The following is a 171,276-nucleotide window of genomic DNA, read 5'->3' as shown; positions in this document are numbered from 1 at the left end:
ATGACGCCGCCCGACGCCTCAATCAGGCTCGGGATCAGTTGTTCCTTTCCATCAGCAAAGCCCAGCGTCCCGCCGCCTGACAGCCCCTCACTCAGACCCACCCTTCAGGCTCATCTCTGGATTGGAAAGGACTGGGGCCTCGGCTTGAAAGGGACGGTTCGCCGCTTCAATATGCGCGCCCCATGAACTGGCTCAAGTCTCTCGTTGCGGGTAAGCGGTCGCCCCGCGCCGCGGTCCGGCGCATCCCCCGATCGGAACATCCGATCTCTCGATCGCAGTTCACCCAGGGCACGCTGCGCACGCTGTACGGCCTCAAGGATGCCGGCTACGAGGCCTATGTGGTCGGCGGCGGCGTGCGCGACCTGCTGGCCGGCGAGGCGCCCAAGGACTTCGACATCGCGACCAACGCGCATCCGGATCAGATCCGCGCGGTGTTCCGTTCCTGCCGCCTGGTCGGGCGCCGTTTCATGATCGCCCACGTGCGCTGGGGGCAGGAGGTGGTCGAGGTCACGACCTTCCGTGGCGCGATCACCGACGAGCATGAGCGCGACGACACCGGCCGCATCCTCGCCGACAACGAGTACGGGACGCTGGAGACCGATGCGTTCCGGCGCGATTTCACCATCAATGCGCTGTACTACGACATCAGTGACTACTCGATCGTCGATCACGTCGGCGGTCTCGAGGACATGCAGCGACGTATCGTCCGCCTGATCGGCGATCCCGAGACGCGCTACCGCGAGGATCCGGTGCGCATGCTGCGCGCGATCCGCATCGCCAACAAGCTGCGCTTCACGATCGACAAGAAGACCGCGGCACCGATTCCTTCGCTCGCCGGACTGTTGCGTGAGATCCCGCCGGCGCGGCTGTTCGACGAGGTCATCAAGCTGCTGCAGTCGCGCGAGGCGGTGGCCAACCTCGAAGGGCTGCATACGCACGGCCTGCTCAAGCACTTGCTGCCGATGACCGACGCGGCGCTGGCCGACGAGCGCGATGCGGCCTTCATCCGCCAGGCGCTGACCAACACGGCCGAGCGCATCGCCGGCGAGCAGAGCACCAGCCCCGCGTTCCTGTACGCGGCGCTGCTGTGGCCGGGCGTGGCCAGGGAATATCGCCGCCTGACCGAACGCGAAGGCCAGCACGCCAATGTCGCCATCGTGCAGGCGTCCGAAAAGGTACTCGCGCAGGCGCTGCACCACGTGATGATTCCGAAGCGCTTCTCGCTGCCGATGCGCGAGATCTGGACGCTCCAGCCGCGCTTCGACGCGCGCCAGGGCGGGCGCGCCAAGCGTCTGCTGGCGCACCCGCGCTTTCGCGCGGCCTACGATTTCCTGCTGCTGCGCGCCTCGGTCGGCGAGGTGCCGCAGGGGCTCGCCGACTGGTGGACGCGGGCGCAGACCGCCGATCAGCTCCCGCCCGTGCCGTCCGCGGACGACGAGGAAGTCTCGACCGATGCGCCGCGCAAGAAGCGCCGGCGCCGACGCGGTGGCCGCGGCCGGCGGGCCGGCGCGCCGGCCGGCGCACCGCCGGATGGGGAATGAAGCGCGCCTGGATCGGACTGGGCGCCAATCTCGGTGACCCGCCGGCGCAGCTGCGCACCGCCCTGGACCTGATTGCCGGGCTCGGCGAACTGCAGGCGGTGTCGCCGTTCTACCGCAGCGCGCCGATGGGGCCCGCGGATCAGCCGGACTACTGCAATGCCGTGTGCCGTCTGGCGACCGCGCTGGCGCCGGCGCAGCTGATGCAGCAGCTGCTGGCCATCGAGCGGCGCATGGGCCGCGTCCGCAGTCGCAAATGGGGGGCGCGCACGATCGATCTCGACCTGCTGCACGTCGAGGGCGAGTCCTGCGACACGGCCGAGCTGGTGCTGCCGCATCCAGGTATCGCCGCGCGCAATTTCGTGCTGGTGCCACTGGCGGAGCTCGACCCGGAGCTGGTGATCCCCGGACTGGGGCGCGTCGTCGAGCTGAGCGACCGGCTCGGGCGCGCAGACCTGGCGCCCTGGTAAGGGCCGTTACGAGGCGGTCAGCAGGATCACCTCGATTTCCTCGACGATCTCTTCCTGGCGCTCGCGGTTCTCGCGTCTTCTCAATATCGACAGACGTTCATCGAGCCGGTGCCGCGCCTGGTCCATCTGCTCCAGCCGCCGCCGGTTCTCTTCGAGCAGTGATTCGGACAGCGCCGCGTGCAGCAGCGTGTGCAGGTAATGCTCGATCAGTGCCTCCGCGCAGCGCCCAGGGTCGAGGTACAGCCGCGGGGCAAATGCCAGTCGTGGCGGCGGCAGCTCGACCGGCGGCAACAGCTGGCGGTGCACGATGCCGGCGGCGCCGTGATGCAGCACCCGCAGGCGCAGCGCCTGCTGCGGACGGCTGTCCGCAGCGTTTTCGATCGCCGCGAGCAGCTGCGCGAGCGTTGCCGGGATTTCATCGGCGACGCTGGGCGCACGCACGCGGCCGAGCACCGGCGTCGGGAACCCCCAGCCCTCCACGAGTTTGTCGCCGACGAGGATGACTCCGTCGGGCGGCCTTTCGCCGAAGCGGGTGGCGGCGGCCTGCGCGATGTGCGCGTTGAAGTCGCCGCAGAGGCCGCGCTCGGCACCGATCACGCAACAGATGTCGAAGGACGGTGTGCGCGGCGCCGGTAGTGCCGCGCCATGGAAGTGCACGACCTCGGCCAGCGCGGTTTCGATCTGACGGACCGACTCGCGCTGTGCGCCAATGTGCTCGCCGACACGGCGCAGTTCCACGAGCGCGAGCCCCTTCATGGCGCCGAGGATCTCGCTGATCTCGCCAAGGCTGGCGATGCGTGCCTGCAGTTCACGGCGCCGGCTCATCGCCCCGTCCCAGCCAGCTGCGTACCGACTGGCTCCACTGCGCGCGCTCGGCCTCCAGCGGCGGATGGCCGCCGGCCGGTCCGCTGCGCAGCCGTGCGAGCGCGTCGCGCAGCGCGGTGTCGCCGAGTCCGTCGAGCAGGCCGTCGTTGTAGGCGACCAGCCAGGCCAGCTGTTCGGAGATCGACAGTGGATCGAGCTGCCCTTGGCGCAGGATCTCGCGGAGCAGGCGGCCGCGCGCGATGCGCCCCTCCATGCCCGGGTCCAGGTGTGCGCCGAAGCGCGTGAACACCTCCAGTTCCAGGAACTGCAGGTAGTCGAGCTTCATGCGTCCGCTCTCGCGGCGGATCGCGGCATCCTGCGCCTTGCCACCGATGCGCGAAACCGAGCGCGCGATGTCGATGGCCGGTCGCGTGCCGCGGGCGAACAGCGCCGCGTCGAACAGGATCTGGCCATCGGTGATCGAAATCAGGTTGGTCGGGATGTATGCGGCGATCTCGCCCTGCTTGGTCTCGACGATCGGCAGCGCGGTGATGCTGCCGCCGCCGCGCGCGGCAGCGAGGCAGGTCGAGCGCTCCAGCAGACGTGCGTGCAGGTAAAAGATGTCGCCCGGATATGCCTCGCGCCCCGGCGGGCGCCGCAGCAGCAGCGACAGCTCGCGGTAGGTTCGGGCGTGTGTCGAAAGGTCGTCGTAGACGACCAGCGTGTCACGGCCGTCGAACGCCCAGGCTTCCGCGACCGCACAGCCGGCGAAGGGCGCGAGGTACTGCAGGCCGGGCGCGGCGCTGGCCTCGGCGACGACCACGGTCGTATGTGCCAGAGCGCCGGAGCGCCGCAGCACGTCGAGGGTATGGACCACGGACGAGCGTTTCTGTCCGATCAGCACGTAGATGCAGCGCAAGTCCTGGCCGGACTGATTGACCACGATGTCCAGTGCCAGGGCCGACTTGCCGGTACCGTTGTCCCCGATCAGCAGCTGGCGCTGGCCCTTGCCGATCGGCAGCAGCGTATCGACGATCTTGACACCGCTGTAGAGCGGCCGGGTGACGAAGTCCCGATCGACGATCGGCGGCGACGCCGTGTCGAGCGCGCGGCGCGTCGGTGCGGACGGCGCGGGTTTGCCGTCGAGCGGCTCGCCGAGGGGATCGACGACGCGGCCGAGCAGCGTGTCGCCGACGCCGATGTCGAGCCGGCGCCCGGGCAGTGCGGCGGCGATCCCGGCGCGCAGCCGCGGCGTCTGCCGCAGCAGCACGGTGCCGATCAGGCCGGCGGCGATCTGGAACACGACGGCCTGGCTGCCGTCCTCGAACTCGACGAGCTCGTCGATGCGTGCGGAGGGCAGGCCATCGACCCAGGCGACGCCGTCACCGACCGAGGTGACACGGCCGCGCTCGACGACGCGCAGTCCGAACCGGTAGCCGGCCAGTGCCGCGGCGCGCGCGGCGATCGGTGAAACGGGTTCAGGCTGCATCCGGGGACGAACTGCGGAAGTACGCCAGCTCGTCGGCGAGCGAAGCCTGCAGCAGCCACGGGCCGAGCGCGATGCGCAGGCCGCCGATGAGCTGCGGATCGACGCGGCGCGTCGCGTGCGCGCGCGTGCCCAGATGCGCACCGAGCGCATCGCGCAGCTGTGCGTAGCTCGCGTCCGGCAAGGGGTGTGCGCTGCAGATGTCGAGCTCGGCTCCGGACTTGGCGGCTTCGATCAGGCGCACTTTCTGTTCCACGTCCAGCGTGTCGAGATCCTCGACCAGCGCCGCGGCGATGCGCGCGTCGAGTTCCGGCCCGGACAGGCGTTCGAGCACGCGCGCAGCCAGGCGCAGGCCCTGATCGGCAGCGCGCGCCTCGAGCGCGCGATGCTGCTCCTGCTCGCGCCGCTCCTGCACCGCGCGCTGCTTCTCGCGCTCCGTGTCGAGCGCGGCGCGCAGCGAAGCGAGCTGCCGGTCGCGTTCCGCGGCGAGCTCGGCGTCGAGCTGCGCACGGCGCGCTTCGCGTTCGCGGTCCCAGTCCTTCATGCGCGCCTCGTACTGCATCTTGAGTTCGGCCGCCGCCTCGGCCTGCTGGCGCGCTTCGGCGAGCGTGGCGGCGACCGCGGCCTGGCGGCGGTCGATGGCGGCACGGACCGGTGCAAACAGAAAGCGGCGCAACAGCCAGAGCAGGATCAGGAAGTTGACGATCTCGAGGACGAAGGTGGTCGTGTCGATCTGCATGGCGGCCGCGCTACTTGACGAGATACGCGATCAGCGGATTGCGGAACAGCACGATCAGCACGACGACCAGCACGTAGATCGCCAGCGACTCGATCATGGCCAGACCGATGAACAAGGTGCGGGTGATCGGCTTTTCCGCCTCCGGCTGGCGCGCCAGTGCGTCGATCGCCTGGCTGATGGCGCGACCCATGGCCAATGCCGGCAGCATCACGCCGAGTGCGATCGCCAGCAGGGCGACGACGGTGGACAGCAGCGTGAACCAGGTCATGTCGTTCATGGGAGTCTCACGGAATGGCAGAGGCGGCGGTACGCCGCGACTGGATCGCGCCCGCGATGTAGACCAGCGCGAGCATGCCGAAGATGTAGGCCTGCACGAGGGCTTCGACGATATGCAGCAGCAGCAGCGGCACGGGGACCAGCAGGCCGCCGACCAGCAGCACCAGCAACGCGGCGATTTCCAGACTCATGATGTTGCCGAACAAGCGCATCGCCAGCGAGACCGTGCGTGTCAGCTCGCCGATGATGTGGAACGGCAGCAGGATCAGGGACGGCTGCGCGTAGTGCCGCAGGTGCGCCCACAGGCCGGCGCTGCGGATGCCGAAGGCATGGACCGACAGGAATACCAGCAGCGCGAGTGCGGTGGTCAGCGACAGGTCGTCGGTCGGCGACGACAGGCCGGGGACGATGCCCGTCAGGTTGGCTGCGACGAGGAAGATCCACAGGGTCCCGATCCAGTCGGCCAGACCCGCGGGGGATTCAGGCAGCATCGAGCGCACGGCGTCGTCGATGGCGCAGACGATGCCTTCGAGCGCGGACTGCCACGGCCCCGGCGTGTCGGTCATGCGCCGCGTGCCGAGGAAACCGGTCAAGCCCAGCGCCACGAGCAGGGCCCAGGTGGTGACCACGGTCCGCGAGATCGGCAGCGGACCGAGATGGAAGATCACCGGCGTGTCCATCAGGGGTGCTCGCGGATGTACAGATAGACGTTGACGGCGCCGATGCACAGGCCGAGCAGCATCAGGCTCACGGTCCAGCGCGACGAATAGGCCTCGGCGAGTCCGTCGATCCACACCCCGAGATAGGTGAGGCCGACGAGCGGCAGCACGAACAGCAGGCCGAGCGTGCCGAGGAACACGGTCTGGCCCAGCACACTGCGCCGCTCGTCGTCGGCGCGCCGCCGCCGGCGGATCTGCCGTTCGATCTGGCGCTGCAGGCGCTGCTGGCTCGGTTCCGCCTTCATGGTCGGCTCAGGCGCGACAGCCGTCGTGCCATCTCGCGCTCGAGGCGTGTCAGATGGCTGCGCAGCGTGCCCAGACGCTCGTCCTCGGCGCGCTGCTCGTCGTCGAGCGCCTCGCGGATGCGGCCGGGGTCCGAGCCCAGCAGATAACGCCGTGTCGTGATGTTCAGGACCGCGCCGTGAAAGCGCAGCACCGCGCCCGGCAGGGCGAGGTACTGCCAGTCCGCCGTGCCGGTCCTGAAGCGTGCCAGCCCGTAGCCGAGCGCAGTGATGAAGTGGGCATGGTGCGGCAGCAGACCGAACTGGCCGCTGGCATCCTCGCCGATGAAGTGGGTCAGACCGTCGATGCGCTCGCAGCGCGTTGCGCTGCACAGCTGCAGGGCAAAGCCGGTCATGCAAGCGCTCCGGTCATGCTGCCGCGCAGGTAGCAGCGTTCCTCGGGAAGATCGTCGTAGGCGCCGCGCAGGAACGCCTCGCAGTCGTCCAGGGTCTGCTGCAGCGGCACCGATGCGCCGGCCAGGCCCGTTTGCGCAGCGACGACGTGAAACGGCTGCGTCAGGTAGCGCTGCAGGCGCCGGGCGCGCTGCACGATGCGGCGGTCGGCCGCCGACAGGGCCTCGATGCCGAGCATCGCGATGATGTCTTCCAGCTCGTGGTGACGCGCCAGATGCTCGCGCACCGCGCCGGCGATCGCGAAGTGACGATCACCGAGCTGGTTGCGGTCCATCAGCTTGCTGGTCGAGCGCAGCGGATCGACGGCCGGGTAGATGCCCTTGGCCGCCTGTTCGCGCGACAGCACGACGACCGTGTCCAAGTGCGCGAAGATCGCGGTCACCGCCGGATCGGTCATGTCGTCGGCCGGCACGTACACGGCCTGCACCGAGGTGATGCTGCCGCTGGTCGTCGAGGCGATGCGTTCCTGCAGTTCGGCGACTTCCGAGGCCAGCGTCGGCTGGTAGCCGACCGTCGCCGGCATGCGCCCGAGCAGGCCGGAGATCTCGCTGCCGGCCTGGACGAAGCGGAACACATTGTCGATCAGCAGCAATACTTCCTTGCCCAGTGCGTCGCGCAGGTACTCGGCGTAGGTCAGCGCGGTCAGGCCGACGCGGAAGCGCACGCCCGGCGACTCGTCCATCTGTCCGAACACCATCAGCGACTTCGGCAGTACTCCCGCCTTGCGCAGCTCGTGCCACAGCTCGTGGCCCTCGCGGATGCGCTCGCCGATGCCGGCGAACACCGAGACGCCGCTGTGCAGGCGCACGATCGCGTTCATGAACTCGGTGAGCAGGACGGTCTTGCCGACGCCGGCGCCGCCGAACAGCCCGGTCTTGCCGCCGCGCACGAAAGGGCACAGCAGGTCGATCACCTTGATGCCGGTCAGCAGCAGGCCGTCGGTGCCGGCGCTGTCCGCCAGCGGCGCCGGCGGGGCGAGTACCGGCGCCCAGCGTTCCGCGGCGAACGCGCCCTCGCCGTCGAGCGGTGCGCCGAAGGCATCGAGCACACGGCCCAGGCAGCCGGGTCCCACCGGTACCCGGAGCGTGCCGCCATTGGCGTAAACCGGTTGTCCGCGGCGCAAGCCGGCGGTGCGGTGCAGCGCGATCGCGCGCAGATGGTTTTCGTCGAGGTCGCGGAACACCTCGAACAGATATCGTTCGCCGCCGTCGCCGAGCGCATACAGCGCATCGTGCAGCGGCGGCATCGTCGCGCAGGCAACATCCACCACCGGCCCATCGACGCGGTCGATGACCCCCACCGGGCTGCCGATCGGGCGGTCCATCGTGTCCATGGTCGGCGGCGCGCCGGTTCTCCTTGCACCCGGGGGAGGCCACATTCTCGCGTCGGAACGCGCGGCCGCCCATTGATCTGCGTCAAGCAGCCGCCGTCCGCGCGGCGCCCTTTGTTATAGTCGCGCCCTCTGCGCCGGGGCCCACCGATGGATGCCGCCAAACCCGTGAACATCGCCGAACTGCGTCGCATGCGCGCCGCGGGTGAGAAGATCGCCTGCCTGACCTGCTACGACGCCAGCTTCGCGCTGATCGAGGACCGCGCCGGCGTCGATGTCGTGCTGATCGGTGATTCGCTGGGCATGGTCATCCACGGCGGCAGGACGACGACGCCGGTGACGGTCGATCAGATCGTCTATCACTCGAAATGCGTGGCGCCGCACCTGCAGCGGGCGTTCCTGATCGCCGACCTGCCATTCCTGTCCTATGCGACGCTGGAGCGCGCGCTCGACGCCTCGCAGCGCGTGATGCAGGAAGGCGGGGCGAAGATGGTCAAGCTCGAAGGTGGGCGTGAGCAGGCCAGCATCGTCGAGTACCTGTCGGTGCGCGGCGTGCCGGTGTGCGCGCATCTGGGGCTGCAGCCGCAGTTCATCCACAAGATGGGCGCGTTCAAGGTGCAGGGACGCGACGATGCGGCCGCCGAGGCGATGGTGCACGACGCGCACGTGCTCGCCGAGGCCGGCGCCGACCTGCTGCTGCTCGAATGTATCCCGGCGGGGCTGGGCCGGCGCATCGCGCAGGCTTCGCCGGTGCCGGTGATCGGCATCGGCGCCGGTCACGACGTCGATGGCCAGATCCTGGTGCTGCACGACATCCTGCACATCTCGCCGACGGTCACCCTCGGCCGCACGCCGCGGTTCGTGAAGAACTACATGAACGGTGCGCCGGACATCGAGTCGGCGATCCGTGCCTATGTGCAGGAAGTGAAGTCGGGTGCGTACCCGGCGCCCGAGCACTGCTTTTGAAGAGCATGTCTGTACCTGACAAGCCGCTTCCAAAACAAGATGCTGACCATACATACCGTCGCTGAGTTGCGATTGCAGCTCGGCGCCTGGCGCAGGGCCGGCGAGCGCATCGCCTTCGCGCCGACGATGGGCAATCTGCACCGCGGCCACCTGAGGCTGATGGAACAGGGCCGGCAGCACGCCGAGCGTGTCGTCGCCAGCATCTTCGTCAATCCGCTGCAGTTCGGGCCGAACGAGGACTTCGACCGCTATCCGCGCACGCTCGCCGCCGACCAGGCCGCGCTCGAAGGCGCCGGCGTCGATCTGCTGTTCGCCCCTTCGGTCGCCGAAATGTATCCGCAGGGCCGCGACGGTCTGACCCTGGTCCGCGTGCCGGGCGTGACCGAGATCCTCGAAGGCGCGTTCCGGCCCGGGCATTTCGACGGCGTCGCCACGGTCGTCAACATCCTGTTCAACCTGGTGCAGCCCGATCTCGCGCTGTTCGGCGAGAAGGATTACCAGCAGCTGGCGGTGATCCGGCGCATGGTCGCCGACCTGCGCATGCCGCTGCAGGTCGTCGGCGTGCCGACCGAGCGTGATGCCGACGGCCTCGCGCTGTCCTCGCGCAACCAGTACCTGAGCGCGGCGGAACGGGCACGGGCGGGTGAGATCCACCGCAGCCTGACGACCGTTGCCGATGCGCTGACGGGCGGTCGCCGCGACTTCGAAGCGATGTCGCAAGAGCAGCGCAATCGATTGAATACAATCGGTTTTGATGTGCAGTACCTGGACGTGCGCCGACCCGACCTGGGGGTTCCGCAGGCTTCCGACACGGCTTTTGTCGTCCTCGTTGCCGCCAAGCTGGGGAACACCCGGTTGATCGACAACGTCCAAGTGGCATGTCGGCCAATGTGACAGGAATTTGATGCACTGCGGAATTGCGGCTAGACTGCCGCGCCGCCGTGACGCAAGTCACAGCTCCGGGCGTATGTCTTAGTGGGCCGCCCGCCATATCCAAGACCCATGGATCACCGCGCGCATGTCTTTGTGGGCCGCCGGTGGACCAGATCCTAGAGAGGCATACGCCATGCAATTGCACATGCTCAAATGCAAGCTGCACCGCGCGTGCGTGACGCACGCGGAGCTCGACTACGACGGTTCCTGCGCGATCGATTCCAAGCTGCTCGAACTGGCCGGCATCCTCGAATTCGAGCAGATCGACATCTACAACATCACCAACGGCGAGCGCTTCACGACTTACGCGATCAAGGCCGAACCGGGCTCGGGCATCATCTCGGTCAACGGCGCTGCCGCACACAAGGCCCGTGTCGGCGACCGCGTGATCATCTGCGCCTACGGCGTGGTGGAATCGGCGGCGGCGCGCAACCACAAGCCGCGCCTGGTCTATCTCGACGAACACAACCGCGTCGTGCGCACCGCCAATACGATCCCCGTGCAAGCGGCGTTGGTGTCGTCCTGACAAGATCGCGGCCGTCCATGGTCGCGGGATCCAAGGGGGCAGCCGGGCTGCCCCCTTCGCATTTGAGGTCGGTATGACGACGAGCGTCCGTGCCTGGTTCCCGACGCTGATCTACGCCGAACGCCTGCAGGCGCGCGGCCTGCGGGCGTTCAACCTCGAGCTGCTCGACGAGTGCCGGCGCATCCGCGACTACGATGCCGCCGGGCGGCGCTGGTCGGCGGCCAACTACCCGCTCGGCTACACCAGCTACGGTTCGCTGGACCGCCTGCATCGCTTTTCGTCCACCTTCGATCTGCTGCGGCAACGGATCGACCCGCACGTCGCGGCGTATGCGCGGGCGCTGGACTGGGACCTGCAGGGTGGGCGCCTGGAGATGACCGATTGCTGGATCAACGTGATGCCGCGCGGCTGCGCGCACAGCTTCCACGTGCATCCGCAGGCGGTGGTCAGCGGGACGTACTACGTCGCCACGCCCCAGGGCTGCGCCGGTCTCAAGTTCGAGGACCCGCGCCTGACAAAGATGATGGCGGCACCCGGCAGGCGGGCGCGGGCGCGGCCCGAGCAGCGGCCGCACATCAGTTACCCGGCGCGGGCCGGACAGGTGATCCTGTTCGAGAGCTGGCTGCGCCACGAGGTGCCGGCGAGCCCGGTCGATGCCGAGCGCGTCAGCATCAGCTTCAACTACCACTGGCGCTGATGCAGCCGGGCACCGGACCTGTCAGTCGCGGTCCCGGTACGAGCGCTTGGGACCGAAGCCGTAGGTGACGGTGAAGCCGATCGCATCGACGCCGCTGAGCATGCGCGCATAGACCAGTTCGACGCCGCCCAGGTCCTTGCCATAGCGCCAGCCCAGCCCGCCGGAATACACCGCGCCGCTGCGTTCCTTGTTGGTGATCTCGTCGATCGAGGTCACCTGGTAGCCGTAGCCGGCGCGGCCGGTGGCATAGAAGCGGCCGGGCGACTTCAGCACCAGATAGGCGCCGAGCAGCTGCATCTGGAAGTCGCTGCCGCTGCTGGTGACCTGCTGGCCGCCGCTGGCCGGCGTGCAGCCGGGCGGAAACGGCGGATTGTTGATCTGGCAGTTGCCGTCGCTGCCGCCGATGACCGAACTGCCACCCTTGTTCTCGCCGGGGATGATGGTCACCGAGCCGTTGACCTCGGCCGCGATCCAGTTGAGGTTTGGTACGCGGATGCCGAGCGTGAAGTCGAGATTGACCGCTTCCTTGAGGTTGTCGTAGTGGGTCTTGACGCGCGACAGGCCGATGCCGCTGTAGGTCACCGACTCGTCGTCGCGCGGTTCGTCGTGACGCCGGGGCTCGGCGTCGGTCTTGACCGGGATGGTCTGGGTCGCGGGGGGCTCGGCTTCCGGTTCCTCGGCGCGTGCGGCAGCGCCGATGCCGAGGAACAGGCAGAGGCCGGACAGTGCAAGTCGTCGATACATGGTCTCTCTCGAAAGCAGGGGAACCCGATGCGTTGCCGGGTCCGTGCAGGCTTAGTCGCCGGGAAACGCGATAAGTTCAGCCCGGGGGCCACTTCATCGGCCGCCCGGCCAGGATATGTAAGTGCAGGTGAAAAACGGACTGGCCGGCCGCCGCGCCGTTGTTGACCACCAGGCGGTAGGCCTCGCCGAAGCCTTCCGCCGCCGCGATCTTCGAGGCCACCAGCATCAGGTGTCCGAGCAGGGCCTGGTCCGCGGCGTCGGCGTCGGACAGCTTGACGATCGGCTTGCGCGGCACGAGCAGGATATGCACCGGTGCGGCCGGATTGATGTCGCGGAAGGCGACGCACTGCGTATCCTCGTAGACGATGGTCGCTGGAAGTTCGCGGTCGATGATCTTCTCGAACAGGGTTTTTGCCATGTCGCTCGGGATTCAACGGGGATCGGGGCCGAATTGCTAGCATACGCTCCTTCCCGCGACCTTCCAGCATGAGCGCCACCACCGACGCGATCCGCAAACCCTGGCCGACCTATCGCCGCCTGCTCAGCTATTCGCTGCCGCACTGGCGCGTGATGCTGCTGGCCTCGCTCGCCACTGCCGCGTTCGCCGGAGTCGATGCCAGCTTCGCGGCGCTGGTCAAGCCGCTGCTCGACAAGGCCTTCGTCGAGCAGAACCCGACCCATATCCGCTGGATGCCGCTGATCATCATCGGCCTGTTCCTGGTGCGCGGCATCAGCTGGTTCGCGTCCAGCTACGGCATGGCCTGGGTCGCGCGCCGCGTCGTCAAGGATGTGCGCGGCGAGTTGTTCGACAAGCTGCTGCGCCTGCCGGTGCGCTACTACGACCAGGTCAATTCCAGCCAGCTGATTGCGCGCCTGACCTACCACGTGGAGCAGCTGGCGGACGCGGCGAGCACGGTGCTGACCAACGTCCTCAAGGACAGCCTGTCGATCGCCTTCTACATCGGCCTGATGACCTGGCTGAACTGGAAACTGACGATCTTCGTCTTCGTCGTCGCGCCGTTCATCGCGCTGATCGTGCGCTACGTGAGCCGCCGCTTCCGCATGATCAGCGCGCGCATCCAGCAGAGCGTCGGCGACGTGACCGAGGCGGCCGACGAGGCGATCTCGGGTCAGCGCGTCGTCAAGATCTACAACGGCCAGAACTACGAGTCGCGGCATTTCGCCAGGGTCAACGAGAGCAACCGCTGGCTGTCGATGAAGATCGTCGCGACGCGTTCGGGCAGCGCGGCGGTGATCCAGTTCATCGCGGCGTGGGCGGTGGCGGCCATCGTCTATGTCGCCACACAGCCGAGCATGCTCGCGGAGATGACGGCCGGCACCTTCGCCGCGTTCATGCTGGCGATGCTGTCGCTGATGCAGCCGATGAAGAACATGGGCAGCGTCAACGAGCGCCTGCAACGCGGGGTGTCCGCGGCCGCCGAGATCTTCGCGATGCTCGACGAGACCGTCGAGCCGGAGGAGGGCAGCCGCATCCTCGAGCGGGCGCGTGGCGCCATCGCCTTCGAAGCGGTGCGATTCCGTTACCGCCCGGAATTGCCGGACGCGCTCAAGGGCATCGATCTGCGGATCGAGCCGGGACAGACCGTGGCCTTCGTCGGCAAGTCCGGCAGTGGCAAGTCCACGCTGCTGTCGCTGCTGCCACGCTTCTACGACGTGACCGAGGGCTGCATCCGGCTCGACGGCCATGACCTGCGCGAGTACCGCCTGCGCGACCTGCGTGCGCAGATCGCGCTGGTGGATCAGCAGGTGCGTCTGTTCAGCGCGACGGTCGCCGAGAACATCGCCTACGGCATGGAGCCGATGCCCGACGAGGCGCAGATCATCGATGCTGCCCGGCGCGCCCACGCCTGGGAGTTCATCGAGAAGCTGCCGCGGGGGCTGCAGACGCCGGTCGGCGAGAACGGTGCGACGCTGTCCGGCGGCCAACGCCAGCGCATCGCCATCGCGCGCGCCCTGCTCAAGGATGCGCCGGTGCTGATCCTCGACGAGGCCACCTCGGCGCTGGACACCGAATCGGAGCGGCTGATCCAGGAGGCCCTTGCAACGCTGGTCGAGGGCCGCACCACCCTGATCATTGCGCACCGCCTCTCGACGATCCAGCACGCGGACCTGATCGTCGTCATGCAGGACGGACGTATCGTCGAGACCGGCCGGCACGATGCACTGCTGGCGCGCGACGGACTTTACGCAGCCCTGCACCGCATGCAGTTCGACGAGCAGGGGGGCGAATGATGCAGGCCTGGTTGCAGGCGCGCTGGTATGCATCCGCCGCGCCGCCTGCCGGCTTGCTGCCGTTGTCGTGGCTGTACGGCGTCCTGTCCGCGCGCAGGCGCCAGCGACTGACACGGGACGCGGCGCGTCTGCCGGTGCCGGTGATCGTCGTCGGCAACATCACCGTGGGCGGTACCGGCAAGACACCCTTCGTGATCTGGCTGGTCGAGCGCCTGCGCGAGTGGGGGTTCACCCCCGGCGTCGTCAGCCGCGGTTACGGGGGGCGCGCACCGGGCTATCCGTTCCGGGTCGTCGCCGACGGCGATCCCGCGCACAGCGGCGACGAACCACTGCTGATCGCGCGCCGCTGCGGCTGCCCGGTGATGGTCGATCCGGACCGCCGCGCCGCAGCGGCTGCGCTGGTCGCGGGTGGCGCGGTCGATGTGATCGTCGCCGACGATGGCCTGCAGCACTATCGGCTGGCGCGCGATCTCGAAATCTGCGTGATCGACGGGCCGCGTGGCCTGGGCAACGGTGCGCTGCTGCCGGCCGGGCCGCTGCGCGAGCCGCCGGCACGGCTGCATGAAGTCGATCTGATCGTCGTCAACGGCGAGGGCTGGAACGACGCCGCGCTGCGGCCGCTGCGCATGCGGCTCGGTGGCGACCGCGTCTGGTCGCTGGCCGGCGGCACCGAGCGTACGCTGGGGTCGTTCGCCGGCCAGGCCGTGCACGCGGTCGCCGGCATCGGCCATCCCCCGCGGTTCTTCGCTGCGCTGCGCGCCGCCGGCCTGCTCGTGATCGAGCATGCCTTTGCCGATCATCACCGCTATCGTGCAACGGACCTGGCGTTCGCCGACGAGCTGCCGGTGCTGATGACCGAGAAGGATGCGGTCAAGTGCCTGCGCTTCGCGCGCTCCGGCTGGTGGGCACTGGCGGTGGATGCGCATCTCGCCTCCCTCGACGCCGCGCGTGTGCAAGAATCTGCGGCCCGTCTGAGGACCCACCGATGATCGACAAACGCCTGCTGGACATTCTCGTCTGTCCGGTCACGAAGGCGCCCCTGGAATGGCATCCGGAGCGCAACGAACTGTGGTGCCGCGCTTCGCGGCTGGCCTATCCGGTGCGGGATGGCATTCCGGTGATGCTGGAAGAGGAGGCACGCAGCCTCAGCGACGAGGAGCTGCGCAAGTGAACGGCGCAGCGGCCTTCAAGGTCGTGATCCCGGCGCGGCTGGGTTCGACGCGCTTGCCGCGCAAGGTGCTGCGCGAGATCGCCGGCAAGCCGGTGGTGCGCCACGTCTGGGAGGCGGCACGGCGCACGCAAGCCGACGAAGTGGTGATCGCCACGGACAGCGACGAGGTGTTCGATGCCTGCCGCGGCTTCGGCGCCGACGTCCAGCTGACCTCCGCACAGCACCAGTCCGGGACCGATCGCGCCAACGAGATCGCGCGCAGCCGCGGATGGGATGCGCGGACGATCGTCGTCAACCTGCAGGGCGACGAGCCGCTGATGCCGCCGCAGCTGGTGCGTCAGGCGGCATCGCTGCTCGCGGACGACGCCGAGGCCCATATCGCCTCGCTGTGTCACCCACTGCACAGCGCAGAGGAGTGGCTGAATCCGAACGTCGTCAAGCTGGTGCTCGACCGCCGCGGCTATGCCCTTTACTTCTCGCGCGCGCCGATTCCGTGGCGGCGCGATGGTTCGACCCGTGAAGCGCCGCAGATGCCCGAGGGACTCGCCTACAGGCACATCGGTCTCTACGCGTATCGCGTCGCCGCGCTCGCCGAATTCAGCCAGCTGCCGCCGGCGCCGCTGGAGGCCTGCGAGGCGCTCGAACAGCTGCGCGCCCTGACGCACGGATTTCGTATCCGCATGGGCGTCGTCGATAACCCGCCGCCGCGCGGCATCGACACGGAGGACGATTTCAAGGTCGTCGCGGCCCTGCTGACGCGCTGACCAGTGGATCGGTGAAACGAAAACGGCGCACCTCAGGTGCGCCGTTTTCGTTGCCGCACGCGCGGCGCCTTCAGTTCCTGTCCTTGTCGGTGCCGGACTGGCTCGCTTGCTCGAACAGCCTCATGTAGTCGGAGGCCGGGGCGGTGGCGCGAAACTTCGGCGGCTCGTTGGTGCCGGACGTTGCTTCCGCGGTCGCGCCGGCCGGCTCGGCTGCAGGCGCTGCTGCGGCTTCCTCGGCGACAGGCTCGGTGGTCTCGGCCGCCGGCGCGAGGTCGAGGGTCTGCGCCGGCGCGGGGACCGGCGCCGGGGCGTCGAAAGCCATCGGCTCGGTGGCCACCGGCGGCATCTCCGCCGGCGCGGTCGCCGTGTCCTCGATCGCCGGCAGGCCGGTGCCCGGTGCGGCGTCGGCGGCTGGTTCCAGCGGCAGGTCCGGCTGTTGCTGAAGCTCGACGACATCCGCTGCCGCGTCGGCTGCTTCGTCGATGCTGCTGGCGGCAGCGCCGGCCACGCCGGCCGCTGCAGCCTCGCGCTCGCGCCGCTCGCGGCCGCGGCCGCGGCCACCGCGACGACGGCGCCCGCGTCCTTCGCGGCTCTCGCCGCGCTCGGCGCTGCCGCCGTCTTCCGCACCCGGGACGGCGACCATCGGTTCCTGAGCCGCCTCGGCCCCGGCAGCCGCCGGCGGCGCTGCGGGCGGGGCTTCAGGGCGCGGCGCAGGGGACGGTTGCGACCGCTGCTGGGGCGGCTGGCCGCCGCGTTGCTGCTCGTCGCGTCGTGCCGGATTCTGCTGCTGCTGCGGACGCTGTGACGGGCCGCCGCGGTCGTCGCGTCTGGCGGGCTGCTGCTGCGAACGCTGCTGCGGCTTCTGCTGCTGTTGCGGCGCCTGGCGCTCACCGCGCTTGTCGCCGTCGCGGCGGCGCTCCTGGCCGCGATTCGCGTCGCGGCGCTGGTCGCCGCGGTCGCGGCGGTCGTCGCGGCGCTCCGTGCGGTTTTCGCGGCGCGGCTGCGCCGGGCTGGCCGCCGCCTGGGCCGGCGCGGCAGGCCGGGCGCCGAAACCTAGCCAGCGTGCCAGCTTCGCCCAGAAACTTTCGCCGCCGGCCGCGGCGACCGGCACCATCGCCGGCGCAGCGGATTCGCGGATCACGATCGGTGCCGGCGTGGACGGCAGAATCTGCTTGACCGCCGCCTCGGCCGGTGCCCGCACGATGGCCGGCGGCCGCGCCAGTTCCTCGTGCGCCGCGGCGTCGAAATTCTGGGCCAGCTGGTAGCTGATCGCGCTGTTGTTGTCCTGCTGCAGGTGATCCGCGCGCACGCGCCGGATCTCGTAGTTCGGCGTATGCATCGTCGGGTTCGGCACCAGTGCGATGTGCACGCGGCAGCGCGCCTCGATCTCGCGCACCGCCAGGCGCTTCTCGTTGAGCAGGAAGGTGCCGACGTCCACCGGCACCTGCGCGATGATGCGGCCGGTGCGCTCCTTCATCGCCTCTTCCTCGATCAGGCGCAGGATCGACAGCGACAGGCTCTCCACCGAGCGGATCTGGCCGCGTCCCGAGCAGCGCGGGCAGGGGATCTGGGTGTGCTCGGCCAGCGTCGGACGCAGGCGCTGGCGCGACAGCTCCAGCAGGCCGAAGCGCGAGATGCGGCCGAGCTGGATGCGTGCGCGGTCCATCTCGACCGCCTGCTCCAGACGCTTCTCGACCTCGCGCTGGTTCTTGGTCGAGTTCATGTCGATGAAATCGATCACGATCAGGCCGCCGAGGTCGCGCAGGCGCAGCTGGCGGGCGATTTCGTCGGCCGCTTCGAGGTTGGTGTTGAACGCGGTGTCCTCGATGCTGCCGCCGCCGGTGGCCTTGGCCGAGTTGATGTCGATCGCGGTCAGCGCCTCGGTGTGGTCGATCACGATCGAGCCGCCGGACGGCAGGCGGATGGTGCGCTCGTGTGCCAGCTCGATCTGCGACTCGATCTGGAAGCGCGAGAACAGCGGCATCTCGTCACGGTACAGTTTGAGCCGCGGCAGCTGCTGCGGCATCACGTGGGCGAGGTGCACGCGCGCCTGCTCGTAGATCTCCTCGTTGTCGATCATCACCTCGCCGATGTCCGGGCGCAGGTAGTCGCGCAGCGCACGCAGGATGATGTTGTTTTCCTGGTAGATCAGGAACGGCGCCTTGCGCTCCTCGGCGGCCTTCTCGATCGCGGTCCAGATGTCCTTGAGATAGTCCGCGTCCCACTGCAGCTCCTCGACCAGCCGGCCGACGCCGTTGGAGCGGATGATCACGCCCATGCCGTCCGGGATCTGCAGCTTTTCCAGCGCTTCCTTGGCTTCCTCGCGCTCGTCGCCCTCGGCGCGGCGCGATACCCCGCCGGCCCGCGGGTTGTTGGGCATCAGGACCAGGTAACGGCCGGCCAGCGAGATGAAGGTGGTCAGCGCCGCACCCTTGTTGCCGCGCTCCTCCTTCTCGACCTGGACGATGACTTCCTGACCTTCCTGCAGCTGATCGCGCAGGTTGCCGGACTTGCCGTCCTTGAAGTAGGACCGGGCGATCTCCTTGGCCGGCAGGAAGCCGTGGCGCTCGCCGCCGTAATCGACGAAGCAGGCTTCCAGCGAGGGTTCGACGCGGGTGATGCGGCCTTTGTAAACGTTGCCTTTCTTCTGTTCGCGGGCGGCGGTTTCGATGTCGAGGTCAATCAGCCGCTGGCCATCGACGATGGCCACGCGCAGCTCCTCGCGCTGCGTGGCGTTGATCAGAATGCGTTTCATTGAATGTTTCCTGGTCGGCGCCCAGGCGCGCGGTGGGGCGGATCGGCAGGACGGCCATCATCACGGTGTGGGTCATCTGCGGTGCCCGAGAGGCGCGCGAGCGCGGGTTGTTGTCGAATGTCGGTGCGACGGTCGGCGATCGAGCCGGCCGCCAGAACTCAGTCGGGGGCGGGCTGTCGGCAGCCGAACGGGCTGCTAGAATGCCGGCCGCGCCTTCCCCTCATCTCACTTCCGTATCCGTCGATTCGGGAACGGCCAGATATTTCAATCGATTGGCGCGCCTGAACCCACGGAGTGTCATATTTTGACACAGAAACGCCCTCAAGTCCGCAAAGTCGCGGTGGGCCCCGGCGATGCCGGCCAGCGCATCGACAATTTCCTGCTGAAACAACTCTCTGGCGTGCCCAAGTCGCACGTCTATCGCCTCCTGCGCTCGGGGCAGGTGCGGGTGGACGGCGGCCGGGTCAAGCCGGAACGCAAGCTCGCACAGGGCGAGGAAGTGCGTATCCCGCCAGTGCGCGAAGCCGACAAGGGCGAGGCGGTGCGCCCGCCGGACGCGGTCCTGAACCGGCTGCGCGACGCGATCATCCACGAGGACGAGCATTACCTCGCCATCAGCAAGCCGGCGGGGTTGTCGGCGCATGCCGGCAGCGGCGTGCCCTACGGCGTGATCGAAGCGGCGCGCGCCTGGGGGCGGCACCCATTCCTGGAGCTGTGTCACCGCCTGGACCGCGACACCAGCGGCGTGCTGCTGCTGGCGAAGTCTCGGCCGGCGCTGCTGCGCGCGCAGCGCGCGTTGAAGCACGGCGAAGCCGAGAAGCGCTACTTCGCGCTGCTGGTCGGCCGCTGGCGCGGCGAGGACCGCGACGTCGATGCCGCGCTGGTGCGCAGCGCGATCGCCGGCGGCGAACGGCGCGTGCGCATCGACGAGGAGGACGGCAAGCCGTCGAAGTCGCGCTTCTCGCCTAAGAGCCGCTATGCAGTCGCGACGCTGTGCGAGGTGCAGATCTTCTCCGGCCGCACGCACCAGATTCGTGTGCACGCCGCCGCGCTGGGACATCCGGTGGCCGGCGACGACAAGTACGGCGAGCGCGAGGACAACCGCCGCTTCAGGGAGCTCGGCCTCAAGCGCATGTTCCTGCATTCGCACTTCCTGGCGCTGCCGGCGCAGAACGAGTTCCCGAAGCTGATCCTCAACGCGCCGCTGCCGGACGAGCTGCGCGATCTGCTCGACCGTCTGCCGCGGGGCCGCTAGAAGATGCATCGGGTCAGGCTGCTGATCTTCGACTGGGACGGGACGCTCGCGGATTCCGCCGCGCAGATCGTGTCGGCGATGCAGACGGCGATCCGTGGGCTGAAGCTGCCCGAGCGCAGCGACGAGGCGATCCGCGAGCTGATCGGCCTGGGGCTCAACGAGGGTCTGCAGCGCCTGTACCCGGAACTGCAGCTGCAAGGCTTGCGCGCGCTGCTCGACGGCTACCGCGCGCGCTGGCTGTCGGAAGGCGCCGGCGAGGCGCCGCTGTTCGCGGGGGCGCTCGGTGCGGTGCATGATCTGCACGCCCGGGGATACCGGATCGCGATCGCCACCGGCAAGTCGCGGCGCGGCCTCGACCGTTCGCTGGCGCACCATCACGAGCTGGCGCGCGTCGTCGTCAATTCGCGCTGCGCCGACGAAACCGCGTCGAAGCCCGATCCGCTGATGCTGCGCGAGCTGCTGCTCGAAGAACGTCTGCAGCCCGAGCAGGCGCTGATGATCGGCGACACCGAGTACGACATGGCGATGGCGCAGGCGATCGGCATGCCGGGCCTGGGCGTGGCCTGCGGGGTGCACGAGTCGGGACGGCTGCGACGCGCCGGCGCGGCGGCGGTGCTCGATGCCGTGCGCGCGCTGCCGGGCTATCTCGAAGGCCGGCTTCAGGGCAGCGCGTAACCCGCCTCGCGCAGCAGTCTGCAGACGGCGATCAGTGGCAGGCCGATCAGCCCGGTCGGATCGCTGCTCTCGATCGCCTCGAACAGGCTGATGCCGTACCCCTCGCACTTGAAGCTGCCGGCGCAGTCGAGCGCCGGCTCGGCATCGACGTAGCGCTCGATCTCCGCGTGCTGCAGCGCGCGGAAGCGGACCGTGGTCGTGTCCAGCGCCGCGAAGTGACCGCCCGGCGTCAGCAGGCAGACCGCCGTCAGGAACTGCACGGTCCGGCCGGACGCCGCGTTCAACTGTTCGATCGCCCCTGCGCGACTGCCCGGCTTGCCCTGCAGTCGTCCGTCGAGCACCGCGACCTGGTCGGAGCCGAGAATCCAGGCTTGCGGATGTGCGGTGCGCAGGGCCTGCGCCTTGGCGCGCGCGAGCCTTTGCGCCAGAGACGGCGGTGTTTCCCCCGCGCGCGGTGATTCATCGACCTCAGGGGCGATCGCCGTGAACGGGATCCGCAGGCGCGCCAGCAGCTCGGCGCGGTAGCGCGAGCCCGAGGCCAGCAGCAGGACCGGCGGCGCGCCGGCAGCGGCAAGATTAGGCATTGAATTTCTTTGACATTCGCGAGGCTGCTCACTATGATGCGCGCCCCCTCAGGCCCAAGGGTAGTCCAGGGGCAGGCGATGAGCATTCCGCGCGAAGTGCAGGCCTCGGTCGCGGTCGCCCAGGAGCAGCGTTTCCAGGGCGAGCTGACGATCCGCAGCTGCGAGCGACTGCGCGAGGCGGTGATCGCCGATGCGGCAGCTGCACTGCAGGTGGACATCCGCGCCGATGCGCGCAGCGGCTGGCCGCGCGTGCATGGACGGGTCAGCGGCCGGGTGGACCTGGAGTGCCGGCGCTGCGGACAGCGCTTCGCTCATCCGCTGGACCTGGCGCTGGACCTGCGCCTGGTGCGCGACGAGGCCGAGGAACGCGCGGTGCTGGCGGACGCCGAGCCTTACTGCGCGGTGGACGATCGGCTGCCGGTGCGGGAACTGATCGAAGAGGAAGTGTTGCTGGCGTTGCCGATGCTGCCGCGTTGCGAGTCGTGCGAGAATGACATCGCGAATGCGCCGTCGGCGCCGCAAGAATCATCGGAAGAGAAGCCTGAGAATCCGTTCGCGGTACTCAAGCGGACCTTGAAGACCCATCAGTGAGTAGTGGGGCTTGAGAAGCCCGACGGAGTGGAGCAATGGCAGTTCAGGATTCCAAGAAATCGCGCGCGTACCGCGGTCATCGCCACGCGCACTGGAAGCGCAAGGCCCAGGCCCCGGCGCTGTCCACCGATCCGACCTCGGGCGAGACGCATCGCCGTCACCACGTGACCGCGGACGGCTACTATCGCGGCAAGAAGGTCATCGAGAAGGCCACGGCTGTCGAAGAAGTCGGCGAGTAGGACTCGCGGCCCGCGGGCGCTCACATGGCGGCACCCGCCCGATGACACCGGTCGTTCTGGCCATTGATGCAATGAGCGGCGACCACGGCCTCGCAGCGGCCGTGGACGGCGCTCTTTTGGCGTTGGCGGCGCATCCCGAGCTGCACGTCGTGCTGGTCGGCGACGAGGCGCAGATCACCAGCCGGCTGTCGCAGCGCCACCACAGCGCGGATGCGCGTGTACGCGTGCAGCATGCCTCGGAGATCGTGGCGATGGACGAGTCGCCGTCGAAGGCGCTGCGCAACAAGAAGGATTCGTCCATGCGCGTGGCGATCAACCTGGTCAAGGATGGCCGCGCGCAGGCCGCGGTGTCCGCCGGCAACACCGGCGCACTGATGGCGACGGCCAAGTTCGTGCTCAAGACCCTGCCGGGCATCGACCGGCCGGCGATCATTTCCGCGATCCCCTCGGTCAATGGTCACGTGCACATGCTCGATCTGGGCGCGAACGCGGAATGCTCGGCCGAGCAGCTGCTGCAGTTCGCGGTGATGGGTTCGGCCCTGGTGACGGCGACGCTGGGCATCGAGAAGCCCAGGGTCGCACTGCTCAACATCGGCGAGGAGGAGATCAAGGGCAACGAGGTGATCAAGCGGGCCGCGCAGCTGCTCGCCGCATCACCACTCCACTACGTCGGTTTCGTCGAGGGCGATGGCATCTTCCTCAAGGACGTCGATGTCGTCGTCTGCGACGGTTTCGCCGGCAACATCGCGCTCAAGACCGGCGAGGGTGTGGCCAAGCTGATCTATCACTTCATCAAGGAAGAGTTCACGCGCTCGATCTTCACCAGGTTCGCGGCGCTGATGGCGATGCCCGCGCTCAAGGCGCTCGGTGGGCGCATGGACCCACGCAACTACAACGGTGCGAGTTTCGTCGGCCTCAACGGCATCGTCGTGAAGTCGCACGGCAGCGCCGACGCGCAGGCCTTCGCGGCCGCGATCCGGGTCGGCCTGCGCGAAGTCGAGAATGCGGTGCCGAGCCGCATCGTGCGCCTGCTCGATGCGGCGCGGCCGCCGTCCGGTGCGATGCCTGGCGACCTTGCGTCAGTGACGTCACCCTGACATCAGCGACTGACCGATCAGGCTCGCACCCATCAGCAGCGTCAGCACTTCGTAAGCGCGCTTGATGAAGCGGTTGCCGCGCAGCAGACCCAGGTGGGCGCCGGTGTAGCCACCCGCCAGTCCGCCGACCACCAGCGCCGGGATCCAATGCCAGGCCACGGGCCCGTTCCAGCCGGCGGTGATCGCGCCCGCCCCGTTCCAGAACAGGCCGACCATGAGCATCGTGATCGCGACCGCCTGGCGGTAGTCGCAGCCGAACCAGCTGAGCATCAGCAGTGTCGTGAACACGCCCGGGCCGGATGCGACCAGGCCGGTGAGCCAGCCGACGCCGATGGTCAGCACGCAGCCGATCAGCAGGCCGATGCCTTCACGGTTGCGTGGCGTACGGTCCAGCCCCAACTGCGGCCGGAAGATCGAATACAGCCCCAGTCCGATGTTGACGAAGCCGAACACGAGCTTGCCCGGCCGGTCCGGAATCGACAGCGCGAGCCGTGTGCCGAAGACGACGCCGGGCAGACCCAGTGCCGTCATCAGCATCAGGAAGCGCCAATCGAGGCCGCCTTCGCGCAAGTGCCGCAGCGTCGAGCCCACGCCGAGCGCGACGACCGCGACCTTGTGCGTGGCCACGGCGCCGGCGAACGACAGGCCCAGCAGGATCAGCGCCGGGAACTGCAGCAGGCCGGCGCCGCCACCGGCGAGCGCGGAAAAGAAGCTCGCGGCGAAGCCGAGCAGGGCGAGCGCCAGCTGTTCGATCATCGAACCGACGTCATGCCCGCGCAGGCGGGCATCCAGCAGCCTTGCCGCAGCACTGGATCCCCGTTATCGCGGGGATGACCGCCAACGCGCGGCGCGCCTTGGCGGTCACTTGACGAGCTGGTTCAGGTCGAAGATCGGCAGCAGGATCGCGAGCACGATCAGCAGCACGACGCCGCCCATCACCAGAATCAGCAACGGCTCGAAGACGCCCATCATCGCCGCCACCAGGGTCTCGACCTCGCGTTCCTGATTCTCCGCGGCGCGGTCGAGCATCTCGTCGAGCTTGCCGGACGATTCGCCGCTGGCGATCAGATGCACCGTGATCGGCGGGAACAGCTTGCTCGAGGCCAGCGAGCGCGACAGCGGCGCGCCCTCACGCACGCGCACCGCCGCTGCCTCGATCGCGTCGCGCATCGGCAGGTTGCCGACGACCTGCGTGCCGATGCGCAGCGCCTCGAGGATCGGCACGCCGCTGCCGAACAGGATGCCGAGCGTGCGCGTGAAGCGGCCGGTGTTGGCGCCCCGGACCAGGCGCCCGACGAGCGGCAGACGCAGGAGGTTGCGGTGTACACCGCGGCGGAAGCCGTCCTGACGCATCAGGCGCTCGAAGGCCAGTGCGGCGAGCGCGAGCACGATCAGCAGATACACGCCATAGTTGCGCAGGAAATCGGAGACCGCGATCAGTCCGGTGGTCAGCGCCGGCAGTTTCGCATCGATGCTGGTGAAGACCTCGACGACCTGCGGCACGACATAGGTGAGCAGCAGCACGACGACGGAGATCGCCACGAAGGTCAGAATAGCCGGATAGAAGGCCGCGAGCAGGATCTTCTGCTGCATGACCTGGCGTCGTTCGACGTAGTCGGCGAGCCGTTCGAGGATGTAGTCAAGCTGGCCGGACTGCTCGCCGGCCTCGACCGTCGCACGGAACAGCGTCGGGAACGCGTTCGGGAACTGTTCCAGCGACTGCGCCAGCGAGTTGCCTTCGACGACGCCGGCGCGCACGCCCAGCGCGATGCGCTTGACGCGCTTGCTCTCGCTCTGCTCCGACACGGCGGTGAGCGATTCGTCCAGGGGCAGGCCGGAGCGCACCAGGGTCGCCAGCTGGCGCGTGAACAGCGACAGCTCGGTGCTCGACAGGCTGCCGCCGCGGCGGAACAGCGAAGTCCTGGTGGCCCTCGACTCGGTGACCTCGGTGATTTCGAGCGGCGTCAACCCGCGCTCGCGCAGCATCTGCCGGGCGTGACGCGGCGTGTCGCCCTCGATCAGCCCCTTGGTCTGGCGACCCTTCGCGTCGAGTGCGCTGTATTCGTAGGCGGCCATGTCAGACGTGAGGCGTGAGGTGTGAGACGTGAGACGTCAGGAAAGCAGTGCGGCGACCTTGCGTCTCACGTCTCACTATTCTTCGATCGTCACGCGCAACACTTCGCGCAGCGTCGTCAGGCCGGCCAGCACCTTGTTGCGCCCGGACTGGAGGATGCCCGGTCCGCAGGTGCGCGCGTAAGCTTCGAGGGCCTGTTCGGACGCGTTGTCGTGAATCATCGCTTCGAGCTTGCGGTCGATCTCGATGATCTCGTGGATGCCGGTGCGGCCGATGTAGCCGATGTGACGGCAGTGCGGACAACCGACCGGCCGGTACAGCGTGATCGGGCGCGCCGGGTCCACCCCGAGCTGTTCCTTCTCGACCGTGCTGGCTTCGTAAGCCTGCTTGCACTGGCCGCACAGTTGGCGCACCAGGCGCTGTGCCATCAGTCCGACCAGGGAAGACGACAGCTGGTAGGGTTCCACGCCCATGTCGCGCAGTCGCGTGACGGCGCCGACGGCGGTGTTCGTGTGCAGCGTGGACAGCACCAGATGTCCGGTCTGCGAGGCCTGCACGGCGATCTGCGCGGTTTCGAGATCGCGGATCTCGCCGACCATGACCACGTCCGGATCCTGACGCAGGATCGCGCGCAGGCCGCGAGCGAAGGTCATTTCGACCTTGGTGTTGACCTGCGTCTGGCCGACGCCGTCGATGTAGTACTCGATCGGATCCTCGACCGTCATGATGTTGCGCGAGCGGTCGTTGAGCACCGACAGCGCCGAATACAGCGTCGTCGTCTTGCCCGAGCCGGTGGGGCCGGTGACCAGGAGGATGCCGTAGGGACGGTGGATGATGCGCTTGAGCGCGGCGACCTGCTCCTCGTCGAGTCCGATCTGCTCGAGGTCGAGCTTCTCGGCCTGCTTGTCGAGGATGCGCATCACCACGCGTTCGTTGTTCTGGCCGGTGGGAATCGTCGAGACGCGCACATCGACCTTGCGGCCGCCGAACTGGCGCGAGATGCGCCCGTCCTGCGGCAGGCGCTTCTCGGCGATGTCGAGTTTGGCCATGACCTTGATGCGCGAGACCAGGCGCGGCGCGAGGCTCTTCGGCGGCGACATCACTTCGCGCAGCACGCCATCGACGCGGAAACGTACCTGCAGGCGGGATTCGAAGCTTTCGATGTGGATGTCCGAGGCATTCTCCTTGATCGCCTCGACCAGCAGCCCGTTGATGAACTTGATGACCGGCGCGTCGTCGTCGGACTCCAGCAGATCGACGTTCTCCTGCAGCGCGAGCGCCAGGGCGTCGAGGTCGGCCTCGTCCTCGTTCAGGCCTTCCATCAGGTTCGCGGTGGCGGTGGTCTGCCCTTCGTAGGTGCGCGACAGGAGCGAATCGAACTCCTGCGGCGTCACGTTCTGCAGCCGGATCGGCTTGCCGACGAAGCGGCGCGTCTCCTGCACGCCGTCGATCGCCGCGTCCGGGCGCACGACCGCCAGCGCGTGGTCGCCCCGGTCCTCGGTGACGATCACGCCATTGCGTTTGGCGAAGGTGAACGGCGGGCGCCGTAGCTGTGCTTCCATGACCTCGGACCGCTTCAACCAGGCGACGACGGCGGCGCGTCTTCAGGTTGCGGGGCCGGCGTGGCTTCAGGCAGGAGCTCGGGTGTCGTGCCGGCGTCGGATTCGGGCGCCGCGGGCGCAGGTGTCGGTGGCATCTCGCTCCACTGCTCGATCGGGCGCAGCACCGGACGCTGACTGCCGATCATCGGACCGGCGCCGGTGGCGGCATCGACCTGCGCCTGACGCACCGATTCGTACTTCTTGCGCGTGTAGTAGTCGCCCTCGCTGCGCTTGCGCAGCACCGACGGCCGGATGAACAGCATCAGGTTGCGCTTGACCTTGTCCACCGAGCGGAACTTGAACAGTGCGCCGAGCAGTGGAATGTCGCTGATCAGCGGAATGCCGCGCTGCTGATCGTTGATCTGGTCGTCGATCAGGCCGGCGATGACCAGGATCTGGCCGTTCTCGACGCCGACGACATTGGTCAGGGTGCGCTTGTTGGTGATCTGGTTGAGGGTGCCGGCGCCGGCGGCGCTGAGGCTGGAGACCTCGAGATCGACCTTGAGCTTGATCGAGTCGCTGTCGCCGCTGATCTGCGGCGTCACCGACAGCGTCAGGCCAACATCCTTGCGCTGGATCGTCTGGAACGGATTGATCGAGCTGTTGCTGGTGCCGGTGTTGGTGAACTGGCCGGTCAGGAACGGAACTTCCTGGCCGACCGAGAACTTGGCTTCCTCGTTGTCCAGCGTGACCAGGGTCGGGGTCGACAGCACATTGGAATCGCCGTCGCCCTTGAGCGCCTTGAGCAGCACGCCGAAGCTGGTGCCGTCGCGGCCGCCGTCGAGGCCGCCGCCGATCGTCACACCCTGGCCGATCAGGCTGGCCGCACCGGCCGTGGTCCCGGACGTGGCGGCGGTGGCCAGCGCCGACAGCGTGCTCGGGTCGAGGATGCCGGCCGCGGCGATGCGCTCGTTGTTGAACACCGCCCAGTCCACACCGATCTTGTTCGACTTGTTGGCGCTGACTTCGGCGATGATCGCTTCGACCAGCACCTGCGCGCGCTGGATGTCGAGCTGCGCGATGACGTCGCGGATCTGCCGCATCGCCTTGGGCGGTGCGGTGATGATGATGGCGTTGGTGTCCTTGTCGGCGAGCACGCGGACCTCGCCGCTGCCGCCACCGGCGGCGGCAGCGGTCGCCGGCGTCGAGCCACCCGCCGACTTGGCGTCGGCCTGCTTCACCTGCTGCGCGTAACCCTCGAGGATCGGCGCCAGGTTCTCGGCGCTGGCGTAGCGCAGATAGACCACCTGCGTCGCACCGTCGTCCTTGAGCGGGATGTCCAGCTTCTGGATGATGTCGATGAATTTCTGGCGCTCGGCCTTGTCGCCGCCGATCAGGATGCTGTTGCTGCGCTCGTCGGCGATGATGGTCGCCGGCTTGTTGGTCGGATCGGCCTGCTTGTCCTGCTGCGTCATCGACGACAGGATGCGCACGATCTCGCTGGCGGACGCATGCTGGAGGCGGATGAACTCGATGTCACGGTCGCCGGCCTGGTCCATCTGCGTGATCAGCTTGCCGATGCGTTCGACGTTGGCGGCGCGGTCGGCGATGATCAGCGTGTTGTTCGGCTGGTAGGCGGCAAGGTGGCCCCATTGCGGAACGATCGTGCGCAGGATCGGCACCAGCTGCGAGGCATTGATGTTCTTCAGCTGGAACACGTGCGTGACGATCTCGTCCATCGGCCGGCCGTTGCCGGCGCCGTAACGTGACCCGCCTTCGAAGCGTGCGTTGGCCTCCGGGACGATCTTGATCGTGTCCCCGGCGGGAATCGCCGCGAAGCCGTTGACCGCGAGGACCGCGAGGAAGGTCTCGTAGAGGCCGTCGTTGCTCATCGGCGACGCGCTGATGACGGTCACCTTGCCCTTGACGCGGCCATCGACGATGAAGTTCTTGCCGGTGACCTCGCTGACCGTCGCGATCAGCGTGTTGATGTCGGCGTCCTTGAGGTTGAGCGTGATGTCGGCGCGGGCCGGCGCTGCAAACAGCAGCGACACGGCGACCGCGAGGGCCGCAGCGTGCGGACGGAAGCGTGGATGGCGCAAGATCATGTCAGTTGAGGCTCAGGTTCAGCGTCTGCGACTGCCCGCCGCGCTCGATGGTGAGTGTGACCGCCGTGGCCTGGCTGAGGTCCCCGAGAAGCTGCAGTGCTTTCTGGTTGTCGTCCAATTGTATGCCATTGACGGCCGTGACCAGATCGCCGGGGCGCAGGCCCAGCTGCTGAAACGTCTCGCGTTCGCGGCCGGGATAGATGCGGTAGCCCTTGAGCTGGCCGTTGACGTTGGCCGGCTGCACGCGCAGGTAGTTTGCGGCCTTGGTCGGGTCCGCCAGGATTTCCTCGCGGATCTGCGCCAGCGCCTGTGCGGTTTCGGCGCTGCCGGCCGTGGGCGGCGGCTGATAGGTCAGCGATTCCTTGCTCGGCGCCTCCTTGTTGAGGCGCAGGGTTTCGTACTTGCCACCGCGGTTGAGGATGACGCGGTCCGGCAGGATGTCCTGGAGCCGGGTGCCGGCCGTGATCGGGTCGCCGATCGCGTAAGGCTTTTCCTCGCCGCTGCTGCTGCCGATCAGCGCTCGTGACTTCTTGCGGTTGTCGCCGGCGAGGATGCCGAGCAGGGTCAGGGACAGCCGCGTCTCCGGTGCCTCCTCGACGCGTCCGTCCTGCGCGCCCGCCCGGTACTCCCCGAACAGGCGCGCGGCGATCAGGCCGTCGATGCTGCGCGTCCCGGCCGTGGCTGCGCGCGGTCGGACCGGCTCGACCGGGGGCGCCTGCCAGCGCGCCGCCTCCGGTAGCGGCGCCAGGACCCACGCCAGGCCGGCGAGCTGCCAGGCGACCGCGACCACCAGCAGCAGGCTGGCCGCTGCGGGCAGGCCGCGACCGTGCCGCTCGTAGATCCGGGCGACACGCTGGAGGTTCAGGGCATTGGACATCGATACATCATAACCTGCGGCACGGTGTGGACTGTATGAACGCCTGACGGTGGGCGGGTGGCGCCGCGTACGACACCGGTCGTTGCCGCGGGTTCCGTCATTGAGTAACGTGGCCGCGAGAACTGGGGAAAGCATGACCGCACGCAGCCTGATCCGGCTCGCCATCAGCGCCGCCGTGTTCGCACTGTTCCTCGTGCACAGCGCGCGCTGGCTGCCGTGGCGGCTGCTCGACGTCATCGAGGACTTCACCTACGACGCGCGCGTGCTGCTCACGCTTCCCGGCACCGGCGATCCGCGCGTGGTCATCGTCGATCTCGACGAGCGCAGTCTGGCCGCCGAGGGTTGGCCCTGGCCACGCACCAAGTTCGCCACGCTGGTCGATCAGCTGTTCGACCGCTACCGGATCCGCACGCTCGGCTTCGACATCGTCTTCGCCGAACCCGACGACCAGGCGCTGCGCCTGTGGGCGCGGCTGTCCGGCGAGGAGTTCGCCGCGGTGCCGGAAGTGACGGCCCGCGCCGACGAGATCCGCCGCGAGCTGGACCACGACGCCCGCTTCGCGCAGGCGCTGCAGGGGCGGGCGGTCGTGATGGGCTATTTCTTCCGGCCGACCGTGCCCGCCGACGAGGATCGCGCCAAGGGCGCCATCTGTGCGCCGCTGATCGACGCGCAGGCCGCGCGGCTCTACGACGTCGATTTCGTCGAGGCACAGGGCTACGGCGGCAACGTCGCGCAGCTGCAGCAGGCTGCCGCCGGCTGCGGCTTTTTCGACAATCCGATCGCGGCGCTCGACGATGGCGTGTTCCGGCGCGTGCCCCTGGTGCAGCGCTATGACGGCGCCATCTATCCGTCGCTGGCGCTGGCGATCGTTGCCATGGCGCTGGGCAATCCGCCGATCGAACTGGAGTTCGAGCCGCCGGAGATCCGCACCTCGCTGCACCTGGAACGGGTGCGCATCGGCCCGCTGTCCGCGCCGGTGGACGAATACGTCGCCGCCTACGTGCCCTATCGCGGCGACAACCGCACGTTCACCTACGTTTCCGCGGTCGATGTGCTGCGCGGCGAGGTCGAACGCCCGGAGCGCCTGCGTGATGCGATCGTGTTGATGGGGGCGACCGCGGCCGGCCTGCTCGATCTGCGCAGCACGCCGGTCAACAAGGTGTTCTCCGGCGTCGAGGTTCACGCCAACCTGGTGTCCGGCATGCTCGACGGACGCATCCGCCAGAAGGCGCCGTACTACAGTGGCATCGAGACGGTGATGCACCTGCTGATCGCCATCGCGCTGGCGTGGGCGTTCGCGCGCCTGTCCGCCGCGGCCAGCGCGGCGCTCGGCTTCGGCCTGATCGCCGGCATCGTCGGGCTGGCGTTCGCGCTGTGGAGCGGCGCCGACTTCATCATGCCGCTGGGCGTGCCGGTGACGTTCACGCTGAGCCTGTTCATGGCGCACCTGCTGTACGGCTACTTCGTCGAGTCGCGCGGCAAGCGCGAGATCTCGAAGTTGTTCGGCCAGTACGTGCCGCCGGAGGTCGTCGCCGAGCTGGCCGAGCATCCGGAGGCCGTATCGATGGCCGGCGAGAGCCGCGAGATGACGGTGCTCTTCTCCGACGTGCGCGGTTTCACCAGCATTTCGGAGTCGCTGGATGCGCGCGCGGTCGCGGAGCTGATGAACCGCTTCCTGACCCAGCAGACCGGCGTGATCCAGCGCCATCGCGGCACGATCGACAAGTACATGGGCGACGCGATCATGGCGTTCTGGGGCGCGCCGCTGCCGGACGGCGAGCACGCACTGCATGCGCTGCAGGCGGGGCTCGACATGATCCGCTCGGTGCGCGAACTGGACGCGGAGTTCGACGCGCGTGGCTGGCCCCGGCTGCAGATCGGGGTCGGCATCAACAGCGGACGCATGAGTGTCGGCAACATGGGTTCCGAATTCCGCATGGCCTACACGGTGATGGGCGATGCGGTGAACCTCGGTTCGCGGCTCGAAGGCCTGACCAAGGAATACGGCGCGCCGATCGTCTGCTCGGAGGCGACACGCAGCGCGGCGCCGGCGGATTGGTCGTTCCGCGAGCTCGATCTGGTGCGCGTCAAGGGCAAGCAGGAGCCGGTGGCGATCTACGAGCCGATGGGGCCGAAGGACGGACTCGACCCGGCGCTGCGCCAGGACCTGGCGCGGCATCGCGGAGCACTCAAGCTGTATCGCGCGCAGCGCTGGGACGAGGCGGAGCTCGAGTTCTTCAACCTGTCGCAGTCGGGTCGGCCGCACCGGATCTACGAGCTGTTCATCGAACGCATCATGTACCTGCGTGAGCACCCGCCCGGCGCCGACTGGGACGGCGCCTTCACCTTCACCCACAAGTGACCGCGATGCAGCGCATCGCGGTCATCCCCGCGCAGGCGGGGCTCCAGGAGTCCGTATGACGAATGCCTTCGACTGGCGCGATCCACTGTGTCTCGACGATCAGCTGGCCGCCGACGAGCGCGGCGTGCGTGCCACCGCCGCCGCTTACGCGCGCGACCGACTGCAGCCACGAATCAAGACGGCCTTCCGCGAGGAGCGCTTCGACCGCGAGGTCGTCCACGAAATGGGCGAGCTGGGGTTGCTGGGTATCGGCCTGGAAGGCTACGGTTGTCCCGGGGGCAGCCAGGTCATGTACGGTCTGGTGGCGCGGGAGATCGAGCGCGTCGATTCGGCCTATCGCTCGGCGCTGTCGGTGCAGTCGAGCCTGGTGATGTTCCCGATCCGCAGCTACGCGAGCGAGGCGCTGCGACGGCGCTGGCTGCCCCTGCTCGCCGGCGGCCGCGCGCTGGGCGCCTTCGGCCTGACCGAGCCGGACCACGGCTCCGATCCCGCGGGCATGGCCACGCGCGCGCGCCGCGACGGCGACGGCTGGGTGCTCAACGGCGTCAAGTCGTGGATCAGCCACGCGCCGGTGGCCGACGTCTTCGTCGTCTGGGCACTGGACGCGCAGGACAAGACCGTGCGCGGTTTCGTCATCGAGCGTGGCATGAACGGACTGACGACACCGGCGATCGCCGGCAAGCTGTCGCTGCGCGCCTCGCCGACCGGCCAGATCGTCATGCAGGATCTGCGCGTGCCGGACAGCCATCGGCTCGAGGTTTCCGGGTTCCGTGGGCCGTTCAGCTGCCTGAACAAGGCGCGCCACGGCATCTGCTGGGGCGCGCTGGGTGCGGCCGAGAGCTGCTGGTTCGCGGCCCGCGACTATGTGCTGGAGCGCCGCCAGTTCGGGCGACCCCTGGCGGCCAACCAGCTGATCCAGAAGAAGTTGGCCGACATGCAGACCGACATCGCACTGGGCCTGCAGGGGGCCTTGCGCCTGGGGCGCCTGTTCGATGCCGGTCGCGCGGCGCCGGAAATGGTGTCGCTGCTCAAGCGCCACAACTGCCGGCAGGCGCTGGCGATCGCCCGCAGTGCCCGCGACATGCTCGGCGCCAATGGCATCAGCGAGGATTACCCGGTCATGCGGCACCTGCTGAATCTGGAAACCGTCAACACCTACGAGGGGACCGAGGACATCCACGCGCTGATCCTCGGTCGCGCACAGACCGGCTTGTCGGCGTTTTAGGTCCGCTGGACGCGCCGGACTTGCTTTCGGCACCGGTGCCGCCACTATGGAGCAAGCGGCGTAAAATTCGGTCCATGAGCAACGAGGTCAAACGATCGGGTGGTGATGCGGGCCAGGGCGTCGCGCTGGAGGAGGCAAAGCCCAGGCTCAAGCAGCCGCCGCTGTACAAGGTGGTGATGATCAACGACGACTACACGCCGATGGACTTCGTGGTCCAGGTTTTGCAACAGTTCTTCCACCATTCGCGGGAGAAGGCGGTGCAGATCATGCTGCAGGTGCATACCCAGGGTCGCGGTGTCGCCGGTGTGTTCCCGGCGGAGATCGCCGAGACCAAGACCGCGCAGGTCAATGCCTATGCGCGTCAGCACCAGCATCCGCTGTTGACCGTGATGGAGAAGGCCTGAGGGATGCCCCCGGGCAGACGGAGTAGAAACGATGCTGTCAGAAGACTTGCAGAAAGCTCTCGACGCCGCCTTCGTGTCGGCGCGCATGGAAGGTCACGAGCTGCTGACCGTCGAGCACCTGCTGCTGGCACTGCTGTCCGACACGCAGGTGTCGGAGGCGCTGACCGCGGCGGGCGCCGACCTGGACAAACTCGAACAGGGGCTCAAGGAGTACATCCGCGGCCACGTGCAGGCGGTCAAGGACGCCGACAAGCACGAAGTGCAGCCGACGCTGTCGTTCCAGCGCGTGCTGCAGCGCGCGATCTATCACGTGCAGGCCGCCGGCAAGAAGCACGTCAGCACGCTCAACGTGCTGGTCGCGATCTTTTCGGAGAAGGACACGCACGCAGTGTTCCTGCTCGGCGAGCAGGGCGTCAGCCGCCTGGACATCGTCAACTTCATCTCGCATGGCATCGCCAAGAACGGTTCGAACGCGCCGGACAAGCCGGCCGAAGCGGCCGAGGAGCGGGAAGAGCAGGGTGACAAGACGCAGTCGGCGCAGAGCGCGCTGGAGCAGTACGCGACCAATCTCAACGAGCGGGCTGCGCAGGGCGCGATCGACCCGTTGATCGGGCGCGATCTGGAAATCGAGCGGGTCATGCAGACGCTGTGCCGCCGGCGCAAGAACAATCCGCTGCTGGTCGGCGAAGCCGGCGTCGGCAAGACGGCGATCGCCGAAGGTCTCGCCTGGCTGGTCGTGGAAGGCCGCGTGCCGGATCTGCTCAAGAACGCGGTGGTTTACAGTCTCGACCTCGGCTCGTTGATCGCCGGCACCAAGTACCGCGGCGACTTCGAGAAGCGCTTCAAGGCGGTGATTCAGGAACTGCAGAAGCGTCCCGGCTCGATCGTGTTCATCGACGAGATCCACATGATCATCGGCGCAGGCGCCGCCAGCGGCGGCGTGATGGACGCGTCGAACCTGCTCAAGCCGCTGCTGGCCTCCGGCCAGATCCGCTGCATCGGCTCGACCACCTATCAGGAATACCGCGGCATCTTCGAGAAGGACCGCGCGCTGGCACGGCGCTTCCAGAAGATCGACGTCGGCGAGCCCAGCGTCGAGGACACGGTGAAGATCCTCGAAGGCCTGCGCCAGCGTTTCGAGGAGCACCACCAGGTGCAGTTCACGCGCGGCGCGCTGCGTTCGGCGGTGGAACTGTCGTCGCGCCACATCACCGACCGCCATCTGCCGGACAAGGCGATCGACGTCATCGACGAGGCGGCGGCGCGCCTGCGCCTGCTGCCGGAGTCCAAGCGCCGCAAGACCGTGCAGGTGCGCGACATCGAGGAAACCGTCGCGCGCATCGCCCGCATCCCGCCCAAGAGCGTGTCGGCCAATGACCGCGACCGTCTGGCGACGCTGGAGCGCGATCTCAAGCTGGTGATCTTCGGCCAGGACAAGGCGATCGAGCAGCTCACCGCCTGCATCAAGCTGGCACGCTCCGGTCTGGGCAATCCGGAGAAGCCGATCGGCAACTTCCTGCTCGCCGGCCCGACCGGCGTCGGCAAGACCGAGGTCACGCGCCAGCTGGCGCAACTGCTCGGCATCGAGCTGATCCGCTTCGACATGTCCGAGTACATGGAGCGGCACACGGTGTCGCGCCTGATCGGCGCGCCGCCGGGCTACGTCGGCTTCGACCAGGGCGGCCTGCTGACCGAGGCGGTGATCAAGCACCCGCACGCGGTGGTTCTGCTCGACGAGATCGAGAAGGCGCACCCGGACGTGTTCAACCTGCTGCTGCAGGTCATGGACCACGGCTCGCTGACCGACAACAACGGCCGCAAGGCGGACTTCCGCAACATCATCCTGGTGATGACGACCAACGCCGGCGCCGAGGAATCCTCGCGGCGCACGATGGGCTTCGCCGAGCAGAGCCACCAGACCGACGCACTGGAAGTGATCCGGCGCATGTTCACGCCGGAGTTCCGCAACCGCCTCGACGCGATCGTGCAGTTCGCGCCGCTCGGGCAGGCGGAAGTCCTGCGCGTCGTCGACAAGTTCCTGCTGCAGCTGGAAGAGCAGCTCGGCGCCAAGGGCGTGCAGCTGGAGATCGACGAAGCGGCGCGCCTGTGGATCGCCGAGCGTGGCTACGACCCGAAGATGGGCGCGCGGCCCATGGCGCGCGTCATCCAGGAAAACCTCAAGCGGCCGCTGGCGGAGGAGCTGCTGTTCGGCAAGCTCGCCAACGGCGGGCGCGTGCACGTCGAACTGGGCGACGACAAGACGCTCCGGTTCGAACTCGAAGGGCGCGAGAAGGCGGCGCAGCTGGAGCCTGTTTGAGGTCAAGGCCCGCAGAAACGAAAAAGCCCGCGCAAGCGGGCTTTGTTTTCGGATGAAGGGCGCCCTTGCGACGCTGGATCCCCAGCTTCGCTGGGGCCCCCCTCCACGCTACTCGGGCTTTACTTGTCCCGGAACGTGATGCGTCCCTTGGTCAGGTCGTAGGGCGTCAGCTGCACGGTGACCTTGTCACCGGTGAGGATGCGGATGTAGTGCTTGCGCATGCGTCCGGAGATGTGGGCGATGACGACGTGCCCGTTTTCCAGCTTCACGCGGAACGTCGTGTTGGGCAACGTTTCCGTCACCACGCCGTTCATCTCGATGTGATCTTCCTTTGCCATGTGCCCCGTCAAGCTCTGCGAGGGGCGCATTATTGGGGCGAGGATCAAATGTTTCAACCGCCGACCGCCGGCGTCGGGCTGGCGAGCCAGCCGCGGGCGGTGAGGGTTTCCAGCGGCTGGAAGCGCTGCTTGTAGGCCATCTTGCCGCTTTCCGGCACCCAGTAGCCGAGATAGACGTAGGGCAGGCCGCGCTCCTGGGCGTGGCGGATCTGTTGCAGCACGGCCAGCGTGCCGAGGCCGCGCGCGGCTTCCTGCGGATCGAAGAACGTATAGACGGCCGACAGCGCCAGCGGCAGATGATCGACGACGGCGACGCTCAGCAGCCGGCCGTGCGCGCGGAAGCACCAGAAGTTGACCGGGGCCCAAGGGCATTCGAGAAAGGCGTGAAAAGCCTGCCGGTCGTAGGGATCCATGCCGCCATCGGCGTGTCGGCCGAGCAGGTAGCTGCGGTACAGCGCGTAGTGCTCGTCGCCGAGCCGGGTTTCGAGGCTCAGCTGCAGGTCGGTGTTGGCGTCGAGGCAGCGGCGCTGTGAGCGGCTCGGCCGGAAGCGGGCGACCGGCACGCGCACCGGAATGCAGCGTGTACAGTCGCGGCAATGCGGACGATAGACATGGCCGCCGCTGCGGCGGAAGCCCATCTCCAGGAGACGCTGGTAGCGCGGCGCGTTGAGGGTCCACTCCGGATCGACGAATGCGCTGCGGGCGGCGCGGCCGCTCAGGTAGCCGCAGGCGTGCTCGGCGCTCAGATACAGGCGGATCGGCGAGCTGTCGTTCATCGCGTCGGGCGCGGCAGGTGTTCGGCCGCGCCGGGGTGATCGATCTCGAAGCGCCAGGCCGACGGGCGCCGCGCGTCTTCACGCGACAGGGCCAGCCGGCGCAGGAACTCGGCGCGCGGCATCTCGGTGGCGCCGAGACTCTGCAGGTGCGCTGAGTTGATCTGGCAGTCGATCATTTCGTAGGCCCAGGCATCAAGCTGCCGGCACAGCCAGTACAAGGCGATCTTCGAGGCGTCATCGGTGCGCGAGAACATCGACTCGCCGAAGAACACGCCGCCCAGAGCGACGCCGTACAGGCCGCCGACCAGTTCGCCGGCGCGCCAGACCTCGACGCTGTGCGCGTAACCGAGTTCGTGCAGGCCCCGATAGGCGCGCCGCATGTCCTCGCCCAGCCAGGTGCCGCGGCTGCCGCGGCGCGGACCGGCACAGGCGTCGAGCACCTCGCTGAAACGCAGGTCGAGCGTCACCGCGTGGTCGGCCTTGCGGATCGACCGGCGCAGCGAGCGCGAGACGTGCAGGGCCGAAGGCAGCAGGACCGCGCGCGGGTCGGGACACCACCAGAGGATGGGTTCGTCCGGGTTGTACCAGGGGAAGACGCCTTGTGCGTAGGCACGCAACAAGCGCGTCAGCGACAGGTCGCCGCCGATCGCCAGCAGGCCATTGGGCTCGCGCATGGCCAGGTGCGCGGGCGGAAACGGCTGGTGCGGGTTGCGCGGGTCCAGCCAGTGCAGGCGGACGGGGCTATCCATCTCCGGCAAGCGGCGCGGTCATGCCGGAAGCATACGCCAGCTCGAATCCGCCGGCGGACGTGATCAGTGGAAGGTGGGCGCCACCGCCGGCACATCCCGCAGGGCCCACTGGACCACCGCGTCGTGTTCGAAGCGGGAGATCGGTTCGCCCTCGGTCGGCGGGCCCGCCTCGGCGAGGCGGCCGTCCGCGTCGAAGCGGATATGCGCACCGGCCGTCTGCACGCGCACCTCGTTGCCGTCGGCCTTGGCTTCCAGCGTCAGCTGCAGGTAATGCAGGTCATGCCCGGCGAACTCGGGAATGCGATCCACGCCGATGGCGATCTGAGCGGCCTGCTCGGCGCTGAACTCGCGGATGCCTCCTTCCGGCGTGATGACGAAGTGTCGCGTCTGCGTGCCCATGGCGGTACTCGTGCTTCGGGTCCTTCAATAGCTTGGACTGCGATTCCTTATGAAGGTTTACGGCGGATTTTCAAGAGGCTTGAACCCACGGGTTCCGTTGGTCCGTCCGCTATACTCCGTTCATCCACCCATTGAACCGGCGACATGATTTCTGAATGGCACGCGATGCGGGCGGCTGGCCCGGTGCTTGAGCGATCAAAGCGGGTTGCCGCTTCATTCGCACAGGACCGGCTCTGCCCCGCTGATCCGGCCCCGCGAGCCTTTTCGCACCCGCCGCGCGGCGGGCAGCGCCGGTTCACGGGTTCAGACTGCCTGCGGCCGCATCGATAGGCCGTCGCTGCATGCTCAGAAGCAAATCCCACGCCATGGACGCGGCTGCGGGTCCGAGCTGGCTGGAGCGTCTGCCGCGGGAAGCGGCCATGCTGGTCTGCCTGGGGCTGTCGCTGTTCCTGCTGGTCACGCTGGTCAGCTTCGATCCCAACGACCCCGGCTGGTCGTCGTCCGGCACCGGCGAGCCGGTGCGCAATCTGGCCGGTACCGTCGGTGCCTGGATGGCCGACGTGCTGCTCTACCTGTGCGGTTACGTGGCATTCCTGCTGCCTTGGGCCGTGTTGCTGATCGGCGTGCGCATCTTCCGCAATCCTGACGCGAGCGACGCGGGCATGCCGCGTGGTGTGCGCATCGCCGCCTGGCTGCTGTTCCTGGCCAGTCTCGCCACCCTGGCCGACCTGTACGTCGGCAAGCCCGATTCGTGGACGCGCTATCACAGCGGCGGTATCGCGGGCGCCTTGCTGGCCGAGCAGCTGGTGAAGGTGCTCAGCGCGTTCGGCGCCAGCCTGCTGCTGCTGACGCTCGCGGTCGCCGCCGCGCCGCTGGCGCTGATGTTCTCGTGGCTGCGCGTGATGGACCGGCTCGGCGGCTGGGTCATCGCTGCCATCCAGCGGCGGCGCGTGGTAGTCACTGAAGCGTCCGGCGACGCAAGCTCGGCCGGGTTGGCCGAACCCGCGCTCGCCGGTCAAGAGGTCGAGCCGGACGAGGCGCCAGGCGAGGCGCGGACGCCGGGCCGCGAGCGCAAGCGCCGCAAGGCGCCGACCCTGCACGGGACTGCCGAAGAGCAGCTGGAACTGCTGCCGGAGCCGGCGCCGAAGAAGCCGCGCAGTCAAAAAGGCAAGGACGCTGCGACGCCGGTACCGGCCTTCGACGGCGATCCGCTGCCGCCGGTCACGATGCTCGATCCGCCGCGGCCGTCGGGCCGCCAGTACACCAAGGAAGAGCTCGAACACCTGTCGCGCGAGGTCGAGCGTCACCTGGCATCGTTCGGCGTCAAGGCCGAGGTCGTCGCGGCCACACCGGGTCCGGTGATCACGCGCTTCGAGCTGCAGCCGGCGCCGGGCGTGAAGGGTTCGCAGATCACCAACCTGTCGCGCGACCTGGCACGCTCGCTGTCGGTGGCCAGTGTGCGCGTGATCGAGGTCATCGAGGGCAAGTCGGTCATCGGCCTGGAGATCCCGAACCAGAAGCGCGAGATGGTCATGCTGCGCGAGATCCTGGACTCGACCGCCTACCGCAACTCGTCGTCGCCGCTGACGATGGCGCTGGGCAAGGACATCGCCGGCCATCCGGTCGCCTTCGATCTCGCCAAGATGCCGCACCTGCTGGTCGCCGGCACCACCGGCTCGGGCAAGTCGGTCGCGATCAACGTGATGATCCTGTCGATGCTGTTCAAGGCGACCAGCGATCAGGTGCGCTTCATCTTCATCGATCCGAAGATGCTGGAGTTGTCGGTCTACGAGGGCATTCCGCATCTGCTGACGCCGGTCGTGACCGACATGAAGGATGCCGCCAACGCGCTGCGCTGGTGCGTCGCCGAGATGGAGCGCCGCTACCGCCTGATGTCGGCGCTGGGCGTGCGTAATCTCGCCGGCCTCAATCGCAAGATCGAGGACGCCGAGCGGGCCGGCGAGGCGATCCGCGACCCGCTCAAGACGGTGCCGCCGGACCTGTTCGACGCCGAGGCGATGCCGTTGCCCGAAGTCCTGCAGCCGTTGCCGAACATCGTCGTGGTCATCGACGAGCTGGCCGACATGATGATGGTCGTCGGCAAGAAGGTCGAAGAGCTGATCGCGCGCATCGCGCAGAAGGCGCGCGCCGCCGGCATCCACCTGATCGTCGCGACGCAGCGGCCCAGCGTCGATGTCATCACCGGCCTGATCAAGGCCAACATCCCGTCGCGCCTCGCGTTCCAGGTGCCGTCGCGCGTCGATTCGCGCACGATCCTCGACGAACTGGGCGCCGAGACCCTGCTCGGTCACGGCGACGGCCTGTTCCGGCCGATCGGCGCGAGCCGCCTCGACCGCGTGCACGGCGCCTTCGTCGATGACCACGAAGTGCACAAGGTCGTCGCCTATCTCAAGCAGGTCGGTCCGCCGAACTACATCGAGGACATCTGTGCCGACGAGGCGCCGGCCAATGCGGGCGGCGAAGGCGGCGACGACGCCGAAGCCGATCCGCTCTACGACCAGGCGGTCGCACTGGTGCTGGAGACGCGCAAGGCGTCGGTGTCCTGGGTGCAGCGCCGGCTCAAGATCGGCTACAACCGCGCCGCGCGCATGGTCGAGCAGATGGAAGCCGCCGGCATCGTCGGTCCCAGCGGTCCGGGCGGCAACCGCGAGATCCTCGCGCCCGGCGGCCGCGAGTGACGGTTCAGACGCCGCTCAGGGCCGTGCCGCAGACTCACGGCATCAACCTCGACTCCACTGGACCTCGATGATCCGCATCGTTCTGTTTGTGTTCCTCGCCGTCCTGGGTCTGCGCGCCGAAGCCGCCGAGCCGACCGTGCGCCTGCAGCGCTTCCTGCAGGACGTGACCGCGCTGTCGGCGCATTTCGAGCAGACCCAGACCGCCGACGACGGCAAGGTTCTGGCCACGCGCGCCGGCCGTTTCCAGCTCGCGCGTCCGGGCCGCTTCCGCTGGCACTACCAGACGCCCTACGAGCAGCTGATGGTCTGCGACGGCCAGCGCATCTGGAACTACGAGCCGGATCTCGCACAGGTGACCGTGCGCGACGCGCGCGACATCCTGCGCGACACGCCGGTCGCGCTGCTCGCCGAGGGCAAGCGCCTGGAGGAGCGCTTCAGCGTGACCGAGGGCGGCATGGAAGGCGAGGTGCAGCGCCTGATCCTCGAGCCCAGGACCGCGGACGCCGACTTCCGCCGCGTCGAGCTGTGGCTGCAGCCCAATGGGGTGCCGGTGCGCATGCGCCTGCACGATCCGCTTGGCGGTGTCAGCGACATCCGCTTCAACGACGTGCAGCGCAATGCGCGCATCGACGCGGCGCAGTTCAGTTTCGCGCCGCCGGCCGGCGTCGAGGTCGTGCAGATGGACGGCGCTCCGCAGTGAACGGTGTTGCGCCGGCCGACGCGAACGCGCGGGCGGCTCGCCCCCTCGCCGAGCGCATGCGCCCGCGCACGCTCGACGAAGTGGCCGGACAGGCACACCTGCTGGGTCCCGGCGCGCCGCTGCGCACGCTGCTCGAAGCGGGCAATGTCCCCTCGATGGTGTTCTGGGGCCCGCCCGGGGTCGGCAAGACGACGCTGGCGCGCCTGATCGCCGGGTACACGAACGCGCAGTTCCTGACGCTGTCGGCGGTGCTGGCCGGCGTCAAGGACATCCGCGACGCGGTGGCGCAGGCGCAGGTCGCGCGCGACGGGCTCGCGCGCCAGCGCACCATTCTGTTCATCGACGAGATCCACCGTTTCAACAAGGGTCAGCAGGATGCGCTGCTGCCCTTCGTCGAGGATGGCACGCTGACGCTGATCGGCGCGACCACCGAGAACCCGTCGTTCGAGCTCAACGCCGCGCTGCTGTCGCGGCTGCGCGTGTTCGTGCTGCGCTCACTGGAACCGGCCGACATCCGCGCCCTGCTGGCGCGCGCGCTGACCGATCCCGAGCGCGGCCTCGGCGCCGCGGCCGACGCGATTCCGTCGTCATGGCTGGATCGCCTGGCGGAAGTCGCCGACGGCGATGCGCGGCGCGGCCTGGTGCTGCTCGAAACCGCGGTGGAACTGGCCCGCGCGCAGCAGCACACCGACGATGCGACCTTGGAACGTCTGGTCGGCAAGGGCCTGCGCCGCTTCGACAAGCAGGGCGAGAACTTCTACGACCAGATCTCGGCGCTGCACAAGTCGGTGCGCGGCAGCGATCCGGACGCGGCGCTGTACTGGTTCGCGCGCATGCTCGACGGCGGCTGTGATCCGCACTACGTCGCGCGCCGCGTGCTGCGCATGGCGATCGAGGACATCGGCCTGGCCGATCCGCGCGCGCAGGAGCTGTGCCTGGCGGCCTGGGACAGCTACCAGCGGCTCGGCACTCCCGAAGGCGAGCTGGCGCTGGCGCAGGCCATCGTCTATCTGGCCTGCGCGCCGAAGAGCAACGCCGTGTACACGGCCTACAAGGCCGCGCGGCAGCTGGTCGAGGACAGCGGCACGCTGGAGGTGCCGATGCACCTGCGCAACGCGCCGACGCGGCTGATGCAGGACCTCGGTTACGGCAGCGGCTATCGCTACGATCATGACGAAGGCGGCGCGCATGCGGCTGGTCAGCAGTTCCTGCCCGACCGCCTGGCCGGCACCGAGCTGTACCATCCGACCGGCCGCGGCATCGAGCAGCGCATCTCCGAGCGGCTGAATGTGCTGCGCCAGCAGCGCAGCCCGAAAAAGCCGCGCTAGCTGGCCCTACAATGTGTGCCTCCTTGGCCGAGACCTTGCCACTCCATGCTTGACGTCAAACTCCTGCGCAGCGATCCGCAGCGCGTCGCCGACCAGCTCGCGCGTCGCGGCTTCGTCCTCGATCTCGCCGCCTTCAACGAACTGGAAGCGCGGCGCAAATCCGTGCAGACGCAGACCGAGCAGCTGCAGGCCGAGCGCAACAGCCGCTCGAAGGCGATCGGCATCGCCAAGGGCAGGGGCGAGGACGTCGCGCCGCTGCTCGCCGACGTCGAGCGCCTCGCCGGCGAACTCGAATCCTGCAAGCAGCAGCTCGACGGTGTGCAGAACGCGCTCAACGCGCTGCTGCAGGGCCTGCCGAACATCCCGCAGGCCTCGGTGCCGGACGGCAAGGACGAGCACGACAACGTCGAACTGCGGCGCTGGGGCACGCCGCGCAGTGCCGAAGGCGCGCGCGATCACGCCGACCTGGGCGAGGCACTGGGCCTGATGGACTTTGCTGCCGCGGCCAAGCTGACCGGCGCGCGCTTCACCGTGCTGCGCGGCGGCCTGGCGCGCATGCAGCGCGCGCTGATCCAGTTCATGCTCGACGTGCACACGCAGGAGCACGGCTACGAAGAGCTGTACGTGCCCTACATCGTCAACGCCACCAGCCTGTTCGGCACCGGCCAGTTGCCCAAGTTCGGCGACGACCTGTTCGCGCTGCGCGGCGAGCTCGACTGGCGCCTGATCCCCACGGCGGAAGTGCCGGTCACCAACCTGCTGCGCGACGAGATCCTCGACCCGGCGAACCTGCCGCGACGCTGGGTCGCGCACACGCCCTGCTTCCGCGCCGAGGCCGGCGCCGCCGGCCGCGACACGCGCGGCATGATCCGCCAGCACCAGTTCGAGAAGGTCGAACTGGTACAGGCGACCCTGCCGGAAAAGTCCAACGATGCGCACGAGGAGCTGACCGGCCACGCCGAGGCGATCCTGAAGAAACTCGACCTGCCGTATCGCGTGATGGCGCTGTGCACCGGCGACATGGGCTTTGCGTCGGCGAAGACCTACGACCTCGAAGTCTGGCTGCCGAGCCAGAACCGCTACCGCGAGATCTCGTCCTGCTCCAACTTCGAGGATTTCCAGGCACGGCGCATGCTCGCGCGCTACCGCCATCCGCAGACGAAGAAGCCCGAACTGCTGCACACACTCAACGGCTCGGGCCTGGCCGTCGGCCGCACGCTGGTCGCGATCGTCGAGAACTACCAACAGGCCGACGGCTCGATCGCCGTGCCGGACGCACTGGTCGGCTACATGGGTGGCGTGCGCCGCATCGGCGGCTGAGCCTCAGGTTTCCGGTTCGTCGGTTTCGCGGCGCAGCCGGTCGAGCCGGCGCCGCGCTTCGTCGGCCTCGGCCGCGTCGCGCCGCTTCTGTTCCTTGGTGCGACCGAAGCGGACGCGGTTCGCGGCCGCCTGTTCCTCGGCGGCCTGACGTTCCTTCTGCTTGCGGAAGCGGTTGAGGTTGACGACCTTGGCCATGTGATGACCGTAACCGAAACTCAGAGCTTTGTCGCGCGCAGGCGCAGCGCGTTGGCGATGACGGACACCGACGAGAAGCTCATCGCCGCGCTGGCGAGGATCGGCGACAGCAGCAGGCCGAAGACCGGATACAGCACGCCGGCCGCGACCGGCACACCCAGCGCGTTATAGACGAAGGCGAAGAACAGGTTCTGGCGGATGTTGCGCATCGTGCCCCGCGACAGGCGCACGGCCTTGACGATGCCGCGCAGGTCGCCCTTGACCAGCGTGACGCCGGCGGACTCCATCGCCACGTCGGTGCCGGTGCCCATCGCGATGCCGACCTGGGCCTGCGCCAGCGCCGGCGCGTCGTTGACGCCGTCGCCGGCCATCGCGACGAAGCGGCCCTGCGCCTGCAGCTTCTTGACGATCGCCGCCTTGTCCTGCGGCAGCACGTCGGCGACGACGTCATCGAGGCCGAGCGTGGCGCCGACGGCCTTGGCCGTGCGCGTGTCGTCGCCGGTGAGCATGATCACGCGGATGCCTTCGGCCTTGAGCGCCTGCACGGCTTCGGGCGTGGTCTTTTTGATCGCATCGGCGATCACCAGCAGTCCGGCGAGCCGGCCGTCGATGATCGCGTAGACCGCCGTCGCGCCGCCTGCGCGCGCCTCGTCCGCGCGCACGGCGAGCGCGCCGCCATCCAGCTTCTGTTCTTCGAGCAGGCGCAGATTGCCGACCATCACGCGCCGGCCATCGACCGAGCCCCAGACGCCGCGGCCCGGATCGGAGCCGAAGTCGGTCACTGCGGCCGGAACCACGCCGCGCGCCCGTGCGCCCTCGACGATGGCGCGCGCGAGCGGATGCTCACTGCTGGCCTCGACCGCTGCGACCAGCCGCAGCACAGTTGTCTCGTCGAAACCGCCGGCAGCGACGACGCGCTGCAGCGATGGCCTGCCGTCGGTCAACGTGCCGGTCTTGTCGACGACGATCGTATCGACCTTTTCCAGCGTTTCCAGAGCGGCGGCGTCGCGGATCAGCACGCCTTCCTGCGCGCCGCGGCCGACACCGACCATGATCGACATCGGCGTCGCCAGGCCCAGTGCGCAGGGGCAGGCGATGATCAGCACCGACACGGCGACGACCAGCGCGTGCGCCAGTGCAGGTTGTGGGCCGAACATGGCCCAGACCAGCGCGGCGATCGCGGCGGTCGCGACCACGGCTGGCACGAACCACGCGGAGACGACGTCGGCGAGGCGCTGGATCGGTGCACGCGAGCGCTGCGCCTCGGCGACCATGTGCACGATCTGCGACAGCAGCGTCTCGGCGCCGACGCGCTCGGCGACCATCACGAGGCTTCCGGTACCGTTGACGGTGCCGGCGCTGAGGGGCGCATCGGCCTGCTTGCGCACCGGATCGGGCTCGCCGGTCAGCATCGACTCGTCCACGTGGCTGTTGCCCTCGATGACCCGGCCGTCCACCGGAATCTTCTCGCCGGGGCGCACGCGCAAACGATCGCCGGCCTGCACCCGGTCGATGTCGATATCGGATTCGTGGCCATGATCGTCGATACGATGGGCGACGCGCGGTGTGAGCTGGAGCAGCGCCTTGATCGCGCTCGAGGTCTGCGAACGTGCACGCAGTTCCAGCACCTGACCGAGCAGCACCAGCGTGATGATCACCGCCGCGGCTTCAAAGTACAGCGGCGCGCGGCCATGCTCCAGGAAGGCCGGCGGCAGCCACTGCGGCAGCAGCAGGCCGGCGGCGCTGAACAGCCAGGCCGCGCCGGTGCCGATCGCGATCAGCGTGAACATGTTGAGATGGCGCGTGACGATCGACTGCCAGCCGCGCTCGAAGAATGGCCAGCCGGCCCAGAGCACGACCGGTGTCGCCAGCAGTCCCTGCAGCCAGCCGTTCCAGCCGGCGTGTGCGGGCAGGAGGCCGATCATCGGCCCCATCGCCAGCAGCAGTGTCAGCGCCGACAGCGGTACGCTGATCCAGAAGCGGCGCGTCATGTCGCGCAGCTCGGAGTCATCGGTCTCGGCAGTGGGATTCCAGGGTTCCAGTGCCATGCCGCAGATCGGGCAGGTGCCGGGATGATCCTGGCGCACTTCCGGGTGCATCGGACAGGTCCAGATCGTGCCGGCTGCCGATGGTGCGACGGGTTTGGCCGCGGCCGACGGTGACGTCGCCGCATGGCCGCAGCAGGATGGCGCGGGTGCGTGCACCTCCGGCTGCTTTTGAGGATGGGTTCCGCAGGCGTGTTCGGCCGGGGATTTCCCGCCGTGCGTGCCGTGATGCGCGCCGCACTGGTGTTCGCTGTGCCCTGTCATGACCGATCCTCCCCGTTGAGCGCCGACAGGATCGGGCAGACGCCGGCATCGCCATGGCCGGGACAGGCGTCGGTGAGCTGGCGCAGGCCGTCGCGCACGCGCTCCAATTCGCGGAGCTTGTTTTCGATTTCGGCGAGCCGGCGCTGCGCGAGGCGCTTCACCGCCTTGACGTCATTGCGGCGGTCGGAGAGTTCGAGCAGGCCGGCGATCTCGTCGAGCGTGAAGCCGAGCGCCTTGGCGCGGCGGATGAAGCGCAGGCGCTGGACCGCCTGGAGCGGATATTCGCGGTAGCCGGACGGCCGCCGCGGCGGTTCCGGCAACAGGCCGGCGCGTTCGTAGTAGCGCACCGTATCGATGCCGACGCCGGCGTGTTCGGCGAGCTGGCTGACTTTGAGACTGGGCATACACATGCTCCGCAATCGGGCTTGCGAAGCATGCTAAACCCTGGACCAAGGTCCAGAGTCAAGCGTCGGCAACAAAGCGGATTCAGGCGGCTTTGCGCCAGGATTCGGCGCGGGCCAGCAGATCGCGGAAGAACAGCGCCGAAGGTTCGCGCGATTCGGCCTCGGCGCGCAGTTCGTCCCAGCTCAGGCCGACGGATCCGCCATCCGGCGCGAACAGCCAGACGCCGCGCTGATCGACATCGACCAGCGTCAGCTCGTCGGCGGGCGAGTGGTGTTCCGGCGCAGTCGTGATGACGTCGATGTCCATGACCTGACTCTGCTGAGCGATGCGGTGGCGTATCCAGTTCCGATGCGTGCCAGCGTGCCCACCGGGCCGCGGGCCGACATTGATCTGCGTCAGAAGATCGGACGCCGCCGACCTTTACACAGGGGGCGCGCGCCCAGCGGCAGCGCCGCGCGGACCGACGGTGTCAGCCGGCGAGTTCGCGGTGCCGCGGACAGCTCACGAGGTGGTCGTTGACCACGCCCATCGCCTGCAGGTACGAGTAGACGATCGTCGAGCCGACGAACTTGAAGCCGCGCCGGAGCAGGTCCTTGCTGATCCGGTCCGACAGCTCGGTCTTCGCCGGCACGTCCTTCATCGAGCGGAAGCGGTTGACGACCGGTTCGCCATCGACGAAGCCCCACAGGTAGTCCGCAAAACTGCCGAACTCCGCCTGCACCTGCAGGAATGCGCGCGCATTGGTCCGCGCCGACCAGACCTTCAGCCGGTTGCGGACGATGCCCGGGTCGAGCATCAGCTTCTCCAGCTTCGCGTCGGAGTAACGCGCGACGCTGGCCGGATCGAAGTCCGCGAACGCGCGCCGGTAGCCGTCACGCTTCTCCAGGATCGTGCGCCAGGACAGCCCCGCCTGCGCCCCTTCCAGCACCAGGAACTCGAACAGCACGCGGTCGTCGCGTTGCGGTACGCCCCATTCGTAATCGTGGTAGGCGCGGTATTCGGGCGTGGCGGTGGACCAGGGGCAGCGCTCCATGTCAGGCAAAGCGCACCCGCTGTCCGCGCGGCTGCGGATTCACCGCACCGTTCTCGTAAACGATCTCGCCGTTGACCCAGGTGGCGACGACGCGGGCGGGCAGCGTGCGGCCCTCCAGCGGCGACCAGCCGCACTTGTACAGCACGTTGGACTTGTGCACGCGGGTCTCGCCGTGCGGGTCCACGAGCACCAGATCGGCCCAGTAGCCCTCGCGCACGTAGCCGCGGTCGCGGATGCCGAAACGCTCGGCCGTCGCATGGCAGGCCTTGTGGACGACGGTGCGCATGTTCATCTCGCCCTTCTTGACCAGGTCGATCAGCATCAGCAGCGAGTGCTGCACCAGCGGCAGGCCGGATGGTGCCTTGAAGTAGCTCTGCGCCTTTTCCTCGGCGGTGTGCGGCGCGTGGTCGGTGGCGATGATGTCGATGCGGTCCTGCATCACCGCCTGCACCAGGGCCTTGCGGTCCTCCGGCGTCTTGATCGCCGGGTTGCACTTGATCAGATTGCCGAGCGCGGCGTAGTCACGTGCGTCCATCGCCAAGTGATGCACGCAGGCTTCGACGGTGATCTGCTTGTTCGCCATCGGCCCGGCAGTGAAGAACTCCAGTTCGCGCGCGGTGGTCAGGTGTAGCACGTGCAGCTGCGTGCCGTGCTTCTTCGCCAGCCCCACCGCCAGCTCGGTGGACTTGTAGCAGGCCTCGACCGAGCGGATGTTCGGATGCTCCCAGGCCGGGACGTCCTCGCCGTACTTCGCGCGCGCGGCGTCCTCGTTGAGCTTGATCGTCGGCGTGTCCTCGCAGTGCGTGACCACGATCAGCGGGCAGCGCGCGAAGATGCCCTCCAGCACCTTGGGATCATCGACCAGCATGTTGCCGGTCGAGGCGCCCATGAACACCTTGAGCGCGCAGGCCTCATCCCGTTGCAGGGCCTCGATCTCGGCCAGGTTGTCGTTGGCGGCGCCGAAGTAGAACGCGTAGTTGGCGAAGCTGCGCCCCTGCGCAGCGGCATATTTCTCGGCGAGCAGCGCCCGCGTGGAGATCGTCGGCTTGTTGTTGGGCATGTCGAAGTAGGTCGTCACGCCGCCGGCGACCGCCGCACGCGATTCCGAATGGAGATCACCCTTGTGCGTCAGGCCCGGCTCGCGGAAGTGCACCTGGTCGTCGATCAGCCCGGGCAGCAGCCACTGACCCTTCGCGTCATAGATCACGGTGCCGGCCGGCGCGGTGATCTGCCTGGCGATCTTCTCGATGCGTCCGTTCCTGATCAGCACGTCGGCCGCGATCTCGTGCTCCTCGTTGATGATGTGGGCATTGGTGATCAGCATGGCCGGCTCCTTCGGGTGATGACGTGCATGGTAATCGGTTTGATCGCCGCGCCGGGCGTATGATCGGCGGCACAGGCGCATCCCGAGGAGAGCGGCGAGCCATGAGCGAACGGACCCATTACGGTGCCTGCAACCTGTGCGAGGCGATCTGCGGCCTGGAGTTCAAGGTCCGCGAGGGACACATCGTCTCGATCAAGGGCGACGCCGCCGATCCGCTGTCGCGCGGGCACATCTGTCCCAAGGCGGTCGCGCTGCAGGACCTCCATGAAGACCCCGACCGCCTGCGCCGGCCACAGAAGCGGGTCGGCGAGTCCTGGGTCGAGGTCGGCTGGGACGAGGCCTTCGACGACATCGCCGACCGCCTCGCCACGATCCACGCCACGCATGGCGCCAACAGCATCGCCGCCTACCTGGGCAATCCGAGCGTGCACAACTGGGGCAACCTGACCCACAGCAGCGCGTTCCTCGGCCCGCTGAAGACGCGCAGCCGCTATTCCGCGACCTCGGTCGATCAGCTGCCGCACCAGCTCGTCGCCTACTGGCTGTACGGGCACCAGCTCGCGATCTCGGTGCCGGACATCGACCGCAGCCGCTACATCCTGATGCTCGGCGCCAACCCGATGGCGTCGAACGGCAGCCTGTGGACGGTGCCGGACTTCCGCAACCGGCTCAAGGCGATGCAGGCGCGCGGCGGCAAGCTGGTGCTGATCGACCCGCGCCGCACCGAGACCGCGGAAGTCGCCGACGAGCACCACTTCATCCGGCCCGGCGCCGACGCCGCGCTGCTTTTGGCCCTGCTGAACACGATCTTTGCCGAGGACCTCGCGCAGCCGGGCCGCTTGGCCGAGTTCAGCGACGGCCTCGATCGGGTCGCCGAGGCGGTACGGCCATTCACGCCGGAGCGCGCCGCGGCGGTGACCGGCATCGACGCCGGAACGATCCGCCGCATCGCGCGCGAGTTCGCCGCGACCGGCGCCGCGGCGGCCTATGGTCGCATGGGGGTATCGACGCAGGCGCACGGCACACTGTGCCAGTGGGCGCTGGCGATGCTCAACATCGCCACCGGCAATCTCGACCGCGAGGGCGGCATGATGTTCCCGCGTCCGGCGATGGACCTGGTGAAGGGGCCGGGCTCCAAGCCGGGCCACTACGCGGTGTGGAAGTCGCGCGTGCGCGGCCTGCCGGAATTCGGCGGCGAGCTGCCGGTCGCCGCGCTGGCCGAGGAGATCCTCACGCCGGGTGACGGACAGGTGCGGGCGCTGATCACCATCGCCGGCAACCCGGTGCTGTCCACGCCCAACGGCCGCCAGCTCGAAACGGCGCTGGGCGCGCTCGACTTCATGGTGTCCGTGGACTATTACCGCAACGAGACCACGCGCTTCGCGCACTACATCCTGCCGCCGACCGGTGGTCTGGAGCACGACCACTACGACATCATCTTCCACCACTTCGCGGTGCGGAACACCGCCAAGTACAGTCCGGCGATCTTCCCCAAACCGCAGGGCGCGCTGCACGACTGGGAGATCTTCACGCAGCTCGGCCGCCGTCTGCGCGCGCGCCTGCAGCCGGATGCGCGCAAGCCGCTGCTGCAGCGCCTGACCTCGCGCATCAAGGACGGGATCATGATGCGCATGCCACCGCACCGGATGCTGGATCTTGCCATCCGCAACGGCGCCTACGGCAAGAACTCCGCGCACAAGCTCACCCTCGCCAAACTCAGGGCCGCGCCGCACGGCATCGACCTCGGACCGCTGCAGCCCGAGCTGCCCAGGCGCCTGTTCACCCGGGACAAGCGCATCCATTGTCTCAACGACGCGCTGACTGCCGAGATCGCGCGCTACGACCGCGTGCTGGCCGAACAGCAGGCGCGCGCGCCGCAGGCCGGCGAGCTGTGGCTGATCGGCCGCCGCCACGTGCGCAGCAACAATTCGTGGATGCACAACGCCCAGCGCCTGGTCAAGGGCAAGCCGCGCCACCAGCTGTTCATGCACCCGCAGGATCTCGCCGCACGCGGCCTGACCGACGGCCAGACGGTCCGCGTCAGCTCGCGTGTCGGCAGCGTCGATATCGAGGTCCAGGCCACCGACGCCATCATGCGCGGCGTCGTCTCCCTGCCGCACGGCTGGGGTCACGCGCGTCCCGGCGTGCAGCAGCGCATCGCCCGCGAGCACGCGGGGCAGAGCGTCAACGACCTGACCGATGACCGTTACCTGGATCGGCTCTCCGGCAATGCCGCACTCAACGGCGTGGCGGTGACCGTGGAATCCGCGGGACGGGCGGCGGCGCGGGCTGCCTAAGCATAGCCGATCGCCGATCGACCAGCCTTCATGCCGGACCGCGGGACCGGTAGGCGGCGCGCAGCTGGGCGACGGTGCCGGCGCCTTCGGTGAACACGAACAGCCACAGCACCGGCGGTCCGCCCAGGCCGACGATGAACCACACCAGCACGAGGGCGACGTAGAGCCGTGCCCAGCCGTCGATCACCGCGAACAAGCCGACCGGATGCAGCAGGCGCGCGACGACCCAGACGCTGACCAGCGCGCCGGTGAGGCAGACGAACAGCAGATGGATCGGCTCGAAGGTCGGGGCGACCGGGTTGCCGCCGAGCAGGCCGTTGAGCCAGTACAGCGTCGCGATGAACTGGGGCGCCAGCGGCGGCAGCGCCAGCATCCAGGTCACGGCGGAATCGAGCCAGGCCCAGAAGCGGACCGTGCGGGCGGGAATGTGGTCGTAGCGCATGAGGCGTGCGTAGGGCGTGCCGGCGAATACGTCCGCGGCAGCATGCCCGGATTCACGAACCTGGGCCAGCACGGCGACGACCGCCGGCAAGGGCGCCGCGATGCGCTTCGGATTAGAGTGTGCGGCGGACCGGTCCGGCGGTCCGCGATCCCTGGCGACAGATCATGAAGACAGCGTGGTTCACGAGCATGGCGTTGGCGCTCATCATCGGCCTCGGGCCTGCGGCCGCGCAGGATGGATCGGGCGAGCCGCTGTCGGCGGCGGAACTGGCGCGCTGCGCGCAACAGGTGCAGCAGTTGCGCGCCGAGTCCGCGCGCATCCTGGCCGACAGCGCGCGGCTCGATGCGCAGCGCGGTCGCATCGACGAGCGCCGGCGCCGGATCGAGGCCGATGCGGCGACGCCGGATCGTGGTGACCTGGCGCAGCGTCTGGCCCTGAGCGACCGCCGCCAGCAGCTGAGCGCCGAGGCAACCGCCTTCAACGCGCGCATCGAGCAGCTCCGCGGCGAGATCGCGTCGATCAACGCGGTCAAGCTCGATTACGAGCGCGGCTGCGCGCAGCGGCCTTACCGCCGCCGCGATCTCGAACGGCTGCCGCAGGCGGCGCAGGAGGCGATGCGCGCTGGTCTCGACGACGTGCGCGTGCCGTACATCGAGGCAGTGACGCCGGTAGCGGCCGAAGTCTCGCAGGCGGAGACCGCGCAGTAGCTTCAGCGCGCTCCTTCAGGGGGTGAAGGCGCGGCTTCGTCGAGCAGCGGCAGCAGGTCGTCGGCGAGCGCGCGCAGGAACTGCACCGGCAGCGCGCTGGTGAAGCTGTAGCGCGCCGCGTCGGCGCCCGGGACGTAGGCGGTGAGGCTGCCGAACCAGCGGTCGTCGATCATGAACACGAAGGTCGCCGAGCGGCTGACGACGCGCGAGGTGACGACGCGGCCACCGCGGCTGTGGATTTCATAGCGGTGGTCGCCAGTGCCGGTCTTGCCGCCCACCGGCAGGGGGCGGCCGTCGCGCTTGAAGCCGCCCTTGAGCCGGCGCGCGGTCCCTTCTTCGACGACGTCGATCAGCGCGGCACGCAGCGCTCGCGCGACGGCCACCGGCAGCACGCGTTCGGCCGGCGCGGGCACGCGTTCCAGCTCGGTGTCGTAGGGCGTGCCGGTGGCGAAACGCAGCCGTTCGATGCGCACCGACGGCAGGCGCAGGCCGTCGTTGACGATGATGCCGATCAGCTCGGCGAGCGCCGCGGGCCGGTCGCCGGAGGCCCCGATGGCGCTGGCATAGGACGGTGTCAGCGACTCGAACGGGTAGCCGAGCCGGCGCCAGCGCTGCAGGATGTCCTCGAAGGCCTCGGTTTCCATCATCGTGCGGATGCGCACGTCCTGCGCGGCGCGGCGGCCGGTGCGGAACAGCCAGCCGTACACGTCCTGACGCTCGGCGTGGCTGGCAGCGGTGACTTCGGCGAGGCCGGCGTGGGGGTGCGCGCGCAGATGGGCGACCAGCCACAGTTCCAGGGGATGCACGCCGGCCAGATAGCCGCGGTCGGCGAGGGGATGGCGTTCCGGCGCGTAGCGCCGATACAGCTCGCGCAGGGCGGCGTCGCCGAGTGTCTGCTCGGCCAGATGCTCGCGCATCAGCGCGGCGAAGCCCGCGAAGTCCAGTTCGGGTCGCACGCTCAGGATCGCCATGGCCGTGCGGCTGGGCGTGCGCGACACGCCCTGCAGCAACAGTTCCAATGCCTCGTCCGCACTCTTGCCGCGGTACTTGCGGAAGAAGCGCGCGAGGAACTGGCGGCCTTCGCGGTCGGCGAAGCGGGCGAGGTAATCCTGGCGCAGCGGATCACCGGCGTCTTCGAGCAGCTGCGCGGCGGCGCCTTCGGGCTGGTACATCGCGTAGGCGACGATGTCGCGCATCAGGCGGATGAACACCAGGTTGACCGAGCGGCGGAAGGCTTCGCGCACCGTGAGCACGCGGCCGTCGTCGGCCGGATCGAAGTTGGAGAAGCTGTGCTGGCCGCCGCCGGTGAAGAACTGCGTCGCCGGGCTGGCCGAATAGCGGCGCTCCATCGCCGCATCGAGCATGGCGTCCAGGCTGCGGTCCTGCGCCGCGGCCAGATAGTCCAGCGCCCAGGCGCCGAGCGCGTCGCGGTCGTGGCGCGGTGCCTGGCGCAGCGCGTCCGCCGTCTGTCCGGCGTGGCGCGCATGCAGCTCGGCGACGATCTCCAGGTAGGTGGCGAGGGTGCGCAGCTTGGCCGTCGAGCCGAGGTCGAGCCGCGCACCCTGGTTGAGGTCGAAGGGCTGATCGACGTTGTCGGTCTGCACGAGCAGGCGGTTGCGATCGGTGCCGCGCTCGAACAGCGTGAAGCTGACGACGAGCCGCGCCGGATCGTCGCCGTCGCGCAGCAGGCGTTCGCCATACAGGCCCTTGGTGCGGGCGCGTTCCGGCGTGCGCAGCTGGCGCAGCGCGTCGGTGATGCGCGCCTGCAGCGCGGCGTCGAAGGTTCCGGTGGCGGTCAGGTCGAGCCGGTCGAGGTCGTAGAGGCTGGTGCTGCGCAGCTGGGCGGCGAGCTGCGTGCGCAGTGCGTTGGGCGCCTTGAGCGCGACGAACGCGGGCGCCGCTTCGCTCGGTGGTGGGGCGAAGCGCAGCTTCTGCGCCAGCGCGGCGTCGCGCAGCGCCGGCGGCACGATGCCCTCGGCCGCGAGCAGGCGCAGATGGGCGTCGGTCAGGGCGTCGAGCTCGGCGGCGCCTTGCAGCAGGTAATAGGACGGGCGGCGCTGCGCGACGAGCAGCGACAGCGCCTGCTTGTAGGCGAGCGCGCGCTGTGCGAGGTCGCCGGCGTCGTCGGCGAGCAGGCGGTTGATTTCGGCGAAATCGCGGCCGTACCAGGCCCACAGGCCGTCACCGATGCCGTTGACCTCGCCGAACGCGGCGCGCGCGGCCAGCGGCACGGTGTTGAGATAGTCGAGGACGATGCGCCGGCGCGCGGCGCGTGTGTCCGCACCGTCGAGATAGGCGCGCACCGAGGCCGAGGCCATCTGCCGCAGCTTCTCGGCCGGCGAGTCGGTGCGGCCGCCGGGGGAGTGGCGGTACTTCTCGATCTGGGTCGCCAGCGTGCTGCCGCCCGGTGTCGCGCGTTCCGGGTCGAAGCGGCTGAGCAGTTGGTCGAGCACGGCACGGCTCAGGCGCCCCCAGTCGATCGCCGGGTTGCGGGTCGGCCGGTCATCGTCGAGCAGCCCGCGGTTCTCGATGTGCAGCAGGCTGGCGACGAGCCGCGGCGGGATCGCGCCGAAATCCGCGTACTGGCGCAGCGGATACCAGGCCGCGTACAGCGGCGTGCCGCGGCGATCGAGCAAGCTCAGGCCGGCGGCGCTCTTCTCGTGGTAGGGCAGGAACAGGCCGCGATCGGCCAGGCGCAGCATCGTCGACGACTGCCGGGCCTGCGCGACGATGCGGTAGTCACGGGCTTCCAGCTGCGCCAGCAGGCGCGGCAGCGCGCTGTAGCCCAGGCGCAGGTCGTAGGGTCCGTCGTCGGGGAAACGGATCGCCGGGCTCGGCCCCGGCTCGACGTGGTAGCCGAGGTCCGCGGCGAGTCCGGCGAGGTAGCGCGCCTGCAGCCGCGAGCTGCGCAGTTCGTCGCGGATGGCGAGTGCCACGAGCGCCACCGCCAGCAGCCCCGCCGCGACGAGAACAAGGCGCAGCCGGCGACGCCCGGAGCTTGCCGGGTGCCGTCGTGGCGCTGGAGCGATGGGCGCGCCGGGGGGAAGCGTGCCGGGTTCGTTCACGGGCCGTCCTGGCCGTCGGAGGTTTATGTCGATAGGAGATTCTGCATCGGGTGCGCCGGGAACCGCGACCGGTGCATCAGGTCGCGTCCGACGAGGCCTGCGGGAAGATCGCGCGGATGCGCAGCACCTCGTCCTGCTGATCGAGGAAGGCGGCCACGCAGGCGGGATCGAACTGGTGGCCGGATTGGTCGCGCAGATAGGCGAAGGACCGTTCCAGCGTCCAGGCGGGCTTGTAGCAGCGCGCGCTGGTCAGGGCGTCGAAGACGTCGGCGACGGTGACGATGCGCGCCTCGACCGGAATCGCCGCGCCGGCGAGCCCGTCGGGATAGCCGCGCCCGTCCCAGCGTTCGTGATGGTTGCGCGCGATGGCCAGCAGGCCGCCGACGTAGGGCATGTCGGCCAGCTGCAGGTCGTCGAGCAGCTTCCTCAGAATGATCTCGCCCTTGAGCGGGTGCTGGCGCATGACCGCGAGTTCGCGCTCGGCCAGCGAGCCTGGCTTGAGCAGGACCGCGTCTGGCGTGGTGATCTTGCCGATGTCGTGCATCGGCGCGAACAGTTGCACGTGTTCGACCCAGTCGTCGTCGCGCCCGAGCGTGCCGGCCAGCGCGCGCGCGATCAGTCCGGAGTAATGCGCCATGCGGCTCAGGTGGCTGCCGGTCTCGTCGTTGCGCAGGTAGGAGATCTCGCGCAGCAGCTGCATGCCGCCGGTCAGCGTCGCGATGGACTTGAGCTTGCGGTCGATCATCAGCGCGATGATCTGCACGAACAGGTCGAGCTGCGCCGTCACCCGCGCGTCGAACGCGTGGGGCGTGTCGGCATTGAAAAAGACGAAGCCGACGAAGCGCGCGCCGTCGTACAGCGGCACCGTGTAGCTGGAACGGAAGCCGGCCGCGGCGATGGCGCGCGAGTGCGCCTGCTCGCCGAGTTCGACGGCCTGCAGGTCCGCGATGACGCGCTTCTCGCGGCTGCGGCGGAGGCTGTCGAGCCAGTGGGCCGAGGTCAGTGTCGTGCGGTAGTGCGAGATCGGCGTCGTGTCCGCCGGGCTGTACAGGAACGTGCGCAGCTCGTCGGTCTGCGCGTCGTGCAGCACCACCGAGATGCGCCGGACATGCGGGAAATGGCGCTGCACCTCCTCGTGCAGCACTCCCAGCTGGCGGTTGAGCGCTTCCATGCGACGGCTCCGGTGCGCAAGTACGGTAGCCGAGCGTAACAGCCCGCTGCCGGGCGCCAGAGCGTGCCGACGCCGGATTCAGACGGGCGCAGTCTCGTAGCCGGACCAGCGGCGCTGTTCGTAGTCGAACAGCTTGCAGCGACGGAAGGTGTCGAACAGTCCGTTCCAGGTGAAGCGGTACTCGTGGATGTAGCGGGCGTAGTGCGCCTTGAGGTCGGCGTAGGCCTGCGGCAGCCGGTAATACGGGATGTGCGGATTCACGTGGTGGGGGACGTGGATCATGATGTTGTGCGTGAGCGTTTCCATCAGCCACGAGAAGCGCACGACCGTGCTGCAGTACAGCTGCGCGATCGCCGGACTCCACTGCTCGCGCTGCACGAAGAACGGGATGTCCGGATGCGTGTGGTGCAGGTAGATGAACAGTGCGATGAAGTAGTTGAAGACGATGAATGGCAGGATCACCGCGCACAGCACGCCAGCGATGCCGCCGCCGTAGGTCCAGGCCAGTGCCGAAGCGGCCAGCGCGAACACCAGCGTCAGCAGCTTGTTGTTGCGCATGCGCGTTCGTTCGTCCGCCGTCTGGCCGGGGTTGAAGCGCACCATGCGCGTCCACCAGACGTGGATCAGGTAATGCAGCGCGCAGCCCCAGGGCGTGCGCTCAATGCGGTACAGCCTGCGCCGGGCCGGAGACGCCGCGGCGTACTCTTCCGGCGTCCACGGCCGCCAGATCCAGTCGAGCGTCGACAGCGAGGTGAAGCCGTGGTGCACGCGGTTGTGGCCGAAGGCCCACAGCCGGTACATGTTCAGCGACGGCAGCATCGCCAATGTGCCGAACAGTTCGGCGATGCGGCGGTTCTCGAACAGCGCACCGTGCGCGGCGTCGTGCGCCCAGACGAACAGGAAGGCGACGCAGCAGCCGGCGCCCAGTCCGCCGAGCAGCTTCAGCCACAGCGTGTCGGCGGACAGCGCGACCGTGATGCAGACGGCGTACAAGGCGAAGTCCAGCGCCAGCGGACCGAAGGTGCGTGGCATCGAGCGCTGCTCGCAGGCCGGGTCGATGTGTGCGCGGACTTCGCGCAGGCTGGTCTTGCGCAGTTCGGCGAGCTGCAGGGATTCCGTCGTTTCTTCGATCGTGGCGGACATGGGAATACGGGTGCGGGTGGGCGGCAGCGAGCCGCGGCGGCGGTGCGTCGGCGGCGAGGATTGCGGGCCTGCCGCAGCGCCGGGTTGACCTGGATCAATGCGTCGCGGGTGGTGCCCGCCACGATCGAACCGTCCGGTGGACCTGGAGCGGCACGAGGCACCATGTGTGAACTGTTTGCGATGTCGAGCCGGCTGCCGGCGACGGTGCGCTATTCGTTCGCCGAGTTTGCGCGGCACGGCGGCGGCACGGCTCCGCACGCGGACGGCTGGGGTATCGGCTATTACGTCGATGGCGACGTGCGCGTGATCCGCGAAGCCGGGCCTGCGGTGGCGAGTTCCTGCGCGCGTCTGCTGCACGAGGTGCCGTTCTCCAGCGACCGGGTCATCGCGCACATCCGCCTGGCGACGCGCGGCGACAGGGCCTTGCGCAACACGCAGCCGTTCCAGCGCGAACTGGGCGGGCGCATGCACCTGTTCGCGCACAATGGCGCCCTGCGCATCGAGCCGCTGCAGCCGATGCTTCGCCGCGACGGGCCACTGCCGGTCGGCGAGACCGATTCGGAGCTGGCGTTCTGCCTGCTGCTGCAGCGTCTGCGCCCCTTGTGGCTGGCGAGCGAGGGGATGCCCCCGGCGGCGGACCGACTGGCCGTCGTCGTCGAGCTGGCCGCGCTGCTGCGTCCTCTCGGGCCGGCGAATTTTCTTTACTGCGACGGTGACCTGCTGTTCGTGCACGCACACCGGCGCACGCAGGCACCGGGGCGGATCGAACCACCGGGCCTGCACCTGCTCGAACGGCACTGTCCGCTCGAGATGGCCCGCGTCGAAGTGCCGGGGCTGGAGATCGGCGCCGCCGCCAGCGGCGCGCAGGACGTGGCGCTCGTCGCCAGTGTGCCGCTGACGGATGAAGCCGGCTGGCGGCCGCTGGCCGAAGGCGAGGTGTTGGCGATCCGCGGCGGACGCGTGCTCAACGTGCAGCCAGCAGCGCGTTGACGACTTCCGCCAGCGGTTCGCGCCAGTGCCGGCCGTTGCCGATCAGCGCCCAGGTCGCGGTCTTGTCGAGCACGCTGTACGCCGGCCGGCGCGCCGGCGTCGGGTAGTCCTGCGTGCGGATCGGCACGATCGGTGCCGGCGTCGCAGCGAGATGCGGCAGCGCCAGTTCGCGGACGGCGCAGGCGAGGTCGTACCAGCTCGCGGCGCCGGCATCGGAAAAGTGATAGATCCCCGCGGGGGCGTTCGCTTCCAGCAGCGCCCACAGCGCGCGCGCCAGCGAGGTCGCCGCGGTCGGCGTGCCGATCTGGTCGGCGACGACGCGCAGTTCCGGCTTCTCCTGCATCAGGCGCAGCATCGTCTTGACGAAGTTGCTGCCGTGCGCGGAATACAGCCACGCGGTGCGCACGACGAGGGCGGAAGCTGCGGCGTCGAGCACGCCCCGTTCGCCCTCCAGCTTGCTCTGACCATAGACGCCCAGCGGCGACGGTGCGTCGTCCGGCAGGTATGGCGAGGACTTGCAGCCATCGAACACGAAGTCGGTCGATATGTGAACGATGCGTGCGCCGATCCGGGTGGCCGCGAGTGCGAGGTTGCGCGCGCCGTCGCGGTTGACCCGGAACGCCGCATCGGCGTCCGACTCGGCGCGGTCGACCGCGGTGTACGCGGCGCAGTTGATCACCACCTGTGGGCGCAGGGATTCGAGGTGGCGCATGACCGCGGTGGCGTCGGTGATGTCGAGTTCCGGCAGATCGACGCCGTGAGTCTCGGTGCCGGCGGGCGGGCTGCGTGAGAGTTCGATCCCCAGCTGGCCCTTGCACCCGGTGACGAGGACGGATCTCATCTGACGACTCCCTCGTTTTCTGCGGAGGACGGCAAGCTCACGCAAACACCTCTGCCTCTCCGAGCAGCGGCGCAGTGCCATCCTTGCCCGACAGCAGCGGCTGCGCACCGGCGAGCGGCCATGCAATGCCGATCGCGGGGTCGTTCCAGCGGATGCCGCGGTCGTGTTCCGGCGAGTAGTAGGCGGTGACCTTGTAGATCACGTCCGCGTTGTCCGAGGTCACGCAGAAACCATGGGCGAAGCCGGGCGGGATCCACAGCTGGCGCTTGTTGTCGGCGGACAGGGTCACGCCGACCCACTGCCCGAAGGTCTGCGAGCCGCGGCGGATATCGACGGCGACGTCGTAGATCTCGCCGCTGACGACGCGCACCAGCTTGCCCTGAGCCATCGGCGGCAGCTGGTAGTGCAGGCCGCGCAGCACGCCGCGCGCCGAGCGCGAGTGGTTGTCCTGCACCATCGGATCGGTGCAGCCGGTCAGCTCCGCGAAACGGCGCGCATGGAAGGCCTCGAAGAAGAAGCCGCGATCGTCGCCGAAGACTTTGGGTTCGAGAATGACGACACCGGCGAGCGCGGTCGGGATCGCGTTCATCAGAAGATCTTCTCCTCGAGCATGCGCAGCAGGTAGGCGCCGTAGCCGCTCTTGAGCAGCGGTTCGGCCAGGCGGCGCAGCTGCGCGGCGTCGATGAAGCCGCTGCGGTAGGCGACTTCCTCCGGGCAGGCGATCTTCAGGCCCTGGCGCTTCTCCAGCGTCTGGATGAAGGTGCCGGCGTCGAGCAGCGAATCGTGCGTGCCGGTGTCGAGCCAGGCCATGCCGCGGCCCATCAGTTCGACCTGCAGCGCGTCGCGTTCGAGATACAGCCGGTTGAGGTCGGTGATTTCGAGTTCGCCGCGCGGTGACGGCCGGATCTGGCGCGCCAGTTTCACGACGTCCGCGTCGTAGAAGTACAGGCCGGTGACGGCGTAGCGCGACTTCGGTCGCGCCGGCTTTTCCTCGATGGAGACGACCTTGCCGTCGCCCCCGAACTCGACCACGCCGTAGCGTTCGGGGTCGGTGACGGGGTAGGCGAACACGGTGGCGCCGGCACGCCGTGCGGCCGCGCGCCTGAGCGCGGGCGCGAGGTCGTGGCCGTAGAACAGGTTGTCGCCGAGCACCAGCGCGCAGGCGTCGCCGTCGATGAAGCGTTCGCCGATCAGGAAGGCCTGCGCGAGGCCGTCCGGACTCGGCTGGACCGCGTAGGACAGCGAAAGGCCCCACTGGCGGCCGTCGCCGAGCAGCGCCTCGAAGCGCGGCGTGTCCTGCGGCGTCGAGATCACCAGGATCTCGCGGATGCCGGCGAGCATCAGCGTCGTCAGCGGGTAATAGATCATCGGCTTGTCGTAGACCGGCAGCAGCTGCTTGGACACCGCCTGCGTGACCGGGTACAGGCGCGTGCCGCTGCCGCCCGCCAGGATGATCCCCTTCATCTACTTTCTCCCGAGCCCCAGGCGCTGGCGCGCGTAGCCGCGTGCCTGCACGGTGCGGCACCAGTCCTGATTGGCCAGATACCACTGCACGGTCTTGCGGATGCCGGACTCGAACGTCTCGGCCGGCGTCCAGCCGAGTTCGCGCTCGATCTTGCCGGCGTCGATCGCGTAACGCAGATCGTGCCCCTTGCGGTCCTCGACGAAGGTGATCAGTCCGCGGTGCGGAGACCGGTCCGCGCGCGGCCGCAGTTCGTCGAGCAGCGCGCACAGCTGTTCAACCAGGTCGAGGTTGCGCTTCTCGTTGTGCCCGCCGATGTTGTACTGCTCGCCGACGCGGCCGCGCTCGAACACCACCTGCAAGGCGCGCGCATGGTCCTCGACGTAGAGCCAGTCACGCACGTTGGCGCCGGTGCCGTACACCGGCAGCGGCTTGCCCTCGAGCGCGTTGAGGATCATCAGCGGGATCAGCTTCTCGGGGAACTGGTACGGCCCGTAGTTGTTGGAGCAGTTGGTGATGACCACCGGCAGCCCGTAGGTGTGGTGCCAGGCACGCACCAGCTGGTCCGAGCCGGCCTTGCTCGCCGAGTACGGCGAGTTCGGCGCATAGGGCGTGGTCTCGGTGAACAGGCCGGTGTCACCGAGCGTGCCGTACACCTCGTCGGTCGAGACGTGGTGGAAGCGGAACGACTTGCGCGTCGGCACGTCCAGTTGCTGCCAGTGGGCCAGAGCGGCTTCCAGCAAGCGGAAGGTGCCGACGATATTGGTCTGGATGAACTCGGCCGGTCCGTCGATCGAGCGATCGACGTGCGACTCCGCCGCGAGGTGGATCACGCCGTCGGGCCGGTAGGTCTCGAACAAGCGCGCCATCGCCGCCGCGTCGCAGATGTCGGCCTTTTCGAAGCGGTAGCGCGGATTCTGCGGCGCGTCCTCCAGGGCTTCGAGGCTGGCCGCGTAAGTCAGCTTGTCGACGTTGACGATCTGCACCTCGCTGTTGCGCAGCAGGTGACGGATCAGCGCCGAGCCGATGAAGCCCGCGCCGCCGGTGATGAGCAGCGTGCGGGCCATGAATCAGACCTGCGCGGGACGCGGCCGGCGCGGCAGCAGTTCGGACACCGGGTCGATCAGGTGGATCGTGCTGGCGACGACGTTGCCGGTGGTCAGCGGATCGGGCTCGCCGTCCAGTTCGCGCACGACGCCGCCAGCTTCCTGCACCAGCACGATGCCGGCCGCCATGTCCCAGGGCTTGAGGTTGAATTCCCAGAAACCTTCGAGCCGTCCGGCGGCGACATAGGCAAGGTCCAGCGAAGCCGCGCCGGCGCGGCGCACGCCGGCCGTGTGCGCGGCGACATTGCGCAGCATCGGCAGGTAACGGTCGAGAAATTCCTCGCGCAGCGGCACTCCGGTGCCGATCAGCGCCTGCGACAGCTCCTTGCAGGCGCTGACGCGGAGCTTGCGGTTGTTGAGCAACGCGCCTTCGCCGCGGCTGGCGCAGTACAGATCCTGCGTCGCCGGGGCGTAGATCACGCCGTGTTCGAGGCGGTCCCTGACCTGGACGCCGATCGATACCGCGAAATGCGGGATGCGGTGCAGGAAGTTGGTCGTGCCGTCGAGGGGATCGACGATCCAGGTCACGTCCGACGCGCCGCGCGCGCCGTCATGGGAACCGGACTCTTCGGCCAGGATCGCGTGGTCGGGATAGGCCTTGCGGATCGCGCGGATGATCTCCGCCTCCGCGCCGCGATCGACCTGGCTGACGAAATCGTTGCGGCTCTTGCGCTCGACCTGGAGCTGATCGGCCCGGTCGTAGTGGCGCATGATGAAATTGCCGGCCGCGCGCGCGGCCATCACGGCGATGTTGACCAGCGGGTGCATGACGGGCCGGGAACTGAAAAAGGAGCGGGGAAAGCGAGAGCACTAGAATATCACGATGAGTCTGCCCGACCCGCTGTCCCGCATCCGCATCGTCCTGGTTTCGACCCAGCATCCCGGCAACATCGGCGCCAGCGCGCGCGCGATGCTGACGATGGGGCTGACCGAGCTGGTGCTGGTCAAGCCCGACCGCTTTCCGCATCCACAGGCCCGTGCGACCGCGACGCATGCGCTGGACGTGGTCGAACGGGCGCGCGTCGTGGCGAGCCTGGACGAGGCGGTTGCCGACTGCGGCTGGGTCGTGGGGCTGTCGGCGCGGGTGCGCACGCTGGGCGACGAGCCGCTGCGGCCCTGGCAGGCCGCGGAGCGCGCGCTGGCGGTGGCGCAGGAGGCGCCGGTCGCCTTCGTCTTCGGCTGCGAGCGCACCGGCCTGCTCAACGAGGAGATCGAACGCTGCCACGCGACCGCGCTGATTCCGGCCAACCCGCAGTTCAGCTCCCTGAACCTGTCGCAGGCCGTGCAGATCGTCGCCTATGAGCTGCGCCGCGCCGCGTTTCCGGGACAGGTCGAGGTCGCGAGCAAGAAAAAGCACCCCTGGTTCGCGCCGCCGGCCGCCGAGGACATGGAGCGCTTCTACGAGCACCTGGAACGCATTCTGCTCTCGACCGGCTTTCTCGACCCGGCCAATCCGCGCGTGCTGATGCGGCGCCTGCGCACCTATTTCAACCGTTCCGCGCCGGATCGCAACGAACTCAACATCCTGCGCGGCATCCTGACCTCGTTCGAGCGGCCGAAGAACCGGCGCATCCCGCTCGCGCCCGAGGACGAGGGACGCTAAACAGCACTGAATCGGTCTAGAATAACGCCATGTTCGATCGCATCCGTGAAGACGTCCGCTCGATCCGCGAGCGGGATCCCGCCGCACAGTCGTCGTGGGAGGTGCTGACCTGCTATCCGGGCCTGCATGCGATCTGGGGGCACCGCGTCTCGCATTTCCTGTGGACGCTCGGCCTGAAGTGGCTGGCGCGGTTCAACTCGCACCTGGCGCGCTGGCTCACCGGCATCGAGATTCATCCGGGGGCGAAGATCGGGCGGCGCGTGTTCATCGACCACGGCCTGGGCGTCGTGATCGGCGAAACCGCCGAGGTCGGCGACGACTGCACGATCTACCAGGGCGTGACGCTCGGCGGCACCTCGCTGACGCGCGGCGCCAAGCGTCATCCGACGCTGGGGCGCGGCGTCGTCGTCGGTGCCGGTGCCAAGGTGCTGGGGCCTTTCATGGTCGGCGACGGCGCCAACATCGGCAGCAATGCCGTGGTGGTGCGTGCGGTGCCGGCAGGCGCGACCGCGGTCGGCATCCCGGCGCGCGTCGTCGGCGCCGACGCTGAGCGCAAGACGGAGTTTCATGCCTACGGCATCACCGACGAAGGCATGTCCGACCCGGTGGCCAATGCGATCGCCAAGCTCCTCGAGCACGTCCGCGCGCAGGATGAACAGCTGGCGCGCATGTGCAAGATCGTGCACGAGCTGGACAGCCGCATGCCGGAACTGGCGCTGCGCAAGCTGGAGATGCCGGAATTCTGCTCGGACGGTCAGGAGCCGGCCGCGAAGGGCTGAGGCGGATGCCCGTCTACCTGGATCACAACGCCACCACGCGCCTCGATCCGCGCGTGCTCGACGCGATGCTGCCGTACCTGTCCGGGCCCTATGGCAATCCGTCGTCGCTGCACCGCTTCGGCCGCGCGGCGCGCGACGCGGTGGAGCGCGCGCGCGAACAGGTCGCGCGGCTGGTCAACTGCCAGCCGGGCGAGATCGTCTGGACTTCCGGCGGCACCGAGGCCAACAACCTCGCGATCAAGGGCGTCGCCGCCGGCCAGCAGCCGACGCGCGTGCTCTACGGCGCGACCGAGCATCCGGCGGTGATGGAAGCCGCCGAGGCGCTCAAGGACTCCGGCTGGACGGTCGAGAAAATCGCCGTGGACGGGCGTGGGCTGGTGGACTGGCCGCGTTTCGAGGCGCAGCTGCGCGCCGGACCCCTGCGTCTGGCGGCGCTGATGCGCGCCAACAACGAGACCGGCGTGATCCAGGACGTCGCGCGCGCGGCGCAGCGGGCGCACGCCGTCGGCGCCTGGCTGCACGTCGATGCGGTGCAGGCCGCCGGCAAGATCCCGGTCGATTTCGCGGCACTGGGCGCCGACCTGATGAGCCTGTCCAGCCACAAGCTCTACGGACCCAAGGGCATCGGCGCGCTGATCCGCCGGAGCGCGGTCGAGCTCTCGCCGCTGCATCACGGCGGCCCGCAGGAAAAGGGACTGCGCGGTGGTACGGAGAACGTCGCGGCGATCGTCGGCTTCGGTCACGCGGCGGAGCTGGCGCAACAGGAACTGTCGGCGCGCGCCGAGCACACGCTACATCTGCGCGAACGCCTGGAAGCCGGACTGGGGACGCTGCCGCGCGTGCGCATCTTCGGTGCCGGTGTCGAGCGCCTGCCCAACACCGTGCAGTTCGCAGTGGAAGGCTATGACGGCGAGGCGCTGCTGATGCAGCTCGACCGCAGGGGTTTCGCGGTGTCCAGCGGTTCGGCCTGCGCCAGCGGCAAGGGCGAGCCCAGCCACGTGCTGCTGGCGATGGGTTATCCGCCCGGCGTCGCGCGCGGCGCGATCCGCATCAGCCTGGGCCGCGACAACAGCGCCGCCGAGATCGACGCCTTCGTCGCGGCGTTGTCGGAACTCGCCCGATGATCTATCTCGACCATGCGGCGACCACGCCGCTCGACCCGGCGGTGCGCGCCGCGATGCTGCCCTGGCTCGACGACGTGTCCGGCTTCGGCAATCCGGCCTCCGATCACGCGCCCGGCCGGCGTGCGCGTGCGGCGGTCGAGGCGGCGCGCGCGCAGGTCGCGCAGCTGATCGGCGCGCAGGCGGAGGAAATCGTCTGGACCTCCGGCGCGACCGAGTCGAACAACCTGGCGATCAAGGGCGCGCTGGAATTCCGCGGCATGTCCGGTGCGCACATCGTCAGCAGCCGCATCGAGCACAAGTCGGTGCTCGATACCTGCCGCTATCTGGAAAGCCAGGGCGTGCGCGTCGCCTGGCTCGACCCGGGCCGCGACGGCGGCATCGCGGTCGAGCAGGTCCTCGCGGCGCTGCGGCCGGAGACGCTGCTGGTCTCGCTGATGTGGGTGAACAACGAAACCGGCGTGATCAACCCGGTGGTCGAGCTGGCGCCGCAGCTGCGCGCGCGCGGCATCCTGTTCCACGTCGATGCGGTGCAGGCCGCCGGCCGGCTGCCGATCGACCTGGCGGCCGTGCCGATCGACCTGCTGTCGCTGTCCGCGCACAAGTTCTACGGCCCCAAGGGTATCGGCGCGCTGTTCGTGCGCAAGCGCCCGCGCGCGCGGCTGGCGCCGCAGATGCACGGCGGCGGCCACGAGCAGGGCATGCGCGCGGGCACGCTGGCGACGCACCAGATCGCCGGCATGGGCATGGCGGCGGCGCTGGCGCGTGAGCGTCTGGACGAAGACGCCGCGCGTATCGCGGCCCTGCGCGACCGCCTGTGGCAAAAGCTCGGCGGATTGCCCGGCGTCCTGCGCAATGGCGATCCGGCGCGGACCGTACCGCAGATCCTCAATCTGAGCTTCGAAGGGGTCGAAGGCGAGAGCCTGCGCGCGCGGCTGCCCGGCCTGGCCGTGTCCAGCGGCTCGGCCTGTTCGGCAGCCACGCGCGAGCCTTCGTACGTGCTGCGCGCGCTGGGCCGCGACGACGAGCTGGCCGGCGCTTCGCTGCGCTTCTCGCTGGGGCGCGGCACGACCGGCGCCGACATCGACGCCGCTGCCGCGCAGCTGATCGGCGCGGTCGAGTCGCTCCGGTGTATCGCGCACGGCGGCTCGTCCGGGACCGAGAGCACGCACCGGGGAGGGCGCGCTTCCGTTCGGGATGCGGACGACGAGTCCGGTCCGTATCCGCAGGCGGTATGGCGGCGCTTCATCCGGCCCGCGCATGTGGGCACGATCGCTGGCGCCGTGCACGCCCGCGCACGCACACCGGCCGCGCGCGCGCAGCTGGATTTGTCGCTGCGGCTCGATCCGCTGCAGGCGCGCTTCAGCGCCTACGGGTGTCCCTACACCCTGGCGGTCGGCGAGTGGCTCGCCGAGACGCTGGAGCGAGAAGGTGCCGCCGTGCTGCGCCGGATCGACGCCGCGGCGATCCGCGCGGCGCTTGAAATTCCCGAGGCGCGGGCCCATTGTGCGCTGATGGGCGAGGACGTGGTCCGCAGCCTGTGGCAACAGATCGAATCGACAGCATGAGTATCCAGTTGACCGAGCGGGCGGCGCGCCGCATCCAGCAACAGCTGCAGCAGCGCGGCAGCGGCGTGGGGCTGCGCGTGGGCATCCGCCGATCGGGCTGCTCCGGCAATGCCTACACGCTCGACTATGCCGACGCGGTCGGCGCCAACGACGAGGTCTTCGAGCAGCACGGCGCGACGGTCATCGTCGATCGCGCCCACCTGGCGCTGCTCGACGGCATGACCCTGGATTTCCAGAAGCAGGGGCTCAACGAGGCGTTCAAGTTCCTGAACCCCAACGCCACCGCGTACTGCGGCTGCGGCGAGAGTTTCACCACGGCCGCGACGGACCCGGCGAGCGGCTGAAGCGGCCCGGCGTGATTGCCGCGATGCAGCAGCGGCCACTATAATCACCTGATTTCATTGAGTCTGCACGGAGTCTGCCGGAACGCTCGGCCGGCTTCATTTTTCTTTTGTATTTGAAGGAGTTCCGCAGTGTCGGTCGAACGTACCCTCTCCATCCTCAAGCCGGACGTCGTCGCCAAGAACCAGATCGGCGGCGTCATTTCGTACATCGAGAAGGCCGGCCTCAAGGTCGTCGCGGCGCGCATGCAGCACCTCACGCAGGCCGAGGCGGAGGGCTTCTACGCGGTGCACCGCGCGCGCCCGTTCTTCGGCGATCTGGTCAAGTTCATGACCAGCGGCCCGGTGATGGTGATGGTGCTCGAAGGCGAGAACGCCGTGGCCAAGTACCGCGACATCATGGGTGCGACCGATCCGAAGAAGGCCGCCCCGGGTACGATCCGCGCCGACTTCGCGTCGTCGATCGACGAGAATGCCTGCCATGGCTCGGACAGTCTCGACAACGCCAAGATCGAGATCGCGTACTTCTTCCGCGCGACCGAGCTCTGCGCGCGCACGCGCTGACAAGCCCCGGAATCGGGGATCGTTTGAAGCCATGACGACGCAGACCACGAGTCCTGTCAATCCGGTGGCGCAAGCCGCTGGTGAGGAAAAGGTGGTGCCTGCTGTTTCCGATTCCCGTGTGAACCTGTTCGGCCTCGACCGCGCGCAGCTGCGCGCGGCGTTCGCGGCGATGGGCGAGAAGCCGTACCGCGCCGACCAGGTGATGCAGTGGATCTACCGGCGCGGCAAGGACAGCTTCGACGAGATGTCGAACATCTCCAAGGCGCTGCGCGAGCGCCTCGCGCAGCATTTCGAGATCCGCACGCCGGAGCTGGTCACCGAGCAGGTCTCCGCCGACGGCACGCGCAAGTGGGTGCTGCGGCTCGATGGGGGTAACGCCATCGAGACCGTGTACATCCCCGAGGAGGGGCGGGCCACGCTGTGCATCAGCTCGCAGGTCGGCTGCGCGATGGACTGCTCGTTCTGTTCGACCGCGCAGCAGGGTCTGAACCGCAACATGACGACGGCGGAGATCATCGCCCAGGTGTGGTTCGCTGCGCGCACGCTGGGCGGCGACTTCCAGAACGAGCGGGTGATCTCCAACATCGTGTTCATGGGCATGGGCGAACCGCTGGCGAACTACAACGCGGTGCTGCCGGCGATCCGCATCCTGCTCGACGACTTCGGCTTCGGCCTGTCGAAGCGCCGCGTGACGGTTTCGACCTCGGGCCTGGTGCCTTTCATCGATCGCCTGCGCGAGGACGTCGATACCGCGCTGGCGGTGTCGCTGCACGCACCGACCGACGCGCTGCGCGACGAACTGGTGCCGATCAACCGCAAGTATCCGATCGCCGAGCTGCTCGACGCCTGCCGCCGCTACACCGCCGGCAAGGACCGCAAGACGCACATCGTCTATGAGTACGTGATGCTCGACGGCGTCAACGACAAGCCCGAACACGCGCGCGCGCTGGCCAGGCTGCTGGGCGACATGGCGGCCAAGGTCAATCTGATTCCGTTCAACCCGTTCCCGCAGACGCAGTACCGGCGTTCCAAGCCGGAAGCGATCCAGGCGTTTGCCAAGATCCTGCGCGATCGCAGGATCCTGACGACGGTGCGGCGCACGCGCGGCGACGACATCGACGCCGCATGCGGCCAGCTGGTCGGCCGCGTGCAGTCGCGGCAGAAGAACCGCCTGTCGGCGCGGATCGGCGACGTCCCGGTCATCTCCACATGATCAGATCGCTGTCGATCGCGCTGCTGCTGGCGCTCGCTCTGACAGGCTGCGCATCGGAGCAGAAGCGGGCCGAGAACCGCAATGCCGCGCGTGTCAACACGCAGCTCGGCATCAGTTACGCCGAACGTGGGCTGTACGACGTCGCGCTGGACAAGCTCAACCGGGCGATGAAGCTCGACGACTCGCTGGCGCCCGCGCACGTCGCCGCCGCATTCGTCTATCAGAAGACCGGCGATGCACGGAAGGCGGAGAAGCATTACCGGCGCGCGCTCGAACTCGACAACGACGATCCGGTCCTCAAGAACAACTTCGGCGTGTTCCTGTGCGGGCAGATGCGGGGTCTCGAAGCGGAGTCCTACTTCTTGGAGGCGGCCCGTAATCCGCGCTACGCGACGCCGGATGCGGCGTGGACCAACGCCGGTCTGTGTCTGAAAGCCTACGATCTCGACAAGGCCGAGAAGTATCTGCGCGAGGCCTTGGCGCTGCGGCCGGAATCGCGCGAGGCGCTCGCACAACTGGCGGTGATCAGCTACCACAGGGGCGAGTACCTGAGCACCCGGGCGTTCCTGCAGCGTTACAACCTCAGGACCTCGGCGACCGCCGAATTGCTGTACGTCGCCGCGCGCACCGAGGAGGCGCTCGGCGATGCGGCGGCTGCCCGTCAGTACGAGCAGCGCCTGAAGCTGGAATTCCCGGAGTCCGCCGAGGCCGCCGCCAGTCAGAGCAAGAAATGAGCATCGATACACCGCATCCTGCAGGCATCGAGTCCGCATCCCCGCCGGCGCCGGCCGTGGAGCAGCGGCCCAGTCCGGGCGCGCTGATCCGGGCGGCGCGCGAGCGCGCGCATCTGTCGCTGGAAGACATGGCTGCCCATACCAAGCTGACCCGGGCGACGCTCGATGCCCTCGAACGCGACGACTACCAGGCGCTGCTGGAGCCGGTCTATGTGCGCGGCTACTACCGCAAGTGCGCCAAGGTGCTGGAGATCGACGAGAAGTCGCTGATCGACGCCTATGAGGCGCGCGTCGAGCCGAGGCCCCCGGAAGCGCCGTCCAAGCTGCGCCTGGCGTCGGGAACGGAACTGGGCTCATCCAATCGGCTGCCGGTGGCGATGGCGGTGTTCGCCGCCGTCGTCGCCGTGGTGGTCTGCGGCTTCCTCTGGCTCGCGCGCGATACGCAGGAGAGCTATCCGGTGCTGCGCGACACCCCGGTCAGCGAGGTGCCGGGACCGACGGCCAGCCCGCTGCCGACGGATGTGCCGCCGGGCAGCGACGCGGTGGTCCAGCCGGCGGCCGATGCCGTGGCCGAAGCGCCGCCGTCGCGCCCGGTTGCGGCCGCCGCCGGAACATTGCGCCTGCGCCTGCGCGAGACCTCGTGGGTGCGGGTGGACGATGGCGCCGGCCGGGTGCTGATCGACCGCATCCTCGTCGGCGGCACCGAGCAGCAGTTCAGCGGCCCGCCGCCATTGAACGTCTCGCTGGGCAACGCGCCGGGCGTGGATGTCGAGTACGAGGGCCGCGTCGTCGATATCCGTCCGTTCGTGCGCGACAGCAACACCGCGCGGTTCAGCTTGCCGCTGCCCTGATGTCGGCGAGGTCCCAGCGATGGCCATGACCAGTCATCACCAGATCGTGCGCCGCGTGTCGCGGCAGTTGCGCGTCGGCCGCGTGGCGATCGGTGGCGGCGCGCCGGTCGCGGTGCAGACGATGACCAACACCGACACGGAGGACGTGGCCGCCACCGTCGCGCAGATCCGGGCCTGCGTGAAGGCCGGGGCCGACATCGTGCGCGTGTCGGTGCCGACGCTGAAGGCCGCCGAGGCGTTCCGCGAGATCAAGAAGCAGGTCGGCTACGTGCCGCTGGTCGCGGACATCCACTTCAATTACAAGTGTGGCATCGCCGCGGCCGAGGCCGGTGCCGACTGCCTGCGCATCAATCCGGGCAACATCGGCGGCGACCGCAAGGTCGCCGAGGTCGTCGCCTGCGCCAAGCACCACGGTATCCCGATCCGCATCGGCGTCAACGCCGGTTCGCTGGAAGCCGACCTGCAGGAAAAGTACGGCGAGCCCAATGCCGATGCGCTGGTCGAGTCGGCGCTGCGCCACATCGAGATCCTCAAGCGTCACGACTTCGAGGACTTCAAGGTCTCGCTCAAGGCCAGCGAGGTCTTCATGACCGTGTTCGCGTACCGCAAGCTCGCCGCACTGATCGACCAGCCGCTGCATCTGGGCATCACCGAGGCGGGCGGTGCGCGCGCCGGCGCGGTGAAGTCCGCGGTCGGCCTGGGCATGCTGCTCGCCGAGGGCATCGGCGACACGATCCGCATCTCGCTGGCCGCCGATCCGGTCGAGGAGGTGAAGGTCGGCTGGGATCTGCTCAAGTGCCTGCACCTGCGCCACCGCGGCATCAACCTGGTCGCCTGCCCGTCGTGCTCGCGGCAGAACTTCGACGTGATCAAGGCCGTGCAGGAACTCGAGTCGCGCTTCGACGACATCAGCGAGCCGCTCGACGTCGCGGTGATCGGCTGCGTCGTCAATGGTCCGGGCGAGGCGCGCGAGGCGGCCATCGGGGTCGCCGGCGGCTATCCGAATTCGATCTTCGTGGACGGCAAGATCCAGCACAAGGCGCACAACGACGAACTCGTCGAAGTGCTCGAAAAGCTGGTGCGCGAGAAGATTGCGCAAAGACGGGAATCGAGAACCGGGAATCGGGAATCGTCCGAAGAAGCCGGAGTCCACGAGCCCCGATGAACAGGTTCCAGTCCGTCCGCGGCTTCAACGACATCCTGCCGCCCGACACCGCACTGTGGCAGCACCTGCACGCGGTCGCCGCGCGCACCTTCGCGGCCTACGGCTACGGCGAGATCCGGCTGCCGCTGCTGGAACACACCGCGCTGTTCGCACGCTCGATTGGCGAAGTCACCGACATCGTCGAAAAGGAGATGTTCACCTTCCAGGATCGCGAGGGTGACAGCCTGACCCTGCGTCCGGAAGGCACCGCGAGCACCGTGCGTGCGGGCCTGGAGCACGGACTGCTGCACAACCAGCAGCAGCGCCTGTGGTATGCCGGGCCGATGTTCCGCCACGAGCGGCCGCAGGCCGGACGCTACCGCCAGTTCCACCAGCTCGGCGCCGAGGCCTACGGCATGGCCGGGCCGGACATCGACGTGGAGATCATCGCGCTGTCGGCGCGGCTGATGCGCAACCTGGGCATCGGCGGCCTCAAGCTGGAGCTCAACTCGCTTGGCAGCGCCGCGGCGCGCGCGGCCTACCGTGCCGCGCTGGTCGCCTTCCTGGAGCGCCACGCGGCCAGCCTCGACGCCGACTCGCAGCGGCGCCTGCACACCAACCCGCTGCGCGTGCTGGACTCGAAGTCGCCGCAGACGCAGGCGATCCTGCGCGACGCGCCGACCTTGCTCGATGCGCTCGATGCCGAGTCGCGTGCGCACTTCGAGGCCCTGCAACAGGGTCTGAGCGACCTGGGCATCGCCTACACGCTCAATCCGCGCCTGGTGCGCGGCCTCGATTACTACGGGCGCACGGTGTTCGAGTGGACCACCGATCGGCTCGGCGCGCAGGGCACGGTCTGCGCCGGCGGGCGCTACGACGGCCTGGTCGAGCAGCTCGGCGGCTCGCCGACGCCCGCGGTCGGCTGGGCCAGCGGCGTCGAGCGCCTGCTGTTGCTGATGAAGGCGCAGGGCATCGCCGCGCCGGACAGCGCGGTTCATGCCTATGTCTGCACGCTGGGCGAGGCCGCGCAGCGCGCGGCCGTGCGCCTGGCCGAGCAGCTGCGCGACCGTTTTCCGGCGCTGCGCCTGATCGTCAACGCCGGCGGCGGCAAGCTCGCGGCCCAGCTCAAGCGTGCCGACCGCAGCGGCGCCCGGCTGGCGCTGATCCTCGGCGACGACGAAGTGGCCGCGGGCGGCGTTCAAGTAAAATCGCTCCGCGCCGGTACCGCCGGCCCCACCGAATCCCCTTCAGGCCAACAGGAGACGCTGCCGTGGACGGAACTGCCGCGGCGGCTTGCGGGTCTGCTGGACGCATGAACTCATAGAAGGTCTCAAACGTGACGACACATTACGAAGACGAAGCCCAGGCCGAACGCCTCAAGAGCTGGTGGAAGGAGAACTGGATGGCCCTGATCGGCGGCCTCGCGATCGGGCTTGCCGCGATCTTCGGCTGGGAAGGTTGGGGCAAGTACCAGAGTCAGCGCGCCGAACGCGCCTCGCGCATGTACGAGGACCTGAAGCTGGCGCTGGAGGGCAGCCGCCGCGACGAGGCCGTCGCGATCGGTGATGCGCTGGTCAAGGATTTCGGACGCAGTCCCTACGCTTCGAATGCCGCCCTTTTCCTGGCCGCCGACGCCGTCAAGTCCGGCGCGCTGGACCAGGCGCAGGTCCGCCTGCAGTGGGTGCGCGAGCACGGCGCCGATCAGGGTCTGCGCGAGCTGGCGCGGCTGCGCGAAGCGCGCGTGCTGTGGCAGCAGGGACAGCCCGACGTCGCGCTGAAGCTGCTCGATGGCGCCAGGGGAACCGAGTTTGCCGGCCTGGTCGAAGAGCTGCGCGGTGACATTCGCCTGGCGCAGGGCGACCGCAGCGCGGCGCGCGCCGCCTACGAGAAGGCGCTGGCGGCCATCAGCAGCGACGACCCCGCCGCGCGCAGCGGTCTGCAGCGCAAGCTCGACGATCTCGCCGACGTGGTGCGGTCGTGACGCTGCGCCTCGCGCTGCTGGCCGCGGTGGCGCTGCTGGCAGCCTGTTCCGGCGATGGCAAGGTCCGTGAACCGGCCGAGCTGAAGGACATCGTCAACCCGCAGCTCAAACCCGTGCAGCGCTGGACGGCGAGCGCCGGCACCGGTAGCGGCGACCTCTATGGCCGGCTCGAGGCCGCCGTCGCCGATGATGCCGTGTTCGCCGCCGACGTCCGCGGCCGGGTCTTCGCCTTCGATCCGCGCAGCGGCCAGCGCATCTGGATGACCGAGACCGGGGCGCGCGTGATCTCGGGGCCGACCGTCGCCGGCAACGCAGTGTTCGTCGGCACCATGGGCGGCGAGATCATCGCGCTCAAGCGCGCCGACGGCAGCCCATACTGGCGCGCGCAGGTGTCCAGCGAGGCCCTGGCACCCCCGGTCAGCGACGGGACGCTGGTGCTCGCCCGTGCCGGCGACGGCCGCGTCTATGCGCTGTCGGCCGTCAGCGGTGCGCGCATCTGGGTGTTCGATCGCAGCGTGCCCAATCTGACCCTGCGCGGCCTCGGCACGCCGGTGCTCGCCGGCAGCGCCGCCTTCATCGGCATGGACAATGGCCGCGTCGCGGCGCTGCGCATGCTCGACGGCCAGCCGGTCTGGGAACAGCTGGTGGCCGCGCCCACCGGGCGCAACGAGCTGGAGCGGCTCAACGACGTGGACGCCGCCTTGCTGCTGGAGGACGGCGACCTGTTCGTGGCCAGCTACGGTGGCGAGCTGGTGCGCATCGACGGCGACACCGGGCAGGTGCTGTGGCGGCGCGAGGTCAAGAGTTACACCGGCTTCGCGCGGATCGGCGATCTGCTGGTCACCACCGACGAGGCGGGCGTGGTGTGGGCGCTGGACGTGAACAGCGGCGCCGCCGCGTGGAAGAACGAGGAGCTGAAGTACCGTCGCCTGTCGCCGCCGGCCGCGTTCAAGGGGCATCTCGTGGTCGGCGATTTCGAAGGCTATCTGCACTGGCTCGACCCCAGGGACGGACGGCTGGTCGCGCGCATGCGCGCTGGCCGCGACCCGATCCGCAGCGCGCCGGTCGCCGGCGAGCAGCGGCTGTACGTGCTCGACACGGCCGGCAAGCTGTCGGCGATTCGGGTCGACTGAGGTGGCACGCTTGCGTACAGTCGAAGGCGGGCCGCGGCCCGCCTTTTTCGTCCAGCCATGACCCAGCGCCTCCCGACGATCGTGCTCGTCGGCCGACCCAACGTCGGCAAATCGACCCTCTTCAACCGGCTCACTGGCACGCGCGACGCGCTGGTCGCCGATCTGCCGGGATTGACGCGCGACCGCCAGTACGGCACCGCCCGTTTCGAGCGGCACGGCTTCGTCGTCGTCGATACCGGCGGGCTGATGCCGGAATCGCGCGATCCGCTCGCCGAACTGGCCGAGGACCAGGCGCGCATGGCGCTGGACGAGGCCGATCACATCCTGCTGGTCGTCGATGCCCTGGCCGGCTGCACGCCGGCGGACGTGGCCATCGCGCGCGAGCTGCGCAAGCGCGGCAAGCCGATGACGCTGGTCGTCAACAAGGCCGAAGGCCAGCTGCCGGCGAACGCCGCGGCGGATTTCTTCGGCCTCGGTCTGGGCGAGCCGCGGACGATCTCCGCCGAGCATGGGCAGGGTGTCGCGGCGCTGCTGCGCACGGTGCTCAGGGATCTGCCGGCGGTGGACGCCGACGAGCAGCCCGACGATGGCACGGTGCGTGTGGCGATCATCGGCCGCCCCAACGTCGGCAAGTCCACGCTGGTCAACCGGCTGATCGGCGAGGAACGCCTGCTCGCGGCCGACGTCCCCGGCACGACGCGCGACGCCATCACCGTGCCGTTCGAGTACGACGGGCATCCTTACCGGCTGATCGATACCGCCGGCGTGCGCCGCCGTGCACGGGTCTGGGAAGGCGTCGAGAAGCTGTCCATCGTCAAGACGCTGCAGGCGATCGAGAATGCGCATGTCGTCATCGCCGTGGTCGATGCGCAGGGCGACATCGGCGAGCAGGACGCACGCCTGATGGGCCTGGTCGCGCAGCGCGGCCGCGCGCTGGTGCTGGCCGTCAACAAATGGGACCGGCTGGCACCCGACGAGCGCGAGCAGGTGCGCTATCAGGTCAGCCTCAAGCTGCCGTTCCTGGACTATGCGCCGGTGGTGTTCATCTCGGCGCGCCATGGCTCCGGCCTGGGCGAGCTGATGGAGCACGTGCACGCGGCCTACGAGTCCACGATGCGCGAGCTGCCGACCGGAGAGGTCAACCGCGTGCTCGAACAGGCGGTGGCCGCGCACCAGCCGCCGGCGGTGCTGGGGCGCCGCATCAAGCTGCGCTACGCCCACCAGGGCGGGCGCAATCCGCCGCGCATCGTCGTGCACGGCAACCAGACCGACAAGCTGCCGCTGGCCTACAAGCGCTATCTCGCCAATCGCTTTCGTGAAGCCTTCAAGCTCACCGGCGTGCCGCTGCTGCTCAGCTTCAAGACCGGCGACAACCCCTACAAGGACAAGAAGAACGAGCTGACCGCGCGCCAGATCAAGAAGAAGCGGCGGCTGATGGCCAAGGTCAAGGGACGCTGATCCGCCTCACGGTTGGAACGGCCAGACCAGCGGGATGACCGCCACCGCCACGGCCCACAGCAGGATCTGCAGCGGAATGCCGACCCTGAGGAAGTCGGTGAAGCGGTAGCCGCCGGGGCCGAACACCATCAGGTTGGTCTGGTAGCCCAGTGGGGTCGAGAAGCTCGCCGACGCCGCCATCATCACGGCGAACACGAACGGCAGCGGGCTGACGCCGAGCGATTGCGCCGCCGCCATGCAGATCGGATACATCAGCACCGCGGCGGCGTTGTTGGTGATCATCTCGGTCAGCAGCATCGTCATCAGGTAGGCCAGCGCCAGCACGAACCAGGGATTGTCGCCGGGGATCGCCAGCAGCAGCCGTGCGATCGAGGCCGCGGCGCCGGTGATCTCCAGCGCCTTGCCGAGCGCGAACGAGCACGCGATCACCAGCAGCACCTGGGTGTCGATGCTGCGGCGCGCGGCGCCCAGGCTGACGCAGCCCAGCGCCAGCGTGGCCGCCGCGCCGAGCAGCGCGGCGGTGACCATCGGCAGCCAGCCGACGGTGGCGGCGACGATCACCGCGGCGAGCACGCCCCAGGCGCGCAGCGCGCGGTCGAAGCGCGGCACTTCGGAGTCGGCGACGTCGCTGACCAGCAGGAAGTCCGGTGAATGGCGGTGGCGTTCCACCCAGACCGGACGCGCTTCCAGCAACAGCGTGTCGGCCGGCTTGAGCACGACGTCGCCCAGGCCGCCGCGCACGCGCTGGCCGTCGCGCGCGACGGCGACGACCGCGGCGCCGTAATAGGTGTGGAAGCGGCTGTCGCGCAGGGTCTGGTTGATCAGCGGGCAGCGTGTCGAGATCACCACCTCGACCAGCTTGCGCTCCGGCGCCTGCTTGCTGATCGCCGCGTCGCCGTTGAGCGGGGCGCGCAGGCCGCGGATGCGCTGCAGTTCGACGATGGCATCGACGTCGCCGGCGAACACCAGGCGATCGTCGGCGAGCAGGCGCTCGCTCGAACCGACCGCCGGAATGATGCGGCCCTCGCGCTCGATCTCGACGAGGAACAGCCGGCCGAGGTGGCGCAGCCCGGCTTCGGCGATGGTGTGCCCGACCAGCGGCCCGGCCGGTTCGACGATCATCTCGACGGTGTATTCGCGCGGATTCTCGAACGCGCTGGTGCCGGTCTTGCGCTCAGGCAGCAGGCGGCGGCCGATGGTCATCAGGTACAGCGTGCCGGCGAGCGCGCTCGGCACGCCGACCCAGGCGATCTCGAACATGCCCAGGCCGGCGTGACCATCGCCGCTCCACAGGCCGTTGACGACCAGATTGGTCGAAGTGCCGATCAGCGTGCAGGTGCCGCCGAGGATCGCCGCGTAGCTCAGCGGAATCAGCAGCTTCGACGCGGTGAGCTTGTTGCGCTTGGCCCAGGCCAGGATCGCCGGCAGGAAGGCGGCGACCACCGGCGTGTTGTTGATGAAGGCGGACAGGCCGATGGTCGGCGCGATCACGCGCAGCTGCGCGCTCGCGGTCGAGCGCGGCTGACCGAGCAGGCGCTGCACGATCAGGTCGATGGCGCCGGTGTCGCGCAGCCCGGCGGCGACGACGTACATCGCCGCGACCGTGATCATGCCTTCGTTGGCGAAGCCGGCCAGCGCCTGCTTGGGGTCGAGCACGCCCAGCGCCAGCAGGATCAGCATCGCCAGCAGCAACACCAGCTCCGCGGCGAGCTTGTCGGAGACCAGCAGCGCGAGGGTCAGACCCAGGACACCGAGCGTGATCCAGGCATTCAGTTCCATGAGTTTTCGAGCGTGGCAAACGGCGCGAAAGATACCAGCATCGGGCAGCGGGACGCCGTTGGCCTCGCGAATCGCTCTAAGCTCATGCCCGCGGCGGCCAGACTTCGGCCAGCCGCCGCGGCCCATGTCCGCGGTCGAGGGCCTGCACGAGTGCCAGGCAACCGAGCCCGGACAGGCCCAGGCCGAGCACGAACAGCAGCGCATAGCCGCCGGCATCGGCGACCAGGCCGGCGAGGATCGAGGCCGCGCCTTGAACGAGCACCAGCGCGCAGGCCAGCAGCGTGTAGTCCGTGCCCGCATGCGCAGGTTCGGAGGCGTCCATCATCAGCGTGAACAGCGCGACCGTGGCCATGCCGCCGAGGACGTGCTCGGCGATGCAGCCCGCGGCGATCAGGCCGTGCCCGCCGACGCCGGCGGCGGCGAGTGCGTAGGGCAGCAGGCTCGCGGTCTGGGCGAGGCCGCAGTACAGCAGCGCGCTGCGGCGGCCGGCGCGCCAGGCGTACAGCGCGCCGAGCCCGGCGCCGGCCAGTGCCGCGGCCGAGCCGAGCGTGCCCTTGACCCAGGCGATCAGCTCCTTGCTCATGCCGGCATCGTGCATGAACGGTCCGACCATCGCGGCGCCCATCGAGTCGCCGAGCTTGTACAGGCCGATCAGGCCGATGAAGGCGGCGAGGCCAGGCCGGCGCAGGCGTTGCGCCCAGCCGCGCGCCAGTTCATCGCGCAGCGATGCCGGCGGCGGTCGTGGCCGGCCGGCTTCGCGCAGGCCGAGTACCGGCACGATCGTGAGCGCGAGCATCGCGGCCATCACCAGCGCCATCGCGGTCCAGCCGTGGCGCGCGAACAGCCACAGCAGCAAGCCGCCGCCGAGCATCATGCCGACGCGGTAGGCGCCGACCTGGATGCCGTTGCCCAGTCCGCGCTCACGTGGCCCGAGCAGGTTCACGGCCAGGCCGTCGGTGGCGATGTCCTGCGTCGCGGTCAGCAGGTTGAACAGCAGGACCGCGGCGAACAGCCAGCCCAGGCCGCTGCCGATGTCGGCCAGTGCCAGCGCCGCAGCGGCCAGCGTCGAGGCGACCTGCAGCGGCAGCAGCCAGTCGCGGCGCGTGCCGTGGCCATCCACCAGGGGTGCCCACAGGAATTTCAGCGCCCACGGCAGGTACAGCAGGCTGGTCGCGCCGATCGCCTTGAGCGACAGCCCCTGCTCGCGCAGCAGCACCGGCAGCGCCTGCGTGAAGAAGCCGTAGGGCAGGCCCTGCGCGAGGTAGAGTGCTGCCAGCAGCAGCCAGCGATGGCCGCGGCTCATCGGCGCGCCTTCAGGTGCAGCGCCACTCGAAGCGGCCGATCGCCGGGCTCTCCAGCACGACGTGATCGCCCGGCTGCAGCGGACCGACGCCCTGGGGCGTGCCGGTGTAGATCACGTCGCCGGGCAGTAGTGCCCAGGTCTGCGACAGGATGTGGATCTGCCGTGCGACGGAGAACAGCATGTCCTTCGTGTGGCCATGCTGGCGCAGGCTGCCGTTGACGTGGCAGGTGAACGCGATCGCCTGCAGGTCCTGGTCGAGGTAGGGCTTGAAATCGCCGAGCGGCGCGGCGCCGTCGAAGGCCTTGGCCAGTTCCCAGGGCTTGCCCTTGTTCTTCAGCTCGGTCTGCAGCTCGCGCAGCGTCAGGTCCAGGCCCAGCGTCAGCCCGGCGACGCAGTCCAGCGCCTCGTCGATCGGAATGTCGCGGCCGCCGCCAGTGAGCTGCACGACCAGCTCGGCCTCGTGATGGATGCTGCCGCGGTTGCGCGGCAGCGGAATCAGCTCGCCCTCCGGCACGATGCAGCTGGCCGGCTTCATGAAGACGACGCAGTCCCCGTCGGGTGCATGCCCGAGATGGGCGAGTTCCTGGACGTGCTCCGCGTAGTTCTTGCCGATGCAGAAGATGCGCTTGACGGACATGCGGGAATCGGGAACGGAGAATCGGGAATCGCCGAAGCGTGGCGGCGTCTATGCCCTGTCGCGCTTCCCGACTCCCGATTCCCGGTGTTCTAGATCCGCTCTTCGATGCCGAACGCCGCGAAGCCCTTCTTCTTGAAGTTGTCGCGGAACATGTCGCGCAGCTTGATCGCCTGCGCGTCGTAGGCGGCCTTGTCGGCCCAGCCGTTGCGCGGGTTGAGCATTTCGCTGGGCACGCCCGGGCATTCCTTGGGCATCTTCAGGTTGAGGATCGGGTGCGTCTCGGTCGGCACCTTGTCGAGGTCGCCGTTGAGTGCCGCATTGAGCAGCGCGCGCGTCATGCGGATCGAGATGCGCTTGCCGACGCCGAACGGGCCGCCCTGCCAGCCGGTGTTGAGCAGGATGCAGCGCGCCTGGTGGTGTTCCATCTTCTCGGCGAGCAGCCTGGCATAGACGTTGGGCTTGTGCGCCATGAACGGACCGCCGAAGCAGGCCGAGAAGGTCGGGGTGGGTTCGGTGATGCCGACCTCGGTGCCGGCGACGCGCGACGTGAAGCCGGACACGAAGTGATACATCACGTCCTTGGGTTCGAGGATCGCGATCGGCGGCAGCACGCCGAAGGCATCCGCGGTCAGCAGCACGATGGTCTGCGGATGCGGGCCGCGGCCGTTGGGCATGATGTTCGGGTTCGCGGTCAGCGGATAGCTGAAGCGCGTGTTCTCGGCGATCGAGTCGTCGTTGAGATCGAGTTCCTGCGGATCGCAGTCCTCCATCCTCTTGCCGGGCAGCGGCGGCACGTTCTCGATGATCGTGCCCGGCTTGGACAGTGCCGCGGCGATGATCGGCTCGGCGTCCTTGTCGAGGTTGATCAGCTTGGCGTAGCAGCCGTCCTCGAGGTTGCACAGGCCGTTGTCGGACCAGATCGTCTCGTCGTCGCCGATCAGGCGGCGCGCGGGATCCGCGGACAGCGTGGTCTTGCCGGTGCCGGACAGGCCGAACAGGATCGCGCCATCGCCGTTGGGACCAACGTTCGCGGAGCAGTGCATCGACAGGCGGCCGTCGAGCGGCAGCAGGAAGTTGCCGACGGTGAAGATCGACTTTTTGACCACGCCGCAGTAGTCGGCGCGGCCGGCGACGAGGCAGATCTTGTTGCGCGTGTCGATGACGATCGCGGCTTCGGCGCGGCAGCCGTCACGCTCCGGCTCGCAGAAGAAGCTCGGCACGTTGAGCATCGTCCAGCGGCGCTCGGCGACGTCCTTCACGCCGATCAGGTCCTTGGGGAACATGTTGTGCGCGAACATCGCGTGCGTCGCGTACTCGCCGACGAAGCGGTACGGCACCGCGAAGTCGGGGTCCGAGCCCATGAACACGTCTTGTACGTACAGCGAGGCCTGCCTGGCGTTGAGGTATTCGACCACGCGCTTGAGCAGGCCCTGGTATTTTTCCGGATCGTAGGGGTTGAGGTCAGCCTTGAACCAGATCTGGTCGGCGACTTCCGGCCACTTCACCGCGTAGGTGTCCTTGGTGCGGCGGCCGGTGCAGTCGGGGTCGGTGTAGTAGACCAGCGGACCTTTCACGCCGAGCTTGGTCGCATACGCCTTGCGCTCGTTGGACGGACCGTCGCGCCGGACGCGGCCGCGGTCGTTGGCGATGGCTTCGTGAAACAGATCGTCCTTGGTCAGGTTGTATTTGTACGTGACTGTCTTGAGACCAAAGAGTTTTTCGAGATCGGCCTGAAAGGTCATGCAAGTGCCTCAAATGGCGGGATGTCCGGCAGGCGCCGGGCCCAAGGGAGCGCAAATGGTAAGGAGGGGGGGGCAGCGAGGCAAGTTGCGCAGCGCCCCGGGCGCGTGGCCGCAGGGCGAGTGCGGCCCGGTGGCGCCGCACCCGCCGGCGAGGCTCAGGGCAGCTTGAAGCCGGCGACCGATTCGCGCAGCTTCTCGGAGAGCACGGTCAGTTCCTGAACCGCGTTGGCCGTCTGGCTGGCCGAGCCGGAGGTCTGCACGGCGATGTCACGGATGACCTGCATGGTGCCGGCGATCTTGACCGCCTGCGCCGACTGGTTGCGGGCCGACGACGAAATATCCGTGATGAGCTTGGCGAGCTCCTGAGACGACGCCTCGACCTTGGTCAGCGCCTGGCCGGCTTCTTCGGCGCTTTTCGCGCCGACGACCACGTTCTGCGTCGAACGCTCCATCGAGATGATCGCCTCGTTGGTGTCGGCCTGAATCGTCTTGACCAGGGTTTCGACCTGGCGCGTGGCGTTGCCGGCGCGCTCGGCGAGACGCTGCACCTCGTCGGCGACTACCGCGAAGCCGCGGCCCGCCTCGCCGGCCATCGCCGCCTGGATCGACGCGTTGAGTGCCAGCGTGTTGGTCTGTTCGGCGATGTCGTTGATGAACTCGATGATGTTGCCGATTTCCTGCGACGACTCGCCCAGGCGCTTGATGCGCTTGGACGTGTCCTGGATCTGCTCGCGCAGCGAGGTCATGCCCTGGATCGTGCGGTTCACCGTCTCGGCGCCGTTGTGCGCGATCTGCACCGACTGCTGCGCCTGCTGGGCGAGCTGCTCGGCGCTGGCGGCCACCTGCTGCATCGACTGCGAGGTCGCGTTGATCGTCGTCGTCACCGCGGTGATTTCCTTGGCCTGACGTTCGGACGCCTCGTTCATGCGGATCGCCGTGTCGCGCGTGTTGGTCGCGGCGTTGGCAATTTCGACCGAAGTCGAGTTGATCGTGCCGACCAGGTTGCGCATGTTCTGCACGGTGTAGTTGATCGAGTCCGCGATCGCGCCGGTGAAGTCTTCGGTCACGGTCACGTCCACGGTCAGATCACCGTCGGCGAGATTGGTGATTTCGTCGAGCAGCGACAGAATCGCCTGCTGCTGCTTGGCGTCGCGTTCCTCCGCATTGCGCAGGCGCGTGCGCGTGTTGCGCACCGTGATGGCGATGAACACGACCAGCAGCACGATCGCCAGGCCGCCGGAAGCGGCGACGACGATCGGCAGGATCACCTGCTGCACGCGCGTGTCGAGCAGGCGTTGTTCGAGTGCCTTGGCCGTGGCGATCACGTCGGTCGCCTTGCCCTGCAGCTGGCCGGCGGCGATCTGCAGCTTGTCGAGCGTCTCGCCGTGGCGCCGGAGTGTCTCGATGCCGTCGTTGATCGGCGCGAAGCGCTCCTCGGCGTCGCGGGCCAGCGCGGCGACTTCAGGGATTGCGCGCAGCTGCTGATTGGTCTGCTCGAACTCGGCGACTTCCGCGGCCAGTCTTTGCACGGTCGCGGCGGCATCGCGCCCCTGGCTGAGCACGGCGGCCGCCGTGCCGGTGAGCCGTTCGAGACGGACCAGCTGGGCGATGGCCGGATTGCGTCCCGGGCGTCCGCCCAGCCCTTCGGCGATGCGTTCGTAGATCTTGAAGACGTCCTCGCCGGTATCGGCGTGCACGGTCTGCGTGATCGCGCGGATGCTGTCGGCGGACTCGCGCCACGCGGCCTCGCCCTCGACGATGGTCTGCACCATCGCCTTCATCTGTCCCCAGGCCTCGCCGACCTTGGCGACCTCGCCCTGCGCGGCGGCCGGTGCCGGGGGGATGCCGGTGTCGGGGTCGCCGGCTGCGAGCGTGTTGACGGTGGTATCGAGATCCTCGGCGCGGGACGACAGGGTGAGGAAGTCGGGTGCCACGCCGCGCGCGGCGGTTTCGCCGACGCTGACCACCTCGCCGATGTCGCCGGAAATCGTGCGCGCCAGCTCGATCCAGGTCTCGTCGCGCGTGCCGGTGCGCTGGATGGTGTAGAAGCCGGCCATCGCGACGACGATCAGCAGCACTGCGGCGATCAGCGTCGCCAGTTCGCGCCGGCTGCCGGTGACTCTCTTTGGTTCCGCCATGTCTCCCCCCGAGAATGCCTGCGGCCCGTGATCTGCGCGCCTACTTGCCGAGCACGGCGTTGATCTTGGCCAGCAGGTCCGCCTCCTTGACCGGTTTGACCAGATATTCCTTCGCGCCCTGACGCAGGGCCCAGACGCGGTCGGTCTCCTGATTCTTGCTGCTGACGACGATGACCGGTATGTGCGCGGTCGCCGGATCCTTGGACAGGGTGCGTGTCGCCTGGAAGCCGTTCACGCCGGGCATGACCACGTCCATGATGATCACGTCCGGCTTCTCGGTGCGCACCCGCGGGATCGCCGCTTCTCCGGACGATGCGTCGGTCACGGCATGCCCGGCCTTGGTCAGGAGATTGCGCAGGTTCTCGACGTCCGTCGGAGAGTCATCGACGATCATGATGCGTGCCATAGTTTCGCCCCCGTCCGTCAGCGCGGACGTGCTGTTCGGTTGAGTTGGAAATTCGGAACTTTATACCAAGCCCGGTCGATGCGCGGCAAAAAGCGCCGTGGATCCCCGGGCGGGCTTCAGGCCGGTGCCGTCGCGGCGAACGCTTCGACCCCGCGGCTGAAGCAGCGCAGGACCCTGCCGCGCATCGTGCGGCCGGCGAACGGCGTGTTGCGGCCGGCACTGAGCAGGGTCTCGGTGCGCAGCGTCCATTCGCAGCGCGGATCGATCAGGGCCAGATCCGCCGGCTCGCCGAGCGCGATGCGACCGGCGGCGATGCCGGCGATTGCCGCCGGCCCGGTGGTCAGCCGGGCCACTGCGTCGAGCGGCGCCAGCCGATCCTCGTGGACCAGCGCCAGCGTCAGCGGCAGCAGCGTCTCCAGGCCGGAAATGCCCGGCTCGGTCAGCGGGAAGGGGTTGATCTTCGCATCCGCCTCATGCGGCTGATGATCGGAACAGATGGCCTGCACGACGCCATCGCGCACGGCTGCGCGCAGCGCGTCACGGTCCTCGCGGGAGCGCAGTGGCGGGACGACATGGCAGCGCGCATCGAAGCCGTCCACGTCCACGTCGGTCAGGTGCAGCTGGTGCGCGGCGACGTCCGCGGATACCGGCAGCCGGCGCTGCTGCGCGGAGGCCACCAGCTCGGCGCCGCGCGCCGTGGACAGGCGGCAGAAATGCACCCGGGCGCCGGTATCCTCGACCAGGGAGATCCAGTAGCGCAGCGCCGCCACTTCCGCGGCGACCGGGACCGGTGCCAGGCCCAGACGCGTCGCCACGGGGCCCTCGTGCGCGCAGCCACCGGAGGCCAGCGCGGGGTCCTGCGCGAAGACGTGCACCGGCAGGTCGAGACCCTTGGCGTACTCGAGCGCGCGGCGCGCGATGCGCGAGTCGCGCACCGGGGCGAGGCCGTTACTCGCGCCGACCGCGCCGGCGGCCTTGAGGGCCGACAGCTCCGCCAGCGCCTCGCCGGCCAGGTCCCGGGTCAGCGCGCCCAGTCCGTGCACGCCGAGTCCCGCGCCGGACTGATCGGCGATGCGCTGCAGGCGCAGCATCATCGCCGGCGTGTCGATCACCGGCTGCGTGTCCGGCGGAATCAGCACGTGGGTGATGCCGGAGGCGAGCGCCGCGCGCGCTTCGCTGGCGAAGCTGGCCTTGTGCGTCTGCCCCGGTTCGCGGAAGCGCGCGCACAGATCGACCAGGCCCGGCGTCAGCCAGCAGCCGTCCGCCTCGATGCTGCACTGCGCCGGCTGGCGCGCCGCCTGCGCGCCGATGGCGGCGACGACGCCGTTCTGCAGCAGCACCGGCGTGACCGCATCGAGGCCGCTCGCCGGATCGAGCACGCGCGCGCCGCTGATCAGCAGCGCGCCTTCGCAGCCCGCCGGACGGTCGCGCCGCGCCTGTGCCGACCATTCGCGCATCCGGGTCGGACGGTTCATGCGGCGCTCCGTGCGCGACGCAGGCCGCGCCGCCCGTCTGCGGCCCGGCGTTGCGGCGGGCCGAGGATCATCGCCATCACCGCCATGCGCACCGCGATGCCGTGCTGGACCTGCTGCAGGATCAGCGACTGCGGGCCGTAGGCCATGTCGCCCTCGATCTCGACCCCGCGGTTGATCGGGCCGGGGTGCATGATGATCGCATCGCGCCGCAGCGCCTCGATGCGCTTGCGCGTCAGGCCGAAGTCGCGGTGGAACTCGCTCATCGACGGCAGGTAGGCGCCGAGCATGCGCTCCTTCTGCAGGCGCAGCAGGATGACCACATCGACGCCGTCGAGTCCTTCGTCGATGCGGTGGCAGACGCGTACCCCCATCTGCTCGATGCCGGCCGGGATCAGCGTCGGCGGCGCGACGACGCGGATGTCGGTGGTGCCCAGTGCGCGCAGGCCATGGATGTCCGAGCGCGCCACGCGCGAGTGCAGCACGTCGCCGACGATGGCGACGCGCAGCTTGCGGAAACAGTCGGGGCCGGGTCGGCCTGCGCCGGATTTGTAGCGGCGGATCGTGAACAGGTCGAGCAGCCCCTGCGTCGGGTGGGCATGACGTCCATCGCCGGCGTTGAGGATCGACACGCCCGGCGCGGCGTGCTGCGCGAAGAAATGCGCGGCGCCGGAGGCTTCGTGGCGCACGACGAACATGTCGGCCTGCATCGCTTCGAGCGTCTTGAGCGTGTCGAACAGGGTCTCGCCCTTGGAGGTGCTCGACGCCGCCATCTGCAGGTTGAGCACATCGGCGGACAGGCGCTTGGCGGCCAGTTCGAAGGTCGTGCGCGTGCGCGTGCTGGGCTCGAAGAACAGGTTGATGATCGTGCGGCCGCGCAGCAACGGCAGCTTCTTCTCCGGCCCGCGCAGGGTCTTGTCGAACTCTTCGGCGGTGTCGAGGATCTCGGTCAGCAGGCCGGCATCCAGTCCTTCGAGCGTCAGGAGATGGCGCAGGCGGCCGTGGCTGTCGAGTTGGAGTTCTGGGCTCATGCTGGCCGCGTATTCTGGGCTTTCGCCGTGCGCAATGAAAGCATCGGCCCGGGCGGCCTCCTGCGGTCGCCTGCGGCCGTCGGCTGCGCACAGCTGTTACAGTGCGCACCGCTTCGCGCCACCCGACGTCCATGACCGATCCCGCCGCCCTGCCGTCCCCGGAACGACTCGAACGCTGTGCGCAGCTCGCGCTCGATGCGGCGCGCGCCGGCGGTGCGACACAGGCGGAAGCCGGCGCTTCGGCGAGCCGGGGTCTGTCGGTGAGCGTGCGCAAGGCCGAGGTCGAGAGCCTGGAGTTTCAGCAGGATCGCAACGTCGGCGTCACGGTGTACCTCGGCCGCCGCAAGGGCAGTGCCAGCACCGGCGACCTGTCGGATGCCGGAATCCGCGAAGCGGTCGCAGCGGCGCTGGCGATCGCCCGCGCCACGGGAGAGGATCCCTGCAACGGCCTGGCCGATGCGGAGCTGATGGCGCGGGACTTCCCGGAACTCGACCTGGATCATCCCTGGGATCTGGGCGCCGACCAGGCCATCGATCTGGCCGCGGCCTGCGAGGCGGCCGCCTTCGCCGCCGATGCGCGCGTGACCGGCAGCGAGGGCGCGAGCGTCGCCAGCCACCGCGGTGTGAGCATCTACGCCAACAGCCACGGTTTCGTCGGTCACCGCAGCGGGACGCAGCACAGCCTCAGCTGCGCGGTGGTCGCCAGCGCCGGTGACGAGATGCAGCGCGACTACTGGTACAGCAGCGCGCGCAGTCCGGCCGATCTCATGGATGTCCGCGCGATCGGCCGCAAGGCGGGCCTGCGCGCGGCGGCGCGGCTGGGCGCGCGCAAGCTCGGCACCTGTACTGCGCCGGTGCTATTGCCGCCGGAGCTGGCGCGCGGCTTCTGGGGACACCTGATCGGTGCGATCTCCGGCGGCGCGCTATACCGCAAGGCCAGCTTCCTGCTCGACCAGCTCGACCGGCCGGTGTGCGCGTCCTGCGTCACCTTGCTCCAGCGCCCGCATCTGCGCCGTGGCGCCGGCAGCGCGGCCTATGATCACGAGGGCGTGGCGACGCGCGACCGCACGCTGGTCGAGGACGGCGTGCTGCGCGGCTGGCTGCTCGGCAGCTACTCGGCGCGCAAGCTCGGGCTGCAGACGACGGGCAACGCCGGCGGCGTCTTCAACCTGCTGGTGCAGCCGGGCGTCGATGATTTCGACGCGCTGCTGCGGCGCATGGGCCGCGGCCTGCTGGTCACGGAGCTGCTCGGCCACGGGGTGAACCTCGTCACCGGCGACTATTCGCGCGGCGCCGCCGGATTCTGGGTCGAGGACGGCGCGATCGCCCATCCGGTGCAGGAGCTGACGATCGCCGGCAACCTCGCGCAGATGCTCAAGGAGATCGTCGCCGTCGGCAGCGACGTCGATCCGCTGGCCAATGTGCGCACCGGCTCGGTCCTGCTCGAACGCATGACCATCGCCGGGCACTGACTAGCTCATCCACCAGATTCCCAGCAGCAGGCCGGCCAGCACGCAGGCGAAGCTCGCCGCGACCTCGCGCAGCAACCGCCGGCCGCCGATCACGGCGACGGCGGACAGCTTGAACGACAGGTTCGACGCGTAGGCGACGCCGATCGCGGTCACGGCGGTCGCCGCGCTGATCAGCGTCTGCCGCTGCAGCTGCAGCGTCGAGAGCGTGATCGCGTCCACGTCGGTCAGGCCGGACAGGGCGGCGACCCCGAGCAGTCCGGTGGCGCCGAGCAGGTCATGCACACCGGCGGCGGCCAGCAACACCAGCGCGAACATCAACGCGAAGCCCACGGCACTGCGCAGGTCGGCCGGGTTGCTCACGTCCAGCTGCGGCCGTTCGCCGGTCGGCGACAGCCGCCACAGCCGGTAGGCGGGGATCACCAGGCCGGCGAGCAGTGCGGTGGCGAGGACCGGGAGCAGCACGGTGATCAGCTGCGGCGCGGCCACCGCCGAGACCAGCGCCAGTCGCACGAGCACCGTGAGATTGGCGAGGACCACGATCAGCCCGGCGGTGCGCATCGGTACCGTGCCGTCACGCGCGCTGCGCGAGAACGTCAGCGTGGTCGCGGTGCTCGACACCACTCCGCCGAGCACGCCCATGGCGACGACGGCGTGGTCGTGGTCCAGCAGCTTGAGGGCGGCGTAACCGGCCAGGTTGAGGCCGGAGATCAGCACCACGAGCAGGCCGATGCGGAACGGGTTGATCACGTTCCAGGGACCGAAATCGCGGTCCGGCAACAGCGGCAGCAGCAGGAAGGCGACCGCCGCGAACTGCAGGATCGCGCGCATCTCGACGCTGGACAGACGATGCGAGAAGCCGTGCAGCTCCGGCTTGAAGTACAGCAGTGCGGTGGCGGTGATCGCGACGCCGACGACGATCTCGCTGACACCATAGCCGGCCAGCGTGCCGAGCAGGAAGCACAGCAGCAGCGCGGCGTTGGTCGTCGTCCCGGGATCCTGCACGCGGCGGGGGTCGCGCGCATAGGCCACGACCAGCAATGCGACCATCGCCAGCAGCGCCGCGCCGATGATCCACGCGCTGCCGCTGTGCTGCGCGGTCAGTGCCGCGGTCGTGCCGGCGAGCGCGGCCAGGGAGAAGGTGCGCACGCCCGGCGCGGCGGTTTTCGCACGCTCGCGTTCCAGCCCCATCAGCAGGCCGATGCCGAGACTGGTCACGAATGCGCGCAGGACACCGATTTCGTCCATGGAGGAGGCGGTTTGGGAAGCTGTGGGGTGATGACGACGCGCACGCAGCCGGGGTCGTCGGGATGCGGCTCGCGCCGGAAACCCAGGCGCTGGGCGAGGCCGAGCATCGCGGCGTTTTCGACCAGCACGTCGCCGTGCACGGTGTGCGCGCCGCGCGCCGCGGCGTAGTGGATCAGGTCCTGCATCAGCTGCAGGCCGAGGCGCTGGCCGGCGTACTCGCGGCGGATCAGCACGGCGAATTCGGCCTCGCGGCCGTCGGGGTCGAACACCAGCGTGGACAGGCCCAGCACTTCGTCGTCGTTGTCGTGCGGAACGGCGACGAAGCTGATCTCGCGGTCGTAGTCGATCTGCGTCATGCGCGCCGCCATCGCATGGGTGAACTGGCGGATGTAGCGGAAGAAGCGCAGACGGATATCCTCCGGCCCGGCCTGCGACAGCATGCGGATCAGCGCCGGCTCGTCGGTCGGATGGATCGCGCGGATGCGGTACGGCCGGCCGTCGCGCAGCTGCGCGACGTGTTCCAGCGCGGCCGGGTACGGCGCGAGCGCAAGCCGCTGGCGCTCGGGTGGCGCCTCGGCGTCGGCGACGATGCGCGCATGGCCGACTTCGGCGATGTCGTCCGCCGGGACCAGGCGCACCTCGGCTTCGCGCAGCAGGGGTTGTTCGGCGGCCAGCTGCGCGAGTCGCGCGACGGCCAGCGCATAGTCGCGGATGCGCAGGCCAGGCGGCGCCTGGCTGCGCGTGCCCAGTCCGGCCTCCCCGAGCGTGATCTCGGCGACGACGTCGTCCAGCGGCGGCAGCGCATGGGCGGTCGGCGCCGCCGCGGAGGCCGGGTCGAGGCGCGCTTCCAGGTACATGCCCAGTTGGGCGTGGCGGCGCAGGTGCACGCGCAGGCCGCGGCTCTCGCCGCCGATCCACGCCGCCGGCAGCAGGCCGTAGGCGCCGAGCAGGGCCTGCGCCTCGTCCGCCGGCAGCGTGCGCGGCGGGCTGCCGCGCCGCGCCGGCGCCAGCGCCGGCGGCGCGCCGCCGGCGTGCACCAGCGGATCGAGCGTCGGCGTCTGCATCAGCAGTTCCTGTGTGCGCCGGTGCTCGCGCCGGTAACGCAGCGCGCGCGCCGCGGCCTCGACCGAGGCGAACGCGGCGATACGCCCCTGTGCGCAGCAGCGCAGCGCCGGCGCCGCGCGCTGCTGGCCGAGAAACACGACCACCAGGCGCTCGCGCAGGCCGGCGGAGACCAGCTTGCGGGCGAGCGACTCGTCGTCGCGGCCCGGCGAGGGGCTGCGCACGAACATCACGGTATCGACGTCCGGCGTGGACAGCGCCGCGCGCAGCGCCGCGACGGTGGCGTCGTCGTCGGCCAGATCGACGTTGATGGCCTCGGCACAGCAGCCTTCGGCGACCGGCAGCTGCTGCTGGATGCGGCTGCGCGCCGCATCGCCGATCGCGGCCGGCGTCAGGCCCTCGCGCAGCAACGCGGCAAAGGCGAGCTGGCAGACGCCGGTGCCGGTGCCGATCACGGCGATGCGTCCGGTCGCCGCCTCGCCGACGCGGTCGAGCGCGGCCAGTGCCGAGAACAGCGCGGTGACGCGATCGACCTCGACGAGGCCGGCGCGGCGGAAGGCCGCCGACAGCACCGGGTCCTGTGCCTGCGGCGCACCCTCTGGTCGCGCCGTCTGCAACACGATCACCGGCTTGGCGCGTGCACAGGCGCGCGCTGCGGACATGAACTTGCGCGCGGCGCCGATGCGCGACAGCTGCAGCACAACCGCGTGCGTGCGTGGATCCAGCGCGGCGTAGTCGAGCAGGTCGCCGACATCGACGTCGGCCTCGCCGCCGGTGACCGCCATCCACGAGAAGCCGAGCGCATGGCCCGCGGCCCAGTCGAGCGCCGCGCTGGTGATCGAGCGCGACTGCGCGATCAGCGCGGTGGTGCCGGCGGCCGGCAGTGCCCATGCCGAAGCGCTGATACCCAGTGCGTGGGCGACTCCCGCGGTGCGCGGGCCGAGCACGCGCAGCGTCGCGCCATGGCCGGCGCGCAGGATCGGCGTCGGCACCGCCGACTCCGCGAACCAGATCAGCGCACGGCAGCCGCGCGCGCACAGGGCGCGCACGACCGCAGGCGTGACCGCCGCGGGGTCGAGGACGACCGCCAGCTCGGCGCCGCGGACGTCGCGTGCGTGGCGCAGCGCGGTCCAGCCGCTGCGCGTGCCGGCCAGCAGGCTGCGGCGTTGCGGAGCCAGTGCGTCGAGGCGCGCCAGCAGTTCGGCGCCGGGCGCATCGCGCGGCGGGCCGACGACCACCACGCCATCGGGCCGGAACAAGGCGTCGAGGTTGCGGATGCTCATGGTCGCAGGGACGGCGGCGACAGGCTGCAGGCTGCAGGCCGCGGACGTCTCTCTGCAGCCTGCAGCCGACGACCGGCAGCCGATTCCGCGATGCCGCTCATGCCGGCGTCAGTTCGCCGCCGAGGAAGGGCGTCAGGAAGGCCTCGACGCTGCGTGCCAGCGCCTGCAGGTCGTAGCCGCCTTCGAGGGTGGCGACGACACGGCCGCCGGCCGTCGCGTCGGCGACGTCGCGGATGAACTGGCCGAGCCAGCGGTAGTCCTCGGTGCGCAGGCGCAGATCGCCGAGCGGGTCGGCGGCGTGCGCGTCGAAGCCGGCCGACACCAGGATCAGCTCCGGGCGCGTGCGTTCCAGCGCCGGCAGCCAGGCTTCGGCGACCGCGGTCCGGTACGCCGGGCCGTCGGTGTAGGCACGCAAGGGCACGTCCACGAGGTTGATCGCCTCCGGCGCGCCGGTCCAGTGCGGATACAGCGGATGCTGGTAACTCGACAGCAGCAGCACGCGCGTGTCGTTGCGGAAGATGTCGGCCGTGCCGTTGCCGTAATGCAGGTCGAAGTCGAAGATCGCGACGTGGCGCAGGCCCTTGCTCAAGGCATGGGCCGCGGCGACGGCGACGTTGTTGAAGAAGCAGAAGCCCATCGCGCGTGCGCGCTCGGCGTGGTGGCCGGGCGGCCGCACCGCGCAGAACGCCAGGCCGGCTTCGCCGGTCATCACCAGATCCACGCCGAGCACACCGGCGCCGGCGGCGCGCAGCGCGGCATCGACCGTGTGGCGGGTGAACGCGGTGTCGCCGTCGATCTCGACGCGGCGTTCGCCGATGTCGCGGTGAGCCAGCATGTGCTCGATGTGGGCGTCCGTATGGACCCGCTGCAGCTGTTCGCGGCTCGCCTCGGGCGCCTCGTAAGGGTGCATGAAGCCGGACAGCCCGGCGGCGAGCAGGCGGTCCTCGATCGCGGCGAGCCGCTGCGGCGATTCGGGGTGACCGTCGGCGATCTGGTGACGGCGGCATGACGGATGGGTGATCCAGGCCACGGGCAAATGGGCGCGCATCGTCACTCCGTCGGACGCTTCGGCTCATTGTGCCCAAAGCGCGCGCCGGCCGGTTGACACGGATCAATGTCCGCCACGGCGGGCCTGTCCAGACTACGCCTGCCGCGGCGCAGCGCTGCGCCGCGGCGGTGCGATGAAGATGAAAAGGAGACGAACATGCAACCTGTAGTCTGGAACCCCTTCCGTGAGATGGACGACTTCTTCAACGCCTTGCGGCGCGGATTCGGGCGGGGCCTGCCAGCCGTCACCGGCAACGGCGGCGAACTCGCCAACTGGTCGCCCGCCGTGGACATCAGCGAGACCGACAAGGAGTACCTGGTCAAGGGTGAGCTGCCCGGCGTCAAGAAAGAGGACGTCAGCATCGAGGTGCACAACGGCGTGCTGACCCTGTCCGGCGAACGCAAGTACGAAAAGGAGGACAAGGGCGAGAAGTACCATCGCGTCGAGCGCGCCTACGGCAGTTTCTCGCGCAGTTTCACGCTGCCCGACAATGTGGACGAAAAGGCGATCGAGGCCGAATTCAAGGACGGCGTCGTCACGGTGCACCTGCCCAAGACGGCCAAGACCGAGCCGGAAAAGAAGAAGATCCCGGTGCGCTGATACCCTCACCGGGTACCGTAAGCGGGCCGGGTCCGGCCGTGGCCCGCTGACGGTTTCAGCGGGTACACTGCGGGCCGATGAACCCGCTCTCCAGTCAGGCGCCGACAGCCGCCGACGATCAGCTCGGTGCGCTGCTTGGCGCCGCCGCCGATGCCGTCGTCATCATCGACGAGCGCGGCATCGTCACGCGCTTCAATGCGGCCGCCGAGCGCACCTTCGGCTACCAGGCCGCGGAGGTGATCGGGCATAACGTCAGCCTGCTGATGCCGCAGCCGTTCCGGCGCGAGCACGACGGCTACCTCGAGCGCTACCACCGCACCGGCGAGCCGCGCATCATCGGCATCGGCCGCGAGGTCGTCGCGCAGCGCAAGGACGGCTCGACGTTCCCGATCGACCTGTCGGTCGGTGAGTTCCGCACCGGGCAGGGACACGGTTTCGTCGGCATCCTGCGCGACATCTCCGAGCGCAAACGGCAGGAGGAGATGCTGCGTCAGAGTACCGAGGAGCTGCGCCTGATCTTCGAGTACTCGCCGATGGCGATCCTGATCACGGACCTGCACGGCGGCATCTTCAGCGCCAACCGCGCCTGCTGTGAGTTGTTCGGCCGGTCGCAGCAGGAGCTGTGCGCGCTGCGGCACTCCGACCTGATGGCGTCCGAAGACCGCAAGGTTCCGCTCGAGGCCTTCGAGCGCCTGCGCCGTGACGGCGGCAGTTGCGAGTGCGAGGTGCGGTATCTGCGTGCCGATGGCAGCGTCATCCACGCGCTGCACTATTCGGCACTGGCCACCGACGAGGACGGCGAGCCGGTGATGTTCATCGGCGAGATCATCGATCGCAGCGAGCTGTTCGCCGCGATCCACGAGGCCGAACAGCTGCGTGCCCGGCTCGCGCACGTCGCGCGCATCGGCACGCTCGGCGAGATGGTCAGCGGCATCGCGCACGAGGTGAACCAGCCGCTGACCGCGATCGCCAACTACGCCAGCGCCTGCCGGCGCCTGATGCTCGGTGGCCAGGGCCAGCCGGGCGAGCTGCTCGGCGTGCTCGACAAGATCGCCGCGCAGGCGGAACGCGCCGGCCAGGTGATCCGCGGCCTGCGCGCGCTGGCCAAGCGCGGCGAGAGCCAGCGCCAGCTGCTGGACTGCAACCAGCTCGTTGCGGACGTGGTGCGCCTGGTCGAGTTCGAGCTGCGCGGTACCGACACGCAACTGTACGTCGAGCTGGACAGCGGTCTGCCGCCGGTGTTCGTCGATGGCGTGCAGGTCCAGCAGGTCGTGTTGAACCTGATCCGCAACGCGGTCGAGGCCATGACGGACGGACCGGGGCCGCGGCTGGTCTCGATCCGGACCTCCGTGTTGCGGCCGCAATGGGTGGCGATCCGTGTCGATGATCGCGGGCCGGGTTTGTCCGCGGAACAGCAACAACGCTTGTTCGAGCCGTTCTTCACGACCAAGAAGCAGGGCATGGGCCTGGGCTTGTCGATCTGCCAGTCGATCGCCAGCGATCACGGTGGCGAGCTGCGCTACTGTACCAACGAATGGGGCGGTGCGAGCTTCACGCTGGCGCTGCCCGCCTACACCGACGAAGAGGGGATCTGATGCGTACCGGCTGCACCGTGTTCGTCGTGGACGACGAGGAGCCCATCTGCGACAGCATCGCGCTGCTGCTGCGCAGTGTCGGGCTCAGCAGCCGGACCTTCACTGATCCGAGGCGCTTCCTCGAAGCGCTCGGTCCGGGTCAGGCGGGGTGTGTCGTGCTCGACGTGCGCATGCCCGGCATGAACGGGCTCGACGTGCAGCGCGCACTCAACGAGCGGCGCTGTTCGATGCCGCTGATCTTCATCACCGGCCACGGTGACGTGCCGATGGCGGTCGAGGCGATGCGCAACGGCGCGTTCGATTTCCTGCAGAAGCCGTTCAACGACGATGACCTGATCCGGCGCGTGCAGAAGGCCCTGGAGCAGGATGCGCGCGACCGCACGCGCCTGGCGCAGATCGACGAGACGCGGCGCCGCTGGGAGGCATTGACCGCGCGCGAACGCGAGATCGCCGAGCGCCTGGTCGATGGCGCCGCCAACAAGGTGATCGCGCTCGATCTGGACATCAGCGAGCGCACCGTCGAGCTGCACCGCGCGCGGGTCATGCAGAAGATGGAGGCACGGTCCTTCGCCCAGCTGGTGCAGATGGTGTTGAGCCTGCGCCAGGGCCCCGCCGCACCCTGAGCGACCGGTGCGCGGGGCCGGCCGCCCGCCGCCTCAATACGTAGTTTCCGCAGGCCCGCTGCGGAAGCCCCGGATTTGCCCGGCCGGGCGCGCGTCGCATCCTGTGCCCACCTCAACGGGAGATGACAAATGGGCGCGCACTCTGTTCCTTTCGACCGCTGCAAGCCGAACTGCTCGATGTGCCCGGCCGGGTCGCGGTGTTTCACCTCGGGCCTGCCGGACCAGGAGATTTCGCTGTGGAACGACCTGGTGCAGACGCACGTCCCGCTGTTTCCCGGCCATGGCGCGCTGTTCAATGCCGGCGACGAGGCCGAGAACCTGTACCTGGTGCGCGCCGGCTGCGTGAAGACCTACACGATCGACGAGGAAGGCAACGAGCGCATCCGCGGCTTCCACCTGCCGGGCGACCTGATCGGCCTGGACGCGCTGTCACGCCGCCATCACCCCTGCGCCGCGGGCGCCGTCGAGGCCTCGCAGGTCTGCGTGATTCCGCGCGCGCGGGTCGCCGCCGAACTGCAGCGTTCTCCGGCGCTGATGCAGCGCCTGCTGGAGCGCACCAGCCGCGAACTGTCGGCGGCGCTGTCGCTGTCGGGCGATTTCACGGCCGACCAGCGCGTCGCGGCCTTCGTGCTGAGCATGCAGGAGCGGCTGGCGCCGAGCGCGAGCGGGCAGAAGCTGCGACTGCCGATGACGCGCCGCGACATCGGCAACTACCTGCGGCTGGCGACCGAGACGGTGTGTCGCGTGATCACGCGTCTCGAACAGCAGGGCGTGCTCGAATCGCGCGACCGCGCGCTCGCCATCCGCGACCGCCGGCGGCTCGCCGGTCTCGCCGAGCCGGTCGGCCTGTCCGGCAGTGGCGCCGACTACTTCGCGCTCGCCGCCTGAAATGGACACGGATGTGCCGCGCGCGCCGCCGGGCGCGCGCGGCACCGTCGAGCTGCGGCTGCGCAACGTCGCACAGCTGTTCAACTCGCTCGACCCGGCTCCGTTCCACGAGCGCGATCTGGACCGCGCCGCCGAGGAGTTCATCGTCGGCTGGGTGCGCGAACTGCCGCATGACGTGGCCCTGAGCCTGGTGCTGCACCTGCGCGAATGGCCCGATGAGCCGGATCCCGAGCGCTGGATCGGCGCTGCGATCCGCAACTACTTCAACGAGCGTGCGCGCGTGGTGCGCGCGGACCGCGCCGAGGAGCTGCGCCGCGGCCGCTTCAACTTTCTCATGGGTACCGCCTTCCTGCTGGCGTGCCTGCTGTTCGCCGAGCTGTTCGGCGGCCAGGAACAGCGCGGCATCATCGGCAATTTCCTCTACGAGGGCCTGACCATCGTCGGCTGGGTCGCACTGTGGCGGCCGCTCGAAGTGTTCCTGTACGACTACTGGCACCTGCGCGGCACCGAACGCCTGTATCGCCGCATCGCCGCCGCACCCTTCGAACTGAAACGGACGACCGCGTAGCGGCAGGCGTGCCGCCGGTTCCTACAGGGCTTTCAGGTCGATGCGGCTGGCGAAATGCGGAACGCGCACGCTGGCGCCGTACTCGGTTTCCAGTGCCGCCGCGAGTGCCCGGATCGGTTCCGGTTCGCCGTGGTTGAGCGCCACCACGGGCCGTCCGGGAATGCGGCCATACCAGCTGCGCAGCTCCTTGGCGTCGGCATGGGCGGACAGGCCATCGAGCGTGTGGATCTTCGCGGCGACCTGGATCGGTTCGCCCCACAGCGTCACCGAGCGTGCGCCGTCCTGCAGGCGCCGCCCCAGCGTGCCGGGCGCCTGGTAGCCGACGATCAGCACGTGCGTGCTGCGCTTCCACAGCTGATGCTTGAGGTGATGACGGATGCGCCCGCCGTTGCACATGCCGGCGCCGGCGATGATCAGCGTGCCGCCATCGGCCTTGTTCAACTGCTGCGACTGCGCCGGCGTGCGCGTGAACTGCAGGTTCGGCAGCTGGAAGCCGTCGCGCCGGGCGAACGCGGTCGCGTCCGGGCCAAGCTCGGCGTAGTGCTCGGCGTAGATCGCCGTGGCCTCCACGCCCAGCGGCCCGTCCAGATGGATGCGCCAGCGGTCGAGCTGCCATTCCCGGTAATGCATGTGCAGCAGCAGCAGCAGTTCCTGCGTGCGGCCGACCGCGAAGGCCGGGATCAGTACGACACCGCGATCCGCCCACGCGGCGTCGAGCACGCTGCGCAGCTGCTCGACGGTGCGTGCCCACGGCGGATGCCGGCGGTCGCCGTACGTGCTCTCCAGAATCACCAGGTCGGTTTCGTTCGGCTGCGCGGGATCGCGCATCAGCGGTGACGCGGCGTGGCCGAGGTCGCCGCTGAACGTGACGCGGCGGCGCTGGCCGTCGCCGTCGAGATCCAGCTCGACGAAGGCAGCGCCGAGGATGTGCCCGGCGTCGCGGAAGCAGGCGCGCACACCGTCGGTGATGTCCACGGGCTGGTCATAGTCCACACCGCGGAAATGCCGCAGACAGCTCGCCGCCTCGTCGCGGGTGTAGAGCGGCTCGACCGGCTTTTCGCCGCGACGCGCCCGCTTGCGGCTCTCGATCTGCGCGTCCATCTCGTTGAGGTAGGCCGCATCGCGCAGCATGATGCGGCACAGGTCGCGGCTGGCGCGGTGCGTGTAGATGCGGCCCTTGAAGCCGGACTTGGTCAGCAGCGGCAGGCGCCCGGAATGGTCCAGATGGGCATGCGTCAGGATCACCGCGTCGATGCGCTGCGGATCGAAGGGGAAGGGCTCGAAGTTGAGCTCCTCGTCTTCGGGGCTGCCCTGGATCAAGCCGCAGTCGATCAGCACATGGCGCCGGCCCACGCTGAGCAGCGTGCAGGAGCCGGTCACGCGCCCGCAGGCGCCCCAGAATTGCAGTTGCAGCATTCAGCGCGTTCCCGGCAGGCCGGTCCCGGCCTGCAGCAGGGCCTGTTGGCGTCGCAGACCCTCGATGTCGATGTGGTCGCCCAGGCGCTCGACGAAGTCGGGGGGCTTGACGACGAGCACGTCGCAGCTGGCCAGGGTCAGCAGGCTCTCGGCGGTGCTGCCGAGGAAGAAGCGATCGATGGCGGAGCGGTGCACCGCGCCGACGCTCAGCAGGTCGAAGCCGCCGCGGCGCGCGAACTCCGCCAGGGTCTGCGCCGGATCGCCGGACAGCAGGTGCTGGCGCTCGTCGGCAATGCCGTGCGCAGCGGCGAAGGCGCGGAACTGTTCGCCATCGTTACGGCGCATGTCTTCGTAGGCCTCGGTCAGCAGGCCGCGCTCGCGTTCGGGCGCGTGGAAGGGAAACACATGCGCGAGATGGACCTCGGCGCCGCAGTACAGGCCCAGCTGCAGTGCCAGGTCGAACACGGCGTCGTTGAGCGCGGCCTTCTGCTTGGCGTCGCCGGAGGTGTCCACGGCAGCGAGGATGCGCGCCGGCAGCGGCGCGGAATCGGGCCGCATCAGCATCAGCGGCGCGGGGCAGAAGCGCAGCGCCTTCCAGTCGGGCGTGCCCAGCCAGCCGCCATCCTCGGCTTCGGCGTCCTTGATCACCAGGTCGGGCTGATGTTCCAGAACACGGTCGAGCAGGGCCTTGTGGCGTGCCGGTGCCCAGCGTGTCTCCGCGGCCGCCGCCAGGCCCTCCGCGGCCAGCGCATCGCACTGCTGCTGCAGCCATTGCACGCGCTCGGCGATGAACTGCGTCTTGGCCAGACGCATGACCTCGGGGTCGATGATGTCGGCGGTGGCGTCGATCAGCGGCTGGTGATCCAGCAGACACAGTTGCAGCCGGGCGGAGGCGCGGCGCGCCAGGGCCGCACCGCGCTGCAGGGCCGGCGTCGCACGCCGCTCCGGATCGACCACCACCAGAACCTGTCCGATCGTCTTCATCTCCGGGCCCGGCTGACCGGCCGGTCGGCGAGCTGCTGATCGGCGTGATGCATCAGGGCGTCGAAGCTGCGCCCGTCGGCGGGGAAGTGGGCGACGGCGACGCGCGGACGGGCAATCAGCGCCGCGCTCAGATGGCCGAAGGGCCGCGCCAGCGCCGCTTCCAGGCTCTTGACCAGCGCGGTCGTGTCGATCGCGCCGTCGTGCGCGATCTGCACGGCGTACTCGCCGGGGTCCATCGCCGCGGCCGGCACGTCGCCGCCGAGGGCCTCGCGCAGGCGCTGCCCGATCTCGGCGGCGACACTGTCGGCGACACGCCCGCCGAGCGCGCGCACGCCGTCGTGGAACTCGCGCAGCGAGACCAGCATCAGCGTCCACTCGCGGCCGTCGTCGGCGGTGGCCTGGGTCAGGCGTTCCTCGAAGGCGGCGCGCGTCATCAGCCCGGTGACGGCGTCGATGCCGTCGCGCAACTGGCTGCGCAGGCGCTGCGCATACTCGGCGCTGATGTCGTCGTGCACGGCGAGGAAATGCGACTGCTCGTCGTTCCACGAGAACGGCGTGATCGTCTGGCGCACGGTGTAGGCGACACCGCTGCGGTCGCGATCGACCGTCTCGCCTGCCCAGACGCGGCCGGAGCGGATCGTGCTCCACAGGTCGCGGTAGTAGCGCACGCCCTGGCGGCCGGAACTGAGGAAGCGCGGGTTCTGGCCCACCGCCTCGTCGCGCGTGTAGCCGTACATGCGCGAGAACGCGCGGTTGCACCAGACGATCGTGCCCTCGCGGTCGGTGATGAAGGCCGCGTTGCCGGCGTGCTCGAGCGCGCTGGACAGGAGTTTCTGCTCGCGCAGCAGCGCCAGGTCGTCGAGCAGCCGTTGCGTGCGTTCGCCCAGTTCGAGCAGCAGCGTCTTCAGGTCGTCGTCGAAGGCGTCCGCGCGGGGCGCGAAGAACTGCAGAAGGTGTTCGCCGAGCCGGCTGCGCACCCGGACCGCGCAGCCGCTGCGCAGGCGGTCGCGGTCGGCGCCCTCGCGCCAGCACACGAAGCGTTCGTCGTGCAGGTCGAGCGTCGCCGGCGATTCGTCGCCGAGCGCGAGTGCGGCGAGGCCGCGGCCGACCAGCGAGCCGTCCCAGCGTTCCGGTACGCGATGCAGGTCCCACCACAGCGCCGATTCGCGCGAGGTCGCCAGGATGCCGAGCGTGCCGTGCGCGCCGTAGTGTCCGACCATGACCAGCGGCAGTTCGAGCAGCCGTGCCAGACCCTCGGTCAGCTCGTTCCAGACTTCGCCGTGTTGCGGGTGACGGACGACCGTGCAGTAGAGGTCCAGGAACAATCGATCAACGGTGCCGGCGCGGGCGGGCATGTACTCCTCCGGTATGTGAGGCACCTTGCGCCGTTTGCCTGCGCGGCGCGTTGACCTGCATCAACCCGCGCGCGACCGGGCCGTGCTCGACGGCGGACTGCGTTCGTCCGCGCGCGCATTGTTGCTGTCCCACAGCGCCGCGCCGAGCAACACCAGGCGCATCTGCTTCTCGGTGAGCCGGTAGATGCGCTGCAACGCCTCGGTGTCGGCCGGTGGCGTGTCGAGGAGGACCTCGGTGCCGCCGATGACGATGTTGACCATCATGCCGGCGAGCATCTGCAGATCCTCCGCGCTGAACTTGGCCAGGGCGGGGAAGCGCGACAGATCGACGGCCAGATCGCCGATCCACAGGCGGATTTCCTTGCGGATGGCCATGCGGATCACCGAAGAGCCGGAGAAGCGCTCCTTGGCGATGAAGCGGAAGTGCGCGCGGTGCGCCGCGACGTGATCGAGGAACGTCGCGACCGACGCGCGGATCATGTGCGTGCTCGGCAGCGCGCCTTCGCGGGCCTGGCGCATCAGCACGTGCAGCGAGCGGAAGGAATCCTCGATCAGCGCATGGCCGAGGTCCTCCATGCCACTGAAGTGGCGGTAGAACGCCGCCGGCGTGATGCCGGCGCCCTTGGTCACCTCGCGCAGGCTCAGGCTGCTGAAGCTGCGTTCGCCCTCGAGCAGCTGCAGGGCAGCGTCGAGCAGCGCGCGGCGCGTGCGCAGCTTGCGCTCGTCGCGGCCACCTTCGCGGCCGGCGTTCTCGGCCTCGCCCTGGCGACGCGAATGGGGACGTCGTTTCATGACCTCAGCATATCAGTAAACTCGATAGTTAATCAAAAAATACTTGCAAAACAATGACAAGAAAATAAACAGTAAACGACTGTTGACCGTAATGGTCGGCGTGTGTACAGTAAACAAACGTTTACTGGAGCTCGCACATGGCTTTCGACCTGTCTTCCGCCCCGCGCCGCGTCCTCGCCCGCTTCGCCGCGGCGCTGAGCTATCCGCTCACGCCCGCCGACTATTTCGGCACCGTCCGTGCCGACGGCGATGCACTGCAGGGCAGCGTCGAGTCCGTGCGCCGCGCCGCGCCGGACGCGGTCACGCTTACGATCCGCCCGGGCCGCGGCTTTGCGCGCCATGTGGCCGGCCAGTTCGTGCGCATCGGCATCGACATCGACGGCGTGCGCCACTGGCGCTGCTATTCGATCAGCTCGGCGCCGGAGCGCGCGGACGGCTGCTTCACACTGACGGTCAAGGCGGTCCCCGGGGGGCGTGTCTCCACGTACATCGTCGATCGACTCGCCGTCGGCGCGCGCGTGCAGCTTTCAGAACCGGCCGGCGCGTTCACGCTGCCGGAGCGCCTGCCCGCTCGACTGCTGTTCGTCACCGCCGGCAGTGGCATCACGCCGGTGATGAGCATGCTGGCGAGCCTCGACGCGCGCGGGGTCATGCCGTATGCGACGGTGATCCACTGTGCGCCGGATGCGGACCAGATGATCCACGGCGACGAGCTGGCCCGGCTGGCCGAGCGTCATCCGCGCCTGCGCCTGCACCGCATCTACACCCGCCAGAGCGGTCGATTCACCCCCGAGCAGCTGGAAACGCTGTGCCCGGAGTGGCGGCTGTCCGAGACCTGGGCCTGCGGCCCCGACGCGCTGCTGCAGACGCTGGAAGCGCACTGGCAGCAGGCCGGCATCGCGGGCCAGCTGCATGTCGAACGCTTCCGTCCGCGCCAGCTCGCCGGCGTGCCGGCGGACGCGGCGGTTACGGTGCGCTTTGCGCGCAGCGGCTGTTCCGCGGCCGGCCGCGGCGATCAGCCGGTGCTCGAACTGGCCGAGCTGCAGGGACTCGCCCCGGCGAGCGGCTGCCGCATGGGCATCTGCCATGGCTGCATCGCCACGCTCAGGTCCGGCGCCGTGCGCGACCTGCGCGACGGCACCGTCCATGCCGAAGAGGGCGACCAGGTGCAGATCTGCGTCTGCGCGCCGGTCGGCGATGTCGAGATCGAACTGTGAATGAAACCGTGCAGGAGAACGCCATGACGACGACCCCCTATCTGACCGCCGAACAGGCCGAGGCTTTCGGCCGCGAGCTCGACGCGATCCGCGACGAGGTCAGGGCCAGCCTCGGCGAACAGGACGCCGCCTACATCCGTCGCCTGATCCGCATCCAGCGCGGACTGGACATCGGCGGCCGCGCGCTGCTGTTCGCCGGCGTGCTGCCGCCGGCCTGGATCGCCGGCACCGCGCTGCTGTCGGTGGCCAAGATCCTCGAAAACATGGAGATCGGCCACAACGTCATGCACGCGCAGTGGGACTGGATGAAGGACCCGAAGATCCATTCCTCGACCTGGGAGTGGGACACGGCCTGCCCGGCCGACCAGTGGAAGCACTCGCACAACTATATGCACCACACGTACACCAACGTCGTCGGCATGGATCGCGACGTCGGCTACGGCATCCTGCGCATGTCGCCGCAGCAGAAGTGGAGCGTCTGGAACCTCGGCCAGCCGGTCTACAACGCGCTGCTCGCCGGCCTGTTCCAGTACGGCGTCGCGCTGCACGACGTCGAGTTCGACCAGGTCATCGAGGGCAAGAAGACCTGGCGTGATGCCTGGAAGCGGCTCAAGGCCGTCGTGCGCAAGACGCGCAAGCAGACGCTCAAGGACTACGTGCTGTTCCCGGCGCTGGCGGGGCCGTTCTTCTTCTATGTGCTCGCCGGCAATGCCACCGCGAACTTCATCCGCAACCTGTGGGCCTACGCGATCATCTTCTGTGGCCACTTCCCGGCCGGCACGCACACCTTCAGCGCCGAGTCGGTCGAGAACGAGACGCGCGGGCGCTGGTACCTGCGCCAGCTGCTCGGCTCCTGCAACATCCGCGGCGGCAGACTCTTCCACATCCTGTCCGGCAACCTCAGTCACCAGATCGAGCACCACCTGTTCCCGGACCTGCCGAGCAACCGCTACGCCGAGATCGCGCCGCGGGTGCAGGCGCTGTGCGAGAAGTACGGCCTGCCGTACAACACCGGCTCCTTCGCGCGCCAGTTCGGCACGACGACCTGGCGCGTGCTGCGCCTGAGCCTGCCGGGTGGCCAGTCGCTGGAGCCGCAGCCGGTCGCGGCCTGAACGGCCGGGCTATGCTCCGCTCCTGGTCACCGAGGGGCGGGGCATGGCTGCAGCGCGGTTCGCGGTCGGCGTCATGGCCAGGGCGCCCGTGCCGGGGCAGGCCAAGACCCGCCTGATCCCCGCACTCGGCGCCGAAGGCGCCGCGCGGCTGCAGCGCCGGCTCACGCTGCACGCACTGCAGACTGCAACGGCCGCCGCGCCCGGCGCCGTCACCCTGTTCACCGCCGGTGATCCCGACCATCCGTTGTGGACGGCGTGCCGCAGGCAGCTGGGTGTCACCATCGTCGCGCAGCACGGCGATCACCTGGGCGAACGCATGCTGCACGCCCTGCAGACGCTGCTGCGCACACACGAGCGTGCCGCGCTCACCGGCACCGACTGCCCGCTGCTCGAAGCCCGGCACCTCGCCGGGCTGATGGCCGCACTCGGCCGTGCGCGCATGGCCTTCATCCCCGCCGAGGACGGCGGCTACGTCGCCGTCGCTGCACGCGAACCCGTCGCCGCCGCATTCGGCCCGTTGGCCTGGGGCACGCCCGCAGTCATGCAACAGACGCGCGCCGCGCTCGCGGGCGCCGGCTGGCGTGCCGGGTGCGACTGGTGCGAGCTGCCGGAACTGTGGGACATCGACCGGCCCGAGGACCTGACGCGGGCGCAGCGCATGGGACTGCCGGTCGGCTGCGTGGACTGATGAGGACCACCGGTGCGTGTTCCGGATGGTGCACGCGACTCGGCTGCCTCAGGTCCGCGCTTCAGCGGTCGCCGGCGGGTCCGCGTTCGCTGCCGTCGTCCGGGCGGGGCGCCGTGGGCTCCGTTCCTTCGCGCCACTGATCGCCGATCAGCGGATCGTCTTCGTCCGCAGCCGGCGGCGGGAGGGGCTGCAGCAGCCGGGGGCCGGTCAGCGGATCGGCGTCGCGCAATGCATAGGCAGCGACGAGGCCGGCCAGCGCGCCGGCGAGGTGCGACTCGAACGAGATGTCGGGCCGCTGCGGCAGCACGCCCCAGATCATGCCGCCGTAGAGGAAGCTGACGAACATTACCAGCGCGATCGAGGCGCGGTCGCGGCGCAGGATGCCGACCAGCAGCACGAAGAACACCATGCCATGCGTGACGCCGCTGATGCCGACGTGGAACGACGCGCGGCCGAACAGCCAGACACCCAGCCCGGAGACGAGCCAGATCGCCGGCAGCGCGATGCGCGTCGCGCGCGGCAGGCCGTAGAGCATCGCGGTGCCGAGCACGAACAGTGGCACGGAATTGGCGGCGAGATGGCCGATCGAGCTGTGGATCAGCGGCGCGGTGAGGATGCCGTGCAGTCGCCCGATGTCGCGCGGAAAGAGGCCAAACGCGCGGATGGCGTCGAAGGGCAACAGCGCGCCGTAGCCCAGCAGCAGCCACAGCACGGCGGTGAACAGGGCCATCACGGTGGCCGCGCGCCGGAGGCGCTGGAAGTCACTCATCTGCCCGATATCGGGGCGCCGGTACCGGTTCGCAAGGGGCACGCGGCCACTCGTCCCCGTGGACGAGGCTGCCGCTTTTGTCATATCGATATGATGCGCCGCCGCGGTGCTTTGCCTTTACCATGCGCGGCGATTTCCACAGCAACTGAGGACGGGCGGCAATGGCGGCCATCGGTACCGAACAGATCCTGAGCGTGCGGCACTGGAACGACACGCTGTTCAGCTTCCGTACGACGCGCGATCCGGCGCTGCGCTTCCGCAACGGCCAGTTCGTGATGATCGGCCTGGAAGTCAACGGCAAGCCGCTGATGCGCGCCTACAGCATCGCCAGCGCCAACCACGAGGATCACCTGGAGTTCTTCTCCATCAAGGTGCAGAACGGTCCGCTGACCTCGCTGCTGCAGAACGTGCGCCCGGGGCAGGAGATCCTGGTCAGCCGCAAGCCGACCGGCACGCTGCTGCTCGACGATCTCAGGCCCGGCAAGCACCTGTACCTGTTCAGCACCGGCACCGGTCTCGCGCCGTTCCTGAGCCTGGTCAAGGACCCGGAAATGTACGAGCGCTTCGACAAGATCGTGCTCGTGCACGGCGTGCGCCTGGTCAGTGAGCTGGCCTACGAGGAGTACTTCACGCAGACGCTGCCCAACGACGAGCTGTTCGGCGAGCTGGTGCGCGACAAGCTGATCTACTACCCGACGGTCACGCGCGAGCCGTATCGGAACAGGGGTCGCCTGACGGAGCTGGTCGAGTCCGGCAAGCTGTTCGCCGACATCGGCCTGCCGGGGCTCGATCCGGCGACCGACCGCGCGATGATCTGCGGCAGCCCGACGATGCTCTCCGACACCGCGCGCATGCTCGACGAGCGCGGCTTTTCGATCTCGCCGCACATCGGCACGCCGGGCGATTACGTGATCGAGCGAGCGTTCGTCGAGAAGTAGGCGAGGCACGACCGGAACAAGGATCGTTGCCTTGGAGTCCGATCGCACGCCCGGGTTTCGGGCCAGTCACTGAGGACCCTATCCAGCGCCCGTGAGCAGGTTCACGTGCCGTGGCCGAGCCAGGCCGCGCCCAGCGGCAGCGTCAGCCACAGCAGCCCCTTGATCAGGAAGAACCAGAATCCGAGCTTCGCTGCCCGCGCCCAGCAGCGGCGCAGTACCGAAAACGGCGCACGGCGCATTGAAGTTTTGATGTGTCCTGGCTTCTCGCAAGTCCGAGGGCGGCTCATGCGCACGAGTGAGTGCACTGCAGTAGCCGTATGCACTGCACGCGATGCACTGTATCGCCCGATCATGCAGTGGCCAGATCGCGCGCGTGCAGCGCCAGCGCGACCATCGCGCTGCGCACTTCGCCGGCGCTGCGGACCGGGTGCTCGAAGGCGATGCGCAGCAGACGTTTGTCGAGCATGAGATCGAAACCCTCGCTGTCGATCGCGGACAGACGCGGTTGCAGTCCACGGGGTTCGATGCCGTGCAGGCGGCAGTAGCCGATGAGCGCAGAAGCGTGGTCGCTGTTCATGTGCTCGATCATGCTGGCCTCGACGCCAGACGGGAACGGATTGACGACGCACAGCTCGTCAGCGTTCAGCCAGTGGATCTTGCCGAAGCCGCCGATGTAACGAAGCTTGACTGGTTCGATGCGGTAGAACGCGAAGTCGTGTGCGCGGTGGTAATCGATCGCATGTGGGAAACGGCGGTAGTAGCGCTCGGCCGTTTCGGCGAGGTTGTCGGTCACGGGGACGACGTTGCCGACCAGCGTCAGTCGGCCAGCGGCCTGGATGTCGTCGCCGCCTTCGATCAACGTCAGCGACACGCGCGGATCGGCCTTGACGTTCTTGGTGTGTTGGGCGAGATCGCTGATCAGGATCACCGGCCGGTTCCGCTGGTCGGTCGAAAACGCGACCACCGAGCCGAACGGATAGCCGGGCAGTTCGAGCGACACTGTCGATAGGATGCCCTGCAGGTTGCGGGCATACAGCGTGCGGGCGTCGCGGGCCAAGGTGTTCAAGGCGTGGGACGTGGCGCGGGCGGTGTCGGGAGTCATGCGAGTCATGGTGCGGTGATAGACGCGAATTCGAGCGACAAGTGGCCGGGTTCGCCGGTGTCGGAGTAGTAGCCGAGCACGCGCAGCTTCCAGTACAGGCCGTCGCGGCCGCGCACGAGGTAGACGACGTCGCGCGGTGAGATGTGGTGCATACCGTCCCCTTTGTCGCAGAATCCCGAGTAGTAGTACCAGCCGTGGTCGCCATCGGCCTCGAATGCACACTCGCTGCCGACTTCGCGCGGCGGATAGGTGACGAAAGCCAGCGCTTCGGTCGTGTCGCTGTGCCAGTGCGCATCCGCCGGTACCCGGTTGCGTGAGGCCCAGTCGTCGTGCAGGCCGTCGTGGATCGCGACGCTGCCGGCGCCGGACGCGCCGCCATTGAGCTTGATGTTGGTGCGCCGCAACGCCAGATCCCAGCCGGCGGGATCGCTGGCGGGGTCGCTCGGCGCCACCTGCTGGGTGTTGCTCAGGTCGAGATAGACCCAGGCACGCTCGTCGGACGCATCAACTGTGGTCTGCGTGCCGTCGGCGCTGGCGGCGAAGCGGGCGCGGCCCAGCGGGGCGGCGTCGCCGCCTCGTGCGCACTCGCCGCCCGGGATTTGCAGGAGGTCGTACTGCGGGTGGCCGCGGGTACCATCGGCGTCGGTATAGCCGGTCATGCGCAGCTTGTACCAGCGGCATTCGACCGTGCGCAGGATGTAACCGACATTGGTACGCGCGCTGACCACGGAGCCGGCGAGATAACCGCTGTAGCGATACCAGCCGTAGTCGCCGGCACCGGTCAGCGGATTCGGCTCCGCATCGGCGGCAGGGTACGTGGTCATCGCGTAGGCGGGTTTGGGCGATGGATCGATCGGGTTGGCGCTCGGCACGCCGCTGCCCTGGGCGTCGGTGACGTAATCGACCGCCGAAGCAGGGGGCGCCGACATGATCGCCGCGAACGGGTAGACGCTGCCTTCGGCGACTTTGTCAGCGTATACCGCGACCTCGATGCCGGACGGCGGCGTGCCGGAGACGCCGCCGTTGAGCTTAATGTCTGCGCCCTTGTGCGCGATGTCCCAGGCGTCGCTAGCCGCCGGATCTGCGGGGAACAGCTGCGTCTGCGTGTCGAGATCGATGTAGATCCAGTCGCTGCCGCTGGCGTCGATGCTGGCGTGAAACCAGCCTGCAGTGTCCCACGTGAAGCGGGCTTGCCTGCCGCCGGGACCGGGCAGGTCGATCTGTGTCTCGGGCACAGGCGTCGGTGTCGCGTGCGGCGAGATGTCGCCAGCGCAGGCCCCGAGCACTATGGATGCGGCGAGTAGCGTGAGATGCGAGTGGCTCATCGGAAGCTCCAGCGAATTTCGAGATAGGACGTGCGTGGCTGGATCGGCAGAAAGGCGGGGTCGCCGGCGTCGAAGAGGTTGTCGATGCCGGCGGAGAGCGTAAGGCGTGGGGCCGGCGTCCAATCGCCGCGCAGGTCGAACAGCGTGTAGGGCTCGGCGGTGCCGGCCGCAGTCGGCGCGCCGCCGGCATCGACGTCGACGCTGAACTCGCGCTTCCCGACCCAGACGCCGCGCAGGCCGAGCGCGTAGCTCTTCTGCTCGAAACGCAGCGCGGCGTTGGCGCGGCGTGCAGGGCGGCCGCTGAGCGGCTCGCCGCTGGCCTCATCCTCGCTGTGCAGCCAGCCGTAGCCGAGCTGTACGCGCAACGGTGCGAGCGGTCGGAACTGTGTCTGCAGGTCGGCGCCGTAGAGCTGCGCACTGGAGACGTTGCGATAGCTGTAGACGACCGGCGGACCCGACGCGACCTGCACGATCTCGATCAGGTCCTCGACCGCGCTGTGATAGCTGGACAGGGCCACGCTGGCACTGCGGTTGGCGAACCAGGTTACGCCCAGGTGATAAGCGACGCTGCGCTCGGGCTCGAGGTCCGGATTGCCGTCGACGCGGTAGCCGACCGCAGGATTGCTGAATCGCAGCAGCAGCTGCTTGAAGTCCGGCGCGCGATAGCCGTGGCCGTAGCCCGCGCGCAGGATCCAGTCACGGGCCGGCGCATAGCGCAGCGACAGTTTCGGCGACAGTTGGTCGCCGAATTGCGAGTCACGGTCGTAGCGCAGGCCGGGCACGAGCGCGAGGTCGCCGTCGAGCAGCGTCAGCTCGTCCTGCGTGAAGAGCGACTGGCGGGCGCGCCTGCCCTCGCTGCCGAGGCGATCGGCCTCGAGCGTCTCGAACTGCGACTCCAGCCCCAGGCTCAATCGATGCAGCCCAAGTCCGTGATCGAGCTGCACGCCGCCGCCCCAGAGCTGGTCGAGCGTTTCCTCGTCGATCGTGGCGTTTGCGTTGCCGCGCCGTTGCTGCAGGAACTGGTCGAGATAACGGTGGTAGTAGACGTCCAGGCGTAACTCGGTGGCGCCGCCGAGCGCGATGCGCGGCGCCAGGCCAGCGCGCAGCTCCTCGATACGCTTGTGCGTGTCGTACTGCATGCCGCCGCTGCCGTTGTCGTCAACGCGACACCTGTCGTCGAGCGCCCACGCAAAGTCCGCGTCCAGATTGACGTCTTCGGACGCGCTCCAGCGGGCATTGGCCGAGGCCAGGGCGCTGCGGCCGGCGGGGCCGTCCTGTGCTGCGGTCGATGCGTCGAGGTCGAAGGGCTCGATGCGGGTCCAGCCGGCGCTGGCACGACCGCCCAGCGCCGGTCCCAGAGCCCAGCCGCTGTTGGCGAAGGTTTCGACATTGCCGTCGGCGTCGCCGCGCAGTGTCAGCGCGCCGTTTTCTGGGGTGCCGGGCGTGTCGCGGCGGCGCGTGATGACGTTGATGACGCCGCCGAGCGCGTCGGCCCCGTACAGTGCCGAACTCGGGCCCTTGACGATCTCGATGCGCTCGACGTCGTCCAGGCGCAGGCGCGTCAGGTCGATTGCGCCGTTGATGCGTCCGATCATGCGACGGCCGTCAACCAAGATCAGTACATGTTCGGAGGACAGGCCCTGGATCTCGATTGTGCTGCCGCGGCCGGCCAGTCGCCCGGCGTGCAGGCCGCCCTCGCGCTCCAGAAGTTCGGCGAGATCGCGCGCGCCGCTGGCGTGGATGTCGGTTGCGGTGATCAGCTGCACGTCGACCGGGCTGTCGCCGAGCCGGTGCTCGGTGCGTGTGCCGGTGACGACGATGGCGTCCAATTCCTCCGCAGCGCCGTCCGGCCCGGCTGTGCCTGCGAGCGGCTCGCCGATGGTGCGTGTGGGGACCGTGATCGTTGCCAGCGTCTCCAATGCGAAGGCGAGGCTCCAGGGCAGTCCGGTGCCGAGCACAACGATCGACGCCAGGGCCGCGCGTGCGCCGCGCGTCCGGACGGGCGGCGCAACCAGCACACGCAGCGGATACAGGCCTGCGGCCCCGAGCCACGGCCACCACGGTTCGAGGCCGGCATCTCCGCGCGCCCCGGTCCAGGCGAGCAATGACGCAGTGGTGAAAGGCACGCCCAGGAGCTGCCATTCGAGCGCGTGACCGGCGTGCTGCTCGGCCAGCGCTGCGCGCAGCCAGCATCCGACGGCCATCAGCATCGACAGACTTGCGCACAGCTCCATACAGCGGCTCCCCGAGTGGACGATGACCGGTGACGCGATGGGCGCCATTATACGACAATGAGAATCATTATCAATCGCATCAGCATCAGAGGGAGACTGCCGGTTGCCGCTAGACTGCGCGGATCCCAAGGTCGAACAGAGGAATGTCGATACATGGCGGGTGTCGGCCGCGCGGATCGGGTGATACCGATCGGACTGGAACAGCTCAATCTGCTGCTCGGCGAGCTCGACGCGCGCTGGCGGCCTTGCGGCTTTGCCGATCGGGCATTGGAACGCCGCTACAACGACGAGGCGCGGCCACGGCGTGCACGCAGCCGCATCGCGATGTTCACGCTGGCGATCGCCGTCTTCGGGCTGGCGCCGATCTACGGGCCTCTGCTGCTGCATACCCCGGCCGAGATGCGCCAGCTGTTCCGCCTCGTGGAGCTCGGGCTGATCGTGCCGATGAGCGTGGTCGGCATCGTGCTGAACTGGCGTTACCCGGACAGCCGCCTGGTATCGGCCTATACCGGCGGCGTATCGCTGGGTTTCTTCGGCCTGCTGATCATGCTGCGCTACGCCGGCGTCACCGCCGGATTCGCGATTCCCTTCGAAACGGTCGCGATCGCGCTCATCGTCGTCACATTGATGTCCGGGCTGCGCAGCTGGATGACGCTGGGTGGCCTGCTGATCGCGGCCGCGGCGCTGCTCGCGGCCGAGGCGGCATACAACGGGATCGGCGAGCGTTTCTGGTGGTCGGTGGTCGCCACCGTCGTCACCTGCGTCTTCGCGGCGTTCACCGAGATCAGCCTCGATCAATCGACGCGCCGCGCCTGGATCACGCGCCAGGTCGCCGAGTTGTCCGGCATGCGCGACGGTCTGACCGGCCTGCCCAACCGCGCCTGGTTCGAGCGCGACGCGGCGCGCGTGCTCGCGCAGGCGCGGCGCGAGCAGGTGCCGGTGAGCGTGATCCTGCTCGACGTCGATCACTTCAAGCTGCTCAACGACAGCCTGGGTCATGCCGCCGGCGACGACTGCCTGCGTCGGATCGGCGCGCTGCTGATCGAGCGCTACGCGCAACGCCCGCTGGACCTGCGTGCGCGCATCGGCGGTGAGGAGTTCGTCGTGCTGCTCTACGACGCGGATCTCGATGGTGCCCGCCAGGCCACGGAGCAAATGGTCCGCGATGTCCGCAGCCTGGGCCTTCCGCACCCGGGTTCGCCGCTGCTCGACGTGGTCACCATCAGCGCGGGGTTGGCGCACGGTGTCCCCGCAGAGAACGAGGACATCTGGCGGCTGGTCGCCCGCGCCGACCGCGCGCTGTACGCGGCCAAGCGCGGCGGCCGCAACCGCTGGTGCGAGGCGAGCGAGGCAGCGTGACGCCGCTGAGCTGCGCCGCTATCGTGCACGCCTGCCGCGAGATACCGACGCGGCCATTTCACGGAGATCTTCGATGAGCCTGTTGTCTTCTTCGCGCGGCGACGATCATCCGCTGACGCCGGCGCAGTTTCCGAATCCCGATGTGGATATCGGCACCGACGCCGGTGCGCGCCAGTCGGCCGTGCTCGCCGGCGGCTGTTTCTGGTGCGTCGAGGCGGTGTTCCGCCAGATCGACGGCGTGCTCGACGTAGTCTGCGGCTACGCCGGCGATTCGGCCTCGACGGCGAACTACGAGACGGTGTGCAGTGGCGCGACCAATCATGCCGAAGTCGTGCGCGTCGATTTCGACGCCACCCGGCTCAGCTATGGCCAGCTGCTCAAGGTGTTCTTCTCGGTCGCGCACGATCCGACGCACGTCGATCGTCAGGGCAATGACCGCGGCCGGCAGTACCGCTCGGCGGTGTTCTATGCGGACGAGAGGCAGCGCGAGGTTGCCGAGCGCTACGTCCGCAAGCTCGACGCCGCCGGAGCCTTCAACGCACCGATCGCGACGAAACTCGAGCCGCTGCAGGCGTTCCACACCGCCGAGGCGTACCACCAGAACTACGCCGCGCGCAATCCGGGCCAGCCCTACATCCAGGCCGTCGCGCTGCCCAAGGTCGAGAAGACGCGCCACTACTACGCCGACAAGCTCCGCGACGAATGACGATCGCGCTGACCCGCTTTGCGCGCGGCCGGCTGTTCCCCAGGGACGGCCGCCGCAATGCCATCGTTGGCTGCAGTGCCGAAGAGTTCGAGCGCTATCTCAACAAACATCCGCCGCTGCAGGTGCTCGACGGCTACGCCCCGTTCTGTAAGCTGCACGTGCACCGTAACTGGACGCAGACGCGCTGCGCGGCGGTGGCGATCACCGATGAAAACCGGCATCTGTTGCGCTGTGCCTACGAGGCGCGCACGAAGGACGAGCTGCCGGTGCTGGTGCGCTGGTTCGAGGGCATCGAGCCGCCACGCGCCGAATACCTGCTGGTGATTCTCTACAGCCGCGAACAGATGCAGCGCGAGGGCGATGCGCTCGACGCGGACTGGGGCATCGTCGGCTGCCTGGCGACGATGGCGCCGGAGGAGACGCCGATGACGCCGGTCACGATGATGCGCAACGCGCTGGGTGTGGCCGAAGGCGGTTCGGGCGTGCCGCTCGACCGCGACGCCTACCGGCGCAGCGTCGCGTTCTGGGAGCGTCACGCCACCTGGCGTGACGTCGCCGGACGAGTCATATCAGGCGTTGCTAAATAAGAGACACCTAATATAATGGTCGGCAGCTTGATTCGAGTCTCGGCACAGGGTGCTCTGATGCGCATGGTGATGTTCCTGTGGGCCGCTGCCGTGGCGACGCCACTGGCCGCGGCTGACATCCCTGATCCACGGCTCGATTGGTCCCGCGCGCTCGCCGATCGCTTCCAATCCGAGTTGAAGACGCGACTGACCGAAGCGATGGCCGCGGGCGGGCCGGTGCGGGCGATCGAGGTGTGCAAGGCCGACGCACCCGCCATCGCCGCGCGCCTGTCCGCGGAGAGCGGCGCCGGGGTCGGACGCACCGCGCTGCGCCTGCGCAATCCGGCCAACGCACCGGACGCTGCGGAGCGCGCGGTGCTGGAGGAGTTCGCCGCGCAGCGGCAGCACGCCGCGGACGCGCCGGCGCAGGAGGACTTCGCGCGCGCCGCGGACGGCAGCGCGCGCTACATGCGGGTCATCGTGACGCAGCCGCCGTGTCTGGCCTGCCACGGTGCGACGCTCGCCGACGCGGTACGCTCCGCGCTCGCGCAGCAGTATCCGCAGGACCAGGCGACGGGTTTTGCCGTCGGCGACCTGCGCGGCGCGTTCGTGATCCGCTGGCCGGCTGCCACAGCGCAGGGAGATGCTCATGAGCAATGAAGCACCGACGATCGTCGAAGTCGAGGAAACCCTCACCGGGCGTTACATGCAGACCGGCCGCACCGGCCGTCATGCGGTGACGATGGACGAGCCGCTCGCGGTGGGCGGCAACGATGCCGGTCCCGGACCCTACGAATACCTGCTGCTCGGCCTGGGCGCCTGCACGAGCATGACGATCCGCATGTATGCGGAGCTCAAGAAGCTGCCGCTCACGCGCGTGCGCGTGCGCCTGCAGCACCGCAAGGTCCATGCGCAGGACTGCGCCGATTGCGCCACGCGTGACGGCAAGGTGGACGAGATCACGCGCGAGATCGTGCTCGAAGGCGATCTCAGCGCCGAGCAGCGCGAGCGCCTGCTGGAGATCGCCGGCCGCTGTCCGGTCGCGCGCACGCTCACCTCCGAGATCAAGATCCGTTCGCGCCTGGCCGACAGCTGGGAAGCCAAGCCGTGGGACGCGGACTGAAGCGCACCGGCGACTGGCGACATGACCTGCGCCGCCGGATCGGCGTGCTGCTCGCCATCAAGCTGGTCGCGCTGATTCTGATCAAGACCCTGTTCTTCTCCGGCGATACGCGCCTGCAGCCGACGCCGGATCACCTGCACGAGCGGCTGGCGCTGGATCGGGCCGCCGCCATCGAGACTGCACATGATTGACTCGACCCTGGTGGACCTATCGCGCCTGCAGTTCGCGCTGACGGCGCTCTACCACTTCCTGTTCGTGCCGCTGACGCTGGGCCTGTCGATGATCCTGGTGATCATGGAGGCGACCTACGTCATGACCGGGCGCGAGATCTGGAAGCGCATGACGAAGTTCTGGGGCCTGCTGTTCGGCATCAACTTCGCGATGGGCGTCGCCACCGGCATCACGATGGAATTCCAGTTCGGCACGAACTGGGCCTATTACTCGCACTACGTCGGCGACATCTTCGGCGCACCGCTGGCGATCGAAGGGCTGATGGCCTTCTTCCTCGAATCGACCTTCGTCGGCCTGTTCTTCTTCGGCTGGGACCGGCTGTCGAAGGTGGGCCATCTGGTCGTGACCTTCCTGACTGCGATCGGCTCGAACCTCTCGGCGCTGTGGATCCTGATCGCCAACGCCTGGATGCAGAACCCGGTCGGCGCCGAGTTCAACTACGAGACGATGCGCATGGAGCTGACCTCGTTCAGCGCGGTCATCTTCAATCCGGTCGCGCAGTCCAAGTTCGTGCACACGGTGGCGGCCGGCTACGTCACCGGCTCGATCTTCGTGCTGTCCATCTCCGCGTGGTACCTGCTGCGTGGCCGCAACGTGGCCTTTGCCAAGCGTTCGATGGCGGTGGCGGCGAGCTTCGGCCTGGCGTCGGCGCTGTCGGTCGTCGTGCTCGGCGACGAGTCGGGCTACACGCTGACCGAGCACCAGAAGATGAAGATCGCTGCGATCGAGGCGATGTGGGAGACCGAGCCGCCGCCGGCGCCGTTCACGCTGCTCGGCTGGCCGGACGTCGAGGCGCGCAAGACGCACGCGGAGCTGCGCATTCCCTGGGCGCTGGGCCTGATCGCGACGCGCTCGCTGACCCAGGAGGTGCCGGGCATCCTGCCGCTGGTCGAGCACGCGCGCGTGCGCATCCTGCGCGGCATCGAGGCGCACAAGGCGCTGCAGCGGCTGCGTGCCGATCCGACGGACGCCGAGGCCAGGGCGAGTTTCGAGGCGCACCGTGAGGATCTGGGTTACGGCCTGCTGCTGCTGCGCTACGTCGCCAATCCGGCGGATGCGACGGAGGCGGACATCGAGCGCGCCGCCTGGTCGAATGTGCCCAACGTGCCGGTGCTGTTCTGGAACTTCCGCATCATGGTCGCGCTGGGTTTCTTCTTCATCGCGCTGTTCGCGCTGTCGTTCTACTTCTCCGCCACGCAGCAGCTCGACCGTCACCGCTGGTATCTGCGCACCGCGTTCCTGGCGCTGCCGCTGCCGTGGATCGCCGCGGAACTGGGCTGGATCGTCGCCGAGCACGGCCGCCAGCCGTGGGCGATCGAGGGCGTGCTGCCGACCTTTCTCGGCGTCTCGACGACTTCGACGACCAACGTGATCCTGTCTCTGACCGGCTTCGTGATCTTCTACACGACGCTGCTGGTCGTCGATGTGTTCCTGATGCAGCGCATGATCCGGCGCGGCCCCGACGGCCTCGGCTACTGGCCGCCGGCAGACCCGGCGCCGGGCACGCACTGAAGGAGGCCGACATGCTCGACTACGAAACCCTGCGCATCGTCTGGTGGCTCCTGCTCGGCGCTCTGCTGATCGGCTTTGCCGTGATGGATGGATTCGACCTGGGCGTCGGGGCGCTGTTCCGCTTCCTCGGCCGCGACGATGCCGAGCGGCGCGCGCTGCTCGAATCGATCGAGCCGGTGTGGGACGGCAACCAGGTCTGGTTCATCCTCGGCGGCGGCGCGGTGTTCGCGGCCTGGCCGCTGCTCTACGCGGCCTCGTTCTCCGGCCTGTATCTGGCGATGTTCCTGGTGCTGCTGGCGCTGATCCTGCGGCCGGTCGGCTTCATGTTCCGCAACAAGCTCGAAGACCCGCGCTGGCGCGAGCTGTGGGACTGGGCGCTGTTCGCCGGCGGCGCGCTGCCGGCGCTGCTGTTCGGCGTGGCCTTCGGCAACCTGTTCCTCGGTCTGCCGTTTCATCTCGACGAGCTGGCGCGGCCGGTCTTCACTGGCGGCTTCTTCGGACTGCTACACCCGTTTGCTTTGCTCGCCGGCGTCGTCAGTCTGGCGATGCTGCTGATGCACGGCGCAAGCTATGCCGCGCTGAAGATGGAAGATCCGATGGCGGCGCGCGCGCGTCGGGCCGGCGCCTGGGCCGCGCTGGCGCTCCTGATCACGTTCAGCGCCGCCGGTGTCTGGCTCACCGTGCTCGACGGACTGCGCATCGTCGGCGCGCTCGATCCCGCCGGGCCGTCGAACCCGCTGCGCAAGAGTGTCGAAACGGTGGCCGGCGGCTGGCTGCTGAACTACCACGCCTATCCGTGGATGATCGCCGCGCCGGTGCTGGCTTACGTCGGCACGGTCCTGACCGCACTGCTGCTGCGCGCGGCGCGCGCCGGACTCGCATTCATCAGCAGCGCAGTGGCGGTGAGCGGCGTCATCCTGACCGCTGGCTTCAGCCTGTTTCCGTTCCTGATGCCCTCGTCCACCGTGCCGGTGGCGAGCCTGACCGTGTGGGACGCGTCGAGCAGCCGATTGACCTTGTTCATCATGCTGGTCGCGACGCTGATCTTCCTGCCGCTGGTGCTGCTCTACACCGCCTGGGTGTTCCGCGTGCTGCGCGGAACGATCTCGCTGGCGCACGTGCGCCGCCAGACCGGCGTCTATTGAGGACGAGACCATGTGGTATTTCGCCTGGATACTGGGCCTGGGGTTGGCGATGACCTTCGGCATCCTCAACGCGATCTGGTTCGAGATCCGCGAGATCGAACGCGAGCGGCCGGCCGGCCAGGGCCCCGGCGATGCCGTCGCGGACCTGTCGCCGGTGTATCGCGAGCACGATTGAGCGACGGCGCCGATCGGCGCAGCGGTTGACGCTACACTGCGGGCCGGACGGCCCCCGCATCCAGAGGGGCCCACGGGGTGAGCGATGGAGGAGTACGGGCCAGGGCGCATCAGCCGCCGCGCGCTGCTCAAGCAGGGCGGCGCGGTTGCGGTATTGGGACTGACCGGCTGTGGCCGCAGCGCGCCGGTCGATGGCGGCGCGAGACCGCGGCCCGGTGATGGTCCCGGGCAGACGCCGGAACTGTACCTGAGCGAGGCCGAGCTCAAGGCGCTCGACGCGCTGGTCGATCGTTTCGTTCCGGAGGACGCCGATGCCGGTGCGGTCGCGGCGGGCTGCGCGCACGGCATCAACCAGCTGCTCAGCGCGTTCGCCTACGATCCGCCGCGCATCTTCGCCGGCGGGCCGTTTTCCGATCGCGGCGGTGCGGCGCACAACGACTTCGCCGACTTCGTGCCGCTCGACCGTTACGAAGAACTGGCCTGGCGACTGAAGATCGAAGGTTCGCAGGGCCTGCCGGAGCGCGAGTTCAACGGGCCGCGCAAGGGCTGGCAGCAGATCTATCGTGAAGGGCTGGCGCAGCTGGACGCGCGCGCCGCCGCATCCGGCTTCGCCGATTTCGCATCGATGCCGGGACCGGCGCGCGACCTGCTGCTGCAGGACACGAGCGACGCGCGGATCGCGGAACTGCTCGATGTCGCGTTCCTGCACACGCTGGACACGATGTATGGCGCGCCTGAATACGGCGGCAACCGCGAGCTGCTCGGCTGGACCTTCACCGGCTACGACGGCGACGTGCAGCCGCGCGGCTACACCGACGAGCAGGTGACGACGCCGGACAATCCGGGTCTGCTCGACCTGCTGCCGCTGACCAAGCGCCGCGGTGCGCTGCCGGTGCCGAGTGTGGACGGGCACGCGCGCATCCACAGCAGCTTCCGCGAGCTGGTGGCGATGAGCTCCGGCGAGATCGCGCTGGGCGTGATGCTCAATGCCGAGGGCCGGCTCAGCCGCCTGCGTGCCGAGATCGCGAAGCTGCGGCCGGGAGCACGCTGATGGCACAGAGCGCAATCGTCATCGGTTCGGGGCCGGCCGGCAGCATCACCGCCTGGGCGCTCGCCGAGGCGGGCTGGGACGTGATCGTGCTGGAGCGCGGCCGCAATCTGCGTCCGGGTTTCGGCCAGGTGCCCAGTGGCGCGCTCGGCACGCTCTATGGCAGCGACGAGGTCAAGGGCGCGCGCGCCTTCGGGTTCCCCGATCCGGTGCTGGAGCCGATGACCGGGCGCACGCAGTCCGAGGCCGGGCAGGGCGTCGCGCGCAGCGCGCAGGGCAGTGTCGTCAACATGGGCGCGGCGGTCGGCGGCACCTCGCTGCATTACAACGCCAAGTTCCCGCGGTTCTGGAAGCAGGATTTCACGCAGCTCTCCGACCTCGGGCCGGTGGATGGCGCAAACGTCGCCGACTGGCCGATCCGCTACGAGGATCTGGCGCCGTATTACGACGAGGTCGAATACCGCATCGGCGTGCAGGGCGACGTCGCGCAGATGCCGGACTTCGTGCTGGCACAGGCGCCGCGCAGTCGGCCGTTCGTGATGCCGCCCAACCCGACCGGCTACGCCGCGCAGCTGCTCGCGCAGGGTGCGCGCAACGTCGGTTTCAATCCGTTCCCGTATCCGGCCGCGGTCAACTCGACCGATTTCGACGGTCGCCCGCGCTGCAATTCCTGTGGCCTGTGCTCGGGCTTCGGCTGTCCGATCAACGCGCGCGGCGACGCGCTGGTCAGTTTCCTCAACCCGGCGGTGCTGAGCGGCCGCGTGCGCGTGATTCCGCGCGCGCTGGCCTACCGCATCGAGACCACGAGCAATGGTGCGCGAGCGACGGCGGTGCATTACTACGACGATCGCGGCGTGTCGCGCAGCCTGTCCGCCGACAGGATCCTGATTGCCGGCAGCCCGATCCAGACCGCGCGCCTGCTGCTGCTGTCGGCCAACGGCGCGCATCCGAACGGCTTGGGCAACCGCTCCGACCAGGTCGGCCGCAACCTGATGTTCCACAACTTCATCCTCGGCGGCGCGCTGTTCGAACGCGACATCCAGTCGCTGCGCGCGCAGAGCACGACGCTGGAGATCGACGATCTGGTCGGCCCGTTCACCGGCCCGGCGATCGCGGCGCTGGGCGTGCCGTACCTCAAGGGCGCGCTGGTGCAGCTCGGTTCCGGCCTGCCGCTGCTGACCGAGGCCTACACCTACGCCGGCTACACCGGCTACGGCCTGCCGCACAAGGAACTGATGCGTCTTTCACCGATGCGCCGGCGCATCGCCGGCCTGCAGTTCGTCGGGGAGGACCTGCCGCAGGCGAACAACCGCGTCGATCTCGACCCGGACGTGCGCGACTGGCATGGCCTGCCGGCACCGCGCGTGACCTATGCGCCGCATCTGCACGAGAAGGCCGGCTCGGCGTACTTCGGGCCGCAGATCGAGGCACTGCTGCTGGCGACGCCGGGCGCCGTCGGCGCGGCGGTGATCCCCAACCCGCTGCTGTCCGATGCCGCGCCGCTGACCTTCCACCAGGGCGGCACCGCACGCATGGGCACCGATCCCGAGACTTCCGTCTGCGATGCCAACGGCCGTCTGCACGAAGTGGACAACGTGCATGTGATGGACGCATCGACCTTCGTGACCTTTCCCGGCTTCAACCCGACGCTGACCATCCTGGCGAATGCCCTGCGCATCAGCCGCAACCTGATCCACGGAGTGAGCTGATGCTCCGCACCGCGCTGACCGTCCTGCTGCTGTCCTTGCTCGCCGCCTGCGGCGCCAGCCGCGACGACGCGCCATCGCCGAGTCCCGGTCCGGGCAGCGGTGGCAACGAACCGTTCAAGGTGCTGGTCTATTCCCGCACGGCGGGTTTCCGCCACCCATCGATCGCGATCGGCATCCCGGTGATCGAACAGCTCGGCGCCGATCACGGCTTCACCGTCGATGCGACCGAGGATCCGACGGCCTTCACGCCGCAGAACCTCGCGCAGTACGCCGCGCTGGTGTTTCTCAACACGACGCTCGACGTGCTCGACACCGAGGCGCAGAAGACTGCGCTGCAGGATTACATCGCGGCCGGCGGCGGCTTCGTCGGCATCCATTCGGCGGCCGACACCTTCCACGGCTGGCCGTTCTACGGCGAGCTGGTCGGCGCACAGTTCCTGTCGCATCCGGTGCTCAACCAGCCGGGCACGCTCGCGGTCGAGGACACGAGCCATCCGAGCACGTCTTTTCTCGGTGCCGACAGCTGGTCGTTGCCGCTGGAGGAGTTCTACAGCTTCAAGACCAATCCGCGCGGCGCCGTGCGCGTGCTGCTGCGTATCGACGAATCCGGTTACCTGCAGCAGCCCAACACCAGCTGCGATCCGTCCGGCCCGACCTTCCCGATGGGCTACAGCGGCAGGATGGGCGATCACCCGATGGCCTGGTGCCACGACCGGTTCGCCGGCCGCGCCTGGTACACCGCGCTCGGCCACGAGCCGTATCTGTACCTGACGCCGGATTACCAGCAGCACATCCTCAGCGGCATCCTGATCGCGGCGCGGCGGCTCGAAGCCAGCTGCGCGGTCAATGCCAAGCCCGACGGCGTGCCCGAGTACACGCCGCCCGAGCTGGTCGGCTGCGAGACCCAGGTCCTGCCCTGAGCGTGCGCGCCCCGCGGCCGGCGCGGCAGCTGTTATCGTGGCGCCGCCATGAACGACGCATCGCCGGATTCCGAAACAGGCTCACCCGATCTGCTCGACACGCTGGCCGCACCCGCTCCGGCGCGGCGCCGGCTGGTGGCTTTGCGCGGGCTGCTGCCGTTCCTGCGGCCGTATCGCAGCCACATCGCGCTGGCTTTCGTGCTGCTGTGCCTGGCGTCAGCGGCGATGCTCGCGGTGCCGCTGGCGCTGCGTGATCTGATCGACCACGGCTTCTCGGAAGGGGCGCAGGTCCACACCCAGTTTCTCGCGTTGTTCGGCATCGCGCTGTTCTGGGGTGCGATGGTCGCCGGGCGGTTCTACTGGGTCAGCTGGATCGGCGAGCGCGTGACCGCCGACCTGCGCAGCGCGGTCTATCACCGCATGCTCGCGCAGTCCCCAGAGTATTTCGAAGCGACCAAGACCGGCGAGGTGCTGTCCCGCCTCACTGCGGACACGACGCTGGTGCAGACGGTGGTCGGCTCGTCGATCTCAATGGGCCTGCGCAGCGCGTTCCAGTTCATCGGCGGGCTGGCGATGCTCGCCGTCACCAGTCTCAAGCTGTTCGCGGTGACGCTGGTCCTGCTGCTGCTCGTGGTCGTGCCGCTGGTCGCCGCCGGCCGCAGCGTCAAGCGGCTCTCGCGCGAGTCGCAGGACCGCATCGCCGACACCTCGGCGGTCGCCGGCGAGATCCTCAATGCGATACCGACGGTGCAGGCCTTCAACAAGGAGGCCGACGAGGCGGCGCGCTACGACCGCGCGGTGGAGAGCAGCTTCGCGTCGGCGATCCGGCGCACGCGCGTGCGTGCGGCGCTGACCGCGGGCGCTATCGCCGGCGTGTTCGGTGCGATCGTGTTCGTGCTCTGGCTCGGCGCGCAGGCGGTGATCGCCGGCACGATGACGCCGGGCACGCTGGCGTCCTTCGTGCTCTACGCGATGTTCACCGCAGGCGGTGTCGGCGTGATCGCCGAGGTCTGGGGTGACGTGATGCGCGCGGCGGGTGCCACCGAACGGCTGATGGAGCTGCTCGCCGCGGTGCCGGCGATCCGCGCACCCGAGCATGCGCTGCCGCTGCCGCAGGCGCGCCAGGCGCGTGTGAGCTTCGACCAGGTGCGCTTCCACTATCCGTCGCGTCCGCAGACGCCGGCGCTCGATGGCGTCACGCTCGACATCCGCGAGGGCGAGACCGTCGCGCTGGTAGGGCCGAGCGGCGCCGGCAAGACCACGCTGTTCCAGCTGCTGCTGCGCTACTACGACGTCGGCGCCGGCAGCATCCGCTTCAACGGCGTCGATATCCGCAGCGTCGATCCGGCGGATCTGCGTGCGCACATCGGCATCGTGCCGCAGGACGCGGTGATCTTCTCGGCCGATGCGATGGAGAACATCCGTTACGGCAATGCCCGCGCCAGCGACGACGAGGTGATCGCCGCGGCGCGCACCGCGCTCGCCGACGAGTTCATCATGAAGCTGCCGCAGGGTTACCGCACCTTCCTGGGCGAGCGCGGCCTGCGCCTGTCCGGCGGGCAGCGCCAGCGCATCGCCATCGCCCGCGCGATCCTGCGCGATCCGCCGCTGCTGCTGCTCGACGAGGCCACCAGCGCGCTCGATGCGGAAAGCGAGGTGCTGGTGCAGCGCGGACTCGAAGCGGCGATGAAGAACCGCACGACGCTGGTGATCGCGCATCGCCTGGCGACGGTCCGGCGTGCGGACCGCATCGTCGTGCTCGAACAGGGGCGCATCGTCGAGAGCGGCACGCCGACGCAGTTGATCCAGCAGGGCGGGCTGTATGCGCGGCTGGCGAGCCTGCAGGTGCTGGCGTGAACGCCGGCCGGTCCGGCGGGCCGCAGATGTTCAGATCTTCAGGCCGGCGCGCGCGACGGCGAACACCGCTTCGGTGCGGTTGTGCACGCCCAGGCGTTTGAAGCACTCCGCCAGATGCGCCTTGACGGTCGCTTCGGAGAGATCCATCTCGCGCGCGATCACCTTGTTGGACTTGCCGAGCATCGCCAGGCGCAAGGTGGACAGCTGGCGCTCGGTCAGGCGGGCGACCGGGCCGGCCTGCGGGATCTCGGCCGACGCGGGCGGCGGCGCTTCGCTGGCCAGCGCATGCGGCGGCAGGTAGGTGCCGCCGGCCAGGATCAGGCGCAGCGCCGCCATCATCACCGCATGGCTGGACGCCTTGGGAATGAAGCCGGCGGCACCCTCGTCGATGACCTGGCGGATCAGGGTCGGGTCTTCCTCCGCGGAGAGCACGACGATCGCGGCTTCCTCCGCGTGTGCGCGGACCGCGCGCAGCGCGTCGAAGCGCTGCAGGCCGGGCAGGTGGAAGTCGAGCACGATCACGTCGAAGGACTGCTCGCCGATGCGTTCCAGCGCGGCGGCGCAGTTCGACGCCTGCGAAAAGTTCAGATCGTCGTCGAGGTCGGCCAGCAGCAGTTGCAGTCCTTCGCGGAACAGTTCGTGGTCATCGACCAGCAGGATGTTCAACACGGCCCCCTTAATCCGCCCGGCTTCCCCTGGCCAGAATGTAGACGATTTCGTGTGAACCTGCCCTCATCCGGATCGCGATCGCATCCGTAGAGTGGAGTCATGAACGTCGCGATGGCCTTTCTGCTCAGCGTGCTGGTGGTCGTCGGCGCCAAGACCGGCGCCTGGCTGTGGCAGCTGCGCAACCGCAATGCCGGGATGGTCGATGCGATCTGGGCTTACACCCTCGGCAGTCTCGCCGTGCTGTACGCGCTGTGCGGCACCGCGCCGCCCGGAGTCCGCATCCTGCTCGCGCTGATGGGCGGCGCCTGGGGCCTGCGTCTGGGCTTGCACCTGTGGCGGCGCAATCACGGCAGGCCCGAGGACTGGCGTTATGCGCAGCTGCGCGCCGAATGGGGCGCGCGCGCCGACGTCAAGATGTTCTGGTTCTTCCAGTTCCAGAACGTTTTCACCCTGCTGCTCTCGGCTTCGGCCTTCGCGCCGGTGGCCTACCGCGCCGACATGCCGTCGGCCGCCGCGCTGCTGCTGGCCATCGCGCTGTGGGTCACGTCGGTCGTCGGCGAGGGCGTCGCCGATCGCCAGATGGAGCGCTTCCGCGCCGATCCGGCCCAGCGCGGCCAGGTCTGCCGCGACGGCTGGTGGCGCTACTCGCGTCACCCGAACTACTTCTTTGAGTGCCTGCACTGGCTCGCCTACGTGCCGCTGGCGCTGGGCGCGCCCTGGGGCTGGCTGGCGCTGGGCGCACCCGCGGTCATGGCCTTCCTGCTGCTGAGGCTCTCCGGCGTGCCGCTGCTCGAAGCGGAGATGGTCCGGCGCAAGCCGGGCTACGCCGAATACGTGCGCACGACCAGTGCGCTGATTCCCTGGCCACCCAAGGATCCGAAACCTGCACCATGAATGTGATCGACCTCTGCGAGCGCGGCTTTGTGCCCGACGTGCTCGCGCGACTGGGCATGCGCCAGCTGGTCCGCAGACGGCTGGCCGACGAAGCCGCCGGCAACGGCGAGCGGCGCTCGCAGCGCTACAACCGCCTCCTCGACGAGCTGCGGGCGAGTCCGATCGCGATCGAGACCGGCGCCGCCAATGCGCAGCATTACGAGGTGCCGGCAGAGTTCTTCCACCTGCATCTCGGGCCCAGGCTCAAATACTCCTGCGCGCTGTACCCGGACGGCACCGAGACGCTGGCGCAGGCCGAGGAACGGATGTTCCGGCTCTATGCCGAGCGCGCGACGCTGGCCGACGGTCAGCGCGTGCTCGATCTGGGTTGCGGCTGGGGCTCGCTGTCGCTGTGGCTGGCCGAGCGCTATCCGGGTTCACGGATCGTCGGCCTGTCGAACTCGCACGGCCAGCGCGAGTTCATCCTCGCGCGCGCCGCCGAGCGCGGCCTGCGCAATCTGACCATCCTGACCGGCAATATCGTGGACTTCGACTTTCCCGCTCCCGGGGTCGAGGCGGGCTTCGACCGTGTGCTGTCGGTGGAGATGTTCGAGCACATGAAGAACTACGGCCTGCTGCTGGCCAAGGTCGCGCGCTGGATGAAGCCGGACGCGCGCCTGTTCGTGCACATCTTCGCGCACAAGCTGCTGGCCTACCATTTCCAGGACGAGGGCGAATCCGACTGGATGAGCCGCTACTTCTTCACCGGCGGCACGATGCCGAGCGAGAACCTGCTGCTCAATTTCCAGGACGACGTGAAACTGCTGCGCCAGTGGTGGGTGTCGGGTACGCACTACGAACGTACGGCGAATCACTGGCTCGCCGGCATGGACGCGAAGCGCGACGAGATTCTCGGCGTGTTCGCCAGGACCTACGGAGAGCACGATGCCTCGATCTGGTTCCAGCGCTGGCGCATGTTCTACATGGCGGTGGCCGAGCTGTTCGGCTACGCCGACGGCGACGAGTGGGGCGTCGCCCATTACCTGTTCGCCCGACGATGAGTACCGGAGGCCGATGATGCGCAGGTCCGCCGCACTTCTGCTTGGACTCCTGGCGCTGCCCGCGAGCGCCGCCACCGAACGGTTCTATGGCTACGCCTTCGACCTGAAGACCGACCGGCATCTCTACACCGAGGTGCACGAGCAGCGCATCGATGACGGCCGCTGGACCGGCGGCAGCATCCGCTACTACTGGCCGGACGGCCGGCTGCTGGGGGTCAAGTCGCTGGATTTCAGCGCCGATCCGTATATTCCGACGTACCGGCTCGATCTGCCCGAGCAGGGCTACACCGAGGCGATCACGGCGGTCGGCGACAAGATCCGGCTCGAACGGCGTGGCCAGGCCGGCGCCCGGCTCGAATCGGCGAGCGTGAAGCACGAAGGGGCGATGTGTGCCGATTCCGGCTTCCACGGCCTGATCGTGTCCAGCTTCGATGCGCTGCTGGCCGGCCAGCCGCTGAACTTCCGCCTGGTCGTCGCTGGCAGCCTCGATGCCTTCCGCTTCCGCGCGCGGCGCATCGGCGACACCCGGTTCGAGGACAGGCCGGCCGTGCGTTTCCTGGTCGAGCCGGATTCCTTCCTGCGCCTGCTGGTCGATCCGCTGGAGATGGTCTATGACCCGCAGCGGCGGCGCCTGCTGGAGTACCGCGGCGTGTCGAACATCCGCGATCCCGCGACCGGCCAGCTCTTCGTGACCCGGATTGCCTATTATTCGGAGCCGCCGAAAGTCGTCGCGGTGCTGCCACCGCTGGAGCCGACGTGTCCCGAAGCCACGCTGTCCTGCTGATCCTTCTGTCCGCGATCCCGGCGCTGGCCGCGGCCGCGGACATCGCGCCCGAGCCGCAGCTGCAGGCGGCGCTCGCCGACGCGCGCGAGCGCCGCGCCGCCGTGCTGATCGATTTCCACGCCCCTTGGTGCTACTCGTGCTACTACATGGCGCGCAACGTGCTCACCGGAAGCGAGTGGGACGCGGTGCGCAGGCGCGCCGTGGTGCTCGAACAGGACGCCGACTCGCCGGAGGGCGCCGCGCTCAAGGCGCGCTTGGGCGTGAAGGCCTTGCCGAGCTACGTGCTGCTGGACGCGGACGGCCGCGAACTCGGCCGCATCCTCGGCGAGCAGTCCCGCGCGGATTTCTATGCGGCGGTCAACGATCTGCTCGACCGCGGTGGCACGCTCGATGCGCTGGCCGCGCGCGTCAAGGACGGCGGCGCGGCATCGCTGGCGGCCGCCCGTGAGGTCCTGCAGTCGTATCACGCGCGCTATGACGGCGCCGGTGGCCTGGCCTGGTTCGCAGGTCTGCCGGCAGCCGCGCGCGCTGCGATCGAGGCGGATGCGCGCGGCCAGTCCTGGCTGGCGCGGCTGCGCTTTCTGGACGCGGCGCAGCAGCACGACGTGCTCGCCTGCATGAGTGAAGGCCCGCGCGTGCTCGACGGCGCGCTCGGCTGCCAGCGTCCCTACGAGGTCGATCGCTATCTAGCCTGCGCGGCCGACGCCGCCGACAAGCCGCTGCTGGTCGCGCAGCGCGCGCGGATGCTCGAACTGGTCGAGCGCGGTGCATTCGGCAAGGATCGTTGCGCCGACACGCGTTCGGTGGTGCTGACCACCGCCGACCTGCACCTGGCGCTGGGCGACGCGGACGCCGAGCGCACGCTGCTGGAGCGCGCGGTGGCGGACGTCCGTGCGCGCATCGGCGAGGACCTGGGCAAGGACCGCAACCTCGCCGACAACCTGCGCGTGTATCTGGAACGGCTGGCGCGGCGCAGCGGTGACTACGCGCGCCTGGACGCGCTGATGGTGCAGCTGATCGCGGCATACCCGGAGGATTACGTCTATGCCTTCCGCCACGGTCGCAGCCTGCTCTCGCGCGGCAAGGCGGCCGAGGCGCTGCCGTATCTCGAACTGGCCGCGGCCAAGGCTTACGGCATCAACCGCCTGCAGGTGGCCGAGCAGCGCGTGCGCGCGCTGCGCGCGCTCGGCCGTGACGCCGACGCCCGCCGCGTCGTCGCCGAGACGCTGAAGGCCAACGGGCCGTGGTTCCCGGAGGAAGCGGCCCGGCTCAAGGCCCTGCTGCAGGGCTGAGACGGGCTCGCCGGTTCGCAAAACCGGCCGCGACCGGCTATAAAGCCGCGCGATTTGCCGTCCGTACCCGTTCATGACCGCCGCATCCGACACCACCGCCCGCCTGCTGATCGCCTGCCCGGACCGACCCGGCATCGTCTCGGCGGTGACGACGTTCCTCTATCACCACGGTGTCAACGTCACCGAGCTGGACCAGCATTCGACCGATCCGGAAGGCGGGCGCTTCTTCATGCGCCTGGAATTCCAGACGCCGCATCTGGACGTCTCGCGCAGCGCGCTGGCACAGGCTTTCGACGAAGTCGTTGCGCGACGGTTCGGCATGCAGTGGCACATCAGTTATGCCGCCGATCGCCTGCGCATGGCGATCCTCGTGTCGAAGCACGATCACGCGCTGATGGAGCTGCTGTGGCGCTGGCAGCGCGGCGAGCTGGGCGTCGAGATCCCGATGGTGATCTCCAATCACCCCGACCTGCGCGACGCGGTCGAGCGCTTCGGCGTGCGCTACGAGCACGTGCCGGTCGATGGCGCGACGCATGCACGGGCCGAGGCGCGCATGCTGGACCTGCTCGGCGGCCAGGCCGACCTGATCGTGCTGGCGCGCTACATGCGCATCCTGTCGCCGGAATTCGTCGCCGGGTTCCCGAACCGCATCATCAACATCCACCACAGCTTCCTGCCGGCCTTCGTCGGGGCCGATCCCTACCGGCAGGCCTACGAGCGCGGCGTGAAAGTCATCGGTGCGACTGCGCACTACGTGACCTCGGACCTCGATCAGGGACCGATCATCGAGCAGGACACCGTGCGCGCGACCCATCGCCACGAGGTGCCGGACCTGCGTCACCTCGGCCGCGATCTCGAACGGCAGGTGCTGGCCCGCGCCGTGCGCTGGCATGTCGAGGACCGCATCATCGTCAACGGCAACAAGACGATCGTGTTCGCCTGATGCCGCGGGCGGGCGGGCGGTGCGCCGCAGCCATGCGCAGCGCCCGCCGCCGGCCTCACTCCCAGACCACCTTGGTCTTGTAGTCGTTGGCGTGCTTTTCGAGCAGCGGCAGATAGCGCTTCTCGACCTCGTTGCGCTTGACCTTCATCGTCGGCGTCATCACGCCGTTGTCGATGGTCCAGGCGTCCTTGGCGACGACGATCTTGGCGATCTGCTCGTGGGGTTCGAGCGTGGCGTTGACCGCCTCCATGTCGGCGATCAGACCTTTCTCGACGTCCGCGCGCGGCTTGGCCAGTCCGTTGGCGGACAGCGTGACGATCATGATCGGCTGCTTGAGGCCGGCGCCGACGAAGCACAGCTGGTCGATGTCGGTGTTGCGCGACAGCGCGCCCTCGATCGGTGCCGGCGCGACGTACTTGCCCTTGAGGGTCTTGAAGATGTCCTTGACGCGGCCGGTGATGTACAGGTAGCCGTCCTCGTCGATACGGCCCTTGTCGCCGGTGCGCAGCCAGCCGTCGGCGGTGAACAGCTCGTCGGTCTTGTCCTTGTCCTTGTAGTAGCCGAGCGTCACGCCGGGATGCTTGAACTGGATCTCGCCTTCCTCGGACAGGCGCATGTCGGCGCCCGGCATCGCGCGGCCGACCGCGCCGAGGCGGTTGGCGCCCGGCAGGCTCGCGGTCGCGTAGATGTTGTTCTCGGTCATGCCGTAGCCCTGCAGGATGGTGATGCCGAGCTTGGCGAACCACTCCATCAGCGGCACCGGCATCGGTGCGGCGCCGACGAACAGGTAGCGCGCGTTCTGCAGGCCGATCGCCTTCCTGATCTTCTTCTTGATCAGGCTGGACAGCAGAGGAATCCGCAGCAGACGGTCGAGCTTCTCCTGCGGCATCTTCTTGAGCACGCCGGCCTGGATGCGGCTGTACACCAGCGGCACCCCGTAGAAGCGGGTCGGTGCGACTTCCTTGAGCTGCTCGGCGAGCTTGTCGAGGTTCTCCAGGAACCAGACCTCGCCGCCGAGATAGATCGACGCCAGCTCGACCGCGCCGCGCTCGAAGGCGTGCGCCAACGGCAGATAGGAAAAGAAACGTTCCTGGCCGATCGCCGGCATCGCCTTGAGCAGGCCCTGCGTCGCGAAGGTCAGGTTCTCGCCGGTGATGATCACGCCCTTGGGGTTGCCGGTGGTGCCGGAGGTGTAGATCAGCGACACCATCTGCTTGGGGTCGGGCGGCTGGTAACCGGCGAAGGGTTCGCTGGCGCGCACCAGGTCATCCCAGTTGTGATCGCACTTGGGGACGTCCGGATACGGGAAGGCGATCGTGATGATGCCCTGCGGCAGGCAGCCCATGAACTCGTCCACGTCCGGCATCGGGCCGATGAAGATCGCCTTGGCCTCGCAGTGATTGAGGATGTACTTGACCGCGTCCGGCGCCTGCTTGGGATACAGGCCGACGCTGACGTAGCCGGCCATCGCGATCGCCATGTCGGCGAGGAACCAGTGCGCGGTGTTGCGGCCCGAGATGGCGATGGCGGCGCCGGCCGGCAGGCCGAGATTGCGCAGCGCCGTGGCCATCGAGCGCACCTGCGCCTCGCACTCGGCCCAGGTGTATTTCTTCCAGACGCCGTTGACCGGCTGGAACAGCCAGCCCTGATTGGGCTTCTCCTTGGCCCATTGCAGCAGCGTCTCGACGGGATTCTTGACGGACATTCGGTTTCCCCCAAACAAAGCGTGTTGGCTGAAATCGCCGCGGTGGCGCCCCGAACCCCGGCCGGCCGCGACGGGCCGCCGCGCAGTCCTTTCGGAGTGGATGCGTGCGGCCAAGTGGCCGGGCATTATAGTGGCTGCGCCCGCTGGCCGGACGCGGCCGCGGTTCAAGGACGACAAAACGGGGATAACAACTTGAGACTGCTGGGTTATCTGGTGCTGCCGCTGGGTCTGGTCGTGGCTTATCTGTTGTTCTGGCCGGTGCCGATCGAGCCCAGGGCGTGGACGCCGCAACCGCTTGCCGACGGCGCCTATCCGTACAACGAGACGCTCAAGGCGGTCGAGCGGCTGGCCGAGGGCGTCGGCCGCGGACCGGAAGGCATCGCGGTGGACGCCGCCGGCCGCATCTATGCCGGCTACGACGACGGCCGCGTGATGATGTTCAACCGCAACGGCAGCGGCGGCATGCTGCTCGCCGATACCGGCGGCCGGCCGCTGGGCCTGAGCTTCGGTCCGCGCGGCGGCGTGCTCGTCGCCGACGCGGTCAAGGGCCTGCTGCTGGTCGGCGGGCAGGGCGCCCAGCAGCTGCTCGCGGTCGAGGCCGAGGGCGTGCCGTTCCGCTTTGTGGACGACGTGGACAACACGCGCATGACGCACAAGGTCTATTTCACCGATGCGTCCTCGAAGTTCGCGTGGCCCGACACGATGGCCGACGTGATGGAGCACGGCGCCAATGGCCGTCTGCTCGAATACGACTTCGACACCGACAAGACCACGGTGCTGCTGCGCGACCTGTACTTCGCCAATGGCGTCGCCGTCGGTCCCGATGACGCCTACGTGCTGGTCAGCGAGACCACGAAGTACCGCGTGCGCCGCTACTGGCTCAAGGGCGAAAAGGCCGGCACCTCGGACATCTTCATCGACAACCTGCCGGGCTTTCCCGACAACCTCAGCTACAACGACAAGGGTCAGTTCTGGCTCGCGCTGTACGCGCCGCGCACCGCCGCGCTCGATGCGCTGCTGCCCAAGCCGGACCTGCGCAGGATCGTGTTCCGCCTGCCGGATTTCCTGCAGCCGGGGCCGGCGCATCACGGCTGGGTGCTGGGGCTGGATCTCGACGGCAAGGTGGTCGCCAACCTGCAGTACAAGGGCCGCGGCGCGTATGCGCCGATCACCAGCGTCGAGCAGCACGGCGATGCGCTGTATCTGGGCAGCCTCACCGACACGGCGATCGGCAGGCTGCCGTTGAGCGCGATCCAGAAATAGGGTGCAGATCCGGGGCGTGCGCGTCGGCGCTACCGCTCGGAGGAGAGACGGATGACCAAGGGTGTCGGGCGCGCGGCGGTGCTGGCGCTGGGAGCGGGGCTGGTGGCGGCCTGCGGCAGTTCGGAGACGCCGGACCGCGCAGCGGGTGCGGATTCTCTCGTGCTCAAGGCGGAGACCGCGCTGCCGCCGGGACAGTCCGGTTTCTTCTCGGTGGCCGGTCAGGCTCAGGGCAGCCTCACCGGCAACCCTGCCGACTACGGCGCGCACGTGGACGACCAGCGCCTGCTGTACTGGTCCTTCGACGCCAAGCCCGGTGCGCTGGGGACCAAGCCCGGTACGCCGGAGCGCCCCAAAGACGGCGTCGAGATCTACCGCGACGCCTACGGCGTGCCGATCGTCTATGGCCGCACGCTGCGCGACGGCTGGTTCGGCGTCGGCTACGCCATCGCGCGCGATCGCCTGTTCCTGATGGACGCGGTGCGCCGTTTCGGCGCCGGCACCTTCGGCGAACTGGCCGGCTGCGGCAGCGTGCCCGCCGACATCCAGCAGCGTACCGTGACCTACAGCGACGCCGAGTACCAGGCGTTCTTCGACGCGGCGTCGGCCGACGCCCAGCAGGCGGTGCTCGGCTACGTCGATGGCGCCAATGCCTGGCTGGCGCGCGTGCAGACCGATCCGTCGCTGCTGCCGGCCGAGTACGCGCTGCTGACGACCACGCCGGCGCCGTTCACGGTCAAGGACGTGCTCGCCGCCGGTGTCTATATCACGCGTTTCGTCGCGTCCGAGGGCGGCAACGAGTTCCTCAACATCCAGATGCTCAGGCAGCTCGAAGCCGAGTACGGTTCGCGCAGCGCAGCCTACGATGCCTTCCTCGACCTGAACTGGCTCGACGACCCGAAGGCAGCGGTCAGCGTGCCGCGCACGGTCGGCACGTTCTCCAACCAGCCGGAGCCGGCCGCCGGCCGCGATGCCGTGTTCCGCGCGATGGCCGACTGGGCGCTGACCCTGCCGGAGACGATCTGGAGAGGGCCGGGCACCGGTCACGCGCCGGCGCCCGCGGACTGTTCGCTGCCGATCGGCAAGGCGCGGGCGTACAGCGGCGGGCTCGGCGCGGGCGGTGAAGGGCTGTCGCGCAAACCGGGCTCCGCCCGGGCCACACAGGCCGACAGGGCGCGCGCCGCGCGCGCCGCCGTGCGTTCGGCGATCCGCGCACTGCAGGATCTGCGCGCGCAGCTGCACGGCGGCAGCATGGCCTACGCACTGGCGCCGTCGCGCACGCGTGGTGGCGGCACGCTGATGGTCGGCGGGCCGCAGCTCGGCTACAGCTATCCGCTGCTGCTGGTCGAGTTCGAGATCCACGCCGGCGACTACCACGCGCGCGGTTCGTCGGTGCCGATCCTGCCGGCGGTCGGCATCGGCTATACCGAGCACGCCGCCTGGGGCCTGACGACGGGCTACAGCAAGACCATCGACTCCTTCGTCGAGACGATCTGCTCCACCGCCCAGCAGGCGGCCGGCAGCTGCAGTGCGAACCAGTATTTCCACGACGGCCAGTGGAAGGACATGGCCTGCCGCGACGAGACCATCGCGTACCGTCTGTCGCAGCAGGGCATTCCGTTCGGTCCGCCGGCGCGGTCCACGACCGTGCAGGTCTGCCGCACCGTGCACGGGCCGATCGTCGCCCGCGACGACGCGGCGGGGCTGGCGCGCAGCCTGCAGTACGCGATGTTCGGCCGCGAGATCGAGACGATCGAAGGCGTCGGCGCCTGGGCGCGAGTGCGCAGCTTCGACGAGTTCCGCGAAGCGGTCAGCAAAGTGACCTGGAACGAGAACGTCACCGTCGCCACGCGCGACGGTCACATCGGCTATTTCCATCCGGGGCTGTTCCCGCGCCGCAGCGCCGACACCGACATGCGCCTGCCGATCCCCGGCAGCGGCGCGTTCGACTTCGGCGCGCCGCTGGCGTTCGGCGAACTGCCGCACGCGATCGATCCACCGCAGGGCTATGTCGCCAACTGGAACAACAAGCCGGCCTACGGCTGGCTCGACGGCGAAGGTCTGGGCAGCACCTCGCGGCCCGGAGGGCCGGGCCAGCGCGTGACCAGCATCCAGGACAAGCTGGCGACGCGCAGCGACTGGACCTTCGCCGACCTGCGCGAGATCGACCGCCACCATGGCATCCGCGACCACCGTGCGCGCGAGTACCTGCCGCTGCTCGCCGCCTTCCGCGCCAGTGCTGGCGCGACGCTGGGCGACGTCGAACGCGCGCTGCTCGACACCGTTCTCGCCTGGGACGGCGTCGCCTTCGGGCCGGAGCAGGACATCGTCGCCGAGGACGCGCGCGACGGCGTCGCGCCGACGCTGTTCGCCGCGCTGGTCGATGCGCTGCGCGAGGAGCTGTTCGGCGCCCTGCGCAACCGCGTCATCGACCCGGGCGTACCGGACGCCGATCCGAACAACCCGGACCCCGAAGCCGGCCTGACCATCTTCGGCCGCCTCGCTGGCGTCGGCAGCCATGTCTTCGACCAGAGCGTGATGGACAACCTCGTGTTGCGCGCGCTCGATCCGCAGCACTCGGGCCTGGCGCTGCGCCGCGACTACCGCAATGGCCGCAGCCGCGACGAGGTGATGCGTGCCGCGCTGACGCGCGCGCTCGCGGCGCTGGCGGCAGCGTACAACGGCAGTGCGGCGCTGACCGTCGCCGACCTGGACAAGTGCCGGCGCATCCATCCGCGCTCGCAGCTGTGTTCGCTGACCGGCGTGATCGGACCGGGGTCCGACACGCTGCCGGGCACGAGCTGCGTGACGATGCCCTACGAGGATCGCGGCTCGTGGGTGCAGCGCGTCGGCTACGAGCCGGCCGATGACTGAGGCGGCGCGCCGCCACGACGTCATCGTCGTCGGCGCCGGTCACAACGGGCTGGTGTGCGCGGCCTATCTGGCGCGCGCCGGACGCCGGGTGCTGGTGCTGGAACGGCGCGATATCGTCGGCGGCGCTGCGGTCACCGAGGAGTTCGCGCCCGGCTATCGGGCCTCCACGGCGTCCTACCTCGTCTCGCTGCTGCTGCCGCAGGTCGAGCGCGAGCTGGAACTGCACAAGTACGGCTACCGCGTGCTGGCGCGCAATCCCTCGTCGTTCACGCCGCTGCCGGACGGCCGCAGCCTGCTGATGGGGCCGGACGCCGCGCTGAACCGGCGCGAGATCGCCAAGTTCTCGGTGCGCGATGCCGACGCGTATCCACGCTACGAGTCCTGGCTGACGCGCGTCGCCGAGGCGCTGGAACCGGCGCTCGAGGACATTCCGCCGGACCTGCTGCCGCTGCCGCCGCAGTGGCGCCGCCGCGGGCTGCGCAACCGGCTCGCCAACCTGCGCCGCGCGCTGAGGTTCCATCGCAGCCTGAAGCAACTCGGCGACGAACTGCCGCAGGCGCTGGAGCTGCTGACCGGCGCGGCGACGCCGATCCTGCAGCGCTGGTTCGAGTCCGACGCGCTCAAGGCCACGCTGGCCACCGATGCGATCATCGGCGCCTTCGCGCCGCCGTCGGCGCCGGGCACCGGCTACGTGCTGCTGCATCACGTGATGGGCACCGCCGGTGGCGCGCGTGGTGTCTGGGGCTATGTCGAAGGCGGCATGGGTGCGCTCACGCAGGCGATGCGCGCGGCGGCCGAGGCCGCCGGCGTGCAGATCCGCACCAACGCCGAGGTGGCGCAGATCGAGGTCCGCGGCGGCCGCGCCTGCGGCGTGCGGCTGGCGTCCGGCGAAGTGGTCGCGGCGGACATGGTCGTGTCGAACGCGACGCCGGAGATCACCTTTCTGCGCCTGCTCGGCGCGGATGCGCTGCCGGCGCCGTTCCGCGCGGCGGTGGCGCGCATCGACTATGCGAGCGCGTCGATGAAGATCAACCTGGCGCTGTCGGAGCTGCCGGATTTCACGTCGATGCCGGGCAAGTCCGCGGTCGGCGCGCAGCACCGCGGCACGATCCATATCAGCCCGACGCTCGAATACATCGAGGCCGCTTACGAGGACGCGCGCCGCGGTGCCCCCTCGCGCGCGCCGGTCGTCGAACTGACGCTGCCGACCTCGGTGGACACGACGCTCGCGCCGCCGGGTCATCACATCGCCCAGCTGTTCGTGCAGTACGCGCCGTATCGGCTGCGCGACGCGCGCTGGGACGACATCGCCGAGGCCTTCGCCGACACCTGCATCGACGCGGTGACGCGCCATGCGCCCAACTTCCGCGCGTCGGTGCTGCACCGGCAGGTGCTGTCGCCGCTGGAGCTGGAGCGGCGCTTCGCACTGACCGGCGGCAACATCTTTCACGGCGCGATGCCGCTGCATCAGCTGTTTGGCTTCCGCCCGGTGCCGGGCTGGAGCGACTACCGCACGCCGCTGCCGGGCCTGTTCCTGTGCGGTGCCGGCGCCCATCCCGGCGGCGGCGTCAGCGGCGCACCGGGCCGCAACGCCGCGCGCGTGATGCTCGGTGCCGGATAGTCGGCCGTTGCTACCGGCTGTCGGCTGGTGCCTGCCGCGTTGCGGTCGCCGGAGTGCAATCGGAGCACACACGCGACGAGTCGGTCGATGCAGGTTCTGGACAGCACCCTCGAACGGGCCTTGCTCAGTATCTACGATGCCAGCGGCCTGAGGGCCGGCGGGCTGCTGTCGGTGGCCGCATTGCAACGTGCCTGGGAGCGCACCGGCTTGCGCAACAGCGACTTCCGCGATGCCGTGCGCATCCTGCTGCGCCGCGGCCTGCTCGAGGTGCGCGACCGTCCCGACGCGATGGACGTCGTGCTGACCCCGGCCGGCGCGGCGCGCCTGCAGGCGGACGCATTCCGGCATCCCTCCGAGGCGCCGGACCTCGAGGACCTGCGCACGCTCGAAACGGCGCGCGCACGGGCGCACGCCCGGCGACAGGCCTGGGCCGGCGGCCGCCGCCGGCGCAACGATGATCAGCAGCCCGATGCCGGCCAGCTGCACTGAGGGCGGGGCGCAGGCCCGCGAGGCGGGCGATCGCCCGCTGGGGAGACATGATGGACAAGCGTAATGCGGCGTTGACGGCCCTGGTCGTCGATGATTCACGCACCATGCGCGAGATGGTTTCGGCCATGCTCGAAGCGCAGGGGATCGGTCATGTCGAGCAGGCCGAGGACGGCGTGTCGGCGTTCCGCGCCATCGACGGGCTGGAAAAACCGGTCGATCTGCTGTTCTGCGACCTGGCGATGCCCGGCGTCGATGGTGTCGAGACGCTGCGCGGGCTGGCGGCACGCAACATCGAGGCCGGTGTCGTGCTGCTGTCCGGCGTCGATCCCAAGCTGATCAAGACCGTCGCCGACATGGCCGAGCAGCTGGGCCTGCGCGTGCTCGGTTCGATCAGCAAGCCGTTCCGCGAGGACCAGATCGCCGAGGTCGTCGCCCAGTACCACCGCATCGTCGCGCCCAAGCGCGGACGCCCGGCGCTGACGATCACTGCACAGGAACTGGAAGCGGCGATCGACGACAACCGCATCGAGGTCTTCTACCAACCCAAGATCCGCGTCTCCGACAGTCAGGTCGCCGGCGTCGAGGCGCTGGTGCGCATGCGCCATCCGGCTTACGGACTGATCCAGCCGAGCGCGTTCATCGACATCGCCGAGGAGACGTCCAAGCGCATCACGCGGTTGACGCTGGCGGTGCTGCAGAAGGCGATCGCCCAGGCCGGCGAATGGCGTCGCGCCGGCCTCGAACTGGGTCTGGCGGTCAACGTCTCCACCCAGTCGCTGCGCCGCCTGGATCTGCCGGACATGGTCGAGGACATGGCATCCAAGGCCGGTGTCGATCACACCAGCATCACGATGGAAGTGACCGAGAGCCAGGTGATGGGCACCGCCGAGATCCTGCACATCCTGTCGCGTTTCCGCCTGCGCAACTTCAAGCTGTCGATCGACGACTTCGGCACCGGCCATTCGAGCCTCGCGCGGCTGCGGCGCCTGCCGTTCACCGAGCTCAAGATCGATCGCTCGTTCGTCGATGGCGCCGCCGACGATCCCGACCTGCAGTCGATCCTGACCAGCAGCATCGAACTGGGCAAGCGCCTGCGCATGACGGTGGTCGCCGAGGGCGTCGAGCGCTGGGCCGACTGGCGCCTGCTCGAACGTCTCGGCTGCGACCAGATCCAGGGCTACATCGCCTCGCTGCCGCTCGCCGCGGCCGACATTCCCGGCTTCGTCAGGCGCTGGACCGAACGCGCCGCCTGAGGCGCGCGCCTTCCGGCGTCTGCTAACCTCGCCGGCCTGTGCGCGGCCGTTCCGCGCTCGTGTCGGATCACGCCTCGCGAATGAACGCCAACGGCCACGTGCTCGGCTGGGAAACCTGGGCCCGCTTCAGGCGGACGACCGCGACCTTTCTGGCCTCGCCGGAAGGGCGCCGCTCGGTTGCGATGATGGGCGTACTGATCGCGTTTCTCGTGGTGATCAACGGCCTCAACGTGATCAACAGCTACGTCGGCCGCGACTTCATCTCGGCGATCGAGGGCCGCGACCGCGCCGGCTTCGTCCGCATGGCCTGGCTCTACGTCGGCGTGTTCGCGCTGTCCACCGTCGCCGCGGTCGTGTTCCGCTTCGTCGAGGAGCGGCTGGCGCTGCTGTGGCGGACCTGGCAGACCCATCACATCCTCGACCGCTATCTGGCGCAGCGCGCCTACTACCGCATCGAGGAATACGCGGATCTGCCCAACCCCGACCAGCGCATCGCCGAGGACATCCGCGCATTCACGACGACGACCCTGTCGTTCGCGCTGATGACGCTCAACGCGACGGTGACCATCGTCGCGTTCTCCGGCGTGCTCTGGTCGATCAGTCCGCGCCTGTTCGGCGTCGCCGTGCTGTACGCGCTGGTCGGATCGGCGCTGACCGTGCTGGTCGGACGGCGCCTGGTCGGACTCAACGTGCGCCAGCTCGACATGGAAGCGAACTTCCGCTCCGAGCTGCTGCGCGTGCGCGAGTACGCCGACGAGATCGCGCTGCTGCAGCGCGAACCGCACGTGCACAACCGCCTGCTGCGGCGCCTCGATGCCGTCGTCGCCAACACGCGGCGCATCATCGCCGTCAACCGCAACCTCGGCTTCTTCACCAACGGCTACAACTACCTGATCCAGATCATCCCGGCGCTGATCGTCGCGCCGCTGTTCATGCAGGGCGACGTGCCTTTCGGGGTGATCACGCAGTCGGCGATGGCGTTCTCGACGCTGATGGGCGCGTTCTCGCTGGCGGTCACGCAGTTCCAGTCGATCTCCGCCTATGCCGCGGTGATCGGCCGTCTCGGCCGGCTGACCGACGCGATCGCGCAGCCCTGCCCGGTACCGCGATCGGCGATCGAAACGGTCGAGCGTGATGGCTCGCTGGTGTACGAGAAGCTGACGCTGCGCCGCCCCGATGGCCGGTTGCTGCTGCGCGAACTCGATCTGGTCGTCGAGCCGGGCCGCCGCGTGCGCGTCAGCGGCGCCCATGGCCACGCCAAGGTCGCGCTGTTCCGTGCGACCGCGGGCCTGTCCTGCGAGGGCGAAGGGCGCATCCTGCGGCCCGGTGCGTCCTCGATGCTGTTCGTCCCCGAACTGCCGTACCTGCCGGCCGGCAGTCTGCGCGAACTGCTGCTCCACGAGAACGGCCACGAGACGCGCAGCGACGCCGAGATCCACCGCGTACTGCACGAGCTGCAACTCGATGTCGTGCTGGCGCAGGCCGGCGGGCTCGACGTCGAGCGCGACTGGGGCGCGGAGCTCGGCGTCAGCGAGCAGGCCGGCCTGGTGGTGGCGCGCGTGCTGCTCGCCCGTCCCCAGTTTGCGTTCTTCGATCGCATGAGCGTGGCGATGGACGGCGCGCAGATGGCGCGCAGCCTGCGGCTGCTCGGCCGTCAGGGCATCGGCTATCTGGTGCTCGCCAAGCCGGACGAGGCGCCGGGACTGTTCGACGCCGCGCTGGACATCGCCGCCGACGGCAGCTGGACCTGGACCCTGCTCACGCCGGCGCCGGTCCCAGCGTGACGACGAGACGGTGCCGCGCGCCGTCGTCGGCGAGATCGATCGCCACCGCACCGGCGCGCGGCGTCAGCGGCGCGCCGTCCAGGGTCGCGGCGATCACCGCAGCGCTGCAGCGCTGCGGATTCTCCACCTCGATCGCATAGCGCGACGACAGGCCGGGTGGCTGGTAGTCGATGCGGTAGCCGGCCCATTCGTCGGGCACGCAGGGCGCTAGCCGCAGCCGGCGACCGTCGATGACGCGCAGGCCCAGCACCGACTCCACCGCGACGCGCCAGGCCCAGCCGGCCGAGCCGGTGTACCAGGTCCAGCCACCGCGGCCGACATGCGGGTCGGCGCCGTAGATGTCCGCGGCGATCACGTAGGGCTCGACCTGGTAGCGATCCAGCGCCTGCGCATCGCGCGTGTGCCAGGCCGGGCCGAGCATCGCCAGCCAGCGTGCCGCACGCGCGCGCCATCCCAGTTGCGCCGCCGCGGCCACGACCCAGCAGGCGGCGTGCGTGTACTGTCCGCCGTTCTCGCGCACGCCGGCGACATAGCCCTTGATGTAGCCGGGGTCGTGCGGCAGATCGACGAAGGGCGGGGTCAGCAGGCGGATCAGGCCGTGGTCTTCATCGACCAGTTGCGCCGCGGCGGCCTGCATCGCCTGCACCGCCCGCCCGGGCGGCGCCGCGCCGGACAGCACCGCCCAGGCCTGCGCCAGACCGTCGATGCGGCACTCCGGATTTTCCTTCGTGCCCAGCGGCGCACCGTCGTCGAAGTAGGCACGCCGGTACCAGGCGCCGTCCCAGCCGGCGTCGTTGAGCGCGTCGTGCAGCGCTGTGCGGTAGGTGGCGTAGCGCGTCGCGCGCGCCGCGTCGCCGCGCTGCTGCGCGAGTGCGATGAACGGTGCCAGCAGGTCGTAGAGGAAGAAGCCCAGCCAGACGCTCTCGCCACGACCCTCGCGGCCGATGCGGTTCATGCCGTCGTTCCAGTCGCCGGTGCCCATCAGCGGCAGGCCGTGCGCGCCGCGCGTCAGCGAGCGGTCGATGGCGCGGCAGCAGTGCTCGTAAAGCGTCGCCGACGCGTCGGTGAACGCGGGCTGCAGGTAGTTCTCCTCCTGGTCCGGCGCCAGCTGCGGCCCCTGCAGGAAGGGCAGCGGCTCGTCATAGATCGTGGCGTCGCCGGTGTCGCGCACATAGCGGTCGGTGACATACGGCAGCCACAGCAGGTCGTCGGCAAAGCGCGTGCGCACGCCGCGGATCACCGGCGCGTCGTGCCACCAGTGCAGCACGTCGCCTTCGACGAACTGGCGCTGCGCGTGCAGCAGGATCTGCGCGCGCGTGCGTTGCGGCCACAGCAGCGAAAAATTGCCGGCGTCCTGCAGTTGGTCGCGGAAGCCGTAGGCACCGCTGGACTGGTAGTACGCGCTGCGCGCCCAGAGCCGGCAGGCGAGCGCCTGGTACGGCAGCCAGCCGTTGACCATCGCATCGATCTCGGGTGAAGGCGTCGCGACGCGCAGCCCGTCGAGGCTGTCGCGCCAGAACTGCCGCACTTCGTCGAGCGCGGCGTCGATGCGCTGCTGGGTCGCATGGCGTGCGATCAGCCGCTCAAGCTCGTCCGCACTCGTCGCTTCGCCGAGCATGAACGTGACGATGGCGGTCGCGCCGGGTGCGAGCGTGATCGTGCGGCGCAGCGCGAAGCAGGGGTCGAGGTTGTCGCCGCTGCGGCCATCGAGTGCGTCGCGCTCGACCGCCGCAGGGTTGCGGCTGCTGCGGTTCGGGCCGATGAAGCTGCGCCGGTCGCAGCCGTGACCCGCCGCGTCGCCACCGACCGCGGCGGCGAACGCGATGCCGTCGGCGAAGTCGCCCGGCAACTCGCAGCGCGCGCACAGCGCTTGGCCGTTCACCCAGCTGCGGACCGGTCGCTGCCCATCGGGCAGCGTGCCGAGCACCAGACGCTGGTAGCCGACGACCGCCAGGCTGCGGACGTCGGCGCCCTCGTTGCGCAGTTGCAGGCGCACGAACTTGACCGGGTCGTGGCGCGCGACGAACACGGTCGTCGTCTGTGCAATGCCGTGCGCGGTGCAGTGGTAGCGGGAGTAGCCGAAGCCATGCACCGCCTCGTAGGCGACCGGCGCCGGCGTGGGGCCGGGCAGCGCCGACCAGAACTGCCCCGTGTCCAGATCGCGCAGATAGAACGCCTCGTCGTGCGGGTCGCAGACCGGATCGGCCGACCAGGGCGTCAGCCGGTTCTGCTGGCTGTTGCGGCTCCAGGTGCAGCCGGCGCCGGCCTCGCTGGCGAGGGTGCCGAAGCGCTCGTTGGCGATCACGTTGATCCACGGCATCGGCGGCCGCGCCGGCGCATCGCCGAGCCACGGCAGCTCGATGCGGTACTCACGGCCGTCTGCCGTGAAGCCATGGGTGAGCGGCGGCGCTGGGCGACGCGCGGGCTCGGGCGTGTGCGCGAACGGCTGCGCGCCGTGCCCCGCTGCGCGCCGTGCCGCGGCCTCCGCATCGTCGGCGATGCCGAGCAGGAAGCCGAGCTCGCGCGTCTCGCCCGGCGCGAGCGTGAGCTGCGTGCGCAGCGCGAACAGCGGATCGAGCACGTTGCCGACGGTGCCGCGCATGTCCATTGCCGGGTGTGCGACGCTGCGCCCGCGGCCGATGAAGCGTGCGCGGTCGGTTTCCCAGGCCTCGGCCGATGCGCCGGTCAGCGCGTGGAAGATCGTCGGCCAGCGTTCGTCGCTGCCGCGCGGCCGGCGCGTGGCGGTGAGCAGACCGCGTGCGGGATCGCTGGCGGTCTGCACGAACAGCTTGAGAAAGCAGGGGTGGTTCAGATCCGCCTGCGGATGGGCCAGCGCGATCTCGATGCAGCTGGTGATCTCGATGCGTCGCGTCCGGCCGGACGGGTTGCTCAGGCTGAGCCACCGGATCTCGACATCGTCCTGCGCATCCACACGCACGCCCATGCGGCTGTCGATGCCGTGCATGCAGCGGACGTAGAGGACCTCGTCTGCGGTGCGCTCGCAGCGGAAGTGCGCGTTCGCTTGTGCGTCATGCCCGCGCAGGCGGGCATCCAGCGCGAGGCCCGAGGTCTGGAGTCCCGCGTTCGCGCGAATGACGGTTTCGTCCGGCACTGGCTGTAAGCCTGCCGACCACAGCGCGCCGGAGTCGAGGTCGCGCAGGTAGATGAAGAAGCCGTGGGCGTCCTCGACCGCATCGGCCGGCCAGCGGTTGAGCGCGATCCAGTCCCAGGTCGAGCGCCCGCTGCCGTTGGCCGTCAGCGTGACGCGATAGCGGCCGGTGCCCAGTTCGTGACGTGATGGCGTGGTCATCGTGAGGTGCGGATATGCAGGCACAGCGGTGTTGTGACGCGGTCGATGGTGACCGATGTGCCGTCATGAATGACAGTCGTTTCGTCATCGACTTCGACCGTAACGATCGTCCCGGTCAGCGGGGGGCGCAGCACGATCCTGCCGGCGACGCCGGGCTGCAGCTCGAACCGCGTCGTCGCCGAATCGAGCCGGCGCAGCGTGTAGTGAAGCGTGCCGCGGGTCGTCGGCAGGTCGTGCACGCGCACACCCTCGCCGGCGAGCCAGTCGGCGTCGAGGCCTGCCGCGAGGATCAGCGCATCCTGCGTTCCGCTCTCGTAGGCGAACAGGCTGCGCAGCGCGAGCACGTACTCGGCGGCAATCCAGGTGTGCGGCAGGTCGCCGAGATGTCCGGGCGTGCGCGGGTCGCGCCAGGCGATCTCCGGCCACTGGTTCCACGCCGGCGGGCGGCGATCGGCGAGCAGAAAGCGCAGCAGGTCCAGGGCCGCGTCGCGCCACCCCAGGCGCAGCAGCGCGCCGACGATGCGGATCTCGTACGGCGAGTAGTTCACCCAGTCTGTCTCGTTGCGGCGCTTGCTCCGCCAGTCGTCGAGATAGCGCGTGTAGGTGCGCTCGACCGCGGTACGGTCCAGTTGCGGCGGCAGGTCGAGCAGCGTGATGAGCTGTGCGGTCGCCGTCGGATCGAAGTCGGCCCACTCGACGCTGCCGGGGATGTAGTCGAGTGACTGGCGTGCGCGCGTCGCGGCGATCGACGCGAACAGCGCATCGGCGATGCGCCGCTGCAGGTCGTCACAGCGCTGCGCGAGTTCGCTGCGGTGGTGCAGGCGAGCGAGCGCCGCCATGTCGCGGAGGCCGCGCACCGCCCAGGCATCGTCCCAGTAGGCATGCACCGGCTGCGCCAGATAGCCCTCGTGGCTGACCGACACCGGCAGCAGACCGCTGTCGTCGAGCAGGCCACCGATGCGGTTCACGGTACGTTCGATCGACGGCCACAGGCGGTCGAGCAGTGCCGGGTCCGGCGCGAACCGTTGATGATCGGCAATCAGCGCCAGCCACTGCCCGTGACTGTCGTGTTCGACCAGCGGATCCGCGCCTCGGCTGTCAACGCAACACGGCACGAAGCCGTCCGCGCGCACATGGGGCGCATACCAGCGGATGAAGGCGCCGACGGCATCGGTCTGCTTCATCCGCAGCAGCGCGGCCGCCATCACCGCGCCGTCACGTATCCAGGATCGGCGATACCGACGCGGCCCCGGCTGCAGCGCCGCGCCGTCGCGTGTCGCCAGGATGTGCGCGGTCGCGGTCCACGCGGCACGCATCGCGTCCATCGCATCGCCGCCAGCCGCGAGCATCGAGGTCGGCACCACGCAGGCCCAGTCGAACGCAGGTTCGGCCGCGTCGGCGAGCTGTTCTGGCGCGGATGCCGCTGACAGCAGGACCTCGTCGTGCGCGCCGGCGTCGGCCTTCATCTCGAACGCGAGCGCGCCGGTCGCATACCCCTCGGGATCGTCGGCCTGCCAGGCCTCGTCGTTGCCACGGAGGCGGGAATCCAGTTGTACCGCCGAAGGCGGTGTTCCGTCCGCGGCGCGCCACGCACCCGCCCGTGCCGTGCGACTCAGCGGCCGCACGACGCCACGTCCGTCGATGTGCAGCGTGTCGCCGTCCCATGCGAGACGGTGAATCGGACGCAGGCCGCCGAGTTCGCCGTGCTGCTGCCACGGCGGCGTGATCTGGAACGGCCGGATCAGCAGAAACAGCCGCGCCGCCAGCCGACGGTTGCCGCGATTGGTCAGCCGATAGCGCAGCCGCAGCGTGCCGGACGCGGTGGCCTCCGCGGCGATGCGCAGCGTCCAAGCCGACGTCTCCCAGCGCACCGACGGCTGCGGCATCCAGCCGTCCTGCAGCGCCGGATGTGCGTCCACATCCGCCCAGGTGTGGAGCCGACCGTTCACCGACAGCAACGGCTCGATCAGCGCGCTGCCGGGCGCGAACTCGAAGCGCCCATCCTGGTCGATCAGCACCTGCGCGCCCGAGTGCGGTGTGCCGACCGGTGTCCACAGGCATTGCTCGCGCAGCAGCCAGCGCGGCAGAGCGCCGCGTGGCTCCGCCGCGGCGACGTGCTGCCAGTAAGCCTCCGGCGAGCGCGAGAAGGTGAAGTTCTGCAGCCGCACGCGCGCGCCGACGTCCGCATCGCGCAGTTCGAGGCGCAGATAGCGGAACTTCGCGTCCGGCAGCGCGACGTAGCTGCGCGGGCCGCCCGCGCGATCGGTGGCATAACGCGTCGTCCAGCGCCGGCCGGTGTTCGACGTACGGATGCGAAAGCCCGTGGACGGCGCCGCTTCCTCCCATTCGATGACCACGCCGCCGAAGTCCCGCACCCGCTGCGTGTCCAGCTGCAGCCAGGGCGACGCATCGTGCACCTGCGGCTTCCAGCCGACGTGCGTCAGTGCCTGCGCGGCCTCGCGGCCGGGTCGGGCACTCGATGCGTCGGCGAGCACGGGGCCGCCCGTGTCGTCGGCGATCAGCCGCAGATCGCCGATCTCCAGCCAGCCGCGCCCGCCGTCGCCGCCGGTGGCGACGAGCGCAAATTCGATCGCGCCCAGCTCCACGAGCGCACCGTCATGCGACGGCCCCCATGCGAACTCGATCCGCCGGCTCGGAATCTCGTAGCGCCGCCAGCGCGCCGATGCCGCGAGCGGACGGATCACATGTCGCCAGACATTGCGGCCCGAGGCATCGACCAGCTTGACCTCGAGATCCTGCGCTGCGGTTTCGCCGCGCAGGCGGAAGTGCACCGTCCACGACGCCGGCAGGCGCGCCCGCAGCGGTTTGCGCGCGACGACGAAACCGCTGCCGCCGTGATAATCGATGTCGAGCCGGAGCACGGCGCCGCGCCGCGAGGCCACGGCCGACAGTCGCAGCTCGGCCTGCCCGGACACGGCGGTCTCCCAGTGCTGCGCGCTGACCTGCAGTGCGCAGCCTGCGTCGAGTGCGAAATGGGATGGATTCATCGGTTTCCAGTCTGCTGCTCATGCTCGCGGAAGTCGATGCGCCGGTGCGGCGCGTTTGACGCCTGGACGCGACTCTGCTCAGCTTCGGTCGCCCATTGGCGGCAGGGGGAAAGGGAATGGACCTGTGGATCGGCGCCGGACTCGCGCTCACGGTCGGCCTGTCGGCATCGTGGATCGGGCTGGACCGCGACCGCGCGCTAGACTGCCGCCCTCTCATGCCTCCATCCGGATCCGACCGATGTTCCTGCGCGCCAACCGCGTTGCCGTCCCCCGCGACCTGACCCGCGTCACCACCTACGACCCGCGCCGCGAGACCGCGCCGACCGAGGTCGGCCTCAAGGCCAATGCCACCGACCGCATCTGGAAGGCCGTCGAGGCGATGTACCGCAGCGGCCTGCACCCGGGCATCGCGCTGACGGTGCGCCGTCACGGCAAGGTGATCCTCGACCGCGCGATCGGCCACGCGCGCGGCAACGCCCCGGGCGAGGACGAGCATGACCCGCAACTGCTGACGCCGGACACGCCGGTCTGCCTGTTCTCGGCGTCCAAGGCCGTCAGCGCGATACTGATCCACAAGCTCGCCGAGCAGGGCAGGCTGAGCCTGGACGATCGCGTCGCTGATTACCTGCCCGAGTACGGCAACCACGGCAAGGAGAACACGACGCTGCGCCAGCTGCTCGCGCACCGCGGCGGCATTCCAGAGGTGCCGCTGAAGCACGTCGATCCGATGCTGCTCAACGACTACGACATCATCCTGAAGCTGCTCTGCGCAGCGCGGCCCAACGCCGCGCACGGCCGCCAGCAGTCTTACCACGCCGTCACTGCCGGCTACATCGCCGGTGAAGTCGCGCAGCGCGTCAGCGGCCGTTCGCTGCCGGATCTGCTGCGCACCGAACTGGCCGAACCGCTGGGCTGCACCTATTTCCGCTACGGCCTCGCGCCCGAGCAGCGCGCCACCGCCGCCCTCAACGCCTTCACCGGCCCGCGCCTGCCGGCGCCGCTGGCCTACATCGCGCGCCGCGCGCTCTACGTCGATTTCGACGAACTCGCCGCGCTGTCGAACGATGAACGCTTCATGGACGCCGTCGTGCCGGCCGCGAACATCTACTCCACCGCCGACGAGTCCTGCCGCTTCTACCAGATGCTGCTCGACGGTGGCGTCTGGGAAGGCAAGCAGGTGTTCAAGCCGGAAACCATCGCCGAGGCCGTGCGCCCGGCCGGCCCGATCCAGCTCGACCGCACGCTGATGGTGCCGGTGCGTTTCTCACCGGCCTTCGTGCTCGGCGAAAAACCCTTCGGCCTCTACGGCGCCAACTGCCCCCACGCGTTCGGCCACCTCGGCTTCCTCAACATCGTCTGCTGGGCCGACCCGGATCGCGACATCTCCGTGGCGCTGCTCAACACCGGCAAGACCATCGCGCCGGACAGCCTGCTGGGGCTGGGGCGTGTCATTGCGACGATCGGGCGGGCATGTCCGCGGGTCAGGCAGTAGCGGGTTGTCCACGGCGAACGGCCCGGATTTTCCGGAGGCTCGTCCTCTTGAGAGGAATGAGCGATGCGGAAGTCACCGAAGTATTCACCTGAGGTTCGGGAGCGAGCGGTCTGGCCGCGCTGCCGCTGGCAGCGTGACTCAAGCCCAAGAGCCTCCGAGATTCTCGGGGCGGCTCGATCCCTGTCGCGTCGGTCGGTTACCCATTGCCGGGATGGCGCGCGCGGGCGGCGCGGCGTATTTTCTGCTTCGCCCGCCGCCGGTCAGGCGCGTGTCAATCGGGTCGGGTCGGCTGCGGCATCGGGCCGTGCGTCGGCGGCAGGTCGGCCGCGTTCGTACCATGGCTTGCTGGCGTTGACGATCTTCACCACCGACAGCATCACCGGCACTTCGATCAGCACGCCGACGACGGTGGCCAGCGCCGCGCCGGAGTCGAAGCCGAACAGGCTGATCGCGGCCGCCACGGCCAGCTCGAAGAAGTTGCTGGCACCGATCAGGGCCGACGGGCCGGCGACGCAGTGCGCCTCGCCGCTGGCACGGTTGAGCAGGTAGGCCAGCCCGGAGTTGAAATAGACCTGGATCAGGATCGGCACCGCGAGCAGGCCGATCACCAGCGGCTGCTTGAGGATCTGCTCGCCCTGGAAGCCGAACAGCAGCACCAGCGTCGTCAGCAGCGCGAGCAGCGATAGCGGCTGCAGCACCTTCAGGCTCCCGGCCAGCGCGGCTTCGCCGCCGCGGGCGAGCAGGGCACGCCGCAGCACCTGCGCGAAAATCACCGGGGCGACGATGTAGAGCGCCACCGACAGCATGAGGGTGTCCCAGGGCACGGTGATCGCCGACAGGCCGAGCAGCAGGCCGACGATCGGCGCGAACGCGAACACCATGATCGTGTCGTTGAGCGCGACCTGGGTGAGCGTGAAATGCGGTTCGCCCTTCGACAGGTTGCTCCACACGAACACCATTGCCGTGCACGGCGCCGCCGCCAGCAGGATCAGGCCGGCGATGTACGACGGGATCTGCTCGGCCGGCAGGAAGGGCTTGAACAGGTAGCCGATGAACAGCCAGCCGAGCGCCGCCATCGAGAACGGCTTGACCGCCCAGTTGATGAACAGGGTCACGCCGATGCCGCGCCAGTGCTCGCGCACGCGGTGCAGGGCACCGAAGTCGATCTTCACCAGCATCGGAATGATCATCAGCCAGATCAGCGCCGCGACCGGCAGGTTCACCCTGGCGATCTCGGCCGTGCCGATCGCATGGAAGACGCCGGGCAGGCTGTGTCCCAGGACGATGCCGACGACGATGCAGGCGGCGACCCAGAGGGTCAGATAACGTTCGAAGACGGACATGGAAGGCTTCCGTGTGCAGTGCCGGAGCCACCGGCCCCGCGGCGAGGGTTACGGCTGGGGCTCAGCGCTGTCCGATCTGATGCGCGCGCTGCTGCAGCGCCATGCGATCCAGCTTGTCGAAGGGCAGCTCGGCGAACAGCTCGATGCGCGTGCGCATCGCGCGCAGCGTGTCGCGGAACGCCTTGCGCCGCGTCGCGATGTCGCCTTCGACCGCGGCGGGATCGGGCAGGCCCCAGTGCGCGGTGACGGGATGGCCGGGCCAGATCGGGCAGGTTTCGTTGGCGGCGTTGTCGCAGACGGTGAACACGAAATCCATCTGCGGTGCGTCGGCCGCGCCGAACTCGTCCCAGGACTTGCTGCGCAGCTCGGCGGTCGGGATGCCCAGATCGGCGAGCGTCTCCAGCGCCAGCGGATGCACCTGGCCCTTGGGCTGGCTGCCGGCACTGTAGGCGGTGAACTTGCCCTTGGTTCCGGGCAGGTGATTCATCAACGCCTCGGCCAGGATCGAGCGCGCCGAGTTGCCGGTGCACAGGAACAGCACGTTGTACTTGCGATGGGACATCGGGAGACTCCTATTGCTCCAGTGTGGCCGCGGCAGCGGCCGAAGTGATGCCGCAGGGCTCGCCGCCGCAGCAGTTCTCGGTGAGGTAGGCGACCAGCTCGTTCATGGCCTTGAAGTCGGCGCTGTAATGGACGAAACGCCCGTCCTGGCGCGCCCTGAGCAGGCCGGCGTGCGTCAGCTCCTTGAGATGGAACGACAGCGTGGCGGGCGCGATCTTCAGCTTCGTGCCGATGTCGCCCGCGCACAGGCCCTCGGGCCCGCGGCGCACCAGCAGGCGGAACACCGCCAGCCGCGAGGCGTGCGCGAGCGCGGTGAGCCGCAGGATCGCCGTTTCGGATTTCATATTTCGAATAATATCGAAATGATCATGACGGCGCCACCGGGTCGTGCCGGACGCTGCCATGCGGCGCAGGTGCAGCGGCGGGTGACGAGCGCGCGACACCGACTGACCCAGATCAACGACGGTTGCGGCGGCGCGCGCTGAGATGGTGACAACGTCCTGCCCGGTGAGGCGAATATGAAAGCCAATGTCGGATCGGTGGATCGGATCGTGCGCGCGGTGGCCGGCGTGGCCCTGATCGCCTGGGCGCTGCTCGGCGGGCCGCTGTGGGCCTGGATCGGCGTCGTGCCGCTCGCCACGGCGGTGTTCCGCTTCTGCCCGGCGTACACGCTGTTCGGCTTCAGCAGCTGTCCGATGGACGAGGGCAAGTCCTAGCGAGCCCGGTGCAGCCCAGCGGCGCGGTCTGCGCGCCGGCGCTGCGTTGCGGTGCCGCGCTAGAGACGGAAGTCGAAGTCCGCTTCCGGCTTGCGACCGCAGATGATGTCGGCGACGGCTTGGCCGGAGCCGCAGGCGTGGGTCCAGCCGAGCGTGCCGTGGCCGGTGTTGAGGAACAGCCCCCGCAGGTGGCTGCGGCCGATGCAGGGCAGGTTCGACGGCGTGGCCGGGCGCAAGCCGCACCAGTAGCTGGCCTGCGTGACATCCCCGGCGCCGGGGAACAGTTCCTGTGCGCGCCGCAGCAGCAGGGCGCAGCGCGCGGGATCGAGCGCGCGGCTCCAGTTGCCGACTTCCGCCATGCCGGCGACACGCAGCCGATCCCCCAGCCGCGAGAACACGATCTTGTGCTCGTCGTCGATCAGCGCCGTTTCGTAGGCGGCTTCGGCTGAGGCCACCGGCAGCGTCAGCGAGTAACCCTTGGCCGGCTGGATCGGCAGACGCAGGCCGAGTCGGCGCGCGATGCCGGCGCTGTGACTGCCCAGGGCGAGCACGTAGGCATCCGCTTGCAGGCGCTGGAAGCGGCCTTCGTCATCGATCAGCTCGGCGTGCGCGACGCGCCCGCCATCGGCATGTAGTGCCGTGATCCGGTGATTCATCAGGAAGCGTACCCCGGCCGCCGCGCAGCGCTGCGCCAGCTCGCGCGTGAAGATCTGCGCATCGCCGGATTCGTCACCCGGGGTGTAGGTTGCACCGCACAGCCGGTCGCGGATGTTGCGCAGGGCCGGCTCGATGCGGACCGCCTCGTCGGGGCCGAGGATGCGGCGCTCACAGCCGAGCGCGGTCATGACGCGCGCCGCTTCGACCGCCGCTTCGAACTCGCCGGCGTGGGTGTAGATGTGCAGGATGCCGCACGCGCGCTGCTGGTACCGCAGCCCGGTTTCGGCGCGCAGCGCCTGCAGCGCGGCGCGGCTGTACAGGCCCAGGTTCACGAGCTGGCGGACGTTGTGCCGGGTGCGCCCGGGCAGACATTCGCGCAGGAAGCGCAGGCCCCACCACCACAGCTGCGGATCGGCGCTCGGACACCAGCGGATCGGCGATTCGCCATGCAGCAGCCAGGCGAGGATCTTGCGCGGCGCGCGCGGATTCGCCCAGGGTTCGGCGTGGCTGACCGAGAGCTGGCCGCCGTTGGCGAAGCTCGTTTCCGCCGCGACCTGCGCCTGCCGGTCGACCACCGTGACCTCGCAGCCGAGCCGGCTCAGGTAATAGGCCGTGGTGACGCCGACGACGCCGGCGCCGAGCACGGCGACTTTCATCGGACCTGGCCCGCGCGGTTTGCCGGCGATAGCGGCCGACTATGGCGATTCGTCAAAGATTTCATTTTCGTTGCGTGACTGATTTCTCTAGCATTCTCGTGGCGCGGCAACGCCCCCCTCCCTCGCCGCGCTGCACTGGAACCGACGCCCCCACGCGGTTCCAGTCCCCTCGGCGGGCGGGCGGTCCACGACCGTCCGCCCCGCCGCTTGCCCGGATCAGGTTCCGGCATCCGCGCGCTGCAGCGCCTGTGCCTGTTCCGCGGCGTGTCTGGCGACCGAGCCGCGCAGCTGCTGGATATTCTCGCGCAGGATGTCGGCGACGAGTTCATCGGTGCGCGGGTCCTTGAGCACCTCCTCGACCACGCGCAGCCCGGCGTCGATCACCGACTGGACGATGTCGTCGTAGAACGGCAGCCGCGACAGGCGCCCGGTCTGCCGGTCCTGGCGCAGCTTCTCGAGGATCATCGCGCGCAGCTCAGTCTGGTTCTCGGCGAGCGCGCGCGAGATGTTGCGCGTGTACGTGCCCTTGGCGAGCACGGCCGAAACCTCGTCGAGCACCGCGACGGTCACCGCGCCGCTGATCGACTCGACGATGGTGTCGCGGAAGCGGTTGACCAACAGGTAGGTGAAGTCTTCGCCGAGCGCGCGGTCCGCCGCCGCGCCGAAGCGCCCCAGCAGTACGACGATGCGGATGATGCGGAACAGGCGGAAGCCGCGGATCGCGGGGTGCGCGACCGGGATCATGCCGAGGATCTCGTACCAGTTGCGCACCACGAAGTCTGCCTTCCAGTTCGCCGCACGCCAGCGCCAGACGAACTCCAGCGCGAAGATCGCACAGATCACCATGTCGGCGCGCAGGATGTCGGCGCGCTCGGCTTCGGTGACCGGCCCCCAGGATTCGTAGGCGAGCAGGCCGATCGACAGCAGCGCCAGCGCCAGCATGAGCCAGTCGATCGGATGGATCCGCTGCAGGCGGTGCAGGACGGTGGCGGCAGTCATAGGAAAAATATACCCGGTGTGCGGCATACCCCCTATCTAGGGGGAATCAATGCCGACTCGGTCGATGTAAGACTGCACCTACGCAATGACCGATATTGGCTGGATGTCTGGGGGTGGGGGACGGGTTGACGCAGACGGGCACCAGCCCGCGCATCAAGCCGTGTAGTGGGGGCGGCGTCCTCGGATGTCGTCATGTGGTGGTGGGTTCTCCGGCCGGGAAGGTTTGCGCGGAATCAGGCAGTCGGTTGCTGGGGGCGCCGCCTGCATCGCCCTCGTCCGGGTCCAGCCGATCGAGGCATTCCGCGCAAGCCGGTGGCAGCGTTTCGTGTCGAGGCGACGTCACCCCGGCCGGGGGTCTTTCGGCGGGACATCCGGTTTCATCTCAGTCGATCACCCCATCCCTGGATCGGCAGGCCTGTCCACTGCAGTGACGCCTAAGCAACGAGGCTGTGAACCAGGCCGACCAGCAGACTGGCGCCGATCAGCGGGATCACGCCGAGTCTGAAGCGGAACAGCGCGATGGCCGCAGCAGTGAAGATCAGCAAGGAGACGAAGTCCGGCGGCTGGCTCAATCCCCGTGGCCAGAACACGTGCCAGGCGAAGAACACGGCGAGGTTGACGATGACGCCGACGACCGCCGCGGTGATCGCGGTCAGCGGCGCGGTGTAGTGCAGCTTGCCGTGCGTGGTTTCGACCAGCGGCGCGCCGGCGAGGATGAAGACGAAGGACGGCAGGAAGGTGAAGAACGTGGCGACGCAGGCGCCGGCGATGCCGGCGAGCAGCGGCGCCTCGGTCACCGCCTGCGACACGCCGCCGAGGAAGCCGACGAAGGACACGATCATGATCAGCGGCCCCGGTGTCGATTCGCCGAGTGCCAGGCCGTCGATCATCTGCGGCGCGCTCAGCCAGGCGTGCTGTTCGACCGCGCCCTGGTAAACGTAGGGCAGCACGGCGTAGGCGCCGCCGAAGGTCAGCAACGCGGCCTTGGTGAAGAACCAGCCCATCTGCGTGAGCGCACCGTGCCAGCCGAAGGCATCGTACAGCGTCCATTCGACCAGTCCCCATAGCAGCAAGCCAGCTGCAGCGACGAGAGCCAGGTGTTTCGGCGAGAAGCGCGTGTGCGGCGCAAGCGGCGTGTCGTCGTCGATGACGGCCGGCCGGTGCGGTCCAGATTTCTGGCCGTGTCCGCCGCTGTTGGAAAAGAGCCTGGGCGCGACGCGGCCGCCGATCGCGCCGGTCAGACCCGCACCGAGCACGATGTATGGGAAAGAGACCGAGAGCGCGAAGATCGCGACGAAGGCCGCGGCGGCGATGGTCCACAGTGCGGGGTTCTTCAGCGTGCGACTGCCGATGCGGTGCGCCGCCTGCAGCACGATGGCGACGACCGCCGGCTTGATGCCGTAGAACGCGCCGGCGATCCACGGCACCGAGCCGTAGACGACGTAGATCCACGACAGCGCGATGAGCAGCAGCAGCGACGGCAGCGCGAACAGCGCGCCGGCGACGATGCCGCCCCAGGTCCGGTGCAGCAGCCAGCCGATGTAGGTGGCGAGCTGCTGCGCCTCGGGTCCCGGCAGCAGCATGCAGTAGTTGAGTGCGTGCAGGAACCGGCTTTCGGAGATCCAGCGCTTGCGGTCCACCAGGTCGGCGTGCATCAGCGCGATCTGGCCCGCGGGGCCGCCGAAGCTGATGCAGCCCAGCTTCAGCCAGTAGGCGCAGGCTTCGCGCCGGGACGGCACGGCGGGGCGGTCGGATGACGAGGTGTGCGGCGTTTCCAAGGCAAGCTCCTGCGGGATCGAAGACCCAAGTCAGGAGCAGAACTTGGACGCTCGCGCGTCTTGGAGGGGCGGGGAGTCTGCTCGCGTCCCCGCGTGCGTCCGGATTATAGAGGTGCGGCCGGCCGGGATGAACGGTGCATGCGCCGCGGCCGCGACTTCTCCGGTCTGCGCGGCGCTGCTCTGGCGGGTGTTCCGAACAGCGCGTGCTCCAGCTCGACCAGCGCCGTTTCGAGGTGGTCGAGCAGTCGCTGCACGCTCGGCAGCGTGCGGCGGCACGCGATCAGGCCGAAATCGACCGCATCGTGGCGGCTGATCAGCGTGATGTTGAGCGCCATCGTATCGACCACGACCGAGGCCGGGTACATGCCGTCGAGTTCGCAGCCCTGCCAGTACATCGGCTGGCGCGGGCCCGGCACGTGCGAGATCACCAGGTTGGCGACGAAATGCTTCGGATCGAGGCCGAGCAGCCAGGTCAGCGCGCCGGGCAGCAGCTGCGCGACGCTGTACGCCTGCAGCTGCGCCGGCGACATCTCGCGGAAGCGCGCCTTGTTGTAGTCCATGCAGCCCTTGACCAGCCGCAGGCGCTCGACCGGATCGGCGACGTTCGTGCCGAGATTGGCCAGTGCGAACGCGATCTCGTTGCCAGTGGTGCCGTCGTCCTGGCGCACGGATACCGGCACGATCGCCACCAGCGATTCGTCCGGCAGCGCGCCGAGGTCGGCGAGGTACCGTCGCAGCGCGCCGCCGCACATCGCCAGCGCCACGTCGTTGAGCGTACCGTCGATCTTCTGCGCGACCGCACGCATGCGCGCCGTCGGGTAGGACTGCGCGGCGAAGCGCCGCGACGCGGTGACGCTCTGGTTGAGGATGCAGCGCGGCGCCTGCACGCTGGTGGCGAGGTACGGGTGGTGGGCGCGGTAATCGTCCCAGGTATGGCGCAGCTGCCTGACGAAGGTCGGTGTGGCCTTGACCGCGTTGCGTGCGAGGCTCGCCAGCAGGCCCATCGGCCCGACCACTGCCGGCGCGGGCACCGCCAGCGTCGCGTCGGAGCGGCGCGTCTGGATTTCCCAGGGTGCGGGCATGGTCTTCGATTGCTCGCGGTCGGGCGACATCGACTTCATGAACAGGCGCAGCGCGGCGACGCCATCGACGACGGCGTGGTGGATCTTGAAATAGGCCGCGATGCGGCCGTCCTCCAGGCCTTCGATCAGGTACATCCGCCACAGTGGATAGGCGCGGTCGAGGTGCGCGCTGTGCACGCGCGACACCATCGCCAGCAGCTCGCGGATGCGCCCGGGCCTGGGCAGCGCCAGATGCACGAAGTGCTGGGCGAGGTCGAACTCCTGCTCGCTGTCCCAGAAGCCGAAGCCGAAGCGCGTATGTGGGCGCCGGTCGAACGGCGGGGCGACCCGCCGGGACTCGCGCAGGCGGTTGGCCAGTTGCGAGGCGAAATCCGGCGCTGCGTCGGCAGGCGGGCGGAACAGGATCAGACCGCCGACGTGCAGGGGCATGTGCCGTTGCTCGACGAGCAGGAAGGCGGAGTCGATCGGAGACAGTCGATGCACGTGCGGCTCCCCTTTCCACGGACGGTGTCGGTCGCGGTCCAGCCTGAGAGCTCCCGCCGAGCCCGTCAATACGTACAAGGCGCGACGATGGCGCGGCGATCAGGGCCGCTTCTGATCGAGGCGCGTCTGTGTCGGATTGACCAGGCCCAGGCTGTCCTGCGGGCGCGGGCGCTCGGGCAGGTGGGCGGCGATGAACAGGCTGCGGACGCCGCGCAGCACGCGCGCGACGGGGTCGTCCTGTTCGTCCGCATCCGCGCAGTCGCCGATGCAGGGCAGCTGGCCGGAATAGACCGCCTTCAGGCTGTCCAGTTCGGAGGGCTGGCCCTCGACGATCACCGGGTCGAGCTGTTCGGGTTCATCGGTCTGTGCCGACGCGAAGGCCGGAACCGACAACGAGGCTGCAACGAGCAAGCGCCGTCCGATCATCGTCGAGCCCTCCTGTGTCCGGGTTGACGCTACGCCGGCGCCGCACGCCGCGCAAGCACTCTCACGACGAGCAGCTGACCGCGATGTGGCGTTCGCCCGGCGGTGGTTCCTCGGCGTAGGCGGCGTGCTCCGGCTGCTCGTCGAACGGATGGCGCAGGACGCGCAGCAGGCGCTCGGTCTCGCTGCTGCCGCCCCGTTCGGCCTCGGCGATCGCGCGCTGCGCCAGATGGTTGCGCAGGATGTATTTCGGATTGCAGGCATTCATGCGCGCGGCGCGTTCGGCGTCGTCGGACTGCTCGGCGCGCAGGCGGGCGCGGTAGTCCGGCAGCCAGGCGTCGAGCGCTTCCAGATCGAGGATGCGCGCGCGCAGTTCGGTGGCCGGGTCGTCGTCTGCGACGCGCACGCTGGCCAGCGCGCGCAGCGACAGCGTGAAATCGGCGCGGCCGCGGTGCAGCAGCGTCAGAAAGCGGTTGATCAGCGCAGGATCGTCGTCCTGCTCGTCGCGCAGGCCGAACTTGGCGCGCCACAGGCGGGTCATCGCCTGCGCATAGGCGTCCGGATAGCGGTCGAGAAGGGTCTGGCCGATCTCCGCCGCCTGTTCCGGGTCGTCCGCCAGCAGCGGCACGCAGGACTGGATCAGGCGCGAGCAGTTCCAGTGACCGATCGCCGGCTGCCGGTCGTAGGCGTAGCGGCCGCCGGGGTCGGAGTGGTTGCAGACGTGGCCGGCGTCGAAGCCGTCGATGAAGCCGTAAGGGCCGTAGTCGAGCGTCAGGCCGAGCACGGACATGTTGTCGGTGTTCATCACCCCGTGGCAGAAGCCGGCCGCCTGCCAGCGCGCGATCAGCTCGGCGGTGCGGACCGTGACGGCTTCGAGCCAGCGCGCGTGGCGATCGGGGCGTCCGCTCAACTCGGGGAAATGCTCGTCGATCACGTGGTCGGCCAGCGGTGCGAGGCGCTCGTGCTGTCCGCGGCTGTAGAACAGCTCGAAGTGGCCGAAGCGCACATGACTGGGCGCGACGCGGCAGATCACCGCGGCGCGTTCGACCGTCTCGCGTTGCACCGGATCGTCGGCGACGATCAGCGACAGCGCGCGCGTGCTCGGGATGCCCAGGTGGTGCAGGGCCTCGCCGGCGAGGTATTCGCGCAGGCTCGACCGGATCACCGCGCGGCCGTCGCCGAAACGCGAGTAGGGGGTTTTGCCGGCGCCCTTGAGCTGCAGATCCCAGGATTCGCCGCGCCGGTTGCGCACCTGGCCGAGCAGGATCGCGCGGCCGTCGCCGAGCTGCGGCACCCAGCCGCCGAACTGGTGCCCGGCATAGATCGTCGCGATCGGCTCGGCGCCGGGCAGCGGCCGGTTGCCGGCGAAGATCTCGATGAACCGCTGCGTCAGCAGCTGCGCCGGATCGAGGTCGAGCAGGGCGGCGACCTCGGTGTTGGCATGCAGCAGGCGCGGGTTCGTCAGCGGCGCCGGTTCGACGCGCGAGAAGTAGGCCTCGCCCAGACGGGCGTATCGGTTGTCGAGCGCCAGCGTGTCGAGGTCGCGCAGCGGCGCGATGCGGGGGTCTTCAGCGACATTCATGGGCTTAGTCTTACACTTCACCGATGTGCGATACACAGGTATTGATGGCCGGGGACGCGGTCTGGTTCGCCAAGAACTCGGACCGTGAGCCGTCCGAACCGCAGCCGGTCGTGCGCTATCCGGGGGTTTCCGGCGATGCGACGCCGCGGCTGCGCGTCTCGCACATCGAGATCGAGCAGGTGCCGGATCGCCACGCGACGATCCTGTCGCAGCCGGCCTGGTGCTGGGGCGCGGAGATGGGCGTCAACGACGCCGGCGTTGCGATCGGCAACGAGGCGATCTTCTCGACGCGCGCGAGCCTGGCGCCCGGGCTGCTGGGCATGGACCTGGTGCGCCTGGGCCTGGAACGCGGCGCGAGCGCGGAAGCGGCGATCGAGGTGATGACCGGCCTGCTCGAACGCCACGGTCAGGGGGGACCGGCCGGCTATCAGGACCGACGCTTCTGCTACGACAGCAGCTTCATCGTTGCCGACGGCCGCGGCGCCTGGGTGCTCGAAACGGCGGGGCGCAGCTGGGCGGCGCGGCGCGTGCAGACGCACGAAGCGATCTCGAATGCGTTGACCATCGGTTCGGACTACGAGCGCGGCTCCACCGATCTGCGCGACGCGCGCATCGATTTCGCGCGCCGTTTCGACACCCGCTTCATGCCGTACTTCGCGCGTTCGCACGCGCGCCGCGCCCTGTCGCTGCGCTGCCTGGACCGCGCCGGCGAGGGCGGTTTCGCGCGCATGGCCGCGCATCTGCGCATGCACGCGCGCGGCAACGAGGATCCGGCGGATGGCAGCAACGCCGATGTGTGCATGCACGCGGCCGGTCTGATCCGCCGCCACCAGACCACGGGTTCGATGATCGCGCGCCTGCGACCGGGCGATGTCGAGGTCCTGTTCACCGGCACCTCGGCGCCGTGCCTTTCGATCTTTCGTCCGGCCGCCTTCAGCGATGACTGGAGCGTGCTGACACCGGCGGAGCAGCGGATCGAGTCGCCGCTGTGGCGGCGTCACGAGTGGCTGCACCGCTGGGCGCTGGCCGACCGCGGCCTGCGCGAGCGTCTGCGGGCGACGCGCGACGAGGTCGAGCGGCAGATGTTCGCGTTGCTCGAACCCGGCGCGCACGGCGAGGCGCGCCACCGCGCCGACCGGCTCGCCGCGGCTTGGCACAAGGTGCTCTGGGAGTCCTTGGCGCAACTGCCTTCGCCGCGGCTGTCGCCGCACTGGCGCGGCTTGTCCGCGCGCGACGGCATCGATCCGGCGCGCGCCCCGCTGTGAACTGGGTTCAGATGCCCTGCGAGTAGGGGCGGATGCCACGCAGATCCTCGACGCCGTCCCGGCAGCCGCGCGCGAACTCCGCCGGATAGCTGTCGCAGATGCGCGGGTCGTCGAGGTTGCTGCTCTGCGCCCACTGGTAACCCTCGCTGTGGGTCTGGCAGTGCTCCCTGCAGGGACTTGCTTCGCTCATCGGCGCGAGGCCGCGGCCGCCGGCGCAGGCCGACAGCAGGCTGGCGAGCAACAGCGCGGCGGGTCGGAGGAGGCGTGTGCTGGAACGCTGGAACGGGATCATGGCTGCGCAGTGTACGCGGTGGCGTGACTAGCGAAAAAGCGCATCGTTCCCGTTGATCCAGGTCAGCGCGCCTGCGTCAGCCGCCTGCGATGCTGACACCGTGGTCGAGTCAGCGGTTCTCGCCACGGCTCTCCTCCACGCCAGGCACTGTCTCTCCCCCGACGTCTGGCGTCCTCGCGCGGCGGTGTCCTGCACCGCCGCGTTTCTTGTCGGGGAAAGCGCTCAGCCGTCGAGGAAGCGCACACCGGTCAGGTCTTCGGACAGTGCCCACAGCCGCGCGCCGGCGGTTGCATCCCGCGCCGCCGGACGACAGCCGACCTTGCGCGGGAAGCCGCGCAGCTGCCGCCAGCCATCCGGGCCGATGTAGTCGCCGCTTTGCACGTCCGGCGCAGTCGCCGCATACAGGGTCGGCAGCGCGCCGCGGTCCGCCGGCTGGCTGAACAGCAGATTGCCCAGCTGCATCGCCCAGCGGCCGACCGTCGAGCGCGCCTGGGCGGGGCCGACGAACATCAGATTGGTCGCCGAATAGCCCGGATGCGCGGCGGCCGCGGTGACCGCGGTCCGGCGCTGGCGCAGGCGCCGGTCGAGTTCGAAATGGAACATCAGATTGGCGAGCTTGCTCCGGCTGTAGGCGTCCCACTTGTGGTAACGGCTGCGCTCGAAGTTGAGGTCGTCGAGGTCGAGTCCGCGCGTCCAGCGGTGCGCGAGGCTGGCGACGTTGACGATGCGCGCCCCCGGCGTCGCCTGCAATGCCTCCAGCAGCAGGCCGGTCAGCGCGAAATGGCCGAGGTGGTTGGTGCCGATCTGCATCTCGAAGCCGTCGCGGGTGCGCTGCAACGGCAGCGCCATCACGCCGGCGTTGTTGATCAGGCCGTCGAGGCGCTCGTTGCGCGCAAGCTGCGCCTGCGCGAACGCGCGCACCGTGGCGAGATCGGCCAGATCCAGCGTCGCCGCCTCCACCCGGGCGTCGGGCACGCGGCGCCGGATCGCCGCGAGTGCGGTCGCGGCCCGGGCCGGATCGCGGCACGCCATCACCACCTGCGCGCCTGCGGCGGCGAGGCCGGCGCTCGTTTCCAGGCCGAGGCCACTGTTGGCACCGGTGACGATGAAGCGCTTGCCGTGTTGTGGCGCGATGTCGGCGGCGGTCCATGCTCGTTCCATCGGTGCGGCTCCCAGCGAGTGCGCGGCTACAGCGTAGCGCGGCGCGCGCCGCTACGATGTCAGCCGATGACGCAACCGCTGCCGCGCAAGATCATCCATGTCGATATGGACGCCTTCTACGCGTCGGTCGAGCAGCGCGACGATCCGCTGCTGCGCGGCCGGCCGGTGGTCGTCGCCTGGCGCGGCGCCCGGTCGGTGGTCTGCGCGGCGTCCTACGAGGCGCGGCGCTACGGCGTGCGTTCGGCGATGCCGGCGCTGCGCGCCGAGCGCCTGTGCCCGGACGCGGTGTTCGTGCCGCCCGATTTCACGCGCTATCGCGCCGTGTCGCGCCAGGTGCGCGCGATCTTTCGGCGCCATACGGACCGGGTCGAGCCGCTGTCGCTGGACGAAGCCTATCTCGACGTCACCGACAACCGCCTGGGCCTGCCGTCCGCGACCGAGGTGGCCGAGTTGATCCGCCGGACGATCCGCGAGGAGCTGTCGCTGACTGCCTCGGCCGGCATCGCGCCGAACAAGTTCCTCGCCAAGATCGCATCGGACTGGCGCAAGCCGGACGGCCAGTTCGTGATCCGGCCGCGCGACGTGGAGGCATTCCTCGCGCCGCTGCCGGTCGGGCGCATCCCCGGGGTCGGCAAGGTCATGGAAGGCCGGCTGCTGCGGCTGGGCGTGCGCACCGTCGGCGAGCTGCGTGCACTGTCGGCGGCGACACTGGAGCGTGCGTTCGGGCGCTACGGCATCCGCCTGCATGAACTCGCGCGCGGCATCGACGACCGTCCGGTCGAGCCGGACCGGCCGGTGCAGTCGATTTCCACGGAAGACACTTTCGAACGCGATCTGCCGCTGACCGAACTGCTGCCGCACGTGCGTCGCCTCGCCGAGAAGACCTGGGCGGCGGCGCGCAGGACGCCGCGCGTCGGCCGCACCGTCGTGCTCAAGCTCAAGACCGCGGACTTCCAGGTGCTGACGCGCAGCCTGACGCCGCCGTCGCCGCCGCGGCAGGCGGACGAGTTCGTCGCGCTGGCGGTGTCGCTGCTGGAACGAGTGGACCGGTCGGCCGCGGAGCGTTACCGCCTGGCCGGGGTGGGGCTGGGCAACTTCAGTGAAGCGGACGATCCGCGCCTGCAGCCCGACCTGTTCGCATCCGACCCGCCTATGCCGCGCGATTGATCTCGTCGATCTGGCCGTTGAGCGTCCAGTAGTCGTAGAGGATGCCGAGGCCAAGCAGGCCGATCGTGCACAGGTAGAGGATGCCGGTGATCCACTTGCCCATGTAGAAGCGGTGGATGCCGAACACGCCGAGGAAGGTCAGCAGCAGCCAGGCGACGGAGTAGTCGTTAGGGCCGGGCTGGTACCGGCGATCGGCGCTGCGGTCCATCGCCGGGATCAGGAACAGGTCGATGATCCAGCCGACGAGGAACAGGCCCAGCGTGAAGAACCAGATCGTGCCGCTGATCGGTCGGCCGTAGTAGAAGCGGTGCGCGCCCATGAAGCCGAAGATCCACAGGAGATAGCCGATGACCAGGCTGTGCGTGTTCCGTTGGTCGTTCATCTGTGATACGCCGCGTTGTGTCGATGGGTCATCGTAACCCGCGAAGAGTCGCCCTCAGGCCGCCCTGGCGACCCCGGAATAGACATAGGTCATCGGCCGCGGACCGGGCAGATAGTGCGCATCCAGCTCGGCGATGCGGAATCCGCCGGCTTCGATCAGCGCGGGGATGTCGCGGTTGAGGTGGCAGCCGCCGGCGAGCGGTTTCCACAGCGGCGTCAGGCGGTTCTGCCAGCCGCGCACCGCCGGCTCCGGCGCCAGGCCGTGTTCGCAGAACAGCAGCTCGCCGTCCGGCTTGAGGACGCGGCGCATTTCCACGAGTGCCGGCACCGGATCGGGAATCGTGCACAGCGTGAAGGTGGTGACCACCGTGTCGAAGCTGGCGCTGTCGGCGCCGATGCGCTCCAGTTCCAGCGGCACCATCTCGACCGGGATCGCGATGCCGGCCGCGCGCCGGCGCGCCTTGGCCTGCATCTCGGCGGACGGATCGACGCCGAAGATGTGGGTGACTCTCGAAGGATCGTAGAACGCCAGATTGAGTCCGCTGCCGATGCCGATCTCCAGCACGCGGCCGCGGGCGCGCGGCACGATCTGCGCGCGTGCTTTCATCACATCGCCCATGCCGCAGGCGCAGTCGATCAGGTGCGGCAGGATGTGACGGTCGTAGAAGCCCATGAGTCGGTTCGCATGCTGGCGGGAGCGCGAAGTGTGCCGCCCCGGGGTCTCAGGCGTCGAGATGCTCGGCGATCGGTGCGATGCCGTCGGGGAGGGCGGCGACGCCGCCCAGGCGGTTCCACGGCTGCAGGCAGCCGTGGAAGTCGGACGCGACCGAGCCGGCCAGCCCGTGTTCCCGCGCCTCGCGCGCGCTGGACTGGATCTCGGCGGCAGCCGAGTTGCCACAGCAGACCTCGATGCCGTCGCCGCCCAGCGCGCGGAACTGAGCGAGCAGGCGGCCGCGTGCGCTCGTGCCCAGCGTATAGCGCCGCGGATGGGCGAGCACTGCGAGCCCGCCCGCAGACTTGATCCAGTCCAGCGCCTGATCGAGTTCGGCCCACTGCGTGGCGACGTAGGCCGCCTTGCCGTTGGCCAGATAGCGGCGGAAGGCGCGCTTGGCGTCGCGGCAGATGCCGGCGTCGATGAGCAGGCGCGCGAAGTGGCTGCGCGTGATCTGGCCGCCGGCGGCCAGCGCCTCGGCGCGCGCCAGGGCGTCGGCGACGCCCAGGCGTTCGATCTTCGCCGCGACGGCCCGAGCGCGCGCCGCGCGGCGTTGCTGCAGCAGCGCGAGTCCGTCGTGCAGCGCGCGGGCAGTCGGATCGATGCCCAGGCCGACGAGGTGCAGCGTGCGCCGCTCCCAGGTCACGGACAGCTCGACGCCCGGCACCAGGTGCAGGCCGTGACGGCGCGCTTCCTGCTGCGCCGCTTCGATGCCGGCCACGCTGTCGTGGTCGGTCAGGGCCAGCATGCGCACGCCCGCACCGGCGGCCCGGGCGACCAGCGCGGCGGGCGTCAGCTCGCCGTCGGAGGCGGTGGAATGCGCATGCAGATCGACCGTCGATCCCGCGCGGGCGGTGGCCTCAACCATGCAGCGGTGCCGGCGGCCGCGGCTGCGGATCGTACCAGTAGGTGCGTGCCGACTCGTGCAGTGCGTGGCGGCGCGTATTGTCCGGCAACCAGCGCTGGTGCGAGGTCGCGGCGCGGATCAGGAAATCGAACAGCGTGAGGTGTTTGCGCAGGATGCGCTGGTGCCGGTGCGGGGCGATCGGATTGAAGATGCCGAGCATCGAGAACGCCTGCGCCGGGCGCTTCTTCACCCACAGCCACGAGCCCATCTCCAGCGTCAGCGGAATGAAGCGGCGGCTGCCGCGCGCCCGGCTGCGGTCGTAGAGGTAGTCCCACAGGTCGCCGTGCGTGGTGTAGCGGCGCGCCTGCGGCTCGATCAGGTAGAAGTGGTGGTAAGGATGCGCACTGTGGAACAGGTTGCGCAGCGTGTAGATGTCGGCGAGGCAGTCGATCGGCTGGCGGCTGCGCGCGTAGGGAAACCAGATGCGGTCGGTCATGCCGAAGCCGGAATGGCAGTCCAGCGTCAGGCTGAAGCGGTGCGGCAGCAGGCGTTCCTCGACGACGCGGCACAGCGCCTGTGCCTCGGGCTGCATGTCGGCGTCGCGCCGGCCGCGGTACCAGGGCAGCAGCGGCGACAGGCGCTGGCCGCCGAGCGGCCACGGCACGCTGTGATCGGCCTCGACCGGCGCGTTGCGCATCAGATCGACGCCGGACGGGTTTGCGCGTGTCCGGCGGCGCATGCCGCCGGGGTTGACCACCGGCATGAACACCAGGCGGACGCGGCGCAGCGTCTCATGCAGCAGCTCGTCCCATTCGAGGCGTTCGACCAGGCTCTGCAGATAGGCGAGCAGCACGTGCGAGCCGATGCGCTCGACGCCGTGGACGCCGCCGAAGAATCCGACTGCCGGCACCTCCGCAGCCGTCGCGCCCAGTTCCAAGCAATACACCGGCAGCCGTTCGCGGCCGGCCGCGACCTCGTGGACGATATCGCTGCGCAGATGGCGGCCGGCGCGCCGGATCAGCGACTGGATGGCTTCGAGTTCGGGATTGTCGCCGCCGCTGAACGGGCTGTGGAGGACGTGCGCCATCGCGCGATCATAGCGGCGATGGCCGCACGCCCGTGTGACAGTTCAGGACGCGTCGGGACTGGCGTCCGGCTTGCGTCTCGACGGCGTGCCGATCACGGTGCGGGTCACTTCTCCGGCCGCCTTGTTGACGCCGCGGATCGTGCCATAGACGGCGTCCGAGATCAGGTCGTGCGTCTGCCGCACGATGCGGGTGGCGTCGCGCGTGACCGGGATGGCTTCGAGGATGCCGAAGGGGATGCGCGAGATGCCCCGATGCACGGCGCGCACGGTCGCGGTGCCGGTGTCGATCGCGGTCTCGGCGAGCCGCTGCGCGCCGGCGAGGCGGTTCTGCATCTCGCGCAGCCGCCGCGCCTCGATCAGCAGGGCCGCGTCGCGGCGCAGCTGCGCGGCGTCCTGTTCGACCGCGCGCTCGAACGCCCGCACGCGCCGGGCGGCGAGCGTCAGCGCCGCGGCCGCGCCGAGAATGAGCGCCAGTTCAAGCCAGGCCATGGACCTTGACGTCGGCCTGCACGCCCTTTTCGCTGAGCTCGGTGCGCAGGATCGCGGCGGTCTTCTGGTAGACGATCCGGCGGATCAGGTTGGGGGCGATCGTGCTGATCGGTCCGGCGAACTCGGATTCCTGCGCCGCCAGCTCGATGGGATTGAGGATCTCGATGCTGATCACGGCCGTGCGCTGCTGGGCCAGCAGCTCCGCGGCATCGGGCGGCAGCCGGCCCCAAGTGCCGGCCAGCGCGCGGTGGTCCTCCTGCAGCGTCGCCAGCAGCGCGCGGTAGCGGCCGAGCCGGCGCCACAGCATGATCAGTCCCGCCGCGAGGATCAGCAGCAACGACAGGTTGATCCAGTGCATCGTCCGCTCCGGCTAACTGCCGGTACGTTACCACGCTGCCCGGACGTCCCGGCATCAGTCGCCGAAATGCAGGTGTGCGTCCACGCCGTCGCGCGGCGGCAACTGCAGATACCAGCCGACCGCACGCAGCCGCTCGATCACGGTGCCGACGTCGGCGCGCGCGAGTCGCCGCCGCGGGTGCAGCGTCAGTGCCATGACGGGCGAGAGCCGGCCGGTGCGCTGCAGCAGCTCCGCCGGCAGGTGCTCGGTCGTCAGGTCCGCGCGCAGATAGACGTACATCTCGTGCTGGCGGCTGCAGCGATACACCTGGCAGTCGATGGGCGCTGGTGGCGGAATCTCCGATGACACGGTGGGCGATCAGCGGGCGCCGAGCACGGTGGCGGCCTTGTCCAGATCCTTGGGCCGCACCCAGAACACGGCGCCGTAGCGGTCCGCGCCCGCGGCGATCGCATCCACCGCCGTGATGTTGATGCCGGCCTTGCCGAGCTTCTCCGCGAGCTTGCCCAGCGCACCGGCACGGTCGCGGCCCTGCGCGAGAAAGCCGGTCTTCTTCTTCGACAGCTTCCAGCCGTAGCGCCGCGCGACCGCTTCCAGTTCCGCCGAGTCCTGCGGGATCAGTTCCACCTGCGAGCCGCCGGCACCGGCCGGGAACGCGGTCAGGGCCAGCAGGTTCACGTCGTGCTTCTTGAGCGTCTTGAGCAGGTGGGCACCCTCGCCGGGCCTGTCGTTGGCGTGCAGCACATAAGTGTTCACCTTGCGGATGCCCTTGGCCATGTGAGTCCCCATGCGTGTGTGCCCGGACGGCGACCGGACGAGCATACTCCGCTGCGGCCGCCGGCGCGGCGCATTGATGTCGGTCAGTGACGGTTCATCGGACGGGTAGAAGATTGAACGTAATGGTGCCGGTCGAGGGAATGACCGGCGGCCGGGCCGCCGCCAGACGGCCGGTACCCATGAACAGGAATCGAAGCAGGAGGAAAGCCGTGAGCATGAACAAGAGCATCGGCAGCGCCTTGGTGGCGCTTGCCTTGGTGGGCTGCAACAGCGGCAACGACGGGCCGGCACGGCTGTCGATCGCCATCACCGATGCGCCCGTCGATTCGGCCGATGCGGTGGTGGTGACTTTCACCGGACTGCAGCTGCTCGACAGCGGCGGCGGCGTGCGCCAGAGCTTCACGTTCGACCCGCCCAAGAGCATCGACCTGCTGCAGTTGCAGGGGCAGCAGAGCACGTTCCTGGTGGAAGGCGAGGCCGTGCCGGTCGGTGTGTATGACCAGGTGCGCCTGATCATCGATACCGCGAATGCCAGCTGCAACAACCTGACCGGCGACTATGCCTCCTACATCACGATCGACGGGACCGACTACCCGCTGATCGTGCCGAGCGGCGGCGCGTCCGGGCTCAAGGTCATGGGACCGATCACGGTGGCCCAGGGCGGCACCGCCTCGTACACGGTCGATTTCGACCTGCGCAAGTCCATCGCCGAGCGCGGCGCGACCGGCTGCTACAACCTCCGGCCGGTGCTGCGCGTCGTCGATAACGCCCAGGTCGGCACGCTGGCCGGCACGGTGGACGCCGGCCTGTTGCAGCAGGCCGGCTGCACGGCCGATCCGGTCACCGGCGCCGGCGCCGCCGTCTATGTGTACAGCGGCAGCGGCGTCGTGCCCGACGATGTCGATGGCGCGTTCCCGGAACCGCTGACTTCCGCCTTGCTGGCGCCCAAGGACGATGGTTCCGGCGACTTCGGCTATGCGGTCGGCTTCCTGCTCGCCGGCGACTACACCGCTGCGCTGACCTGCCAGGCCGGTGACGACACCGCCGAAGCCAGTGAGAACATCGCCTTCAGCGGCACCACGGACGTCGCCATCGCCGCGGGCCAGACGACGACGCGCGACTTCACGCTGGGAGCCCAGCCGACGGCCAGTCCCGCGCCGACCGCGTCGCCCGAGCCGACGGCCAGTCCGGCGCCGACCGCATCGCCCGAACCGACGGCGAGCCCGGAGCCCACCGAGACACCCGAACCCACCGCGACGCCGGCATCGACGTCCTGACGTCGATGCAGTCCGCGGAGCCGGCCCGCAGGGCCGGCTCTTTTTCGTTGCCGTGGCGACCGCGGCGTGCGTCTCTGATGCAGGTCAACGCACCGCAGGCGTCAATGCCGGACAGTGGCCTCACCTTCTCATGGAGCCGGACATGTCCCGACTCAGCGTTGCATTGCAAAACGATCTCAAACTCCTTGCGCTGCTGCGCGACGAGCTTGGACTCCAGGCCCATCTGTTCAAGGCGGAGATGCGCGACCGCTGGCAGGATCTCGAAGGCAAGTGGGACGTGCTCAAGGTGGCGGTCGCCAACGCCGAGAACGCTGGTGCCGATGCAGCGCGCGAGTCCGAGAGCGCCATCGGCCTGCTCGCCGACGCGCTGCGCAAGGGTTACGAGAACGTGCGCAAGTCCCTCGGCCGCTGACGGCCGCGCGACGCGGCCGAAAATCGAATATCGATAGGGCCAGCCGCTCTCAAAAATCCGTTCCCTGCGGGGGATGATTGGCCTAGCATTTCGGGCCTCATCCGCAGCTTCGGGACGGAACCATGGAGTCGGTTTTCTTGCAGGCGCTGGCCGGTGGCGTACTGATCGGCGTAGCGGCGTCGCTGCTCTTGCTGGGCAGCGGCCAGATCGCCGGCATCAGCGGCATCCTCGCCCAGCTGTCGCGTGGCGATGCCGGCGTGCGGCACTGGCGCGCGTGGTTCCTGGTGGGGATGCTGCTCGCACCGTGGCTGTGGCTGGGTGCCACCGGGCGCGCGCTGCCGGCTTCGCTGGATCTGTCCGTGCCGCTGTTGATCGGCACCGGCCTGCTGGTCGGCTTCGGCACGCGGCGCGCCAATGGCTGCACCAGCGGCCACGGTGTCTGCGGCCTGGGCAACCGGTCGATCCGCTCGCTGGTGGCGGTCGCCACCTTCATGGGCGTTGCCGCGATCACCGTGTTCTTCGTCCGCCACGTCATCGGAGTGGCCTGACATGCGCACGACCCTGTCCTTCGTCCTGCCCGCCTTCGCCGGCCTGCTGTTCGGCTTCGGTCTGATCCTGTCCGGGATGACCGATCCGCGGAACGTTCTCGGTTTCCTCGATGTGGCCGGTGCGTGGAATCCGGCGCTGGCCTTCGTCATGGGCGGTGCCGTCGCGGTGACCCTGCCGATGTTCGCCTGGGCACGCCGGCGCGGCCGTGCCCTGCTCGGCGCTCCGCTGGCCTTGCCGGACCGGCGGTCGATCACGCCCGGCTTGATCGGCGGCAGCGCGCTGTTCGGTCTGGGCTGGGGTCTGAGCGGGGTCTGCCCGGGGCCCGGATTCGTCCTGGCCGCCACCGGTTCGTGGCAGGCGCTGCTGTTCGTCGCGGCGATGGTCGGCGGCTTCTGGCTCAGCGATGCGCTGCAGGCGAATCAGCAAACGGAGTCCTTTCCAATCCAGAGATGAGCCTGAAGGGCGGGTCTGAGTGAGGGGCTGTCAGGCGGCGGGACGCTGGGCTTTGCTGATGGAAAGGAACAACTGATCCCGAGCCTGATTGAGGCGTCGGGCGGCGTCATTGTCGCTGACTGAGAAGGCGACGGCATCCAGAGTTTCGAAGCAGATGCCGTGCTTGAGGTACTGGCCGGCGTCGGGCAGCGACTTGAGCTTGTCGTAGGGCGTCATCATCTGCTCATAGCGATAGCGCTTGCGGATACGGCCTTTGGCGTCGACCTCTTCGGTGGGGAAGAAGCAGGGGCGGTGGAAGTTCAGATAGGGCGACAGCACGTTCTGGGCGAAGTCGTTGACGCGGGCGGCGAAGCGTCCCGGGATGTGGGCGTAGCCGAAGTGCTTGCGCACGACGGCGCCGTTCTTGGACTCGACCAGGGCGTTGTCGTTGCTGCGACGCGCGCGCGACTTGGTGAACTCCTGGACGTGGAGCTTGTTGAGCAGGGCACAGACGCGGTGATTGATGTACTCCGAGCCGTTGTCGGCATGAAAGCCCAGAACGGTGAAGGGGAAGCGCTCGATCAGGGCTTCGAGCACTGGCAGCAGGAAAGCCTCCGAGATGCGCTCGACCGAGCCGACGAACTGGAACTGGGTGACCTCGTCGACCAGATTGAGGTGATACAGGCCCTTGATGCCG

The 171,276-nt window shown here is 69.2% G+C and carries 162 protein-coding genes and 1 pseudogene; 82 read left to right on the top strand and 81 right to left on the bottom strand.

What is annotated here, in order from left to right; translation table 11 throughout:
- Positions 1–182: 182 nt before the first annotated feature.
- Both pcnB and folK read left to right on the top strand, forming a co-directional pair.
- Positions 183–1,541 carry a polynucleotide adenylyltransferase PcnB gene (gene pcnB / locus AAG565_RS04710; protein WP_348818399.1) on the top strand — a complete coding sequence of 453 codons (1,359 nt, stop codon included), beginning with the start codon at positions 183–185 and terminating at the stop codon, positions 1,539–1,541.
- Complete coding sequence (gene folK, locus AAG565_RS04705; RefSeq protein ID WP_348818398.1) at positions 1,538–2,008, top strand: 2-amino-4-hydroxy-6-hydroxymethyldihydropteridine diphosphokinase; 471 nt, start codon at positions 1,538–1,540, stop codon at positions 2,006–2,008. Before pcnB ends, folK begins: the two co-directional genes overlap by 4 nt.
- A gap of 6 nt (positions 2,009–2,014) precedes the next feature.
- Here the strand turns inward: folK and AAG565_RS04700 are convergent, their stop codons facing one another.
- The 8 genes from AAG565_RS04700 to atpD are packed head-to-tail and all read right to left on the bottom strand — an operon-like array spanning position 2,015 to position 8,051.
- On the bottom strand, positions 2,015–2,833 hold the full coding sequence (locus AAG565_RS04700) for a F0F1 ATP synthase subunit gamma (protein WP_348818397.1): 819 nt from the start codon (positions 2,831–2,833) through the stop codon (positions 2,015–2,017).
- A complete protein-coding gene (locus AAG565_RS04695; RefSeq protein ID WP_348818396.1) occupies positions 2,817–4,301 on the bottom strand; it encodes a F0F1 ATP synthase subunit alpha in 1,485 nt (494 codons plus the stop codon). The genes AAG565_RS04700 and AAG565_RS04695 overlap by 17 nt, the downstream gene beginning before the upstream one ends.
- Positions 4,291–5,037, bottom strand: coding sequence for a F0F1 ATP synthase subunit delta (locus AAG565_RS04690; RefSeq protein WP_348818395.1), 747 nt, complete (start codon positions 5,035–5,037; stop codon positions 4,291–4,293). The genes AAG565_RS04695 and AAG565_RS04690 overlap by 11 nt, the downstream gene beginning before the upstream one ends.
- A gap of 10 nt (positions 5,038–5,047) precedes the next feature.
- A complete protein-coding gene (locus AAG565_RS04685; protein WP_348818394.1) occupies positions 5,048–5,314 on the bottom strand; it encodes an ATP F0F1 synthase subunit C in 267 nt (88 codons plus the stop codon).
- 7 nt (positions 5,315–5,321) lie between these two features.
- On the bottom strand, positions 5,322–5,993 hold the full coding sequence (locus AAG565_RS04680; RefSeq protein WP_348818393.1) for a F0F1 ATP synthase subunit A: 672 nt from the start codon (positions 5,991–5,993) through the stop codon (positions 5,322–5,324).
- Complete coding sequence (locus tag AAG565_RS04675; protein WP_348818392.1) at positions 5,993–6,277, bottom strand: AtpZ/AtpI family protein; 285 nt, start codon at positions 6,275–6,277, stop codon at positions 5,993–5,995. The genes AAG565_RS04680 and AAG565_RS04675 overlap by 1 nt, the downstream gene beginning before the upstream one ends.
- Entirely contained in the window at positions 6,274–6,669 is a 396-nt protein-coding gene (locus AAG565_RS04670; RefSeq protein WP_348818391.1) for a F0F1 ATP synthase subunit epsilon, read from the bottom strand. Before AAG565_RS04670 ends, AAG565_RS04675 begins: the two co-directional genes overlap by 4 nt.
- Positions 6,666–8,051, bottom strand: coding sequence for a F0F1 ATP synthase subunit beta (gene atpD, locus AAG565_RS04665; protein WP_348818390.1), 1,386 nt, complete (start codon positions 8,049–8,051; stop codon positions 6,666–6,668). The genes AAG565_RS04670 and atpD overlap by 4 nt, the downstream gene beginning before the upstream one ends.
- 156 nt (positions 8,052–8,207) lie before the next feature.
- Between atpD and panB the strand changes: the two genes are divergently transcribed.
- From panB to AAG565_RS04645, 4 genes are all read left to right on the top strand, one after another.
- Positions 8,208–9,023, top strand: a complete 816-nt coding sequence (gene panB / locus AAG565_RS04660) for a 3-methyl-2-oxobutanoate hydroxymethyltransferase (protein ID WP_348818389.1) — start codon at positions 8,208–8,210, stop codon at positions 9,021–9,023.
- Between the two features lie 39 nt (positions 9,024–9,062).
- A complete protein-coding gene (panC, locus tag AAG565_RS04655; RefSeq protein WP_348818388.1) occupies positions 9,063–9,917 on the top strand; it encodes a pantoate--beta-alanine ligase in 855 nt (284 codons plus the stop codon).
- A 172-nt stretch (positions 9,918–10,089) separates the two neighbouring features.
- Positions 10,090–10,482, top strand: coding sequence for an aspartate 1-decarboxylase (gene panD, locus AAG565_RS04650; RefSeq protein WP_348818387.1), 393 nt, complete (start codon positions 10,090–10,092; stop codon positions 10,480–10,482).
- 73 nt (positions 10,483–10,555) lie between these two features.
- Positions 10,556–11,179: a TIGR02466 family protein gene (locus AAG565_RS04645; RefSeq protein WP_348818386.1), complete on the top strand. Its 624-nt coding sequence runs from the start codon at positions 10,556–10,558 to the stop codon at positions 11,177–11,179.
- A gap of 21 nt (positions 11,180–11,200) precedes the next feature.
- Here AAG565_RS04645 and AAG565_RS04640 read toward each other — a convergent pair whose 3' ends face one another.
- On the bottom strand, positions 11,201–11,923 hold the full coding sequence (locus tag AAG565_RS04640; protein ID WP_348818385.1) for a hypothetical protein: 723 nt from the start codon (positions 11,921–11,923) through the stop codon (positions 11,201–11,203).
- A 76-nt stretch (positions 11,924–11,999) separates the two neighbouring features.
- The gene (locus AAG565_RS04635; RefSeq protein WP_348818384.1) at positions 12,000–12,341 is read right to left on the bottom strand and encodes a histidine triad nucleotide-binding protein; all 342 of its coding nucleotides are present in this window, start codon (positions 12,339–12,341) and stop codon (positions 12,000–12,002) included.
- A 68-nt stretch (positions 12,342–12,409) separates the two neighbouring features.
- Between AAG565_RS04635 and msbA the strand changes: the two genes are divergently transcribed.
- From msbA to kdsB, 4 genes are read left to right on the top strand one after another with little or no spacing between them, the layout of a single operon-like run.
- Positions 12,410–14,176 (top strand): lipid A export permease/ATP-binding protein MsbA, encoded by a 1,767-nt coding sequence (msbA, locus tag AAG565_RS04630; RefSeq protein ID WP_348818383.1) that lies wholly within the window; start codon positions 12,410–12,412, stop codon positions 14,174–14,176.
- Positions 14,176–15,165, top strand: a complete 990-nt coding sequence (lpxK, locus tag AAG565_RS04625; protein WP_348818382.1) for a tetraacyldisaccharide 4'-kinase — start codon at positions 14,176–14,178, stop codon at positions 15,163–15,165. Before msbA ends, lpxK begins: the two co-directional genes overlap by 1 nt.
- Complete coding sequence (locus AAG565_RS04620) at positions 15,162–15,347, top strand: Trm112 family protein (RefSeq protein ID WP_348818381.1); 186 nt, start codon at positions 15,162–15,164, stop codon at positions 15,345–15,347. Before lpxK ends, AAG565_RS04620 begins: the two co-directional genes overlap by 4 nt.
- Positions 15,344–16,111 (top strand): 3-deoxy-manno-octulosonate cytidylyltransferase, encoded by a 768-nt coding sequence (gene kdsB, locus AAG565_RS04615; RefSeq protein WP_348818380.1) that lies wholly within the window; start codon positions 15,344–15,346, stop codon positions 16,109–16,111. The genes AAG565_RS04620 and kdsB overlap by 4 nt, the downstream gene beginning before the upstream one ends.
- A 70-nt stretch (positions 16,112–16,181) precedes the next feature.
- Here kdsB and AAG565_RS04610 read toward each other — a convergent pair whose 3' ends face one another.
- Positions 16,182–18,866, bottom strand: a complete 2,685-nt coding sequence (locus tag AAG565_RS04610) for an Rne/Rng family ribonuclease (RefSeq protein WP_348818379.1) — start codon at positions 18,864–18,866, stop codon at positions 16,182–16,184.
- Between the two features lie 340 nt (positions 18,867–19,206).
- On the opposite strand from AAG565_RS04610, the gene AAG565_RS04605 reads away from it, so the two are divergent.
- Positions 19,207–20,121, top strand: a complete 915-nt coding sequence (locus tag AAG565_RS04605; protein WP_348818378.1) for an RluA family pseudouridine synthase — start codon at positions 19,207–19,209, stop codon at positions 20,119–20,121.
- A gap of 3 nt (positions 20,122–20,124) precedes the next feature.
- Positions 20,125–20,796, top strand: a complete 672-nt coding sequence (locus AAG565_RS04600; protein ID WP_348818377.1) for an HAD-IA family hydrolase — start codon at positions 20,125–20,127, stop codon at positions 20,794–20,796.
- Here the strand turns inward: AAG565_RS04600 and AAG565_RS04595 are convergent.
- A complete protein-coding gene (locus tag AAG565_RS04595; protein ID WP_348818376.1) occupies positions 20,781–21,380 on the bottom strand; it encodes a nucleoside triphosphate pyrophosphatase in 600 nt (199 codons plus the stop codon). The two genes, AAG565_RS04600 and AAG565_RS04595, sit on opposite strands and share 16 nt — an antisense overlap.
- A gap of 78 nt (positions 21,381–21,458) precedes the next feature.
- Here AAG565_RS04595 and AAG565_RS04590 point away from each other — a divergent pair, with 78 nt between their 5' ends.
- Genes AAG565_RS04590 through plsX form a run of 3 tightly spaced genes read left to right on the top strand, consistent with a single transcriptional unit; the run spans position 21,459 to position 23,307 of the window.
- Positions 21,459–21,971 (top strand): YceD family protein, encoded by a 513-nt coding sequence (locus tag AAG565_RS04590; RefSeq protein WP_348818375.1) that lies wholly within the window; start codon positions 21,459–21,461, stop codon positions 21,969–21,971.
- A 35-nt stretch (positions 21,972–22,006) separates the two neighbouring features.
- A complete protein-coding gene (gene rpmF, locus AAG565_RS04585) occupies positions 22,007–22,210 on the top strand; it encodes a 50S ribosomal protein L32 (protein ID WP_348818374.1) in 204 nt (67 codons plus the stop codon).
- A 41-nt stretch (positions 22,211–22,251) separates the two neighbouring features.
- Positions 22,252–23,307, top strand: coding sequence for a phosphate acyltransferase PlsX (plsX, locus tag AAG565_RS04580; protein WP_348818373.1), 1,056 nt, complete (start codon positions 22,252–22,254; stop codon positions 23,305–23,307).
- Here the strand turns inward: plsX and AAG565_RS04575 are convergent.
- The 5 genes from AAG565_RS04575 to gspC form a co-directional block, all read right to left on the bottom strand.
- Positions 23,299–24,063 (bottom strand): sulfite exporter TauE/SafE family protein, encoded by a 765-nt coding sequence (locus AAG565_RS04575; RefSeq protein WP_348818372.1) that lies wholly within the window; start codon positions 24,061–24,063, stop codon positions 23,299–23,301. The two genes, plsX and AAG565_RS04575, sit on opposite strands and share 9 nt — an antisense overlap.
- Before the next feature lie 105 nt (positions 24,064–24,168).
- Positions 24,169–25,383 carry a type II secretion system inner membrane protein GspF gene (gene gspF / locus AAG565_RS04570; protein WP_348818371.1) on the bottom strand — a complete coding sequence of 405 codons (1,215 nt, stop codon included), beginning with the start codon at positions 25,381–25,383 and terminating at the stop codon, positions 24,169–24,171.
- Between the two features lie 75 nt (positions 25,384–25,458).
- Positions 25,459–26,943, bottom strand: coding sequence for a type II secretion system ATPase GspE (gene gspE / locus AAG565_RS04565; protein ID WP_348818370.1), 1,485 nt, complete (start codon positions 26,941–26,943; stop codon positions 25,459–25,461).
- A 14-nt stretch (positions 26,944–26,957) separates the two neighbouring features.
- Positions 26,958–29,030 (bottom strand): type II secretion system secretin GspD, encoded by a 2,073-nt coding sequence (gene gspD, locus AAG565_RS04560; RefSeq protein WP_348818369.1) that lies wholly within the window; start codon positions 29,028–29,030, stop codon positions 26,958–26,960.
- 1 nt (position 29,031) lies between these two features.
- Positions 29,032–29,907, bottom strand: a complete 876-nt coding sequence (gene gspC / locus AAG565_RS04555) for a type II secretion system protein GspC (RefSeq protein WP_348818368.1) — start codon at positions 29,905–29,907, stop codon at positions 29,032–29,034.
- A gap of 133 nt (positions 29,908–30,040) precedes the next feature.
- Here gspC and AAG565_RS04550 point away from each other — a divergent pair, with 133 nt between their 5' ends.
- From AAG565_RS04550 to clpA, 4 genes are all read left to right on the top strand, one after another.
- Complete coding sequence (locus AAG565_RS04550; protein WP_348818367.1) at positions 30,041–32,269, top strand: adenylate/guanylate cyclase domain-containing protein; 2,229 nt, start codon at positions 30,041–30,043, stop codon at positions 32,267–32,269.
- Between the two features lie 55 nt (positions 32,270–32,324).
- Positions 32,325–33,494 carry an acyl-CoA dehydrogenase family protein gene (locus tag AAG565_RS04545; protein ID WP_348818366.1) on the top strand — a complete coding sequence of 390 codons (1,170 nt, stop codon included), beginning with the start codon at positions 32,325–32,327 and terminating at the stop codon, positions 33,492–33,494.
- Positions 33,495–33,568: 74 nt separating this feature from the next.
- Positions 33,569–33,898, top strand: a complete 330-nt coding sequence (clpS, locus tag AAG565_RS04540) for an ATP-dependent Clp protease adapter ClpS (protein WP_348818365.1) — start codon at positions 33,569–33,571, stop codon at positions 33,896–33,898.
- A 31-nt stretch (positions 33,899–33,929) separates the two neighbouring features.
- Positions 33,930–36,215, top strand: coding sequence for an ATP-dependent Clp protease ATP-binding subunit ClpA (gene clpA, locus AAG565_RS04535; RefSeq protein ID WP_348818364.1), 2,286 nt, complete (start codon positions 33,930–33,932; stop codon positions 36,213–36,215).
- Positions 36,216–36,334: 119 nt separating this feature from the next.
- Here the strand turns inward: clpA and infA are convergent, their stop codons facing one another.
- From infA to AAG565_RS04515, 4 genes are all read right to left on the bottom strand, one after another.
- Positions 36,335–36,553 (bottom strand): translation initiation factor IF-1, encoded by a 219-nt coding sequence (gene infA, locus AAG565_RS04530; RefSeq protein ID WP_348818363.1) that lies wholly within the window; start codon positions 36,551–36,553, stop codon positions 36,335–36,337.
- A 53-nt stretch (positions 36,554–36,606) separates the two neighbouring features.
- Positions 36,607–37,329, bottom strand: a complete 723-nt coding sequence (locus AAG565_RS04525; protein WP_348818362.1) for an arginyltransferase — start codon at positions 37,327–37,329, stop codon at positions 36,607–36,609.
- Positions 37,326–38,078 carry a leucyl/phenylalanyl-tRNA--protein transferase gene (gene aat, locus AAG565_RS04520; protein ID WP_348818361.1) on the bottom strand — a complete coding sequence of 251 codons (753 nt, stop codon included), beginning with the start codon at positions 38,076–38,078 and terminating at the stop codon, positions 37,326–37,328. The genes AAG565_RS04525 and aat overlap by 4 nt, the downstream gene beginning before the upstream one ends.
- 63 nt (positions 38,079–38,141) lie before the next feature.
- Positions 38,142–38,477: a hypothetical protein gene (locus AAG565_RS04515; RefSeq protein ID WP_348818360.1), complete on the bottom strand. Its 336-nt coding sequence runs from the start codon at positions 38,475–38,477 to the stop codon at positions 38,142–38,144.
- Positions 38,478–38,842: 365 nt separating this feature from the next.
- Here AAG565_RS04515 and AAG565_RS04510 point away from each other — a divergent pair, with 365 nt between their 5' ends.
- From AAG565_RS04510 to serS, 4 genes are all read left to right on the top strand, one after another.
- Complete coding sequence (locus AAG565_RS04510) at positions 38,843–41,176, top strand: DNA translocase FtsK 4TM domain-containing protein (RefSeq protein ID WP_348818359.1); 2,334 nt, start codon at positions 38,843–38,845, stop codon at positions 41,174–41,176.
- 67 nt (positions 41,177–41,243) lie between these two features.
- The gene (gene lolA, locus AAG565_RS04505; RefSeq protein WP_348818358.1) at positions 41,244–41,876 is read left to right on the top strand and encodes an outer membrane lipoprotein chaperone LolA; all 633 of its coding nucleotides are present in this window, start codon (positions 41,244–41,246) and stop codon (positions 41,874–41,876) included.
- 56 nt (positions 41,877–41,932) lie between these two features.
- Entirely contained in the window at positions 41,933–43,204 is a 1,272-nt protein-coding gene (locus AAG565_RS04500) for a replication-associated recombination protein A (protein ID WP_348818357.1), read from the top strand.
- Between the two features lie 45 nt (positions 43,205–43,249).
- Entirely contained in the window at positions 43,250–44,524 is a 1,275-nt protein-coding gene (gene serS, locus AAG565_RS04495) for a serine--tRNA ligase (RefSeq protein WP_348818356.1), read from the top strand.
- Positions 44,525–44,527: 3 nt separating this feature from the next.
- Here the strand turns inward: serS and AAG565_RS04490 are convergent, their stop codons facing one another.
- The 6 genes from AAG565_RS04490 to AAG565_RS04465 all read right to left on the bottom strand — a co-directional run bounded on the left by AAG565_RS04490 (position 44,528) and on the right by AAG565_RS04465 (position 49,790).
- Positions 44,528–44,719 carry a DUF4169 family protein gene (locus AAG565_RS04490; RefSeq protein ID WP_348818355.1) on the bottom strand — a complete coding sequence of 64 codons (192 nt, stop codon included), beginning with the start codon at positions 44,717–44,719 and terminating at the stop codon, positions 44,528–44,530.
- Between the two features lie 20 nt (positions 44,720–44,739).
- Positions 44,740–47,028, bottom strand: a complete 2,289-nt coding sequence (locus AAG565_RS04485) for a copper-translocating P-type ATPase (protein WP_348818354.1) — start codon at positions 47,026–47,028, stop codon at positions 44,740–44,742.
- A complete protein-coding gene (locus AAG565_RS04480; protein WP_348818353.1) occupies positions 47,025–47,432 on the bottom strand; it encodes a MerR family DNA-binding protein in 408 nt (135 codons plus the stop codon). The genes AAG565_RS04485 and AAG565_RS04480 overlap by 4 nt, the downstream gene beginning before the upstream one ends.
- Before the next feature lie 82 nt (positions 47,433–47,514).
- A complete protein-coding gene (locus AAG565_RS04475) occupies positions 47,515–47,739 on the bottom strand; it encodes a hypothetical protein (RefSeq protein ID WP_348818352.1) in 225 nt (74 codons plus the stop codon).
- A 163-nt stretch (positions 47,740–47,902) separates the two neighbouring features.
- Positions 47,903–48,466 carry a DNA-3-methyladenine glycosylase I gene (locus AAG565_RS04470; RefSeq protein ID WP_348818351.1) on the bottom strand — a complete coding sequence of 188 codons (564 nt, stop codon included), beginning with the start codon at positions 48,464–48,466 and terminating at the stop codon, positions 47,903–47,905.
- 1 nt (position 48,467) lies between these two features.
- Positions 48,468–49,790 carry a dihydroorotase gene (locus tag AAG565_RS04465; RefSeq protein ID WP_348818350.1) on the bottom strand — a complete coding sequence of 441 codons (1,323 nt, stop codon included), beginning with the start codon at positions 49,788–49,790 and terminating at the stop codon, positions 48,468–48,470.
- Between the two features lie 101 nt (positions 49,791–49,891).
- Here AAG565_RS04465 and AAG565_RS04460 point away from each other — a divergent pair, with 101 nt between their 5' ends.
- Positions 49,892–52,087 carry a molybdopterin oxidoreductase family protein gene (locus AAG565_RS04460; protein ID WP_348818349.1) on the top strand — a complete coding sequence of 732 codons (2,196 nt, stop codon included), beginning with the start codon at positions 49,892–49,894 and terminating at the stop codon, positions 52,085–52,087.
- A 28-nt stretch (positions 52,088–52,115) separates the two neighbouring features.
- On the opposite strand, the gene AAG565_RS04455 is transcribed toward AAG565_RS04460, so the two are convergent.
- A complete protein-coding gene (locus tag AAG565_RS04455; RefSeq protein WP_348818348.1) occupies positions 52,116–52,619 on the bottom strand; it encodes a hypothetical protein in 504 nt (167 codons plus the stop codon).
- Between the two features lie 74 nt (positions 52,620–52,693).
- Between AAG565_RS04455 and AAG565_RS04450 the strand changes: the two genes are divergently transcribed.
- Positions 52,694–53,236: a hypothetical protein gene (locus AAG565_RS04450; protein ID WP_348818347.1), complete on the top strand. Its 543-nt coding sequence runs from the start codon at positions 52,694–52,696 to the stop codon at positions 53,234–53,236.
- A gap of 2 nt (positions 53,237–53,238) precedes the next feature.
- On the opposite strand, the gene AAG565_RS04445 is transcribed toward AAG565_RS04450, so the two are convergent.
- The 3 genes from AAG565_RS04445 to AAG565_RS04435 all read right to left on the bottom strand — a co-directional run bounded on the left by AAG565_RS04445 (position 53,239) and on the right by AAG565_RS04435 (position 58,615).
- Positions 53,239–56,172, bottom strand: coding sequence for a transglycosylase domain-containing protein (locus AAG565_RS04445; RefSeq protein WP_348818346.1), 2,934 nt, complete (start codon positions 56,170–56,172; stop codon positions 53,239–53,241).
- Between the two features lie 205 nt (positions 56,173–56,377).
- A complete protein-coding gene (locus tag AAG565_RS04440) occupies positions 56,378–57,472 on the bottom strand; it encodes an HD domain-containing phosphohydrolase (protein WP_348818345.1) in 1,095 nt (364 codons plus the stop codon).
- Between the two features lie 78 nt (positions 57,473–57,550).
- Positions 57,551–58,615 carry a fatty acid desaturase gene (locus tag AAG565_RS04435; RefSeq protein WP_348818344.1) on the bottom strand — a complete coding sequence of 355 codons (1,065 nt, stop codon included), beginning with the start codon at positions 58,613–58,615 and terminating at the stop codon, positions 57,551–57,553.
- Positions 58,616–58,777: 162 nt separating this feature from the next.
- On the opposite strand from AAG565_RS04435, the gene AAG565_RS04430 reads away from it, so the two are divergent.
- Positions 58,778–59,605, top strand: a complete 828-nt coding sequence (locus AAG565_RS04430; RefSeq protein ID WP_348818343.1) for a class II glutamine amidotransferase — start codon at positions 58,778–58,780, stop codon at positions 59,603–59,605.
- Here AAG565_RS04430 and rfbD read toward each other — a convergent pair.
- The 5 genes from rfbD to AAG565_RS04405 are packed head-to-tail and all read right to left on the bottom strand — an operon-like array spanning position 59,580 to position 63,782.
- Positions 59,580–60,446, bottom strand: a complete 867-nt coding sequence (gene rfbD / locus AAG565_RS04425) for a dTDP-4-dehydrorhamnose reductase (RefSeq protein ID WP_348818342.1) — start codon at positions 60,444–60,446, stop codon at positions 59,580–59,582. The genes AAG565_RS04430 and rfbD overlap by 26 nt on opposite strands.
- A 37-nt stretch (positions 60,447–60,483) precedes the next feature.
- A complete protein-coding gene (rfbC, locus tag AAG565_RS04420) occupies positions 60,484–61,035 on the bottom strand; it encodes a dTDP-4-dehydrorhamnose 3,5-epimerase (protein WP_348818341.1) in 552 nt (183 codons plus the stop codon).
- A complete protein-coding gene (rfbA, locus tag AAG565_RS04415; RefSeq protein WP_348818340.1) occupies positions 61,035–61,910 on the bottom strand; it encodes a glucose-1-phosphate thymidylyltransferase RfbA in 876 nt (291 codons plus the stop codon). Before rfbA ends, rfbC begins: the two co-directional genes overlap by 1 nt.
- Positions 61,911–62,975, bottom strand: a complete 1,065-nt coding sequence (gene rfbB, locus AAG565_RS04410; RefSeq protein WP_348818339.1) for a dTDP-glucose 4,6-dehydratase — start codon at positions 62,973–62,975, stop codon at positions 61,911–61,913.
- A 3-nt stretch (positions 62,976–62,978) separates the two neighbouring features.
- Positions 62,979–63,782: an inositol monophosphatase family protein gene (locus tag AAG565_RS04405; RefSeq protein ID WP_348818338.1), complete on the bottom strand. Its 804-nt coding sequence runs from the start codon at positions 63,780–63,782 to the stop codon at positions 62,979–62,981.
- A 55-nt stretch (positions 63,783–63,837) separates the two neighbouring features.
- On the opposite strand from AAG565_RS04405, the gene AAG565_RS04400 reads away from it, so the two are divergent.
- The 14 genes from AAG565_RS04400 (at position 63,838) to der (ending at position 77,504) form a co-directional block, all read left to right on the top strand.
- Positions 63,838–64,617 carry an RNA methyltransferase gene (locus AAG565_RS04400; RefSeq protein WP_348818337.1) on the top strand — a complete coding sequence of 260 codons (780 nt, stop codon included), beginning with the start codon at positions 63,838–63,840 and terminating at the stop codon, positions 64,615–64,617.
- 29 nt (positions 64,618–64,646) lie between these two features.
- Positions 64,647–65,396, top strand: coding sequence for a serine O-acetyltransferase (gene cysE / locus AAG565_RS04395; protein ID WP_348818336.1), 750 nt, complete (start codon positions 64,647–64,649; stop codon positions 65,394–65,396).
- A gap of 5 nt (positions 65,397–65,401) precedes the next feature.
- The gene (locus tag AAG565_RS04390; protein WP_348818335.1) at positions 65,402–66,520 is read left to right on the top strand and encodes a cysteine desulfurase family protein; all 1,119 of its coding nucleotides are present in this window, start codon (positions 65,402–65,404) and stop codon (positions 66,518–66,520) included.
- Positions 66,517–68,085, top strand: coding sequence for an aminotransferase class V-fold PLP-dependent enzyme (locus AAG565_RS04385; protein ID WP_348818334.1), 1,569 nt, complete (start codon positions 66,517–66,519; stop codon positions 68,083–68,085). The genes AAG565_RS04390 and AAG565_RS04385 overlap by 4 nt, the downstream gene beginning before the upstream one ends.
- Positions 68,082–68,429, top strand: a complete 348-nt coding sequence (locus AAG565_RS04380) for an iron-sulfur cluster assembly accessory protein (RefSeq protein WP_348818333.1) — start codon at positions 68,082–68,084, stop codon at positions 68,427–68,429. Before AAG565_RS04385 ends, AAG565_RS04380 begins: the two co-directional genes overlap by 4 nt.
- Before the next feature lie 129 nt (positions 68,430–68,558).
- Complete coding sequence (ndk, locus tag AAG565_RS04375; protein WP_348818332.1) at positions 68,559–68,990, top strand: nucleoside-diphosphate kinase; 432 nt, start codon at positions 68,559–68,561, stop codon at positions 68,988–68,990.
- Positions 68,991–69,108: 118 nt separating this feature from the next.
- A complete protein-coding gene (gene rlmN, locus AAG565_RS04370; protein ID WP_348818402.1) occupies positions 69,109–70,203 on the top strand; it encodes a 23S rRNA (adenine(2503)-C(2))-methyltransferase RlmN in 1,095 nt (364 codons plus the stop codon).
- Positions 70,200–70,937, top strand: a complete 738-nt coding sequence (gene pilW / locus AAG565_RS04365) for a type IV pilus biogenesis/stability protein PilW (protein WP_348818331.1) — start codon at positions 70,200–70,202, stop codon at positions 70,935–70,937. Before rlmN ends, pilW begins: the two co-directional genes overlap by 4 nt.
- Positions 70,934–71,788, top strand: a complete 855-nt coding sequence (locus tag AAG565_RS04360) for a RodZ domain-containing protein (RefSeq protein WP_348818330.1) — start codon at positions 70,934–70,936, stop codon at positions 71,786–71,788. The genes pilW and AAG565_RS04360 overlap by 4 nt, the downstream gene beginning before the upstream one ends.
- 25 nt (positions 71,789–71,813) lie before the next feature.
- Complete coding sequence (gene ispG / locus AAG565_RS04355; RefSeq protein ID WP_348818401.1) at positions 71,814–72,953, top strand: flavodoxin-dependent (E)-4-hydroxy-3-methylbut-2-enyl-diphosphate synthase; 1,140 nt, start codon at positions 71,814–71,816, stop codon at positions 72,951–72,953.
- Entirely contained in the window at positions 72,950–74,248 is a 1,299-nt protein-coding gene (gene hisS / locus AAG565_RS04350; RefSeq protein WP_348818329.1) for a histidine--tRNA ligase, read from the top strand. Before ispG ends, hisS begins: the two co-directional genes overlap by 4 nt.
- Before the next feature lie 20 nt (positions 74,249–74,268).
- Positions 74,269–74,913 (top strand): tetratricopeptide repeat protein, encoded by a 645-nt coding sequence (locus AAG565_RS04345; protein ID WP_348818328.1) that lies wholly within the window; start codon positions 74,269–74,271, stop codon positions 74,911–74,913.
- Positions 74,910–76,046, top strand: coding sequence for an outer membrane protein assembly factor BamB (bamB, locus tag AAG565_RS04340; RefSeq protein ID WP_348818327.1), 1,137 nt, complete (start codon positions 74,910–74,912; stop codon positions 76,044–76,046). Before AAG565_RS04345 ends, bamB begins: the two co-directional genes overlap by 4 nt.
- Before the next feature lie 57 nt (positions 76,047–76,103).
- Complete coding sequence (gene der, locus AAG565_RS04335) at positions 76,104–77,504, top strand: ribosome biogenesis GTPase Der (protein ID WP_348818326.1); 1,401 nt, start codon at positions 76,104–76,106, stop codon at positions 77,502–77,504.
- 6 nt (positions 77,505–77,510) lie between these two features.
- Here der and AAG565_RS04330 read toward each other — a convergent pair whose 3' ends face one another.
- The 8 genes from AAG565_RS04330 to AAG565_RS04295 all read right to left on the bottom strand — a co-directional run bounded on the left by AAG565_RS04330 (position 77,511) and on the right by AAG565_RS04295 (position 88,012).
- Positions 77,511–79,283, bottom strand: a complete 1,773-nt coding sequence (locus AAG565_RS04330; RefSeq protein ID WP_348818325.1) for an SLC13 family permease — start codon at positions 79,281–79,283, stop codon at positions 77,511–77,513.
- Between the two features lie 82 nt (positions 79,284–79,365).
- The gene (locus tag AAG565_RS04325) at positions 79,366–80,586 is read right to left on the bottom strand and encodes an MFS transporter (RefSeq protein ID WP_348818324.1); all 1,221 of its coding nucleotides are present in this window, start codon (positions 80,584–80,586) and stop codon (positions 79,366–79,368) included.
- A 10-nt stretch (positions 80,587–80,596) separates the two neighbouring features.
- The gene (locus tag AAG565_RS04320) at positions 80,597–81,223 is read right to left on the bottom strand and encodes a fumarylacetoacetate hydrolase family protein (RefSeq protein ID WP_348818323.1); all 627 of its coding nucleotides are present in this window, start codon (positions 81,221–81,223) and stop codon (positions 80,597–80,599) included.
- An 89-nt stretch (positions 81,224–81,312) separates the two neighbouring features.
- The gene (locus tag AAG565_RS04315; RefSeq protein ID WP_348818322.1) at positions 81,313–82,965 is read right to left on the bottom strand and encodes a phosphoenolpyruvate carboxykinase (ATP); all 1,653 of its coding nucleotides are present in this window, start codon (positions 82,963–82,965) and stop codon (positions 81,313–81,315) included.
- A 155-nt stretch (positions 82,966–83,120) separates the two neighbouring features.
- Complete coding sequence (locus AAG565_RS04310; protein WP_348818321.1) at positions 83,121–85,103, bottom strand: methyl-accepting chemotaxis protein; 1,983 nt, start codon at positions 85,101–85,103, stop codon at positions 83,121–83,123.
- A gap of 40 nt (positions 85,104–85,143) precedes the next feature.
- Positions 85,144–85,509, bottom strand: coding sequence for a response regulator (locus AAG565_RS04305; protein WP_348818320.1), 366 nt, complete (start codon positions 85,507–85,509; stop codon positions 85,144–85,146).
- A gap of 116 nt (positions 85,510–85,625) precedes the next feature.
- On the bottom strand, positions 85,626–86,984 hold the full coding sequence (locus tag AAG565_RS04300) for a dihydroorotase (RefSeq protein WP_348818319.1): 1,359 nt from the start codon (positions 86,982–86,984) through the stop codon (positions 85,626–85,628).
- Entirely contained in the window at positions 86,981–88,012 is a 1,032-nt protein-coding gene (locus AAG565_RS04295; protein ID WP_348818318.1) for an aspartate carbamoyltransferase catalytic subunit, read from the bottom strand. Before AAG565_RS04295 ends, AAG565_RS04300 begins: the two co-directional genes overlap by 4 nt.
- Positions 88,013–88,143: 131 nt before the next feature.
- Here AAG565_RS04295 and pmbA point away from each other — a divergent pair, with 131 nt between their 5' ends.
- On the top strand, positions 88,144–89,484 hold the full coding sequence (gene pmbA, locus AAG565_RS04290; RefSeq protein ID WP_348818317.1) for a metalloprotease PmbA: 1,341 nt from the start codon (positions 88,144–88,146) through the stop codon (positions 89,482–89,484).
- Here pmbA and AAG565_RS04285 read toward each other — a convergent pair whose 3' ends face one another.
- The 3 genes from AAG565_RS04285 to AAG565_RS04275 all read right to left on the bottom strand — a co-directional run bounded on the left by AAG565_RS04285 (position 89,485) and on the right by AAG565_RS04275 (position 94,122).
- Positions 89,485–90,729 (bottom strand): DUF4010 domain-containing protein, encoded by a 1,245-nt coding sequence (locus AAG565_RS04285; RefSeq protein ID WP_348818316.1) that lies wholly within the window; start codon positions 90,727–90,729, stop codon positions 89,485–89,487.
- Entirely contained in the window at positions 90,696–93,074 is a 2,379-nt protein-coding gene (locus AAG565_RS04280; protein ID WP_348818315.1) for a GNAT family N-acetyltransferase, read from the bottom strand. Before AAG565_RS04280 ends, AAG565_RS04285 begins: the two co-directional genes overlap by 34 nt.
- Before the next feature lie 97 nt (positions 93,075–93,171).
- Positions 93,172–94,122: a histone deacetylase family protein gene (locus AAG565_RS04275; RefSeq protein ID WP_348818314.1), complete on the bottom strand. Its 951-nt coding sequence runs from the start codon at positions 94,120–94,122 to the stop codon at positions 93,172–93,174.
- Positions 94,123–94,278: 156 nt separating this feature from the next.
- On the opposite strand from AAG565_RS04275, the gene AAG565_RS04270 reads away from it, so the two are divergent.
- From AAG565_RS04270 to AAG565_RS04250, 5 genes are all read left to right on the top strand, one after another.
- A complete protein-coding gene (locus AAG565_RS04270; protein ID WP_348818313.1) occupies positions 94,279–94,722 on the top strand; it encodes an Hsp20/alpha crystallin family protein in 444 nt (147 codons plus the stop codon).
- 77 nt (positions 94,723–94,799) lie between these two features.
- Positions 94,800–96,317 carry a PAS domain S-box protein gene (locus AAG565_RS04265; RefSeq protein ID WP_348818312.1) on the top strand — a complete coding sequence of 506 codons (1,518 nt, stop codon included), beginning with the start codon at positions 94,800–94,802 and terminating at the stop codon, positions 96,315–96,317.
- Positions 96,317–96,940, top strand: a complete 624-nt coding sequence (locus AAG565_RS04260) for a response regulator (RefSeq protein ID WP_348818311.1) — start codon at positions 96,317–96,319, stop codon at positions 96,938–96,940. The genes AAG565_RS04265 and AAG565_RS04260 overlap by 1 nt, the downstream gene beginning before the upstream one ends.
- A 129-nt stretch (positions 96,941–97,069) precedes the next feature.
- Positions 97,070–97,828: a helix-turn-helix domain-containing protein gene (locus AAG565_RS04255; RefSeq protein ID WP_348818310.1), complete on the top strand. Its 759-nt coding sequence runs from the start codon at positions 97,070–97,072 to the stop codon at positions 97,826–97,828.
- A 1-nt stretch (position 97,829) separates the two neighbouring features.
- Positions 97,830–98,396 carry a hypothetical protein gene (locus AAG565_RS04250; RefSeq protein ID WP_348818309.1) on the top strand — a complete coding sequence of 189 codons (567 nt, stop codon included), beginning with the start codon at positions 97,830–97,832 and terminating at the stop codon, positions 98,394–98,396.
- Positions 98,397–98,417: 21 nt separating this feature from the next.
- On the opposite strand, the gene AAG565_RS04245 is transcribed toward AAG565_RS04250, so the two are convergent.
- The 4 genes from AAG565_RS04245 to fabR are packed head-to-tail and all read right to left on the bottom strand — an operon-like array spanning position 98,418 to position 102,943.
- Positions 98,418–99,812 (bottom strand): MBL fold metallo-hydrolase, encoded by a 1,395-nt coding sequence (locus tag AAG565_RS04245; protein ID WP_348818308.1) that lies wholly within the window; start codon positions 99,810–99,812, stop codon positions 98,418–98,420.
- Positions 99,813–100,796, bottom strand: a complete 984-nt coding sequence (locus AAG565_RS04240) for a universal stress protein (protein WP_348818307.1) — start codon at positions 100,794–100,796, stop codon at positions 99,813–99,815.
- Positions 100,793–102,151 (bottom strand): PAS domain S-box protein, encoded by a 1,359-nt coding sequence (locus AAG565_RS04235; RefSeq protein WP_348818306.1) that lies wholly within the window; start codon positions 102,149–102,151, stop codon positions 100,793–100,795. Before AAG565_RS04235 ends, AAG565_RS04240 begins: the two co-directional genes overlap by 4 nt.
- Before the next feature lie 60 nt (positions 102,152–102,211).
- Positions 102,212–102,943 carry an HTH-type transcriptional repressor FabR gene (fabR, locus tag AAG565_RS04230; RefSeq protein WP_348818305.1) on the bottom strand — a complete coding sequence of 244 codons (732 nt, stop codon included), beginning with the start codon at positions 102,941–102,943 and terminating at the stop codon, positions 102,212–102,214.
- A 137-nt stretch (positions 102,944–103,080) separates the two neighbouring features.
- On the opposite strand from fabR, the gene AAG565_RS04225 reads away from it, so the two are divergent.
- The 3 genes from AAG565_RS04225 to AAG565_RS04215 are packed head-to-tail and all read left to right on the top strand — an operon-like array spanning position 103,081 to position 105,960.
- Positions 103,081–104,160, top strand: a complete 1,080-nt coding sequence (locus tag AAG565_RS04225; RefSeq protein WP_348818304.1) for a ferredoxin reductase — start codon at positions 103,081–103,083, stop codon at positions 104,158–104,160.
- A 23-nt stretch (positions 104,161–104,183) separates the two neighbouring features.
- The gene (locus AAG565_RS04220) at positions 104,184–105,272 is read left to right on the top strand and encodes an acyl-CoA desaturase (RefSeq protein ID WP_348818303.1); all 1,089 of its coding nucleotides are present in this window, start codon (positions 104,184–104,186) and stop codon (positions 105,270–105,272) included.
- 43 nt (positions 105,273–105,315) lie between these two features.
- Positions 105,316–105,960, top strand: a complete 645-nt coding sequence (locus tag AAG565_RS04215; protein WP_348818302.1) for a TIGR04282 family arsenosugar biosynthesis glycosyltransferase — start codon at positions 105,316–105,318, stop codon at positions 105,958–105,960.
- Positions 105,961–106,021: 61 nt separating this feature from the next.
- Here AAG565_RS04215 and AAG565_RS04210 read toward each other — a convergent pair whose 3' ends face one another.
- Positions 106,022–106,729, bottom strand: coding sequence for a rhomboid family intramembrane serine protease (locus AAG565_RS04210; RefSeq protein WP_348818301.1), 708 nt, complete (start codon positions 106,727–106,729; stop codon positions 106,022–106,024).
- A 161-nt stretch (positions 106,730–106,890) separates the two neighbouring features.
- Here AAG565_RS04210 and AAG565_RS04205 point away from each other — a divergent pair, with 161 nt between their 5' ends.
- The gene (locus AAG565_RS04205; protein WP_348818300.1) at positions 106,891–107,667 is read left to right on the top strand and encodes a ferredoxin--NADP reductase; all 777 of its coding nucleotides are present in this window, start codon (positions 106,891–106,893) and stop codon (positions 107,665–107,667) included.
- 101 nt (positions 107,668–107,768) lie between these two features.
- Here the strand turns inward: AAG565_RS04205 and AAG565_RS04200 are convergent, their stop codons facing one another.
- The 4 genes from AAG565_RS04200 to AAG565_RS04185 form a co-directional block, all read right to left on the bottom strand.
- Positions 107,769–107,906, bottom strand: a complete 138-nt coding sequence (locus tag AAG565_RS04200) for a hypothetical protein (protein ID WP_348818299.1) — start codon at positions 107,904–107,906, stop codon at positions 107,769–107,771.
- A gap of 110 nt (positions 107,907–108,016) precedes the next feature.
- Positions 108,017–108,778, bottom strand: coding sequence for a DUF2470 domain-containing protein (locus AAG565_RS04195; RefSeq protein ID WP_348818298.1), 762 nt, complete (start codon positions 108,776–108,778; stop codon positions 108,017–108,019).
- Entirely contained in the window at positions 108,775–110,094 is a 1,320-nt protein-coding gene (locus AAG565_RS04190) for an HmuY family protein (protein ID WP_348818297.1), read from the bottom strand. Before AAG565_RS04190 ends, AAG565_RS04195 begins: the two co-directional genes overlap by 4 nt.
- Positions 110,091–112,328, bottom strand: a complete 2,238-nt coding sequence (locus AAG565_RS04185; protein ID WP_348818296.1) for a TonB-dependent receptor — start codon at positions 112,326–112,328, stop codon at positions 110,091–110,093. Before AAG565_RS04185 ends, AAG565_RS04190 begins: the two co-directional genes overlap by 4 nt.
- 153 nt (positions 112,329–112,481) lie before the next feature.
- Here AAG565_RS04185 and AAG565_RS04180 point away from each other — a divergent pair, with 153 nt between their 5' ends.
- From AAG565_RS04180 to AAG565_RS04120, 13 genes are all read left to right on the top strand, one after another.
- Positions 112,482–113,687: a GGDEF domain-containing protein gene (locus tag AAG565_RS04180; RefSeq protein ID WP_348818295.1), complete on the top strand. Its 1,206-nt coding sequence runs from the start codon at positions 112,482–112,484 to the stop codon at positions 113,685–113,687.
- A gap of 73 nt (positions 113,688–113,760) precedes the next feature.
- Positions 113,761–114,393: a peptide-methionine (S)-S-oxide reductase MsrA gene (gene msrA / locus AAG565_RS04175; RefSeq protein ID WP_348818294.1), complete on the top strand. Its 633-nt coding sequence runs from the start codon at positions 113,761–113,763 to the stop codon at positions 114,391–114,393.
- Positions 114,390–114,980: a DUF3228 family protein gene (locus AAG565_RS04170; RefSeq protein WP_348818293.1), complete on the top strand. Its 591-nt coding sequence runs from the start codon at positions 114,390–114,392 to the stop codon at positions 114,978–114,980. Before msrA ends, AAG565_RS04170 begins: the two co-directional genes overlap by 4 nt.
- Before the next feature lie 57 nt (positions 114,981–115,037).
- On the top strand, positions 115,038–115,619 hold the full coding sequence (locus tag AAG565_RS04165) for a DUF3365 domain-containing protein (RefSeq protein ID WP_348818292.1): 582 nt from the start codon (positions 115,038–115,040) through the stop codon (positions 115,617–115,619).
- Positions 115,609–116,082, top strand: a complete 474-nt coding sequence (locus AAG565_RS04160; RefSeq protein WP_348818291.1) for an OsmC family protein — start codon at positions 115,609–115,611, stop codon at positions 116,080–116,082. Before AAG565_RS04165 ends, AAG565_RS04160 begins: the two co-directional genes overlap by 11 nt.
- Positions 116,067–116,273, top strand: a complete 207-nt coding sequence (gene cydP / locus AAG565_RS04155; RefSeq protein WP_348818290.1) for a cytochrome oxidase putative small subunit CydP — start codon at positions 116,067–116,069, stop codon at positions 116,271–116,273. The genes AAG565_RS04160 and cydP overlap by 16 nt, the downstream gene beginning before the upstream one ends.
- Complete coding sequence (locus AAG565_RS04150; RefSeq protein ID WP_348818289.1) at positions 116,266–117,825, top strand: cytochrome ubiquinol oxidase subunit I; 1,560 nt, start codon at positions 116,266–116,268, stop codon at positions 117,823–117,825. The genes cydP and AAG565_RS04150 overlap by 8 nt, the downstream gene beginning before the upstream one ends.
- Before the next feature lie 11 nt (positions 117,826–117,836).
- Positions 117,837–118,970 (top strand): cytochrome d ubiquinol oxidase subunit II, encoded by a 1,134-nt coding sequence (cydB, locus tag AAG565_RS04145; protein WP_348818288.1) that lies wholly within the window; start codon positions 117,837–117,839, stop codon positions 118,968–118,970.
- A 10-nt stretch (positions 118,971–118,980) separates the two neighbouring features.
- Entirely contained in the window at positions 118,981–119,145 is a 165-nt protein-coding gene (gene cydX / locus AAG565_RS04140) for a cytochrome bd-I oxidase subunit CydX (RefSeq protein ID WP_348818287.1), read from the top strand.
- Between the two features lie 84 nt (positions 119,146–119,229).
- On the top strand, positions 119,230–120,195 hold the full coding sequence (locus AAG565_RS04135) for a gluconate 2-dehydrogenase subunit 3 family protein (protein ID WP_348818286.1): 966 nt from the start codon (positions 119,230–119,232) through the stop codon (positions 120,193–120,195).
- Positions 120,195–121,901: a GMC family oxidoreductase gene (locus tag AAG565_RS04130; RefSeq protein ID WP_348818285.1), complete on the top strand. Its 1,707-nt coding sequence runs from the start codon at positions 120,195–120,197 to the stop codon at positions 121,899–121,901. Before AAG565_RS04135 ends, AAG565_RS04130 begins: the two co-directional genes overlap by 1 nt.
- Positions 121,901–122,821 carry a ThuA domain-containing protein gene (locus AAG565_RS04125; protein WP_348818284.1) on the top strand — a complete coding sequence of 307 codons (921 nt, stop codon included), beginning with the start codon at positions 121,901–121,903 and terminating at the stop codon, positions 122,819–122,821. Before AAG565_RS04130 ends, AAG565_RS04125 begins: the two co-directional genes overlap by 1 nt.
- A gap of 48 nt (positions 122,822–122,869) precedes the next feature.
- On the top strand, positions 122,870–124,678 hold the full coding sequence (locus AAG565_RS04120; RefSeq protein WP_348818283.1) for an ABC transporter transmembrane domain-containing protein: 1,809 nt from the start codon (positions 122,870–122,872) through the stop codon (positions 124,676–124,678).
- Positions 124,679–124,708: 30 nt separating this feature from the next.
- Here the strand turns inward: AAG565_RS04120 and AAG565_RS04115 are convergent, their stop codons facing one another.
- The gene (locus tag AAG565_RS04115; protein WP_348818282.1) at positions 124,709–125,344 is read right to left on the bottom strand and encodes a response regulator transcription factor; all 636 of its coding nucleotides are present in this window, start codon (positions 125,342–125,344) and stop codon (positions 124,709–124,711) included.
- Positions 125,345–125,446: 102 nt separating this feature from the next.
- Between AAG565_RS04115 and AAG565_RS04110 the strand changes: the two genes are divergently transcribed.
- The 5 genes from AAG565_RS04110 to purU all read left to right on the top strand — a co-directional run bounded on the left by AAG565_RS04110 (position 125,447) and on the right by purU (position 130,300).
- Positions 125,447–126,241 carry a DUF1295 domain-containing protein gene (locus tag AAG565_RS04110; RefSeq protein WP_348818281.1) on the top strand — a complete coding sequence of 265 codons (795 nt, stop codon included), beginning with the start codon at positions 125,447–125,449 and terminating at the stop codon, positions 126,239–126,241.
- The gene (locus AAG565_RS04105) at positions 126,238–127,281 is read left to right on the top strand and encodes a cyclopropane-fatty-acyl-phospholipid synthase family protein (RefSeq protein ID WP_348818280.1); all 1,044 of its coding nucleotides are present in this window, start codon (positions 126,238–126,240) and stop codon (positions 127,279–127,281) included. The genes AAG565_RS04110 and AAG565_RS04105 overlap by 4 nt, the downstream gene beginning before the upstream one ends.
- Before the next feature lie 16 nt (positions 127,282–127,297).
- Entirely contained in the window at positions 127,298–128,065 is a 768-nt protein-coding gene (locus AAG565_RS04100) for a hypothetical protein (RefSeq protein ID WP_348818279.1), read from the top strand.
- Positions 128,038–129,357 (top strand): thioredoxin family protein, encoded by a 1,320-nt coding sequence (locus AAG565_RS04095; RefSeq protein ID WP_348818278.1) that lies wholly within the window; start codon positions 128,038–128,040, stop codon positions 129,355–129,357. Before AAG565_RS04100 ends, AAG565_RS04095 begins: the two co-directional genes overlap by 28 nt.
- A gap of 73 nt (positions 129,358–129,430) precedes the next feature.
- A complete protein-coding gene (purU, locus tag AAG565_RS04090) occupies positions 129,431–130,300 on the top strand; it encodes a formyltetrahydrofolate deformylase (protein WP_348818277.1) in 870 nt (289 codons plus the stop codon).
- Between the two features lie 55 nt (positions 130,301–130,355).
- Here the strand turns inward: purU and AAG565_RS04085 are convergent, their stop codons facing one another.
- Complete coding sequence (locus AAG565_RS04085; protein ID WP_348818276.1) at positions 130,356–132,005, bottom strand: AMP-binding protein; 1,650 nt, start codon at positions 132,003–132,005, stop codon at positions 130,356–130,358.
- Between the two features lie 192 nt (positions 132,006–132,197).
- Here AAG565_RS04085 and AAG565_RS04080 point away from each other — a divergent pair, with 192 nt between their 5' ends.
- The 6 genes from AAG565_RS04080 to AAG565_RS04055 all read left to right on the top strand — a co-directional run bounded on the left by AAG565_RS04080 (position 132,198) and on the right by AAG565_RS04055 (position 141,286).
- Entirely contained in the window at positions 132,198–133,268 is a 1,071-nt protein-coding gene (locus AAG565_RS04080; RefSeq protein ID WP_348818275.1) for an SMP-30/gluconolactonase/LRE family protein, read from the top strand.
- Between the two features lie 51 nt (positions 133,269–133,319).
- Positions 133,320–136,139 carry a penicillin acylase family protein gene (locus tag AAG565_RS04075; protein ID WP_348818274.1) on the top strand — a complete coding sequence of 940 codons (2,820 nt, stop codon included), beginning with the start codon at positions 133,320–133,322 and terminating at the stop codon, positions 136,137–136,139.
- Complete coding sequence (locus AAG565_RS04070) at positions 136,132–137,760, top strand: NAD(P)/FAD-dependent oxidoreductase (protein ID WP_348818273.1); 1,629 nt, start codon at positions 136,132–136,134, stop codon at positions 137,758–137,760. The genes AAG565_RS04075 and AAG565_RS04070 overlap by 8 nt, the downstream gene beginning before the upstream one ends.
- Positions 137,761–137,847: 87 nt before the next feature.
- The gene (locus AAG565_RS04065; protein WP_348818272.1) at positions 137,848–138,249 is read left to right on the top strand and encodes a hypothetical protein; all 402 of its coding nucleotides are present in this window, start codon (positions 137,848–137,850) and stop codon (positions 138,247–138,249) included.
- Between the two features lie 50 nt (positions 138,250–138,299).
- Positions 138,300–139,502, top strand: a complete 1,203-nt coding sequence (locus AAG565_RS04060; protein ID WP_348818271.1) for an EAL domain-containing response regulator — start codon at positions 138,300–138,302, stop codon at positions 139,500–139,502.
- Between the two features lie 80 nt (positions 139,503–139,582).
- On the top strand, positions 139,583–141,286 hold the full coding sequence (locus AAG565_RS04055; RefSeq protein ID WP_348818270.1) for an SbmA/BacA-like family transporter: 1,704 nt from the start codon (positions 139,583–139,585) through the stop codon (positions 141,284–141,286).
- Here AAG565_RS04055 and AAG565_RS04050 read toward each other — a convergent pair.
- Positions 141,261–144,596, bottom strand: a complete 3,336-nt coding sequence (locus AAG565_RS04050) for a glycosyl transferase (protein ID WP_348818269.1) — start codon at positions 144,594–144,596, stop codon at positions 141,261–141,263. The two genes, AAG565_RS04055 and AAG565_RS04050, sit on opposite strands and share 26 nt — an antisense overlap.
- Positions 144,593–147,604, bottom strand: coding sequence for a discoidin domain-containing protein (locus tag AAG565_RS04045; RefSeq protein WP_348818268.1), 3,012 nt, complete (start codon positions 147,602–147,604; stop codon positions 144,593–144,595). Before AAG565_RS04045 ends, AAG565_RS04050 begins: the two co-directional genes overlap by 4 nt.
- Before the next feature lie 238 nt (positions 147,605–147,842).
- Between AAG565_RS04045 and AAG565_RS04040 the strand changes: the two genes are divergently transcribed.
- The gene (locus tag AAG565_RS04040; RefSeq protein WP_348818267.1) at positions 147,843–149,096 is read left to right on the top strand and encodes a serine hydrolase domain-containing protein; all 1,254 of its coding nucleotides are present in this window, start codon (positions 147,843–147,845) and stop codon (positions 149,094–149,096) included.
- Positions 149,097–149,356: 260 nt separating this feature from the next.
- Here the strand turns inward: AAG565_RS04040 and arsB are convergent, their stop codons facing one another.
- The 3 genes from arsB to AAG565_RS04025 form a co-directional block, all read right to left on the bottom strand.
- On the bottom strand, positions 149,357–150,439 hold the full coding sequence (arsB, locus tag AAG565_RS04035) for an ACR3 family arsenite efflux transporter (RefSeq protein ID WP_348818266.1): 1,083 nt from the start codon (positions 150,437–150,439) through the stop codon (positions 149,357–149,359).
- A 61-nt stretch (positions 150,440–150,500) separates the two neighbouring features.
- On the bottom strand, positions 150,501–151,001 hold the full coding sequence (locus AAG565_RS04030) for an arsenate reductase ArsC (RefSeq protein ID WP_348818265.1): 501 nt from the start codon (positions 150,999–151,001) through the stop codon (positions 150,501–150,503).
- Positions 151,002–151,011: 10 nt separating this feature from the next.
- Positions 151,012–151,344, bottom strand: a complete 333-nt coding sequence (locus AAG565_RS04025; protein WP_348818264.1) for a metalloregulator ArsR/SmtB family transcription factor — start codon at positions 151,342–151,344, stop codon at positions 151,012–151,014.
- Between the two features lie 174 nt (positions 151,345–151,518).
- Here AAG565_RS04025 and AAG565_RS04020 point away from each other — a divergent pair, with 174 nt between their 5' ends.
- Positions 151,519–151,716, top strand: coding sequence for a DUF2892 domain-containing protein (locus tag AAG565_RS04020; RefSeq protein ID WP_348818263.1), 198 nt, complete (start codon positions 151,519–151,521; stop codon positions 151,714–151,716).
- 59 nt (positions 151,717–151,775) lie between these two features.
- On the opposite strand, the gene AAG565_RS04015 is transcribed toward AAG565_RS04020, so the two are convergent.
- The 6 genes from AAG565_RS04015 to AAG565_RS03990 form a co-directional block, all read right to left on the bottom strand.
- A complete protein-coding gene (locus AAG565_RS04015) occupies positions 151,776–153,059 on the bottom strand; it encodes a D-amino acid dehydrogenase (RefSeq protein WP_348818400.1) in 1,284 nt (427 codons plus the stop codon).
- A gap of 186 nt (positions 153,060–153,245) precedes the next feature.
- Entirely contained in the window at positions 153,246–154,028 is a 783-nt protein-coding gene (locus AAG565_RS04010; protein ID WP_348818262.1) for an ion transporter, read from the bottom strand.
- Positions 154,029–154,462: 434 nt separating this feature from the next.
- Positions 154,463–155,806, bottom strand: coding sequence for a chromate efflux transporter (gene chrA, locus AAG565_RS04005; protein WP_348818261.1), 1,344 nt, complete (start codon positions 155,804–155,806; stop codon positions 154,463–154,465).
- Between the two features lie 104 nt (positions 155,807–155,910).
- Positions 155,911–157,371 carry a wax ester/triacylglycerol synthase family O-acyltransferase gene (locus AAG565_RS04000; RefSeq protein WP_348818260.1) on the bottom strand — a complete coding sequence of 487 codons (1,461 nt, stop codon included), beginning with the start codon at positions 157,369–157,371 and terminating at the stop codon, positions 155,911–155,913.
- Between the two features lie 99 nt (positions 157,372–157,470).
- Positions 157,471–157,797 (bottom strand): hypothetical protein, encoded by a 327-nt coding sequence (locus AAG565_RS03995; RefSeq protein ID WP_348818259.1) that lies wholly within the window; start codon positions 157,795–157,797, stop codon positions 157,471–157,473.
- 61 nt (positions 157,798–157,858) lie between these two features.
- Complete coding sequence (locus tag AAG565_RS03990; RefSeq protein WP_348818258.1) at positions 157,859–159,376, bottom strand: protein adenylyltransferase SelO; 1,518 nt, start codon at positions 159,374–159,376, stop codon at positions 157,859–157,861.
- Positions 159,377–159,420: 44 nt separating this feature from the next.
- On the opposite strand from AAG565_RS03990, the gene AAG565_RS03985 reads away from it, so the two are divergent.
- Positions 159,421–160,641 carry a peptidase family C69 gene (locus AAG565_RS03985; protein ID WP_348818257.1) on the top strand — a complete coding sequence of 407 codons (1,221 nt, stop codon included), beginning with the start codon at positions 159,421–159,423 and terminating at the stop codon, positions 160,639–160,641.
- Positions 160,642–160,648: 7 nt separating this feature from the next.
- Here AAG565_RS03985 and AAG565_RS03980 read toward each other — a convergent pair whose 3' ends face one another.
- Together AAG565_RS03980 and AAG565_RS03975 are read right to left on the bottom strand one after the other, a co-directional pair.
- A complete protein-coding gene (locus tag AAG565_RS03980) occupies positions 160,649–160,933 on the bottom strand; it encodes a hypothetical protein (RefSeq protein WP_348818256.1) in 285 nt (94 codons plus the stop codon).
- A 222-nt stretch (positions 160,934–161,155) separates the two neighbouring features.
- The gene (locus AAG565_RS03975; protein WP_348818255.1) at positions 161,156–162,094 is read right to left on the bottom strand and encodes an oxidoreductase; all 939 of its coding nucleotides are present in this window, start codon (positions 162,092–162,094) and stop codon (positions 161,156–161,158) included.
- A gap of 66 nt (positions 162,095–162,160) precedes the next feature.
- On the opposite strand from AAG565_RS03975, the gene dinB reads away from it, so the two are divergent.
- Entirely contained in the window at positions 162,161–163,261 is a 1,101-nt protein-coding gene (dinB, locus tag AAG565_RS03970) for a DNA polymerase IV (protein WP_348818254.1), read from the top strand.
- Here the strand turns inward: dinB and AAG565_RS03965 are convergent.
- The 9 genes from AAG565_RS03965 to AAG565_RS03925 all read right to left on the bottom strand — a co-directional run bounded on the left by AAG565_RS03965 (position 163,245) and on the right by AAG565_RS03925 (position 168,264).
- On the bottom strand, positions 163,245–163,643 hold the full coding sequence (locus AAG565_RS03965; protein WP_348818253.1) for a TM2 domain-containing protein: 399 nt from the start codon (positions 163,641–163,643) through the stop codon (positions 163,245–163,247). The genes dinB and AAG565_RS03965 overlap by 17 nt on opposite strands.
- Before the next feature lie 54 nt (positions 163,644–163,697).
- Positions 163,698–164,315 carry a class I SAM-dependent methyltransferase gene (locus AAG565_RS03960; protein ID WP_348818252.1) on the bottom strand — a complete coding sequence of 206 codons (618 nt, stop codon included), beginning with the start codon at positions 164,313–164,315 and terminating at the stop codon, positions 163,698–163,700.
- A gap of 49 nt (positions 164,316–164,364) precedes the next feature.
- Positions 164,365–165,222 (bottom strand): PHP domain-containing protein, encoded by an 858-nt coding sequence (locus AAG565_RS03955; RefSeq protein ID WP_348818251.1) that lies wholly within the window; start codon positions 165,220–165,222, stop codon positions 164,365–164,367.
- On the bottom strand, positions 165,215–166,288 hold the full coding sequence (locus AAG565_RS03950) for a M14 family zinc carboxypeptidase (RefSeq protein WP_348818250.1): 1,074 nt from the start codon (positions 166,286–166,288) through the stop codon (positions 165,215–165,217). The genes AAG565_RS03955 and AAG565_RS03950 overlap by 8 nt, the downstream gene beginning before the upstream one ends.
- Positions 166,289–166,330: 42 nt before the next feature.
- Positions 166,331–166,777 (bottom strand): hypothetical protein, encoded by a 447-nt coding sequence (locus AAG565_RS03945; protein WP_348818249.1) that lies wholly within the window; start codon positions 166,775–166,777, stop codon positions 166,331–166,333.
- Positions 166,764–167,135 carry a hypothetical protein gene (locus AAG565_RS03940; protein WP_348818248.1) on the bottom strand — a complete coding sequence of 124 codons (372 nt, stop codon included), beginning with the start codon at positions 167,133–167,135 and terminating at the stop codon, positions 166,764–166,766. The genes AAG565_RS03945 and AAG565_RS03940 overlap by 14 nt, the downstream gene beginning before the upstream one ends.
- 54 nt (positions 167,136–167,189) lie before the next feature.
- Entirely contained in the window at positions 167,190–167,483 is a 294-nt protein-coding gene (locus tag AAG565_RS03935) for a YcgL domain-containing protein (RefSeq protein ID WP_348818247.1), read from the bottom strand.
- A 9-nt stretch (positions 167,484–167,492) separates the two neighbouring features.
- The gene (locus AAG565_RS03930) at positions 167,493–167,909 is read right to left on the bottom strand and encodes a hypothetical protein (protein ID WP_348818246.1); all 417 of its coding nucleotides are present in this window, start codon (positions 167,907–167,909) and stop codon (positions 167,493–167,495) included.
- Between the two features lie 94 nt (positions 167,910–168,003).
- Entirely contained in the window at positions 168,004–168,264 is a 261-nt protein-coding gene (locus AAG565_RS03925; RefSeq protein ID WP_348818245.1) for a hypothetical protein, read from the bottom strand.
- Between AAG565_RS03925 and AAG565_RS03920 the strand changes: the two genes are divergently transcribed.
- The 4 genes from AAG565_RS03920 to AAG565_RS03905 all read left to right on the top strand — a co-directional run bounded on the left by AAG565_RS03920 (position 168,254) and on the right by AAG565_RS03905 (position 170,600).
- On the top strand, positions 168,254–169,186 hold the full coding sequence (locus AAG565_RS03920; RefSeq protein WP_348818244.1) for a DUF4382 domain-containing protein: 933 nt from the start codon (positions 168,254–168,256) through the stop codon (positions 169,184–169,186). The genes AAG565_RS03925 and AAG565_RS03920 overlap by 11 nt on opposite strands.
- A gap of 142 nt (positions 169,187–169,328) precedes the next feature.
- Positions 169,329–169,598, top strand: a complete 270-nt coding sequence (locus tag AAG565_RS03915; protein ID WP_348818243.1) for a hypothetical protein — start codon at positions 169,329–169,331, stop codon at positions 169,596–169,598.
- A gap of 122 nt (positions 169,599–169,720) precedes the next feature.
- Positions 169,721–170,146: a YeeE/YedE family protein gene (locus AAG565_RS03910; protein WP_348818242.1), complete on the top strand. Its 426-nt coding sequence runs from the start codon at positions 169,721–169,723 to the stop codon at positions 170,144–170,146.
- A 1-nt stretch (position 170,147) separates the two neighbouring features.
- Positions 170,148–170,600, top strand: coding sequence for a YeeE/YedE family protein (locus AAG565_RS03905; protein WP_348818241.1), 453 nt, complete (start codon positions 170,148–170,150; stop codon positions 170,598–170,600).
- A 30-nt stretch (positions 170,601–170,630) separates the two neighbouring features.
- Here AAG565_RS03905 and AAG565_RS03900 read toward each other — a convergent pair.
- Positions 170,631–171,276: pseudogene (locus AAG565_RS03900) on the bottom strand (integrase); the annotation flags it as partial.

The sequence above is a fragment of the Fontimonas sp. SYSU GA230001 genome (assembly GCF_040066175.1).
GTDB lineage: Bacteria > Pseudomonadota > Gammaproteobacteria > Nevskiales > Nevskiaceae > Solimonas.
Note: the sequence above shows the minus strand (reverse complement) of the source record. Positions and strands in the feature narration are given on the sequence as shown.

Bases quoted from the DNA above. Each gene is read 5' to 3' on its own strand.
- pcnB (WP_348818399.1), top strand. From the start codon at position 183: ATGAACTGGCTCAAGTCTCTCGTTGCGGGTAAGCGGTCGCCCCGCGCC.
- folK (WP_348818398.1), top strand. From the start codon at position 1,538: ATGAAGCGCGCCTGGATCGGACTGGGCGCCAATCTCGGTGACCCGCCG.
- AAG565_RS04700 (WP_348818397.1), bottom strand. From the start codon at position 2,833: ATGAGCCGGCGCCGTGAACTGCAGGCACGCATCGCCAGCCTTGGCGAG.
- AAG565_RS04695 (WP_348818396.1), bottom strand. From the start codon at position 4,301: ATGCAGCCTGAACCCGTTTCACCGATCGCCGCGCGCGCCGCGGCACTG.
- AAG565_RS04690 (WP_348818395.1), bottom strand. From the start codon at position 5,037: ATGCAGATCGACACGACCACCTTCGTCCTCGAGATCGTCAACTTCCTG.
- AAG565_RS04685 (WP_348818394.1), bottom strand. From the start codon at position 5,314: ATGAACGACATGACCTGGTTCACGCTGCTGTCCACCGTCGTCGCCCTG.
- AAG565_RS04680 (WP_348818393.1), bottom strand. From the start codon at position 5,993: ATGGACACGCCGGTGATCTTCCATCTCGGTCCGCTGCCGATCTCGCGG.
- AAG565_RS04675 (WP_348818392.1), bottom strand. From the start codon at position 6,277: ATGAAGGCGGAACCGAGCCAGCAGCGCCTGCAGCGCCAGATCGAACGG.
- AAG565_RS04670 (WP_348818391.1), bottom strand. From the start codon at position 6,669: ATGACCGGCTTTGCCCTGCAGCTGTGCAGCGCAACGCGCTGCGAGCGC.
- atpD (WP_348818390.1), bottom strand. From the start codon at position 8,051: ATGGACCGCCCGATCGGCAGCCCGGTGGGGGTCATCGACCGCGTCGAT.
- panB (WP_348818389.1), top strand. From the start codon at position 8,208: ATGGATGCCGCCAAACCCGTGAACATCGCCGAACTGCGTCGCATGCGC.
- panC (WP_348818388.1), top strand. From the start codon at position 9,063: ATGCTGACCATACATACCGTCGCTGAGTTGCGATTGCAGCTCGGCGCC.
- panD (WP_348818387.1), top strand. From the start codon at position 10,090: ATGCAATTGCACATGCTCAAATGCAAGCTGCACCGCGCGTGCGTGACG.
- AAG565_RS04645 (WP_348818386.1), top strand. From the start codon at position 10,556: ATGACGACGAGCGTCCGTGCCTGGTTCCCGACGCTGATCTACGCCGAA.
- AAG565_RS04640 (WP_348818385.1), bottom strand. From the start codon at position 11,923: ATGTATCGACGACTTGCACTGTCCGGCCTCTGCCTGTTCCTCGGCATC.
- AAG565_RS04635 (WP_348818384.1), bottom strand. From the start codon at position 12,341: ATGGCAAAAACCCTGTTCGAGAAGATCATCGACCGCGAACTTCCAGCG.
- msbA (WP_348818383.1), top strand. From the start codon at position 12,410: ATGAGCGCCACCACCGACGCGATCCGCAAACCCTGGCCGACCTATCGC.
- lpxK (WP_348818382.1), top strand. From the start codon at position 14,176: ATGCAGGCCTGGTTGCAGGCGCGCTGGTATGCATCCGCCGCGCCGCCT.
- AAG565_RS04620 (WP_348818381.1), top strand. From the start codon at position 15,162: ATGATCGACAAACGCCTGCTGGACATTCTCGTCTGTCCGGTCACGAAG.
- AAG565_RS04610 (WP_348818379.1), bottom strand. From the start codon at position 18,866: ATGAAACGCATTCTGATCAACGCCACGCAGCGCGAGGAGCTGCGCGTG.
- AAG565_RS04600 (WP_348818377.1), top strand. From the start codon at position 20,125: ATGCATCGGGTCAGGCTGCTGATCTTCGACTGGGACGGGACGCTCGCG.
- AAG565_RS04595 (WP_348818376.1), bottom strand. From the start codon at position 21,380: ATGCCTAATCTTGCCGCTGCCGGCGCGCCGCCGGTCCTGCTGCTGGCC.
- AAG565_RS04590 (WP_348818375.1), top strand. From the start codon at position 21,459: ATGAGCATTCCGCGCGAAGTGCAGGCCTCGGTCGCGGTCGCCCAGGAG.
- rpmF (WP_348818374.1), top strand. From the start codon at position 22,007: ATGGCAGTTCAGGATTCCAAGAAATCGCGCGCGTACCGCGGTCATCGC.
- plsX (WP_348818373.1), top strand. From the start codon at position 22,252: ATGACACCGGTCGTTCTGGCCATTGATGCAATGAGCGGCGACCACGGC.
- AAG565_RS04575 (WP_348818372.1), bottom strand. From the start codon at position 24,063: ATGATCGAACAGCTGGCGCTCGCCCTGCTCGGCTTCGCCGCGAGCTTC.
- gspF (WP_348818371.1), bottom strand. From the start codon at position 25,383: ATGGCCGCCTACGAATACAGCGCACTCGACGCGAAGGGTCGCCAGACC.
- gspE (WP_348818370.1), bottom strand. From the start codon at position 26,943: ATGGAAGCACAGCTACGGCGCCCGCCGTTCACCTTCGCCAAACGCAAT.
- gspD (WP_348818369.1), bottom strand. From the start codon at position 29,030: ATGATCTTGCGCCATCCACGCTTCCGTCCGCACGCTGCGGCCCTCGCG.
- gspC (WP_348818368.1), bottom strand. From the start codon at position 29,907: ATGTCCAATGCCCTGAACCTCCAGCGTGTCGCCCGGATCTACGAGCGG.
- AAG565_RS04550 (WP_348818367.1), top strand. From the start codon at position 30,041: ATGACCGCACGCAGCCTGATCCGGCTCGCCATCAGCGCCGCCGTGTTC.
- AAG565_RS04545 (WP_348818366.1), top strand. From the start codon at position 32,325: ATGACGAATGCCTTCGACTGGCGCGATCCACTGTGTCTCGACGATCAG.
- clpS (WP_348818365.1), top strand. From the start codon at position 33,569: ATGAGCAACGAGGTCAAACGATCGGGTGGTGATGCGGGCCAGGGCGTC.
- clpA (WP_348818364.1), top strand. From the start codon at position 33,930: ATGCTGTCAGAAGACTTGCAGAAAGCTCTCGACGCCGCCTTCGTGTCG.
- infA (WP_348818363.1), bottom strand. From the start codon at position 36,553: ATGGCAAAGGAAGATCACATCGAGATGAACGGCGTGGTGACGGAAACG.
- AAG565_RS04525 (WP_348818362.1), bottom strand. From the start codon at position 37,329: ATGAACGACAGCTCGCCGATCCGCCTGTATCTGAGCGCCGAGCACGCC.
- aat (WP_348818361.1), bottom strand. From the start codon at position 38,078: ATGGATAGCCCCGTCCGCCTGCACTGGCTGGACCCGCGCAACCCGCAC.
- AAG565_RS04515 (WP_348818360.1), bottom strand. From the start codon at position 38,477: ATGGGCACGCAGACGCGACACTTCGTCATCACGCCGGAAGGAGGCATC.
- AAG565_RS04510 (WP_348818359.1), top strand. From the start codon at position 38,843: ATGGACGCGGCTGCGGGTCCGAGCTGGCTGGAGCGTCTGCCGCGGGAA.
- lolA (WP_348818358.1), top strand. From the start codon at position 41,244: ATGATCCGCATCGTTCTGTTTGTGTTCCTCGCCGTCCTGGGTCTGCGC.
- AAG565_RS04500 (WP_348818357.1), top strand. From the start codon at position 41,933: ATGCGCCCGCGCACGCTCGACGAAGTGGCCGGACAGGCACACCTGCTG.
- serS (WP_348818356.1), top strand. From the start codon at position 43,250: ATGCTTGACGTCAAACTCCTGCGCAGCGATCCGCAGCGCGTCGCCGAC.
- AAG565_RS04490 (WP_348818355.1), bottom strand. From the start codon at position 44,719: ATGGCCAAGGTCGTCAACCTCAACCGCTTCCGCAAGCAGAAGGAACGT.
- AAG565_RS04485 (WP_348818354.1), bottom strand. From the start codon at position 47,028: ATGACAGGGCACAGCGAACACCAGTGCGGCGCGCATCACGGCACGCAC.
- AAG565_RS04480 (WP_348818353.1), bottom strand. From the start codon at position 47,432: ATGCCCAGTCTCAAAGTCAGCCAGCTCGCCGAACACGCCGGCGTCGGC.
- AAG565_RS04475 (WP_348818352.1), bottom strand. From the start codon at position 47,739: ATGGACATCGACGTCATCACGACTGCGCCGGAACACCACTCGCCCGCC.
- AAG565_RS04470 (WP_348818351.1), bottom strand. From the start codon at position 48,466: ATGGAGCGCTGCCCCTGGTCCACCGCCACGCCCGAATACCGCGCCTAC.
- AAG565_RS04465 (WP_348818350.1), bottom strand. From the start codon at position 49,790: ATGCTGATCACCAATGCCCACATCATCAACGAGGAGCACGAGATCGCG.
- AAG565_RS04460 (WP_348818349.1), top strand. From the start codon at position 49,892: ATGAGCGAACGGACCCATTACGGTGCCTGCAACCTGTGCGAGGCGATC.
- AAG565_RS04450 (WP_348818347.1), top strand. From the start codon at position 52,694: ATGAAGACAGCGTGGTTCACGAGCATGGCGTTGGCGCTCATCATCGGC.
- AAG565_RS04440 (WP_348818345.1), bottom strand. From the start codon at position 57,472: ATGGAAGCGCTCAACCGCCAGCTGGGAGTGCTGCACGAGGAGGTGCAG.
- AAG565_RS04435 (WP_348818344.1), bottom strand. From the start codon at position 58,615: ATGTCCGCCACGATCGAAGAAACGACGGAATCCCTGCAGCTCGCCGAA.
- AAG565_RS04430 (WP_348818343.1), top strand. From the start codon at position 58,778: ATGTGTGAACTGTTTGCGATGTCGAGCCGGCTGCCGGCGACGGTGCGC.
- rfbD (WP_348818342.1), bottom strand. From the start codon at position 60,446: ATGAGATCCGTCCTCGTCACCGGGTGCAAGGGCCAGCTGGGGATCGAA.
- rfbC (WP_348818341.1), bottom strand. From the start codon at position 61,035: ATGAACGCGATCCCGACCGCGCTCGCCGGTGTCGTCATTCTCGAACCC.
- rfbA (WP_348818340.1), bottom strand. From the start codon at position 61,910: ATGAAGGGGATCATCCTGGCGGGCGGCAGCGGCACGCGCCTGTACCCG.
- rfbB (WP_348818339.1), bottom strand. From the start codon at position 62,975: ATGGCCCGCACGCTGCTCATCACCGGCGGCGCGGGCTTCATCGGCTCG.
- AAG565_RS04405 (WP_348818338.1), bottom strand. From the start codon at position 63,782: ATGCACCCGCTGGTCAACATCGCCGTGATGGCCGCGCGCGCGGCCGGC.
- AAG565_RS04400 (WP_348818337.1), top strand. From the start codon at position 63,838: ATGAGTCTGCCCGACCCGCTGTCCCGCATCCGCATCGTCCTGGTTTCG.
- cysE (WP_348818336.1), top strand. From the start codon at position 64,647: ATGTTCGATCGCATCCGTGAAGACGTCCGCTCGATCCGCGAGCGGGAT.
- AAG565_RS04390 (WP_348818335.1), top strand. From the start codon at position 65,402: ATGCCCGTCTACCTGGATCACAACGCCACCACGCGCCTCGATCCGCGC.
- AAG565_RS04385 (WP_348818334.1), top strand. From the start codon at position 66,517: ATGATCTATCTCGACCATGCGGCGACCACGCCGCTCGACCCGGCGGTG.
- AAG565_RS04380 (WP_348818333.1), top strand. From the start codon at position 68,082: ATGAGTATCCAGTTGACCGAGCGGGCGGCGCGCCGCATCCAGCAACAG.
- pilW (WP_348818331.1), top strand. From the start codon at position 70,200: ATGATCAGATCGCTGTCGATCGCGCTGCTGCTGGCGCTCGCTCTGACA.
- AAG565_RS04360 (WP_348818330.1), top strand. From the start codon at position 70,934: ATGAGCATCGATACACCGCATCCTGCAGGCATCGAGTCCGCATCCCCG.
- ispG (WP_348818401.1), top strand. From the start codon at position 71,814: ATGACCAGTCATCACCAGATCGTGCGCCGCGTGTCGCGGCAGTTGCGC.
- hisS (WP_348818329.1), top strand. From the start codon at position 72,950: ATGAACAGGTTCCAGTCCGTCCGCGGCTTCAACGACATCCTGCCGCCC.
- der (WP_348818326.1), top strand. From the start codon at position 76,104: ATGACCCAGCGCCTCCCGACGATCGTGCTCGTCGGCCGACCCAACGTC.
- AAG565_RS04330 (WP_348818325.1), bottom strand. From the start codon at position 79,283: ATGGAACTGAATGCCTGGATCACGCTCGGTGTCCTGGGTCTGACCCTC.
- AAG565_RS04325 (WP_348818324.1), bottom strand. From the start codon at position 80,586: ATGAGCCGCGGCCATCGCTGGCTGCTGCTGGCAGCACTCTACCTCGCG.
- AAG565_RS04320 (WP_348818323.1), bottom strand. From the start codon at position 81,223: ATGTCCGTCAAGCGCATCTTCTGCATCGGCAAGAACTACGCGGAGCAC.
- AAG565_RS04315 (WP_348818322.1), bottom strand. From the start codon at position 82,965: ATGACCTTTCAGGCCGATCTCGAAAAACTCTTTGGTCTCAAGACAGTC.
- AAG565_RS04310 (WP_348818321.1), bottom strand. From the start codon at position 85,103: ATGGCGGAACCAAAGAGAGTCACCGGCAGCCGGCGCGAACTGGCGACG.
- AAG565_RS04305 (WP_348818320.1), bottom strand. From the start codon at position 85,509: ATGGCACGCATCATGATCGTCGATGACTCTCCGACGGACGTCGAGAAC.
- AAG565_RS04300 (WP_348818319.1), bottom strand. From the start codon at position 86,984: ATGAACCGTCCGACCCGGATGCGCGAATGGTCGGCACAGGCGCGGCGC.
- AAG565_RS04295 (WP_348818318.1), bottom strand. From the start codon at position 88,012: ATGAGCCCAGAACTCCAACTCGACAGCCACGGCCGCCTGCGCCATCTC.
- pmbA (WP_348818317.1), top strand. From the start codon at position 88,144: ATGACCGATCCCGCCGCCCTGCCGTCCCCGGAACGACTCGAACGCTGT.
- AAG565_RS04285 (WP_348818316.1), bottom strand. From the start codon at position 90,729: ATGGACGAAATCGGTGTCCTGCGCGCATTCGTGACCAGTCTCGGCATC.
- AAG565_RS04280 (WP_348818315.1), bottom strand. From the start codon at position 93,074: ATGAGCATCCGCAACCTCGACGCCTTGTTCCGGCCCGATGGCGTGGTG.
- AAG565_RS04275 (WP_348818314.1), bottom strand. From the start codon at position 94,122: ATGCGCGCCCATTTGCCCGTGGCCTGGATCACCCATCCGTCATGCCGC.
- AAG565_RS04270 (WP_348818313.1), top strand. From the start codon at position 94,279: ATGCAACCTGTAGTCTGGAACCCCTTCCGTGAGATGGACGACTTCTTC.
- AAG565_RS04265 (WP_348818312.1), top strand. From the start codon at position 94,800: ATGAACCCGCTCTCCAGTCAGGCGCCGACAGCCGCCGACGATCAGCTC.
- AAG565_RS04260 (WP_348818311.1), top strand. From the start codon at position 96,317: ATGCGTACCGGCTGCACCGTGTTCGTCGTGGACGACGAGGAGCCCATC.
- AAG565_RS04255 (WP_348818310.1), top strand. From the start codon at position 97,070: ATGGGCGCGCACTCTGTTCCTTTCGACCGCTGCAAGCCGAACTGCTCG.
- AAG565_RS04250 (WP_348818309.1), top strand. From the start codon at position 97,830: ATGGACACGGATGTGCCGCGCGCGCCGCCGGGCGCGCGCGGCACCGTC.
- AAG565_RS04245 (WP_348818308.1), bottom strand. From the start codon at position 99,812: ATGCTGCAACTGCAATTCTGGGGCGCCTGCGGGCGCGTGACCGGCTCC.
- AAG565_RS04240 (WP_348818307.1), bottom strand. From the start codon at position 100,796: ATGAAGACGATCGGACAGGTTCTGGTGGTGGTCGATCCGGAGCGGCGT.
- AAG565_RS04235 (WP_348818306.1), bottom strand. From the start codon at position 102,151: ATGCCCGCCCGCGCCGGCACCGTTGATCGATTGTTCCTGGACCTCTAC.
- fabR (WP_348818305.1), bottom strand. From the start codon at position 102,943: ATGAAACGACGTCCCCATTCGCGTCGCCAGGGCGAGGCCGAGAACGCC.
- AAG565_RS04225 (WP_348818304.1), top strand. From the start codon at position 103,081: ATGGCTTTCGACCTGTCTTCCGCCCCGCGCCGCGTCCTCGCCCGCTTC.
- AAG565_RS04220 (WP_348818303.1), top strand. From the start codon at position 104,184: ATGACGACGACCCCCTATCTGACCGCCGAACAGGCCGAGGCTTTCGGC.
- AAG565_RS04215 (WP_348818302.1), top strand. From the start codon at position 105,316: ATGGCTGCAGCGCGGTTCGCGGTCGGCGTCATGGCCAGGGCGCCCGTG.
- AAG565_RS04210 (WP_348818301.1), bottom strand. From the start codon at position 106,729: ATGAGTGACTTCCAGCGCCTCCGGCGCGCGGCCACCGTGATGGCCCTG.
- AAG565_RS04205 (WP_348818300.1), top strand. From the start codon at position 106,891: ATGGCGGCCATCGGTACCGAACAGATCCTGAGCGTGCGGCACTGGAAC.
- AAG565_RS04200 (WP_348818299.1), bottom strand. From the start codon at position 107,906: ATGCGCCGTGCGCCGTTTTCGGTACTGCGCCGCTGCTGGGCGCGGGCA.
- AAG565_RS04195 (WP_348818298.1), bottom strand. From the start codon at position 108,778: ATGACTCGCATGACTCCCGACACCGCCCGCGCCACGTCCCACGCCTTG.
- AAG565_RS04190 (WP_348818297.1), bottom strand. From the start codon at position 110,094: ATGAGCCACTCGCATCTCACGCTACTCGCCGCATCCATAGTGCTCGGG.
- AAG565_RS04185 (WP_348818296.1), bottom strand. From the start codon at position 112,328: ATGGAGCTGTGCGCAAGTCTGTCGATGCTGATGGCCGTCGGATGCTGG.
- AAG565_RS04180 (WP_348818295.1), top strand. From the start codon at position 112,482: ATGGCGGGTGTCGGCCGCGCGGATCGGGTGATACCGATCGGACTGGAA.
- msrA (WP_348818294.1), top strand. From the start codon at position 113,761: ATGAGCCTGTTGTCTTCTTCGCGCGGCGACGATCATCCGCTGACGCCG.
- AAG565_RS04170 (WP_348818293.1), top strand. From the start codon at position 114,390: ATGACGATCGCGCTGACCCGCTTTGCGCGCGGCCGGCTGTTCCCCAGG.
- AAG565_RS04165 (WP_348818292.1), top strand. From the start codon at position 115,038: ATGCGCATGGTGATGTTCCTGTGGGCCGCTGCCGTGGCGACGCCACTG.
- AAG565_RS04160 (WP_348818291.1), top strand. From the start codon at position 115,609: ATGAGCAATGAAGCACCGACGATCGTCGAAGTCGAGGAAACCCTCACC.
- AAG565_RS04150 (WP_348818289.1), top strand. From the start codon at position 116,266: ATGATTGACTCGACCCTGGTGGACCTATCGCGCCTGCAGTTCGCGCTG.
- cydB (WP_348818288.1), top strand. From the start codon at position 117,837: ATGCTCGACTACGAAACCCTGCGCATCGTCTGGTGGCTCCTGCTCGGC.
- cydX (WP_348818287.1), top strand. From the start codon at position 118,981: ATGTGGTATTTCGCCTGGATACTGGGCCTGGGGTTGGCGATGACCTTC.
- AAG565_RS04135 (WP_348818286.1), top strand. From the start codon at position 119,230: ATGGAGGAGTACGGGCCAGGGCGCATCAGCCGCCGCGCGCTGCTCAAG.
- AAG565_RS04130 (WP_348818285.1), top strand. From the start codon at position 120,195: ATGGCACAGAGCGCAATCGTCATCGGTTCGGGGCCGGCCGGCAGCATC.
- AAG565_RS04125 (WP_348818284.1), top strand. From the start codon at position 121,901: ATGCTCCGCACCGCGCTGACCGTCCTGCTGCTGTCCTTGCTCGCCGCC.
- AAG565_RS04120 (WP_348818283.1), top strand. From the start codon at position 122,870: ATGAACGACGCATCGCCGGATTCCGAAACAGGCTCACCCGATCTGCTC.
- AAG565_RS04110 (WP_348818281.1), top strand. From the start codon at position 125,447: ATGAACGTCGCGATGGCCTTTCTGCTCAGCGTGCTGGTGGTCGTCGGC.
- AAG565_RS04105 (WP_348818280.1), top strand. From the start codon at position 126,238: ATGAATGTGATCGACCTCTGCGAGCGCGGCTTTGTGCCCGACGTGCTC.
- AAG565_RS04100 (WP_348818279.1), top strand. From the start codon at position 127,298: ATGCGCAGGTCCGCCGCACTTCTGCTTGGACTCCTGGCGCTGCCCGCG.
- purU (WP_348818277.1), top strand. From the start codon at position 129,431: ATGACCGCCGCATCCGACACCACCGCCCGCCTGCTGATCGCCTGCCCG.
- AAG565_RS04085 (WP_348818276.1), bottom strand. From the start codon at position 132,005: ATGTCCGTCAAGAATCCCGTCGAGACGCTGCTGCAATGGGCCAAGGAG.
- AAG565_RS04075 (WP_348818274.1), top strand. From the start codon at position 133,320: ATGACCAAGGGTGTCGGGCGCGCGGCGGTGCTGGCGCTGGGAGCGGGG.
- AAG565_RS04070 (WP_348818273.1), top strand. From the start codon at position 136,132: ATGACTGAGGCGGCGCGCCGCCACGACGTCATCGTCGTCGGCGCCGGT.
- AAG565_RS04065 (WP_348818272.1), top strand. From the start codon at position 137,848: ATGCAGGTTCTGGACAGCACCCTCGAACGGGCCTTGCTCAGTATCTAC.
- AAG565_RS04060 (WP_348818271.1), top strand. From the start codon at position 138,300: ATGGACAAGCGTAATGCGGCGTTGACGGCCCTGGTCGTCGATGATTCA.
- AAG565_RS04055 (WP_348818270.1), top strand. From the start codon at position 139,583: ATGAACGCCAACGGCCACGTGCTCGGCTGGGAAACCTGGGCCCGCTTC.
- AAG565_RS04050 (WP_348818269.1), bottom strand. From the start codon at position 144,596: ATGACCACGCCATCACGTCACGAACTGGGCACCGGCCGCTATCGCGTC.
- AAG565_RS04045 (WP_348818268.1), bottom strand. From the start codon at position 147,604: ATGAATCCATCCCATTTCGCACTCGACGCAGGCTGCGCACTGCAGGTC.
- AAG565_RS04040 (WP_348818267.1), top strand. From the start codon at position 147,843: ATGTTCCTGCGCGCCAACCGCGTTGCCGTCCCCCGCGACCTGACCCGC.
- arsB (WP_348818266.1), bottom strand. From the start codon at position 150,439: ATGTCCGTCTTCGAACGTTATCTGACCCTCTGGGTCGCCGCCTGCATC.
- AAG565_RS04030 (WP_348818265.1), bottom strand. From the start codon at position 151,001: ATGTCCCATCGCAAGTACAACGTGCTGTTCCTGTGCACCGGCAACTCG.
- AAG565_RS04025 (WP_348818264.1), bottom strand. From the start codon at position 151,344: ATGAAATCCGAAACGGCGATCCTGCGGCTCACCGCGCTCGCGCACGCC.
- AAG565_RS04020 (WP_348818263.1), top strand. From the start codon at position 151,519: ATGAAAGCCAATGTCGGATCGGTGGATCGGATCGTGCGCGCGGTGGCC.
- AAG565_RS04010 (WP_348818262.1), bottom strand. From the start codon at position 154,028: ATGACTGCCGCCACCGTCCTGCACCGCCTGCAGCGGATCCATCCGATC.
- AAG565_RS03995 (WP_348818259.1), bottom strand. From the start codon at position 157,797: ATGATCGGACGGCGCTTGCTCGTTGCAGCCTCGTTGTCGGTTCCGGCC.
- AAG565_RS03990 (WP_348818258.1), bottom strand. From the start codon at position 159,376: ATGAATGTCGCTGAAGACCCCCGCATCGCGCCGCTGCGCGACCTCGAC.
- AAG565_RS03985 (WP_348818257.1), top strand. From the start codon at position 159,421: ATGGCCGGGGACGCGGTCTGGTTCGCCAAGAACTCGGACCGTGAGCCG.
- AAG565_RS03980 (WP_348818256.1), bottom strand. From the start codon at position 160,933: ATGATCCCGTTCCAGCGTTCCAGCACACGCCTCCTCCGACCCGCCGCG.
- AAG565_RS03975 (WP_348818255.1), bottom strand. From the start codon at position 162,094: ATGGAACGAGCATGGACCGCCGCCGACATCGCGCCACAACACGGCAAG.
- dinB (WP_348818254.1), top strand. From the start codon at position 162,161: ATGACGCAACCGCTGCCGCGCAAGATCATCCATGTCGATATGGACGCC.
- AAG565_RS03965 (WP_348818253.1), bottom strand. From the start codon at position 163,643: ATGAACGACCAACGGAACACGCACAGCCTGGTCATCGGCTATCTCCTG.
- AAG565_RS03960 (WP_348818252.1), bottom strand. From the start codon at position 164,315: ATGGGCTTCTACGACCGTCACATCCTGCCGCACCTGATCGACTGCGCC.
- AAG565_RS03955 (WP_348818251.1), bottom strand. From the start codon at position 165,222: ATGGTTGAGGCCACCGCCCGCGCGGGATCGACGGTCGATCTGCATGCG.
- AAG565_RS03950 (WP_348818250.1), bottom strand. From the start codon at position 166,288: ATGGCGCACGTCCTCCACAGCCCGTTCAGCGGCGGCGACAATCCCGAA.
- AAG565_RS03945 (WP_348818249.1), bottom strand. From the start codon at position 166,777: ATGGCCTGGCTTGAACTGGCGCTCATTCTCGGCGCGGCCGCGGCGCTG.
- AAG565_RS03940 (WP_348818248.1), bottom strand. From the start codon at position 167,135: ATGCACTGGATCAACCTGTCGTTGCTGCTGATCCTCGCGGCGGGACTG.
- AAG565_RS03930 (WP_348818246.1), bottom strand. From the start codon at position 167,909: ATGGCCAAGGGCATCCGCAAGGTGAACACTTATGTGCTGCACGCCAAC.
- AAG565_RS03915 (WP_348818243.1), top strand. From the start codon at position 169,329: ATGTCCCGACTCAGCGTTGCATTGCAAAACGATCTCAAACTCCTTGCG.
- AAG565_RS03910 (WP_348818242.1), top strand. From the start codon at position 169,721: ATGGAGTCGGTTTTCTTGCAGGCGCTGGCCGGTGGCGTACTGATCGGC.
- AAG565_RS03905 (WP_348818241.1), top strand. From the start codon at position 170,148: ATGCGCACGACCCTGTCCTTCGTCCTGCCCGCCTTCGCCGGCCTGCTG.